Here is a 229688-nt window from a genome sequence, read left to right on the forward strand (position 1 = left end):
GTCGTTGGTGTCGGGCTGCCAGAGAAGACTTGCGTGTTCCAGCAAACGAGTGTGCATGGTTTTTAACGCGGTGATCAGTGCAGTGCCATCCGACGTGCTGGGCAGGATCATCATCATGACCCCACCGCAAAGAATACCGATGATGACTTCGCACACACGCGCCTGGGCGATATCCCACAGTTCGGTGGTATCCAGCACGTTGATGACCGGGAAAGCAATAATGGCGGCGGTATAGCCTGCCAACTGAAACGCGTAGGCCACGTTATTGGTAAAATGCGCGCAGGCCCAGGTACAAAAGCCCAGCCATGTTGCCATGCTCAGTAAAAAGAGCCAGGGATCGTTCAGGGTATGGCCAGCGATGATCAACGCAGCAGTTGCACCGAGCAGGCTACCCGCCACGCGTCCCAGACTTTTACTGATAACACCGCCAACGGTGGGGAAGCTCACCACCGCCGCAGAGGTCATCGCCCAGTAGGGCTCGTCCAGGTTCAGATAGTAGGCCACCATGAGCGCAAGACACATGGCAATGCCGTTACGCAGCGCATAACGCCACTGCGGGCGGGTTGCTTTTATCCATGGGGTGTTACGCCAGGAGAAAGCGGAGAGGTTCATTAACGTGTTCCGACAGAGACGGTACAGGTTGTGCCTGAAACCAGAGTGATGTCTTTCGACAGGTTATCAAACTCCACACGAACCGGAACGCGTTGGGCAAGACGCACCCAGGGCACATTCGGTTTGATATCTGGCACCAGGCCGGAATCTGTCTCTACGCTTTGATCGTATATGGCCCGGCCAATACTTGATACGTGACCCTGTAACGTTTGTGAGCCACTGTACAGTGTTATCCGCGCCGGTGCACCTTCCTGAATATGGCGCAGTTTCGTCTCTTCAAAATAGCCGACAACATAGAAAGAGTGGCTGTCTACCAGTGCAAACACTGGTTGCCCCGTGGCGGCGTAATTCCCCACACGCGTAGAAAGGTTCGTCACCCATCCATCAACCGGAGATTTCACCACCGTTTGCGTCAGCTGCCACTGGGCCTGTTTCAGCGTTGCTTCGGCAACATCGACGCTTGCCTGCATGGCTTTCACATTAATGTTGGCGGTGTCCAGGTCTTCCGCAGAGATATAATTTTGCGATAAATGGCGGCGGCGATTGGCTTCGTTATTGGCTTTCGCCAGGTCAGACTGTGCTTTGGCAAGCTGCGCCTGTGCATTCAGGATAGCGATATGAAAGGGCGTTTCGTCAATACGGAACAGAACATCGCCTTCTTTAACAAACTGATTATCTTTAACAAGAAGCGTCGTGATACTGCCGGAGACCTGTGGGGTGATATTGACCTGCTCGGCGCGGATTTTACCGTCACGCGTCCAGGGGGACTGCATGTAGTAAGTCCACATCCACCAACCAGCAACCAGTGCCAGAGCAAGAACCAAAAGAGTGGAAAAATATTTTAGCGTTTTCAGAGACATATTCACCACACAATCAACACGGCAAGGCCAAGACATACGGAAAGGGCAAACAGGGAGAGATCCATCAGCATCGGGTGCCAGATTTCACCGGAATACATCCAGTCACGCAGCAGGCGGTGCGCGACGAGCCAAATCAAAAAGCCGACAAAAACGGCTTTAAAAAGAGGAGGGAAATAGACTGATGCACCGACTATCAAGTCCTGGAGGGGTAACCCCGCGGAGCTGTAAGAAAACTTCACGAGCAGAGATCCTTTGCAGTTGAAAGGGTGGCCACAATGGCCGGTCATTACACGATGAAGCGACAGTATTCAGTGTAAATCATACTTTCAACATCGATGAATGCAGTATTGCATTTGTTTTGGCAATATAAATGCTGCACACTATTCTAAAATCAGTATAATAACTTAGCAAGCTAATTATAAGGAGATGAAATTGGAATCGCCATTAGGTTCTGATCTGGCAAGGTTGGTACGCGTCTGGCGTGCTCTGATTGACCATCGCCTGAAACCTCTGGAATTGACACAGACGCATTGGGTCACGCTGCATAACATTCATCAGCTGCCACCCGAACAGTCGCAAATTCAACTGGCCAAAGCGATAGGTATTGAGCAGCCGTCGTTGGTACGAACGCTCGATCAGCTGGAAGAAAAGGGGCTGATATCACGGCAGACCTGCGCCAGTGACCGTCGCGCCAAGCGGATTAAACTCACTGAAAAAGCAGCGCCAATCATTGATGAGATGGAAGCTGTGATCAGCAAAACGCGAGGGGAGATCCTGTCCGGGATATCTCCGGCGGAACTTGAGATGCTCATTAGTCTCATTGCTCGTCTTGAGCAGAACATCAGTGAGTTGCAGTCCCGCGACTGAGAACATAAAAAAGCCTTGCATCAGCAAGGCTTTTTCTTACTGAAAGACCACCACGCGGTTACGTCCCGTCTCTTTTGCCTCATACATTGCTTTATCCGCACTTTCCACGCAATACTCGGCGGTTATCTGTGAAGATGTCGCGGTAAACACCCCCATGCTGATGGTAATGGGCTCTGGAAGCTGTCCGTTACTGCTGGTCTTATCAAAGCTACTTAAGTTGAGGCGAATACGCTCTGCCACCTGGCGTGCGGCATCGGAATCGGTATTGGCCAACATCAGGACGAACTCCTCACCGCCAATGCGTGCGGCAATATCCTGAGGGCGCACGGAATCCATCAGCAAATTGGCGACAAACTGCAATACCTTGTCGCCCTGTAGGTGGCCATAACAGTCGTTGATGCGTTTGAAGCGATCGAGGTCACTGACGATAACGGAAACTGGTCGGGTCGCTTTCGCTGCCGCAAGGGACTGGTTTAACGCGTCATAAAAATAGCTGCGGTTATAGAGTCGGGTAAGCGGATCGCGAATCGAATTTTGATAGGACTGTTGGTACTTTAAATGTGAGTCACGATAGAGACTAAAGACATCATAAAGCAGAACCAGAATAATGAGTAAGGTTGCCGCAGTTTCAAATAAACGGGCGCGATACCAGGCGATATCCTCCGCGTGTCCACCGAAAAACAACATGCACAGTGTCACGATGTAACAGACACATAAAAAAGTACCGCCAACCCAGAAAAGATTGCGTAAACGCGTAATAGCTAACAGCGTGATGAATGCCACCACCCACAAAATGATAAGCAGGATATTGATAAAATGGCTCCAGAGAACCATAAATTTCCGGGTTTCATTATCCACTAAATCAATCATCAATACTGATGAGTGACCGGAACAAAGCCATGCCAGTAAAATCATACAGGCGGTGAATACAAAAATAGCGATAATAATACTGATATGCGCCAGTCGTGATAAAGGGTAATCCCGGACCATATACAGTAGCGCGGCAAGGATAATCAACACCGCCATCAGGATATGACGAAACGTGAAGAAAATCATCGTGTCATTATAGTTAACGATGTCGAACTGGTAGAGGTCAAGCCAGGCAGGGAAGCTCGACAGCGTCCCAGTCATCATCAGCATCGACCCGGTGAAGGCGAAAGCGATAGCGACCAAATACAAGCGTCTGCGATCGCACCAGTATTTCATCGACATAAAACAAGCAATAAACAGATGAAACACGAGTAAAAATATGGTGAGCGTTGGGAATAATAAGGGTGAAAATGAAGAGACTGACTCAACCAGTTTTAAAAATGAACCCTGTAATATCCCAATGACAATTATGCAGCCAAAGAAAAAAGCGATATAGCGGTTCTTTATGTAACGTTCAATCGTGTTCATACGTTTTTGTTAACAATAAAATAATAGTCTATTAAAGAAGTGTGATTCTGCATAGTTTAACAACGTCATGAAGAAATACTTTGCGCAGGAGCAATATAAGAAGGGAAACTAAATAGCAGAGAAAGGTATTTTGTAAATATATATATTTAAATGATGGATATTGTAAAAGGATGCAGCCAGTGGCCGCATCCTCTTTGGTATTAACGCGGGGAAACGGTAACCTGGCTACCGTTGCTGGCCAGAACAACACGCTGACCGGCTGCAAAGTGGGTGCTACCCTGTTTTTGCACAACCATAATGGTGTTGCCGTCGTCCTTACGGATTTCCAGTTCAACCCCCTGAGTCTTGTTCATCGCACCCTGGACGCCCTGGCCTGCGACACCACCGGCTACGGCACCTGCTGCGGTTGCCAGAGAACGACCCGTACCGCCACCTACGGTGTTACCCAGGAAGCCACCCAGTACTGCACCGCCGATTGCGCCTACAACATTGTTGTTATCGCCGCCCTGAATTTGTACAGGACGTGCATTAACGATAGTACCGTAAGTCACGTTCTGAACCTGTTTAGCCTCAGACGCGCTATAAACGTCACCGGAAAGGGAATCGTTATTCACACAACCCGCCAGCGTCAATCCAATCAGCGAAACGCCCAGTACACGTAAAATCATTTGAATCTCCTGTTCACCAAAAACGCCCAGTGGGGCATCCGTTATGGCTAAATTATATGGCATAAGAGGCCATAGTTCATATCTTTGCACTAACAATAGGAAAATTGTACTTGAATTTGGCTTAACGAGGCATAAACAAAAAGCCCCCCGGTTACGTGTCTGACATTGTTAAAAAATATTATCGCTGCATAGCAAAGCGACGCCGTTTATGGTGGAGTGTGGGAAACTCGCTCACGAAACGTAAGGAAAGCGCATGAAATCGGGTCGCTATATTGGTGTGATGTCAGGTACCAGTCTTGATGGTGTCGATGTTGTTCTGGCTGCCATAGATGAAAACATGGTGGCACAGCAGGCGAGTCTGACATGGCCGATCCCTGTTTCGCTGAAAGAGGCTATCCTGGGCATTTGTCAGGGCCAGCAGCTGACGCTGTCACAGCTTGGTCAGCTTGATGTGCGTCTGGGCGCGCTCTTTGGTGATGCGATACTGGCTTTGATGCAAAAAGAGAAGCTGCAACCGCAGGATGTGGTGGCTATCGGCTGTCACGGGCAAACGGTCTGGCATGAACCCACCGGCGACGCGCCGCACACGATGCAGATTGGCGATAACAACCAGATTGTCGCCAGGACCGGTGTGACCGTCGTGGGCGATTTTCGCCGTCGGGATATCGCGCTGGGTGGTCAGGGTGCACCGTTGGTTCCCGCATTTCACCAGGCCTTGCTGGCGCACCCAACAGAACGCCGGATGGTGCTCAACATCGGCGGCATCGCCAACCTGTCAATGCTTATCCCGGGCCAGCCTGTGCGTGGCTATGATACCGGGCCGGGCAATATGCTGATGGATGCCTGGATCTGGCGTCAGTACGGAAAACCTTACGACAAAGACGCCCAGTGGGCCTGTGAAGGAAAAGTGATTATTCCTCTTTTACAGTCCATGCTGAGCGACCCATATTTTGCAGCGCCTGCGCCAAAAAGCACGGGGCGAGAGTATTTCAACTATGGCTGGCTTGAACGCCAGCTTATGCCATTCCCTGCACTTTCCCCAAAAGATGTACAGGCGACGCTTGCGGAACTGACGGCCACCTCGATTTCCGAACAGGTTCTCCTCAGCGGCGGATGTGAACGCCTGCTCGTGTGTGGCGGTGGCAGCCGCAATCCGCTGGTGATGGCGCGTCTGGCCGGGCTACTGCCAGGCACTGAAGTCACGACGACGGACGATGCCGGGATCAGCGGTGATGATATGGAAGCGCTGGCCTTTGCCTGGCTTGCCTGGCGCACCATCGCCGGGTTACCGGGAAATCTCCCTTCGGTAACCGGTGCGCGTGAAGCGAGCGTGCTTGGCGCTATTTTCCCGGCAAATCCACGCCATAATCAGAGTTAACTGAAATTCAGCACTGCGTGTAGCCGTTAAAATGGAAAGAAAACAGGAGGGCAGCAATGTCCTCCAGGACCAGGATAGTCTTCGGAATACGCCCATGAAAAAACTTCTTATTATTGCCGTGCCTTTACTGCTGTCAGGGTGCAGCGTCTATAACCAGTTCGTTGAACGTATGCAGACCGATACCCTGGAGTATCGTTGCGACGAAAAACCGCTGACCGTGAAGATCAACAACCCCCGTCAGGAAGCCAGCTTTGTATTTGACAACAAACTGCTGAATCTGAAGCAGGGCATGTCTGCGTCAGGTGCGCGTTATACCGATGGCATTTATGTTTTCTGGTCTAAAGGCGATGAAGCAACGGTCTACAAACGTGACCGCATTGTGCTGAACAATTGCCAGCTACAAAATCCGAAGCGTTGAGATTTTTACAGGGGCGGCGCACAATAGCGCCACCTAATGTCAATTTCAGCTAACGCCATGTCAGATAACGACGAATTGCAGCAAATTGCGCATCTGCGCCGTGAATACACCAAAGGCGGCCTGCGTCGCAAGGATCTTCCCGCTGAACCCCTGGTGCTTTTTGAACGCTGGCTGAAACAGGCCTGTGAAGCAAAACTTGCCGACCCGACCGCAATGGTTGTTGCCACGGTTGATGAGACCGGGCAGCCGTATCAGCGCATCGTGCTGCTGAAGCATTACGATGAGAAAGGGCTGGTGTTTTATACCAACCTGGGCAGCCGTAAAGCACATCAGATTGAAAACAACCCGCGTGTGAGCCTGCTGTTCCCGTGGCATATGCTGGAACGTCAGGTCATGGTTACAGGGAAAGCCGAGCGTCTTTCCACCCTGGATGTGCTGAAATATTTCCACAGCCGCCCGCGCGACAGCCAGATTGGTGCCTGGGTCTCTAAACAGTCCAGTCGAATCTCTGCCCGCGGTGTACTGGAAAGCAAATTCCTCGAGTTAAAACAAAAGTTCCAGCAAGGTGAAGTCCCGTTGCCGAGCTTCTGGGGCGGATTCCGCATCCCAATCGAGCAAATGGAGTTCTGGCAGGGCGGCGAACATCGCCTGCACGACCGCTTTTTATACCAGCGCGAGAACGGTGGCTGGAAAATCGACAGGCTGGCGCCGTAATCCCCGAAATTGTTGTTTAAGCGCTAGCGCTACGTGCGCCAGCGCTTTATTCTATGTACCTTTCGCATCAGGCGAAAAGTCGTGTACCGGCAAAGGTGCAGTCGTTTATACATGGAGAATTTGATGGCAAGCAGTAACTTGATTAAACAATTGCAAGAGCGGGGCCTTGTGGCCCAGGTGACGGACGAAGAAGCGTTAGCAGAGCGACTGGCGCAAGGCCCGATCGCGCTCTATTGCGGCTTCGATCCCACCGCTGACAGCTTGCATTTGGGGCATCTAGTTCCATTGTTATGCCTGAAACGCTTCCAGATGGCAGGTCATACGCCTGTTGCACTGGTTGGCGGCGCGACCGGTCTGATTGGTGACCCAAGCTTTAAAGCTGCTGAGCGTAAACTGAACACCGAAGACACCGTGCAGGAGTGGGTGGACAAGATCCGCAAACAGGTTGCGCCTTTCCTCGACTTCAACTGTGGCGAAAACGCTGCAATTGCCGCGAACAACTATGACTGGTTTGGCGGCATGAACGTGCTGACTTTCCTGCGTGACATCGGTAAACACTTCTCTGTTAACCAGATGATAAACAAAGAAGCCGTGAAGCAGCGTCTGAACCGTGACGATCAGGGCATCTCTTTCACCGAGTTCTCTTACAACCTGCTGCAAGGTTATGACTTCGCCTGCCTGAACAAACTGCACGGCGTGTCCCTGCAAATTGGCGGTTCAGACCAGTGGGGTAACATCACCTCCGGTATCGATCTGACCCGTCGTCTGCATCAGAACCAGGTGTTCGGCCTGACGGTTCCACTGATCACCAAAGCCGATGGCACCAAGTTTGGTAAAACTGAGGGTGGCGCAATCTGGCTCGATCCGAAGAAAACCAGCCCGTATAAGTTCTACCAGTTCTGGATCAATACCGCAGATGCTGACGTCTACCGCTTCCTGAAATTCTTCACCTTTATGGACATTGAAGCCATCAATGCGCTGGAAGAAGAAGACAAAAACAGTGGTACAGCACCTCGTGCGCAGTATGTTCTGGCTGATGAAGTGACCAAACTGGTTCACGGTGAAGAAGGCCTGGCTGCGGCAAAACGCATTACCGCAAGCCTGTTTAACGGTACGCTGAGCGATTTAAGCGAAGCGGACTTCGAACAGCTGGCGCAGGATGGCGTGCCGATGGTTGAGATGGAAAAAGGCGCAGACCTGATGCAGGCGCTGGTGGATTCTGAGCTGCAACCGTCCCGCGGTCAGGCTCGTAAGACCATTGCCTCTAACGCCATTACCATCAACGGTGAAAAACAGACCGATCCTGAATACACCTTTGTTGACAGCGATCGTCTGTATGGCCGCTACTCGCTGTTGCGTCGCGGTAAGAAGAATTACTGTCTGGTGTGCTGGAAGTAATCAAAAGTATGCAGGGGCGTGGGAAACCACGCCCCTTTGTTTTTTCAGGGTTGTGGTAAGCAAAAAATGAAGAATATCCTCGCCATTCAGTCCCATGTTGTATTCGGACATGCTGGCAACAGCGCAGCGGAATTCCCGATGCGTCGCCTTGGTGCCAATGTCTGGCCGCTTAATACCGTTCAATTCTCTAACCATACCCAGTACGGGAAATGGACCGGCTGCGTGATGCCGCCTTCGCATCTCACGGAGATTGTGCAGGGCATCGCTGATATCGACCAGCTCAAACGCTGTGACGCGGTGTTGAGCGGTTATCTGGGCTCAGCAGAGCAGGGCGAACATATTCTTGGTATCGTGCGTCAGGTGAAGGCGGCGAACCCTGCGGCGAAATTCTTCTGCGATCCGGTAATGGGGCACCCTGAGAAGGGCTGCATCGTGGCGCCTGGCGTGGCTGAGTTTCACGTACGACACGCGCTGCCCGCGAGCGACATCATTGCACCAAACCTGATTGAGCTGGAGATCCTTTGCGAGCATCCTGTGAACAGCGTAGAAGAGGCTGTGAGCGCCTCTCGCGAGCTGATTGCGCAAGGACCTGAAATTGTACTGGTGAAGCACCTGGCCCGCGCAGGGCTGAGCCGTGACCGTTTTGAGATGCTACTGGTGACGAAAGACGAAGCCTGGCATATTAGCCGTCCACTGGTTGATTTTGGCGTGCGTCAGCCGGTTGGGGTTGGCGATGTGACCAGCGGCCTGCTGTTGGTGAAATTGCTGCAAGGCGCAACGCTTCGCGATGCCCTGGAGCATGTAACTGCCGCGGTGTATGAAATTATGACGGCGACGAAAAATATGCAGGAGTATGAGTTGCAGGTGGTTGCGGCACAGGATCGTATCGCGAAGCCGGAGCACTATTTCAGCGCAACGCAGCTTTAGACACCGCCCGGCGGCGCTACGCTTGCACGGGCCTACGGAATTTGTAGGCCGGGTAAGCGTCAGCGCCACCCGGCAACACAGGCCGTTCGGTTAATTCAAACCTTCCGCTTTTAGCGCCGCAGCGACCGCAGGGCGCGCCGCCATCCGCTCCATATACGATGCAATATGATCTAACCCTTCCAGGTTCAGCTTAACCGCACGCGCCCAGCGCAGGACGGTAAACAGATAGGCATCTGCAATGGTGAAACGCGGGCCACAAATCCACTGATCGTCTTTCAGCGACTCATTAATGTACTGAAGTTTTTTCTCCAGCAGGGCACGCACGGTAGGTTTGTACTCTTCCGGTGTGTCCGGGCGGAACAGCGGCGTAAAGCCTTTGTGCAGCTCGGTCGCGATATAGTTCATCCACTCCAGCGTCTTATAACGAGAGATACTGCCGGTCGGTGCCAGCAGCTGGCGATCAGGGACGTTATCCGCCAGGAACTGCATAATGGCAACGCCTTCCGTCAGCAGTGTACCGTCATCCAGCAGCAGCGCCGGAACTTGTCCCTTCGGGTTAATAGCAAAGAAATCATCGCCGTTTTCCAGGCGTTTTTTCATCAGGTCAACGCCGTCCAGCGTGAAATCTTTGCCGCTCTCGCGCAGGGTAATATGGGAAGCAAGAGAGCAGGCGCCCGGTTTGTAGAACAGTTTCATCGGTAACTCCTTTTTGCTGAGGTTTCAGCTATGTTAGTGCGCGAACGAATAAAAAAAAAGCCGCTAACACAAAGTTAACGGCTTCTGTTCAGTCGTTCCCCGATGACATTATGCTGTTGCGGTTTCGGTCGCTTTAGCAGTTTTGTCGTCGTCCTGAGTCATACGATTCAGTTTAGGCGCAGTCAGCAGCATCAGCACGGCGATAACTGCGGTGGCAATACCAATCTGCATGAAGACCGTACCGTAGACGTTCAGAGAAACCAGCGGATCGGTCACGTTCTCTGGAACGGCCATCAGGTTAGCAATCTTACCGGCGATAATCGCTGCACCGGCAGTGGTCAGGAACCAGCTACCCATGATGAAGCCCATCAGACGCTGTGGGACCAGCTGAGCAACCATCGCCAGACCCAGACCGGAGATCATCAGTTCACCAATAGACTGGAGAGCATAGCTCAGGATCAGCCAGTTAACGGAGACGATACCTGCATCGGTCGCAAATTTGGTACCCAGTGGCAGTACCAGGAACGCGCCAGAGCACAGCACCATACCAATCGCGAACTTGTGCGGCATTGGCAGACGGTCACCCATCTTGTTATAGATAGCGGCCAGAATCGGGCTACCAATCATGATCCAGAATGGGTTCAGGGCCTGATACTGCTCCGGCTCGAACGCGATACCCAGAATGGAGTGCTCAACGTTACGGATAGCGAAGAAGTTCAGAGAAGTTGGCATCTGGCTGTACAGCACGAAGAAGATAATCGCTTCCAGCATCAGGATGAACGCAACAATCATCTTACGGCGAGCAGCACCCTGCATGGCGAACGCTTCTTTCGCGAAGATGCAGACGATACCCAGTGCAACCACGCCCAGCACAGCACGTGCCACGCCCTGGTTGTGCAGCAGCCAAGTGGCGATTGCCGCGAGGATCACAACACCCACGATGGTTGCCAGCAGCTTGCCCACATGCACAGGTTCGAAGTCTGGTTTTGAACCGTAGTCTTTAACCCACTTCTTGCAGAAGGCGAAGTTAACAACGGTGATCAGCATCCCGACAACAGACAGGGAGAACGCAACGCTCCAGCCGAATTTCGCGGCCAGCCATGGCGTTGCCAGCATAGAGAAGAAGGAACCGATGTTCACGGACATGTAGTACATGGTGAATGCACCGTCCAGACGCGGGTCATCTTTGTTGTAGCAGGTAGAGAGCAGGGAAGACGGGTTCGCTTTGAACAAACCGTTACCTACTGCGATGGTCGCCATACCCATGTAGACCACAGCCGCATCGTGACCGGACCATGCAACCAGTGCATAACCTACTGCCAGGACGATTGCGCCCAGCATGATGACACGTTTGGTACCCAGAACTTTATCACCCAGCCAGCCGCCGATAGCGACCAGACCGTACACCAGAGCACTGAATGAAGAGAACAGCGTGATGGAATCCGCTTCGGACATACCCAGTTGCTTAACCAGGTAAACCGCCATGATCCCTTGCAGGCCGTAGTAACCAAAACGCTCCCATAACTCGATAGAGAAGATGAGATAGAACGCTTTAGGTTGTTTGAAAGCGTTAAGACTTATGCTCTCATCTGTTGGTTTATTGTTTGCAGTAGACACATATACCTCTTTTTTTACATCCCATATTAACGGGGGTGTTCATAGCGTGATGGCCGTAGTCCATCCGCCTTATAGTTATATTGGGAGGGGAAACGGCGGGTAATGTTCACTATCCTGACCTATCTGGCAATACGTTTGTAATAATCTGTTACATATAACTGATGCGGCATAATACTCGGTTCATTCAAATGTTATTCAGCGTTAAATTTCATTGGTTAAGGATTGTTGGTTTTTTTCACTACCACAAACCCCCAAAAGACCGTATTTGGCAATATGTTCTGCTATTTGACCTTACTGGCAGTGATATAGCCCATATTCTGAAAAATGACTGGTCTTATCTGCGGTAAAGGATCGGTTAAATATTGTCTGGCAAAGGGTTTACACAGCTTTTCACAACAAAAATCCAACATGGAGTTATCAGAGTGATCTCGATCACAGATGTATAGAAATTTTTGGTGATGAAAAAACAATTAACCTGTTTGAGTGTTAAATGACCGAACAATCGACAGGGTTAAGGATGGCTAATGCGGACAATAAGTGGCCGAAAGGAAGGTTCACAGTAAGGCCTTCCTTTCATAACGATTTGATATGAGGTCAGAAAGAGAAAAAGGGGTCAGGGATACACTTTTTCTTTAAATTCGCAGAGGTCTTCAATGATGCAGGAGCCGCAGCGCGGTTTGCGCGCAATACAGGTATAACGTCCGTGCAGGATAAGCCAGTGGTGGCAATCAACCTTAAATTCGGCGGGAACCACTTTGAGCAGTTTCTCTTCAACCTGCTCGACATTTTTACCGGGGGCGAAGTTGGTGCGGTTAGAAACACGGAAGATATGGGTATCTACAGCAATCGTTGGCCAGCCAAATGCCGTGTTAAGCACAACGTTCGCAGTTTTCCGGCCTACACCGGGTAACGCCTCGAGCGCCGCGCGATCTTCTGGCACCTCGCCACCGTGTTGTTCAAGCAAAATTCGGCAGGTCTTAATGACGTTCTCGGCCTTGCTGTTGAACAAACCGATAGTCTTGATATAGGACTTAACACCTTCTACACCGAGCTCCAGCATCGCCTGCGGCGTGTTGGCGACCGGGTAGAGCAGGGCAGTGGCTTTATTGACGCTCACGTCCGTAGCCTGTGCTGAGAGCAGCACGGCAATCAGCAGCTCAAACGGCGAGTTAAAGTTCAGCTCTGTAGTCGGATGAGGGTTTTCATCCCGCAACCGCGTCAGGATCGCAATGCGTTTCTCTTTGTTCATGAGGCTTTCTCGGGTATCCCTTCCTGCACGCTGCGCTCAGCGGCGCGGCGTTTACGTTTCTCATCAATGAGATATTTTATCGCCAGCATCATGCCAAGGCCAATAAATGCGCCAGGCGGCAGCATGGCCAACAGGAACGGTGTATCCGTATGGAACACCTCGATGCGCAATGCTTTTGCCCAGCCACCCAGCAGGGCGTCCGCGCCGTCAAACAGCGTACCGTTCCCCAGAATTTCACGGATGGAACCGAGGACAAACATGGCGCAGGTGGCGCCCATACCGATGGAAAAACCGTCCAGCGCAGACATCGCCGGGCTGTTTTTCACCGCGAAGGCTTCAGCGCGCCCAACCACAATACAGTTGGTTACGATAAGCGGAATGAAGATCCCGAGCGACTGGTACAGACCAAACGCGTAGGCGTTAATCAGCATCTGCACGATACTCACTACCGAGGCGATGATCATCACATAAATCGGGATACGGATTTCTGATGGTGTCCAGCGGCGAAGTGCAGAGATGGACAGGTTGGTCAGGGTCAGCACCAGCGTTGTCGCTAGGCCTAACCCAAGTGCGTTGGTTGCGGTCGATGTTACCGCCAGCAGCGGACACATTCCCAGTAGTTGCACCAGTGCGGAGTTGTTCTTCCACAGCCCCTGGACAATAACCTCTTTAACCTGGCTCATGATTACTCCTCACAGGCCGGAAGATTGTTGATCTGCGCGGGCAGCGTTTCGGCATACAGCCCGGCACGTTTTACGGCGTTGACTACCGCACGCGGGGTGATGGTGGCGCCGGTAAACTGGTCGAATTCACCGCCATCTTTCTTCACCGCAAAGGCGGTATCATCTTCACCATGGATCACTTTACCGGCGAAATGCAAAATCCAGTCGCTTAAGCGCAGCTCAATTTTGTCCCCAAGACCGGGGGTTTCGTGGTGCTGAGTCACACGCGTACCCAGCACTGTACCGGAAAAATCAGCGCCGACCAGCAGCTGTATTGCCCCTGAGTAACCGTCTGGCGCGGTGGCTTCCATCACGACACCGACGGCTTTATCCCCTTTACGGGCAATAAAAATCCGGTGCGGGCCTTTCCCTAACGGAGCAGCCTGAACGACAAAACAGCTTTTTTGCAGGTCATTGTCGTAGAAATCCGCCGGGATAACCTGGTCGAAGAGAGCCTTCTGTTGCTTCGTCGCCTGTTCTTCAATGGTCGTTTTGGTCAGCGCATTCACCAGCGCCGTCAGCCCCGTCAGTACCGCAGCGAAGATGGCCAGCGTGACGCCGTGTTTTTGCATCGTTTTCAGCATAGCAGGCTCCTAGCGGTGGCCGTACACGCGGGGACGCGTGTAGTAGTCGATAAGCGGAACGGTGATGTTGGCGAGCAGTACAGCAAACGCCACGCCATCAGGATAGCCGCCAAAGCTGCGGATAAGCCACACCAGCAACCCCGCCAGAGCGCCGAAGATCAAACGGCCACGGTTGGTGGTCGATGCGGTCACCGGGTCAGTTAAAATAAAGAATGCGCCCAGCATGGTTGCACCCGAGAGCAGGGGCATCTGCGGGCTGGCCAGGGATTCAGGAGAAAACACCCAGCCCAGGGTCGAGCAGACGGCGAGCGTCACCAGGAAACTGACCGGAATATGCCAGCGAATCGCCTTCTGCCACAGCAGGAACACGCCACCCAGCAGATATGCCAGATTCACCCACTGCCAGCCTGCACCGGCGAGTACGCCGTTGTAGATGGCCGATTTCATGATCTGCTCAACGCTATGCCCGGCATGAAGTGAGGTTTTAAACGTATCAAGTGGGGTCGCCTGGCTGATGCCATCCACACCCATGCGAAGCGCGTTCATATCTGCACCCATCGCTGTATGGCCCGTGAAAATAACGTGGAGCGCATCCATAAAGCCTGGCACTGTTGCGGCAATGTCATGTGGTGGCAACCAACTGGTCATCTGCACCGGGAAAGAGATAAGCAACACCACATAGCCGATCATCGCCGGGTTAAACGGGTTATGCCCCAGACCGCCATAAAGCTGTTTTGCGATAATGACGGCAAAAACGGTGCCCAGCACCACCATCCACCACGGAGCGAAAGGCGGAATACTGATGGCCAGCAGCAGGCCAGTCAAAAGCGCGGAGTTGTCGCTGAGGGTGCGGGTAACATCCATCTTACGTAGCGTCAGCACCAGTGCTTCAGCTGCTAAAGCGGTAGCACAACCCAGGACTAACTGGAAAAGGGTTCCCCAGCCGAAAAACCAAAACTGCACGGCGATGCCCGGCAGGGCCGCCAGGCAGACCAGCATCATAATGCGCGATGTCTGGCGCTGGTTATGGGTGAAAGGGGAACTTGCGATTCTGAAAACCATTTAATCCTCGTTAACTGCTTGCTGCGCGGCTTTCTTTGCCTGAACGCGCGCAATCGCGGCAGCGACTGCGGCTTTGCGTGGATCGTCATTTGCAGCCAGAGGCTGCTCTTCCTGCTGTGCCGCTTTACGGGCTTTGGCCCGGGCGATGGCGGCTTCTACAGCCGCCTTACGCGGATCTACAGGGGCTTCAGGCTCTGCATGTTGTATGTGTTGTTCTGCTTTGCGTGCTTTGGCCCGGGCGATAGCGGCTTCAACAGCGGCTTTTCGCGGGTCAACGGGCGCTTCTGGCACCACCACAACGTCCTGCTGTTCTGCTTTGCGTGATTTTGCCCGGGCAATGGCTGCTTCTACGGCCGCTTTGCGCGGGTCAACAGCTGTTTCCGGCTGTGCGTTTTGCGCTTTTTCCGCCTGACGAGCACGGGCCTCTGCCTTGCGTGCTTCACGCGCGGCAATCGCTTCACTGTTATCCGGTTTTGTTCCCGCCGGGATCACTACCGGCTGCGCAGCCGAGGCTTTTTTCTCACGAACCCGCGCCAGGGCGGCATTGATCGCATCCTGATCTTTCTCAGCGGGTTGCACGGCCGCTTGTTTATGGCGCTCCTGGCGAGCCGCTTTCTCACGCTCAAGACGTGCCTGACGTGCTTCAAAACGGGCTTTTGCTTCGGCGGCACGTTTCTCTTCCATCGAGATGGCGTAAATTTCGGCCTTCTCCTGGCGGAAATACTGCACCAGTGGGATATTGCTCGGGCACACCCAGGCACAGGCACCACATTCTATGCAGTCGGTAAGATTGTGTGCTGTGGCTTTATCGTGCTGCTGGCCTTTGCTGTACCAGTACAGTTGCTGGGGAAGAAGATCCGCCGGGCAGGCGTCAGCACAGGCGCTACAGCGAATACAGCCTTTTTCTTCCTGCTCTTCACCCATCTCTGTGGCAGAAGGGGCGAGCAGGCAGTTAGTAATTTTAACGACCGGGACATCCAGCCACGGCAGAGTAAAGCCCATCAGCGGGCCGCCCATAATCACCATCTGTTCACTGCCGCAACAAAAACCGGCCTGTTCCAGCAGGTGACGCACCGGTGTCCCTAAACGCGCCCAGACGTTCCCAGGGCGAGAAACCGATTCACCGGTCAGGGTGACAACACGTTCGGTCAGCGGCTCACCGTCAACAACCGCACGTTTCACCGCATAGGCGGTGCCCACGTTTTGCATCAGCACGCCAATATCAGACGAACGCCCGCCGTGCGGAACCTGTTTGCCGGTCAAAATTTGCGTCAGCTGCTTTGCACCACCGGAAGGGTACTTGGTTGGGATAACGCGCAAACCAATGTCGTGGCTGCCTGCCAACACCGCACGCAGCATGGAAATCGCCTGCGGTTTGTTATCTTCAATGCCGATCAGCACTTCGCGTGGTTGCAGAATGTGTGCGAGGATACGAATGCCTTCCACGACCTGTGCCGCGCAATCCTGCATCAGACGGTCATCCGCGGTAATATAAGGTTCACATTCCGCAGCGTTGATAATTAAGGTCTGGATTTTGTCGCCGCCGCCACGCAGTTTGCTTCCCGTCGGGAAGCCTGCGCCGCCAAGACCGGCCACGCCAAACTGATGAATACGTTCGATGAGCGCATCGCGGCTATGGGCAGTGTAGTCGCTCCAGCCATCGCGATCGATCCAGCGGTCCTCGCCGTCAGCGTCAATAATGACGCTCAGCTCAGTGAGCGCAGAAGGATGCGCAACGGTGTGCGGCGCAATCGACACCACTTTACCGGACGTCGGCGCGTGAACAGGCAGCATACGTCCGCGACCAAAGGTCAGCGGCTGGCCGCGCAGCACGATATCGCCTTCTTTCACGCACAGCTCACCCTCAGCGCCAATATGCTGTTTTAGTGGCATAACGTAGCGGGTCGCCAGCGGAATTTGACGCAGCGGGGTGCCGTTAGACTGGGTTTTCATTTCTGGCGGATGAATGCCACCATCAAAGTCCCAAATCTTCTCTTTTCTGAAAGCAGAAAATAACTTAAGCATGTTGTTCCACAGGAATGATGCGAACCGGAATGGTCTGAAGATCCCACTTCCAGCTATCGGTAGTCGTTTCGACCGGACGTAACTCGATACATTGCGTCGGGCAAGGCGCGACGCAGAGGTTACAGCCGGTGCACAAATCCGCCACAACGGTGTGCATAGCGCGGGTTGCGCCGACAATGGCGTCGACAGGACACGCCTGAATACATTTGGTGCAGCCAATACAGTTTGCTTCGTCGATAACAGCCAATACGCGAACGGGCTCCTGCACATCTGCATCGCCATCAGCAGGCTGCGGATCAACGTTAAGCAGCGCGGCGATTTTCAGCATTACCGCTTCGCCACCTGGCGCACAACGGTTGATTTTCTCACCCTGCACACCAACAGCCTCTGCATAAGGGCGGCAGCCAGGATAGCCGCACTGCCCACACTGACTTTGCGGCAGAAGCTCATCAATTTTTTCAACAACCGGATCGTCCTCAACCGCAAAGCGGCGGGAGGCATAACCCAGAATGACGCCAAACACTAATCCCAGCACGCTGATAGATGCGATGGCAATCCAGATAGCATTCATTACAACTTCACCAGACCACTAAAGCCCATAAAGGCCAGAGACATTAAACCTGCGGTAACCAGCGCAATGGCATTTCCGCGAAACGGCGCAGGGATATCCGCTGCCGCCAGGCGCTCACGAATAGAGGCAAACAGCACCATGACCAGAGAGAAACCGACTGCTGCGGAGAAACCATACAGTGCCGATTGCATGAAATTATGCCCGAGGTTGATGTTCAGCAATGCCACGCCCAGTACGGCGCAGTTGGTGGTAATGAGCGGCAGGAAGATGCCCAGCAGGCGATAAAGCGCCGGGCTGGTCTTACGCACCACCATTTCGGTAAATTGCACCACCACCGCGATAACCAGGATAAAGGCCAGCGTACGCAGATAGGTTAAACCCAGCGGGATGAGTATCCAGGTATCAATCCACCAGGCGCAAATAGACGCCAGCGTCATGACGAAGGTTGTCGCCAGCCCCATGCCCATTGCTGTTTCCAGTTTTTTGGACACACCCATAAACGGGCATAGGCCAAGGAACTTCACCAGTACGAAGTTGTTAACCAGCACAGTTCCGACAAAGAGCAGTAAGTAATCGGTCATTATTCAGCCTGAAATAAAAAAAGCCGCCTATTATCTGATAAACCAGAACAGGCGACAACAGGATAACTGTAAGGTTATTACGGGTTCACAAAGGTTTTTTTCACGCGCGACGAGCGTTTGAAATAAGGGACCAACAGTGATGCCGCCAGCAGCGGAAAGAGCAGCTGACGAACGGCCAGTGCATCAGATACGGGCGAGAAAGCAAAGGCTTTCACCGCCAGCAGCACAGAGATAAGCAGCCAGATAATGTAGTGTTTAGGCACACTTTGACGGCGCTTAAAAAAGGCGATGGTCAGCCATAGCGTGTAATACCACATGGCTATCGCAAAGACGAAAGACGCAAACCACAGCGCAATCTTGCCTGCACTCTGGGACATCAGGGTCTGGATCGCATGAGGGGTAATCAGTGCGGTGGTATAGAGCAGAAGCGCCAGAGATGCGCTTAATAATGCAACCAGCAGCCATGCCAGCGGGGCGATTAACCAGCCTCCGATTTTTTCTCCAGGCGATGCGGTCATGTTCTCTCCCATAAGTCTGCGCGAAACGTTATATAGCCAATTTGCAGGGCGCAGAGTATATAACATTTCGCGCGGATGGCTACTTTCTTATAGTACGTAACGCCATACAGACTTAGGGACTTCGCCAACATTGAACAACCGGCCACCAGAGACGAGCTCTGCACGGCGGTGATCGGCTGCACGATACATATTGATGATTTCCTGATTATCCGACAGCGTGTAGTTCAGATGGTCAAACAGTTTTTCCAGGCTCTCAAGCGAATTGATCTTGCGAAATTTTAATAAATAGTCCTGAACTGTCATATTAATGAGTTTCCATATAAAAGTGAGTAATACCAGTGAAGGTAATTCGTTCGAATAATAAACGGATTAATAAAGACGTAAACAGCCCACTCAGGTAATGCGACTAAATTAGGAGTTTTCTTTGCTGAATGATTCAGGCATCAGACGATGCCTGGATGAGAAGGTTAACCCTCTTCAACACGGCTGGCAATATGAAACTGACATAATATGTCACTCTTTATTACCGCATTGAGGTTATTTCGGTTGTGCGACTGTGACAGGCTCCGGCGGCTGGTAGTTATCGATATGGCTGGCAACACCCAGCAGCACAACCGAAACTCCAAGGACAATCCATCCCGCTAATTCAATGATTCGATTAATTATTGACGTCATGATTCGTGTTTGTAATTTATCCATAAATACAGATTGCAAATGTTACAGCGCAACATTCGCCACGGCAAGCGCTTTGGGAACGGTTTCCCTAAAGAAAATCAGCAGGTTAAATCTATGTAACAAAAATAACCAACACAGGATGCTATTTTAAGTCATATCGCACATTATTAATCTGTTCAGACTTCAGAATAGCCAGTGTGAAATAAGAACATCATCTGCGAGGGTAACTATATGAATGACAACATCCGTGTCGGGCTTATTGGTTATGGGTACGCGAGTAAAACATTTCACGCTCCTCTGATTGCCGGGACTCCAGGAATGGAACTGGCTGTGATTTCAAGCAGCGATGCGGCAAAAGTCCATGCCGACTGGCCGACGGTTCCTGTTGTTTCTGAGCCAAAGCATCTTTTTAACAATCCTGATATTGATTTGATTGTGATCCCAACCCCAAACGATACCCACTTTCCGCTGGCAAAGGCCGCGATGGAAGCGGGTAAACATGTGGTGGTGGATAAACCCTTTACTGTGACGTTGTCACAAGCGAGAGAGCTGGATGCGCAGGCAAAAAGTGCGGGCCGGTTGCTGTCGGTATTTCATAACCGCCGCTGGGACAGTGATTTTTTAACGGTTAAATCTCTGATAAGCGAAGGCGCGCTCGGCGAAATTGCGTATTTCGAGTCTCACTTTGACCGGTTTCGTCCTCAGGTGCGTGACCGCTGGCGCGAGCAGGCTGGGCCCGGCAGTGGTATCTGGTATGACTTAGGGCCGCATTTGCTCGATCAGGCAGTGTATCTGTTTGGTTTGCCGGTGAGCCTGACTGTCGATCTAGCCCAGCTAAGGCCCGGAGCGCAGACAACAGACTACTTTCACGCAGTGTTAAGTTATCCGCAGCGGCGCATTGTCCTGCACGCCACCATGCTGGCGGCAGCAGAATCTGCACGGTATATCATCCACGGCACGCGTGGCAGCTACGTGAAGTTTGGCCTTGATCCGCAAGAAGATCGTCTCAAAAATGGCGAGCGTTTGCCGCAGGAAGACTGGGGTTATGATATGCGCGATGGCGTGTTAACGCGTTTCGAAGGAGAGGAGCAGGTTCAGGAAACCTTACTGACGATGCCCGGTAACTACCCGGCTTATTATGCGGGGATCCGCGATGCGCTAAATGGGACGGGGGAAAATCCGGTTCCGGCAAGCCAGGCCATTCAGATTATGGAACTGATTGAGTTGGGGATGGAATCTGCCAAACATCGCGCAACGCTTTGTCTGGCATAAATGTTAAGGGCCGGGTGGTAAACGTATCGCCACCCGGCAAATGGCTTAACCGCGGGCCACTTTATCTTTAAGCGCCTGTTTCTCCGCAGGCGTTAAGAAGGCAATTTCCAGCCCGTTAATCTGTGCCTGGCGGATCTGTTCGCGGCTCAGACCTGCCTGCGGTGCCGCAACGGTATACTCGTGAATAATATCGACACCCTGTACCGCCGGATCATCAGTGTTCAGCGATGCCAGCACGCCATGCTCCAGGAAGGTTTTCAGCGGATGCTGCGCAAGCGTTGGCACGGTGCTGGTCTGGATGTTGGACGTCAGGCAGGATTCGATCCCGATGCGCTGTTCTGCAAGGAAATCCATCAGGGCGCGATCTTCAACAGCTTTTACACCGTGACCAATACGCTCAGCCCCCAGCTCGCGGATAGCCTGCCAGATGCTTTCCGGGCCTGCGGCTTCGCCAGCATGGACGGTGATATGCCAGCCGGCATCACGTGCGCGGTTGAAGTGGGAGAGGAACAGGCTGCCAGGGAAGCCAAGTTCATCGCCCGCCAGGTCAATGGCCGTTATCTGATCCCGGTGCGCGAGCAGCGCTTCCAGCTCCTGCAAGCAGGCCGCTTCACCGAACGTGCGGCTCATAATACCAATCAGGCGGGCCTGTACGTCGAAGGCCTTGCAGCCATCACGCACACCTGCAATCACCGCTTCAACCACGCCAGCCACTGGCAGGTTGTGGGTCATCGCCATGTAGCCTGGTGAAAAACGCAGTTCGACATAGTGCAGGCCGTTACGCGCGGCATCTTCAATATTCTCGAAAGCAACACGGCGGCAGGCATCGAGGGAGGCCAGCATCTTCACGCCCCAGTCGAGCTTGCTCAGGAAGCTGACCAGATCCGGTTCATTCGACGTGACCTGAACGTGTGGGATCAAGGTTTCAAGTGTTTGAGCAGGAAGAGTTAAATTGAACTGGCGGCCAAGATCGAGAATGGTTTGGGCACGAATGTTACCGTCAAGGTGACGATGAATATCAGTTAAAGGAAGGCTTGTATCAATCATGGTCGCACTCTTTTCTGGTTAAAGTGCGCCATATTATAAAAACAAAACGGGGTAAAAAGCTATTTGCGCAAGGTAATATTCCGTTGCGCAAGTCAATTAGAGGAGTGCGCTAATCCCGGCAATAAGCCGCTGAACCCCTTGCTCAAGCTTGCTGCGCGGGCAGCCCGCGTTAATGCGGACAAAACCGTTACCCTCTTCACCGTAGGTATATCCCGGCATAATGGCGACTTTTTGCTGCTCAATCAGGACTTTTTGTAGCGCTTTGTCATCAATGTCCAGAGGGCTTAAGTCTATCCAGGCAAGATACGTCGCCTGAGGGGGCTGCCAGTTCAGATTCGGAAAAGCGCTGTTCAATTCACGCGCAACGTAGTGCAGATTCTCTTCCAGATAACGGCGTAACGCATCCAGCCAGGGGGCACCTTGCTCATAAGCTGCAATGTGCGCCGTCAGCGCCAGCACGGAAGGGGAAGAGAGCCCATCGCGGCCTTTCAGCGCGCTCAGGTAGGCATTGCGGCTTTCATCATCGCCAATCAAACCGTATGCTCCGGTAAGTGCCGGAATGTTAAAGCTCTTGGAGCCCGAGGTCAGCAGGGCCCATTTTCCGCGCGCAACTTCATTCCACGGGGTATGGTGGTGCTCACCCCACACCATATCCATATGGATTTCATCGCTGATGACCGCTACGTTATATCGCGCGCAAAGTTCCGCCATCCGGTGCAGCTCTTCCCGTGTCCATACTTTACCCGTTGGGTTCTGCGGGCTGCACAGCAGCAGGATTTTGTTTTCCGGCCTGGCGAGCGCGGCTTCCAGTGCCGCCATATTGCTCAGCCAGCCAGCAGCATTTTTTTCCATCGCCACGGGCACAACAGTGCGCTGATTGCCGTTGATGGCATTGTAAAAGGCGTCATAGGCTGGGGTATGTACCACAACGCCGTCACCTGCGTCTGACCAGATACGAATCAGCTCCGACACCATATAAATGACCGATGGGCCATAAACAATAGACGCTGTATCAATGCGGCTGTTAAAGCGATGCTGGAACCAGTGTGCCACGGCGGCAAGAAACTCATCGTTTTTCCAGCGGCTGTAGCCGAATACACCGTGGCTGATGCGTTGATGTAATGCATCGGTAATACAGGGGGCGGTGGCAAAATCCATATCCGAAATGGTAAACGGCAGCAGGTCGGCGGCGCCGAAACGGTCGGCAACATAATCCCACTGGGTGCACCAGGTGCCGTGTCTGTCTACAACGGTAGAAAAATCAAACATCACATTGGTCCTTAAAGTAAAACCCCCTCACGAAGAGGGGGCGAGGCATCAGGCTTCTACTGTTCGCATCAGGGTAGCCAGCTCATCTTTGACTGACTGTACCTGCGGGCCGATGACAACCTGCAAATTATGCTGATTCAACTGCACCACACCGATGGCGCGATTTGCCTTCAGGGCATTGGTGTCGACCTTCGACATATCGTTAACCGACAGACGCAGGCGCGTAATGCAATTATCCAGTGAGGTTATGTTATCCGTTCCGCCAAGCGCCGCCAGAATTGCAGGGGTGTTATAGCCGGATTTACCCACTGTCCCGGCAACGGCTTGTTCAACGCCGCTAGCGGTATCAGTATCGCGGCCCGGGGTTTTCAGGTTAAAGCGGGTGATAGCAAAGCGGAAGATCCCGTAGTACACCGCGAACCAGATAGCCGCCACAACCGGCACCAGATACCATTTGGTCGACAGGCCGTGCAGGATGCCGAACACCACAAAGTCAATCACGTTGCCGTCGGTGTTACCGATAGTCACGCCCAGCACCGCCATGACGGTAAAGCCCAGACCGGTCAACACCGCGTGAATGAGGTACAGCACCGGGGCAACAAACAGGAACAGGAATTCGATAGGCTCGGTTGTGCCGCCTACAACGCAGGCAATCACGCCAGAAATCAGCAGGCCTTTAATTTTATGGCGATTTTCCGGGCGTGCACAGTGGTACATCGCCAGCGCAGCACCTGGCAGGCCGCCGAGGAACGCAGGCATTTTACCCTGCGACAGGAAGCGGGTTGCGCTCTCAGAGAAGCCGTGAGTGGTCGGGCAGCTCAGCTGTGCCTGGAAGATGGTCAGCGCACCACTGACATCGTGACCACACACGTCCATGGTACCTCCCGCTTCGGTAAAGCGGATCAGCGCCACGAGGATATGTTGCAGACCAAATGGCAGCAGCAGACGTTCGCCCGTACCAAAGATCATCGGGCCAAAATCACCGGCACCGTTAATGATGCGCCCGATTCCGTTAATGCCCAGCGCAAAGACCGGCCAAATGAGAGGAATAATCAGACCAAACAGGCCCATGACCACCAGGGTGACGATCGGGACAAAACGTGTGCCACCAAAGAACGCCAGCGCATCCGGCAGGCGGATATTGTGGAAGCGTTCGTGCAGCATCCAGATAATAACGCCCGCGATCACTGCACCCAAAATACCTGTATCAATAGACTGAATGCCAATGACGCTCTGAATGTTGTTTGCTTTCAGTACGGCGGCATCGGTTGTTGGCAGGATGCCTTTCGCCGTCAGCCAGAAGTTAACGGCAAGGTTCATCACCGCGTAGCCGACAAACCCGGCGAAAGCGGCAACGCCTTTGTTTTCGCGCGCCAGCCCGAGCGGGATCGCGATACAGAACATAACGGGCAGGAAACTAAATGCAAAGGAGCCGACCTTACTCATCCAGATGAAGATCGCCTGTAACACAGGGGCGCCGAGGAACGGGATCAGCGTAATAACATCGTTACTGCTCAGCGAGCTGCCGATCCCCAGCATGATCCCGCAGAAGGAGAGGAGTGCCACGGGCAACATAAAGGTTTTACCCAGTTGCTGGAAAAACTCCCACAGCGATATTTTTTGTGCTGCTTTCGTCGTCATAAAACGACTCCTTTATTGTTAAAATAGGTTTTCCTGCTTCAATGCTGCGAGAAGATAAAACGTTTTATCAAACTTTAGTGCGCGCTAAATCACATTCTCAGGCTTTCGCAGGGAGTATAAAGATAACGTATTGATAAAACGTTTTACCGATCTCATTATCAGGGAGTCACGCCAACACATGGCTGTAGCGAAAAAAATCACCATCAACGATGTCGCACTGGCGGCTGGCGTGTCTGTCAGTACCGTTTCGCTGGTTCTTAGCGGAAAAGGGCGCATCTCTTCCGCCACGGGTCAGCGAGTTAACGAGGCTGTTGAGCAGTTGGGTTTTGTGCGTAATCGCCAGGCATCGGCGTTGCGCGGCGGGCAAAGCGGTGTGATTGGGTTGATTGTGCGCGATCTGACCTCACCGTTTTACGCAGAACTGACCGCCGGTCTGACCGAAGCGCTGGAAGCGCAGGGACGAATGGTGTTTTTGCTGCACGGCGGGCGCGAGGCCGATCAGCTTCTACAGCGTCTGGATATGTTGCTGACGCAGGGCGTTGATGGCGTGATTATCGCCGGGGCGTCCGGTGTCGGCAGTGAACTGTGCGAGCGCGCCGCCGCAAAAGGCGTGCCGTTGGTGTTTGCATCGCGCGCCAGTTACCTAGACGAAGCGGATACACTGCGTCCTGACAACATGCAGGCCGCACAAATGCTGACCGAACATCTTATCCGTCGTGGCCATCAGCGTATCGCCTGGCTGGGCGGGAAAAGTTCCTCCCTGACGCGGGCTGAGCGGGTGGGGGGGTATTGCGCCACGCTGATTAAATACGGGCTGCCGTTCCACAGTGAGTGGGTGGTGGAGTGCGAATCCAGCCAGAAGAAAGCCGCCGAGGCGATAGGTTCGTTACTGCGCAGTAACCCAACAATTAGCGCCGTAATTTGCTACAACGACACCATCGCGATGGGGGCATGGTTTGGCCTTATGCGCGCGGGGCGTCAGAGCGGTGAAGGAGGCGTTGAAACGTTCTTTGGTCAGCAGGTAGCGTTAGGTGCTTTTGCTGATGTCAGCGAAAATGCGCTGGACGATCTGCCCATCGTCTGGGCAACCACACCCGCACGCGAGATGGGACACACGCTGGCTGACCGGATCATGCAGCGAATCGAGAACACCGAGGTACAGGCCGGGCATCAGATTGTGACGGCACGGCTGGTACCGGTGAAGTAACTCTCAGCACATTGCCCGGCAATAAAAAACCCCTCTGCGAGGGGTTTTGATATTTATTGTTGAGGCACAGCCGGTGCTGCTGGTGCTGTCGGGTCGGCAGGTTCAGCCGGGTCCGGCATTCCCATCGCAGGCATTCCGAACATACCGACAAAATCTTCCAGTGGCATTTTGTCGCCGTTGAGCGTCACCTGGCCGTTTGCATATTGCAGGCTGGTTGAAATGGTGTTGTCTTCCAGTTTGGTGATGCGGAACATCTGCCCCATCGCCGCCAGGCCTTTCACCTGCTGGTTCGCCAGCTTACCGGCATCTTCATCACCATAACCTTCGAGCTTCGCGACCTGGGTCATTAGCTCGGTGGCCATATCCATCGGAATAGTCAGCTTGCTGTCGAGCGATTTCACGGTGCGGTCCACTTCCTGGGCCAGCGTCTGTGGCTCACCTGTGGCGGTAGAAGGATCTTTCAGGAACAGCGAGAGGTTAAAGCTTGTTTCACCTTTGCTGTTTTTCCAGCTCAGCGGTGCAACGGTAATAACCGGATCGCCTTTCAGCAGAATCGGCAGATTGTTGAACAGCACCGCCATCGCCTGCTGCTGATAAACTTCAGGGTTTTGCTTCAGTGCGGCATCCGTCAACAGCGCCTGGCTCTCTTTGCTGTATTTCTGGCTGAACTGGTGCCACGCGGCCCCATCAATATTGCCAATTTTCAGCGACAGTTTACCGGTGCCCAGATCCTGATTTTGTACCTTCAGGCTTTTCAGGTTGTAATCCAGTTGGGTATTGATGCTTTTACCGTCTTTGGATACATCTGATTTGCCGGTCAGATCCATTCCTTCCAGCACGCCCATCTCTTTACCTTCAACCGCGATGGCGAGCTTTTCCAGGCTGATCTTTTGGTCGCCAATACGCTCGTCAAAGCTGGTCATGCGGCTGTTGCCGTCGGCTTTCAGGTTATTGAATGTGAGCTGAACCTTCTGGTCGTACTCGTTAACGGCATTCACCAGGCCACTTTGTGCTTCACCGGTCAGGGTGAAGACGTTGCCGTCACGATCGGCGTCGAGCTGGAAATTGCCGCCGCTGAAAGCCACTTTCTCGTTACCGTTTTCGTAGTCCAGCGCTTTCAGCGCGATACTGGAACGGGTATCTCCGGCATAGCCAATGCGGGTATCTATCTCAAATGGCGAAGTATTTTTCGCAATATCGAATAGCGGCTTCGTGATGTCGTTATTCACCAGAACGGTTTTTACCGACGCCATCGATGGGATCAGATTAAAAGAGGCCAGCTGTGCCAGCGGGAAAGGGCCGTGGCTCACGACTTCGTCCAGTACCACGCTTTGACCAGGCTTCAGCCAGGCGGTTTCATTTCCTGCCACCGGCTTGACGACCAGCTGCATGTGGCTGGTAAACACGCCGCGCTGATAGTTTTGATAACTCAGCTCCACGCCAGCTTCTGGCGCGCTACGTTTGATTTCGCCATTGGCCTGCGTCACCATCTCAGCCAGACGGCCTTCCAGCTGTTTTCCTGTAAACCAGGATGCTCCTGTCCAGACCACGCCTAATGCAACAATAACCCCAACCGCTACGACCGATTTTTTCATTGCGACTATCCCTAAAATGAAACCAGGCGGTAAAAACCGCCCGGTGATATAAAGTCTTCAACTAGCTTAGCAAGAGTTGTTAAAAAATTCAGTAAGTGCTTATAGCTTATTGAAAACACGCGCCAGTCGGCCAGTGCCGCTTACGCTAATCGGCGACTCACTGGCGGCGATAAAGGCAGATTCACCCGGCTTCAGCACCAGGCGCTGTGCGTCTTTATGCAGAACGGCTTCACCTTCCACACAGAACAGAATCGCGGCGCTCTCCTGGGCGATGGCGGTTTCAGCGTCGCTCAGGTCATGCAGAGAGAAGGCAAAATCGTCCACCGGGATCGGGAAGTCCAGCTCCGCACCCTGTTTCACCGGCTGCGTCAGCAGCGCTGAAGCAGGCTTGGCGACAAACTTCACGTTAGCAACCAGTTCCGGAATATCGATGTACTTCGGCGTCAGACCCGCGCGCAGCACGTTATCGGAGTTTGCCATCACTTCCAGCGCCACACCTTGCAGGTAGGCGTGCGGGGTTTCAGCAAACAAGAACATCGCTTCGCCTGGATTCAGCTTCACTACGTTCAGCAGCAGCGGGGAAAACAGGCCGCTGTCATCCGGGTAAAACTCTGCGATCACGCGAATGGTGTCCCACGGCTCGCCCTGCTGGCTACTCAGCGCGGCTTTCAGCACTGCGATCGCGTGCGCTTTTTCTTCTCCCTGCATGTTAAGCAGGCTGGCAAACAGCTGGCTCAACCCTGCTGCGTCTGGATTTTGCAGGAAGTGGGCGATGGCTTTATTCGCCCCCGCGACGGGTTGCAGCAGAGAAATAATCTCTGAGAACTCGCGGAATGCGTTCATTGCCAGGAATGGGGTCAATGCAAAGACCAGCTCAGGCTTGTGGTTAGGATCTTTGTAGTTACGCTCTGCGGCATCCAGTGGAATACCCGCGGCGTTCTCTTTCGTAAAGCCAATTTCAGAGGCTTTTTTATTCGGATGAACCTGAATAGAAAGCGGCTGGTCGGCACACAGCACTTTAAACAGGAATGGCAGTTCGCCAAAACGGCTGGCAACCTTACTGCCCAGCAGCGCCGCTTTATCGGCGTCGATCACGTCACGCAGGGAACGAGTCTGACCACTGGCGTCTTCAATTTTTGAGCTGCTCTTCGGGTGCGCGCCCATCCACAGCTCTGCCATCGGCAGGTTGTCGGGGTTCGCGATACCGTAGAGATCCGTTAACGCAGTTTTACTTCCCCAGGCGTAGTTTTGCACTGAGTTGATGAGTTTTTGCATTATCAAGCCCTGATTCAAAAGTGGAATTAACTCCGGGTATTAAAGCAATAAACCGTGTGGAAGTAACCTTCGGATGTAAAAAGTCGTACTAGTCTCAGTTTTTGTTAAAAAATTGTGTAGGATAGGCTAACTCGCTTTTAAGCGGGCAGCGGAACGCCTGCCCAAATAATCAGACCGAAGCAGTAAGTGAGAGAACAATGTCGAACAAACCCTTTCATTATCAAGATCCTTTTCCCCTCAGTAAGGATCAGACCGAATATTACCTGTTAACCCGCGATCATGTTTCTGTCTCTGAATTCGAAGGGCAGGAGATCCTTAAAGTGGATCCGCAGGCGCTGACCTTACTGGCGCAACACGCGTTTCATGATGCCTCTTTTATGCTCCGTCCGGCGCATCAGCAGCAGGTTGCCGATATCCTGAGCGACCCGCAAGCCAGCGAAAACGACAAGTACGTGGCACTGCAATTCCTGCGTAACTCCGATATTGCCGCCAAAGGCATTCTGCCGACCTGCCAGGACACCGGCACGGCCATTATCACCGGCAAAAAAGGCCAGCGTGTCTGGACCGGTGGTGGTGACGAAGCTGCGCTGGCGCACGGCGTGTATAACACCTATATCGAAGACAACCTGCGTTATTCGCAAAACGCGGCGCTGGATATGTACAAAGAGGTCAACACCGGGACTAACCTGCCTGCGCAGATCGATCTCTACAGTGTGGACGGCGACGAATACAAATTCCTGTGCATCGCCAAAGGGGGCGGTTCTGCCAACAAAACTTACCTCTATCAGGAAACGAAAGCGTTGCTCTCGCCGGGCAAGCTGAAGAATTACCTGGTTGAGAAAATGCGTACGCTGGGTACTGCGGCATGTCCGCCGTATCACATTGCGTTTGTTATTGGCGGGACGTCTGCCGAAAGCACGCTGAAAACCGTTAAGCTCGCCTCTACCAAATACTACGACGGCCTGCCGACGGAAGGTAACGAACACGGCCAGGCGTTCCGCGATGTGCAGCTTGAGCAGGAACTGTTGCAGGAAGCGCAAAACCTGGGGCTCGGCGCGCAGTTTGGTGGTAAATACTTCGCCCACGATATCCGCGTGATCCGCCTGCCGCGCCACGGTGCATCCTGTCCGGTAGGGATGGGTGTTTCCTGCTCTGCGGATCGCAACATTAAAGCGAAGATCAACCGCGACGGTATCTGGATCGAAAAACTGGAAAACAACCCAGGCAAATATATCCCGGAAGAGCTGCGCAAAGCGGGTGAGGGTGAAGCGGTACACGTTGACCTGAACCGCCCGATGAGTGAGATCCTGGCACAGCTTTCACAGTACCCGGTTTCGACCCGTCTTTCCCTGAACGGCACCATCATCGTTGGACGCGACATCGCCCATGCGAAACTGAAAGAGCGCCTGGATAATGGCGAAGGTCTGCCGCAGTACATTAAAGATCACCCGATTTACTACGCCGGCCCGGCGAAAACGCCTGAAGGTTATGCTTCCGGTTCGTTAGGCCCAACCACCGCTGGGCGCATGGATTCCTACGTTGACCAGCTACAGGCCAACGGCGGCAGCATGATTATGCTGGCGAAGGGTAACCGCAGCCAGCAGGTGACGGATGCCTGCCACAAACACGGTGGCTTCTACCTGGGCAGCATCGGTGGCCCGGCGGCGGTACTGGCGCAGGGCAGCATCAAGAGCCTTGAATGCGTGGAGTACCCGGAACTGGGTATGGAAGCTATCTGGAAAATCGAAGTAGAAGATTTCCCGGCGTTCATTCTGGTGGACGACAAAGGTAATGACTTCTTCAAACAGATCCAGTCTTCCCAGTGTTCGGCATGTGTGAAGTAGTTCTGTGGCATTCCGGGTGGCGTCAGCGCCACCCGGCACATTAAAGAGCGCACAAAGCGCCATACAGTAATTCAGAAGCCATCAATACTTATCTCTTAAGCATGTGAGCAATCCCATCTTTGTTATCAAGGAGAAAGTAATGACAACGCATCGTCGCGAAACAGATTCTATGGGCGCGATCGACGTCCCGGCCGACAAGCTATGGGGCGCGCAAACCCAGCGTTCGCTGGAGCATTTCCGCATCTCAACAGAGAAAATGCCCGTTTCGCTGATTCAGGCGCTGGCACTGACGAAACGCGCCGCAGCCAAAGTGAATCAGGATTTAGGGTTGCTGGTGGCAGAAAAAGCCTCGGCCATCATCAACGCGGCTGATGAGGTGCTGGCAGGTAAACACCCCGATGAATTCCCTCTTGCCATCTGGCAGACCGGCTCTGGCACGCAAAGCAACATGAACATGAACGAAGTGCTGGCAAACCGCGCAAGCGAACTGCTGGGCGGCGTACGTGGTATGGAACGTAAGGTTCACCCGAACGATGACGTGAACAAGAGCCAAAGCTCTAACGATGTCTTCCCGACGGCAATGCACGTGGCGGCGGTGATCGCCATTCGCGAGCAACTTATCCCGCAGCTGAATGTGCTGAAAAAGACCCTCAACGAAAAATCGCAGGCGTTCAGTACTATCGTCAAGATTGGCCGTACACACCTTCAGGATGCCACGCCGCTGACGCTCGGCCAGGAGATCTCCGGCTGGGTTGCGATGCTGGAGCATAATCTTAAACACATTGATAACAGCCTGCCGCATTTGGCGGAGCTGGCGCTGGGTGGAACGGCGGTTGGGACCGGTTTAAATACGCACCCTGAGTATGCGGTGCGCGTGGCCAAAGAGCTGGCGGATATCACCGGACAGCCGTTTGTCACCGCGCCAAACAAGTTTGAGGCGCTTGCCACCTGCGACGCACTGGTGCATACCCACGGCGCCCTGAAAGGGCTGGCGGCCTCGTTAATGAAGATTGCCAACGACGTGCGCTGGCTGGCGTCTGGCCCGCGCTGCGGTATAGGCGAAATCAGCATCCCGGAGAATGAGCCGGGCAGTTCGATCATGCCAGGAAAAGTGAACCCGACCCAGTGCGAAGCCATGACCATGCTCTGCTGCCAGGTGCTGGGTAACGATGTGGCCGTGAATATGGGGGGCGCGTCCGGTAACTTTGAGCTGAACGTCTTCCGCCCGATGGTCATTCATAACGTACTGCAATCGGTTCGCTTGCTGGCAGATGGTATGGAAAGTTTCAACGAGCACTGTGCAGTGGGGATCGCGCCAAATCACGACCGTATCAGCCAGCTGCTGAATGAGTCGTTGATGCTGGTCACCGCGCTCAATACGCATATCGGTTACGACAAAGCGGCTGAAATTGCTAAAAAAGCCCATAAAGAAGGGCTGACTCTCAAGGCCTCGGCGCTGGCGCTCGGCTATCTGACAGAAGCCGAGTTCGACACCTGGGTACGTCCGCAGGACATGGTCGGCAGCCTGAAATAATCACTCTGCCACATACAGGTGCAGCCGTGGAATGATCAGCTGTAGCGGCTGCGCCTGAGGCTTATAACGGTGCTGAACATTTTCGGCATCGTAATTCAGCAGTTCACCAATATCCGGCACCACCGCGCCCTGGTCGGCATCATAGAGTGCAATCAGCGGCGTCGGGCAGGCGTATTGCACCTGTTTTTGTTGCCCCGAATACCAGACGCGAGCGATAGGCTGCACTTTCACCGGGCGCTTTATCTTAAGCCGCGTATCCGCTGGTAAAGACGCAATGCTGTGATATTCCTGCTCCAGACGTTCAATCCACTGTTCCCGTGACCACGGGGCCACGGTGCGCGGGGCTTTCAGGCTTTTTTCAAGCTGGGCGAGGATCTCATCGCGGGTGAAGTTTTTGATGATGTGCTTGTTCGCCCAGCCAAACCGCAGCGTGGCGGGGTGGCGCAGGACTGTCAGGGCTCGGTAGGCATTCAGGGTAATCAGCCCCGGTAGCTGGCGGTGCACCCATTCAAAACGGGCAGCAGGGGCTAACCCCGACTCTTCGGTGACTATCTTCTCAAACGCCGCTTTCAGGGCATTGATATGCGCAATCTGGGTTTCCAGCGCTTCCCGCGTGGCGGTATCGGTTTGCAGGCAAATCACCCCAGGCAGACGGACGGCAGCCTTACTGCTGCGGTTTTCTGACTGCTGCTGGATAAACAGGCGACGATAATGTAGCAGGGTGAGTTCCAGCGCCGCATTGCCGATCTGCTGTTTCACCTCGATGGTGTCGAGCGGGTCGTGTTCAGCCCCTTTGCCGACCTCCGGCAGGGTAAACACACGCGCCGCCAGTAATCGGCAGGTCTGCAAACGCTCTGTCAGGGTGAGTAACCCGTGCTCCATTTCCCGAAATGTAGTGTTTAGCCGTTCAATAAGGTCGTAAGTTGCCATGATGTCCCTTCGTTAGTTACAACATACTTAATGATATAGCACAGCACGCCGGGTCGGGCCAGCGTGCGGTTAATGTCAGGCAGGAACGGGAAGGGTGATGTTGTGATAGACCGGCCAGCTAAAGCAGAACTGCGCGCCGCCCAGTTCGCTCTCGCCACAGTGAACTGTGCCGCCCATTGCCTGCGCAATAGAATAGACAATGGCCAGCCCCAGCCCACAGCCGCCTGTTGCACGGTCGCGGCTTGGATCAAGGCGCACAAACGGCTCGAAGACTTTTTCTCGCTCATCCGGGGCAATACCTGGCCCGTCGTCTTCAACGGACAAACTGGCCTGACTGCCCTGTAAATCTAAACGGATACGCAGCGTACTTTCGCTGTAACGCATGGCGTTGTTCATCAGGTTATCGAGAACGCGCTCCATCAGGCGCATATCCAGCGCGCCATAATCACCGGGCGTAACCGTAGTCAGCAGCGCCCGTTGCGGGTTAACGCTCTGCACGTCATCAATATGGGTTTGCAGCCAGACGGGCAGGTCAGGGGTGCTGAGGTTCAGTTCGTTTTGCGGGCGGTCGAGGCGTGCGTAAGTCAGCAACTCTTCAATCAGCGCTTCGAGCTGGCCAATATCGCGGTTGAGCGCCTGAGATTCGGCCTCGGTAAGATTCTCGCTCATTTCCAGCCGATAGCGCAGGCGCACCAGCGGGGTACGTAATTCGTGGGCGATGCCGTCGATCAGCTGTTTCTTACTGACTATCAACGCATTGATGTTATCGGCCATCTGGTTGAACGCGATGCCCAGACGATCGAAGCTGGAACCGCTGTCAAAATGGATGCGTTCGGTCAGATGCCCTTCACCAAAGCGTTGCGCCGCGGATTCGAGTTTCAGCATGTCCTGCCAGTGGGGACGCATCCAGATAAAGACCGGGAAAGCCAGAGAAATGGCGATAAACGCCAGCAGCGCCATATCCAGCAACCGCATCTGATGCAGATAATAGAGATAGGGCACCGGCCCCACCGCCAGCACATAGTGGCTGCGGGGAATACGCTGGATAAAGGTGTATTTTTCGTCAAGCGCGACAATATCTCCGTCGCGCAGTCGCTGCATGGCGGGTGGATCTAATTCAAAATCCTTCATCGGCTCAATACGCAGATCAAACGACAGATTCAGATCCAGCTCTTTTAAGGTTTTCGCCCAGTCGTGTGGCGGGATTTCGCGTAATTCGCTGCGCATCAGATAGAGCGAGCTTTTCATCAAATCATCCAGAGACTGTCTGCCCGCACGCTCGGCGGTGAATTTATAGACCAGTCCGACCAGCATGGTCATTACCAGGAAGCAGACAAACAGCAGAAGATAAAACTGCACAAACAGCTTTTTCATTAACGATCCCGGATGACGAAGTAATCAGGTTTCCCAGGCGTGTGGGGCGAAAAGATAGCCCTTGTTACGCACGGTTTTAATACGGTATGGCTCAGTGGCGTTATCCAGCAGTTTCTTGCGCAGGCGCGAAATGGCTACGTCCACACTGCGGTCCATGCCGTCGTAACTGACCCCGCGCAGGTTTTTCAGCAGAGCATCCCGGTCCATGATCTGCCCGGCGTGGGTTGCCAGTTCCCACAGCAGGTCAAAATCTGCCGTTGAGAGGGCAATCAGCTCACCGGATAACAGAACCTGGCGGTTAATCGGGTCAATGGATAACGTACCGAAACGCATTGCTTTATGCGGCGTAAGTGACGGTGCCGGCGCTTCGCGTTCAACGCTTGCACGCTGGCGAAGATGAAGCCGTAAACGCGCGAGGAGCACCGCCGGAGGCGTTGTTTTCAGAATATAGTCATTAGCCCCCATTTCCAGCGACAAAATATGGTTCATATCGCTGTCCAGAGAGGTGAGAAGCACAATCGGGCCATCCCACTGAGCGCGCAGGTCGCGACACACCGTCATCCCATCTTTGCCTGGCAGCATAATATCCAGCAACACCAGATCGGGGTTTTCGCGGACTACAACCTCTTCAGCACGATCGCCACGAGGTTCGACGATGACGTCCATATCATGTTTACCCAGATAAGCGGCGATCAATTGCCCAACTTCGGGTTCATCTTCTACATAAACAATCTTATTCATACAGCGTCTGTTATCGCGAAAAAAGCCAACATACACCGCGCAACCTTAACCTTCCATTAATCTTTCAAAATTAACGTCAGTTCCGTTATTCTGGTTCACATTGTTATTTGATTGTTATAGGAAAAATCATGGGGCTGGTGATTAAAGCGGCGTTGGGTGCGCTGGTGGTACTACTGATTGGCATTCTGGCGAAAACGAAGAACTATTACATCGCCGGGCTGATTCCGCTGTTCCCGACATTCGCGCTTATCGCACACTATATCGTTGCCTCTGAGCGGGGCATTGAAGCCCTGAGAACCACTATCGTTTTCGGCATGTGGTCGATAATCCCGTATTTTCTTTATCTGCTGTCGCTGTGGTATTTCACCGGGTTTCTGCGTTTACCGCTGGCGCTGGGCGGAGCCGTTGTCTGCTGGAGCCTCAGCGCCTGGGTGCTTATCTTTTTCTGGAGCCGTTTCCACTAACGCAGCGGACGGCCGCCATCCACCGCGAAGGTTCTGCCGGTCACGTAGCAGCTGGTCAGCAGGTAATCGATAAGATCGATAACCTCTTTCTCGCCGGGGGCGATTTTCATCAGCGACTTATTCAGCGCCTGTTGGCGGTATTCCGCGTCATCGCTTTCATTAAATAAAATCATCGCCGGAGCAATGGCATTGACCTTAACCTCAGGCGCCAGTTTGCGGGCAAAGGAGCGCGTCATGTTGTCCAGCGCCGCTTTGCTGGCCGCGTAGGCGATATGCTTGTCGCTGCCGCGCTCTACCACATAATCGGTGAAGTGGATGATATCGGCCGCAGCGTGCCCGTGCCCGCGCAGCAGGTCCAGCAGCGCGTGGTTAAGCAGGTAAGGGGCGTTAACGTGGATTTGCAACATGCCAGCGAGCGTATCGCTGAGCGACGTGCCGGGTTTTTCCGCAAGCCAGGCGCTGGCGTTATGGATAAGCGCCCGCAGCCCGCTGGTGGTGGATTTCACTTTTTCAGCAAAAGCGAGAATGCCTTCGTCGGTTGAAAAATCGGCCTGAATACAGACGGCACCGGCTTTGCGTAGCCCTTCAATGGAAGGGTATTCGTTGCGATAGCTGACGATCACCGGCTGGTGAAGGTTGAGAAAATGATGGGCGATGGCGAGGCCGATACGGCGGCCTCCGCCAGTAATCAGAATAGGGCGTTGCTGTGTATTTCCCATCGTAGTCTCCTTTCAGTTCAACAATGGGAAAGACGATGCTATCCCATTAACATCCACGTTGCTGGTACGGCAGCAACCAGTAGTAATCCAATCAACGCCATTTCACGGCGCATTAGCGCATTATCCAACTGATGCGTGCGGCGGGCGTAGATAAACACCAGCAGACCCGGCGCATATAACACCACAGATAGTAGCAGGTGCATAGGCCCGGAAGCATACAATAACCATAGCCCGTAAATACAGGCACCTACGCCCACGGCATAGTGTGCCGGGCGGCTGGCGATTTTTAACAAATACGCACCCACCAGGAAATAGGGTACCAGAATCATTTCAGAGGCGATGGTCAGCAGGGTGTTATAGTCAGAACCTGTGAGCCAGATCAGCACCAGACAGACCTGCACGCTGATGTTGGTCAGCCACAACGACGCCGACGGCGCATTGTTGTTATTCTGGCGCGCAAACAGACGCGGGAACGCTTTGTGCGTGGCGGCCAGGAATGGCACTTCGGCAGCCATGATAGTCCAGCTCAGGTAGGCACCGCACACGGAAACGATCAGTCCCGCCGCAATCACTACATCGCCCCAGGAACCCAGCATTTTAACCATAAGCCCGGCCATTGACGGGTTACGCATTTCGGCCAGTTCAGGACGTGCAATAACGCCGAGTGAGAGTAATGTCACCAGCAGATACACCCCCAACGCCGAAATAACCGCGAGCAGTGTAGCGCGGCCAACGTCGCGCTTATTGCGCGCACGCGCAGAAACCACCACCGCGCCTTCAACACCAATGAACACCCACAGGGTGATAAGCATGGTGTTTTTCACCTGTTCCCAGACAGGGACGCCAAGCGCGATACCGGTGAAATCGAGTTTAAAGACATCCAGGCGGAACGCGATAAAGGCCAGCACGATAAACAGGCCGAGTGGAACCAGTTTGGCGAGTGTTGCCACCAGGTTGATGCTTGCTGCGGTTTGCACACCACGCAGCACCAGCCAGTGAACAAACCACAGCAGTACCGATGCACCCACAATAGATTGCCAGGTATTGCCGTCACCGAATAAACGCAGCTCTGGCGTGTCGGTAAAGAAGCTCAGGGCAGAGAAGACAATCACCAGATAAGAGACGTTGGCGATAACCGCGCACAGCCAGTAGCCCCACGCTGAACAGAAGCCAATCAGTTCACCGAAACCTTCCCGCGCATAGGTGAAAATCCCGCCGTCGAGGTCCGGGCGAATGCGGGTTAACAGCAGCATGGCAAAGGCCAGCAACAATATTCCGGCGCCGGTGATACCCCAGCCAATGAGTAACGCCGCAGGGCTTGCTACGGCCGCCATATTTTGCGGCAAACTGAATACACCCGCGCCCAGCATTGAGCTTAAAACGAGTGCAGTTAAAGCACTCAGGCCAAGTTTCTTTTCCATTGGCTTCCTGTTATGAAAGTTCTAAATCCAGAATAATTATTTCGCACAGGCGCATAAAAATGGTGGATCACACTAAGGCGCGGGATTTTACGGAGTGTCACGAAGTCATGCAATGACGTGGGGCGGAAATTCGAAAAAAAGTAACAAAAAAGGCGGCATTACGCCGCCCTTGTTCAACTGTTTGCTTACTTGTACAGGTCAGCGCTGATGGTGATGTTATTACCACGTTCCTGCCACTGGCGGGTGATGTGGTAGTACTTCGCCCCTTTCCTGGCAGCGCGCTTCGCTACCTGATAAGAGATTTCCGTCATGTTGCCGTAGTTGCCGCTAAACTTGATGCTGTCGAACGGTACCATCTGCGCAGCAGTGGCATTGTTCAACTCTTCAATTTTAGTGCCGTCTGGCAGCGTTACAGAGTAGCGACCACCCTTGGTGGATTGCGTTTCAAAGAAACGACCCACTTCAGCACTTGGTGCTGCGGAAGTCGCAACGCCTGGGATCTCCACTTTCTTCGCTTCTTCTCCACCTTTCGCGATAGCAGCGCGGCCCGCTTCGGAGTTGGCAGGAATGGCATCCGGGCTTTGCAGAACGCGTTTTTTCGCATCCTGCTTATAGATGAACGCGGTGATGCGCTGGTTGCCGCCCTGGTTGGCATCAACCTGACGTACGATGTAGAACGCGTAAGCGTCTTTTGCTTTAGCCGCTTTGGTGATGGCGTCGTTCACTTCAGGCTGGTTGCGATAGAAACCCTGCACGGTAACGGTGTCGTACGGTTCCAGTTCGATTGCCTGATCTTTTGGCAGTTCGACGATGCCGTTAATGACACGGTTTTTCGGTGCGTCAGCTTTTGGCGCATCGTCTTTATACAGCGCGATGGTTACGCGCTGGTTGCCGCTGTTACCGTAATCAGACTGGTCAACAACATAAAAGGAAGCCGCACCGTTTTTGTCGGCAGCTTTTGTTGCGGCGGCGACGGCATCGCCAATGGAATTGTAACGACCCACAATGACCGTATGGTCAAAAGGTTTTAACGCTGCCGCTTGCTCCGGCGTTAACTCTGTCGCGGCATTCGCGGACAGGGCGGTCGCAGAAAGAAGTGCGGACGCCAGGAGTGTGTTCTTAAGCTTCATAAAAATAATCCTTCGCCTTGCGCAAACCATATACTGGTATTGTTGTTAATTTGAGACGGCCCCGATTATTGCATTTAAATCCCGTCGCTGTCTGCGCCATTTTTCACAGCCAGTGCGATGTGCTGGACCCTTTTCGATAACATTTAGTGATATGTTGAAAAAACACGCGTTTGACAAGCAAAACTGATAAAGCATATGACTTTTACAAGTTAATTTAATGTTAATAAGTTGATCTCTTATGGCGCTATATCATCTTTTTACCGCTTCGCTTGCGCTATTTATCGGTTCTGGCGGTGAATTTAAGGTAAATATGTCTGTCAGCGATGCGGATCACTTATTTTTCACAAATAAAGTAAGAAATAGTGTTTTCAGGCGGTGGATCACGGGCGCTATTTTCAGTAGGTTATAGAAAGTTTGTTACTGTTTTATTTTCCGGGGTTAATCATGTGTCGGCGCTAACAACTGGCTAAAGTTGATACAAACCACGGGTATTTATCGACAAACCATCATCAAAAACCGATGGAAGGGAAAACTATGCGTATTGGGGTACCAAAAGAACGGTTAGCCAATGAAACCCGCGTAGCGGCTACACCGAAAACGGTGGAGCAACTGCTTAAACTGGGTTTTACCGTCGCGGTTGAAAGCGGCGCGGGCAAACTGGCGAGTTTCGATGACGACGCCTTTATTCAGGCTGGCGCAGAAATAGTAGAAGGTGCAGACATCTGGCAGTCGCCGATCATTCTGAAGGTGAATGCGCCGGAAGAGAGCGAAATTCCACTGCTGAATCCGGGCACTACGCTTGTGAGCTTTATCTGGCCGGCACAAAACCCGGAACTGATGGAAAAGCTGGCGGCGCGCGGTGTGACCGTGATGGCGATGGATTCCGTGCCGCGTATTTCGCGTGCGCAGTCTCTGGATGCATTGAGCTCAATGGCGAACATCGCGGGCTATCGCGCCATCGTTGAGGCGGCTCACGAGTTTGGTCGCTTCTTTACCGGGCAAATCACGGCGGCAGGTAAAGTGCCTCCGGCGAAAGTGATGGTGATTGGTGCGGGCGTGGCTGGTCTGGCTGCCATTGGTGCAGCAAACAGCCTCGGCGCCATTGTGCGTGCATTTGATACCCGCCCTGAAGTGAAAGAGCAGGTGCAAAGTATGGGCGCCGAATTCCTTGAGCTGGATTTCAAGGAAGAAGCGGGCAGCGGTGATGGTTATGCGAAGGTGATGTCAGAAGCCTTCATTAAAGCCGAAATGGAACTCTTTGCGGCTCAGGCGAAAGATGTCGACATTATCGTGACCACGGCGCTGATCCCTGGTAAACCGGCACCGAAGCTGATCACCCGTGAAATGGTTGATTCCATGAAGTCGGGCAGTGTGATTGTCGATCTGGCATCGCAAAACGGTGGTAACTGCGAATATACCGTGGCAAACCAGGTTACAACGACAGCCAACGGTGTGAAAGTGATCGGTTATACCGACCTGCCGGGGCGCCTGCCGACCCAGTCTTCTCAGCTGTACGGTACCAACCTCGTTAACCTGTTGAAGCTGCTCTGCAAAGAGAAAGACGGCAATATCACTGTTGATTTTGAGGATGTAGTTGTCCGTGGCGTTACCGTAGTCCGTGAAGGTGAAATCACCTGGCCTGCGCCACCAATTCAGGTATCGGCACAGCCTCAGGCTGCACCGAAAGCGGCTCCTGCGCCAAAAGAACCGGCAAAACCGGCTTCACCGTGGCGTAAATACGCAATCATGGCGTTGGTGATAATTCTCTTTGGCTGGCTGGCGGATGTCGCACCTAAAGAGTTCCTCGGACACTTCACCGTCTTTGCGCTCTCCTGCGTGGTGGGTTACTACGTGGTGTGGAACGTATCGCACGCGCTGCATACTCCGTTGATGTCGGTTACCAACGCCATCTCTGGGATCATCGTGGTCGGGGCGTTGCTGCAAATTGGTCACGGTGGCTGGGTTAGCTTCCTGAGCTTTGTTGCGGTGCTGATCGCCAGCATTAATATTTTCGGTGGTTTCACCGTGACTCAGCGAATGCTGAAAATGTTTCGTAAAGGCTAAGGGGTAGCATATGTCTGGAGGATTAGTAACAGCCGCATACATTGTTGCTGCGATCCTGTTTATTTTCAGTCTGGCGGGGCTTTCTAAACACGAAACGTCTCAGCAGGGTAATAACTTTGGTATCGCCGGGATGGCGATTGCGCTGATTGCCACCATCTTCGGGCCGGACACCGGCAACGTTGCGTGGATCCTGGTGGCGATGATTATCGGTGGTGCTATCGGTATTCGCCTGGCAAAACGTGTTGAAATGACCGAAATGCCAGAGCTGGTGGCGATCCTGCACAGCTTTGTCGGCCTGGCTGCGGTGCTGGTGGGCTTCAATAGCTACCTGTATCACGAACCTGGCATGGAGCCGATTCTGGTCAATATCCATCTGACCGAAGTGTTCCTCGGCATCTTCATTGGTGCAGTGACCTTTACCGGTTCCATTGTGGCGTTTGGTAAGCTGCGCGGTAAGATCTCCTCTAAACCGCTGATGTTGCCTAACCGCCATAAGCTGAATCTGGCGGCGCTGGTTGTGTCATTTGTGTTGCTGGTTGTCTTCGTACGTACCGAAAGCGTAGGAATGCAGGTGCTGGCGCTGCTGGTGATGACGATTATTGCGCTGGCGTTTGGCTGGCATCTGGTGGCGTCCATCGGCGGTGCGGATATGCCAGTGGTGGTGTCAATGCTGAACTCCTACTCCGGTTGGGCAGCAGCGGCGGCAGGCTTTATGCTGAGCAACGATCTGCTGATCGTTACCGGTGCGCTGGTCGGTTCTTCAGGTGCGATTCTGTCTTACATCATGTGTAAGGCGATGAACCGTTCCTTCTTCAGCGTAATTGCCGGTGGCTTCGGAACCGATGGTTCTTCTTCCAGTGCTGATGAAGAAGTGGGTGAGCATCGTGAAATTTCTGCGGAAGATACCGCAGACATGCTGAAAAACTCGCACACGGTCATTATCACCCCAGGCTATGGCATGGCGGTGGCACAGGCCCAGTATCCGGTCGCGGAAATCACCGAGAAGCTGCGTGCGCGCGGTATTAAGGTTCGCTTTGGTATTCACCCGGTTGCCGGTCGTCTGCCTGGCCACATGAACGTGCTGCTGGCGGAAGCGAAAGTACCTTATGACATCGTGCTCGAAATGGATGAAATCAATGATGATTTCACTGATACCGACACGGTACTGGTAATTGGTGCCAACGATACCGTCAACCCGGCCGCGCAGGATGATCCGGGTAGCCCAATTGCCGGGATGCCGGTTCTGGAAGTGTGGAAGGCGCAGAACGTTATTGTCTTCAAACGCTCAATGAACACCGGTTACGCTGGCGTTCAGAACCCGCTGTTCTTCAAAGAGAACACCCACATGCTGTTTGGCGACGCCAAAGCCAGCGTGGATGCGATTCTGAAATCACTGTAAGTTGCATTGAAACAAAAAAAACCGCCGAACTTGAAGTGAACCCCATATATTGGACACGTTCTTAACTGGCGGCTGACATGGCCTGGGTTCGGTATTGTACCGGACTCAGGCCGTTTAGTTTTAGCTTGATTCGTTCGTTGTTGTAGTAGTGGATATACTCTTCCACCGTTTTTCGTAGATGGTCTGTATTTTCAAACTCTTCGTGGTACCAACATTCTGTTTTCAGCAGACCAAAAAAATTTTCTATCACTGCATTGTCCAGACAGTTCCCTTTGCGCGACATGCTTTGTTCTATGCCTTTAGCTTTAAGTTTCTCCTGATACCGTGCCATCTGATACTGCCAACCCTGATCAGAGTGCAGTACCGGTCTGTCACCCGGTTTCAGCCTCTTGACGGCTTTGCTGAGCATGTTTTCGACCAGATTCATTCCCGGATGCGTCGTCATATTCCAGGCTATTATCTCGCTGTTATACAGATCAAGCACTGGTGACAGATACAGCTTTGTCCCTTTTACGTTGAACTCTGTCACATCCGTGACCCATTTCTGGTTTGGACTGCTGGCCTTAAAATCACGTGCAAGGGTATTTGGCGCTACTTTACCGTAGGTGCCTTTGTATGACTGATACTTTTTGCTTCTCAGGCATGAGGCCAGCCCCATCTTGCGCATCAGTTTCCGTACTGTTTTATGATTAATGCCATAGCCTTCATTACGCAACGCCAGGGTAATGCGCCGGTAACCATATCGTCCTTTATGATAGTGGAACAGTGCGGCTATTCTTTGCTGTTCGCCCTCATAGCGCTCTCCACGGCTATCTGCTTTGACATGCCAGTAGTACGTGCTGCGAGGTAATCCTGCTATATGAAGCAGCATTCTCAGGTTATGGTTTCGCCTCAATTCGGTAATTATTTTTGCTTTGTCTTCTGCTTTTCCCGAATCAAGGCCTGAAGCTTTTTTAGGTAGGCATTCTCAACACGCAGGTATTCAAGTTCTTCCTCAGCGTTCTGGAACGCTGGACGGGGATTATTAAGTTCTTTATCTGAAGTTTCGTTCTTCCCTGACTTCATCTGGCGTCCTCTGGGTTTATCCTGTAGGGCAATGATACCGCCAGTACGGTAAAGACGCTCCCATTTGCTGACAGTACAAGCGGCTGCAATACGAAACTCCGCCGCAGCTTTCCGGGATGATTTGTTGTGTTGCTGCATCCAGAGCACGACAGACTCTTTAAACTCGGCAGAGTAAGCCCTGGTAGGAATGGTAAAACTGTCCATCCCATTCACTTTCCAGTGCTCAGTCCAGCGTCTGACCGCTCCGTGATCAACGCCGAACAACCGCGCTGTTTTCTTTGCACCATCACTGCTGAACAGATAGTGGAGTACGACTTGCTGCTTGAATTCAGGTGAGTATTTTTTTCTGCCCATTGAAACGCAAAACCCCTAATCGTTGGATGTCCAACTTTCGGGGTTCACTTCAAACTCGGCGGTTTTTTTATTGCCGGGTGGCGTTTTGCTTAATCGTCTTCCGGGTCGTCCAGCTCGACCGGCGTCTGATATTGATCCGGTTTAATCACCAGCAGGTCGCAGCGCAGGTGGTCGATCACCTGTTCGGCGGTGTTACCCAGGAAGGCGGCGGAAATACCTGTACGGCCAATCGTGCCCAGAACCACAATCCCGGCCTGGAGGTGTTCGGACAGGTCAGGAATGACCTCTTCCGGCAAGCCTTTTTCAACGTGAGTCATTTTCTCATCGATGCCGAATTTCTGACGCAGCGCTTTCATCGCCAGCAGGTGCTGTCCACGAATGGCATCGTTGTACACGCTTGGGTCAAATTCAGGTAATTCGATGGCGATGTTGATTGGCGTGACCGGATAAGCCCCCACCAGATGAACTTCGGTATGGTTGACCTGGTCGGCAAGCTCAAGGGTCTCTTTTACCAGTTTTTCATTGAGCGAATTATGGTAGTCCTCTTCGCTGGCAAGGTTCACCGCGACAACGGCTTTACCGCCTTCTGGCCAGGGCTGGTCTTTCACCATCCACACCGGGCATGGGCATTTACGCAGTAAGTGCCAGTCGGTTGGGGTGAAGATCACCGATTCCAGTTTGTCGTGCTGGTGCGCCATTTTCAGCAGCAGATCGTGATCACCGCTCACAATCTCCTGGATGATGGCTTCGAAAGGTCGGTTATGCCAGACCACTTTGATATCGATAGGAACGCCTGCGTCCAGGTAATATTTTGCCTGTTCGCGGATCCACGCGGTTCGTTGGCTGATCACTCCCTGACGCATAGCGGTACGCTCGTCAGGCGACAGAAGGGTGGTCATCTCATATGAGAAGTCATAGATCGGCAAAAACGCTTTGATTTTGCCACCAATCCGTTGATGTAAATACACAGCACGTCGTAACGCCGGTTGATCGTCCTGATTAGGATCGATGGCCACCAGCATGTTTTGATACTTTGCCATACAGGTCTCCTTACTACTGTCACCACAGTCTGTAAGTAAAAGAGTAACCTATATATCTTGAATGAAACAGGGGGGAAGTTTTGCCAGATCAATAAATCATGAAAATTTATCGACCTGGCAGAGTCATTCGTGGGTTTTATGCTACGTTGCGGGAATGCCCGGCGAGTACCGCCAGCGCTTCACCGTTTTCGATGGTGATATACTTGCCTTTAACCGCCAGCATCCCGCTTTTCTGGAAACGACCCAGCAGACGGCTGATGGTTTCAACGGTCAGGCCCAGGTAGTTACCGATATCGCCACGGGTCATGGTCAGACGGAATTCGCGTGGAGAGAAACCGCGCTCTGCGAAACGGCGGGAGAGGTTATAGATAAATGCCGCCAGGCGCTCTTCTGCATTCTTTTTGGAAAGCAGCAGGATCATGTCCTGATCGCCTTTAATCTCGCCGCTCATCAGACGCATCATCTGCTGACGCAGGTTAGGCATTTTACCGGACAGATCGTCCAGCGTTTCAAACGGGATTTCGCAAACCATTGAGGTTTCAAGCGCCTGAGCAAAGCTCGGGTGATGTCCGGTACCGATAGCGTCAAAGCCGACCAGGTCGCCTGCCAGATGGAAGCCGGTGATCTGCTCATCGCCTTGTTCGGTGATGGTGTAGCTCTTGATGGTGCCAGAACGGATAGCATAGAGCGATTTCAGTTCGTCTCCCGCTTTAAACAGCGTCTGCCCTTTCTGAATAGGCTTTTTGCGCTCGATGATATTATCAAGCTGATCGAGTTCATGCTCATTCAGGGTAAACGGGATACAGAGCTGGCTGATGCTGCAATCCTGGCAATGGATAGCACAACCGCCAGACTGAATGCGTCGTATAATTCGCTTTTCCGGGATCATAGGTTTGCTCAAGCCTTAATTGATATTGGTCAATTTTAACATCTTTTTGGAGACTACGTAAGCCTGGCAAACCATCAATAAAGACAAGAGTCGACATTGTGCTGGCATCTTCTTGAAATTCCACAGCTTGACTATGGATTTTTAACCTAACCGAAAGAAAATTAAGCACTAAAAGCCTGGAAACTACAGCAAAAGATAGCCTTCATGGCGCAGCAACCACTCCTTGCGCTGCACGCCTCCGGCATAGCCCGTCATGGTGCCGTTGCGTCCAATAACGCGGTGGCAGGGCACGACAATACTGACGGGGTTAGAGCCATTAGCCGCCCCAACCGCACGCGCCGCACCCGCACGACCTAACTGCTCTGCGAGCTGACCATAATGCATCACGTGCCCGCATGGGATCTGGCGCAGCGCCTGCCAGACTTCACGCTGAAAAGGTGTTCCCGCCGTCGCGGTAGGCAGGGTGTCGATAATGCTGAGATCGCCCTCGAAATACGCTGCAAGTTTGTCGCTCAACCCGCCTGGATTGGTGGCGCCGATGCGCTCATAACCCTGTGAACGGTAATGAATGTCGAATAATTCCACCATCCGGTCGCTGTGCTCTTCCCATTCTACGGCGCGCAGATTGAACGCCTCGTCGGTAATGATCCACAGCGGCCCAAGCGGGGTCGCAATTTTATCTTCGAGTAACCTCAGCATCCTCTTTCCTTTAGTGCAGCCTTGGGTAAATTCCCGGTCCAATCGGCAGGCCGACAAGATACCACGCCACCAGCATCACCAACCATACCCCTAAAAAGATAAGCGGATAGGGTAAGACCAGCGAATAGTAGGTACCCAGTTTTGCTTCCGGTTTATAGCGTTGCAGGAAACCTAAAAACAGCGGGACGAACGGTGAAACCGGGGCCAGCGGGATGACGGAGGAGTCGGCGACGCGAAACAGAATTTGTGCAAACGCCGGATGGAACCCAAGCATCATAAACATCGGCACAAAGATGGGCGCCAGAATCGACCAGATTGCCGAGCCGCTGGCGATAAACATGCACAGCAGCGACGACAGAATAGCCAGGCCGACGAACGCCGGGATACCGCTTAATCCCGCCGCTTCCAGGGCATCCGTCAGCCCCACGGCCATAAATTTGCCCATGTTGCTCCAGTTGAACATGGCCACGAACTGCGCCAGCGGGAACACCATCACGATAAAGCCCGCCATCTCTTTCATCGGCTCGATCATCAACTGCGGCAGGTCAGCCTGATTGCGGATTTTGCGGGTGGCGATGCCATAGGCGATAGACACCACAAAAAAGAACAGAATAATCAGCGGCACAATGCCCTGAATAAACGGCGAGGGCAGGACGGTGTGTTTGACCGGATCGCGCAGCACGCCGTTCTCCGGGATAACCATCAGCGCTACAAGCGCGATAAACGCCAGCGAGGCAACCCCGGCCACCCGCAGGCCGAACTGCTGCTCTTTGCTGAGTGTCTCCAGCTTTTCGTCGCTGCGGCCTTCCCATTTCCCTAAACGCGGCTCGATAAGCTTATCGGTGATAAGCCCGCCGACAATCGTCAGCACAATCACCGAGCTTGCCATAAAGTACCAGTTGTCGATCACGCTGACGTGCATCGCGGTATCAATGGTTTTCGCCGCTTCGGTACTGATACCCGAAAGCAGCACGTCGGTGGTCACAATCAGCAAATTAGCGGTAAACCCGCAGCCCACCCCGGCAATTGCCGCCAGCAACCCGGCCACCGGATGACGACCTACGGCCAGGAAGATCAGCGCCCCCATCGGCGGCATGATCACCAGCGCGGCGTCAGACGAGATATGGCTGAAAAAGGCGATAAACAGCACCATATAACTGGCGTAACGCGCGCTAACGTTGGAGGCCATTTTCACCATCAGCGCAGGCAGCAGCCCCACGCGCTCGGCAAGGCCTGCGCCTAACACCAGCGCCAGGATCGCCCCCAGCGGTGCAAAACCGCTAAAGTTCTTAATCACATTGGGTAAAAACCAGTGCAACCCCTCGACGCTCAGCAGGTTTTTTACCGCCACCATGCTGCCATCAGCAGGGCTACGCACACTCACATCAAAGGCAGACAACGCAGCGGTTGCCACCATCAAAATCACAATCAAATAGATAAAAAGCAGGAAAGGATGCGGCACTTTATTGCCAACCCTTTCAACCCAGCCATAGAGCTTACCGGTTGGGGAATGCGAAGGTATGGATGACATACTCATGGGCGTTCCTCTGGACTGTTGTGTTGTTGTGTTATGTGTTTTTTTATTTTAAAGGTGACGGTGTCACGCCAGAAGGAATCGGACACACGTACGGTCTTTCTGTTATTTGTTGTTCAAACTCGTCACGGCATTTTTGGAGCAGCGCTGCATCCAGAAGCAGATTCAGGGCGGTAGCACCCATGACCTTTCCGGCCAGCAACATCCCTTTATGGGCAATAGAGGTGCGCCCCTGCGTCACCAGTTGCCAGGTGTGCAGCGGCGTACCGACGGTAAAGCAGGGGCTAAAGCACTGAGCGACCGGCATTTTCCAGCTGACATCGCCCACGTCAGTCGAGCCTGCCAGCACGTTATCGGTGATGGCATAAGGCGCGACTTCATCGACCAGCAGTGTTTCCTGATGACGGCGGGCAAAGGCTTTACCCGCTTCACCACCGGTCGCGGCGATATTTTTCAGGCTGTTTTGTAGGTCGTTTGAGGTCAGCGTGGCGCGGATTTCACCGGCGAACTGGCGCTCTTTTTCCGTCCAGGCTGGCGTGCCGTAATGTTGCAACGCCTGATACATCGCCGCTTCGAGCGTGCGGTTTGGCAGATAGCTGGAACAGGCTTTATCGAAACGGCATTCGACGGTAGTTTCCGTCATCATTGCCGCACCCTGGGCGATTTTTTCGATGCGTTCGTAGATCTGTTGCGCGTCGGCCATTTCCGGGGCGCGGATCAGGTACAACACTTCGGCCTGCGCCTGCACCACGTTTGGCGAAATGCCGCCGGTATCGGTGATGGCGTAATGTACGCGCGCTTTCTCGATGATGTGTTCATTAAGGAAATTGGTGCCGGTGGTCATGAGCGTCACGGCATCGAGCGCGCTACGCCCCAGATGCGGGGAGTTCGCGGCATGAGCCGCCACGCCGTGAAAACGCCATGCGGCCTGAATGTTGGCGAGCGTGCTGACGTTAAACATTCCGGCAAAGGCTTCCGGGTGCCAGGTGACAGCCGCATCGACGTCATCGAACAATCCTTCGCGGACCATAAAGGTTTTGCCTGAGCCGCCTTCCTCTCCCGGGCAGCCATAAAAGCGCACCGTCCCGCTGCCACCGTGCTGCTCCAGCCAGCTTTTCACAGCGACGGCTCCTGCGACTGCGGCCGTACCCAGCAGGTTATGGCCGCAACCGTGGCCATTTTCGCCCGGCGTCGCCGACTGCGCGGTGGCGCAGTGCGCCTGCTGGCTTAGCCCCGCCAGAGCATCGTATTCGCCCAGCAGTGCAATAACCGGTTTGCCGCTGCCGAAGCTGGCGATAAATGCGTTTGGAATACCACCGGCTTCACGCGTCAGGTTAAAACCTTCGGCTTCCAGCGCACAGGCCAGCCGTTCGGCTGACCAGAACTCTTCAAAACGTGTTTCGGGATGATCCCAGATCTCGTCGGCAATAGCGCTAAAGGTCTGACATCGTGTGTCGATGGCATCCGCGATAAAAGCGTAGTTTTCCTGCATCACACACCTCGCGCCCACGGGAAGTTAAGCGCCGTTCGCGCCAGGGTTTCGACGGCCACACTCATTATCTGCTCGTCGAAGTCGAATTTTTCGTTGTGATGCCCGGCGCTCAAATCGGTGCCAAACACCATGTAGGAGGCCAGGCCGCCATTCTGCTGCACGCGTGCCATCATCAGGGTGGCATCTTCAGATCCTGCCGGGGCTTTGACCTTATCAATGGCATGGAGGACGCCGGTGACCTGGCCTGCCTGTTCGCGCAGGTAATTCACCCACGCAGGAGATGGCGTGCTGGACGTTGCTGCTCCCATCAGGTGTGTTTCTGCGCTTACGCCATACAGTGCCGCCGCCCCTGCGATCACGGATTGTGCGCGGTCGAACACGTACTGGTTGATAGCCTCGCTTTCGCCACGGGTTTCCACCTTCAGCAGGGCACTGGCCGGAACGACGTTGCGCCCGCTACCGGCCTGCATAACGCCCACGTTGACGCGTGAGGCACCTTCGCTGTGGGGAGCGATGCTGTGCAGGGCAATGGCGGCCTGCGCGGCGGCGAGCAGTGCGTTACGGCCTTCTTCCGGTTTGCCGCCCGCATGGGCTGCTACGCCGGTAAAGCGCACGTCAAACTTGGTGGTTGCCATAAAGTTATCGCTACCGCAGATAACCGTCCCGGCAGGAACACCGGTGCCAATATGGACAGCAGTAAAGTAATCCACGCCGTCCAGTGCGCCTGCTGTAACCATTGCACGAGCGCCGCGCGTGCCTTCTTCCGCAGGCTGGAAGATAATCCTGATAGTGCCATTGAGCTGGGCTTCGTTTTGTTTCAGCACCTGAGCCAGACCCAGGCCAATGGTGGTATGCCCGTCATGGCCGCAGGCGTGCATCATCCCCGGATTGCAGGAGGCAAACCCGTCGCGGAACGGGCGATGGCTTTCATCGAGCGCTTCGCTGAGATCCAGCGAATCCATATCCACGCGAAAGGCGAGTGTCGGCCCCGGACGCCCTGTACGCAGCGTGGCGACAATGCCGGTGAATCCACCTTCGAACGCGGCGAGCCATTTCTCGGGCGCGCCTTGCTCGCGGGCTCGGGCAAACTCTTTTGCAAGCGTCTGTGCGTCCGGCAGGCCCATGCGGCTGTCGGCGTCAACAACATCACGCCCCATCGCCAGTTCATAACCCAGATGGTCTAAGATTTCCGCCACTTTGGCTGCGGTTCGAAACTCCACCCAGCCAGATTCAGCATAGTGATGAAAATCGCGACGCCATGCGGTCAGTTGCGGGGTTAACGTCTGAATGTAGTGCGCCAGTGAGTCCATATCTCTTCCTGTCATCATTAAAATATGTGAACCGCTTCACGCTGTGATAGTTTTTACTTATCACTAACCGTTTTTTCACTGTTTTAACCGTTCAGGAATTACCCTCGCACATCCATTTCCATTAAAGTAGATGACAATTTCTTTACTCTGATAAACAACGGTTATCGGTCGGGCTATGTCATTTCAGGTTAAATTTCATCAGATTCGGGCGTTTGTGGAAGTGGCGCGTCAGGGCAGCATTCGTGGGGCCAGCAGGGCGCTTAACCTCTCGCAACCGGCATTGACCAAATCGATCAAGGAGCTGGAAGAGGGCATTGCCGCACAACTTTTTGTCCGGCGTAGCAAAGGTGTGGCGCTGACCGAATGCGGGGAGAGCTTCTATCAACATGCCAACCTGATCCTGGAAGAGCTGCGCGCGGCGCAGGACGATATACGCCAGCGACAGGGGCAGCTGGCGGGGCAGATCAATATCGGTATGGGTGCCAGTATTTCACGCACTCTGATGCCCGCGGTGATTACCCGTTTTCACGCTCAGCACCCGCTGGTGAAAGTCCGTATTATGGAAGGGCAGCTGGTGTCGATGATTAATGAATTACGCCAGGGGGAACTGGACTTCACCATTAATACCTATTGTCAGGGGCCGTATGACCACGAGTTTACGTTTGAAAAATTATTTGAAAAACCATTTGCGATATTTTGCCGGGAGGGACATCCGGCGATAGGTGTAAAATCGATTAACGAACTTCTGCATTATAACTGGACGATGCCAACGCCGCGGGGAAGTTATTATAAGCAACTGGAAGATGTGTTTCATCATCGCTCGCAAATACCGCACATTGGTATTGTCTGCGAAACGTTTTCGTCCTGTATAAGCCTGGTCGCACAGAGCGATTTTATCAGCATTTTGCCACAGGAGCTTGGCTGCGACCCACTGCTGGCACACCGTCTGGTGATGTTACCGGTAGTCGAATCGTTGCCTAAGGCGGCTTATTATTTAATTCAGCGCCGTGATTCCCGACAGACGCCATTGACTGAATCGTTAATTACGCAATTCAGGCGAGAAGCCCGGGCATTAATTTCAGAATGAAGCAAATAAAAAAACAGGGACTGCCGACATCAGCAGGCCCTATAGTACACACAGCAGTGTATCCTTCCGCAAGTCCCGCATATTATATCCGTGGGGCAGGTTTATTAAGTTATAACAGACTTTTCCCAAAATGACAGTGTTCAGACCGTTCAAGTTCACAAAAATTTAACTTAAATACAGTTATTTAATTGCGGCTGAAATTTTAGTTAAGTTAAGTTTAACTTTTTAGCTTCCGCATTATTTCATTCATCGGGTAAATATTTATCGCTCCCACAGCACAGTCTGCCAGGCCTGGGGGACGTTGAGACGCTAGTCTGGCGCGGGTATAGTACAGGTTCAGATGTAGCCGGAGGATTTCTATGAACCCTGACGACAAATCACTCTTTCTTGACGCCATGGAGGATGTCCAGTCACTCAAGCGTTGTGCTGATATTCACTGGCAGCCGAGCCGTAATACCCGCACCCGGCAGGCGCTGAATACTGAGCAGCTCGATAACTTCTTAACGCTGGGTTTTCTGGAACTGCTCCCGCTTGCTGAACCTCTGGCGTTTCAGCGGGAAGGAGTACAGCAGGGGGTTATTGATAAGCTCCGTTCCGGTAAATATTCCCGCCAGGCCAGCATCAATTTTATACGCCAGCCTGTTGAACAGTGCCGTCAGATGCTGTTTTCGTTTATCCGTCAGGCCGAACGTGACGGGCTGCGCAACCTGGTGATTGTCCACGGTAAAGGGCGTGAAGAGCAGTCGCACCCGAATGTGGTGCGCAGTTATCTGGCGCGCTGGCTCACTGAGTTCGATTCCGTGCAGGCATTCTGCGTTGCACTGCCGCACCACGGCGGCAGTGGCGCCTGTTATGTGGCGCTGCGAAAATCAGATGAAGCCAGACTGGAAAACCGGGAGCGACACGCCAAACGCAGCCGCTAGCCCGCGTATCCCTTAAAAGGTTTCCCAGTTACCGTCTGCCACGCTTGCCGTGGCGGTTGCCGGGCGTAACAGCTGTGGCGTTTTCACATTGGTCGGGCGTGGTGCCGCAGCCTGGTCTTTGGCATTCAGACGGAATGCGGCAACGGCCTGGCGCAACTGCTCGGCCTGATCTTCCAGCGCTGCGGCTGCGGTTGCGGATTCCTGTACCAGGGCGGCGTTTTGCTGCGTCACGCTGTCCATCTGTGAAACCGCAAGGCTGACCTGCTCAATACCCCGGCTTTGTTCATCAGAGGCCGATGAAATTTCGCCCATAATGTCGGTTACACGGGTGACGGCGGCGACGAGCTCTCGCATGGTTTCGCCTGCTTCACTGACCTGCTCAGAGCCGGTATTAACTCTGCTGACGGAGTTTTCGATAAGCCCTTTAATCTCTTTTGCTGCCTGCGCACTGCGGCTGGCCAGGGTGCGAACTTCACCTGCCACCACGGCAAAACCACGTCCTTGTTCGCCAGCACGTGCCGCTTCAACCGCCGCGTTAAGCGCCAGAATATTGGTCTGGAAGGCAATGCTGTCAATCACGCCGGTAATGTGGGCAATTTGCTGCGAACTGTCAGAGATTTCGGTCATGGTGCGCACCACGTTGTCCACCACATGACCACCGCGTGCGGCGGTTTCGGAGGCGTTTTTCGCCAGCAATGTGGCCTGACGCGCGTTATCGGAGTTCTGTTTCACCGTTGCAGTTAACTCTTCCATGCTGGCGGCGGTTTCTTCCAGCGAAGCTGCCTGCTGCTCGGTGCGGGCGGACAGGTCATTGCTCCCGGCGGCAATTTCACCTGCGCCGGTGTAAATCGAGTCGGTACTGCCGCGCACGGCACTGACCGTGCTTACCAGTGACTGCTGCATTTCGTGCAGACCCACCGCCAGCTGGCCCATTTCGTTACGACTACCCAGGTTGATGTTATGCGTCAAATCGCCACCTGCGATGGTGCGAATATGGTTCATAATGATCTTCAGCGGCTTTAACAGCAGATGTTGCAGGCCCTGCCAGATAACCACCAGCACGGCAACCACGGCGAGGAAAATAGCCGCCAGTGTCCACTGCATATGGGTAAAGCTGTTCTGGTTCTCTTCAGTGGCGGCCTTGAGCAAGGTATTGTTTTCGGCGCGCCAGCGGTTATAGACCGCTTCCATATTGTCCTGTGCCTGCTGGGCATCCAGGTCGCCATAAGCCTGATAGTTATCTGCACGCAGATACTCAATCGACAGGCGCATCACTTCATGCATCTGACTCCAGGCTTTCTGCATCTCTTCGGTTAACGCGGCGTTTTGCCCGTTAACCTGCGGCATTTTCTGCCAGGTGCTGTAGTAGGTTTCGGCGTTGCCTAACGACGTGCTGGCCGTGCCCAGAAGTTTGTTAATGGCGGCGAGAGACGCGGGATCGCGCTGGTTTTTCAGGTAGCGGATCGCCACACGGGTGACGGTTACGCGTGTTTTCACCAGCGTATTAACGCTGTCGCTCAGGCTTTCCTGCTGGGCATTGAGCATCCCCGAGTTCTGGAAGTTATGGCGATCGTTGCTGACGGCAGAATAGAACAAGCCGCCCGTGACAACTTGTAGCAGACAGAATATGGTGAGGGCAAAGAGAATACCGGTAATCACGTGCAGATTTTTAAGCATAGCGGTCGTCCGTTGTGGGTGCAGGGGTTGCCCAAATACTATCGACGCAATGAAACTAAACTTTAATTTAACTATTGCTTAACTAATTGTTCCGTTCGGGAACCTGTTGTAAATCCGGATCATTTTTATGAGGAAGGTAGACATGAGCAGTATTGAGAAAAGCGGGACGTACACGCTCGGGACGCGTACGGTTAAACGGCTTGGCTATGGCGCGATGCAGCTTGCCGGGCCTGGCGTATTTGGCCCGCCGAAGGACAAAAACGCCGCGCTGGCGGTGCTACGCGAAGCCGTGGCATCGGGTGTGGATCATATTGATACCAGTGATTTTTACGGCCCGCATATCACTAACCAGCTTATCCGTGAGGCGCTTCATCCGTATCGGGACAATCTTACGATTGTGACCAAAGTTGGGGCGCGGCGGGGCGATGACGCCTCCTGGCTCCCTGCGTTTTCGGCTCAGGAGCTGACGCAGGCGGTGCATGATAACCTGCGTAACCTCAAACTGGATGTGCTGGACGTGGTGAATCTGCGGATCATGTTCAGCACTCACGGCCCGGCGGAAGGATCGATTACTGAACCGCTGACCACGCTTGCAGAATTGCAACAGCAGGGGCTGATTCGCCATATCGGGTTGAGCAATGTAACCGCAGCCCAGGTTGCCGAAGCGCAGAAAATGGTGTCGGTGGTCTGTGTGCAGAACATGTACAACATTGTGAATCGCGGTGACGATGCCCTGGTGGATGCGCTTGCCCGTCAGGGGATCGCCTGGGTGCCGTTCTTCCCGCTGGGCGGTTTTACGCCACTGCAATCTTCCGGTCTTCAGGCGGTTGCGGATTCGCTGGGGGCCACGGCGATGCAGGTAGCGCTGGCCTGGTTGCTGCAACGTTCACCGAATATTCTGCTGATTCCGGGGACCTCTTCCGTGGCGCATTTGCAGCAAAACCTGGCGGCGGCGGATCTGGTGTTGCCGACCGAGGCACTCGACACGCTGAATGCGCTGGTGGCGTAAGTGCGAAAAAGCCCGAAGCAACTTTCGGGCTTTTTTCATTCCGTCATACCTTACACTATTGCGTCTGTTCGGCGGAGGCTTCTGCCCGGCGATTTTTTCGGTGAAGTGCTAACGCTTCTGCCACAATCTCCTGCTTGCTCTTGCGAGTTTCATACGCAGTAATCCTGACATACTCCATTAAGTCTGTTTCTACTCTGGCACTTAACATCTTCAGATCAGCATCCTTTGCTAAACCGCGAGCAGTGCGTTTGTCAGGATAATCACGGGATGGCATAGAAAACGTCCTCCAAAAACTGTCTTGTTAATTCGTGCTATGAAATATGCTCCAGAGTATTCGTTAAGTCAATACGCAGTGATTCACTAGTTACTTTGTTTGTTTTGTTTCTTTTGATTTAAGTCATTAAAAAGTGATTGTGAAGTGATTGTTTGGTGGCTTTTTTTTAGACACTCTGGCGGCGGCATTGAACAAGCCTTTAATGTGAAAGAAGAGAATAAAGCCGAAACTGTACACACTACGGCGCATTTGAAGATTACGGCGACGAAGTAAACCAGTATATTCGCGAGATCCGTATCCGGCATGATAAAACAGGGTATCACTACGGCGTGAAAGGGCGGGTACAGCTCAGTTCGGACTGTATTACCGGGCTGCTGGCCTGATGATTACGCGAGGGTTCCCCATCAGAACGTGAGGTCAAACACATGGATTTTAGTGCGCTTCAGCTTCAGACGACGGTTGCTCCACACCAATTTTCGGGCGTCGCGCCCGTTCCCCTGACCGATGCCACCCAGCAGGAGCGTAAAGATAAGCTTCTGGCGCGGATGGCTGCTGAGGGATACGACGCCCTCATTATTTATGCCGACAAAGAGCATGGCAGTAACTTTGAATACCTGACAGGATTTATTCCCCGCTTTGAAGAGGGGCTGCTGGTGCTGGCGAAAAATGGCGCTGCAACCGTTATTCTCGGTAATGAAAACCTGAAAATGGCCGCCTATTCCCGTATTCCGGTCACGCTTAAACACTGCCCGTATTTCTCATTACCGAATCAGCCAATGGATAACGAAAAACCGCTCGAGGCGTTATTCGTCGAGACGGGCCTGGGCGATATGCACCGCGTGGGGGTTGTGGGCTGGAAAATGTTTACGTCTGGCCAGGTGGATAACAAACAGCTTTTCGATTTACCCTGGTTTATTGTCGATGCCATTAAAAATAGTCTCTCTGATGGGGCGGTGTTAGAGAATGCCGCACATCTGTTTATTGACGGAGATAACGGCACGCGGGTAACCAACAATGCGAATGAAATCGCCCATTATGAGTATGGTGCAAATCTGGCGTCGAACTGCATCCTGAATGCCATGAACGCGGTTGAACCGGGAATGAGTGAGGCGGCGTTAGGGGCGTATCTGGCGGCGGAAGGCCAGTACAATACGGTGGTGACCATTGCCGCATCGGGCCAGCGTTTTGAAAAAGCCAATCTATACCCCACGCATAAACCGCTGCAAAGGGGCCAGCCGCTGTCCATGACCACCGGGTTTAAAGGTGGATTATCCAGCCGTACCGGTTTTGTGATTGCCAGCGAAAATGAGCTGCCAGATACGCAGAAAGATTATCTTGAACGTGTGGCAAAACCTTATTTTTCTGGTGTGGTGACCTGGCTTGAAAATATCAGAATTGGCATGGAAGGCGGGGAGATGTATTCCCTGATAGAGTCTATTTTGCCAAAAGAGAAATATGGCTGGCATCTGAACCCCGGGCATCTCAGCGCCGATGAAGAGTGGATGTCATCGCCCATTTATAAACATTCGACGCAAACCCTGAAAAGCGGGATGATTTTGCAGATTGATATTATTCCGTCAGTGCCGGGTTATACCGGCGCCAGCGCCGAGGAGAGCGTTGCGCTGGCGGATTTCGCGCTCCAGGCCGAGATCAAACACGCTTACCCTGAGCTATGGGCCAGAATTGAAACCCGTAAACGTTATCTCAACGACGTACTTAAGATTGCGCTGAGCGCGGATGTGATCCCGCTTTCCAGTGCCGTTGCTTATTTGCGGCCTTTCTTCCTGGCGAAGGATAAAGCGTTTACCTGCTAAACAATTTCCGGAGAACTTATTGAAGGAGCATGGTTATTTTTACTTTTGTCGACCATGCTCTTTGTACTTACACCATTAAGCGCCGTAAATGCCGTCAGCGTCATCTTACTCACTCGTGCCCAGGATACGTTAATGCGTCATTTTATTGTTCCTGCTGCTGCCGCTCTGGCCCTGTTTATCATGGGTATTTTTATTCTGAATACCCAGCTCTGGTATTCCGCACGGGCCGACAGCATGACGGGGGCGAAGTATGTCGTAAAGAATATGAATACGATCCTGGGTGAAGCTCAGCGCGCCACCCGGACGGCGATGAATGTCGCCGGGGCAGGCTGTGATGAGGAAGGGCAATACCGGCTTGGCACTGAGGCGGCGCTACAACCTCATCTCAGGACTATTTTCATTCTCACGCATGGGCAAATAGCGTGTTCATCCCTGCCGGATAACCGTGTGCTGTTGGTTAATGTGATGAGATTACCTGATTTGCCATTGATGCTGCTGCCAGCAAAAGAGACGGTAAACGGTTTACCCGTACTGCTGTTTCAGACGGTAGTTGATGACAGCCGCATTGGGATCACGGTCAGCGATCGCCATATCCGCGACGCCCTGGGTATTTCGATAAAAGACGTCAGTTATCGGTTAAGGGTTGGTGACACCGTGCTGGGCCTGTCTGGTGATGCCGCGCAGGTAAACAATAAAGGCAAGCATGTCGGGCGGCTTGAAGCCAAAGATTATCCCTACAGTATTGAGTATAACTATCCTCCGTTATTCAGCGTGCAGAGGCTGATAAGTCAGGGTGCAGGCATCCTGTTTTTTTTACTGCTGGTAGCCTGTCTCGGTGCTTACGCGCTGTATAAATATCTGAATAAAAGTACGCCGCCTGAGGAGTCGCTACAGCGCGCCATCGCAAAGGGGGAAATTATCCCGTTTTATCAGCCCGTTGTTAATGGCCGGGAGGGAACCTTGCGGGGCGTGGAGGTACTGGCGAGATGGAAACACCCGAAAGCGGGCTATATTTCCCCGGCCTCGTTTATCCCGCTTGCTGAAAAATCCGGCCTGATTGTACCGTTGACGCGCAGCCTGATGGCGCAGGTGGTGATACAGATGAATGCTATTTCCAGCAAGCTGCCGGAGGGTTTCCATGTGGGGATTAACTTCAGTGCATCTCATATTGCCATGCCCACCTTTATGGATGAGTGCCTGAACTACAAAAGCCGCTTTGAGCGCAAAGATTTGAACCTGGTGATTGAAGTCACGGAGCGTGAACCGCTGGATATTGACGAACACCTGGTTCATACCCTGAATGCGCTGCACGAAAATGGTTTTGCCATCGCGCTGGATGACTTCGGAACCGGGTATTCAGGGCTCTCTTACCTGCACGATCTGCATATCGATTACATCAAGATTGACCATAGCTTCGTCAGCCGGGTCAATGAGCATGAGGAATCCACCCGGATCCTGGATTGTGTGCTGGATCTGGCGCGTAAACTCTCGATAAGTATTGTCGCCGAAGGTGTGGAAACCAAAGCGCAGCTTGATTACCTCAACCGGAACAATATCGTCTTCCAGCAGGGGTATTACTTCTTTAAGCCTGTTCCGTTTACGGAGCTGATACAAATTTTGCTGTCGAAGCCTAAAGTGAAAGTCATGGTGGAGTAACCGACCGGATGAGGTGCAGGATTAAATCCCTTCACACATCAACGTGTTTGCGCGATAGCCCGGAAAGTGCCTTGATCCTTACCCATAATACGTAATACTGTATGTATATACAGTACATGGCAGGAAAGGCAATGATGAGCACCCTCTTTTCGTATTATCCCCGGCAGGACATGGAGTTACCGCTGTTTCTGGAGCGCGTTGCCTGTGGTTTTCCAAGCCCTGCGCAGGATTACGTTGAAGACCGTATCGACCTGAACAAGCTGGCGGTAAAACACCCCAGTGCGACGTATTTCGTGAAAGTCAGCGGGGATTCCATGATCGGGGCCGGGATCGGCGATGGCGATCTGCTGGTGGTCGATCGTTCGTTAACGGCGGAACATGGCGACATTGTCGTGGCGGCGGTGGACGGGGAGTTTACGGTAAAAGAGCTACAAACCCGGCCGGTCTTAAGATTGCTTCCCCACAATACCCGCTATCAGCCTATTACGTTTCACTCCGAAGAGGAGCTGCAAATCTTCGGCGTGGTGACGCATACGCTGAAAACACATAAACATTCGGGCGGGGTAAAAAGCCATCGCGCGGGTGACCCGGAAATGCATAACCATGTTCGCACTTGTTGACGTCAACAGCTTCTACGCGTCCTGCGAGACGGTTTTTCGTCCTGACCTTCAGGGAAAGCCCATTGTGGTGGTGTCCAATAACGATGGCTGCATTATTTCGCTTTCACGCGAGGCAAAGCAGTTGGGGATCAAAATGGGCGAACCGTACTTTAAGTTCAAGGAAAACCGTTATCCGTCGCGGGTCTACGTGTTTAGCTCGAATTACGCGCTGTAGTAAGTTAAGTGGAATGCAACACTTGATTGGACTGTTTGAACTAAACTGCACCTGTTTCTCTGTCAAAAGAGGTCAACATGATGGTCAGAAATCCACTTTTTACTGCCAGTATGCATCTTGTTGAGCAGTGGCTCGGGCTACTGACTGATCTGGGTCGGGCTAACGCCACGATCAAAGCTTATCGTGGTGCTCTGACGCATTATCTGCGGTACTGCGAAGCAAATTCAATACATCCACCTTCTGCCCGTTTTGAAGATTTTTCCGCATATCTACGGCCCCAGCTCCCGGGAATGGCACAGCCGGTCGCCAGTGCTACACTGCAGTTGCGCATTTCGGCCATCCGGCTCTGGTACGAGTATCTTTATTACCAAGATCTCTGTGAAACCAGTCCGATACCCCGGGCAATGTTGCCCGGCCCGGTGTTCAGCGGACGCGGACTGGTACCGCGTATCACCCGTCTTCCCTGTATTCCTGATGATCATGACTGGTTTACTCTTCTGCAACAGGCCGCCTCCGCAACGTTACGCGACCGTCTGATGCTGGCACTAGCCTACTATGGCGCATTACGGCGGGCAGAAGTCACGGCGCTTCAGGTTGACGACCTTGATCCGGGCCACCGGTTGATCCGTATCCGTGCCGAAACCACCAAGAATCATCGCGAACGTATGGTGTGTTACAGCCCAACGGTAACCCCTGTGCTTGCCGCACATTTGCACCTGTTACGGCAAAGTGGTTTTTCTGGTGGGGCACTTTTTCGCTCGGTCTCTGACCGGAATCACGGTATGCCGCTGAGCATCTGGAGCTGGAGTAAAACCGTTCGTAAATGGAGAGACCAGGCCGGGCTGGTAGATTTCTCCACCCATACCTTCCGTCATCTACGCCTGACCCATCTGGCGCGGGCTGGCTGGAAACTGCACGAACTCGCCGCCTATGCCGGGCATCGGGATCCCCGGACGACCCAGGTTTACCTGCACCTGTCCGGTACCGATCTTGCTGCCCGCATGGCCGGAGCTGTCGCCGAGCTTGACAGAAAAGTTGCCGGACTGGTTTTTTCTGACCAGAGGATTCTCTTATGAAAGCCGAAAACACTTCCGGCGTTGTCTGGCAGCCTTTTGAGCTGGAGTCATATCAGCTCAGGGCCGCTTTCTCCGCACAGGAACGTCTTGCCCTGAGCACTCCACAACGACGGGGTAAGTATCTTCAGCAGAAACCTGTGCCGGCATTCCTGCGCCCTCTTTATGACATCGCCACCCGGAGCGGTATAAAGCCCGAGGTCACCAGGATAACCATTCTGGCGGTACTCGCCGAAGCGGCTCGTCAGGATCTGCCTTGCCACCTCTGGGCAGAAGATATATGGGAGAAGTTGTATCAGCGACGACACCTCGGTGGTCCGTTGCTAGCGGCTTTTGCCTTTCACCTGTCACAGGTTCCTCTCCCGTTGCACAGCACCCGGTGCCGGCAGCCTGCGTATTATGCCTGTGCGGTTTTTGGCCGGGATATTTTTCAGCAAGAACTCAGCCGTCTTATGGACGTCCTAGTGGCTCTGGGGTATTCCCTTCGTCATCAGGAAATGTTTCTCTCGGCGGTTCTGGGAATGCTGATGCTGGAAAATGGCGATCCGCGGCTGGAAAGCTTTACCGAAGAGCTCCTCCAGCGGGGCCAACAGTACCGCACTAACGGGATCGCCAGAGCGGTAGGTAAGGTCTCCCATGGGCTGGCAGCCATGGGAATTTTGTCACGCCCATTGCGTATGCGGGGTTATACCGGCTGGAAAGAGAAACGAACTGACGGGATTGCCGCTGAATGGGTCGGATGGTGTCAGCGCTGACGGGAAACGTCCGTACTACGGCCGCGGACCCGTGAATCGAACTACAGCTTTATTCTGCGTATCGGTTTGTGGCTTGCCAGAGATTGTCCTGATATCCGAGAGCCTGCTGACTGGAGCATCAGTACCTGTGCCAGTTTCATCGCAGCGCTGGGAAGAATGAATGTGGATGAGCTTTCTCTGGAGCCTGAAAAAACAAGACGTGTATCCGCCCGATCTGGACAGCCAATGATGAGCAACTCCCGGGCATCTTTTTTGTATGCCCTGCGGCGTTTTTTTGTTGATTATGAACTCTGGGGATGGGGAAGACTGAAGCTGAGTCCCTACCGCCATCTGGCCACGCCGGACACGCCAGCTTTCAGCCGGGGAGTGAATCCCAGGGTGATTGACGATCCTGTGTGGCTGAAGCTGATCTGGGCCAGCCTGAATTTACGACCTGAGGATATGCTGACCGGGATCCATTATCCGTTTACCATGCACCAGGCGATGGCGGTTATCTGGACTCATGCAGGCTTACGCCAGAACGAAATATTTCGATTGAGCGTAGGCTGTGTCCACGAGCAGACAGATGATATTGTGCATGATGACGGCAGTATTATCCCTGCAGGAACGCTCTGTTATCTGGATGTTCCGGCTGGAAAAACATCAAGGGCATTTGTCAAACCAGTCGCCAGTGTCGTGAAAAAGTATGTAGATTTGTGGTTACAGGAACGCCCTACAGAACAGGCTCCTTTGACGGATGAGCGAACTGCTGAAAGGGTCAATTATTTATTTCAGTACAGAGGAAAACTGATAGGAAGCTCAATCCTAAATAACACGATCATCCCGGTACTCTGTGCCCGGTCCGGAGTACCTCTCGATGACAGCCGGGGGCGGATTACCAGTCATAGGGGAAGAGCATCAGCCGTCACCGCGCTGGCCAGTGTGCCACAGGGGATGACTCTGCATGAGTTGATGGAATGGTCCGGACATAGCTGCCCACGCTCAACCCTGCACTACATTCGCATTCGCCCAACACGGCTGGCGGCTTCTTTTGTGAAAGCGGACAAAATTTCTCATATGATCAGCGTGCTGATCGATCATGACAGTCAGGCACTAACGTCATCAGGGCTCGCCCTATACTATGATTTAGGCGATTTGTATTGCACCAATCCATTTTGGAGCAGTTGCCCGCACAGAATGGCCTGTATTGGCTGTGATTTTAGCTTGCCAAAAAGCAGCTCTCGGGCTCAGGCTCTTGAAAGTAAGGCATCCATACATCGGTATCTTGAGGAAGTTCCGCTCACGCCAGATGAGAAAGCCATTGCTGAAGGTGATATTGATAAGCTGACAGCATTCATAAAAAAAATGGCTAGTCAGCCACCACCTCAAAAAGACTAAACCTTACGGGCTCTCTACGTTAACAAAGTGTAGTGGTTTACTGAATTTGGCCACCTGAACAGAGGTGATATGCTCACCTCAGAACAAAACAGGTGTCCCAATGAAAAAAAAATTTCAGCGCAGAGTTTAAACGTGAATCCGCTCAACTGGTCCTTGACCAGAACTACACCGTTGCAGCTGCGGCCAGTGCTATGGATGTTGGTCTTTCTACCATGACACGATGGGTAAAGCAGTTGCGGGATGAACGACAGGGTAAAATGCCAAAAGCCTCTCCCATAACCCCGGAACAGATCGAAATACGCGAACTGAAGAAAAAGCTACAACGCATTGAAATGGAAAACGACATATTAAAAAAGCTACCGCGCTCTTGATGTCAGACTCCCTGAACAGTTCTCGTTAATCGGGTACCCGACAGAGCAGACGAACAGGCCAGCAAACGGATAAAGGCGTACCTCAGTCGGACAGCTTTGCGAAGTACGCCGCGGCTCTTTTTAATATGTCCCGTTCGTCAGTAACCCGCTTCAGCTCCTTCTGGAACCGGCGGATCTCGACCTGAGCATCTGACTGTTCTTTATTAGTGGATGAGTCCGGACCGTACTTCTTTATCCAGGCGTAAAGGCTGTGGGTGGTGATATCGAGATGTGTTGCAACGCTGGAAACAGAATGACCGCGATCAACAACCGGTTTGACTGTAAGGCTCTGTTTATCTCCTGATGCTAGCGCGACCAAAAACCGCAGACCGAATCTATACCCTATACTTAAGTTAAATCCCAGCAGCTGTTAAATCCCTGATGATTTACGCCCATCCCGAGAGAATGTTTCTGAACTGATTTCGCAACTGCTCCTGCGCGCAAACGTTGCATCAGAGCAATGCTATGAAAATGAACCCCAGAGCGTGGTTTAGCCGCTCCCGTATTACGATGAATACTGCCGAAAATGTTACGTTTTCAGCGAACGATCCTGCGGCTGAAAGCAATCTGCGGTCAGAACTCTTTTCGACCGCCCAGATGGAACGCTTCGGTCAGAAGCTGGCACGGACCCATAAATTATCGCCGGATAAACTTCCTTATTACTTACTGAAAAGACTCAGTGATAATGAGGCCGTCATCACCCAAAACTGCTATGAGCTTAACGCGGGTAAAAAGACCAGTATCATGCCCGCAGGGGAGTGGTTGCTGGACAATTATTATCTGATTGAGGAACAAATCCGCACTGTCCGTCAGCACTTGCCGAAAAGCTTTGGTAAAGGTCTCCCGTCGCTGATGTCACCGCTGAATTGCACACGAATTTACCATATTGCATCAGAGGCCATTGCTCACGGTGATGGCCGCTGGGATGCTGCCAGCCTGACCAGCTATCTCACAGCCTATCAACAGGTGACACCCCTGACATTAGGTGAAGTCTGGGCGTTACCGGGAATGATGCGCCTGGCGCTGATTGAAAATCTTCGTCGTATCAGCATGGAAGTCATAAAAGCGCAGCAGGACAGAAATCTGGCTGATACGTGGATAACAAAGATTTTCGAATGTGCAGAGAGTGCATCTGGTGATTTAATCATGGTGGTTGCCGATATGGCGCGCTCCCGACCTCCGTTAACCAGTGCGTTTGTTGCAGAACTGGTGCGCCGCCTGCAGGGGCATGGCAACGCATTGTCGTTACCTCTGACCTGGGTTGATCAGTGTCTACGGGAACAGGGGATCACCACCGAAGTTCTCATACATAGCTTCAATCAACAGCTTGCCGCAAGTCAGCTATCCGTCAGTAACAGCATCATGGGTCTGCGATTACTGAGTGAAACGGACTGGGCTGATTTTGCCGAAACAATAAGTGTCGTCGAACAGGTATTACGCAATGATCCTGTTGGTATCTATCCTCGGATGCACTTCAATACCCGGGATCATTACCGGCATGTTGTTGAGATTCTGGCCAGGGACAGTGGTCTCAGTGAGCCTGAGGTTGCTGACAGGGTGCTGGCGCTTTCAGAGAAAAATGCTCCCGACACACCGGAATATCATGTTGGTTATTATCTCGCGGGCGAAGGTCGACAGGAGCTGGAAACTCATCTGTTGGCAGACACATCAAGGCTGATACGCCTGAGGCACAGTTTCAACAGAATAACTCTGTTGTCATGGCTTGGAAGCTTGGCGTTGTTGACCACCGCAACGACCGCGGCAATATTGCACGAAACAGCCATGCAGGGCGCAGACTGGCTGTTGATCGCGGTGATATTGCCTCTGATTATCGCTTTAACTCAGTTAATGAGTGATCTACTCAGTGACGCAACTACCCGTTTTCGCGTTCCTCGCCCCTTGCCGGGGATGGATTTTTCAACCGGCATTCCCGCTGACAGCGCCACTATGTTAGTCATCCCCTGTATGCTGACCAGCCATGTAAGTTTCAGCCAGCTCCTCACCAGTCTTGAAGTCTGCTGGCTGGGGAATGAAAATGAAAATCTCAGGTTCGCGCTGCTCACTGATTTCGCTGATTCTGAAAATGAACCCTCGCCGGAAAGTAACATGCTGCTCAGACAGGCGATCGCCGATACACAGGCGCTGAATCGCCGCTACCCCTCCAGCCGCCCGCGTTTTTATTTGCTACACCGCCAGCCTGAATGGAATCCCGCAGAAGGAACGTGGATGGGCTATGAACGCAAGCGGGGAAAACTGGCGTTACTGAACAGCTGGTTGCGCTATCCGGGGAGACAATTCGTCAGCGTTGCAGACATGCCTGCCCACCTTTTACCGGGTCACATTAAATACGTCATCACCCTGGACAGTGATACGGTGCTGCCGCGCGATACGGCACACAAACTCGTCGCGACGATGGCTCATCCACTGAATACACCAGAGTATGATCCGATACGCCAGAGGGTTGTCAAAGGATTCGGCATTCTGCAACCCGGTCTCGCGGAAGAGATACCACGCAACGGTCAAGGGCGTTATGCAGCCCTGCGCAGCAGCATACCGGGCAATAATCCCTATTCGATGATGTCTTCGGATATCTATCAGGATCTCTTTGGGGAAGGATCGTTCGTGGGTAAAGGGATTTATGATGTTGATATTTTTATGCAGGCCACTGCCAACACCTGCCCGGAAAATCTGGTTCTCAGCCATGATCTTCTCGAAGGATGCTATGCACGTTCGGGGCTGCTGAGTGAAGTGTTACTCTACGAACAGTACCCTAATAATTATCTGTCGGATGTAGCACGCCGTTCACGCTGGATCCGGGGCGACTGGCAACTGCTTAACTGGCTGAAACCACGCGTCAGAAAAGCCGATGGAACGCGGAGTAAGAATCCGCTGACCGCGCTTTCTTACTGGAAATTACTTGATAATCTGCGACGCAGTCTGGTTGCCCCCTCTTTACTGATACTGCTGTTCTACACCCTGCTTGGGGTACCCAATCCGGTTTACTGGCTGGGCGTACTGTCGCTGATATGGCTGTTGCCAGCTATCCTCTGCATTGCCCATGATCTTCTGCATAAACCTCTGCGTCGACGCCTGAAGCCGCATCTGTTACTGGTGGGGGCGGGCGCGCTGAAGCGTTTGTCAGGTATCGGCCTTAATTTTGCGATACTGCCACACGAAGCAGGATATTCGCTGAAGGCGATTGCTGTGACGCTATGGCGACTGGGGGTCAGCAGGCATCACCTCAGCCAGTGGGTCAGCCACAGCCAGGACAGTAATCAGGCCATACCCACTGTTGCGCGTTTTTATCAGGTGATGTGGCTGAATGTTGCAGGTGGCGTGGCGCTGACACTATTGACTGGACAATTTGCACCACAATTGCTGGGGATTGCGTTGCCGATCGGTTTGTTATGGTGTCTGGCACCGCTGCTGATGAGCTGGCTGAGTCGCCAGCCCGTGCGTAAGGTGTTTTCGCCAAATCAGGAACAAAAACAGCTGTTACGCCAGACAAGCCGCGAAATCTGGGCATTTTTTGAAACCTTTGCCACAGAAAAAGAAAACTGGCTTCCGCCAGATAACTACCAGGAAATACCGCAACCAACGGTGGCCCATCGTACTTCTCCTACCAATATTGGCCTTTCCCTTATGGCAAACCTGACTGCCTGGGACTTTGGCTACCTTCCCGGCGGAGAGGTGCTCCGGCGTGTATCACTCACGCTCGACACGATGGATAAAATGGAACACTACCGGGGCCATCTCTTCAACTGGTATGACACCCTTACGCTGTCCCCCCTAAGTCCACGTTATGTCTCCAGCGTCGACAGTGGCAATATGGCGGGGCATTTGTTGACCCTGCGTGAAGGGCTGTCTGCTATGCGTTATCAGCCTGTTTTAAACATGCATCAAGTACTAGCCGGACTGAATGATACGCTGGAGATTCTGGAAAAACATTGGGGTCAGTACCCCCCTGACAGCCTGCGACTGCTGCGCAAACACTGCCTGAGCGCAGTATCGCTCTCTCCGCAGGCGTTTTTCAGCGAACTGAAAAACATGCGCACTCAATGCAACCATCTGACCACGCAATGTCATCAGGGATCTCCCCTTCAGTTGCGCTGGGCAGGGCATCTTGAGCATCAACTGGTACAGCTTTGCGATGAGTGGTCGCTGCTGCTTGGCTGGTTAGCTGCATCCTGGAACGAACAGACGCTGCCGACTCTAAGCGAGCTTGCCCGTGCGACATTTACCTGTAAAGGAACACCTCCGGCGTCCGCGACGGAGCAGGCCCGGATGCGACTCAATATTATCACTGAGCTTGAACAGCGGCTGGATGAGCACGCCCGGATGGATTTCGCTTTTCTGTACAACGAAGCAACCAGCCTGCTCAGTGTCGGTTATAACTGTGACACAAATACGCCTGACAAGAGCCATTATGATCTCCTGCCATCTGAAATCCGCCTGACCAGTTTTCTCGCCATTGCGACTAATCAGCTACCTCTTAAAAGCTGGTACGCGCTGGGGCGACTGTTTACCACTATTGATAATGAAACTGCCCTTATGTCATGGAGCGGGTCTATGTTTGAATACCTGATGCCGAATCTGGTAATGCCTATCAGGCCCGGAAGTCTGCTCGATGAAATGAGTCAGTCGGCGGTTATGCGGCAGATTCACTGGGGAAAAGAACGTGGGGTTCCATGGGGAGTTTCAGAGTCTGGATATCATGCTTTTGATGTTCAGCATAATTATCAGTATCAGGCTTTTGGCGTGCCGGGTCTCGGTCTGCGCAGGGGGCTTGCCGATGACATGGTTGTCGCCCCTTACGCAACCGTGCTGGCTCTGATGGTCTCCCCACAGAAGGCCTGTGAGAACCTGTTCAGGCTGCAAAAAAATGGCGCACATGGCGAATACGGTTTTTATGAAGCACTGGACTATACCCCCTCACGGCTTGCAACCGGTCAGCTCTATGCGGTGGTACAGTCTTGGATGGCGCATCACCAGGGGATGGCATTTCAGGCACTGGCTCATGTGCTGCTTGACGCCCCCATGACTGAACGATTCATGTCCAGTACAGTCTTCCGGTCAGCGAGCCTGCTGTTACAGGAGCGTGTGCCGGATGCAGTCGATCTGTACAGTCCGCGTCGTCATTTTGAATCTCATGAGGGCAGGGTCAAACCCGTTCGCTATGAACCCAGAATTTTCTATGGCGTTGACACGCCAGCACCGGATATTCAACTACTATCCAACAGCCATTATCACCTTATGTTGACCGCAGGCGGTGGCGGTTACAGTCGCTGGAATAATATTGCTCTTACGCGCTGGCGCAGTGATACCACCTGCGATAACTGGGGAGCATTCTGCTATATCCGCGATTTGCAGACGGGCGACGTGTGGAGCAATACCTGGCAGCCGACAGGCAACAGCAGCGATCACGACGAGGAAATAATATTCACCGATGCGAGCGCTGAATTCCGACGTACCTTCGGGGGACTCAGCGTCAAAACGCAGATTGTCATCTCCCCGGAGGATGACATTGAACTGCGACGTCTCACACTGATTCATCGTGGGCGCCAGCCCCGCACTCTGGAACTGACAACCTATGCCGAAGTGGTACTGGCACCTGATGCCAGTGATTTGGCACACCCGGCTTTTAGTAATTTGTTTATTCAGACTGAGCTGGATCCTGAGCGTGACGCTATTCTTTGCCACCGGCGCCCACGCTCCCCGGATGAACCGAGTCCTTGCCTGTTTCACATGATGGTGGTGCATGGCGATAACCGCCATAACGTCTCGTTTGAAACGGACAGGGCAAAATTTCTTGGTCGTGGCAGAAATCCTGCGAATGCCCTGGCAATAGAGGCTGGAGGGGCGCTCAGCAACACGTCGGGGTCAGTGCTGGATCCGATTCTGGCAATACGCCATACCATCATTCTGCAGCCGGGGCAGCCGGTCACGATTGATATCATTTATGGCATCAACGAGAGCCGCCAGCAGAGCCTGGCGTTGCTGGAAAAATATCGCGATTATCCTATCGCTGATCGCATTTTTGAACTGGCCTGGTCTCACAGTCTGGCGGTATTACGCCAGATGAACGCCAGTGAAGATGATGCGACTTTGTTTAATCGCCTCGCCAGCGCTGTGTTTTACCCTGTTCAGGAGCTGCGCGCCGAAGGCCTGGTGATCAGCCGCAACCGGCGTGGTCAGTCTGGTCTGTGGGGTTGGGCAATTTCAGGTGATCTGCCGATAGTGCTGCTCAGTATTACTAGCGAGGAAAGCATCACCTACGTTACCACACTGATTCAGGCACACCGTTACTGGAGACAGAAAGGGCTGGATGTTGATTTGGTTATCCTGAATAACAGCCCCGGCAGCTACCAGCAGGGATTACAAAATCAGATTATGGAGTTAATTTATGCCGGGTCTGAAGCCAATCTGCTGGACAAAAGGGGCGGGCTTTTTGTCCGTAATGGCGAGCATCTCTCCACTGAGGATAAGTTGCTTTTGATGAGCGTGGCCTGTCTTTATCTTGATGACCGCGCAGGGGGTATTAATGAGCAGCTTAACCAGCGTATTCATACCCTGAAATCGTCGGCCAGAGCCTTCATTCCGCGAGCTGTGCGCGAGCGTAATCAACATACGGACTGGAGCCCCGATATCAGTCAGTTATATCATTTCAATGGGTACGGTGGATTTTCTCAGGATGGTCGGGAGTATCAGATTGTCCTGCGGGAAAATGCACAGACACCGGTTCCCTGGTCAAACGTACTTGCAAATTCCCGTTTTGGCAGTGTGATTTCCGAGGCTGGACAGGCATACTCCTGGTATGAGAATGCACATGAATACCGGTTGACACCGTGGGAGAACGATCCGGTGAGCGATCGCAGCGGCGAGGTGTTTTATCTGCGCGATGAAGAGAGCGGTGAGTGCTGGTCACCGACGGCTTTGCCTGTTCGCGGACGCGGTGATTACCTGACCCGCCATGGTTTTGGTTACAGCGTTTTTGCCCATTGTGAAAGTGGTATAGACAGCGAGTTGACGGTCCTGGTTGCCGAAGAGGATCCGGTTAAACTGGTGTTCCTGACGCTCAGTAACTCTTCGGGACGGACACGTAAACTTTCCGTAACTGGCTATGTGGAGTGGACGCTCGGAGAATCCCGAACTCGCTCAGCCCCTCACATTGTGACACATGCGGCCAGAACGCCTGGCGGCTGCGGGGTGCTGGCGAACAACTTTTATGGTGACAACGGTGGTGGCCGGACTGCATTTTTTGCCGTCAGTGGTAATAACTGTTCGCTGACGGGGGACCGCCGGGAGTTTATTGGCCGTAATGGTTCCCTTCACGCCCCGTCGGCCATGAAACTGCAAAAGCTTTCTGGTAAGACGGGGGCCGGTCTGGATCCCTGCGGAGCGGTGCAATCGGCGGTTACATTAATTGACGGGGACCAGAGGACGTTTATTTTTATCCTCGGCGCAGAGGAGAATGATGTTTGTGCTCAGGAGACGCTGGCCCGCTACATGAACGAGGATACGGTCCGCCAGGAGCTGAACCGGATTCATAATCACTGGCACAATGTGCTCGATAAAATCGTAGTTAACACCCCCGACACGTCCGTAAATTTACTGGTTAATGGCTGGCTGTTGTATCAGACGGTAACCTGTCGTCTTATGGCCCGGAGTGGCTACTATCAGTCTGGCGGTGCATTTGGTTTTCGCGATCAGCTGCAGGATACGCTGGCACTGAGCCATGCTGCTCCGAACCGGATGCGTGAACAGATAATACTCTGTGCATCACGGCAGTTTATCGAGGGGGATGTGCAGCACTGGTGGCACCCGCCACACGGCAACGGTGTGCGTACCCGCTGTTCCGATGACTATCTTTGGCTGCCGCTTGCCGTTTGCCACTATGTTGAAACGACGGGGGATATGGATGCACTGGAAATACGCATTCCTTATCTGGAGGGACGCTCGCTTCAGCCTGGTGAAGAGTCTGTCTATGACACGCCGGTCATCAGCGGCACCGAAGAGACACTCTGGTTACACTGCGTCAAAGCTATTCACTATGGACTTCGCTTCGGGGAGCATGGCCTGCCGCTGATGGGGGCTGGTGACTGGAATGACGGGATGAACCGGGTGGGTATCGAAGGCAAAGGTGAAAGCGTCTGGCTGGGCTTCTTCCTGTACGACATTTTGCAGCGGTTTGCAGCGCTGGCGGAGCGCAGGCTGGATGAAAGCGTCGCCGCGATGTGCCGTTCACAGGCTCTGCGCCTGCAAAGCAATCTCGAAGCCCACGCCTGGGATGGTGAATGGTACCGGCGCGGGTATTTTGACGATGGAACTCCCCTGGGGTCGAAAGTCTCACAGGACTGCCGGATTGATGCGATTGCGCAAAGCTGGTCTGTATTGTCCGGGGCCGCGAGCCCGGGGCGGTGCGCAAAGGCCATGCAGGCGCTGGATAAGCACCTTGTGGATAACGAAGGGGGACTGATTAAACTGTTAACGCCTCCTTTCGATGGGCACGGTCCAAATCCGGGTTACATACAGGGGTACCTGCCCGGTGTGCGGGAAAACGGAGGGCAGTATACTCATGGCGCCATCTGGGCAGTGATGGCATTTGCCCGAATGGGGAATGCCGAACGTGCCTGGCAACTCTGGTCAATGCTCAACCCTATAAATCATACCCTGAATACGGACTCGGTCGGAATTTATAAAGCTGAGCCTTATGTCATGAGTGCTGATGTCTACAGCGTCGCTCCCCATACCGGACGTGCAGGATGGAGCTGGTATACCGGTTCCGCAGGCTGGGCCTGGCGTTTACTTACCGAGGAATTACTGGGGATAAAACGTTCCGGTACTGACTTTAGTGTTCATGCTCGGTTACCGGATGAGTGGCCGTCTTTTTCTATGGCCTATCAATATGGCGAAAGCCATTATCAGATTAGTGTCTCACGTGGCGATGCAGAATATCGCGTGACACTGGATGGTGTTCTCCTCCCTGATGACAGAATACCGCTGAAGGATGATGGACAAAACCATACGGTTGAGATCATTCAGAACTGACACTGATCCCGGAAGTGCATTAACGTCTGCCGTTAATGCGCTGATTATCCCTGAGAACATCAATCGCAGTCTGCATGGCGATTTTGTCATCCCGCCTTTTTTGTTTGTCCTGCATGACCTGAAGGTATTCCAGCAAGGTGCGGGTATTAATCGGTCGACCCTGTTTACCCACAGCCAGCACGGCTTCGCCAAGAATAATTTTCACAGGCGGTAGTTGTGCCGGATACCAGTCAAGGGTGTCTTCTGATTTCATCTTAAATTTCTCACGGAAGGGTAGTGTACCATAAATCAGACGTTCAATTTTCAATATCTGATATGCTGATTCAGACACAACTTAACATAACTTATGCCAGTTATTTTTATATTAAAGCGTATAATAATTACTGTATTCCTCAGAGAATTATTTATGTCTTATACAAATGGGCTCAGGTATTTTAAAGAAAGACCGGTTCATGTTGCCTGCCCGGTATGCGCACACAGAGCCGATCAGAAAGCAGGTAAACTAAGAAAAGATGCGGTTCTTGAGCGCCCTGCCTGCGGACTGTTGTTCAGACCTTCAGAATGCTGGTGTATCGGCGGCTGATCAGCTTCTGCCACTTAACGTCAGTGATGTCGGGAAATGACAACATTTCTCCTGTACTGCAGTTGTCGAGGGTATGATAATGAAATCTAAAAAATCTGTTTTTATTGAAGGACATATCCTGTCAAACAGCTGTCACGGGCAGGTCGGTCAACCCTTCTGTATTCACCGGGTCAGGTTTAGTAATGGTAAATATGCGATTATTCGGGTGGCATCCGGGATATGTTTCAAACTTGGCGATATTATTAAACGAAGCGATTGCGAGTGGTTTTATAAACGTACTACAATTCGCCTTCTTTCTTTTGAGTACCTTGAGGATGATGAATCAAGAAGACAGTTTTTTGAATATCAATGATAAATTCATGGGTTTATAACGGCATAACTTTGCTGGTTTACAATTCATTCCTGACTCTCCAAATCGTTTACCAGTAATTGAAAAATATTCTTTCTGAATTTAGACGGATTTAAACTGTCCAAAAAAAGTGTATTGCTAAAGACGAATTTTCTCATTGTTTTCCTTTTGCGTTATAATCTTCATTAGCATTTGGGAAATTTATGCCACAGCCTTTTACTCACAATTTACTCCATCCCCCGCTACTGGCTTACATGGTCTGGTCCTGCTGTGGCTTCTCGTTCAACTTCCTTACCCGGTTGCTGAGAATGGTAGTTATTTGGTCTGCTTCATGTGGATTACGATATAACTGACGACCATGGCTCATCAACTGAACCAATTTGCATTTGGATGTCCATTTTTCTCTCATTGTGGCTACTAAACACGTTAATAATTTTTGTAGATTTTCTATTCCACATAAATGCCGATCTCAGCAGCCGCGTCATGCAGACGTTAACCGATCTTTCCCCGGCGATAGAGATCTATTCCATTGATGAGGCGTTCGTGAATGTCTCGGGCATCGACAGCTGTATGCCACTGGATATTTTCGGGCACCAGATGCGCAACCAGGTACTGAAAAATACCGGGCTGACGGTGGGCGTGGGGATTGCGCAGACGAAAACGCTGGCAAAGCTTGCGAACTATGCGGCGAAGAAATGGCGCAGTACGGGCGGTGTTGTTGATTTGTCAGACCGCGATCGTCAGCGCAAACTGCTGGCCGCAGTGCCGGTGGAAGAGGTATGGGGTGTTGGGCGGCGGATCACCAAAAAGCTAAATGCGATGGGCATAACCACGGCGCTTGAGCTGGCCGACTGCTCTTCGTGGGTCATCAGGAAACATTTCAACGTGGTTCTGGAGCGCACGGTTCGTGAACTTCGCGGCGAGCGTTGCCTTAGCCTGGAGGAATTTACCCCCACGAAGCAGCAAATCATCTGTAGCCGTTCTTTTGGGCACCGCATTACGCAATACGTTGAGATGCATCAGGCGATTTGCGCTTACGCCGAACGCGCAGCGGAAAAACTGCGTGGCGAGCGCCAGTATTGTCGCTTCATCAGCGTATTTCTGCGGACCAGCCCTCATGCGGATAATGAGGTGTATTACGGCAATCAGGCTTCCGTCACCCTGCTGACGCCGAGCAATGACTCACGTGATATCATCCGTGCCGCTACGCAAGCATTAGAGCGGATATGGCTCGATGGGTATCGCTATATGAAAGCGGGAGTGATGCTGGCCGACTTTTTCAGCTGCGGTGTCGCACAGCTTAATTTGTTCGATGACAACCGCCCGCGTGCCAATAGCATGGCATTGATGGAGGCGATAGACAGGTTAAATCATTCCGGGAAAGGGAAAGTCTGGTTTGCCGGGCAGGGGATCGAGAAAGCCTGGTCGATGAAGCGTGAGATGCTGTCCCCGTCTTATACGACAAAGTATGCGGATTTGCCGGTGGCACGGTAGGGGGAGAATGCCCGTAATTCATTTTAACTCATACTTTTATATCATGCCGTTTTGCACGGATGTGGTTATTTTTATTATGTGCCACTCTCTTTCTGAGGTCATACATGGATATTTCAGCGCATCCGAAACAGTTTAAGGTTAGTGACTTCTCAACCGTTAATTTGACGTCAGGTGTGGGGCGAAAACTGTCTCATAACGACCTGGAGAACAGTTGTGCTATTCCCGTCGGGAGTGTGAATAAAAACAGTGGGATATTTATATTTAGCCTGACGTGTCCGTTCTCGGAAAAAACTTTTATTACTCAGGTTGTTCCGGTGATGCTGCCAACTTACTGATTTAGTGTATGATGGTGTTTTTGAGGTGCTCCAGTGGCTTCTGTTTCTATCAGCTGTCCCTCCTGTTCAGCTACTGACGGGGTGGTGCGTAACGGCAAAAGCACCGCCGGACATCAGCGCTATCTCTGCTCTCACTGCCGTAAAACATGGCAACTGCAGTTCACTTACACCGCTTCTCAACCCGGTACGCACCAGAAAATCATTGATATGGCCATGAATGGCGTTGGATGCCGGGCAACCGCCCGCATTATGGGCGTTGGCCTCAACACGATTTTCCGCCATTTAAAAAACTCAGGCCGCAGTCGGTAACCTCGCGCATACAGCCGGGCAGTGACGTCATCGTCTGCGCGGAAATGGACGAACAGTGGGGATACGTCGGGGCTAAATCGCGCCAGCGCTGGCTGTTTTACGCGTATGACAGGCTCCGGAAGACGGTTGTTGCGCACGTATTCGGTGAACGCACTATGGCGACGCTGGGGCGTCTTATGAGCCTGCTGTCACCCTTTGACGTGGTGATATGGATGACGGATGGCTGGCCGCTGTATGAATCCCGCCTGAAGGGAAAGCTGCACGTAATCAGCAAGCGATATACGCAGCGAATTGAGCGGCATAACCTGAATCTGAGGCAGCACCTGGCACGGCTGGGACGGAAGTCGCTGTCGTTCTCAAAATCGGTGGAGCTGCATGACAAAGTCATCGGGCATTATCTGAACATAAAACACTATCAATAAGTTGGAGTCATTACCGGTTGTTCCAATGCTAAGGTCAGGGAAAAGTATGGTGATGGCCAATTTTATCCGTAATGATTACGATTTAAATATTTGGATCAGACTGGCAAAAATAAAAGCAGCCTACAGGATGTCAGTAGTATCAGCACTTTATAAGTATGAGTTTGATGGCCGTATTAGCACTGAGTTTGATGGTCAACGGAAAAACTATAATGATATCCAGGAAATGCTGGACAAGATATTATCGAATGTGCCAATAGATAAAGTAAATACCAGTTATACCCCAGAGCGTGCGGCAATATCTTCACTGGTGACAACGGCAGGCCTTAATCAGTTATATGGTGTGACTGCAACACCCTATATGGGGAATGTAAAGTGAGGATGCCATCATGAACATGAACCGCCGATGCTTTTTACTATCATCGTTCTCCTGTCTGTTTCTGACGTTATATCCACGGTTGTCCTTCGCCGGGTGTACGCAAGGAGATGATGTTAAGAACTTTAACGCGAATAAGACCGTGCCCTCCCATTCAGAAGGCATGGTGGCGGTTATCGTGAACTGGTATAACTCGACCGTCGTTGTACCCTTGTTAATCTCGGCTGCGGTTATTATGTCAAGTAATCCTCTGATTCATCCGGACTCCGGGACTAAAACTGCCCAGGACAGCGCGAATACCGATGTATCTGAAGCACAGCAACGTGCTGTGTTGTCAGATCTCATCGATAAAGCGATGACGGCAGCTTCGCCGAGCGATTTTTTCCCATCCGAGCATGGTAGTTTCGCTCAGGGCGGTGGCGGGTTCAACGGTGGTATTGGCGGCGGGGGCGGAAGTCATTTGACGGATAAGCCATTCAAAGGAGATTAACCCGTTACCGGTGTTAATCCCCGCAGGCGACAGGGCGTAAAACACTCAGGCTGACAGCCAGCGTTGCGCATCCGCTTTCATTTTTGTTTCCAGTTCGCTGCCCCTGGTGGCAAATACGCGCCCGAGTGGGAATCCGCTCTGTTCCAGTAAATACGCCAGTGCTGCATATTCCCGGGGGTACTTTTCGGCAGTACGCCGATCAATTTCAACCGGGCCCAGCGGGAAGGTAAACGTACCCATGTCATAAATACTCTGACGGCGGAACAGCTTCCAGACACCTTCTCTTTTTTCCGCCAGATCATAAAAACGATTGTGGCATTCACAGCCGATATTCAGCTTTACGTTTTCCGCGATGATGATGGCATTCGTTTCAAGGATGGCTTTATCTCCGTTAGCATTAAAGGTCACCGCGGGAGAGGCGATAAGGTGCTTGGTCCGTAAATCCGATGTGCCCATACGCATTGAACCCTTCACAAAATCGCTTCCCAGCCCTTCAAACCAGGTGATTTCAATCGTGCCGTCGGGATGGAACAATTCATTTAGCTGCTCCCATTCGCCCAGATCCCGGTGCATCCAGCCGTTCATCAGGTCATTAAGTTGCTGGCGGTCATTTTGTTGATTACGCATGGTCGTTGCTCCTGTTGTTTGACGGGGTTCAGTTTGCCGTCTGATAAAGCTAAAATGAAATATATAGATATTACCGATCAATCAATTTTAGTTATTGATGGGGTTCAGTATGGAATTACGTCACCTGCGCTATTTTCTGGCCGTCGCTGAAGAGGGGCATTTTGGCCGCGCCGCGGAACGACTCAACATTGTGCAACCCGCGTTGAGTATGCAGATAAAGGCCCTTGAAACCGAGCTGGGGGGCGCTCTTTTTATTCGCACCAGCCGCCGGGTTGAGCTTACCGAGGCGGGCGTGCTGTTACTCACTGAAGCCAGACGAACGCTTGAGCAGGCAGAACATACCCGGCTCACCGTTGAGCGCGCCATGCGTGGGGAAACGGGGCGGGTCAGGGTAGGGTTTGCCGGTAATGCTATCTTTAGCGGGAAGTTGATAGCGGACCTGCGTCTATTTCATCAACGCTTTCCTGATGCAGAGCTGATGATTCAGGAAGTTGGCCCGCAGGAGCAGGTCGATGCCATTCTTGCCGGGCATCTGGACATTGGTTATACCCCGGCGCACAGCAATATCGCAGGGCCGGACATTGCCGTCAGGCGCATTGGCGACTGGGAAATCCTGGTCGCACTGACTGAGGAAAGTCCTCTCGCACAGTATGCAGACTTAACGATAGAGATGCTTGCCGGGCAACCTCTTGTTTTATATGACGCGCACGATACCCATGAACATCTGTTTATCATGCTGACGCAACGGCTTGGGGAGCAGTGTCATATTGCCTACCGCTCCGGCAGTACGCTGAGTATTCTGGCGATGGCGGCTACCGGGCTGGGTCTGGCGTTAATCCCGGCCCCGTTGCAACAGGTACATATTCCAGGGCTGGTCTATCGTCGGCTGAATGAGCCGGATTTAACCGCCAATCTGGTGATTATCAGCCGGGAAAAAGAACCCAGCGAAGCGGTAAAAGCCTATCTCAGGCTGGTATAAAAGGGGCGCACTAAAGGGTGTGCATTTGCTGACGCAGCTTCTGGCGGCGTATCAGCCGGTCTGATTCTGTTCGGTGAGAAAGTCATGAATAACCTCGCTCTCTGGTATCGCCGTTTTGGCGAACCTGCGTCCGTCCTGCAACCTGAAATCACTGTACCTGGCGTGCTAAAACCGGGGGCGCTGCGGGTGCGTATGCGCTATTCCCCGGTCAATGCCTCCGATCTTATCCCCATTACCGGTGCCTATCGTCACCGCACGCCATTACCGGCTGTAGCGGGTTATGAAGGGGTGGGAGAGGTGACAGAAGCGCCCGCTGCGTTCGCGCATCTTCTGGGCAAGCGCGTGCTGCCGCTGCGGGGGCAAGGCACCTGGCAGCAGTATGTTGATTGTCCGGCGGAATATGCGATCCCGGTGCCGGAAGAGGTTCACTCGCACCTTGCCGCGCGGGCATACATTAACCCGCTGGCCGCCAGGATGATGCTAAACCTCTATCCGCCGCAGGGGAAACGGGTGCTGCTAACGGCCGCAGGTTCGGATTGCGCTATTTTGCTCGGGCAGTGGGCGCGCAGTGCCGGGGCTAAAGAGGTATACGGAATTCACCGCTCGCCTGTTCATGGCGAACGGCTGGCTGCGATGGGCATTATCCCGATAGATCAAGGTAATACGGCGATGGTGACCGCCGTCGCCGCGCGTGCGGACGTGGTGTACGATGCCACGGGCGGCAGCCTGGCAGAAACCCTTCTGAGCCTGATGCCCGAAGAAGGAATATTTGTCTGTTATGGCCTGCTTAGCGGGCAAACGTTCCGGCAGCAACGGGCCTTTCCACGTGTGGAGTGGTTCCATATTCGCAATTACCTGGATGCGCTGAGCGTGGCGGCGTGGCAGACGGAATTCCGGCACATCTGGCCGATGCTGTGTGCAAGCCAGTACAGAAACGTCACGGTTTATCCGCTGACACAGTGGCAGGCGGCGTTACAGTACTACCGCCAGGCCGGGAGAGTCAGTAAGCCGCTGCTGGATATGAACCTGTAAGCCCCTGACAGGCAGGGGCCACACTTACTTATGGCTCATGTCGCTGAGCAAAATGGCGATGCTTTGCCCACCCGCCGTTTGCTCCAGACCAATTTTCACAATGATGGTCAGCGGCACGGAAAGCAACATACCGACCGGGCCGAGCAGCCAGCCCCAGAAAATCAGGGACAAAAACACCACCAGAGTGGAAAGCCCAAGCCCGCGTCCCATCATTCGCGGCTCCAGGATGTTGCCGAAGACCAGGTTAATCACCAGATAGGCCGCCAGTAAAATGAGTGCATCGTAAAACCCGCTGAAGACCAGCACCTGAAGGATGGGCGGAATAGCCGCCAGCACCGAGCCGATATTGGGAATATAGTTAAGCGCAAAGGCCAGCAGCCCCCATACGAACGCAAAACGGACATCCAGCGCGACGAGCATCCCCCAGACAACCAGCCCCGTGACCAGGCTAATGGCTGTTTTCAGCACCAGATAGCGCGAAACGCTATCCAGCGCGCGTTGAATCGCACCCATGCCTTCCACAGGACGAGTCATTATCTGTTGCAGCTTTGCCGGCAGTTGCGGCACTTCAAGCAGCATGAAGACCACCGTTAAAAACAGCAGGAAAATAGACGTCATAGCATTCGAAAGCTGTGCCAGCAGGCTGGTGACAAGGGTCATGGCAGCATTGGGATCGATATACTTCAGCAGCTCCTCAACCGACACCTCAATACCCGCACGTTGCAGCCAGGGCTCAATTTGCAGCAGCGGGATCACCAGCGATGAACGATATTTAGGCAGCGTACGTGCCAGCTCGTTCAGGGAGGTTCCCAGATACGCCACCAACAGCACCATGGCGACAATGATGATGCCAATCAGAAGCGTAATGGCCAGCACGCGAGGTATGCGGAGACGGACCATGCGCTGAACCAGCGGGTTGAGTATCACGGCAATAAAAAGCGCGAGAATAAAGGGCACAATGATGTCCGCCGCAAAACGGACGCCCGTCAGAATGATCACCAACATGCCCAGCATGATGACAATTTTAAGCCCGTTCAGGGTAATGATGGGTTTAGCCATGGAGATTCCTGAAATAATTCTTTTATTTATAATAGATGCGAATGCCGTTTCAATAAACTAACCGAGGTCAAACAGGGTGGGTAAAGAATTGAAAAGACTTTGAGTAAATTCCTGGCTTATGGTACAAATCAGGCGTGTTCAACTACCGAGGACAATTTTCATCCGCAAAGACGAGAAGCAAGATCGCGGATAATTGTGATTTTATGGACAATTTGTTCAGGACGTACATTTCAAAAAACACCGCTGTATTTTCTACCTCCTTCTGCCTTCTGTCTGGTGAGCAACACTGGCGCACCGCGCTATAGTCACGTCTTCTGCCTGAGCTGGCGCTATGCGCTTAGCTATCTGATTTAATTTCATATTTTTTTGGTTTGCCGTCTGAGGCGAGCCACGATGGATTATATTCTCAAGCAGGAGAAGAACATGTTTTACTGGATTTTATTAGCTCTGGCTATCGTCGCTGAAATTACCGGCACCTTGTCTATGAAATGGGCAAGTGTCAGTGATGGCAACACTGGCTTTATTTTAATGCTGGTGATGATTTCACTTTCCTATATTTTCCTGTCCTTTGCGGTAAAGAAAATTGCGCTGGGTGTGGCCTATGCATTGTGGGAAGGTGTCGGTATTTTGTTGATTACGCTGTTCAGCGTCATGTTATTTGACGAAGCATTATCAACCATGAAAATTGCCGGACTGACGACCCTGGTTGCCGGGATTGTGCTGATTAAATCGGGTACACGTAAACCGACAAAACAGCTGAAGGAGAAGACCCATGCAGCAGTTTGAATGGATCCACGCGGCCTGGCTGGCGTTCGCCATTGTGCTGGAAATTGCGGCCAACGTCTTTCTGAAGTTCTCCGATGGTTTTCGCCGTAAATTTTACGGCCTGATGTCCATTGCCGCTGTGCTGGGCGCGTTCAGTGCGCTGTCGCAGGCGGTAAAAGGTATCGATTTGTCAGTGGCCTATGCGTTGTGGGGCGGATTTGGTATCGCCGCAACGCTTGCCGCTGGCTGGATCCTTTTCGGCCAGCGTTTAAATAACAAAGGCTGGATAGGGCTGGTGCTATTGTTATTAGGTATGGTGATGATAAAACTCGCCTGACACGAATACAGCCAGTTTTTACAGGCAGCGAAATCCGTTGCCTGTATTACTCTTAGAAAAGCATAACTTTGAAGAGGATGGCCGATGTATCTCACCTTAAGCTGGCGCAATATCCCCACGGCAAAAACGCTGTTCGTCATGATATTCATGGCGGGGATCGGCTTAATTGTGTCTGTTATCGCGTTGCTTTACCTGTCTCTTCATCTTATCAGTACCAAAACCAATGAAATTGATGAACACCGCACCGCGCTATCGGTTCAGGGGGCGATCCAGACATCTGTTAATCGTGTCTCTTCGCTGGTGATTGATAATGCCGTCTGGGACGACGCCGTACGTGAGCTTTATAGCCCTAAACTGGATACCGAATGGCTGTATAAAACCTGGGGCGCTGGTTTTAAAATCAATAATCTTTACGATGGTACATTTGTACTGGATGAACATTTCAATGTGCTGTGGGGATCATTTCAGAGCCAACCTTTTACGGAAAAGAATCTTTCGTTTTTTGGTTCAGGCCTGAAAGCGTTGATTGATAAGCACAGCAGCGCATTAGCCAAAGACAAGAATATTTACGCCGGGATCACCCGCACACGTAACGGCGTGGCGTTTATTGGTATCGGGCTTGTTCGCCCGATGGTAGGGCCGCTCCAGATTAGCGGCGATACGCGCCGTTATCTGGTCATTACCCGCCATCTTAATTCCCAGATTTTGTCCGATCTGGGTGCCACGTTTCAGATAGACCGTCTCAATTATACGCCCAATAAGATCAACGATATGAGTATGCCGCTCAACAGTTCGGCCGGGGAGCTTCTGGGCTATCTCAACTGGCAGGCGCGTCTTCCGGGGGCGCAGGCGGCGATAGCGGCCTCGTCAGACATCACGCAAATCGTGGTCCTGGCGGCTGCCCTGATCTTGCTGTTTATTCTTGTGAGTAGCGTGGGGCTGTATAAGCTTGCCAGGGGGGAAAGTCAGGCCCGGCTGGTGGCGCGAACGGACTGGCTAAGCCACTTACCCAACCGACGCGCGTTGATAGAAGCGCTGGATAAGGTCAGCCTGCGCGGCGATATTGACGTGAAAAGCGTGGTATTCATCGATCTTGATGGCTTTAAGGATGTGAACGATATCTATGGCCACAGCGTCGGTGACGACTTAATCATCGCCATTGCAAAAACACTGCGTGAACGGGTCCCGCCTGGCGGGATGCTGGCGCGTATGGGGGGTGATGAGTTTGCCATGACCATAGGTGGCGATCGCTCGGAGGCGCAGGCGTCAGCCTTTGCCGGGGCGGTGCTCGACTTCCTCAATAGCCCGATTCGCCTGGGGGAGCGCACGATTCATATCAGCGCCAGCATCGGAATTGCCAGTGGAACCTTAATTGAGTGCACCAGCTCTGAGCTGTTCCGTCGGGCCGATATTGCCATGTATCACGCCAAAATGACCGGAAAAGGGCGGGTTACACACTACGATGCAGAGCTCAACAGCGTGCGGGAACGGCAGCTGGCACTTGAAAACCAGATTCGTAGCGGTCTTGAACGTGATGAGTTTGAGGTCTGGTATCAGCCGATTATTGATGCGCGTAGCCAGAAAATGACCAGCGTCGAAGCACTTGTACGCTGGCCGCGCCGCCCGGAAGGGGAACTTGGCCCGGACACCTTTATTACAATTGCTGAAACCAGTGGCCTGATTTATAAGCTCGGTCAGTTTGTCCTGCACCGGGCCTGTAGCGATCTGGAGCCTTTTGGTGATTTAAAACTATCCGTTAATATCTCTCCGGCGCAGTTCCGCGACCCTGAGTTTGAAGATAAGGTCGCCAACGTGCTGGATATCACCCATTTCCCGGCGAACAGACTCCAGCTTGAAGTGACGGAAACCTATGTTCTGGAAAACCCGGAGCGTGCACGTTCAGCGATAGTTAACCTGAAAGCGCTGGGTACGGCGGTTGCGCTGGATGATTTTGGCACGGGCTATTCAAGCATCGGCTATCTGCGCCGATTCAATTTCGACACCATCAAAATAGACAAATCGCTGGCCGGGCTGGTGGATAACGACGAACAGGCCGCCGCGCTGGTGAGTGGCACGGTGCGCATCGCTAACGCGCTGGGGATGGCAGTGGTGGCGGAAGGGGTGGAAAACGAAAAACAGATGAAACTCTTACGGCTGGCAGGCTGCGATCAGTTGCAGGGATTCTGGTTCAGCCAGCCGATGCCGATTGAGGCAATTATTGAGTTACGTCAGGTCAGACAGTGCTGACCTACTGCTGCGCCAGCGCTTCGAGTCTGTCGCGAAAACCGGTAACGGACAACGCGCGGTTATCGGCACGCCATCTGTCTTTAGCGGCAGGCGCAGAGCTTTGAACGCCAATCAGCTGCCAGCCGTTGTCTGTTTTCAGCATCAGCGGCGAACCGCTATCACCCGGTAAGGTATCGCACTGATGTGACAACACGCTGTTTTGCGCCCAGCCCGTGACAATACAATCTGCATGGGTGTAAAGCGAATCCAGGTGATCAACCGGGTAACCCGATTGTGTCACTTTGCGGTCAGCGGCCTTCAGCGCGGCAGTCAGTGCGGCTTTGTCACCGTCAAACAGCGGCAGTGGCGTAATGCCTGACGGCGGGTAACGTAACACCACCAGACCAAAATCCCAGGACGCCGCAGCTGGCGGCACAATCCATCCATCACCATCCGGTTTCAGGCGTTTGCCCAGCGACGGGTCGACCCGGCCTTCAATTCCGTGGATCTCATATCGCCACACCCCTTTTTGCGACACAAAGCGCAACGCAACGGCTTTATCCGGTTTGCCGTTTGGCGGTGTTAACAGGCAGTGGCCTGCGGTCAGTGCAAGCTGAGGGGTAATTAAGGTGGCAGTACATAAGTTGCCGCTGGCGGTTTCCAGCTGGCCAATAGCATCCCACGGGGGCTGAGTAGGGTTGGTAACACGCGTACGATCGTCATGACCAAAAAAAAGCGTCTTTACATCTTTGGCGCTCATGGTGTCATCGCCACCATCATCCGCATGTGAAAAGCCAGAAAAAAGAGTAAACGTTCCCAGTAACAACACTACAGATTTACGCATATCACACTCTGGTGGGGGTAATTATGATTATTAAAAGTGAACCCTATGAAAATACTATAGACGGGACGGCGTTAAAGTGGGAGTAAAATCAGCGTGCTACATTCAGGAAAGATAAAAGTGGCTTGCGATGAGCGCGCATAAAATAAGCAGAATAAGAATGAGCTCAAACCGATAGCGTCGCAGCATACGCCCTCCGGATAAAAAAACGGCGCTGTACCTTTCCGGTTCAGCGCCGGTTTACCAACGTGCCCCGAAGGGCACGGTTAAGCTTGTACTCTTACGCAGCTGGCTGTGCAGCTGGTTTAGCAGCTTCGTGTTTTACTGCTTTTTTGTGGTGCTTTTTAGCAGCCTGAGCTTTCTGCTCTACAGCCGGTTTAGCGGCTTTCTTGTGGTGCTTTTTAGCAGCCTGAGCTTTCTGCTCTACAGCTGGTTTAGCGGCTTTTTTGTGGTGCTTTTTAGCAGCCTGAGCTTTCTGCTCTACAGCTGGCTTAGCGGCTTTTTTGTGGTGTTTTTTAGCAGCCTGCGCTTTCTGTTCAGTTGGCGCTGCGGTTGCCGGAGCTGCTGCTTCTTTTTTCACAGCTGCTTTATGATGTTTCTTGTGGTGAACCGCTTTTGCTGGCGCTGCGGTGGTAGTTGCAGCTGGAGCAGCAGCTGGTGCAGGAGTTGCAGTAGTTTCAGCAGCAAATGCAGCAGAAGACAGACCCATAGCAGCGGCAACAACCAGAGCTAATACTTTATTCATTCTCATACCCTCGAATTTGGCTTTTCATTTAACCCCACTGCGGGGCCGTTGAAAGAACTATATCCCTGTAAACCCGAGGTTTCCGTGAGTGATTGGTATCGGCGTGTAACGTAATGTACAAAGGCAGGTACAAGGTGTACGAACAAGGCAGCACGCGCCTGTTCGTACACTGCGGGGCTATTTCTTCAGGGCGGCAAGGATGGCCGCGGGTGGCTGGCTGCCTACGATTGAACGTGATTCAGGTTCGATCACCACCATAATTGGCGTGATGCGGATACCCAGTCTTTCGGCCAGAGCGGATTGCCGCTCGACCAGCGCAGAACAGGCCGGAGTCGAGTCGTTATCGGGTAAAAAACCGGTCATCGCTTTTTGCAGACTTTTCACCTTATCGGCGGAACACCAGACGCGCCCCATGTCTTCAATCACAGAATCACGAATAGAGTCGGGGGCGACGGTCACAAACGACATCGTCAAACCGGCATCCGTATATTGCTTAACGTTTTTCACCACATTGCTACAGTAGACGCACTGGTTATCAATAAACACCAGCAGCTTGTACTTTTCAGCAGGAGCCTGAAACGTGATGGGCTGGAGGTCAGCCAGAGAGTGTGTAATATCGTCGTACGCTTCTTTTGGCGTGTTATCCGTGGCGGCGAAGGTACTCAGACTCGTCGCACACAGCATGGCTAAGGCCATCGTTTTCATTTTGCCTTTCATCATTCATCCCTTTATTTATTTTTTATGCCTGGCCTGATAACGGTTTATTTCTGGGCCAGAAAAGGAATTATGGCATTAAGCGCAAGCGTCAGGATATGCACAAAATCATATTCTTAGTGCGTAAATTAGGGGGGGTGGCCGGAGCGAACTCCGGCAGAATGCATTACAGGTAACGCGCGGTCAGGTGTTCACGGAAATAACGGATATTCAGATCTTCCCCGGTCGCCTGGGTAATTAACTGCGAGGTGCTAAAGCGGCTGCCATGCTGCCAGATATTCTGGCGCAGCCAGTCAAACAGGGCAGAGAAATCACCGTCTGCAACAGACGCCTGAAGCCCGGGCAGTGCGGTTTTCGCCGCGTGGAAGAGCTGTGCGGCGTACATGGCACCGAGGGTGTAAGACGGGAAGTAACCAAAGCCGCCGTCGGTCCAGTGGATGTCCTGCATACAGCCATTGCGGTAGTTGTCTTTGGTGGACAACCCAAGCCAGGCCTGCATTTTCTCATCCCACAGAGCCGGGATATCATCGACTTCGATCTCACCATTAATCAGTGCGCGTTCAATTTCATAGCGCAGCACAACATGCGCCGGATAACTCACTTCATCGGCATCGACACGAATGTAGCCAGGCTTCACGCGCTGGTTCCAGGCAATAAAGTTCTCTTCGCTAAAGGCGGCCTGGCTACCGAAACGGGCATGTACGGCAGGAAGCAGATGTTTCAGGAATGCGTTACTGCGACCAAGCTGCATTTCAAAGAACAGACTCTGTGATTCGTGGATTGCCGTGGATCGCGCCTGTGCGATGGGTTGACCCGCCCAGGCACGCGGCAGGTTTTGCTCGTAGCGGGCATGACCGGTTTCGTGAACCACGCCAAACAGCGCGCTCAGCAGTTCATCTTCATCATAACGCGTGGTGATACGCACATCCTCTGGCACGCCGCCGCAGAACGGGTGAGCGCTAACGTCCAGACGACCGGCGTTAAAATCGAAGCCGAGCATTTTCATGGCTTCCAGACCCAGCTCCCGCTGATCGGCGGTCGCGAAGGGGCCTTGCGGTGGGACAAACGACTGTTGGGACTGTTTTTCCACTACCTTCGCCAGCAGGTCTGGCAGCCAGGATTTCATATCAGCAAACAGCACATCCAGGCGGGCGCTGGTCATGTCCGGCTCAAAAATATCCAGCAGGGCATCGTAAGGTGAGCAACCTTTCGCCTCTGCACGCAGGCGGGCTTCTTCCCGGCTCAGCCTGACCACTTCCTTCAGGTTTGCAGAAAAACCCTGCCAGTCATTTGCCGGACGCTGCGAACGCCAGGCGTGCTCACATTTACTGCCCGCCAGAGACTTCGCTTCCACAAGCGTTTCCGGCAGCAGTGACGCCTGCTGATAGTGGCGCGTCATTTCACGCAGGTTTGCCTGTTCCACGTCATTCAGATCTTCGCTTTGCGCTGCGGCCAGCCAGTCGCCCACTTTCTTGTCCGTCAGGATCTGGTGCTGCAAGACGCTCATCTCAGCCAGGGCTTCACCCCGGGCAGCGCTGCCGCCTGGCGGCATCATGGTGAACATATCCCAACTGGCGATGGAGGAGAGATGCGAGAAGCGGGAGAGACGCTGGAAGGTGCGGGTGAGTTCCTGATAAGCAACATTTTTTTGCATAGTTATTGTTCTCGTTCGGCTGGATGTGTTTTGGGAGTTTAACGTGATTTTCAGAGGATTAATGCATTTTTGATACGAGGGGCGTGAAGCCCCTCGTCAGTTCAGTCGTAGAGCCATTTGCCTGCTTTTGCGGACTCTGCAAACATTCTTACGGTCAACGGGATGCGGTTTGCTTCTACTTCTTCACGCTTTAACTTGAACCAGCGCTTTAATAAAGGTGTATTCTGCCAGGGGAAATAACGAGACCAATTCACACCAGACAAATCCACATTAAACTCTTTCTCGTACCGGTTTAATGCATCATGAAAGTCATCACCTGGAGAGCCGAATAAATCAGAATCGAGTTCCAGCAATATCTCATTCCAGTCATCGTCAAGTTCACGTGAAATTTCATCGTTGAACATATCAAGAACTTTAGAGGTAATTTCGTCAGTTAACATTAGAATGAGGTCCACTGTATACGGTCTTTAGGTCGTGCAATCAGGTTATATTTCTCCTGAGTGCGCGTCGAAATCCTGTAAAGGGAGGTAACTAATGATCCCCAACCCAACCAGGGACAATAGCGGGCAATAACAGCGGCAAGACTGGTTGTTGTTCTCATCCTGACTCCCACCGGCGTTTTTACTCGAATTCCGAATGGGGTTTTAACATCCTTCAAAATCATTCGTGCGTACTTTGAAATTACGCTTGTTCCTTTAATGGCTGTCCCTGGCTTAGTTCGGGTACCTAGCCATGGTTGCCCACCCAAAATTGCCGCACCTGAAACGGCATCTATCCCTAATTCCAGGCAGAACTCCTCCAGAAAAATGATCTCGAGTAACTCACCCGGAGTGACGTTTGAATGGCCTCTGTAGAAGTAGGTTCCGTTAATCTCTTCGGTCGTATCCATACCAATACCCCAGTTAAGCCGTCGCCCGTTCATTCCATGCGTCAGAGAAAATAATATTGCCGTCGTTATGCTTCCACGTAATTTTCTCATAGCGCAATTCAACAGTTTCGAGGTGATTGTTATTGTTGTCGCCCGGAGCGGCCATGGCAGGTGATACAGAAACTATCCGCACGCCTTCAAGAAGAATATTGAAGTATTCCGCTTCCAGACCAGCGTCATTAATCTTATAGAACTTGAGTTCGGCTTTTTGCAGAGCCTGACCAGTGGCGACGGCTTTATAGAGATAGGGTGATGAGTAATCGAATTCCTTTACGATCATCATCGGAGAGTGGATACGTTTACCAGTAGGTTGACCTGTCAGGTTATCGGTTGGCGTCGAAAGATTATGATGAAACCCTTTGAACTCAATGCTGTATTCTCTGTGCTGCACATCACAACCGCCTTTGATAAGCGTGCCGCCATCATCGTACAACCACATATTGCCTGGAATAGCCATGTCAAAATCCCTCTTTATGCCATAAAGAAGACAAGCTTAGGGAAAGAGGATATGACGGGTATATGTACGAAATAGCTATAATGCGTTGATTATACTTAACGTTGAATTAAGTAAAATTAATCTGGAAAAGATAAACCCCGCATAATCGGTTATACGGGGTCATTGAGGAACATTATTTCAAACGCCGGTGAAGGCTACTCCCCACCAGCAGCGCCATACACAGCATCAGCGCAATAAACCCGCCCACACCGTTCCAGCCGTAGTTATGCCAGAACACACCGCCGAGCGTCCCGGCGATACTGGATCCCAGATAATAGCTGAACAAGTACAGCGATGAGGCCTGGCCTTTGGCGCGGCGCGCGCGTGGGCCAATCCAGCTGCTGGCGACCGAGTGTGCGGCGAAGAAGCCTGCGGAGAAGAGCAGCATCCCGGCGAAAATCATCCACAGCGAGGAGAACAGCGTCATCAGCAGACCGAGCAGCATCACGCCTGTTGAGACCAGCATAACCGGGCCACGTCCAAAGCGCGCGGTCATCGCCCCGGCTTTGGGTGAGCTCCAGGTGCCGGTGAGATAGGCGACAGAGAGCAGGCCGACCACCGCCTGGCTAAGATGCCACGGAGAGAGCATCAGCCGATAACCAATATAGTTGAACAAGGTCACGAACGAACCCATCAACAGAAAGCCGGTCAGGAACAGCCGCGGCAGCCCTTTATCGCGCCAGTGCAGACGGAAGTTGATAAACAGCGTTTTCGGACGCAGGGACGTCGGGCGGAAATGGCGTGATTCAGGCAGAATTTTCCAGAACATCAGCGCAGAGGCCAGGGCAAAGCAGCCAATGACCGCCAGCGCAATACGCCAGTTAAAGAAGTCCGTAAACACCCCGCTCAGCAAGCGTCCGCTCATTCCACCGATCGAGTTACCACTGATATACAGCCCCATCGAGAAGGCCACAAAACTGGGGTGGATCTCTTCGCTGAGGTAGGTCATCCCGACCGCAGCGACCCCGCTAAGCGATAAACCAATCAGGGCACGCATCACCAGGATGCCGTGCCAGCTGGTCATCATGGTTGAAAGCAGCGTACAGACGGAGGCCAGCATTAATGCCGTTACCATAACCTGCTTGCGGCCAATGGCATCTGAAAGTGGCCCGGTAAACAGCAAACCGATAGCCAGCATCCCGGTGGAAATTGAGAGCGAAATACTGCTGCTGGCAGGGGATACGCCAAATTCATGGGACAAGACCGGCAGAATAGGCTGAACGCAATACAGCAGGGCAAAGGTTGCCAGGCCTGCTGAGAAGAGCGCCAGCGTGACGCGCATAAATTGAGGAGTACCACGTTTAATGAACTGAACCGGCTGTGATGCTGGGGGTAAATCATCGATATCGCTTGCCGGCGCGATATCAATGGTTGTTGTACGACTCACACAGTTTCCTTGCTTAAACATCCCCGTGATTGGCTGGTGACGGGTATGACCACGTGATCAGGGTAGGAAAATGTAAATATTCTGTCTAATATATTAATAATCTCAAATGATACTTTAAAAATATGAATATCGAACTGCGTCACCTGCGCTACTTTATTGCCGTGGCAGAAGAGCTGCATTTTGGTCGCGCTGCTGCCCGTCTGAATATCTCCCAGCCACCGTTAAGCCAGCAAATTCAGATCCTGGAGCAGCAAATTGGGGCGCGCTTACTGGCACGGACTAACCGCAGTGTGAGCCTGACGGCAGCGGGGAAACAGTTTCTTGTCGATAGCCGCCAGATCCTGAGCATGGTCGATGACGCTGCCGCCAGGGCAGAGCGACTCTACCTGGGGGAGGCCGGTGAACTGCGCATTGGTTTTACCTCATCCGCCCCCTTTATCAGCGCGGTATCGGCCACGCTTTCGTCGTTTCGCCGTCATTTCCCGGATGTCCATATTCAGACCCGTGAAATCAACACCCGCGAACAAATCGCCCCGCTGAATGAAGGCTCGCTTGACCTGGGCCTGATGCGAAACACCCAGCTGCCGGACTCGCTTGAATGGCAGGTTATCCTGCGTGAGCCGCTGATGGCGATGATCCCGCATGATCACCCGCTGGCCTCGCGCGCCACGGTATCACTGGCTGAACTGGCTAAAGAGCCGTTCGTCTTTTTCGACCCGCAGGTAGGAACCGGGTTATATGACGACATTCTGGGGCTGATGCGTCGTTACGGTCTTACCCCGACAATTACGCAAGAAGTGGGCGAGGCGATGACCATTATCGGCCTGGTAGCCGCCGGGCTTGGCGTTTCTATCCTTCCAGCTTCGTTTAAGCGGGTACAGTTGCGGGAAATGCGCTGGGTGGCCATTGAGGAGGACGATGCCATTTCTGAGATGTGGCTGGTATGGTCAAAACACCGGGAACTCAGTCATGCGGCACAGCGTTTCAAAACGCAGCTGATGACGGCTTCGCGGGGGCGAAATGTTTAAGGAAAGCGGGAAAAAATGTGCAGTAAATCACATGGCTAAGTAAATATTTGACGAGCACCATTGAAGTGCTTCACCATAGCCCACAGTTTATTTCGAAGCTCGAAAATAAGGGAGTACGAGGTGGTTGCTGATAGTCAGCCAGGGCACATTGATCAGATTAAGCAGACCAACGCTGGCGCGGTTTATCGCCTGATTGATCAGCTTGGTCCGGTTTCGCGTATCGATCTTTCGCGCCTGGCACAACTGGCACCTGCCAGTATTACCAAAATTGTTCGTGAAATGCTGGAAGCACATCTGGTTCAGGAGACCGAAATTCAGGAGCCGGGCAGCCGTGGCCGCCCTGCGGTGGGGCTGGTGGTGGAAACCGAGGCGTGGCACTACCTGTCGCTGCGTATCAGCCGTGGCGAAATTTTCCTCGCCCTGCGCGATCTGAGCAGCAAACTGGTGGTTGAAGACCGCCTGGAGCTGCCGCTTGATACAGAACAGTCACTTCTGGACGCGATCCTCACGCATATTGACCAGTTCTTTATTCGCCATCAGCAGCGTCTTGAGCGCTTAACGGCGATTGCCATCACCATGCCGGGTATCATCGACACGGAAAACGGGATTGTGCATCGGATGCCGTTTTACGATGGCGTCAAAGAGATGCCGCTTGGCGAAGTGCTGAAAAACCATACCGGCGTGCCGGTCTATATTCAGCACGATATCAGTGCCTGGACGATGGCAGAGGCGCTGTTTGGCGCATCCCGCGGCGCACGCGACGTTATTCAGGTGGTTATCGATCATAACGTGGGAGCCGGAGTCATCACTGATGGTCGTCTGCTTCATGCCGGTAGCAGCAGCCTGGTGGAAATTGGCCATACTCAGGTCGATCCCTATGGTAAGCGCTGCTACTGCGGTAACCACGGATGCCTGGAAACCATCGCCAGCGTTGAAAGCGTGATGGAACTCGCGCAGGTGCGACTGAGCCAGTCGATGAGTTCTACGTTGCATGGCCAGCCGTTAACGGTTGATGCCCTGTGTGCGGCGGCGAGGCAGGGCGATCTGCTGGCAAAAGATATCATCACCGGTGTGGGCAATAACGTCGGCCGCATTCTCGCCATCATGGTGAATTTGTTTAACCCGCAAAAGATATTGATTGGCTCACCGCTCAGCCAGGCGGCGGACATCCTGTTCCCGGCTATTTCAGATTGCATTCGCCAGCAGTCACTCCCTGCATACAGTAAGAATATCGTGGTCGAAAGCACCCAGTTCTCGAACCAGGGAACCATGGCCGGTGCGGCGCTGGTAAAAGACGCCATGTACAACGGTTCGTTACTGATTCGTTTGCTCCAGGGCTAACTCATTTCCACAGATGTAAGAAAAATTGCGCTATCTCAAGCCGGGTAGCGTATGCATCCCTTAGACTTCCCTCACTGAATTATTTACCTGGTTTATATTTTCGAGGCATCACCAAGAGGTGGGATGAGTCATGCTTAAGCGTTTCTTTGTAACGGGTACTGATACCTCTGTCGGCAAGACCGTTGTGTCCCGTGCTTTGCTGCAAGCCCTGGCGGCAAACGGTAAACATGTAGCAGGGTACAAACCGGTCGCAAAAGGCAGTAAAGAGACGCCTGAAGGACTGCGTAATAAAGATGCGCTGGTCCTGCAAAGTGTCTCAACGCTGGAATTGCCGTATCACGCCGTAAATCCTATCGCGTTAAGCGAAGATGAGAGCAGCGTGGCGCACAGCGGCCTTATCAATTACACCCTTTTGTCAGACGGCCTGGCAAACCTGAGTGAAAAGGTTGACCACGTTGTTGTCGAGGGGACGGGCGGCTGGCGCAGCCTGATGAACGATTTGCGCCCGCTGTCAGAATGGGTTGTTCAGGAACAACTGCCGGTCATTATGGTGGTGGGCATTCAGGAAGGGTGCATCAACCATGCATTGTTGACAGCACAGGCGATTGCCAATGACGGCCTGCCATTGATGGGGTGGGTAGCAAACCGCATCAATCCGGGGTTGGCGCATTACGCTGAAATTATCGATGTGCTGAGCAAAAAACTGCCTGCGCCATTAGTTGGCGAGTTGCCTTATCTGCCCCGTGCCGAACAGCGCGAGCTATCGCAGTATATCAATCTCTCCGCGCTCGGTAGGATGTTGTCCGTAGATAGAGTCGTGGCGTAACGTTCTCGACAGCACCGAGGCAATCACACAGGCAACCAGTAAACCGGGCAGCAGCGAATACTGTCCGGTCATTTCACAGACCATCAGTGCCGACATAATCGGTGCATGTGTGGTGGCCGCCAGCAGCGTTGCCATTCCCGCCAGCCCCAGCAAAATCGCGGTTTCTGAACCGGGAAACCATAGCGCGAAGATCTGCGCAAACAGCATTCCTGTCGCCATACCGACGAACAGTGTCGGGGTGAACACCCCGCCCGGCGCGCCCGAACCGCTGCTTGCCAGCACCGCCAGCAATTTGCAGATAAAGACCCCGGCAATTACCGCCAGCAACGGCGGGGAGAGCAGAAATGCCTGTACCACGCTGTAACCATTGCCCCAGACTTTTGGCGTCAGTAGCGACAACAGCCCGACAATCAGGCCGCCAAGCGCAAGCTGGAACGGCGGCGAGAGCTTGAGCCGCAGAAAAAGAGCGTGGCTGGCGTTCATCAGCCACATCAGCAACGGGCCACACACGCCCGCCAGCAGTCCCATCCCCAGCATGAGCGCATAATCAACGGCGGTCAGCGTGTCGCTAAGATGCACCTCATAGAGCGTACTGGCACCCGGGCTGAGCAGACGCGTGGTGAGCAATGCCACAACGGCCGCAATCACCACCGGACCAAGTGAGGCCAGCATCAGCGTGCCAAACAAAATCTCCGCGATGAACAGGCTTCCGGCCAGCGGCGCATGGTAGGCGCTGGCCATCCCGGCCGCGGCACCGCAGGCAATCCACAATTTCCATTCTGATTTCGGGGTGAAGCGTTGGGCAAAAAACGATGCGGCGAGCGCCGCAAGCAGGATCATCGCGCCTTCACGGCCAATGGCGCTGCCGCTGGATACCACCAGCAAAGATGCCAGCGATTTAACAAGGCTGGCACCGTAGTCGAACTGCCCGTCGCCCGTTTCGAGGGCTTCCATGTAATCGGTGGGCGCCTGAGGGCGTTGTGCGGTCAGCCGTTGCCATCCCCACAGCAATAACCCCGCCGCCAGCCCACCCAGTGCCGGCGTGAGTGCCCGTCTCAAGGGGGAAAGTGCGCCCGCAGCATTCACCAGGCTGCCGCTCTGGTTAGCCAGAAACAGCCATTCAAGCAGAAACATCGCGTGGCGAAAAACAGCAACAGCCAACGCGGCCAGCACGCCTGTAAGAGTGGCAATCAGGAACCGGCGAAACATGGCGCGAATGTCGGGGTAAGTATGAAGACGTTGCATGGGGCACGCGTAAACGGGAAAGATACAATATTGTGATGGGAAATCGCGAGGTTAGCAAAAGGTATGCGTGCGAAAAAAGGCCGGGCATTGCCCGGCCTGGTATCAGCTCTCGCTAGAAATATTCAGCGCCCGACGTGTGCGCCCTGAGCTCAGGTACTCTGCAATGTAATCCTGAGAAATTTCTCCGTTATAGCGCCCATCTTCATCGACAATCGGCATCCAGCTGGCGTTGCTCTCGTACAGACGAGACAACACCACGCGCAGGTTATCTTCGGCTTTGCCCGTCATGCGGAACGGGTGCAAGATATCGCGGCACGTTCCGCTGGTGTTCCGCGCTTCACGGCGCTTCACAAAGCCCAGCGGTTTACCCTGGTCATCCACCACGGTAATGGCGCGGATATCGTTGTCATCCATTGTGGCAAAGGCTTCTGGCAGTGGCGTCGCTTCACGCGCCGTGATGGTAGGCTGCTGATCGGTCACATCACCGGCAGAAACCAGCAGCAGGCGCTTCAGGGTTCTGTCCTGCCCGACAAACGAGCCGACAAACTCATTCGCCGGTTTCGCCAGCAGCTCGTCCGGGCTGGCGCACTGAACTATCCGCCCCTGACGGAAGACGGCGATCCGGTCGCCAAGTTTTAGCGCTTCATCGATATCGTGGCTCACCAGCATTACCGTCTTTTTCAGCTTACGCTGCATCTCCAGGAACTGATTCTGGATCACCTCACGGTTAATCGGGTCGACGGCGCCGAAAGGTTCATCCATCAGCAACACTGGCGGATCTGCCGCCAGAGCGCGGATCACCCCGATACGCTGCTGTTGCCCGCCGGACATCTCACGGGGATAGCGGTTCAGGAACTTATGCGGATCCATCGCCACCATGTCCATCAGCTCTTGCGCGCGGGTTTTACAGCGGGTTTTGTCCCAGCCCAACATGCGCGGCACCACGGTAATGTTCTCTTCAATGGTCATATTCGGGAACAGACCGATTTGCTGGATGACGTAACCAATGTTGCGGCGCAGGGTGACGGTATCCATGGTGCTGGTGTCTTCGCCGTTGATGAGGATCGTCCCGCTGCTGGGGGTTATCAGGCGGTTAATCATCTTCAGGGTTGTGGTTTTCCCGCACCCGGAAGGGCCAAGCAGGACGCACATTTCCCCTTCGGGGACATTCAGGTTGACGTTGTCGACAGCCTTCACGGTCAGCCCTTCTTTCTGTGAAAAGTGTTTGCTGAGATTTTCCAGTTTTATCATTATCGAATCCCCTTTGGAGTCAGCACGACCTGGAGGCGATGCAGCAGCCAGTCGAGCACAATCGCTAAAAGACAAATCATCAGTGCGCCCGCAATCAACATTCGGATATCGCTGCCGCCAATGCCGTTAAGCAACAGCAGGCCCAGCCCGCCCGCGCCGATGACGGCGGCAATCGCCATGACCCCAATATTCATCACCACGGCGGTGCGGATCCCGCCGAAAATCACCGGCAGCGCCATTGGAATTTCGACCCAACGCAGGCGCTGCCAGAAGGTCATACCGATGCCGCGTCCTGCTTCCCGCAAGCCCGGCGGCAGGCTGTCGAGCGCGGTATGGGTGTTGCGCACAATCGGCAGTAACGAGTAGAGGAACACCGCCGTAATAGCGGGCAGGGCACCAATACCCTGACCGATCAGCGAAAAGAGCGGGATCATCAGGCCGAACAGGGCAATAGAAGGAATCGTCAGCACAAGAGTGGCAACACCGAGTACGGGCGTGGCCAGCCATTTATGGCGGACAATCAAAATACCCAGCGGCACGCCGGTGATGATGGCTAAGCCAACGGCGAGCGCCACCAGCCACAGGTGCTGTAGCGTCAGGGTTAACAGGTAGCTCCAGTTATCAAGGATGTAATGAACGGTATCCATAGCGCCTCCTACAGCATCTGTTTGCTACGCAGGAAATCACGGGCGACCTGCTGCGGTGACTGATGATCGATATCCACTTTTTTATTCAGTTCGGTGATAACGTCGTTGTTGAGCTGGCCCGAAAGGGTATCCAGCGCCTCTTCCAGCCCGGGATTGGCCGCCAGCGTGTCTTTGCGCACCACAGGGGTCACCGCGTAGCTCGGGAAGAAGCCTTTATCGTCTTCCTGTACCTTGAGGTCAAAACCCTTCACGCGCCCGTCGGTGGTGTAAATCAGCCCGGCATCGACAAAGCCATCGCGCACGGCGTTATAAACCAGCCCCGGATCCATCTGACGGATTTGCGGGCGATCCAGCGCCATGTTGTACGCTGCCTGTAGGGGCTTCATCCCGTCGCTGCGCCCGGCAAATTCCAGGTCTAAACCCAGCAGCCAGTTGTTGTCCGGGTCGGTTTTTCGGATCTGCTCAATCTTGGCCGCTAACTCCGACAGGGTATTGATGTGCTCGGCCTCGGCGCGCTTACGCTGCATGGCAAAGGCATAGGTGTTGTTCATATTCGCGGGTTTGAGCCAGACCAGACCGTGCTTCGCGTCCAGGCGTTTTACCGTCTCGTAAGATTCCTGCGGCGACATGCGTTTGTTGATGTGGTTAAAGATGATGAGGGACGTACCTGTGTACTCCCAGGTCATATCAATCTGCTTATTGATCATCGCGTTACGGGAAATCACCGTTGCGATATTGGTTTGCGGCTGCACCTGAAAGCCCTTCTTTTGCAGGTACTGTACGGTCATAGCCGAGAGAATATGCTGTTCGGTAAAGCTCTTGGTCGCCAGAATCAGTGGCGCGGCGAGCGTCTGGCTGGAAAAAAGCGCCGCAGCACAGAGCGCCGTGAGGCCGGAAAGTAATCTCATAAAAGCTCCTTGTTATTGTTATCGAGCGAGATGCGGACTCATCACGCGACCCAGCGCAGCCAGCAGGGTATCGAGGATAAGGGCGAACAGGGCGGTGGCCGCTGCGCCTAAAATCAGCGTCGGGAAATCGTTAAGGTAGATGCCGGGAAAAATCAGCTCACCGTAGCTGCTGGCACCAATCAGGAAGGCCAATGGTGCCGTACCTACGTTGATCGCTGTGGCAATGCGAATACCGGAGAGCATCACCGACCAGGCGTTGGGGATTTCGATCTGAAGCAGACGTTGCCGCCGCGTCATTCCGATGCCGTTCGCGGCTTCCAGCAAGGACGCTGGAACCGAGCACAATCCGGCGTAGGTGTTTCGCACAATCGGCAGCAGAGACGCCAGGAACAGCGCGATAACGGCAGGTTTATCGCCAATGCCGATCACCACCATCGCCAGTGCCAGAACGGCCAGCGGCGGCAGGGTATTGCCCACGTTAAAGATTTGCATCACGTATTCTGCTATCCCGCGTGCTGCGGGGCGACTCAGCAAGATCCCGCCTGGGATGCCAATCAGCAGAGCGAAGAACATCGACGAGAAAACCAGTATCAGGTGCTGCTGCCCGAGGTAGAGCAAATCAACCTGGCGCGCTTTGATTGTCTCAAGCCCAATGCCCCAGATCAGAAGAGCAAGGACAGCGATAATGGCGGCGATAAAAAGCAGAGAACGTTTTAGTAATGACGCGTGCATTGCGGTGTGTCTCCCTGTGCTCATGCGTTATAGCAACCACAGGTTGCCTGTTGTTATGCCATGTTTTGGCAGGGGTAGATGAGCTATAGCAAGTGACCGGGAAGGGTTCCAGCGAAGAGGGGAAATCAGTAACCCTATGATTAATGAGTAAACCTTGTGTCAGGCCAGATGAGGTAAGGGCTGGCTATGGGAGAGGCAGAATAGTCCTAAAGACGAAAATTGAATGTGACAATGTCACATATTGGGCCGCGAGCCCGGTATGCGGGCGACGCGGTTTACCTTACAACGTGCCGGACTTGTTCCATTCCTGCCTGATTTTCTCCAGCCCTTCACGGTAGGTGGTGACGGCGAAATCGGGGAAGCGCTGTTTAAATTTTGCTGACTCAAACAGGTTATCAAACTCATACCTCGGCAGCAGTTCGCGTATTTCACGGGCACCCTTCGAAACGACTCCTGCCACAGTAAACGCCAGTTTACTGATGACGCTGTAATCCGCCTGCTGGCCGAAGATGTCACAGGCGAGCGTGACAAATTGCTGGTAGGTAAGACGGTCATCGCAGCAGGGCAAATGCCAGCTCTGACCGTAGGCGTCGGGCGTATTGCCCAGCACGGCCAGCGCGCGGCTGGCGTCAGGTGTCCAGATGAGCGTGCGGAGTTTATAGTCACGTACCGGAACGCGCGGCTGTTTGCCGCTTTTGAGTTTGTCGAGGATCAGCGCATTGGTGAGGCTTTGCGTCTTTCCGGGCCCGTAAAACTCGGGCGCACGTCCGATAAGAACGGGGATCTCTGCACGTTTCATCTCATCAAGCACTCTGTCTGCCATCTCTGCCCGCACTTTTCCTTTTCGCCCGCGCGGGGCAAAGCATGTCTCTTCGGTTTGCGGTGCGTTGCTCTGGGGGTACATATAGGTATTGTCAAAATAGACGAATTTGGCCCCGGCCATTCGGGTGGCTTCAAGGACATTTTTCAGCATGGCCGGGAACTGTCGCTCCCACAGGGCGGAGTCGGGCGGCAAACCGGCGGCAAAATAGACCGTATCACTGCCTTTCACCGCGTTCCGGGTTTGCTGCGCATCGAGCAGATCGGCGGCGAACGTCTCATCGCTGTCGTTAACTTTCTGCGGATGGCGGCTGACCAGTCGCAGGTCATCGGTGTAATCGCGCTTTAACTCGCGGGCCAGTTCGCGGGCAATTTGCCCGCTGGCGCCCAGAATGGTTTGCATTTCAGCTCCTCAGTGAAGACTCATTTTGCGATCGTCAGTTGACCGTGCAAAAAGTATAAGTTTAAAGTTAACTTTAAGGTCAACAGGTAAGGGCAGAGGAAATGAAAATTGGCGAGCTGGCAAAAATCACGGGAATTACACCATCGCGAATTCGTTTTTACGAAGCGGAAGGCCTGCTTCCCAGGCCCTCGCGACAAGGCAACGGGTATCGCACCTATTCTGCGCAAGCGGCAAATCTGCTGAAGATTATCGACAACGCGCAGCGCACCGGTTTTTCGCTTGAGCAAATTCGCCGCTTTCTGCCACAACCGCAAAAACAGTGGGATCATGAGGGACTGATCCAGTCCCTGAACACACGTATTGCGGAAATTGAGACGATGCAAAAACAGCTCGAGGAGAACAAACAAGCGTTGCTGAGCCTGGTCGGCAGTATTGTTAACCGGCCTGACGAGATTTCCTGTGACGACAATATGCAACGTTTGCTGGGGCAGTTGCTTTAAAAACGAGTGGTGGTTATTCCGCATTCACCTGTAAAACATATTCTTTGCGCGCACTCTGCCACGCAATCAGCGCAAGCCCGAGTGCAATAACCGACAGGATAGCGCCAGCCCAGTTGGGTGATGCCAGGCCAAAACCGGCCGCGATGGCGGCACCGCCCGCCCAGGCACCCAGCGCATTCCCCAGGTTGAACATGCCGATATTGACGGATGCCGCCATTGTGGGTGCACCGGCATGGCTTGCGCGATCCATCACCAGTTTCTGAATCGGTGACACTGTCGCAAAACCGAAGGCCGCCATCAGGAATACGGAGCCTGCCGCGACAATCTGGTTATCGACGCCGGCCCAGAACACCAGCAGGACAATTCCCTGTGCGGCGAGGGTGACGAAAAGGGTGCCAAACAGCGAACGGTCTGCAAAGCGTCCACCGATCCAGTTTCCGACTGCCAGCCCAAGGCCAAACAGGACCATCAGCCAGGCGACGCCACCGGCAGAAAAACCGGCTTCTTCGACCATCATCGGCGCGATGTAGGTAATGGAGGTGAAAAAAGCGGCCGGGCCGAATACGGTAATGCCCATCACCAGTAATACCTGAGGATCAACAAACGCACGCAGCTCCGTTTTCAGGGCGATCGGCTTAGCTTTCTCAATGCGCGGCACCAGCAGGGCAATGCTGGCAATGGTGACAAGACCAATTCCGGCAATCACCCAGAAAACCAAACGCCAGCTGAATGTCTGAGCAAGCCAGGTTCCCACCGGGACACCCACCAGATTTGCCAGCGTCAGCCCGGAAAACATAAAGGCAATAGCGCTGGCCTGACGCCCTGGTGCAACCAGCGAAGCCGCAATAATCGAGCCGATACCAAAAAAAGCACCGTGGTTGAAGGAAGTGATTATCCGGCCTGTCACGGCAAGCGCCAGCGTCGGGGCGAGTGCGGTGATGAGGTTGCCGAGCGTGAATATCAGCGCCAGACTCATCAGCATGGTTTTACGCGGAATACGTGACCCCACAATTGTCAGCAGCGGCGCACCGATAAACACACCGAGCGCGTAGGAGGTGGCCATTTGCCCGGCAGCGGGAATGCTGACAGCAAATTCAGCGGCGATTTGTGGGAGGATCCCCGCGATAACGAATTCGGTAAGACCGATGCCGAATGCGCCGATGGCGAGGGCGAAAAGTGCGACAGGCATGTTAACTCCGGTAATGATTGCAGGATGAATGTTATTAAGTAAAATTAAGTATATTCATATTTTTATTCTGCAATCGAGGTTGTATGGGTGACGTTGATAAAGAAAAAGATGGCATTAAGCCGGTGAAGCACAAACCGGCGGATCTTGATGCGATCGACCGAAAAATATTAGGCGCGTTGGCTGAAGACGCCGGGCGGAGTTACGTCGAGTTGAGCGAAATTGTGCATCTTTCAGCCCCGGCGGTTCACGACCGCGTGAAGCGCCTGAAACGCGACGGGGTGATTAAAAACACGGTTGCAGTGCTGGATGGCTGCAAGCTCGGAAGGACGTTATTGACCTTTCTGGTTATCGACACCAGCACGTATAAAGCCACCAGGGATCTGCTCCAGTTCACCAGCCGAAAAGAGGTTGAAGAGCTGCATACTGTTGCCGGGGATGGTTGCGTACTGATTAAGGTGCGGGCTGCCGATACCGAGTCGCTGGAGAACTTCCTGATGGAAATTCAGAGCGTTGACGGCGTGCGTTCCGTGCGCAGTTATATCGCGCTCTCCACCTTCCTGGAGCGTGGGCCGTCTCCGGACTGATTTGCGGCAATCAGAAGACGGCGCATAAGCCTTACACCATTCCGTTATTGCCGTGGCGTAAAAATGCCGGACGCTGGTTAAGGCGCGCAAACCAGGCATCGATGGCCGGGACAGAAGGGTGCTCGAACGGCGTCATTTTCCAGCGGTTTACCGACAATCCCAGCACGATATCCGCAAGGGTAAAGGTATCGCCCGCCGCCCACGCCCCTGTGCGCTGGAGCTGTTGTTCAAGGATGCCAATGCAGTGGTTCCATTCTTTAATGCCTGCGACTATGCGGTCTGGGTCGTTATAGTCCGGGTTCTTGCGCGCCAGCGCCGGGAAGACGTAGCGCCAGGCGTTGTTGAATTCCGTGGCTTGCCAGTCCATCCAGTGTTCAACATTCGCGCAGGCTTTTGGCTCAGAAGGTAGCAAGTCGTCGCGTCCGGCTTTGCGCGCCAGATAGCGACAAATGGAGTTGGATTCCCACAATACAAATTCCGCATCAATCAGCACCGGCACCATCGCGTTTGGGTTAAGGGCGCGAAATTCTTCCGTTTCCGTCGAGGCAAAACCGATGCCGAAATCTTCCTGCTGATAGTCCAGCCCGGCTTCTTCACAGGTCCAGAGTACTTTGCGAACGTTTATCGAGGTGGTTTTGCCGAGGATCTTGAGCATGGTGCAGGTGTCCTTTAGGAATATGAACGAACTAAATAAACAATACACCAGATTGAAATGAATTTATCCTCCAAAACTCAGGTGTTTTTTCTCCGGATTGGTAACAAAAGGACTAATATGGTTGGACAGCCAAAATTTATCTGTCGATGAGCTAAAGAAGCCGCAGCACGCATCGCGTTTTACACATGAGTTACAAACAGGGCTCCAGCTATTCTTGAAGTCGCTTATGCTTTGCTTGCAATAGGTTTGAGTGTCTTCATTAACAATGCATAAAGGAAGATTAAAGACTCTTACATCAATCCCATATAGCTGAAAAATTTCGATTGTGTCGGAGAGCATATCCTTGTACTCCCAGGGGTCGATAAATACGGCTTCACGGTTAAGTTTTGCATATCCCATGTTCTCCATACCCATAAGTGCGATATGCTTAACGAAAAAGAGATTTCGGGAGATAAATTCTGCCAGTGCTGACAAATACTTAACCGTTATTTTGTTGAGTACAACACGGAGTTCAATATCGATCCCATACCGGTAGCAATTTAACAAACCGGCCATGGTTTGATTAAATGCCCCTTCGCACTGAACAACATAGTCATGTATCTCTGAAACATGACCAAAGAGTGGGATCCCAGCGAGCAATTGGTGGTGACCTTTCTGTGCCAAACGTGCAGTATAGCTCTCCTGACTTAAGTAGCGGCCATTCGTCAGTAAGTGTATTAACGTCTGTTGATTCCTATCTGAAATAGCCTCAATAATATTAAGCAGTCCTTCGTTTAACATTGTCGGCTCGCCCCCCGTGATGCAGAGTGTCTCCGGAAAGTGCTTGTCATCAATCAGAGCAAGTGTTTTTAGGATCCGTTGCTCATTATCACCATGATTGATCTCTGATTCAGGTTTTGGCGGCTGCGGGCACATTACGCAAAGGTTGTTACACACTTCAGTCACAAGGAGCGCGTTGTTACGGGAGCTCGCACGGAATAGGCGATGGATCCGCCCACGCTCGCTGATGGTAATGACGTCGCCTTGGCTGAATATCGTCTTCTCTGAAACCACAATAATGGGTATCTCTGTTTGTGCGCTGAGGGTTTCAATATTCAGATTGTCATGCGTACAAATAACAGCGCGTACGTGGCGCAAAGCTGACTCAGGTAGCGGGTTTCCCGGGGACAGAAAGACAATGCTATCTGCTGCAATTTCATTTAATTCAATCGCAACTTTACCCAATAGCGCTGTATTTAGATGCCAGATGTTTTCTGCTTGAGTAGAAAGAAAAAGTGTATCCTCAGTTAATTGTGTATTCATTTCATTCCCCACTGCATCAGAATACGACGAGTCTCGCGATCGCCTTCAACAAATCTTTTAATCACCATCGAAATAATGCCTCTGTTTTTTAAACAGAAATCGTCTTTACCCGGATGCCCGTAAACCGAACCTGTTACCTGATAGCGGCGTACAGGGTCTGCACCACAGTAGGGGGCAAACGCACAGTCAGAACAAACAGGCAGGCAGTCATTCACTCCTGCGGAGGCGAGTTCTTGCATAACTGGGCCGAAAAAAAGTTCTTCTGGGCTATTCTCGAAAACATTACCCATTTTAAAATGCGGATCGCCTGTTTCTGCCATCATTCGGCTTTCATCGCTTGGGTAGATATTGCCATCATAGTTATACAATGTGACGCCAAAACCAGAGCCGCAGGGGGATTGAAGATCAACAAAGCCCGTTGCCCAAGGCGTCATGAGTTTTTTCATGATTAACGCCGCATAGGATTCGCGAAATACGATTCCATCGTGATTAAGGCGAATAATGTAATCGAGACACTTCTCATAAAATGCCAGAAATTGATCTATCGTATAGCCAATTTTATGAAAGTATTTCTGCGCAAAGCCATAAGGATTAAGTTCGCGAATGAAAATACTGCGAAATCCCTGGTTTACGTACTCATTGATGATCTCATCAGGCATACCAAGGCTCTGCCGGGTTGTTGTCATCAGTGCGCTAACTCTGTCAAAGGCATCGCGTTGTTTGAGTTTTTTAAGCGTTGAAACGAGTGCACACCATGCACCTGATTTTGCGTATTTACGGTTAGCATCATGCAGCATCTGAGGGCCATCGAGCGATGTGCTGATTGAAAAATTGTGTTCCAGCAAAAAGTCGAGATCGTCATCTTTCAATTCGCACAGATTCGTGCAAACCACAAATTGAATCTCTTTCACGGTATTTTTACTATTTACTTGGGCAACGGCCTGACGGATGAGGTCCATATTCAACGTGGATTCTCCACCCTGGAATTCAAGCGTCAGCTTGTCCGAAGGCATAGATAAGAATAAATCAATACTCTTTTCAAGGACCTCTGGGCTCATATCATAACGTGATGGATCGGACTGACAGCTCTTACGTGAGGCCTGACAATACACGCAGGAGTTGTTGCAACGAACGGTTAGAACAAAGATATGGAGCTGGGAAAAGTTTTCCAGAAATGATTTCTTTGTTATGTACCGTGAGGAGAGAAAGGTGATCTGGTTATCGTCAATCCTGTCACTGACCATGTGTTTGGCTTTCAGTTCATACCAAAGCGTTTCATCTTCAATCTTTTCCTTACCGATGAGTGCAGTCAGTTGCGTAGGACTAATACACGTCCATTCGCCATAATCCGTCGAAAGGAAATAGTTTCCGTCACCCAGTAGGCTAAATCTGAATGGGAGTAATTGATATGACTGAGAAGCGAACTCAGCAGGGGGCTGAAATCTAACGCTCATTGTTCATGGTGTCCTGTATACTGAGGTCAAGAATGTTAGTAAGGAGTGTATTAATAATGAGAGGTGCATCTGAGAGATATTCTTCACTAATATTCATCCTCAGACAGATTGCCTCATTAATGGTACACTCAACACTCAAATAATCGGTGAATTGTTGAACCATGTTATCTATGGCGTCCTGAGTGTAAAAAAGTGGATCTAGTTTGATTATCATAGTATTACACTACCGATTTTAGAATGTCTTGAGTGTTTTCCTTAACACGGTTTTCAATAAAAACCCCTGCAGGGGAGAACGCTTTTTTAACGATTTCCTCATGCAGAGTTGATGTTTCATCATGAATGATCTGACGCATCTGGTTTTCGTGTAGTGAATATAAAAAATGCTTTGCTACAGTATTCATCTCATGAACGCTACCGTTTTTTTTGTATATAAAGATCCCTACATTATCGTGCTCTAACTTGACGGCATGAATGAAGAAATCATCTGTAAACGCGTAGCAGGTTTTCATTATCGCTTCACGGCTATAGAGACTTTTGTTAAGGGGTAACAAAAAGAACTCGCCTAGTTCATTCTTTCCTTGTGTGACGCTATACATGAGAATCTCCTTCAGGAATGGCCAGCCAGCGGCTGGCCTTGGGTATTAGCACGTAGAGCCAGGCGTGCAGGAATAGTGGCTGGAATGGCTTGCATGACTTGAGTGGCTGTAATGCGCCGCAAATGCTTGCCCATCTAGCGATGGTTTTGCCAGTAAAACAGAAGTGCTGGATTGTTGTGCGCTGTTATTTACTGAAGTTTGAGCCTGTGTTGGCGCAATCATTGGTGTACTGCTACTGGCGAATGATGGGGCGCTCGCACCCGCTATCACTCCAGCAACAATACCAGCAACGATAGGTGTAATACTGTTACCTGAAAGTTCTTTGACAGAGCCTTTTACGACTTTTGGCAATGCTTTCATCTGTAATCCTTATCATAGATAGAGAGATAACAGGATTGTTATCGTGAATATGATAAGGCACTACGATACTCTAATATTATTATATTTATGTTCGTTATTTGATTTTAATCATACAGCGGTTGATTAGATTGGCGTTTAACGGCTCAGTAAAAGTAATCATGTAAACATTAATTATGTCCGGAACGGAATTAATGCATATTTAATATAAGTAGGTGGCTAACGGAAATGTTAATTATAGCGAGCGCCGGAAAATTCAATTAATACCTGTCTAATATATGCCTTAAAAAACATGAAGTTCTATTCTCAGTCAAATCACCATATTGCACTTTTTTGCCTTGACGTGAAAAAGGTCAGTACAACGGCACTCAGCAGTAACAGGCCACTCATCGCAAAGGTGCTCTGCCAGCCGGAATGGTCGAACACCATGCCGCCCACCGTTGAGCCCAGCGCAATGCAGAGCTGGATCACGGCAACCATCAGCCCGCCGCCTGCCTCTGCGTCATCGGGTAAAGTCCGGGCAAGCCATGTCCACCAGCCTGTTGGCGCCGCCGTTGCCAGCATCCCCCAAACGGCAGAGAGCACTGCCACCATCCACACGCTGTGTCCGGCCAGGATTAACGCGCCGGCAATGGCCGCCATCAGAAGTGGGATCGCCATTAACGTCGGGTAAAACGCGGCGTTCAGAACCCGGGCAACGATCAGCGTGCCAATAAAACCCGCCATACCGATGGCGAGCAGGATCAGCGATAAGCCGGAAGGGCTGACACGGGTGACGTTTTCCAGGAACGGCCGGATATAGGTAAATAACGCAAACTGTCCCATAAAGAACAGGCCACAGGCCATCAGCCCTGTACGTACCACGCGCTGGCGGAACAGGCGAAATACGCTCCCGCGCGGGCCCTGATGATTGGGCATGTCAGGCAGGCTAAAACACTGCCAGATAACGGCGACGATGGCGACAGGCACCAGACACAGAAAGGCACCGCGCCAGCCAATGGTCGCACCGAGATAGCTGCCAAGCGGGGCGGCGATGACCGTCGCCAGCGCGTTACCGCCGTTGAAGATAGCCAGAGCGCGGGATACCTGATGTTGCGGCACAAGACGGAGAGCCGTCGCGGCGGACATCGACCAGAATCCGCCGATCGCGATGCCAATAAGCGCACGGCCTGCCATATACATCAGATAGCCAGTCGCGTAGGCAATAATGATCCCCGATATCGCCATCAACATCGTCATGCCCAGCAGCAGATATTTGCGATTCATCTTCCCGGCTAGTTGAGAAAGACTCAGGCTGGTCAGCACCGCCAGCGCACCGGAGATGGCAATGCCATAGCCTGCGAGTCCCTCTGTCACCCCCAGATCCCGGGCGATGGGAGTGAGCTGGCTGACGGGCATAAATTCCGAGGCTATCAGGACGAACACGCACAGGGTCATGGCAAAAATACCGCCCCAGTGCGCAGGTTCAGCGTTTGCTGATGAGGTATGGTTCAGTGTGGACATAGTCAGATTTCACAAAGAGCCACCCGTAAAAACGGGTGGCGTTGCAGGTTATTTCAGGCTGGTTTTGAAGAACTGCTCAAAGTGGGCAAACGGAATTTTTCCGGCAACGTTGTCGTAGAGATCAACATGGTTTGCACCCGGGACAATCACCAGTTCTTTCTGTTTACTGCCCACGGCGTTGAACGCATCTTCAGCAAAATAGCGGGAGTGCGCTTTCTCGCCAGTGACGATAAGCGTCGGGATGGTTATCTCTTTGGCATAACTCAGCAGCGGCATGTTCATAAAAGATAACGGCGTTGTCGCCGTCCATGCGCCGGTTGAGTTGACGGAACGCGCATGGTAGCCACGCGGCATCCGGTAGTAATCAAAGAACTCTTTCAGCACCGGATGCGGGTTTGCAGGTAATGACTCCGGCAGGATACGGTCGGCGACAGTCACCTTACCGCGCTCATCGACATAAATGTCATGGCCCGCATGGGCGAAGGTGCCGCTTTCGGCATCTTTCCAGCGCTGTTCGTTCAGATACTGCAATACGGCATGGCGGTCCGCGGTGGTGTAACGATCTTTCCCGTCGCCCACACCGTGACCCATGGCGCGGCTCATGTCATACATTACGCTGGTGGCGACCGCTTTCACGCGGGTATCCATGGATGCCGCGTTGAGCGCCATGCCGCCCCAGCCGCAGATGCCGAGAATGCCAATACGGTTTCGGTCCACCTCTTTCTGAATACCGAGGAAATCCACCGCCGCGCTAAAGTCTTCGGTGTTGATATCTGGCGAGGCAACGTTGCGCGGCTGACCGCCGCTTTCGCCCGTATAGGACGGGTCGAATGCCAGGGTCACAAATCCGTTTTCAGCCAGAGTCTGTGCGTACAGGCCGCTGGACTGCTCCTTAACCGCGCCAAACGGCCCGCTGACGGCAATCGCCGCCAGTTTGCGGTCGCCACGATCTTTAGGAAGATACAAATCTCCCACCAGGGTTATCCCATAGCGGTTCTGGAATGACACCTTGCGATGATCGACCTTGTCACTTTCGGCGAAGGTTTTGTCCCAGGTGGTCACCATTGAAACGGGGGCGTTTGGGTTGGTAGTTTCTGCATAACTCATTGTCGTGACTCCACTTAATGATGCGCAGAGCAGCATCGCAACTGATAGTTTTTGAGTGAATTTTTTCATAAGAGGTACCGTGCGTTGTTGTGATGCGGCCATTATAGTTAGCAGAAATAGTGCTGATTAGAGGGCTAAAACTGCTAGGATTCATACCATGTTGTTATAAATGTGGGTGTGAGATGGCGAAGCGGGAAAACTACAATGAGCTTTACCTGTTTATGCAGGTAGTGCGGGAAGGAAGCTTTACGGCAGCCGCGCAACGTCTTGGCCTGGCACAATCCGGGATCAGCCGTTCGGTGCGCGAACTGGAAGCGCGGCTGGGCGTTCAGTTGCTGGTACGCACCACACGAAAACTGTCCCTGACTCAGGCTGGCGAGCAACTTTATCGCACCACTGAGTCGGGATTTGATGCGCTGGATAACGGTCTTGCCACCCTGGCGCATTTTCGTGAGACACCCTCCGGCACGGTGCGCATTAATGCCAGCCAGCACGCTATCGACAAATGTTTGCTGCCGAAACTCGCAGTATTTAAGCAGCGCTACCCGGATATCCGGCTGGAGCTGATGAACGAGAGCCGCTTTGTCGACATCATCGCCGAGCGGTTCGATGCCGGCGTGCGGCTGGGGCCGGAAGTGGGGCAGGGAATGATAGCGGTGCGCATCACGCCCGACATGGATATGGCGGTGGTGGGCACGCCGGATCACTTTCGCCGCTACGGTTTCCCGCAAACGCCTGCTGAACTGACGGCTCACCCCTGTATTGCTTATCAGTTCGCCGACGGCAGTCTTTACCACTGGGAACTGGTGCAGGATGAGAAGATAATTACCCATCGCCCAGAAGGACAGTGGTCGTTATCCGACAGCTATATGGAAGCTGAAGCCGCACGGCTGGGTCTGGGGCTGGCGTATGTGCCGGTAGAGCTGGTGGCGGACGACCTTGAACGCGGAACGCTTATCCGGGTGTTGCTGCGCTATAGCCTGCGCATGGAGGGACTGTTCCTTTACTATCCGCACCGCAACGTGTCGCCCGCGCTGAGAGCGGTGATCGATACGCTGAAAATGTAGGCCGGGCGCTGTTGTTCTGGAAGATGCCTCGCAAACCGGCAAAGTAACCTTGTGCAATGATCGCGGTCGTAACGTCACGGTATACCCGCAATCGGGCATAGGGTTCAACCCAATTTTACACTGAGGATGCCTCTTTGACGTTGCTGACCACTGCGCCGCGCTGGTGATAAATTGGGGGATTTTCGTCGTCAATGACCAAAAGGAAATGTCTCGTCATGGTACACTATTGACTGACTAATTTCTCTTTTTTTTCCGGAGATCATCCTCATAAAATGTCTATAAAAGATCACCGCAAGTGGTGATCTTTATGTTTACCCTGTCATTACACACACTGTGCCAGTCAATTTCTGTCAGACACCTCACACTGAAACATGACTAACATCAAACTTTATAGTGTTTTATTTGCACTTCAAATACAGTCTGCGATTACGTGTTTTTACATCAATTTTAAAAAATTAACCAGATTAAAACAAAGACCGGAAGCTTATAGGGAGCGCATTTCTGCTGGCTAAAATTACTGGAAATTTGACTTCACGGGGCTTCAATATGGGGGCGGCGAAGCACTGGAGGGTGGCCATCAGGTGTTACGAAGTGTTGCAGTGCGCGGTATTGGGTAGCCTATTAGACATTTTATAGACTATTTAATTACATTTAAATATAAGTTTGAATAAATAATAGTCACTAATATTACTATTTTGTATTGACTTTAATTTGGCTTTCATTTGAACGGTTTTTGGATATGTGAATGAATCATATACAAGGCTATATTAACAATTTGAAAACACTTTTGTGTGTTGACATGTTTCCACAAAAGCCTCAATTTCCAATCCCGAAACGCGAATACGGTTCAACAGCAGCACGATGAGGCGTTATGAATACCGAACATAATCAAGCAACCCAAAAAGGAAAAGGGAATAAGGACACGCCAGCGTCAAAGCGGGTCATGTTCAGTACCAGACTCGATGAGTCGCTGCATGAAGCAGTCCGGGTGTTGTCTTTCCAGCACCGGAAATCACGGCAGGAAAATACGCGGAACACGCTGCTGAAACAGTTTTGTGAAACCTGCACGCTCTCAAATTATTGCTATTGAAAAAGACGCTAACCGCTAAGGACTGGCCATGAAAAAATTGATGATTGCACTCACGCTGGCGACCGTCGCCGCAGCCCCGGCTCACGCCATCAGTGCCAAATACCGCGAGCAGCTGGAGCGCTCCGGTTGTAATGAAATGAACGCCGGATCTACCTGCGATATCCACAAAACCCCGGCCCAGAATGCCGCAGCGGAGAAGAAAAGCCAGGACTTCACCAAATTCAAAGGCACTTACTCAGTGTTTGCCGCAAACGGCCAGCGTCTCGGTAATCGGGTGATTGTCGTGAAGCCGCACGAGGTTCGTTATGACGGTCATCTGGTAGAGCGACCGCGCGTGATTAATGGCGTACTGCTGTTCAGTGTCGACCTGGCACAATACTCAATCACGGGTACGCGCGGGAGCGAACTGGGTACCTGGCTGGATGACCGCACCAATACTGGCGGCACCATTGGTCATTAACCACAATCGCTAAACAAGCAGACAATCTGTGACTTAAAAGAGATAACCCAATCTTGTCGTTCATCAATATGCCCCGTCATCTTTGCCATAAAGTTCATCAATATAATTATGGGTCCTTCACACAAATATGAGGTAGTGCTCATTTTATGAACATTACGAGTCATATCCTGTGCATAATTCTCAGGAGGTAAAAAGATGAAAAAGCTACTGATATGTTGTTTGTTTGGAAACACAGCAAATTCTCTCGCCAAAAAGATGCAGTTACTGGCGGAACACAAGGGGCATCCTCTTATTGTAGGTGCGGTAGGCCTGGATAATTTTGCGAGCGTGGCTCCCGCTTTCGACGCATTTCTCATTGCCCCGCATATTCAGTATAAGGCCGAGGAGATTGAAAGAATTGTTGGCGACTCCCGTTCTATTGCTGTGATTGAAAGTCTTCCCTATGCCTCACTCGATGCGGAAAAAGTTTTAACGTTTGTGATGGCGCAAATGCCAGAACTGGCGGGCTGACACCAAAGACCGCACCGGGCATGAAGCAGACATTAAGTGATTGACACATTCCCTGCATAGATGGTTGTATGGCTCAACCATCTATGCAGGGTAATACTGATGATTTCTGAACTGAAGAACATACAAACTATACGTGCGGCATCACGCTTAATGGTGCGAGAGCTGGGGTTCATGAACCAAAACCTGGCGACAACGGACTATCCGCCTTCAGCCGTTCACTCCATGCTTGAGGTTGACGCGCACGGGTCAATGACTGCCGCTCAATTGGTTCAGATTTTAGGGTTAGAAAAATCCAGCGTCAGCCGGATGCTTGCTAAACTTGTCAAAGCCGGAGAACTCGAAGAAAACCCGTCCACTGAAGATGCGAGGACGAAGCTGCTAAGCCTCACCGGGAAGGGCAGAGAGACCGTGCGGAACATTAATACTTACGCTGACGAACAGGTCGCAGCGGCACTCGGGAAATTGGATCACTTTACCCAGCACGCTGTGTCACAGGGCCTTTCTTCATATGCCAGCGCGCTGAAAGCAAGCCGCGAAAACAGCGAATGCAAATTGCGAAACAGCGTCGAAATAGTCACGGGTTATCATGCCGGTATGATTGGCCGAATTACTGAAATGCATGGCCGCTATTACGCCAGAGAGCATCACTTCGGTTCTTTTTTTGAAAGGAAGGTTGCCGCAGGTCTTGTTGATTTTTCTGACCGCCTGGAAAAGCCCTGTAATCAGATATGGCTGGCAATGGTGAACGATCGCATAGTCGGCTCAGTTGCAATTGACGGGGAAGACCTGGGAGATAATGAGGCACATCTGCGCTGGTTCATCCTTGACGACGGATGTCGTGGCAGCGGGGTGGGCAGAAAACTCATTGCCGAGGCGATGAAATTTTGCGATGAGCAAAAGTTCTCTTCAGTACAATTATGGACGTTTAATAAACTTACAGCGGCAAGGCGATTGTACGAATCATTCGGATTTGAATTGTCGAAAGAATGGGAAGGCGATCAGTGGGGCAGTACCATTACTGAGCAACAGTTCACCCGAAAAGTCATCTAAACATCCCTCAGTGGTTACTCTTTTGAACGTGGTTTTTTGCGGACATGTGTGAAAACAGCAAGGCCTGCTTTGAGCGAACTGCGGATATTGAGCGAGAAGGGTTATCGCCTGTTAATGGCTAGCCGCACAGAGCCATGGGTACACACAGTCACTCGTATGCTCAGTACTGAAAGGCTGCTCACCGGACGGACGATAACACCCTGGCTTCGCCAGTAGTCTGCGATAGATATGCCAGCCAGCCCTCTGTATATTTTCATCAGGATAAAAAGAGGGAAGGCTGTGCCCGGGATTAAACTGTCTTCACCATTTATTGCGGTACAGGAAGAGCAAAGCGTTTTTTCAGTACATGGGCGATATCGTCCTCCGTCAGTTGCTGCTTTTCTACGCCATCTGCAGTGATCGTCTTCAACACATTACCCAGCAAAATCTGGCGACCCTCGGAGCTGTGCTGCACGATCAGTAACTTCTGCACAAAGATGGCATCAGGATGGGTGGAGTTGAGGTAATTCGCCGGGATGAAATCAATCCATTCCTGGGGTGACAGATTAAAACTGTATTGATTGGCCCATTCGCCTTCCACCTTCGCTTGTAGCAGGTACTCGCTATTAACATCACGGATAAGTCGGAAAGTGTCGAAATCCTGTTCGATATCGGTGTCTGGCATGTCGATGGCGATCGGTGCGCGAATACCATAGCTGCCGAATCCTAGATCGCAAAGCCACAGGCGGTCATCGACTTCAGCAATTAATACCATATGCGTTTTCGGTCGGAGTGCCGGGTAGAACATCGGACGAGCTGCAACGAAACGGTAGGGAATACCTAAAGCGCCCAACGCCATGGCAAATAGCCCATTGACCTCATAGCAGTATCCACCACGACCTCGTTGTAGCAGTTTGTCTGCAATGTCTTCGGGTACCAGGGAGACGACTTTGCCAGCTTGTACATCCAGATTCTCGAAGGGCACCGAAAAGAGTTGATGACGCATGAGCGCGTGCAGCGTAGCGGTATCAGCGGCTGCATGCCCAGTGTAGTTTATACGACGGAAATAAGTAGAAAGGTCGAAGTTGTCGCTATGCATAATGCCTCCTTGATTGGGTTCGGCACCACTATAGAAGGGCCACATCATTGTCTGTATAGTCAGATCTATCGAAAATCAGACTATACAGTTCGCTATGTCCGTCCCACGTCTGTTGTCCCCACATTACCGCCGCATTGCTGAAATGCTGCGCTTTACCCTTGCATCAGGTGTATTGCGAGTCGGAGACAGGATGATCTCCGCGCGCAAACTGGCCGAACGCGAGCAAGTTAGCCTCCCGACGGCTCTGGAAGCACTCCGTTGTCTTGAGGCCGAAGGCCTGATCGTTGCGCGTCCGCGTTCGGGCTACTTCGTTTGCCAGATAAACACACCTCAGAACATGCAGTCTTCCCATCATTTACCTGGCCCAGTCCCCGTGACCATGTCGGCAGTAGCCCGTTCAATATTCAGTAGCGCAGAAGCCCGTCTGGTACCACTTGGAGCAGCGCTGCCCGATCCAATATGGCTGCCAACAGATACGCTACAGCGGGCGCTACAGACTGCAAGCCGTCGCCTGGAAGCACACGGGCAGAGCTACAGCCTACCGCCGGGAAGGGCAGACCTGCGTAGAAATATAGCCGTACGCGCTGCACAGTGGGGGGCCCATTTTGGTCCGGAAGAGCTCGTCATCACGGCTGGAGCGACGCAGGCACTGCGTCTGGCTCTGCGAGCTGTATGTCAGCCAGGTGATGTAGTGGCAATTGAGCAACCCGCCTACTTCGGTACGCTACTGCTGCTGGAGGACTTAGGCCTCAAGGCATTGCAAATCCCCACGGATCCCGCTGAAGGTCTGTTACTGGCATCTCTGGATGAAGCTATTCAGCGCCACCGTCCCGCAGCCGTACTAGCCTCGCCCACTGTGCAAAACCCACTCGGTGCCAGTATGCCCGTCACTCGCAAGCAGGAACTTGTTGCTCTGATTGAACGTGCAGGCATCCCTTTAATTGAGGACGATGTGTATGGTGACTTGGCAGGTGAGGGGCAGCGTCCTCCGGCCTGTAAGGCGTTCGACCAGAGTGGGAGTGTGATTTACTGCAGTTCATTATCCAAAACCCTTGCACCGGGCTGGAGAATCGGTTGGGTTGCGGCAGGACGCTACCACACGCAGGTATTGCAGGCTCGCATGGCCGGGGATTGGGCAGGCGCACCGCTGCTTGAAGCAGCTGCGAGCGATATACTGGCAAGTGGAGACTACGAGCGTCATCTGCGGCGCCTGAAGCTTCGGGTCACTGAGGGGGTACAAGCCGTCATCGCTCGGGTCAAAGCAAGCTTCCCTCCTGGCACTCGTATTGCCGTGCCGACAGCCGGTTTCTTGTTGTGGATAGAACTTCCGCATCCACTGAATGCATTGGTGGTACACCGTCGCGCGCTGGCGCTGGGCATTGGTGTCAGTCCTGGCCTTCTGTTTTCCCCGGGGGCGGAATTTCAGAACTTCCTGCGGCTAAATTGTGCGAATGAACCCTCGCCCAGGTTGCTAAATGCAGTGGAACAGATCGGTGCGCTTTGTCATGAACTGGCTGGTCAGCGCTAATGACTAATACATGCCCAGGCCCACTACTCCAGGAGGAAAAAAGTGGGCTTGTCTGCTCTGATGAGATTACTTCAGCATGATGTTAGTCACGTCCGTTTTTGGCTGTGAGTTCAACGGGTCGATGCAACGCTATCCTTAATTGAAGGGGGACGTTGCCATGAAACGAAGAACGCGTATTAACTACACGCCGGAACAGAAAGCGATTATCTGGGACAAATATAAGCAAGACAGTTTCCTCTCACCTCGTTGCTGATCCCTTCAGACAACTGAAAAAGCCGTAAGCAGCTGCCTGCTTACGGCTGGAGGAACGGTGCTTATTTCTCTGACAATCAGGCCGCTTTCACGGCTTTGATTTTTTTCGTGTCTGCCGCATCGGATTCTGTTTTATCCGTTTCAACAGGGACATTGAGATCGGGAAGCTTGCTGGTACGCAGAATATGCTGCACGGTCTCTTTCTGCTCGGCGAGATACAGGCCAAGATTTTCAGCCTGCGTTTCATCCATCTGCATTCCGCTTTGCAACAGCCAGTCGGTGAACGCGTCTGCCATATCGAGCAGTTTGTCGTAAGCGTCAGCCTCTTTCTTACTGGCAAATGTCATTTTCTCTTCACCTTTTCTTACGACAACAAATTTTGTTTCAACAGCCATTATGCGTACCTCACACTGTAGTTATGTACAGTATATCGATTCCAGATTTAAGTTGCAGCTAAAAAGTGCTTACATTTTTAACGGGCAGGGGGCTCATTCGAAAATCGTGCACTGATCGCATCACGTTCATAGCCCTGCGGCTGTGTCAGTATCTGGTATAAATCAGGACGGCGACCGTGGATCCAGCGGCGTCCGGTGCTCATTGCAAGCAGGCTTAAATCCAGTTCAGCGCTCACCATAGCATCTTCAGCCGCCCAGGTTTCATCAATAATCCTTCCATAAGGATCGAGGATCATTGCATTCCCTGTACGCACTTCGTCATCATCTGCACCGACACCGTTGCTGAAGAGAAGAAATAATCCGTTGTCATGAGCACGGGCAGGTAGCCAGCGCATTAGCCATTCCCGACCGCTTGCCCCTTTGAATGCAGCAGTAATTTCTTCCTTACGCGTTTCCCGCTCTTCCCAGAGCGTCAGCGGAATACGCTTCATCGCATGAGGGCTGCGGGAATCGGTACCGCCTGTTTGATGTGGCGCGAGAAGAATATCTGCGCCCAGCAACGCCGTCGCGCGCACATTTTCGACCAAATTGTTGTCCCAGCAAATCAGGATACCGACTTTCACTCCCCAGGGCGTATCAAAAACGGTAAAACTGTCCCCGCTGCTGATGGCCGGATGTTCAAAAGCATGAAGTTTACGATGCGTATGCATTGAACCGTCCGGCATACAGGCAACATACGCATTGTAAAGGCGGCCATCGTCGGCTCTTTCAATAAGACCGGCACCGATAAGCATTTGATGTTTTATCGCCAGAGAGCGAATTAATGTCAGGGAAGGGCTATCAGCAATCGGCTCTGCCAGAGCAGACACCTCAGTTGCGGTGAGCTTGGGTACGTGCCAATACCCGGTGATACACATTTCAGGGAACGTGAGAATTTTCACCTGCTCAAGCGCCGCCTGTTCAATAAATTTCTCCATTATCAGCAGGTTGTATTTTTTGTTATTGGCCTGGTGCTGAAACTGTACGGTTGCCGCTTTTAAAGATTGAAGTTCGTTCATGATGCGTCTCCAGTTGTCATCGAAACTGAATTACATAACGATTACCAATAACTGTATAATCAAATAATTTCTAATTACGATAACCAACTGGAATGTAAAATTGAACATCCGTTTACTCAAAGCCTTTTTGATACTTGCTGAAAAAGGAAATTATGCCGATGCGGCGCGGGCGCTGTTTATCTCGCAACCGGCATTGACCAAACAGATTAATCTCCTTGAATCCCAGCTGAATATGTCTCTTTTTTCACGAGGTCGTCACGGCGCAATACTTACGGCCTGCGGCAGGCATTTGCTGCCAGAGGCTGAAAAAGTGGTCAGGCAAACCCAGTTATTTATGCAACATGCTGAGCGGGTATCAAAAGGCGTGGAGGGGCATATCGCCGTTGGGTTCGGTCTCTCAAGCTTTTATCTGGCGCCACGCTGTATCGCTGACTTTCGCCGGGACTATCCGGGAGTAGAGATGTCATTGACGGATCTTCCCTCATTCCAGCAGTACGAGCTTTTGCAAAATGATGAGCTTCAGGTCGGTTTTGTCAGGGTTCCTCCCCCGGTGGCGCTTGAATACCTGCCGTTATTTACCGATAGGCTGGTTCTGGTTGCACCCGCAACGTCGCCGACTATGTCTGCTGCTGAGTGGCTAATGAAACGTCCCCTGTTACGCCTTCATGATGAGCGAGGCCAGGGTTTAAATACGCAGATCGACCGCTTTCTGCACGACAACGGTCTTTTCATCTCATCGACTCAACTGACTGACGATATCCAAACTATTGTCGCGATGGTAATTGCGGGTATCGGTGTTGCCATTCTGCCCACCAGCGTTACGCATATCGCGCCGCCGGAACTGGTCATTATTCCGTTAACGGGGGAGTCAATAAGCTGGAAGGTGGGCATCGCCTGGGACGCAAGCAAGGAGGATGTCATCCGTGACAATTTTATCGCCAGCATCCGAAAGGGCATTTCGGCCGATTGCGAGTGATTTTCCTGAGTAAATTACCCGGCACGACCTGGATTACTGGCGTAGCTGTTGCGCTTCCGGGCTACCTATACTGCGCCGCCATGCCCCAGGTGCCTGACCATACTGGCGCTTAAAACTGCGGTTGAAGGACTGCTGGGAGTCAAAGCCCAGCGCAATCGCCACGTTCAGAATGGGTTCATCGCTGCGGGTTAAGCGCTCAACTGATTTTTGCAGCTTTTGCGCGCGAATATACCCGGCGAGGGGATACCCCGTATGTTCTTTGAACAGGCGCTGGAGGTGCCATTTTGAGTAGCCGGATCGCCTGGCGACGGACTCAATGTCCAGACGGCTATCCAGGTTGTTGTCGATCCAGTCAAGTAAATCATGCATAAATGCGCCAGTGTTCATCTGGTTACCCCACGCAGTATATCTAAAGGTATCTTTGTTTGTTGCATTAAAGAGTGGTGCGTTTTTGTATTAATTGCAAGTTTTATTGTTGCATTTACGGTCTGAACCGAAACGGGTCTTTTCACATTGGATCAAATAGCACATAAAGTGCAACAATTATTCTTGCACTTAGTTAAGCGCCTTCCTACAATCGCCGCGAATAGTGTATTTGCGACTGTTACAGTTTTGTGGCGATGAACGACACAAATGGCCTTAAGCCAGCTACCGGACAAAGGAAGTGGCGCGGTGTCTCCTGCTGCGTCTTGCCCGGCTGCTACTAATACCGGAATAAAAATAATGAGCCTGCAAAAAACCTGGGGTAACGTTTATCCGAGCGCGTTGGGAGTGATGTTGCTCTCCGTGCTGCTCGTCGGATGTGATAACAGCGTCGCGCAAAACGCCGCGCCACCTGCGCCCGCCGTCAGTGCCGCTGACGTGGTCGTGAAATCCATTAGCCAGTGGGACAGTTTTAATGGCCGGATTGAAGCGGTGGAGAGCGTTCAGCTGCGCCCGCGTGTTTCCGGCTACATTGATAAAGTGAATTACACCGACGGCCAGGAAGTGAAGAAGGGCGAGGTGCTGTTCACCATTGATGACCGAACCTATCGCGCGGCGCTGGAACAGGCGCAGGCGAACCTGGCGAGGGCCAAAACGCAGGCCAGCCTGGCGCAAAGTGAGGCTAACCGTACCGATAAACTGGTCAATACCAATGTGGTTTCCCGTGAAGAGTGGGAGCAGCGTCGTTCGGCTGCCACTCAGGCGCAGGCCGATATTCGCGCCGCGCAGGCAGCGGTTGACGCCGCGCAGCTCAACCTGGATTTCACCAAAGTCACTGCACCTATCGACGGCCGCGCCAGCCGGGCGTTGATCACCAGCGGTAACCTGGTCACTGCGGGCGACACCGCCAGCGTGCTCACCACGCTGGTCTCGCAGAAAACGGTTTATGTTTACTTTGACGTGGACGAGTCGACCTACCTTCACTATCAAAATCTGGCCCGCAACGGGCAGGGGGCATCCAGTAATCACATGGCGCTTCCTGTTGAGATTGGCCTGACGGGCGAGGAGGGCTATCCCCATCAGGGCAAAGTGGACTTCCTTGATAATCAGTTAACGCCGAGTACCGGCACGATCCGTATGCGCGCACTGCTGGATAACGCGCAGCGGCAGTTCACGCCGGGACTTTTTGCCCGCGTACGCCTGCCGGGTAGCGCGGAATTCAAAGCCACGCTTATCGACGACAAAGCGGTGCTGACCGATCAGGATCGCAAATACGTTTATATCGTGGATAAAGAAGGGAAAGCACAGCGCCGCGACATTACGCCGGGGCGTCTGGCAGACGGTTTACGCATCGTGCGGCTGGGGCTGAACCCTGGCGATAAAGTCATCGTCGATGGTTTACAAAAAGTGTTTATGCCGGGGATGCCGGTTAACGCGAAAACCGTTGCCATGACCGCCAGCACCGCCCTTAACTGATCCCTTGACCTGAGAATCCAACCCATGGACTTTTCCCGTTTTTTCATCGACAGGCCGATTTTTGCCGCCGTCCTGTCGATTCTGATTTTTATCACAGGATTGATCGCCATCCCGCTGTTGCCGGTAAGCGAATATCCTGACGTCGTGCCGCCAAGCGTGCAGGTGCGCGCGGAGTACCCGGGCGCTAACCCGAAAGTGATTGCTGAAACCGTGGCGACGCCGCTGGAAGAGGCGATCAACGGCGTTGAGAACATGATGTACATGAAATCCGTCGCGGGCTCGGACGGCGTGCTGGTGACCACCGTAACCTTCCGTCCGGGGACTGATCCGGATCAGGCGCAGGTTCAGGTGCAAAACCGGGTCGCGCAGGCCGAGGCACGTCTGCCTGAGGATGTGCGGCGTCTGGGCATTACCACCCAGAAACAGTCGCCGACGCTGACGCTTGTGGTGCATCTGTTTTCGCCTAACGGTAAATACGATTCCCTGTATATGCGTAACTACGCCACGCTGAAAGTGAAGGATGAACTGGCGCGTCTGCCCGGTGTCGGCCAGATCCAGATTTTCGGCTCCGGCGAATACGCGATGCGCATCTGGCTGGACCCAAACAAGGTGGCGTCACGCGGGTTGACCGCCTCGGATGTGGTCACGGCGATGCAGGAGCAGAACGTGCAGGTTTCTGCCGGGCAGCTTGGCGCCGAGCCGCTGCCGAAAGAGAGCGATTTCCTGATTTCCATTAATGCTCAGGGCCGTCTGCATACTGAAGAAGAGTTTGGCAATATTGTCCTGAAAACGGCGCAAGACGGTTCAGTCGTGCGCCTGCGCGACGTGGCGCGTATCGAAATGGGCTCCGGCAGCTATGCGCTGCGTTCTCAGCTGAACAATAAAGACGCGGTCGGGATTGGTATCTTCCAGTCACCGGGGGCAAACGCCATCGACTTGTCTAACGCGGTGCGCGCCAAAATGGACGAATTGTCCACGCGTTTCCCGGCAGATATGAAGTGGGCGGCACCTTACGATCCGACGGTGTTTGTCCGCGACTCCATCCGTGCGGTCGTACAAACGCTGCTGGAAGCGGTCGTGCTGGTGGTGCTGGTGGTTATTCTGTTCCTGCAAACCTGGCGTGCGTCGATCATTCCGCTGATCGCGGTGCCGGTATCAGTGGTGGGTACCTTCAGTATTCTCTACCTGCTGGGCTTCTCGCTAAATACCCTGAGCCTGTTCGGGCTGGTGTTGGCCATCGGTATCGTGGTGGATGACGCCATCGTGGTGGTAGAAAACGTCGAGCGAAATATTGAAGAGGGGCTTGCTCCGCTTGCGGCGGCGCATCAGGCGATGCGAGAAGTGTCCGGGCCGATTATCGCGATTGCGCTGGTGCTGTGCGCGGTGTTTGTGCCGATGGCGTTTCTTTCCGGCGTTACCGGTCAGTTCTACAAGCAGTTTGCGGTGACAATTGCGATTTCAACGGTGATCTCCGCCATTAACTCGCTGACGCTCTCTCCGGCGCTGGCGGCACTGCTGTTGAAGCCGCACGGTGCGCCGAAAGATTTTCCGACCCGACTTATCGACCGTCTGTTCGGCTGGATTTTCCGTCCGTTTAACCGCTTTTTCCACCGCAGCTCGAACGGCTATCAGGGGCTGGTGGGTAAAACGCTGGGCCGACGCGGCGCGGTGTTTGCGGTGTATCTGCTGCTGCTCTGTGCGGCGGGCGTGATGTTTAAAGCGGTACCCGGCGGGTTTATTCCGACGCAGGATAAGCTGTACCTGATTGGCGGCGTGAAAATGCCTGAAGGTTCATCACTGGCGCGCACCGATGCGGTGATCCGCAAAATGAGCGAAATAGGGATGAATACCGAAGGCGTGGACTATGCGGTCGCGTTTCCGGGGCTGAATGCATTGCAGTTCACCAACACGCCGAATACCGGAACGGTCTTCTTTGGCCTGAAACCGTTCGATCAGCGTAAACATACTGCGGCGGAAATTAACGCTGAGATCAACGCCAAGATTGCGCAAATTCAGGAGGGCTTTGGCTTCTCCATCCTGCCTCCGCCGATTTTAGGGCTGGGTCAGGGGTCGGGTTATTCCCTGTACATCCAGGATCGCGCGGGTCTGGGCTATGGCGCGCTGCAAAACGCGGTGAACACCATGTCAGGTGCGATTATGCAGACGCCGGGAATGCATTTCCCGATCTCAACCTATCAGGCTAACGTTCCGCAACTGGACGTACAGGTCGATCGCGATAAGGCGAAAGCGCAGGGCGTGTCGCTGACCGATCTCTTTGGTACGCTGCAAACCTATCTGGGCTCGTCGTACGTGAATGACTTCAACCAGTTCGGGCGTACCTGGCGCGTGATGGCGCAGGCAGACGGGCCGTTCCGCGACAGCGTGGAAGATATCGCGAATTTACGCACCCGAAATAACCAGGGCGAAATGGTGCCGATTGGCAGTATGGTGAAAATCACGACCACTTACGGCCCGGATCCGGTGATCCGCTACAATGGCTACCCGGCGGCGGATCTGATTGGCGATGCCGACCCGCGCGTGCTCTCGTCCTCGCAGGCGATGACGCAGCTGGATGCGATGTCTAAACAAATCCTGCCGAACGGGATGAATATTGAATGGACGGACCTGAGCTTCCAGCAGGCCACGCAGGGTAATACGGCGCTGATCGTCTTCCCGGTCGCGGTGCTGCTGGCGTTCCTGGTGCTGGCGGCGCTGTACGAGAGCTGGACGCTGCCGCTGGCGGTTATCCTTATCGTTCCGATGACCATGCTGTCCGCGCTGTTTGGCGTCTGGCTGACCGGTGGCGATAACAACGTGTTCGTGCAGGTGGGGCTGGTGGTACTGATGGGGCTGGCGTGTAAAAACGCGATCCTTATCGTGGAGTTTGCCCGCGAGCTGGAAATTCAGGGCAAAGGCATTATGGAAGCTGCGCTGGAGGCCTGCCGTTTGCGTTTACGCCCGATTGTGATGACCTCCATCGCCTTTATTGCCGGGACCATTCCTCTGATCCTTGGCCACGGCGCGGGGGCAGAAGTGCGCGGCGTTACCGGGATCACCGTATTCTCCGGGATGCTGGGCGTGACGCTGTTTGGTCTGTTCCTGACGCCGGTGTTTTACGTGACGCTGCGTAAATTCGTGACGCGCGGCAAAGTGGAAAGAGAAGTTCTGCCTGCGTAGGAACGATGCAGATAATAAAAAACCGCCTTCACAGTGAAGGCGGTTTTTTTTCGCAACAGATAAAACGTTAAGACGTTTTTTGATACTGGGCAATAAGCTCGGGGATCTGATCCCATCCGCTGCTATCGGCGCTTTTCACCGCTTCCAGGGCGCTTGCCACGGTATGGCGGGCTAAGACCGCTAACGACGCCTGCTCAGCTTCTTCAGAAATCGATTTAAAGTACCAGCAGGCGTTCGCGCTGACCACGCAGCGGGCCGGTACATCAGGGCGTGACGCCCACAGCTTTTTATCTTCGATGACCGAAAGGTAGATGTCGCGCAGGGATATCTCTTCCGGCGGGCGACCAAGGTGAATTGAGCCGTTACGGCCAAGCGTTGAGACGATAATGCCGTCACGCGTGAGCGGAACCATCAATTTGCGGATGAAGCTCGGGTTTGCTTCCAGGCCGTAGGCCAGAATTGCGCTCGTCGAACGTTCACCCAATTGCTCCGCCATCGCTACGCTGAGAACCATCTGCAAAGCTGTCGGGAAGCGGTAATCTAACATTTTTCTGTCCTGGGTTACGGTGAATCTTGTTCTTTTTGGCACCGCAGAGGTGAATAAGCAATAAACAACAATATAACAAATACGGTAATTATTTTGAAGCAATCTGCGGCATTCGTGATCGAACATCATATTCTTTTCACGCGAATGCGCGATGCGGGAAGCCCACCGCCACCACGAGCCATCGTCATCAGAGCCTGATTCTGTATGGTAGCTCGATTGTGCTCTGTTGTGATGTTTTGTGATTTGTTTTATGCTCTTTTGTGATGCTTCGTGAGAGAGCGACAAGGTCTGGCCGTATTTTTCATAAGTGGGTTACCGGCCAGGGTGTTAAGACATATTCAATAAAGGAACGTAACTAAAATGAAACATCCACATGCCGGAAAGATCATTCTCGACGAATCCGCAATCGCGGAAGGTGTCAGTATTGTTGCCGACAGGCTTAATTCTGATTTCAGCGATGCTGTGATTATTACCGTCATACCGGGCGGTATATTTTTCACTGCTGATTTAACCAGAAAACTGAAATTTGATATTGAAATGGATTATATTTCCTGCCCGCACACTCCCGGTGAACGTAATAATTCATCGGAGATCGTTTTCCATAATAACATCGGCATTGAAGGACGAAATGTGATTGTTATCGATGACGCGATCGAGTCGGGGGGGACGATGAAACGGCTTGTGGAGTATCTTAACGAAAAATATAACCCACAGTCAGTCTCGGTTGCCGTCCTTTTCGTTAAGCCCGGACGCGTATCCATTCCTGCACACTGTTATTACGCTTATGAAATGGAGAATGATGATTTGCTTATAGGGTACGGGATGCCCTGGCAGAACAAGTTCCGCAATCTGCCCTGTGTGGCTCAACTGAACAAAGACCACTGAATCGGCTTCGGGTTAATTCAGCTTACGACATCAGCCGATAGTGCGACTGCACCAGACCCGAAGGGAAGCTGCGGCTGGATAATAGCGTCAAATCGATATCATGGGGCAGTACTCCGAACAGAGGTTTTCCCGAACCAAGCAGGACAGGAACGATAGTGATAACGATATCGGCAACCAGACCTTCGCGCAGGAACGACTGTATTAACTGCCCACCATCGATATAGACCCGATGCACGTTCTTCTCCTTCAGTTCAGCAAGAGCCTCCCTTGGCGTGCGGCATGAAAACTGCACTTTACCCTTCAGCGCCTCGGGTACGGGGGTATCGGTTAGCTGCCGGGAAAGCACCAGTACGGGTCGATCATAAGGCCATCCGTCAAAAGTCAGCACCTTCTCATAGCTGCCTCGCCCCATAATGATCCAATCTTTGTCCGCGATGAATGCGGCATAGCCATGATCTTCTGTCGGGTCATCGCGCTTCAATAGCCAGTCGATATCGCCATCCTGTCGAGCGATATAACCATCAAGACTGACCGCGATGAAAACATGTGTGGTGACCATCAAGTGCTCCGTATTCAGGTTGCATATATCTCGTTGAGTTTAGCAACGTCTGCTCCAGGCGCGAAGTGAGCAAGTTAACTAAGCTGAAGGTCCGCTGTGAGCGAGAAGCAGACATAAAGATGCTGCTTCAAATAGGTAATGATGATGTTCTCCTGCTGGGACAGATTGCCCCATCCCAGCACTACGGATATCTCAGGATGCCAGTTTCATCATAATAAGGCCCGCGACAATCACCACCGCAGCGAGTATGCGCATCGGTGTTGCGGGTTCTCCCAGAAAATACAGGCCAGCAACAAATGAACCTACTGCCCCTATCCCTGTCCAGATGGTATAGGCCGTTCCCAGCGGTAATGAGCGCATTGCCGCTGAGAGTAAGGCAAAACTCGCTATCATCCCGACGAAAGTCACTATCGAGTACAGTGGGCGGGTAAATCCATCGGACAACTTCATTGCATAAGCCCATACAACTTCAAGTAAACCTGCAGCAGCCAGCATTAGCCAGGCCATAATTTCTACTCCTATATAGGTCCGGGTCGTCCCGTTGAGAGCCTCTGATGTAACGGGTCGTCCCGCCACGGCCTGAATGCAGTGAAATGTCTGCTTAAATCGTCAGTAATCAGTTTTAATCCACGGCCTGGTGCGGGCCACGATAGAAATAACCAGTATTGCCGAGAGAGAACACAAGCTTAAAATCAGTGGTGTATAAGCCCCCAGTAGCATCAATTGGCCTGCAGCAGCAGTGCCAAGCGATCCCGCAGTAATCTTCATCGCACCAACCCAGACAAAAACCTGCCCCCGGCAGGAAGGAGGAGAGTATTCACTGCGTGCAGCAAGCGTAGCGGCGAAGAAGGCGGCATTAAGCATTCCGGTGATGAAGAAGCAGACGAACACTGGCAGAAAGCTGCTGACTATAAAAATGGAAAGCAACCCTGCAACAATCAGCCCGCCGGTACACAGCATCAGCCTGTCGGGTTCACCTCTTAGCGGAATAACCATCAGGCACACTGATCCTGTAAGATTACCTGCCCCATAGGCCACAGTGAGAAAAGCGGCCGTGGCTGCAGGCACACCCAGAACATCCGCCAGGTTCACCGCAACAACGGGCAGGACGGCAACAGCAAAAGCCACAGCCATTGTCAGATATATGGTCCTGCGTAGCTGCGTGTGCCTAATCATCAAACCCACTGTTGCGATGGCACTGGTAACTTTTGTAGCCTTGCCTGTGTTTGCTACCTGTGAAACCGGTAGCCGCATGATAAAGAAAGCGGCAAGAACAGTACCAACAGCCAGAAGGTAAAATGCCGCAGAAGGCGAAGCCCAGGCGGAAATAGCGGCTACGGCCGAAGGGCCAATTGTGCCGCCGAAACCGTAGGTTGCCACATCAAGACCCTGAGCCCGACGCTGGCTCCTCTGGTCTGGCCCTGCAATGGCAGGCAGGAAAGTACTAATTCCACCGGTCAGTAGAGGGCCGCAAAGTCCTGCGGTGATAAGAAGTAGTGCGGTCAGAAGCAAGGGGACGTGGCCAAAAGTCGCTGTCATTAATGCGGTGATAACGGCATAGGCCAGGCAAGCCGCTGCGATAACCCTACGCCCATCGCTGGCCGTATCTATACAGCGGGCAATAAACGGCCCCAGCATATGGGGGAGAGTTATGCAGGCTGCCATCCACCCTGTTACCGTGAAATACTGTTCAGATGACTGGCACAGTAAAATCACCGCCAGCACTCCGCCACCATCAGCAATGCGTGCCAGCATTGCTGCACTGGCATAGCGTGCAAGACCTGCTTTAGCAGGCGTTTTTGGACAGCTAAGGGTAGTCATGAAGGTTATTGCCCGGTCAGATTGCAGAAGGACCGACTGACTGCCGGTCCTCAGTGTCGGTTACTTCAGATCCAGCGCGGTAATCACACGGGCAATCTCCGCGATATCGCTTGCTGACAACGGTTGCAGAGGGCGAGGCAGGCAATCCGTGTCGGTAAGCCCAAGTACGCCAGCGGCAGCGGCAATAACGCGAATACTTCCGCCATGTTTACGGAACAGCGCCCACAACGGTTCAAGCCGTGCTGTCAGTGCAGTAACGCGTTCATGTTCCTGCGCTGCTGCTGCCTCAGTTATCTGTTTTGCTGTTTCCGGGAACAGACCACCGCACACGGAGTACCAGACTTCACAGCCTGCATTCAATCCCAGCCCGGCATAGGCATCGCCACTAATACCGATGGTTACGCCTGGATGCAGGTGCTGGCGTAACGCCGCAACCCGTTCCGCCGCTGCCGTCGGACTATCCGGGACTCCGGGGATCTTAACCGAGCGAACACCTTCAAGTGATGACAGACGCCCATGCAGTTCATCCGTAAAGGTAAAATGCGTGGTGCCCGGATTATCATAGATGCACACCGGTACAGACACGTGCCGGGTAACGGTCTCGAATAACGAGAAGACTTCTTCATCACTAAGTGATTGATAGCTGACCGCCGGGAGTAAAAGGGCATTCGCGCCAGCCGCCTGCGCATCATCGGCCAGATGCAGAATGGCATCGGTGCTGACCGCCCCCACACAAACCATCATTGGGATATCTCCGGAATGTTGTTTTGCCAGGGTAGCGATACGCTTGCGCTGCTCCCTGGTCAGATAGGCATAACTTCCGGTTGACCCCAGAATGCCCATAGAATCAACACGTGCTGCCGTAAGGCGGGTCAGAATTTTAATAAACCCCTGTTCGTCGACGCCGCTGGCGGTGATTGGGGTTAACGGGAAAGCAGACAAGCCGGTGAACATTATATTTCTCCTGAGTGATATTACTGGTATTGCTCTTCGATGAGAGCCACTTCAAACCACAGACCGGGCATCATTTTTTCAAGGCCATCGATCAACATCTTCCCGGCTTCGTGGAGTTTCTCTAGTGGCATCTGCGGCAGACTCTCCAGAATAAACCACATGTACTGAGCTTCCACGCCTAAGCGGGTTCTGATCCCTTGTCGCCAGTTCCAGCGGCGGCAGGTTACGCCGGTATCATCACGCCAGATAACTTCACCCGTAGCAGGATATTCAACAGCGGTCTCACCTTCTTTAACTGTATCAAAAGGCTCGGTTCCCTTGGCTACCGCCAGGCGCGGTGAACCCTGATAGGCAGCGATATTCTCTCCACCCACCGGAACGGCGTAGCGGAGACTAACGGCATTATAAAGATCAACGATTGGATCAAGTGCTGGCATCGTTCCGTCACGTAATACGCGCTTGCGTAACGCATCCGCTGAGCAAGGGGTGCGTTTAGGTTTAGCACCAAATTTTTGAAAAACCTCTGCCCATGCGGCCAGATGCGCTTCCGCCCACTCGGGCTCACCGGCCAGAACCGCTTCACAGGCTTCCCGCAGCGTTGTTTCTCCGATATCGGGGTTAAGTACTGGTACAGCTTTGACGTAGATACTGAGTGCCCGAAAACCGGGAGCAATGCGATAAATTTCAGGGGCAATTGACGGAGAGACTGTTAACACGAGATAATCCTGTAATGACCAATTTATTCCATGATAATGACCAATGACCAAAAAAGTCAATTTAATGACCGATGCGAATGCGATCGTCAGCACCGTGAATGAAGCCGTTTCTCAGCGGATTAAGCTGTATCGTAAGCAAAAGAAAATATCGCTCGATGAACTCTCCCGCCGGGCGGGCGTCAGCAAGGGAGCGCTGGTTGAGATTGAGGGATGCCGGGCAAATCCCAGCATAGCCCTGTTATGCCGTCTCGCCGCCGCGATGGGCGTTTCGGTAGCTGATTTTGTCGATGTCAGCTCCAAACCGACCGTGCACCTCATTGCTGAAGATGAGATCCCTGAATTGTGGGCCGGTGAAAAAGGTGGGAGAGCAAGGTTGCTCGCTGGTTCGGGCGGCCCTGATATGACCGAGCTCTGGATGTGGGAAATGCAACCGGGGGAAAAGTTTGCTTCGCCCGGCCACACGGAAGGGACGCTTGAGCTATTTTATGTTCAGACAGGCACGCTCACGCTGGGTGTGAAGGACCACCTCTATCAGGTAAAAACCGGCTGTTCGGCAACAGCCAGAACGGACGTTCCTCATTTCTATGAAAACCAGGAGGAGGGACCATTGGTGTTCATCATGACAGTACATGAAAAAACATCCTGATTGTCGCCCGGCAAGCAATAAGGCTTGTTTTATCACAGGTAAGTTTGCATGGAGTGGTTCAGTGGATAATCAACATCTGAGTTTTGCCAAAAGCCAGTTTACTGTCACAACCGATCCCGCTTTTTTTCAACTGGAAGCCATTCACGATTACCTCTCGCAATCGTCCTGGGCTCCTGGCATTGATGCTGAAACGGTCAGGATATCAATCCAGAACAGCCTTTGTTTTGCGCTTCTGGATGGAACAAGACAAATCGGATTCGCCCGCCTTGTCACAGACTATGCCACTTTTGGTTATTTGTGCGACGTCTACGTATTAAACGATTATCAGAAAAGTGGTCTCGGCCGCTGGCTGATCGAATGCTGTCACGCCCATCCGTTAATGTCACGCCTGCGACGGATAATGTTGGTCACTGACAGCGCGCCCTGGCTATACCAGAAACTGGGTTATAACCCATTGAACCGACCAGATTTTGTCTGGCAGATCAATCGACCAGACATTTATCGTAATGCCGGGCAAAAATAAGAATACTTTTCAGAGAGTAATGATAAATGTTAATCCGTAGGGCCAGTTCCTCTGATGCAGAAGAGCTGGCTATTTTAGCCGAGCGAACCTTCAGAAAGACTTTCCAGGATGGTAATACTCAGGAGGATATGGATCTTCACTGCCATGCAAGCTATTCAACGAATATCCAGTTGAAAGAAATCCTCAGACAAGACTGGATTACATTAGTCTGCGAATACGAGAGCAAACTGATTGGGTACGCTCAACTAAGGTGGGAAGAGTTTCCTTCCTGTGTCAATAGCATCCATGCCGGAGAAATTCTGTGCCTGTATGTAGATGAGCCCTACCATGGTAAAGGATTTGCACAGGCACTGATGCAAAAGTGCTTTGCTGAATTTGAGACAAAGGGATCGGATCCTGTCTGGTTAGGTGTCTGGGAACATAACCCAAGGGCCATCTCTTTTTACCGTAAGCTTGGGTTTACCGAGGTGGGTGAGCATATTTTTCAGGTTGGGTCAGACCCGCAGAGAGATATCATTATGAAACGCTCAACTTACGCTAGCTGAACAGACATTTTGACGTCCGCTTTTGGCACAAAGCGGACCGCCTGAAGCGTTGCGAGGTCTGCTAAGAGCGAATTACAGACAATCACCATAAAGTTATTGCTGAGGTCAGAAAGACCCAGCATTTAATCTTGTGCAAAACGTAACTAGCCCTAAGGTACCACACCTGTTTTTAAGTAAAATTATCGATGTAAAACCACCTGATAACTCATTGCTATGTAAATCAATATGGTTCACAAAAAATCCTGAGTAGATGGTTTTGTGTTAAGAATTATTCACCATCATGTTAAATGAAAGTAAATTTTAACATGAAAAGGTAAACTTCTTTTAAAACAGATGGTTAACTAATAGCTTGCAACATTCTTACAGAATTTATTTAAATTTTAAGTGCTTACTTCCTTTGAATGCTTTCTTTAAATCCTTTTGAAATTTATCAATGAGCTTGTCTGCATAGTCTTCTGCGGTATTCATCGCTTTAGCCTTAACAACAAAGATGAGAGAAGTCACATCATTTTCGCGCCCGCAGTTTGCGCACACAATCAGCGAGCCATGAAGAGGGGCGTATTTTTCGTGTGGCAATGCAAACAGCACGGAGTGGCAGAAAGTACATCTCAGGCCGATGGATTTCTTCAGTTCTTCCATGTGGCTTACCTTTTATAAAAGTCCGGTAAGAGAACCAGCAACACCTCCTACCACAGAAGAAGTGAGTGGATGCTCCAAGAACTTTGTTAAAAATGACTTAGCTTCTGCCTTTTCTTCTGAAGTCGCTTCAGCATGGTCAATTTTGTCTATTATTTCCTGAAAGACATTGTAAATATTTTGCGTATTACCATCGCCTACCTGAGCTGACCCGGCAACATGGATAGCGCCAATGGTATAACTGCTCCTTGCAAGTTCATAAGAGCGGTTCTTACCGTGCTTAACCGACAGAGCGCGGCTCTGTCCTTCTTCTGTTAATACCACACGATCGTATCTGGTTGACATGTTTTTCAACAAGCCGCGTGAATGGCATCTATTTATAATTCCAAATAAATTTTCTTCTGACCAACCATGTAACTTTTCTACTGCATTACGATCCCCTTGCCCCTGAGCAAAACCCCAATACGTATCCTTTATAGTTCCCCCGATTCGTTCCATATCGTCATTCATAAAAATCAATAAAGCATCAATATCGTTTTGAATTTTATCCGGATCCATTTTTATTCCTTTTTAATAGGGTGCTGAAGTTGAGAGCTAGGGATGTATAGCCATTATAATTTACGCCTGAGCTTAACGTTCATACAATTTATCACATTTAGAGAATAATACATGGACACAATCAGAGGTGTAAGTGTAAGCATCCCTGCAAAAAGAACCATCAACTTTTAGAGTCTCTGGCGCTCCAACTTCCGCTGTTAGCACGAAGCGGACGAGCTGCTGGAGACCGAAGGTCTGCAATGAGCGACAGGCAGACATTAAAAGCGGTTAGCGTGGAGAGAGTTAACTCTGTTTATTAAGTTCAAATGGTTCCGATATCGCCCATCGGGAAGCAAAATGTTCCTGATACTGTGACACTATTTTTGGCATATTCTTGATAACGAGGACGTTCTCACTATTGTCGTATTCCGCTGATTTGGCGTAATTGAATGAACCCGTCTCCAGAGTAGAACCATCAACTACCATCATCTTGTCGTGTTGAATGTGGTAATGCCCGTCAATGCGAAGTTCCACACCATGGCTGGCTATATCGCGCATTGCATCCAGGGATGTCTTGCCTCTGTTTCGACGCTTATCAATGACGACCTGTACTCGAACGCCTCGTTGTTTTGCTGCATCTAGTGCAGCAGCAATATCTTTAGCCTGGAATGCGTATGCAATCATCTGGATAGAGGAATGCGCAGTATTAATGGTATCCAGAACAAGCTTTTGTGCACTGCCTTCCGGGGAAAAGCCCACCTCAACTGAGGGGGCAGCAAAAGCAGATCCAGCAGTGATGAGGAGTAGTAATACCAATTTATTCATAGTGACTGTTCTCAGTTAATATTCTAAGCGTTCTGTAATTTCACAGAGTGGAGCTGCTGCCTCAATAATAGCTTTTGGCACGAGGCAGACCGCCTCAAGCGCCGTTAGGTCGGCTTTGAGCGATGAGCGGATGTTAGTCAAATATTTCCGATGGTTTTTCATTTTCAGGCGACCAATAACCACCGCTGCCATGGTAGGTTTCAGCACCCAATACAAACTGAGTACCACAGTGCTTACAAACAAAATGGTAATCAACTATATCGCCCCAGACATGAGATATCTGAAGTGGTCTTTTTTGGCCGATGATACGGTCTTTGTTCCACGGTGATGTGTTCATACTCAAATCTCCTGCAATGTGGGAGATTTGAGTATGGTTGTCCCTTATGAGCGAATAGCCGAGAGGGTTTCAATTATGGGGCTGGGTTTTAACACGCGTCAGTGTCTCAGTCTGTAATCGATTTACTCATATTGACACCTGTAACCCCGAATCCGCTGGTTTCATAAACATGCCGGGCGCGAGCATTATCACCTGCAACACGCAATCTGATCTCTTTAAACCCCTTTTCCTGCAGATACTTTTCAAAAGCACGTAGAGATTGTTTGCCAAGTCCTAACCCCTGGCTGGAGTTGAAAATATGAAAATCGTAGATAAAAACAGTGCGCTTAGTCGAGTCTGGTTTGTACCAGAGATAACCTACATGGTTGTTCGCCTTGTCCGACTGAACAACAATACACATTAACACTTGCCCGAGCGTGTTAACTCCCGCGGGAAGCATTTCCGATATCTCCTGCTTGGCTCTGGCGAGAGAATCATGAAGGGATAACCCGTAGTTTGATTCGATTTCACATGCATAATCATTCACAAAGTATTCGACATAAGCAGGATACTCATCTTTTGTCATCGGTCGGAAAGAAATCACATTGGGCGTCTCAATTTTATAGTAGTGGACGTATTAATAACGATGAAGTCCTCCATCGTCAATAGAGTTCATTTCTGAATAAGCCTTCAGATAAGGTAATAAATATAAAAGGGTTAAGTCTGCTTCTGGCTGTGAGTTCAACGGGTCGATGCAACGCTATCCTTAATCAAGGGGGACGTTGCCATGAAACGAAGAACGCGCATCTACTACACACCAGAACAAAAGGCGATTATCTGGGACAGGTATAAACAAGGTGATTCCCTGCATGATATCGCCAGAATGTTCGACAGATATCATTCTTCTATTATGCCCACTATCCACCAGACTGGTGGATATCGTCCCTCTGTCCGAAAGCGGCATCCGTTAGCGCTTTCACTTGATGAAAGAGAGGAAATATCCAGAGCGCTGGTAGCAAAAATCAGCATCCGAGAATCAACCGAGGGTAGGTCACAGGGTACGCTATCGGGACTGTGATCATGCCACGTATTCCTGCTCACGGCCTGGTCGCAACGTAACGACCAGGCGTCTTAGCCAGCACCTGCAAAATTACTGTCAGGGTAGGGGGCATTGAGATGATGATCTCAAATTGTCATCAAGCGTATGCATGGAATTCATTGCAACCAACAGGACTTTAAGAATAAAAAGATAGTCATCAATTTGTACTTCTGTTAGATGAATGAATGGTGGAATGTTAGCCAGCGCCAGATGCCCGGTTATAAAGTTAATGTTTATATCTGTCTGGGGTGAAATTACCTGACTGTTTATAGATGGCCATGTTTCCAAAAAAAAGACTAATTGTGATTTTCGGTACTCAAGTCTTTCCTGCGGATTTTCAGCGGAAGATGTTCCTGTCGTAATGATAACGGTATCAACTTCGTTAATTACTGCCTGAACATCATCCTGAATCCAGCATGGAAACTTTCTTGCCAGCAGGTTTGCGGGTTCCATATCCCCGGCTGAAAGAAAAACGTGAGCGTATGGATCAAGGCGGAACAATTCGACCAGGAAGGTTTCAGTCAGATCATTTATCCCAAGGATGCCTATTCGCGTCATATTGCCACCTTTTTGCCGTCACGCGCATGTAAATAAACAATTTTTTGCTCTCGCTGATAAAGCCCGTGAGTTCCTTTACCCAGTTTTATTTGCTATTTCGCCAGGTAATGAAGATTGCCATCCACCGCCTAGCGCCCTGAATGCTGCTACTGCCGCACGGGCCGATTCTGTCTGCGCCTGCGCTCTGGCATCGGAAGCCTGGAGAAGCGTTTCATCGTTGTGCAGTACGTCAATCAGGCTGGCTGTTCCTTGCAGAAAAGCGATAAAAGAAGACTGTCGGGCGCTTGCCAGGGCGGTTTCACCGCCGGTCAGCGTGGTTGCCTGTATCTGGCGATTGAGCAGTGCCGAGAAAGCGTTTTCAACGTCTTCCGTTGCACGCAATACTGACAGACGATATGCGGCGAGTGCTTCTGCCTCCTGGCCTTTTGCCTGCTCTATTTGCGCGTTAATACGCCCAAAGTCAAAGAGCCGCCAGCGTAACCCCAGCACACCTGCCGACTGGCTGGCACCTGCAGTGAAAAGATTATCCCCTGATACTGTTGTTGCACTGCCAAGCAGGGCGTTAAGGGAAAACTTTGGATAATACTCGCTGACAGCCACGCCAATACGGGCGCTTGATGCGGCCAGATGACGCTCGGCCACAATAATATCGGGTCTGCGGCGAAGCAGGTCAGCCGGGGTGCCCATCGCGGTGATTGCGGGTGTATGAGGTATAGCCCCCGGTGAAGCCAACTGTGCGCGATGCGTCCCAGGAGGTGTACCCAGCATAACGTCCAGCGCATTCATGGCGGCATCGAGACCATTATTCAGAACCGGTATCGTTGCCTGTACCTGTGCCAGTGCGCCTTCTGTCTGGCGAACCTGATATTCCGGAGCCAGCCCTTTGCTGTGCAACAGCTGAACTTTTTCCAGCAGTTGCTGTTGCGTGATGACCTGTTTATTCGCAATATCCAGACGGGTCTGTAATCCACGCAGGGTGATATAGATATCCGCAGTCTGTGCGGCGACAGCAAGACGTGTCGCCGCGACCCCGGCATCAGAGGCCTGATAATCGGCCAGGGCAGCCTGACGGCCCCGCCGCAGGCCACCAAACAGGTCTATCTCCCAGCTTGCATTTATATCGGTTTCATAGGAATTGCCGTAGCGATTATAATCAGGGGTTGAACTAAGCACCTGACCCAGCGGTGTTTCAACCGACTGATAGGCGCGGGTAGCCTGTCCGCTGATATTTCCCGAGGGAAGCAGTGCCGCCGTCGCGGCTCCCAGCCCTGCCCGGGCCTGGACCATCCTGGCGGAAGCCTGGGCGAGATCGAGGTTTTGCATGAGCGCGTCTGAAACCAGTTGGTTCAACAGGGGATCGCCAAAACTTTTCCACCAGATTGCTAAACTGGCGGGGTCGGATGGTCTGCGCTGCTGTAAGGATGACTGTGCCTGGAAATGCTCCTCAAGTGGAGCCGCAGGACGATGATAATCAGGTCCGACTGCGCACCCCGCCAGTAAGCTGGTACTTACAATCAGTGCAAGAACACGTTGGGGGAACATGGGTAATCCTTGAGATAAACTTGAGTTGTGACTACATTACCAAATGGTCACTCGTTGTCAATAAGGGCTCATTGAGCTAAGCTGGAGAAATGACTAAACAAACTAACGATATCCTCGGACGGGGTCCTTCGGACCATAGTGTCCGTGATCAGGTTGTAGAAGCAGCTACAGACCATTTCGGGCATTTTGGCTACGAAAAAACGACCGTGTCCGATTTGGCAAAGGCAATAGGCTTTTCCAAAGCTTATATTTATAAATTTTTCGATTCTAAGCAGGCGATTGGGGAAGTTATTTGTGCCAACAGGCTTAATCAAGTCTCTGAAATTGTTAGTAACGCTATTGCAGATGCACCGACTGCGTCTGAAAAGATTCGGCGCTTGTTAAGGGCACTGACAGAGGCCGGTAGTGATTTGTTTTTTCACGATCGCAAGCTTTATGACATCGCAGCCGTGGCTTCCCGAGATAACTGGCCATCGGCAACCGCACATCAGGAGCAACTGCATCAACTGATAAAGCACATTATCCAGGAGGGGCGGAATTCAGGAGAATTTGAACGAAAAACGCCCCTTGATGAAGCAGCAGAGGCCATTTATCTGGTCATGCGACCTTATATCTGCCCTTTACAGTTGCAATATAACCTGGATACAGCATCCCATGCTGCTGTATTGCTGTCATCATTGATACTGAGAAGCTTATCACCCTGACTGTGACCATTGACTTATTTGGTCACTTGAATGAGTATGAGAAAACTGTCCTGCTAAATTATTAAGGAATCTCATGCTCTGGCTCAAACCTGCCACTTTTGCTGTATGCCTGTTGCCGCTGGCCCTTGCGGCCTGTGGCGATTCTTCCAGCACCGATGATCCCCGCACTCAGCCTCCTCTGGTCAGGGTTGCCACCGTAGTGAGTGCGGGAGATGCTGCCCGCGCATTCACTGGAGTCGTTGTTGCCCGAACCCAAAGTGATTTGGGTTTCAGAGTGCAGGGCAAAATCCTTGACCGTCTGGTCGATACCGGCCAGACGGTCAAACGCGGACAGCCCCTAATGCGCCTGGATCCCGTTGACCTGCGGTTGCAGGCTCATGCTCAGCAACAGGTTGTCGCGGCCGCAAAAGCTCGCGCCCGGCAAACTGCGGATGATGAATCGCGTTATCGCGGTTTGGTCAGTGCAGGTGCCGTATCGGCATCAGCTTACGATCAGATAAAGGCTGCAGCGGATACGGCCAGCGCCGAACTCAGTGCCGCTCAGGCGCAGGCAAATGTGGCCCAGAACGCGACTGATTACGCCTTACTTCTGGCGGATGCCGATGGCGTGGTAATGGATACGATGGCCGAACCCGGTCAGGTGATTGCTGCAGGCCAGCCAGTCATCAGGCTGGCCAGAGCAGGGCAGCGCGAAGCTATTGTGCAGTTGCCTGAAACGCTGAGGCCAGCCATCGGCAGTGAGGCTCTGGCCACGCTGTATGGCAATGCAAAGCAGTCTGTTTCCGCCAGACTGCGCCTTCTTTCCGATGCGGCTGATCCTGTCACTCGCACTTTTGAAGCCAGGTATGTGCTTGGCGGCGAGTTGGCCAGCGCGCCGCTCGGCTCCACAGTGACACTGCAGCTTACAGAAAATAGAACTTACTCCCAGATAATGCAGGTGCCGTTAGCGGCAATCTATGATCAAGGCAAAGGTCCGGGAGTCTGGGGCATTTCGGGAAAGCCAGCCAAAGTATTATGGCGGCCTGTTCAGGTGATCGGTATCAGTGACGATGCGGCCAGAGTGACCGGTAGTCTCAAGTCAGGCGAGCAGGTTGTCGCGCTTGGCGCGCATTTATTGCGTGAGGGTGAGGTTGTACGGATGGCATCCCTGGGTGTTGCCGGGAGCCAGCAATGAGCAATGGCCGCTTCAATCTTTCGGCGCTTGCGGTACGCGAGCGCTCTATAACGCTGTTTCTGATCTTTCTGATTTCGATAGCGGGTATATTTGCGTTCTTCGAACTCGGGCGTGCGGAGGACCCTCCGTTCACGATCAAGCAGATGACCGTGATTACCGCCTGGCCTGGCGCAACTGCGCAGGAAATGCAGGACCAGGTAGCTGATCCCCTGGAGAAGCGCCTACAGGAACTGCGCTGGTATGATCGCACTGAAACCTTCACGCGGCCCGGTCTGGCGGTAACTATGGTTTCCCTGCGCGACAGCACTCCGCCATCGGAAGTCCAGGAGGAGTTTTATCAGGCACGCAAAAAACTGGGGGACGAGGCCCAGAAGCTCCCTGCCGGCGTCATTGGTCCTGTGATTAATGATGAATATGCGGACGTGACGTTCGCACTCTTTGCCCTCAAGGCCAAAGGTGAACCACAGCGCCTGCTTGCGCGCGATGCGGAATCGTTGCGTCAGCAGTTGCTGCACGTGCCCGGCGTGAAAAAAGTCAACATCATCGGAGAGCAGCCTGAACGTATTTTCGTCTCTTTTTCCCATGACCGTCTGGCCACTCTGGGCGTCACCACTCAGGACATTTTCACTGCGCTCAACAGCCAGAACGTACTGACACCTGCAGGTTCTATCGAGACCAGGGGGCCGCAGGTTTTTGTTCGCATCGATGGTGCATTCGACAATCTGGAGAAGATTCGCCAGACCCCAATCGTGGTTCAGGGGAAGACGCTGAAGTTGTCGGATGTGGCAACGGTTGAACGCGGATACGAGGATCCGGCAACTTTCCTGGTGCGCAACAACGGAGAGCCAGCACTGTTGCTGGGTATCGTTATGCGGGACGACTGGAATGGACTCGATCTGGGTAAGGCTCTGGAGGCGGAAGTCTCCAGTATCAATGCTGGACTCCCTCTGGGAATGACGCTTAGCAAAGTGACCGATCAGGCTGTCAACATTAGCTCGGCGGTAGATGAGTTCATGGTCAAGTTCTTTGTTGCCCTGCTCGTCGTTATGGTGGTGTGCTTTCTCAGCATGGGCTGGCGTGTCGGTATCGTCGTTGCGGCGGCCGTGCCGCTGACACTGGCTGTTGTGTTCGTCATCATGGCAGCTACAGGCAAGAACTTTGATCGCATCACACTAGGATCGTTGATCCTGGCGCTGGGCCTGCTGGTTGACGACGCCATTATTGCCATTGAAATGATGGTAGTGAAGATGGAGGAAGGCTACAGCCGCATCAAAGCTTCCGCCTATGCATGGAGCCACACGGCGGCCCCTATGCTGTCCGGTACACTGGTTACTGCCATCGGTTTTATGCCCAATGGATTCGCACCTTCCACGGCAGGCGAGTACACCAGCAATATGTTCTGGATCGTCGGTATCGCGCTGATCGCGTCCTGGGTGGTGGCGGTGGCATTTACTCCTTATCTGGGCGTGAAGCTACTGCCGGACTTCGGGAAAGTCGTTGGGGGGCAAGACACCATCTATAACACCCGCAACTACAACCGTTTTCGACAACTACTCAGTAGAGTGATCGCACGCAAGTGGCTGGTAGCGGGTACTGTGATAGGGATATTTGTGCTGGCTGTCGTTGGCATGGGACATGTAAAAAAACAGTTCTTCCCAACTTCCGATCGTCCAGAGGTGCTTGTCGAAGTTCAGATGCCATATGGTACCTCCATTGAGCAAACCAGCGCTGCAACAGCAAAAGTTGAAGCCTGGCTGGCAAAGCAAAAGGAAGCCAGGATTGTGACGTCCTACATTGGTCAGGGGGCACCACGCTTCTTCCTGGCAATGTCACCTGAATTGCCCGATCCGTCACTCGCTAAAATCGTGATACTCGCGGGTAATGATAAGGAGCGGGAAGCCCTCAAGCTCAGACTGCGCCAGGCGGTGGCGGACGGGCTGGCTCCTGAAGCTCAGGTACGTGTCACCCAGATTGTGTTCGGCCCGCCTTCGCCATATCCCGTGGCCTACCGCGTTATGGGCCCCGATCCGGACAAGCTGCGTGAGATTGCAAGTGAAGTAGAGAGTATAATGCGCGCCACTCCAATGATGCGCACCGTCAACACGGATTGGGGGCCGCGTGTACCGACCCTGCACTTTACACTCGATCAGGATCGCCTCCAGGCCGTTGGGCTGACATCCAGTTCAGTGTCCCTACAGTTACAGTTCCTGTTGAGTGGTGTCCCTATCACAGAAGTGCGTGAGGATATTCGTTCAGTGCAGGTTATGGGGCGTGCAGCCGGAGATATCCGCCTGGACCCTGCGAAGATCGCCGACTTTACATTGATCGGTTCAGCAGGGCAACGCATTCCACTGTCACAGGTGGGGGCCGTTGATGTGCGTATGGAAGACCCCTTGTTGCGGCGCCGCGACCGTATGCCGATCATCACGGTTCGCGGAGACATCGCTGAAGGTCTGCAACCTCCTGACGTGTCCACTGTTGTCCTGAAGAAGTTACAACCGATCATCGAGAAGTTACCTTCCGGCTATCGGATTGAACAGGCTGGGTCGATCGAAGAAGCGGCTAAAGCCACCACGGCGATGCTGCCGCTGTTTCCAGTCATGATCGCACTCACGCTGCTCATCATTATTTTGCAGGTGCGTTCGATTGCGGCAATGGTCATGGTTTTTGCCACGAGTCCGCTTGGCTTAATCGGCGTGGTGCCGACATTGCTGATTTTCCAGCAGCCGTTTGGCATCAATGCGCTGGTCGGTCTGATCGCGCTGTCGGGGATCCTGATGCGCAACACACTGATCCTGATCGGGCAAATCCATCACAACGAACAGGAAGGATTGAGTCCGTTCAACGCGGTCGTCGAAGCAACCGTTCAGCGTGCGCGTCCGGTGATATTGACGGCTCTGGCGGCTATCCTGGCATTCATCCCGCTAACCCATTCGGTATTCTGGGGGACGCTTGCCTACACGCTGATTGGTGGCACGTTCGCCGGAACGATTCTGACACTGGTGTTCCTGCCGGCTATGTATTCCATCTGGTTCAGGATAAAAAGCCCTGCTTCAACATCATCAACGGAAAACAGTTCCTCTGCTGAAGGATTAAAAAATGTCTGAACATAAAGTCGTTCTGATTACCGGTGTTCCATCAGGTATTTGGCTCCGTCAGGGATATCAATACCGCTTCCCCATTGAATGATGTTGCACTGACAGAAATTTATGCACTCGCAGGATGAGTTCAAGTAGGTGAATATGCCAGTTGCTATGCCTGAGCAACTGGCATTTATTTTTGTATCAAGACATTGCCCATCCAGGCGGATCATGCGCTATGTAAGCCCAAAAAAGTAACCACTACAAGACCTGGAGAGTCGGACGTGAAAGAATATTTTGCTTATTATCAGTGTCCGTGCCTTAATGAAATGATTTGTTTGAAGTACAAGCAAACGTAAACATTTTTCCGGACAGTACTCATTCCCAGGTGCTATCACTGATACCCCCTCCTTTTGAGTCCGTAAGTTTAATATTATACGTTTATAACCACTCTTATCATGTGTTATTGGAGTCAGTATGCCCTCAAGATTTATAGGCCTGGTAAAATGGTTTAAGGAAGACAAAGGTTTTGGTTTCATCTCTCCTCTTGATGGAAGCAAAGATATCTCTGTTCATGTTTCGGAGCTACAGGGTGATAATTTTAACACTCTGTTTGAAGGGCAGAAGGTTGAGTACACCGTTTATAACGGTAACAAAGGGCCCGCAGCGTCTAAAGTAATTCTTTGTGATAAATAAACATGTGTGGTTCGGTGATATGAGTCAGTTATTAGGTTTGAACAAAAAGAACTGCAAGCTGAACGAGAGACCAATAATTTAAAATCAGAACAGTAATTTATACCGATTTACAGGTGTGCTGTTCTGTATAATCAAGTGCAGGTCTCCCGCATGAACGGCCTGAAAGCAGACGTTAACGGGCTGTATTAACAATAAAGTGTGTTAATGAACAGACGACCTGCAACAGCATCATTGCACTGATTTTATGGTTTTTTATGAAATATTGATAACGGTGGGGCGCTTGATTTTTTTAACTTTAATTGTCAACAAGAACGCGCCGGCAATCATTTTGAAGACTTGAACAAAGTACTACAGAATGGGCAGACAAGCTGAGAACCTTTTTGAACGCGGCTAAAACTATGTTCTGAATCTTTTGAACAGTTTGGGCACTGACATTTGACCAGGTAATTACGACGATTTTGCATTTTTTTACGTTCTGACATCTGAATCTCCTACGATAAGGGACGACAACGATACACGTTAAATATGATAATTACTTGTGTTTTTTTTAGATAACTTTATAAATGTTAAAAACAGCAGAAAAACAAGGTTTTTGACAAAAAAGATACAGAAACAGCAGATAATCTGCCAGATGAATGTTTTTTGCTATGGACATTCTTCCTGCGTAAGAAAGATGTTTAGCTTCTGGGTTAGAAATTTCGGTGAGTTTATTCTGGTTGACAGTAAGAGAAGATATCAGAATTCATAATAGATGTGGTTAATAAAAAACCCGCACAGAGCGGGTTCTTTTACTATCAGTAATACTTAACTGCTCAGACTATTGTCTTCATCGCTATCGCAAGTATTACTTATAATTAGCGCGGATTACAGCGGTGAGACATTACCAGCTGCGGGACCTTTAGCGCCATTTTCAATGGTGAAGGAGACTTTCTGGCCTTCATCAAGTGTTTTAAAATTGTCACTTTGGATAGCAGAGAAGTGTACGAATACATCTTTGCTGCCGTCGTCAGGGGTGATAAAGCCAAAACCTTTATCTGAATTGAACCATTTTACTAAACCAGTCATTTTATTAGACATTGATAATTCCTTAATTTATGAGCCACTTAAAAGCGGCGAAGATGGCCTGTATTTAGAGAGTTACTTATTTGGCACTTAGGAGGAGGCTCATGAAGAAGGGATATCTATGGATAGCTCTTGAACAGAGGACTGCTTTACTAAAACTGCTTTCATAAGGTCTGTTTTCCAAACCGATGTCGCTATTAAGACATAGAAAAATTAATTCTGCAATGTATATGTTATTTATTTTAACCATTTAAACACCCGGATGGCTGAACGGCTGATAAATTACTGAACATGGCAAGAATAGATACGATTTACACAGCACCAGGGGTATCACACTATGAGGGATCACTTCCGTTGAGATTTACTCGATACGGGGGGCAGGGCTCCGGTTTACTGTAGCGACGGACATTCAGATTTATTTCTGTGATCCTCAGTCTCTCTGGCAACGCGGTTCAAATGAGAATACGAGCAGGCTGCTCAGACAATATTTTCCAAAAGGTACTGACTTATCGGTTCACAGTCAGCAAAGACTTAACCGTGTTGCATCCCTCGGTTGAACTCACCGCGAGGAGAAGACGTTATTGTTGCCGCTTATAAGGCACTAAAATGCCAAAATTGGGCGTGGTGATTCAGTGAGTGGTAGGATAAATTCAGGGTTCAATTTCAGACAATTAAGGAAGCTGGTATGTCGCAGAATTTACCGGGAGTTGACGTCTTGTTTGTCGCTGGGTTTGGGCCCATCTCGCAGAATGCTGAAGACAGCTTTGAGTTTTATGTACAGGTACTCGGTCTGCCACTTAAGCCAATGGAGGGTAACTGCGATTACCTGTTATCGGAAAACATGCTGAAGGGCGTCAAGCATTTTGCCGTCTGGCCGTTATCACAGGCCGCAAATTCATGTTTTGGCACTGGGGAGTGGCCAACCGAACACCCAATACCGCAGGGATGGATTGAATATGAAGTTCAGGATCTCGATTCTGCTACCCGTATTTTGAGTGAGAAGGGTTATCGCCTGTTGGTGGCTAACCGCACAGAACCCTGGGGGCAAACCGTTACTCGTCTGCTTAGTCCTGAAGGGTTGCTCACAGGGCTTACGATAACCCCCTGGCTTCGCGGGTAAACAATGTCCGCTCCTGGCACAGGACTGCTGTTGCAGCCTTCACAAGCTTCTCAATCCATCCATGAAAATTATCAAAACTATTTCAATCGCCGCCGTAACCACTCTTTTACTGAAGTCAGCCTCAATATTTGCGCAGAGCATTACTGCGACTGCGCTGACCTGGCTGCGGGTCTTAAGAGATTAGCAGTGCCTGTCTGTAACTGTGATTAGGGCGGTTACCCGTTCAGTTGAGCGGATACTTCTACTGCCAGTTCAGTAAATGCGCGGGCAGCAAAACTCTGATAAGCATCCCTTCGCCGCATGAGAACCGCGGTTCGCGTCAGGCGCTCGGGTTCGAGCGCGATCGCCACCAGATTATCCTGGGCAAGGGCGGTTCTGGCGGGAAGGAGCGTGGATAAAGATGTCCTGCTGACAATTTCTATTACCGCTCCGAGAGCGTTAGCTTCCATCAGCACCTTTGGATGAATGTTGTGTTTACGGCAGTAGCTGTCAATCTGTTCGCGGGTCGCGAATTCCTTGCTGAGTAATACGAGGGACTCGGTGTTCAGAGCCTGTAACCCGGCGGATTTTTCCTTCGCAAGCCTGTGCCCGGTGTTGACCACCAGGGCAAGCGTTTCGTCCAGCAACGGTATCGCGTCGATGTCCGGACAGTGAACATCACCAAATGCTATCCCCAGGTCCAGCTCTCCTTCCTGGAGTAGCTCTTCCATGCTTTCCTGCGAAATCTCCCGCACGTTGAGGGTAATTTCTGGGTAGCGAAGGTGGAATGCCTCGACCAGCGGCCCGACAAGATACGTTGTGAAGGTTGGCGTCACGGCTAAGCGAAGCGATCCACGGCTGAGATCGTTTACGTCGTGGATCGCGCGCGTAGCCTCCCGCAGCTCATGAGACGCACGGCGAACATACTGAAAATAAGCATGCCCGGTATCTGTCAGACGTGTTGTACGACCAGACCGATCGAATAACTGGGTGCCAAGTTCTTCCTCTAGTTGTTTTACGAGCTGTGAGAGAGCTGGCTGAGAGACGTGCAGCGATGCTGCAGCTTTGGTGAAGCTGAGATGTTCAGCAACCGCCTGGAAATACCGTATACGCCGGGCGAGCATAATTTACCTCATAAGATTATCTGAATTAATCCATAATATTTTAGACTTTTATCTTATACCAGAGATTGCTTACTCTTTGTCGCACACAACCGACACTGAGATCGCAACCATGAAAGAGATTATTGAAGGTTTTCTGAAGTTCCAGAAAAATGCCTTCCCCGAGCGAGTTAAGCTATTCAAAAGTCTGGCCAATCAGCAGAGTCCGAGAGCATTATTCATTTCCTGCTCTGACAGCCGTCTGGTACCTGAGCTGGTTACCCAGCGTGAACCCGGCGATTTGTTTGTGATCCGTAACGCCGGGAACATTGTACCGTCTTATGGCCCGGAGCCCGGCGGCGTTTCAGCCTCTGTGGAATATGCGGTCGCCGCGCTCAAGGTAAATGACATCGTGATTTGCGGTCACTCTGACTGTGGCGCCATGACTGCCGTTGCCACCTGCAAATGCCTCGATCATATGCCCGCCGTGTCGAGTTGGTTGCGCTATGCCGACTCTGCCCGTGTGGTGAATGAGGCCCGACAGCATCCCGACCAGTCCGCTAAAGTCGCGGCTATGGTGCGCGAAAACGTCATCGCTCAGTTGGCTAATATCCAGACTCATCCTTCCGTTCGTCTGGCGCTTGAAGAAGGCCGGATATCGCTGCACGGCTGGATCTATGACATTGAGAGCGGTCGTATTGATGCTTTTGATGGCAGAACCGGTACCTTCGTATCCCTTGCTGAAAATCCAGAAGTAAACGCCGTTTCCTCACAAGCCAGGCATGTTGCCTGAACCTCTTACTTACCAGGAGAAAAGACCATGATCCAGACCCAAGTCACTCAGGCTGCACGTCAGGCACTTACTGAAACCATCATTCAGGCTAAAGCCCGCAAGGAACTCTCTTTCGCAGAAATCGTTGACGGGACCGGTTTGTCGGAAGCCTTCGTTACCGCGGCCTTGCTTGGTCAGCATCCGTTACCTGCCGACGCAGCAGTAGTTGTCGGCAAGAAGCTCGACCTGAATGCTGATGAAGTTAAACTGTTGCAGTCAGTGCCTGTTCGCGGCAGCTTTGCCGATGGCATTCCGACCGATCCGACAATCTACCGTTTCTACGAAATGATGTCAGTTTACGGACCCACCCTTAAAACTCTTGTCCATGAGAAGTTCGGTGACGGCATCATCAGCGCCATTAACTTCAAACTGGATATCAAGAAAGTTGAAGATCCAGAGGGGGGCCACCGCGCGGTGATCACCCTGGACGGCAAATACCTGCCGACCAGGCCTTTCTGATCCCCTCCTGACTCAGCCCGGCAACCTAAGAGCCGGGCTGCAGCGATATCCGATTTGTCACCGTTCACCACCTGACTTCCTGTCAAAACTCACCGGGTGTTACACCCATAATTGCGCGAAACGCAGCAGAAAATGCGGCTGGCGAAGAAAAACCAAGCTGCCAGGCAATCTGTTTAACAGGTACGTTTTCAGAAAGAAGATCCAGTGATGCGTATATTCTTGCGCGCTGCTTCCATGTCCGGAAGCTGAACCCCGTATCACGTAAAAACAGGCGGGAGAAAGACCTTTCCGACATGTTTGCTATGTCAGCCATATCAGTTAACGAGGTTTCCCAGCGATGGCTGAGCATCAGCTCTCCTGCGGCACGGAATAATCGGTCATCGCGCGGCATCGGTAGTTCTGCGGGTACGGATGCTGCCTCGCCGATAATGTCCAGAAGTAAAAGTGCCATTTTTCGCTTCGTCAGCGTGTGGTAATCACTAATAAACAGGCTGGCTATTAACTCCTTTACCAGCGGAACTGCGTCGATCACATGTACCCGATCATTCTTTGTGAAATGTGTGCATTCAGAAATCAGGCTACGGCTGAGGTAAACCGCGCGCAGCTCCGTATGCGACAGAAGTCTGTATGAGTGTTCCATCAACGGTGGGAGCCAGAGCGCCCGCTGAGGGGGTATAACCCATCGCCTGCCTGCGGCCTCAACCAGCAGAACGCCACTGCTAGCGTATAAAAGTTGTCCTTCCAGGTGGTAATGGGGAGGATCCGCTTCCCCGCGCCGGTAGGAAATGGCCGTTGCTGACCAGCCTGTTGAGTCATCGTGTCTTGGCGCTTTATCGATACTTACTGGCATTTCAGATTCAAACCTCACGTCTATCATGATCCGACTGGCGTTACCCGACCGGTATTTCGCAGGGGGATGTGCGCCTGACTTATTACTTAACAAGATTCAGAAGGATATAAACCTATGCGAGTACATTTTATTGTACATGAACATTTTGAAGCACCCGGCGCGTTTGAAACCTGGGCCATGATTCGTGGCCACGAAGCAACCTTCTCGCGCGTTTATGCGGGTCAAAAACTTCCTGAAGATGCAGGGGATATCGATCTGCTGGTGGTGATGGGGGGGCCACAGGATCCGTCCGTCACCCCTGATGAATGTGCACATTTTGATTCCAGAGCTGAACAGGCGCTTATTGCCTCTGCTGTGCGTATGGATAAAGCCGTCATCGGCGTTTGCCTGGGTGCCCAACTGATTGGGGAAGCCCTGGGCGCACGCTTTGCGCACAGCCCGGAAAAAGAGATCGGCAAGTTTCCAATTTTTATGACCGCTGAGAGCGAGCAGAACCCGCTGTTTTCTCACTTCGGTAATAAGCTTGATGTCGGGCATTGGCATAACGACATGCCGGGACTTACTCCCGCGGCGGAGATCGTCGCCTGGAGCGAAGGTTGCCCACGACAGATAGTTGCTTATTCTGAGCTGGTCTACGGGTTTCAGTGCCATATGGAACTTACACAGCCCCTTATCGAATTGCTGATCGCGCATTCTGACAGGGATTTACGTCGGGCCGCAGACTATCGATTCGTTCAGACACCGGAAGAATTGCGGAGCCACGACTACAGCGAAATGAACAGAGCATTATTCACGTTTCTCGACAAACTCGAGGCGCGCTACCGCCAGACAGGTACATGACTTCGTTACCTGCAGCGGAACGACATGCCGTGTGATTGGTTGTTTATCAGTTATTACTGAGTCGAAAAAAGCCTCCGATAGGTAACAGACCGCACGCTTAACGGGGGAAGTGTGAAAGTGTTGAATGGTCCGGTTCCAAAAAATATCACGCGCAATCCGGACAACAGGCAGAGGGCAAAAACAACCGGCCGAGGAAAACGACCGGCCAACTGGCAGTTATTTCAGGTGTTCTTTCAGTTCGTAGGCGGCCTGGCCAAGTGCGGTCCGCACGGCAGGCACGTCGCTCAGTGCATTCAGCAGACCGTAGTCATGAATTAACCCGTTATAGCGGGTAACCGTCACGTTGACGCCGGCGGCATCGAGCTTGCGGCCAAACGCCTCGCCTTCGTCGCGCAACACGTCAAATTCAGCAGTCTGAATCAGAGTAGGTGGCAGTCCCTTCAGCTGTTCAGGCGTGGCACGCAGCGGCGATGCCAGGATGTTGTTACGATCGCTTTCTTTTGTTGTGTAGGCATCCCAGAACCATTTCATCATATTACGCGACAGGAAATACCCGTTCTCATACTGGTTATAAGAACCGGTGTTGAAATTCGCGTCAGTTACAGGCCAGAGCATCACCTCATAGCGGATGGCTGGTGCCTTATGCTGTTTGGCCTGGAGCGCTACGGCTGCAACCATGTTCCCACCTACGCTGTTACCTACCAGCGCCAGGCGACCACCATCAACGCCAATTTCGCTACCGTGCTCGGCAACCCAGCGGGTTGCTGCATAAGCCTGATTAATCGCAACCGGGAAATGCGCTTCCGGCGATGGCGTGTAGTCGACAAAAACGGCCGCAGCACCGGACTCACTGACCAGGTCACGAACGAGGCGTTCGTGCGTCGCAAAGTCGCCCAGTATCCAGCCACCGCCGTGGAAGAACATGAAGACTGGCAGGGTCCCCTGTGCGTTATGAGGCTTCACAATGTGAAGTTTGATGGAGCCGCCATCAACGTTGATCGTTTTTTCAGTGACGTCGGCAGCAGGCAGTTTCGCACCTTTCTGGGCGTTGATTAGCACCTGACGTGCGTCCTGTGGAGACAATTGTTCAATAGGCTTACCTCCGGCACCGTTCAGGGCATTGAGAAATTCCTGCACGTGACGATCCGGCTGAGAAGCATCGGCAAAGCTGTTGGCGGAAACGGCTGCCATTGCGGCAGTCAGCAACACAGATTTAATATTCATAATACGGCCTTAATAATATTGTTTGCTATTAAATAGTGAGCGATTTATGAGGGTAAAGTACATCACGTGTACTTGATCCTGAAAAACCACGCGCTGAGAAAACTTAAGCGCTCCCCGCACCAACCAGCTTGCTTTTACATCAACTGGCCGAGTAAAACCCCGACCAGGAAAGTAGTCGCGGGCCTTACGCGGGGTAACTCAATGACTTACAGACCCAGGTCAGACAGGCCTGGGTGATCGTCTGGACGACGCCCCAGCGGCCAGAAGAACTTGCGCTCGCTTTCTTTGATAGGCATGTCATTGATACATGCGAATCGGCGCTTCATCAGGCCGTCGGCCTCAAACTCCCAGTTTTCGTTGCCGTAAGAGCGGAACCAGTTACCTGAGCCATCACGCCATTCGTAAGCGTAACGGACGGCGATACGGTTTCCGCCAAAAGCCCACAGTTCTTTGATAAGGCGGTACTCGAGCTCTTTTTTCCACTTACGTGCGAGGAATCCTTCGGCTTCCTCGCGATTATTCGCGAACTCGGCGCGGTTACGCCATTTGGTATCCAGCGAGTAAGCCTGCGCGACTTTTGCCGCGTCTCGGGAATTCCAGCCATCTTCAGCCAGTCGAACTTTCTCAATAGCAGTTTCCAGCGTAAATGGCGGAAGCGGCGGACGAACTTGTGTATCTGTCATGGTAAAACTCCTGTTAACTTGGTTTATAGGTAATAGCAATATTCGATACTCAGGCCCCGGCTGAGACCCGTTCCAGCAAAACTTTCGCAACGTCCCGTGCGTTGTCAGCGGCGTTCCGGTCGCCCATCACGTATGTCATGGTGATAGCCCCCTCAATCAGAATCAGCAGTTGTCTTGCCAGATCTGCAGGGTGTTCAGTGTTCAGCTGCCCGCAGAGTTCGAGCGCATAATCCAGCAGTTTTTGTTTATGCATTTTCGCTATCTGGCGAACGGGATCCTCCGGGTCTCCTACTTCTCCGGCTGTGTTGATAAAGGCACAGCCCCGGAAGCCTTCAGACTCAAACCAGCTTTTCAGAACCGTGAACATGTTCAGAATGCGATCCTGAGGCGTTTTGCCTTTATCAGACTCGGTTCTGAACCACTGCATCCACCGTTCGTCACGTTCGTTCAACGCGGCCGATGCCACGTCCTCTTTGTTCGCGAAATGGCGATAAATACTTTTCCTTGCAACACCAGAGGTCTTTACCAGAAGGTCCATGCCCATAGCATGGATCCCGTTCTGATAGATAAGCTGCTCGGCGGTTGCGAGGATTTTTTCTCGCGTATCAGTTGGCTTCTTGTTCATGGTTTATCAGTGGCCTCTTGTTCATGACTTAAAGGTAGAACGATCGTTCTACTTGGTCAAGCGTTGATTATGAATTATATTTTTTGAAATGGGTTAAAAATCCATAATATTCATTTAAATCAATGAGTAGATAAAGAAAAATTTCTTTAACGAAAGAGGGTTTTCTGAAAAGAAAACCTTCTTCAGGGATAAATTACGTTTCAGGCAGGGGGAGGGTGGCACTGGTGAGAGCGGATATAAATCGAAAAAAAGGGGAATGTTTTTACTATTGTCCTGCCGATCAACTCCGGTTGATGGCTTTTACTTGAGGTTTGCCTGATAAACCCAGGCTCTCCATGACAGCGCGTTTCATTTGCAGTTTGTCGAGAATAATACTGATGCGCTCGCCGGGGACAGTGAGCCTGTACTCGCCATGTAATGGCATCGAGGAAATTAGATATCGTCGATCATTCCAGATAATCCAGTTCACTTTCAATCCATTCAATACGCGAAGCGCTAAATCTGCCTGCCAGGCTGGCACGGTATATTCTTACGAGCATGTCCTGAAGCCACACGTTTGCAGGTGCGGCCTGGTTTGCTATGAGCTTTTTCTGTTTCGGAATGCGGCCACTTTCATGCGATTACCGCAGGTGGCCATACTGCACCAGCGCCGGCGATGGGATTTACTCAAATCGTGAAACAGTAAAATACAGTTGTGGGCTTCACACTGCCGAACGTATTCGAATTTGTCATCCGTGAGCAGTTTTACCAGCGCGTTGGCAACGGGCCAGAGGAGGCCTGCGGGGCTGTCAGCGACTGAGCGAACATCCACACGATAGCGCTGCGTATCCTGATCCCATTCCAGCCTCGTTTCAGGACGCCCTGTTTCAAGCATTCTGTTAATCACCGTCAGGTCTGCCTCACTGGACTTCATCGCGGCATGTACGACTGCTCTGGCTGCATCGCGAAGCTGGCGAGCCTCCCCCAGTAACTCAGGCGGAGCCACAGTTCCCTTCGGCACAAGGCCCGCCGTTTGCAGCCAGTCGATAACGCTTCGATCGTCATCAAAGCAATCGTGTCGATCGTCGCCTGTCCCGTACTCGCTGTTGATAAAGTCCAGCGCAAGGTTGTCGGCCAGGAAGAGCGGCGGGGAAGAAGGATTTTTGATTTCCATACGCACCTGTAACCCATTAAATATTTTTGACAGGTTACCATAATTGTGTGTAACCTTCAATTTCACACTTTAACGGTTACATGAGGTTTGTTATGACATCTTCATTCTCGGGGTTATCAACTGCAGATAACACGCCAGTACAGGTTCATTACCGCTATAAACAGGCGGGCGATGTTAACGTTTTTTACCGTGAAGCAGGCGATCCGGCATCGCCAGTCCTGCTGATGCTGCACGGTTTCGCGGGCTCATCATTTATGTTCCGTGACCTTATTGCCCAACTGGCTGATCGTTATCGTCTGATAGCGCCGGATTTGCCAGCCTTTGGGTTTACCGAGGCACCAGAGCGGGGTGACTACGCTTATACCTTTGACCAGTTGGCTGAGACCATCGACGTATTCACTGAAGCGTTGGGCCTCGACTCATATGCCCTGATGGTTCACGACTACGGTGCTCCCGTCGGATGGCGTCTTGCGCTGGCGCATCCTCAGCGGGTTACCGCCATCATTTCCCAGAATGGAAATGCTTACGAAGAGGGGCTGGGAGAGGCCTGGGCACCTATTCAGAAATACTGGGCCGACCCGACCCCCGAAAACCGGAGCGCACTGAGCGATTTTCCAACTCCTGCGTCAATCAAATGGCAGTATCTGGAAGGTGTCACCGATCCGAGTCTGGTTTCCCCGGACGGCTATTCACTTGAAGGGATGCAGGTAGTGCGGCCGGGCAATGCGGAGATCCAGCTGGACCTGCTGCTGAACTACGCTTCAAACGTGAAGATGTACCCTCTGTTTCAGCAGTATTTCAGGGAATATCAGCCACCGCTGCTGGCGGTCTGGGGAAAACACGACCCGTTTTTCATGGCCGCTGGTGCCGAAGCCTGGAAGCGCGATATCCCGAATGCCGAGATAAACTTCTATGACACCGGCCACTTCGCGCTTGAAACGCATGCGAAAGAGATAGGCGATGACGTTCGGGAATTTCTTGATCGTAATGTCCATCAGGCGGGTTGATTCCCTTCAGAAGCTCGTCGGCCCGGGGCCGGGCGAGCAGAATGGTGAATGGACTCACTTAAAAAAACGGAAACCTTTAAGAAAGAGGACAGGAACAATGTCAGTGACTCATGGTGTACAACATATTGGCTTAGCCGTATCAAATCTTGAAGCTAGCGCCGCGTTCTTCACTGGTTTACTGGGCTGGCAGGAAGTTAAACGACGCGAAGACTATCCGGCCATCTTTGTGAAAGACGGCGCAATAACGCTCACGCTCTGGAAAACGCAAACAGAAGAGCCTGTTCAGTTCAATCGTAAAAATAATGTCGGGCTCCATCACCTGGCTTTGCGGGTGGAAACCAAAGAGGGTCTGTATCAGATCCTTGAAGTGTTGAAGGCAAATCAGGTCGAAATTGAATTCGAGCCCACCTTGATCCGCGAGGGGCCGTCTATGCACATGATGTGCTATGAGCCGAGTGGAATACGAATTGAATTTTATTACCCTGGTTGAGTAATTTCTGATTTCCGGTGCCAGGGGCATTTTCGCTTCGAGTACCGGCAAATATTGCGCTTCATCGTAGCGGGTTCTGGCCTTCCAGCAACGGTAAATGATCCCAGGAGAGACCCTATGCAGCAGAGACGGAGTACCTTTCATGACGGTGAGCGTGCAGTGCAGGCGCGTGCCGGAGTTTCAGGCGAGTGGCTTAATCGGTCGGAAAGCTTTGTGCGCTCCGAGATGCCTCAGCAGCATCGTAGCTTCTTTGAGAATCTTCAGATGCTGATTCTGGGGCTACTCGATTCTGATGGCCGGCCATGGTGCGTTCCAGCTCTCGGGCCACGAGGATTCCTGGTTTCCCCCACTCCGGATACACTCGAAATTCATCGGGACCCGGTGCTCTTGAGTGAACTTGGCCTGGTTCGGTCAGTCGGCGCCAGTGTTGGCATACTCGGGATTGATCTGACCAGCAGACGTCGCAATCGGCTGAATGGCCGGATACAACATGCCTCACCTGGTGAAATGACCATTGTGGTTGATCAGAGCTACGGAAACTGTCCGCAATACATTCAGACCCGACATCTGCCCTCAGGCCAGGACAAGCTGGCTGTTGTGGCCCGCCGACGCGGCAGCATAACCGATCCGGAAGTTCGGCGAATTATTGAGGCCGCAGACACTTTTTTCATCGCCTCGCGTGCGGCTGGTTCTCTGGATGGTGGAAGTGCCGGAGTCGATGCTTCGCACCGAGGGGGGAACCCTGGATTTCTTGGTATCAACGGAAATGGCACGCTCTCCTTTCCCGATTTCTCTGGCAATCGCTTTTTCAACACACTGGGCAACATTGAGAGTGATGGCCGGGTCGGCCTGTTTGTTCCGGATTTTGAAACGGGTGAAGCAATTGTGCTTACGGGGCGCGGTTCCATCGACTGGGACCCCGAACGCATCAAGACGTTCGAAGGTGCGGAACGTGTTGTAGACGTGGTGCCGGAAGAAATCTGGTATGCAGATGCTGTGCTGCCGGTTATTGGTACGAAATCCGAGTAATAGAGTATTAAGCCCGTCATTCGGTGATACTCTTACTCCGGTCAACCTTCCTGACGCGTGAACATCGTCCGCTTCTGGCTCGGAGCGGACGAGGCTACCGTCTCCTGAATAAGGAGGTTGCGAGTATATTCTCAATTTATAATTTGCCATACATGGATTAAGCCCTATGACTATCTATACAAGAACAGCTCAACCTTCTGATGTTGATAGTATTTTCGACGTCAGAACCTCGGTTACCGAGAATCATCTGAGCCGTGAAGAAATGCAACTTATGGGGATTACCGAAAGTGCCGTTGCCAATATGATTGAGCAGAGCCAATGTGCATGGGTTGCAACCGTAAACGGCAACATCATTGGTTTCTCGATGATTTTGCCGGATGAGGGCTGTCTTTTTGCAGCGTTTGTTTTGCCAGAATACGAGGGCAGGGGTATTGGCCGTAGCCTTGTTAAGCTAGCCGAGCATGAATTATTCAAACACCATGAAACGGCCTGGCTGGAAACGGATAAAAATAGTCGTGCGGCGCAATTCTATATGCAACTCGGCTGGGGTAAAAAAAAGAACATCAATGGCACGGATATCAGATTAGAGAAATCCCGCGGTGTTTAATCCATGGTGATACTTATCCTCGTTCGCTTCTGACACTAAGCGGCCGAGCTAATTTTAAAGCCGTAATGTTCAATTGACGTATTCTTCAGTACTACATTTTCCTGGTGATTGTGTGTGGTGGCGTATCTGTTAATCTGGCTGGGCTCATCGGATGACCAGGAAGAGACATGCTAAACCCAGGATTCATTACCCGCAAAGCGCTTGCTGAATGGCAGAATGCGCCTGTCTTTTTACCTCAGTTTCAGTTCCATGAAAAACATCGTACGGTCATACGCACCACGTCCCCTGAAAATATTCTGCCGTTCATCGCAACATTTGACGTCCAGCAAGACGCCGTTATCCGCAAGTTAATGTCGTTGCGGCAATTTCCGCAGAAATTTCTGCACAACCAGCGAGCTCATGCGACCAGCAGCTTTGGGTTGCACAGTTTTACCCTTTTGAAAAGTTCTGCAACCGAGCTCTGCTATGGTTTAAGAGGGCAATTCTGGCGTGTCGATTTCGGTCTGGAAGATGTGCCGGATGCCAGCGCTTTTCAGGCGCCGATCGTTCCGGGTAGTGCAAAGCTCTTACTGCGCTATCAGGTATCGGAACTGACGACAGACCAGCATGAACTGTGTACGGAAACGTTCATCTATTGTCCGGACAGAACGACTCAGCTAAAAATGGCTGCCTACTGGCTCACAATACGGGCAGGAAGCGGCTGGATCCGCAAACGGATGTTAGAGGCGGTTAAGTCAAATCTTGAAGGCCTGAGATGAGGTACTGACGGGGATCTATCCCCGAAAGTCGATTTTTCAACGATCAAACGCCCCACCACAGTGCACCAGCCCCGCGTACCCTCACCAAAACGGTGAATTTCAACCAGTGCCAATATTCAACTCACTAATAAACAACATAAAAATTTCTGGCACACCCTTTGCAAACTCTTTCACTGAAGGGCAGCTCCACACAATTTGAACAATAGCTGGCTAGGGTTCCGGTTCACTACGGTGAATGGCTGGTCCAAGAGCTGGCGACCTCTGAGAGGTTACACGGCGGGACAAAAACCCGGGAGACAGCAGCACCAACGGTGTCGCGCTGCCCCCTAATTTTGTGCCACTCAGAGGTCAAGCATGAAGAAAACGCCATTACTCCGCTCTCTTGTACTGTCGCTGGCGATGCTGGTCAGTCTCCCCACGTTTGCTGCTGTTAAAAAAGAATTCAACGTTTGCTGGACCATCTACGCCGGGTGGATGCCCTGGGGCACCATCAGCAGTAGCAAAATCATCGATAAATGGGCCAGTAAATACGGCATCAAAATCAATGTCGTTCAGCTCAACGACTACATCGAATCTATCAACCAGTACACCGCAGGCCAGTTTGATGGCTGCACAATGACCAACATGGACGCGCTGACCATTCCGGCGGCGGGCGGGGTTGATACCACTGCGCTTATCCTCGGCAGCTACTCGGAAGGCAATGACGGCGTAGTCATGAAAGGTGAGGGCAAAACCCTCAAGGACCTGAAAGGGATGAAGGTCTACCTGCCGGAATTGTCCGTTTCCCACTACCTGCTGGTGCGCGGCCTGGAAAAAGCCGGGCTGGCCGAGAAAGATGTCACCGTGGTGAACACCTCTGATGCGGATATCGTCTCGGCATTTGGCACAGCAAGCGTGCAGGCAGCCGTAGCCTGGAACCCGCAGCTTTCCGTTATCAAAGGCACTCCGAAAACCACCGAAGTCTTTAGCTCCTCTCAGGTACCAGGCGAGCTCATCGACATGATGGTTGTTAACACTGAAACCCTGAAAGACAACCCGGCGCTGGGTAAAGCGCTGACCGGCGCATGGTACGAAATGATGGGGCTGATGAAAGCGCAGGACGCAAACGCCCTGAATGCGATGGCCGCCGCCTCGGGAACCGATCTGGCGGGTTATCAGGCGCAGCTGAAAACGACGCACCTGTTCTACACCCCGCAGGACAACATCGCCTTTGTCACCTCGCAAGACCTGGCGAAAACCATGCAGCGCGTGGCGTCATTCTCCTTCGAGAAAGGGCTGCTGGGCGATGGGGCGCAGAGTGCTGATTTTATCGGCATGAGCTTCCCTGGCAATGTCACCCAGGGTGATGCGAATAACGTGAAACTGCGCTTTGACGACAGCTTCGTGAAAATGGCCGCTGCCGGCAAGCTGTGATAACTGACGGAGTTCGCCATGCGACAAATTAACCGCCATCCCACCTCTGGCATGAGGCTGATGCTTGTGATGTTGCCTTTTGTCCTGCTGCTGGCCGCCTACTTTTTTGGCTCCGCAGTGCGGCTGGAAGCCAACCCGCAGGACAAACTTTTGCCCGGCCTGCAACAGATGCTGGATGCACTTTCACGGATGGCGTTTAGCCCGGATAAACGCAGCGGTGAGTACCTGTTCTGGGTGGACACCCTGGTGAGCCTTGCCCGTCTGCTTACCGGGCTGGCGATTGCGTCGCTGATTGGCCTGTGCATTGGCGTCGCCGCCGGTGTATTCCCGCTGTGGCGGGCCTCGCTGTCACCGCTGATGACGGTGTTGTCGATGATCCCACCGCTGGCGATTTTACCGGTGCTGTTTATCGTGTTCGGGCTGGACGAGCTATCAAAAGTGATGCTGATTGTCATCGGCATCACCCCGATGCTGGCCCGTGACCTTGAACATCGTGCCTGTGAAATCCCGCCGGAGATCCTGATCAAGGCCCAGACTCTGGGAGCAAACAGCTGGACGCTGGTGCTGCGGGTGGTGCTGCCGCAGCTGCTGTCCCGCCTCTTAACCTCGCTGCGTTTGCTGCTGGGCTCGGCGTGGCTGTTCCTGATTTCAGCAGAGGCTATCTCGTCAACCGCCGGGCTTGGCTACCGTATTTTCCTCGTGCGCCGCTATATGGCCATGGACGTCATCATCCCCTATGTCTTGTGGATCACGCTGCTGGCATGGCTGATGGATCTGGCGCTGCGCAAGCTTCACAAGACCTGTTTCCCGTGGGCGGAAGGAGGAAAAGCATGAGTTTTATCACCATCAACAATATCTGGCAGGAATACGGCGAACACGTGGTGCTGGAGAACCTGAATTTAACGGTGAAAGAGGGCGAGTTCTGCTCGATGGTCGGGGCGTCTGGCTGCGGGAAATCGACATTCTTACGCCTGTTGCTTGGGCAAGAATCTCCAAGCCGGGGCTCCATCACTCTGGATGGCAACGTGCTGGCCGCTGAACCCGACAGCAGCCGTGGCGTGGTGTTTCAGCGTTACTCCGTTTTCCCGCACCTCAGCGTGCTGGATAACGTTGCCATCGGTCTTGAGTTGCCGCAATCACCGCTGTTCGGGCGGCTGTTCGGCGCGAAAAAACGCGCAGCGCGGGAACGGGCCGCGCAGATGCTGGAAAAAGTCGGCCTTGGTCACGCGTTGCACAAATACCCCGCGCAACTTTCCGGCGGGATGCAGCAGCGTCTGGCTATTGCCCAGGCGTTCATTATGCAGCCGCGCGTGTTGTTGCTTGATGAACCTTTCGGTGCGCTCGACCCGGGAATTCGTAAAGACATGCACGCCTTGCTGCTGCAACTGTGGGGTGAAACCCGCATGACGGTCTTTATGGTCACGCACGATCTTTCTGAAGGCTTCAATCTTGGCACCCGTTTGCTGGTGTTCGACAAAGTGCGCATTGATCCGCAGGCGCCTAATGCCTATGGCGCGCGCATTACTTACGACATACCGCTCAACGAGACGCGCCTTTCAGCGCTGAGCGGTACCGCACAAGATAACGTTTACGCATTAAGGGGTTAATCCTGTGAATACAACAACATTACGCGAAGAGATCCTCCCCGGCGGCGGCCATCTCTCTTTTATCCTCAAGCGCGGGCAGATCCTGCGCATGACAGACACCGACGGTGGCGCAAACGTCAGCCTGATGATGCTCAACGCCCACCAGAAAAGTGAACGTCTGAACCTGCCGGATACCCTGAAAGGCCAGCACACCGCACGCCTGACGGCGGGGCACTGCTTTTATTCCGATATGGGCCGCGTGCTGGCGGGGATCACCGCCGATACCTGCGGCTGGCATGATCCGTTTGGCGGCGTGCTCAACGCGGTCGAAGTAGCCGAAAAATACGGCCAGGGACGTTACCAGGAATTACGTAACGGCTACTTCCGTAACGGCGCGGATAACCTGCTGGTGGAGATGGGCAAGTGGGATCTCAACCTGGAAGACCTGCTGATGGTGGTGAACTTCTTCAGCAAAGTGTCGGTGGATAACAACGGCCAGTTCAGCTTCCACAGCGGTCATTCTCAGCCCGGCAGTTATGTCGAACTGTTTGCGCCGATGGACGTGCTGGTGGTGATGACGGCGTTGCAGCATCCGATGGACCCTTCCACCGAGTATGCGCCGCGCCCGGTAGCGCTAAGCTGGCGACAGGCGCAGGACGAAGAGGCGGCCATTAACGCGCTGCTCACGCGCCCGGAAAATGGCCGCGCCTTCACCAACACTCAACTTTTTGCCCTGTAAGGAGCCGCAAATGACCGTTGCCAGCGAAAAACACGCCCAACACGCCAGCTTCCGCCATGTGATCCCGGCGGGCGAACCTTACCTGTTCGAAGTGAAAAAAGGGCAGACCCTGCGCCTGCTTGACCTGGAAGGTAACCAGGCCGTCGACACGCTGTTTTATAACGCCGATAGCCCGCGCGAACGCTACGATGCCCAGCGCACACTGCGCCGCCAGAATAATGCCTACCTCACCACCGGCAGCGTACTGTACTCCAACCTTGGTAACCCGCTGCTGACTATCGTTGCCGATACCTGCGGACGCCACGATACCCTCGGGGGGGCCTGCGCTCAGGAAAGTAACACCGTGCGTTATTCCCTCGATAAACGCCATATGCACAGCTGTCGCGATAATTTCCTTTGCGCCTGTCTGCATGATGGTCGCCTGCAAAAGCGCGATATTGGTGCCAACATCAACTTCTTTATGAACGTGCCGGTTACGCCGCAGGGGGGATTAACCTTCGAAGACGGTATTTCCGCGCCGGGGAAATACGTTGAGCTGCGTGCGGAGTGCAACGTTATTGTGCTGATTTCCAACTGCCCGCAGCTCAACAACCCCTGCAACGGCTGGAACCCAACGCCTGCCGAGGTGCTGGTATGGAACTGACACCAGGGCGCTGGCAGCGTCTGCGAAAGATGATTTATCGCCTGTTTGAAGTACGCGCCGGACGCATCCTGCCGTAACTGCTTTTTCCCCATGGACGACCATGCGGCGAGCCGATTTTCGGCGGGACGACCCGCCCCGATTGAGTCTTAACTATGTTTACTAAACTCTTGATCGCTAACCGCGGGGCCATTGCCTGCCGCATTCTTCGTACGCTGCGCACCATGAATGTGGGCGGTGTGGCAGTCTATTCTGAAGCCGATATCAGCAGCCTGCATATTCGTGAAGCCGATGAGGCCCTGAGTCTGGGCGAGGGCCCGGCGGCGAATACGTATCTGGTCACCGATAAAATTATCGCGGCGGCGAAAGCCAGCGGCGCACAGGCTATTCATCCGGGCTACGGGTTTCTCTCGGAAAATGCCGCCTTTGCCGAAGCCTGTGAAGCCGCAGGGATCGCCTTTGTCGGCCCTACGCCGGAACAGCTTCGTCTGTTTGGCCTGAAACACACTGCCCGCGCACTGGCGAAAGCGCATGGCGTACCGATGCTGGAAGGCACGGAACTGCTGGCGGATGTTGGCGAAGCGCTTCAGGCCGCTGATACCGTGGGCTACCCGGTGATGCTAAAAAGCACGGCCGGGGGCGGCGGTATCGGGATGCGCGTGTGCTATTCCGCCGCCGAACTCAGCGAGGCATTTGATGCCGTGGTGCGCCTGGGCAAAAACAACTTTAGCGATGCGGGCGTGTTTATTGAGAAGTACATCGAGCGGGCTCGCCATCTCGAAGTGCAGCTGTTTGGTGACGGCAAGGGCGAGGTGATTGCCCTGGGTGTGCGGGACTGTTCGGTACAGCGCCGTAACCAGAAAGTGCTGGAAGAAACCCCCGCGCCCAACCTGCCTGCAGGCATGGAAAGCGCATTGTGCGAGGCGGCCATTAAGCTTGGTAAAGCGGTGAATTACCGCAGCGCGGGCACGGTCGAGTTCGTCTACGACAGCGATGCCGCACGTTTTTATTTCCTCGAAGTGAATACCCGTTTGCAGGTCGAGCACGGCGTAACGGAGCAGGTTTGGGGCGTCGACCTGGTGCGCTGGATGATTACGCTTGCCGCAGGGGAGATGCCATCGCTTGCTGCGCTGCGCGAAAGCCTCACCGCCAGTGGGCACGCCATTCAGGCGCGTGTGTATGCTGAAGATCCCGGTCGTCAGTTTCAGCCTTCGCCCGGCCTGCTGACCGAAGTGGTCTTCCCGGAAGATGACCGCGCCACGTTGCGTATCGACCGTTGGGTGGAATCTGGTTGTGAGGTACCGCCGTTTTTTGACCCGATGCTGGCGAAGATTATTGCGTGGCAAGCGACAAGGGATGAGGCCATTCGCGCGCTGCACGCGGCACTGGGTGAAACGCGGCTCTACGGCGTGGAGACGAACCGCAGTTACCTCCGACAGATTTTAACCTTCACTCCATTTGCCAGCGGCGAACCCTGGACGCGTTGCCTGGAAGGACTGACTTACCAGGCTTCCACCCTGGAGGTGCTTAGCGCCGGGACACAAACCACGGTTCAGGATTATCCGGGACGCGTGGGGTACTGGGCCGTAGGCGTGCCGCCCTCCGGGCCAATGGACAGCCGTGCCTTGCGCCTGGGTAACCGCCTGCTCGGTAACGACAAGAGCGCTGCGGCGCTGGAAATCACCCTCAGCGGCCCCACGCTGAAATTCAACTGCGACGCGCAGCTGGCCGTCACCGGGGCTGAAATAGACCTGACGCTGGACGGCGAACCACTGGCAAACAACGCCGTCTTTACGGTACGCGCCGGGATGACGCTGCGCATGGGGGATATTCGCGGTGATGGCGTGCGCAGTTATCTTTGCCTGCGCGGCGGGTTTAACGTGCCGGATTATCTGGGCAGCAAAAGTACCTTCACCCTGGGCCAGTTTGGCGGGCACGCCGGGCGCGCACTGCGTACCGGGGATGTACTGCACCTTACGCCGCTCACCTCTGCGGGCAGTGAGGCCGTTTTACCCCTGGCGCTGTGCACCACGTTTGCGCCCGTGCGTGAACTGCGGGTGATTTACGGGCCGCACGGCGCACCGGAATATTTTACTCCGGGCTATGTGGCAACCTTTTTCGCGACTGAGTGGGAAGTGCATTTCAACTCCAGCCGCACCGGGGTGCGGCTGATTGGCCCGAAACCAGAGTGGGTGCGTGAAAGCGGTGGCGAAGCGGGGCTGCATCCGTCGAACATTCACGATAACCCGTACGCCATTGGCGCTGTTGATTTTACGGGTGACATGCCGGTGATCCTCGGCCCGGATGGCCCGAGTCTGGGGGGATTTGTGTGCCCGGTCACCATCATCGAAGCCGATTTACACGCTGTCGGACAGCTGAAAGCCGGCGATAAGGTGCGCTTTGTGCCCGTGGATATTGCCACTGCACGGCGGCTGGCGCGGGCGCAGGAGGCACAAATCAACAACCTGCATCCGCAGGATGTGGCGTGGCAACCGTCAGAGCTCTCGTCACCCATAGTTCTTGAGCAGGGTCATGCGGACAAACGTCTGGTGGCGCGGCTGTCCGGCGATACGCACCTGCTGCTGGAGATTGGCGAGCCGGAGCTGGATCTGGTGCTGCGTTTTCGCGCCCATGCGCTGATGCAGGCTCTGGAAAGTCGCGCGCTTGACGGGGTTATCGATCTGACGCCAGGTATTCGCTCGTTGCAGGTTCACTATCAGCCGGAAGCGCTGAGCCTGGCGAGCCTGCTGGATGTGGTTGCCGGTTTGTGGCAAAGCGTCTGCGAGCGCGAGGATCTGGATGTGCCTTCGCGTATCGTCTGGCTGCCGCTGTCATGGGACGATCCTGCCTGCCAGAAGGCTATCGACAAATATATGACCACCGTGCGTCGTGATGCGCCATGGTGCCCGAGCAACCTGGAGTTTATTCGCCGTATCAACGATCTGGCGAATATCGACCAGGTCTACAAAACGGTGTTTGACGCCAGCTATCTGGTGATGGGGCTAGGGGATGTTTACCTCGGTGCGCCGGTGGCCACGCCGCTCGACCCGCGTCATCGTCTGGTGACCACCAAGTACAACCCGGCGCGTACCTGGACGGCGGAAAACTCGGTGGGTATCGGTGGGGCATATCTGTGTGTTTACGGGATGGAAGGACCTGGCGGGTATCAGTTTGTCGGGCGCACGTTGCAGATGTGGAATCGCTATCACGCGGTTGAGGACTTCGGCGGTAAGCCCTGGCTGCTGCGCTTCTTCGACCAGATCCGTTTCTATCCTGTCTCTGCCGACGAGCTGCTGACCATCCGGCGTGATTTCCCGCTGGGACGCTATCCGCTGCGCATCGAGCACACCACACTGAAGCTGGCGGAATATCAGCAGTTCCTTACCGATGAAGCCACGGAAATTGCCGCGTTTCGCACGCATCAGCAGGGGGCGTTTGACGCAGAGCGCGAACGCTGGATTGCCAACGGTCAGGCCCATTTCGACAGCAGTGATGTGCTGGTGGATGAAGGGGACGATGCACCGCTCAAACCCGGCCAGGAAGGGGTTGAAAGCCCGGTGTCTGGCAATCTGTGGCAAGTGAATGTTGAAGTCGGCAAGCCGGTACGGGAAGGTGATGTGCTGGTGGTGTTGGAATCCATGAAGATGGAGATCCCGCTGCTTGCCACACAGGACGGTGTGGTAAGCCAGGTGCGCGTGCAGCCGGGGTCATCGGTTCGCGCAGGGCAGTGTGTGGTCGTTCTGGAGAAAACAGCATGATGCATCCATTTGATTTACGTCTTGATGTTCTGGCTCAGGCCTACAGTGAAGGGCGTTTTACGCCGCGTGAAGTTATTACCACGCTGCGTGAGCGTGCGCTGGCGTTAAACCCGGAGTTTAACGCCTTTATTTATATCCTGACGTCAGCCGAGCTGGAGCCGTATCTCGCCGCGCTGGAAGGGGCTGATCCTGCATCGTTACCGCTGTATGGCATCCCCTTTGCCATCAAGGACAACATCGATCTGGCGAGGATTGAAACCACCGCGGCCTGCCCGGCGTTTTCCTACCGGGCGCAAGAGGATGCGACCATTGTTGCGCAGTTGATCGCGTTGGGTGCAGTACCGCTCGGAAAGACCAACCTTGACCAGTTTGCCACCGGGTTAAACGGCACCCGTTCACCGTATGGCCTGTGTCGTAATAGCGTTCATGCGGATTATCCGTCGGGTGGATCCAGTGCCGGGTCGTCCCTGGCAGTTGCCCTGGGAATGACGAGTTTCGCCCTTGGAACGGACACCGCGGGAAGCGGTCGCGTTCCAGCCTCGCTGAATAACCTGGTCGGGCTGAAAGCCACCAAAGGGTTAATCTCCACCGCTGGCGTGGTGCCGGCCTGCCGCACGCTGGACTGCGTGACCTTTTTTACCGCTACCGCCGCAGAAGCCAGCCGCCTGCTGGCACTGACGGCGGTACTTGACCCGCGTGATGATTACAGCCGCGCTAACCCATCCTGGAATGGTATTCAGGCCTTTGGCGCACCAGAGCCCGGGTTCCGCTTTGGGATCCCGGATACTCTGGAATTCCTGGGATGTGCCGAAAGTGAAGCGCTGTTTAATGCCGCTAAAGCACGCCTGATAGCGCTTGGCGGCGTACCGGAAATCATCGATTTCTCGCCGTTTCTGGCTGCGGCAAGACTGTTATACGACGGTCCGTGGGTGGCAGAGCGTTATCACGTGGCGGGTAAACTGATTGAGGAGCAACCAGATGCCGTGCTGCCGGTGATCCGCGATGTCCTGCAAAAGGCACCGTCAACGGATGCGGTGGCTGCGTTTGATGCCCAGTACAAATTGCAGCATTACAAAATGCAGTGTGATGCCATTATGGCAGGGGTTTCATGTGTATTAACGCCAACCTATCCACGGCCTGTGACCCTGGCGGAGCTGGCGGCAGAGCCGGTGAAACGCAATTCCGACCTTGGGGTATACACCAACTTTATGAACCTGCTCGACTACGCGGCGGTTGCGGTTCCGGCGGGCGTTATGGCGAATGGGTTGCCTTCTGGGGTGACGCTGTTTGGCCGCGCTTTTACAGACCAGTATTTGCTGAGCCTTGCCGATGCTTTACAACGCACTCAGCCGCTGGCTTTGCCTGGCGGGCGAGACATGCGCTCTGAAGCCCCGGCAACATGTGCAACCCACGACAAAATGGCCATTGTGGTTTGCGGCGCTCATCTTGACGGACTGGCGCTAAATAACCAGTTGCGTCAGCGTGGAGCCACCTTGCAGAAAGCCACCCGCAGTGCACCACATTACCGGCTGTATGCACTGGCAGATGGTAAACGGCCCGGCATGGTACGTACCCGGGAGCAGGGGGCAGCTATCGCGGTTGAGGTGTGGGACGTGCCGCACAGCGAAGTGGGATCGTTTCTGGCCGGTATTCCCGCGCCTTTGGGGTTAGGCAAAATCGAGCTGGAGGACGGGCGCTGGTTAACCGGGTTTATCTGCGAAGAGTATGGATTGCAGAACGCGCGGGACATTACGGAGTTTGGCGGGTGGCGCGCTTGGCTTGCCAGCAGTAAGCAATAAAAAGCTGAAAAGGGCAGCCAGTGGAAACACTGGCTGCGAGGGTTTAACGGTAAAGCGGTTTTTCCGCGACCGGGATCAGCAGGGTAGATTGCCAGTCAGCCAGCGTAAGCTGCGCCAGTTTTCCGAGGGCAACGTAGAAAGGGTGCCCGGCATTGTCGATAAACACCGAGAGGAAGCGGTGGCTCCACGGCAGAAGATGCCATGCCAGCAGTTGGTCGCATTGCGTATCACGCCCATTCTCCGCAAGCCAGGCTGCCAGCATCAGTAACGTGCCGATATGATCTTCTGGCTCGTTTTGTTGCATGTCGAAAGCTATCGCGTTTTCACGCATCCACTGGCGCAGGGCCAGGGTCGACTCACCGAATAAAACGGACTCACGATCCAGCCAGACGGAACCCCACGGCGGGGCCGGGAGTGCATAGGGGCCAATAAACAGGCGTTGCCAGGCCTCTGATAACGGCTCATCGGCAGGGGTTTTAAACGTCTGCGCGATACTAACCAGCGACTGATGGGCGTACGGCCAGTCCTGATACCAGTCGCTTGTGGTGAGCGCACTCACCAGCGGTGCAGCCTGTTCGCTGTCCGGGGCATACCCGAACAGTGCGCCCAGAACCCGGGCACTGAAAGCGAAAGACTCGCGTTGTGATAATTCAATCATTACGACATTCCTTGCGCGTGTGCGGGTTGCCCCGCACGCGTGTATTAACCGGCAATCGCCATACCTGCGGTCATGTGCAGGCCGTAAAACAGCCCGCGGCCAATCAGCTCACCGAATACCACCAGCACAATCCCGGCGAACAGGCCGAGCGTTTTTGGCTCCTGGCGGCGAATAAGCGGGCACAGCCAGCAACCTAATCCGGCTGTTACTAACAGGATACGCCAGATTTGCCATGTGCCATACTCCGGTAGCAGGGCACTGGCCTGCTGGACTGAGCTGTGGATCGTGGCTAATTCGTTACTTTGCAGCACAATCACACCCACGCTTGCCAGCAGTGCCAGGACGCTCAGCGTCGCGGCGGCAGAACCCTTAAAGGGTGCCCTGGCCACTCGTAGCAACAGTGCCGCAAACAGCGGGCCGCCAAGAACTAACGTCAGGAAAAACGCCAGCGTGGTGTAGCCGGTGTACCAGGTGGGGACGGTGTCTATCTGATATACACGGGTCATCGCCCAGACAAAAACCAGGCCAAGAAGCTGGCTCACCAGCAGCCAGATTTTGCCCAGCGCCGGGGGCATTTTACCGATAACAGACACCAGCCACCAGAACCCGCCAACGGCAAAAAACACCGAGCCGGCCGCGATTTCGTTACTGAGCGCGGAGGCGCCGACGCGGTTAAGCGAATTAAACGCGCGGATCGGGGAGCCCAGATGCAGCACCGAGGCGATAAAGCCAATCCCCATCACAACCCATAAAAAGAACATGCTGCGCACAATGCGCGCTTTTGCAACTGCGTCTTCCTCTTTGAACCAGGCAAATCCGCTGACAATTAACGCACCTGCCACGCACTGCCCAAAGACGGTGAAGATCACCAGCGGCCATTCATGCCATCCACTTCCCATCTCACACCTCCTTCGGATTTGCCAGGTAGCCGGTGGTATCCCCCGTCGGGCGGCTGTTGGCGTTAGGTTTAATCACAATGCTCGGCTTCGTGAAATGCGCAGACGGCAGGGGCGCTACTGCTGCAAGCTGGCCGTGCTTTTGGCGCAACTCTTCAATCGGGCCAAAGTCCAGCGCACGCAGCGGGCAGGATTCCACGCAAATCGGCTTTTTACCGTCGGCCACGCGGGTGTGGCAGCCGTCGCACTTGGTCATATGGCCTTTGGCGGCGTTGTACTGCGGCGCACCATACGGGCAGGCCATGTGGCAGTAGCGGCAGCCGATACAGACATCTTCATCCACCACCACAAAACCATCGTCACGCTTGTGCATCGCCCCGCTCGGACACACTTTGGTGCAGGCCGGATCTTCGCAGTGGTTGCAGGCAATCGACAGGTAGTAGGCAAACACGTTCTGATGCCAGACGCCGTTATCCTCCTGCCAGTCGCCACCGGCGTATTCGTAAATACGGCGGAAGCTGACATCCGGGGTTAAGTCTTTGTAATCCTTACAGGCCAGTTCGCAGGTCTTGCAACCGGTGCAGCGGCTGGAATCAATATAAAATCCATACTGGGTTGTCATCGGTTACTCCTTATACCTTCTCGATCTGCACCAGGTTGGTGTGTTGTGGGTTACCTTTCGCCAGCGGAGAAGGGCGGTGCGTGGTCAGCGTGTTGATGCAGGAGCCGTGGTCAACCCGATCGCCATTCATGTTGGCATCGTGCCAGGCACCCTGGCCCATGGCGCTCACGCCCGGCATGATGCGCGGCGTGACTTTCGCCGGAATACGCAGTTCCCCACGGCCATTGAAGACGCGCACAATATCGCCGTTTTTAATCCCGCGTTGCGCGGCATCGACCGGGTTCAGCCAGACTTCCTGGCGGCACGCCGCTTTCAGTACGTCGACGTTGCCGTAGCTTGAGTGGGTGCGGGCCTTAAAGTGGAAGCCAAACAGCTGCAGCGGGTAGGTGCTGCGTTCAGGTGCATCCCATCCGTCAAACGTGGAGGCATACACCGGCAGCGGGGTGATGGTTTCGTCTTTTTCCAGCTCCCAGGTCGAGGCGATTTTCGCAAGCGGGCTGGAGTAAATTTCAATCTTACCGGAAGGGGTTTTCAGCGGGTTCGCCGCAGGGTCATCGCGGAATTTCTTGTATGCGACAAAGTGCCCGGCAGGATCTTTGCGCTTATAAATACCCATTTTTTTCAGCTCATCATACGAAGGCAGTTTGGCGTCTTTTTCCAGCATTTTGGCGTACAGATACTGTAACCACTGCTCCTGAGTGCGCCCTTCAGTAAACTGCTGATAAATATCCGGGCCGAGTCGTTTAGCGACTTCACTCATGATCCAGTAGATCGGTTTGCGTTCGAACTTCGGTGCGGTAACCGGCTGGAGGAATATCAGGTAACCCATGTTACCGGCGTAGTCGTTAGGAATAATGTCTTCCTGCTCTACGGTCATCAGGTCTGGCAACACGATGTCGGCGTACTTCGCGGACGAGGTCATGAAGTTGTCGATCACGACGATCATTTCGCATTTGCTTTCGTCCTGCAAAATGTCGTGGGTTTTATTGATATCGGAATGCTGGTTGGTGATGGTGTTCCCGGCATAGTTCCAGATAAATTTAATCGGCACGTCGAGCTTATCTTTGCCACGCACGCCGTCGCGCAGCGCCGTCATTTCCGGGCCGCGCACAATGGCGTCCGTCCAGCTAAAGCAGGAGATTTGCGTTTTTACCGGGTTATCCGGCAGCGGCATACGTTCGATGGTGATGGTGTAGGTAGACTCACGCGCGCCGCTGTTGCCGCCGTTGATCCCTACGTTGCCGGTCAGAATTGGCAGCATGGCAATAGCGCGCGAGGTTTGTTCGCCGTTCGCCTGACGCTGCGGCCCCCAGCCCTGGCAGATATAGGCCGGTTTCGCTGAGCCGATTTCGCGGGCAAGCTTGATGATACGCTCCGCTGGAATACCCGTAATACGTGACGCCCATTCCGGCGTTTTGGCGGTGGCATCATCGCCCTGGCCGAGGATATACGCTTTGTAGTGGCCGTTGGCTGGCGCACCTTCCGGCAGCGTTTTCTCATCGTAGCCTACGCAGTATTTATCCAGGAACGGTTGATCAACCAGGTTTTCGTCAATCAATACCCAAGCAATCCCGGCGACCAGCGCGGCATCGGTGCCCGGGCGAATCGGTATCCATTCGTCTTCGCGTCCGGCGGCGGTGTCGGTATAGCGTGGATCGATAACGATCATGCGGGCATTGGAACGCTCGCGGGCCTGTTCCAGATAGTAAGTGATCCCGCCGCCGCTCATGCGCGTTTCCGCCGGGTTATTACCGAACATCACCACCAGTTTAGTGTTTTCGATATCGGAGGTGCTGTTGCCGTCGTTGCTGCCATAAGTGTAAGGCATTGCGCAGGCAATTTGTGCCGTACTGTAGGTGCCGTAATGGCTCAGGAAACCGCCGTAGCAGTTCATCAGACGCGCCACTAACGAGGCATAAGGGGAGGAGCGGGTGATGTTACCCCCGACAATGCCTGAGGAGTAGTTGATGTACACCGCTTCATTACCATACTTTTCCACCACGCCTTTCAGGCTGGCAGTGAGGGTATTCAGGGCTTCATCCCAGCTAATGCGCTCAAACTTGCCCTCGCCGCGTTTACCCACGCGTTTCATCGGGTAGTTAAGGCGATCCGGGTGGTTGATACGACGACGGATTGACCGTCCGCGAAGGCAGGCGCGAACCTGATGATTGCCGTATATATCGTCGCCGGTGTTATCGGTTTCCACCCAATACACTTCGTTATCGCGCACGTGCAGGCGCAGCGCACACCGGCTACCGCAGTTTACGGAGCAGGCTCCCCAGACCACTTTATCTTCAGCGGGAGACACGGCATCTTTCACCGCTGCGGCTGCGCTTTTCAAACCGAAAGGTAATGAAAGCCCACCGGCGGCAAGCGCCAGTGAGCCAATTGCGGTGGATTTAACCAGCGTTCGACGGCTAATCCCGCCGTGGATATCTGCCTCGGACATGACTCACTCCATCATTGTAGTGGGAATTATTTACGCCCGTTATTACAATCGGGCTAATGATGGGTGAGTTTTACTTATTTGAGGGTACTAAATATTAATCCTCATCAATTCAAAGGGTATTGTTGCAGCGATATTGGATAAAAATCACTGCGGTTCACCTTGCGTGCTGTCCTGAGTGCCCGCTGCCGCACCGTTTCCTGTGCGGATGTACAAAATTTTGAAGGTGTCGTTGGCACAATGCCCAACTACCTGCGCATCGGGCTGGTCGGCCTGATCGTTCGGCACGATGTTCAGCGTAAAGCCTGTTTCAGGCACGCCGTTGTTAATAATCTTCTGCTGGATGTCGCTTTTAATTCGCTCGCACGAATCCGGGGCAGCCAGAATGGCCGGGGAAACACTCATCAACAGCAGGGCGGTAATCCAGGGTAACCGTTTCATCTGTAGCTCCTTTTCTCTTCTCTGTATATAGAATGATTTTAGCAGGGTTCGCGTAAACATATGTATTTGCTAATATGATTGGGAATTATCTCCCTGTATCGGTAAATAATGTGAAGAAATACGCAGTGATGACGCTTCTGGCTACGGTGCTGGTGGGGTGCGATAACGCCTCTACGCCGTTGTCTTTTTCGCCGGAGATGGCCAGTTTCTCAAATGAGTTTGATTTTGATCCCCTTCGCGGGCCGGTAAAAGACTTTACCCAGACGTTGCTCAACGATAAGGGTGAAGTCTCGAAACGGGTAACGGGCACGGTATCAACAGAAGGGTGCTTTGATACGCTGGAATTACACGACCTGGAGGCCAATACCGGTGTCGCGCTGGTACTTGATGCCAACTACTATCTCGACGCGGAAACGCAGCAACGTAAGGTGAAATTGCAGGGCAAATGCCAGCTTGCGGAACTGCCTTCGGCAGGCGTGACCTGGGACACCGACGACAATGGGTTTGTGGTGGCCGCGCACGGAAAAGAGATGGAAGTGAAGTATCGCTATGATGCAGAAGGGTATCCGCTGGGTAAAACCACGGTATCCGGCGAGCAACATCTGTCTGTTCAGGCCACGCCGTCAAAAGATGTGCGTAAAAAACTGGACTACACGGCAATCAGCCTGCTAAACGACAAGCAGCTCGGGCACGTAAAACAGAGCTGCGATTACGATCGACATAACAACCCGGTCACCTGCCAATTGCTTATCACCGACGACAGCGTAAAACCGGCAGTTGAACGCAAGTACACCATCAAGAACAGCATTGATTACTATTGATGAAATGAAAACCGCGCAGGTTATTGCGCGGTTGGTTTTAGCAGGCTTGCAGAAGATGCTTTGTGTCCGGCCAGGTGTTGATGCTGGAAGATACACATGCGAATGGTGTTGCGGTACTCACCATTGATAAAGAACTCATGAATCAGCTCACCTTCCACCATAAAGCCCAGTTTGCGGTAGATATGGATCGCTTTTTCGTTCTCTTTATCGACGATGAGATACAGCTTATAGAGATTCAGGACGTTAAACCCATAATCCATCGCCAGCTTTGCCGCCCGTGACGCCAGGCCCTTACCCTGGTATTCCGGCGAAATAATTATCTGAAATTCCGCCCGACGGTGAACGTGGTTTATCTCAACCAGTTCGACCAGACCGGCTTTTTCGCCTTCACACTCCACTACAAAACGCCGCTCACTTTGGTCGTGAATGTGCTTATCGTAGAGATCTGACAGCTCGACAAACGCTTCGTAAGGCTCTTCAAACCAGTAGCGCATCACGCTGGCATTGTTATCGAGCTGATGGACGAAGCGCAGATCCTCGCGTTCCAGCGGACGAAGTTTAACGGCTAACATATCGGCCATACTGACTCCGTGACATCAGGGGGCAACAGTGCGGCCGGTACGGCGATCCAGGCAGCGCAGCGTGTTAGGTTCCCAGTAGGCATTGACGTTCGCGCTTTGCTGGCACTTATCACGCGCATCAAAAGCGACATCTTCTTTGTCCCACTCTTTTTCAGTCCGCTTGTTCACCTTTTGACGAAGGTTGCGGGTGTCATTCCATTGTTCTTTGTCCATAGCAGCGTTCTGGCGGCTTTGCGCGCTATCACCAGACTCGATGACCAGCTTGCTGGTTTCGGCTGATGCGGTGGCGGCGAAGGCGAACGTTGACAGCGCGAGTATCGCTGACAGACAAAGGCGTTTGCTTAATGTAGTCATCGCGTTTCCTTTTTAATGGGTGCAGATAAACGTTTTACCCAACCCGGATTCTACACCAATCCAAAAGGACGGCATACCCGTGCGGCAGGTATGGAAAAGTAAAGGAGATTATCGCGTATGATGTCTCAATCAATCCTCAAAAGATGTTCGATATGATTAAAACAACGCTGCTTTTTTTTGCCACCGCACTGTGTGAAATCATCGGTTGTTTCTTACCCTGGCTCTGGCTGAAAAAGGGGGCTTCGGTATTCCTGCTGGTTCCCGCCGGGATAGCGCTGGCACTTTTTGTCTGGCTGTTAACGCTGCATCCCGCCGCCAGTGGCCGGGTCTACGCGGCCTACGGTGGCGTATACGTTTGCACGGCGCTGCTCTGGCTTCGGGTTGTGGACGGTGTCAAACTGAGCCTGTACGACTGGGCTGGCGCGCTGGTTGCACTGTGCGGGATGCTGATCATCGTGGCAGGATGGGGGCGCACGTAGGTGCCCCAATTTTGTGATCGCTCGCTTATTTTGTGATCATTATACTTGTATGGTAGTAGTGTAGTTGAGTAAATTTCCTGCATCACAACGAGCGATGTAAGGAACTGGATTATGAAGATTGTCGGGGCTGAAGTATTTGTGACCTGTCCGGGGCGCAACTTTGTCACCCTTAAAATCACCACCGATGAGGGAATTGTCGGCCTGGGTGATGCCACGCTGAACGGGCGTGAGCTGTCCGTTGCCTCTTACCTGAAAGATCATCTCTGCCCGCAGCTGATTGGTCGCGATGCCCACCGAATCGAAGATATCTGGCAGTTCTTCTACAAAGGTGCCTACTGGCGTCGCGGGCCGGTAACCATGTCGGCGATTTCTGCCGTAGACATGGCGCTGTGGGACATCAAAGCGAAAGCCGCCAATATGCCGTTATACCAGCTGCTGGGTGGCGCATCCCGTGAAGGCGTGATGGTGTATTGCCATACCACGGGTCACACCATTGATGATGTGCTGGAAGACTATGCGCGTCACAAAGAGATGGGCTTCAAAGCCATTCGCGTCCAGTGCGGCGTACCGGGAATGAAAACCACTTACGGCATGTCTAAAGGAAAAGGGCTGGCCTATGAACCTGCCACCAAGGGCCACTGGCCGGAAGAGCAGTTGTGGTCAACGGAAAAATACCTCGATTTCACGCCGAAATTGTTTGATGCCGTGCGTAGCAAGTATGGCTTTAATGAACACCTGCTGCACGACATGCACCACCGCCTGACGCCAATTGAAGCGGCGCGTTTCGGCAAGAGCATCGAAGAATTCCGCATGTTCTGGATGGAAGATCCTACCCCTGCGGAAAACCAGGAGTGCTTCCGTCTGATTCGCCAGCACACCGTTACCCCGATTGCGGTGGGCGAAGTGTTCAACAGCATCTGGGATTGCAAACAGCTCATCGAAGAGCAGCTTATCGACTACATCCGTACCACCATCACCCATGCGGGTGGGATCACGGGGATGCGTCGTATTGCTGATTTCGCCTCGCTGTATCAGGTGCGCACTGGCTCGCATGGCCCGTCTGATTTGTCACCGATATGTCACGCGGCTGCACTGCACTTTGACCTGTGGGTGCCGAATTTTGGCGTGCAGGAATATATGGGCTATTCCGAGCAGATGCTGGAAGTCTTCCCACATAGCTGGAGCTTTGATAACGGCTATATGCACCCGGGTGACAAACCGGGGCTGGGCATCGAATTCGACGAAAAACTGGCGGCGAAATATCCGTACGATCCGGCCTACCTGCCGGTGGCTCGTCTTGAAGATGGCACGCTGTGGAACTGGTAAAACAGGAGCGAACAATGAAAAGTGTAGTGATTCAAAAACCGAATGAACTGGTGATTGAAGAGCGCCCGCTCCCGGTGCCCGCTGCCGGTGAAGTTCGCGTCAAAATCAAACTTGCCGGGATCTGCGGTTCAGACAGCCATATCTATCGCGGTCACAACCCCTTTGCCAAATATCCGCGTGTTATCGGCCATGAGTTCTTTGGCGTGATTGATGCCGTGGGCGAGGGGATTGATGCCTCCCGTGTTGGGCAGCGCGTGTCGGTTGATCCGGTTATTAGCTGCGGTCATTGTTATCAGTGCTCAGTCGGGAAACCAAACGTCTGTGCATCCCTTGTGGTGCTGGGCGTACACCGTGACGGTGGCTTCAGTGAGTACGCCGTGGTGCCGTCAAAAAACGCGTGGGTTATTCCCGATGCTATCCCCGATAAACATGCGGTAATGGTCGAACCTTTCACCATTGCGGCGAACGTGACCGGGCAGGCCAAACCCACAGAACAGGATGTGGCCCTGATATTCGGCGCGGGCCCGATGGGGCTTGTCACCGTGCAGGCGCTGAAAGGGGTTTACAAGGTGAAACAGGTCATCGTCGTCGACAGGATTGATGAACGCCTGGCGATGGCCGAACGTAGCGGCGCGGATTGGGTATTCAACAACGCCGAGCGCTCCGTGCAGTCCGTACTGGAAGAAAAAGGCGTCAAACCGACGCTGATTATTGATGCCGCGTGTCATCCATCCATTCTACAGGAGGCTATCACCCTGGCCGCACCGGCAGCCCGCATTGTGCTGATGGGCTTCTCCAGTGAACCGAGCCAGATTGTGCAGCAGGGTATTACCGGCAAAGAACTGTCGATTTTCTCGTCGCGCCTGAATGCACACAAATTCCCGGTCGTTATTGAGTGGCTGGAAAAAGGGCTTATCGACCCGGAAAAACTGGTTACTCATACCTTTGACTATCACCACGTAATAGACGCCATTGAACTGTTTGAGAAAGACCAGCGGCAGTGCTGCAAAGTCTTGCTCACATTCGACCAATAACAATAAGTGCGGTTAAGAGCCTGCACAGACAGGCTCTACGTGGTACGCATCTTACCTTTCAGAGATAGCCATTATGACTCAGACACAACCTCAAAGAACGACCTCGGATCTGGTGAAAGCCGCTGTTTCCGGCTGGCTTGGCACCGCGCTCGAGTTCATGGATTTTCAGCTTTATTCGCTGGGTGCTGCCCTTGTCTTCCATGAGATCTTTTTCCCGGAGCAATCCGCTGCGATGGCATTGATCCTGGCGATGGGAACCTATGGTGCAGGCTATATTGCGCGCATCGTCGGGGCGTTTATTTTCGGCAGAATGGGCGACAGAATCGGCCGCAAAAAAGTGCTGTTCATCACCATCACGATGATGGGGATCTGTACCACCCTGATTGGCGTATTACCCACCTACGCACAGATAGGCATCTTTGCCCCTGTTCTGCTCGTCACATTACGCATTATCCAGGGGCTTGGCGCCGGGGCAGAAATCTCTGGTGCGGGAACCATGCTTGCCGAATATGCACCGAAAGGTAAGCGCGGCATCATCTCTTCACTGGTGGCGATGGGGACCAACTGCGGAACGCTGAGCGCGACAGCCATCTGGGCGTTGATGTTCTTTGTCCTCGATCGTGAAGAGCTGGTGGCATGGGGCTGGCGTATTCCGTTCCTGGCAAGCGTGGTGGTGATGATATTTGCTATCTGGCTGCGAATGAACCTCAAAGAAAGCCCGGTCTTTGAGAAGGTCAGCGATCAAGACAGCGTGGAGCAGGTCCCTGAGCAGGAAACGACGCTGGGTGCGATGTTCAAAAGCAAATCGTTCTGGCTGGCAACCGGTCTGCGTTTTGGTCAGGCGGGTAACTCTGGACTGATTCAGACCTTCCTGGCGGGCTATCTGGTGCAGACGTTGCTGTTTAATAAGAGCATTCCAACCGATGCGCTGATGATAAGCTCCATTCTGGGGTTCATCACCATTCCGCTGCTGGGCTGGCTGTCTGACAAAATCGGGCGTCGTCTGCCTTACATTGTTCTTAACATCTCGGCCATCATCCTGGCGTACCCGATGCTGTCGATCATCGTCGACAAAACCTACACCCCGGGTGTGATCATGCTCTCGATCATTATTATCCACAACTTCGCCGTACTGGGGCTGTTCGCGCTGGAAAACATCACCATGGCGGAAATGTTCGGCTCGCGTAACCGCTTTACCCGCATGGCCATCTCGAAAGAGGCGGGCGGCCTGGTGGCGGTTGGGTTTGGTCCGGTGCTGGCGGGTATCTTCTGCAACATGACCGGCTCCTGGTGGCCTATTGTGGTGATGATGGTGGTGTACTCACTGATAGGCCTGTTGTCCGCAATTTTAATGCCGGAAGTGTGCGATCGGGATTTGAGCGCAGCCGAAGATGCCGCAGAGGCTAAAGCGTTAAACGTTAACGCGCATAAATACGGGGTGCAGCCATGAGTTTTATTCATAACCGATAATAGCAATTCAGCACCCATCACCCGGCGTTGGCTGGGTGATGGATTAAAAGGAGGTGTGCCAGATAATAACTATATGTTTTCCCGAATAATAATAAATATTTATCACAATAATGTCAGGGGCTATTTCGGTTTTTAAATGTTATTTATCTTGTGAGAATGGATCATGTCACGGAAAAACAGAAAAATAACCATTCCGGTTAGTATCGGATACGGCTTGACGGATATTATGGGTGGCGGTGCTTTTACCGTTATTGGCGCCTGGTTACTCTTTTTCTACACCACCTTTGTTGGCTTGTCCCCGGTAGAGGCGGCATCTATTGTGGCGATTGCGCGCATTGTCGATGCCATCGTCAGCCTCTTTATGGGCAGCTTTACCGACCACTTTTATAAACATTATTTTGGCAAGAAATTTGGCCGCCGACGCTTTTTCCTGTTAATCGGCGCTCCATTAATGCTGGTATATGCACTGCTCTGGCTTGATGGTATGAATTACGGCTTTTATCTTGCCGTATATTTAGCCTTCGAAATTATTGCGGCAATGGTTCTCATCCCGTGGGAAACCCTGCCATCAGAAATGACCAAAGACTTTAATTCACGTACCAAGCTATCGACCTGCCGAATGTTTTTATCGGCGTCCGGTACGTTTCTCGCCACCTTTATTCCAGGACTGCTCATCGGTTACTTTGGCGAAAAGAGTGCCCATGCGTACCTGATTAACGGGGTTATCTTTGCGGTGCTGTTTATGGTCTGCGTGTTCATTTCCTGGAAAGTCACCTGGGAACGCGAACTGACGCCAGAAATGAAAGCGAGTATAGATAAACGGGAACCACGTAAAACGCGGGTGGAACAACTGGCGGCCTTTTGCCAGCTTTTCAAGGATTATGGCTCCACTCTTAAGATCCGCGCGTTCAGAAAACATCTGGCTATCTATCTGCTCTCCTTCACCGGCAAAGATGTTTACAACACGGTGTTCGTCTTCTTTTGCGTTTACTGCCTGAATGTCTCTTCATCGCTGGCGGGAAGCTTGCTGTCGATGAGTATTGTCGGGCTGCCCGTTACGCTTCTTGCAGGTATCGGGATCATCAAATTTGGCCCGTCAAAACTCTATATCTTTGCGTATTCGCTGATGATGCTGTGTCTGGGCGGTTTCTTCGCGGTGTACCAAATCCCGGCGCTCAACACGGTGTCCACGCTGGTTATTCTGGCCGGGCTTTACCAGGTCGGGCGTTCGGTGCTGGAGTTCACGCCGTGGAATGTGTTCCCGTTCATTCCGGATATTGACGAAATGATCAGTCACCAGCGACGAGAAGGGCTTTTTGCCGCCGTCATGACTTTTGCCCGTAAAACGACCGTTGCAGTTGCGACCTTTATTGTCGGTTTACTGCTGCAAAATGGCGGTTTCGTGAAGGGGAGTCAAACCCAGCCGCCGGAAGCGATTCATACCATCGCCATGCTGTTGTTTATCGGCACGGCCGGGCTGTTGATCCTGGCCCTGTGGCAGGCACTGACGTTCCACCTTAACAAACGTACCCACAAGATTTTTGTTGATGAACTGGATCGTCTGAAAGCGAACGGCTCTGCACAGCAGGCCACGCCTGAAGCACGCCGGGTGGTGGAAGATCTGACAGGGTATTCCTGGGACACACTGTGTCTGGGGGAGAACGCCTGGTCGGGAAGCATTTCTCAAGGGACATTTTCCGCGAAGCAGAGTGGTTTATAGCTTTTGCCTTAGATGTCACACAACTTAATTTTTATATCACACCAATTAGACGAAAGTTAATGTAAATCAATATTCGGTCCAGCGCATTCAGTATGGTTATGGCTCATCCAAAATTATACACACTGCCATTCTAGTTGGTGTAGTCAGCAAGTCCGCAGCGGTGATGATGTTGCCGCTGCAGGGTTACATTTTTCATTTACGACAACGAGTCTCAATCATGGAAAACCGGTTATTAAAGGCGAAAGCTACGCTTCCTCAGTACGATCGCGACAGCCTTAAGACGCGCATTGTTCATTTAGGGTTTGGCGCATTCCACCGTGCGCACCAGGCGGTGTATACCGATATCCTTGCCGCTGAACAGGGTAGCGACTGGGGTTACTGCGAAGTAAACCTGATTGGTGGTGAGCAGCAAATTGCCGATCTCAAGGCTCAGGATAATCTCTACACCGTTGCCGAAATGTCTGCTGATGCGTGGACCTCTCGCGTGGTGGGCGTGGTGAACAAGGCGCTGCATGTTCAGATGGATGGCCTGGAAACCGTGCTGGCGGTGATGTGCGAACCCCAGGTCGCGATTGTGTCGCTCACCATTACGGAGAAAGGCTATTGCCACTCTCCGGCGACCGGACAATTGATGCTCGACAATCCGTTCATCGTTGCTGACCTGCAAAATCCTCACCAGCCAAAATCTGCGCCTGGCGTGATTGTCGAAGCGCTGGCACGCCGTAAAGCGGCAGGGGTACCGGCCTTTACGGTGATGTCCTGCGATAACATGCCTGAAAACGGCCATGTGATGCGCAATGTCACCTGTGCCTATGCCCGCGCGCTGGATAGCGAACTGGCGGAGTGGATTGAAGCGAACGTTACATTCCCGTCCACCATGGTGGATCGTATTGTTCCGGCAGTAACGGCTGAAACGCTGGATAAAATTGAGCAACTGACCGGCGTACGTGACCCGGCAGGTGTGGCCTGCGAACCGTTCCGTCAGTGGGTCATCGAAGACAACTTTGTTGCTGGTCGCCCGCAGTGGGAAAAAGCCGGCGCAGAACTGGTTGCAGACGTTATCCCGTTTGAAGAGATGAAGTTACGAATGCTGAACGGTAGCCACTCATTCCTGGCGTACCTGGGTTATCTGGCCGGTTATCAGCACATCAACGATTGCATGGAAGATGTCCACTATCGCCGTGCGGCGCACGCGCTAATGCTGAAAGAACAAGCGCCGACGTTAAAAGTGAAAGGGGTCGATCTGGCACATTATGCCGATCAGCTGATTGCACGTTACAGCAACCCGGCGTTGCGTCACCGTACCTGGCAAATTGCGATGGACGGCAGCCAGAAATTGCCTCAGCGGATGCTGGATTCCGTGCGCTGGCATCTGGTTCATCAGCGTAGCTTCCCTTTGCTGGCACTGGGTGTGGCAGGCTGGATGCGCTATGTCGGTGGTGTGGATGAGCAGGGTAACGCCATTGAGGTGAGCGATCCGCAGCTGGCGGTTATTCAGGCCGCAGTGAAAGGCAGTGCCGAAGGTGAAAGCCGGGTGAAAGCGCTGCTGGGCATTGACGCCATCTTCGGTAAGGAATTGCCGCAGGAGACTGTCTTTGTTGATGCGGTGATGAAAGCCTATCAGTCATTACTGGCGAACGGTGCGAAAGCCACGGTTGAAGCCTACGCCGGGCAGTTGTAATCCATCACATGCCGCCGTTCGCGGCGGCATGTTCCGCACGTTTTAGTGCATACCAAGGCGAATCAGTTCTATCGGTTCAAACTTCCCTTCGCATCCTTCCACTTCAACCGTTTTGCTACGACGCACATGTGCGGCATCCAGGCCGTTGCTGTGAATCGCTTTAATAATGCCGGTGCGGCCTGTGCCGTTAATCATCACGCGGCTGCCTGTGGTAATTGCGTTACGGTTACGATCGTAAGTCATCATGGTATTTTCTCCTCTCTTGCTTAGCCGTTACGGCGATATTCATCTCTTGCCGCTTTCGGAGAACTATAAATACGCCTCTCAGCCACGCATTTTTTTGTTTTTGATCAAACTCACACTTTTTTCTCAATTTTCGTAGGGGTTGACGTAACCCAACAGGTATTTACAAAGCGGACAGTTATTTTCTTTTATTGATAGTTTCTGCATGTGACTGTTTAAGGTTTGTTTATATAGCGAATGTCACTCTGTATTCAGAAAATAACTCTTCAGCGGAATAAGGAGCCAGGCTTATGTATAAAAACATTTTGATGCCTGTAGATGTGTTTGAAATGGATTTGAGCGATAAAGCGGTGCGCCACGCAGAAAATCTGGCGAAGTCAGAAGGGGCGGCGATCACGCTGGTGAACATCCTGCCCAGCAGCAGTCGCTCTCTTCTGCGCGGCTTCAACGCGGATATCAAGAAGTTTGAAGAATACATGACGAATGAGTCAGAAAAAAAGATGGGCGAATTAAAACGCTTGTTTGATATAGCACCAGAGAATATTCATTGCACGGTACGCTTTGGTAACGTCCGCGATGAAATTATCGCCATGAGCAAAGAAGGCGAATATGACATCATTGTTATTGGTTCGAAAAACCCAACCATTACAACGCATTTGCTTGGTTCAAATGCGGAATCAATATTACGCTACGCCAGAATCCCGGTATTAGTGGTTCGCTAATATCACCGCCGCATCCCCCGAAAGTTGAGGGATGCGGCAGACATTAATCTTCGCTAAACCAGTCGCTATTTTCTTGTCGAATTAACTGCACTGATTCGCTGATTTCTTGTAAATGTAGCGTCATCGCTTTTTCTACCCCATCAGGATCGCGTTTTTCCAGCGCCTTAAAAATATCATGGTGCTGACGAAGCAGCATTTCCGGCGGCGAGACGTGATCCAGACTCATATAACGCACGCGGTCGATGGTAGCTTTGATATTCTCGATAGTGTCCCAAGCAAGCTGACAATCGGCAATTTGCGCCAGTTTTTGATGGAATTCATCGTCAAGCTGGAAAAAGTCATTTAGCTGCTTGCGATCGATAGCAATTCGTTGCTGATGCAGGTTTTGCTCCAGCAGGTAACACTGATTGTCGTCGATAAACGAAGCGGCACGGCGTGCGACGGCGCACTCAATGGCCTGGCGTACAAAACAGCCGTTACGTACCTGAGAAAGTGAAATCTTATTCACATAGCTGCCGCGCTGAGGGCGGATCTGAATCAAACCGTTTTCAGCGAGTTTAATAAATGCTTCGCGAACGGGCTGACGAGAAACGTCAAAACGCACCGACACTTCTTTTTCAGAAAGAGGCGTTCCCGGCGGGATCAGGCAATGCACGATATCACGTCGCAAAATGCGATAGATTTGCTGATTAACAGGCTGGGTAGGGTTGAGTTGCGATTCAGCGGCCATGGGTTGTGATTTCTCAGAGAGTTAACGCGAACATACTACCATTCTTTTGCCTGCCATCACAGACCCGGCCCGCAGGCCGGGTAGGGGTCGATTAACCGCGATGCACGCTAAGTCCGGCAAAGCTCTGGCTAACCGGCATCATTTCAACGGTGTTGATGTTGACGTGTTTTGGCAGCGTTGCCACCCACCAGACCGCTTCGGTAATATCTTCCGGCGTCAGCGCATTGGCGTTTTCATAGGTTTTGTCGGCTTTAGTATCATCGCCTTTGAAGCGCACGTTAGAGAATTCAGTACCGCCCACCAGACCCGGCTCGATATCCGTAACGCGAATTGCCGTTCCGTGCAGGTCGGTGCGCAGGTTGAGGCTGAACTGACGAACAAAGGCTTTGGTCGCACCGTAGACGTTACCGCCCGCGTAAGGCCAGCTGCCTGCGGTGGAGCCGATGTTAATCACATGGCCACGATTACGCTCAACCATTCCTGGCAGAACCGCGCGCGTCATGTACACCAGGCCTTTGTTGTTGGTGTCGATCATGTTTTCCCAGTCTTCCACGCTGGCTTTGTGTGCAGGCTCCAGGCCCAGCGCCAGACCGGCATTGTTGACCAGCACGTCAATGGCGCGCCATTCAGCAGGCAGATTGGCAATCATCTCTTCGATTGCAGCACGGTTGCGGACGTCCAGTTGCGCCGTCAGGATGCTGTCGCCCAGCTCGTCTTTCAGCTCCTGCAAACGCTCCTGACGACGGCCTGTTGCAATCACTTTATGGCCGTTGGCAACGAAACGGCGCGTGATGCTTTCACCAAAACCTGCCGTCGCCCCGGTAACTAAAATAATCATCTCACTGTTCCTCAACGCTTTTTATGTTGTACTAACATAGCACGCTCTCAGGGAGCGCGTTAAGGCAACTTTTCTATGTCAGGATTGCAGGCGGTGAGCGGCTGTCCTACTCTGGGGGGATATCCCGTTCTCAGGAGTCAACGATGTCGGCCAGTAATCCTTTTTTTGAAATCAGCCTGTTACCTTACCAGGCTCCGCGTTTCGACGTCATTAACGATAGCCACTATCGTCCGGCATTTGATGAAGCTATGCGCCAGAAGCGCGCCGACATTGATGCCATCATTGCGCAAACAACACCACCCGATTTCACCAACACCGTGCTGGCGCTGGAAAAAAGCGGCGCCATGCTGTCGCGCGTCAATAGCGTGTTTTTCGCCATGACGTCGGCGCACACCAATGATTATTTACAGGAGCTGGACGAGGCGTTTTCAACCGAGCTGGCAGGGCTTGCCAACGATATCTGGCTGAACGAAACGCTCTTTTCCCGCGTAGAAGCCGTCTGGCAGGAAAGAGCAACGCTGGATGCGGAATCCCGCCGTCTGGTGGAAGAAACCCATCAGCACTTTGTGCTGGCAGGTGCGCGCCTGAACGCTGGCGAAAAAGCTGAACTGAAATCCCTGAACACCGAGTCCGCCTCTCTGACAAGCCAGTTTAACCAGCGCCTGCTGGCGGCGGATAAAACGGGTGGGCTGGTGGTGGATTATGTTCACCAGCTTGAAGGCCTCAGTGCCGATGAAATTGCGACTGCCGCCCAGGCAGCGGCTGAAAAGGGGCTGAACGATCGCTGGCTTATCCCGTTGCTTAATACCACGCAACAGCCTGCGCTTTCGGCACTCGAAAACCGTCAGACGCGTGAAAACCTGTTCAAAGCTGGTTGGCTGCGCACTCAGAAGGGTGATGAAAATGATACCCGCGAACTGATACTACGCCTGGCAGCATTACGTGCGCGTCAGGCCCAGCTGTTAGGATTCGAAAGCTACGCAAGCTGGAGCACCGCCGATCAAATGGCCAAAACACCTGACGCCGCGCTTACGTTTATGCGCGGTATTGTCCCGGCGGCGCGTGGCCGGGCGGAACAGGAGCTGGCGGATATCCAGAAAGTGATCGACGACGAACAAGGCGGATTCACCGCGCAGGCCTGGGACTGGTCGCTTTACGCTGAGCGCGTGCGCTTAGGGAAATACGCCCTCGATGAGTCGCAAATTAAACCTTACTTTGCGCTCAATAACGTGCTGCAAGATGGCGTGTTCTGGGCCGCCAGCCAGCTGTTTGGCATTAGTTTCGTCGAGCGTTTTGATATTCCGGCATATCACCCGGATGTCCGTGTGTGGGAAATATTCGACCACACAGGCGAAGGGATGGCGTTGTTCTATGGTGATTTCTTTGCCCGTGACTCAAAAGGCGGCGGGGCGTGGATGGGCAATTTCGTGGAGCAATCTTACGAATTCGCCGCGCGTCCGGTTATTTATAACGTCTGCAATTATCAAAAACCGGCTAACGGGCAAACGGTGCTGATCTCCTGGGATGATGTGGTCACGCTGTTCCACGAATTTGGTCATACCCTGCATGGCCTGTTTGCCAGCCAGCGCTACGCCACGCTTTCCGGCACCAATACGCCGCGTGATTTTGTAGAATTCCCGTCGCAAATTAACGAACACTGGGCCAGCCATCCGCAGGTGTTTGCCCATTATGCGCGGCATTACGAAACGGGCGAACCGATGCCGGAAGCGCTGCGTGATAAGATGTTAAATGCTACCCAGTTCAATAAAGGCTACGACATGACGGAGCTGCTGAGTGCCGCGTTGCTCGACATGAACTGGCATGGGATTGCTGAACCGGTGGAAGATGTTGATACGTTTGAATCTGCCGCGCTTAAAAAAGAAGGCCTGGATCTTCATGCTGTTCCCCCGCGTTATCGCAGCAGCTATTTCGCCCATATTTTTGGTGGCGGTTACGCGGCAGGGTATTACGCGTATCTGTGGACGCAAATGCTGGCGGACGATGGCTATCAGTGGTTTGTTGAGCAGGGCGGGTTAACGCGTGAAAACGGGCAGATATTCCGTGACGCAATTTTATCGCGAGGCAACAGCAGTGACCTGGAAGCGCTGTACCGTGACTGGCGCGGGCACAATCCAAAGATTGAGCCGATGTTGAAGAATCGTGGGTTGAGTTAAGGGGGGCAGTGCACCGCCACCACCCTGGCTCCCGGCAAGAAAAACGGCAACCCGAAGGTTGCCGTTTGTTTATTTCTCGCCGTCACTACCCGGCATCACACCTTTACGCCAGTTCGTTAGGGCAGGCTTCACCCTTTTCCAGCTGCTGCAAATTACCCAGCGTGGTTTCTGAAATGCTGATTAACGCTTCGGCAGTCAGGAACGCCTGGTGACCGGTGAACAACACGTTATGACAGGCGGACAGACGACGGAACACGTCATCCTGGATAACGTCGTTAGACTTGTCTTCAAAGAACAGGTCACGTTCATTCTCATACACGTCCATACCCAGCGCGCCAATTTTCTGGGTTTTCAACGCTTCGATAGCCGCCTGCGAGTCAATCAGACCACCACGGCTGGTGTTGATGATCATCACGCCGTCTTTCATCTGGTCAAACGCCGTCTGGTTGAGCAGGTGATAGTTTTCCGGCGTCAGCGGACAGTGCAGGGAAATCACGTCAGACTGGGAAAAGAGCGTTTGCAGATCGACATATTCCACGCCCAGCTCCAGCGCGGCTGCACTTGGATACGGATCAAATGCCAGCAGACGCATACCAAAGCCTTTCAGAATGCGCAGGGTAGCAATGCCGATTTTACCGGTGCCAATCACGCCAGCGGTTTTGCCGTACATGGTGAAACCGGTCAGGCCTTCAAGAGAGAAGTTCGCATCACGGGTACGCTGATACGCGCGGTGAATGCGACGGTTCAGCGACATCATCATCCCGATAGCGTGTTCAGCGACCGCTTCAGGTGAGTAAGCCGGAACGCGAACGACCTTCAGGCCCAGTTCTTTAGCGGCATCAAGGTCAACGTTGTTAAAGCCCGCGCAGCGCAGGGCGATATACTTCACGCCATGTCTTTTCAGCTCTTCCAGAACAGGGCGGCTACCGTCGTCGTTCACAAAGATACAGACACCTTCACAGCCGTGAGCCGTTTTGGCCGTTTTTTCAGTCAGCAGAAAGTCGAAAAATTCAAGTTCGAATCCGTAAGCCTCGTTAACATGTTGCAGATACTTTTTATCGTACTGCTTTGTGCTATATACCGCGAGTTTCATAAGACTTTCTCCAGTGATTTTGCATTCACGTTAGCATGATTAAAATAATCTTACAATTTATAAAATATTATTGAATTCAATAGGTTCTATGGATAATTCTAGAGCATCTGCGGGCAATAACCCTAGGGTATTCCAACCACAGGGGTTTCTTTCGCAGATATTTTGCACAGGGAATGTCACCGCTGGTTTTGCGACATCCAGCGCTACGGACTTCTAATCAGCAGGTCCGCAGAGTACGGATTCGAAACCCTGCGACGATAAACGAAATTTTACCTATGCCCGATGGTGCATCTATCCTAAAGAATGGCGTTCTCTTCAACTGACTGGCTAAACATGCGACAATGATCGGCACTGTCGGCTTATTTTTTACAATAAATCAGGATATTAACTGCCCATGAAGGGTAAATACAAAGCCGCGCTCGCGCTTCTACTGCTGATAATACTTTTGCCGCTGACGCTGCTGATGACGCTCGCCCAGTGGGTGCCTACGCTTGCCGGAGTCTGGCTACCCGTGGGGACGCGTATCGCCTTTGAAAAAAGCCCCCGTCTGACTCGCCATTCGATAGTTATCCCGGATCTCCGATATCTGGTTGAAGACTGTGAGATTGCCAGAGTCGAAAACGCGACACTGTCACATCCCAGCCGCTGGAAGATGGATATTGGTGCGCTGGATCTCAACACCGCCTGTCTGAGCAAATTACCGCAAACCGCGCCGTCAACGGTCGCGCCCAAAACGCTGGCACAATGGCAGGCGCTGCTTCCCAACACCTGGATTAGCGTCCACCGGCTGACGCTCTCTCCATGGCAGCAATGGCAGGGTGAGCTCAAGGCGTCGCTAACGCCTGCCATACAAGAGCTGAGCTATAAGGGCGAGCAGGTCAACGTGCAGGGCAAATTGCACGGGCAAACATTGACCATCAGCCAGTTTGAAGCCCATCTGCCCGATTACCCGCAGCCTGTGTCGCTGGTGGGGGAATTCACCTTGCCACTGGTGCCAGACGGCGTGCCGGTTAAAGGTCATGCGGTGGCAACCTTTAATGTGCCGCAGCTCTCCTCGCTGGTAGATGCAGACCTGGACTGGGAGCAAAATCAGGGCCAACTGGTTGTGATGTCGCGCGATAACCCCGACCCGCTCCTCGACCTGCCATGGAAAATTACGCCTCAGCAGCTGTCCATCAGTGATGGTCGCTGGAACTGGCTCCTCTCCGGAATGCCACTGAGCGGGCGCATTGGTCTGAATATCGATAACTGGCAGCAGGGGCTGGAGAAAGCAACCCTCTCAGGCCGTCTTAACGTGCTGACGAAGGGCGATGCGGGCAAAGGTAACGCCGTGCTGATCATCGGGCCGGGTAAGCTCAGTATGGATAACAGCGATATGCCGCTGCATCTGAGTGGTGAAGCCAAACAAAATGATCTGATCCTTTACGCCATGCTACCGGCAAAACTGACCGGAAGCCTGAACGACCCGCAGCTGGCGTTCGAGCCAGGGGCGTTATTGCGTTCGCGCGGGCGTGTGATTGACTCCCTGAATATTGATGAAATTCGCTGGCCTTTAGCCGGTGTTAAGCTTGCCCGGAAGGGCGTAGACGGTCGTTTACAGGCCATCTTGCGCGCCCACGAAAATGAAATGGGGGATTTTGAGCTGCATCTGGATGGCCAGGCCAATGACTTCCTACCCGATAACGGCCTGTGGCGCTGGCGTTACTGGGGGAAAGGGAACTTCACGCCAATGAACGCGCGCTGGGATGTGGCCGGTAAAGGCGAATGGCGCGACAACGTTATCGAGCTTACCGATTTGTCGACGGGGTTCGACAAACTTCAGTACGGAACGATGCTGGTCACCACGCCACGTCTGGTGCTGGATAAACCGGTTCGCTGGTTACGCGATCCGGCTAACCCCCAGTTCAGCGGTGCGCTGTCACTGAATGCCGGACAAACCTCATTTTCCGGCGGCAGCGTGCTTCCTCCATCCGTGCTGACCTTTAGCGTAGAGGGCAACGACCCGACGATTTTCCAGTACAAAGGCTCCCTTCATGCGGGCGCAATTGGCCCGGTCCAGGTGAACGGGCGCTGGGATGGTGAACGCCTGCGCGGCCAGGCCTGGTGGCCAAAACAGTCCCTCACCGTGTTCCAGCCACTTCTTCCACCAGACTGGAAAATGATGCTGCGGGACGGCAATCTCTATGCGCAGGTGGCGTTCTCTGCCGCAGCGGGGCAAGGCTTTGAAGCCGGTGGCCATGGGGTACTGAAATCCGGCAGCGCCTGGATGCCGGATAACCAGATTAACGGCGTCGATTTTGTGTTGCCATTCCGCTTTAGCGAGGGTACCTGGTCGCTTGGCACGCGCGGCCCGGTCACTTTACGCATTGGCGAGGTCGTTAACCTGGTCACTGCGCGTAACATCACGGCAGATTTGCAGGGTGACTACCCGTGGAGTGAAGACAATCCGCTGCTGTTAACCAACGTTAGCGTCGATGCGCTTGGCGGCAAAATCACCATGCAGCAGCTGCGAATGCCGCAGCACGATCCGGCTCTGCTGCGGGTGAATAATATCTCGTCCAGCGAACTTATCAGCGCGGTTAACCCGAAGCAGTTTGCCGTGTCCGGCCCGGTAAGCGGGGCGCTGCCTTTCTGGCTGGACAATGAAAAATGGATAATCAAGGACGGCTGGTTAACCAACCCCGGCCCCATGACGCTGCGTATCGACAAAGACACGGCCGATGCCATTGTGAACGATAATATGGTTGCGGGGGCGGCAATTAACTGGCTCCGCTATATGGAGATTTCGCGTTCGTGGACGAGAATCAATTTAGATAATCTGGGTGAATTAACCATGCAGGCTACGATCAGTGGAACCAGCCGTGTGGACGGGAAAAGCAGTACCGTTCACCTTAATTACACCCATGACGAGAACGTCTTTACCCTCTGGCGCAGTCTGCGTTTTGGGGACAATCTGCAAACATGGTTTGAGCAACACGCGGCATTACCGAATATCAGCCGCAGTTCGACAGGCAAGGAAAGTGAGGAACAACAATGAAAAAGATGGCGGGTGTACTCACCGTGGCCGTAGTCGCGTTGCTGACAGGCTGTACGCCGCGTATTGAAGTTGCGGCGCCAAAAGAGCCAATTACCATCAATATGAACGTGAAAATTGAGCATGAGATCCATATCAAGGTCGATAAAGACGTCGAAACCTTGCTGAAATCGCGCAGCGATCTGTTCTGAGGACGCCATGAAACGAATATTAGCTCTTACTTTACTGGCGCTGGGCATGAACGTGCATGCTGCAACACTCACCCTGAATGAGGCGCGAGCCGAGGGGCGCGTAGGAGAAACGCTGAGCGGCTATATCGCGCCACTGCGTCAGGATGCAGAAACCCTGGCCCTGGTAAATCAGATCAATGCCGCGCGGACCGAAAGCTATCAGAAACTGGCCGACAGCAACAATCTGCCGGTGGATGAAGTGGCGAAAATGGCAGGCCAAAAGCTGGTCGCCAGGGCGCAGCCGGGTGAGTACGTGAAGGGCATTAACGGGAAATGGCTGAAAAAGTAGTTAGCGGCAACGCTTACGATACTCGCCAGGCGACACGCCAAAGCGCTGCTTAAACGCCGTTGAAAAATGGCTATGGTCAGCAAACCCCCAGCTATAGCCAATCCCCGCCAGCTTTTCATCATCGCTGGCGGCGCGCAACACCTGCGCACACAGGTCGAGACGGCGGTTTTTAATATACTGCGCAACCACCAGTCCCTTATCGGCAAACATACGGTACAGACTGCGCACCGACATCCCGCTTTCAGTGGCGATCCATTCCGGGCGTAAAGCTTCAGACTGAATATGGTCATCAATCAGGGACAGCACGTTCTGGAACTGACGCTCTTTGCGTGGCTGGACCGCTTCGCGCTGCTGAAATGCAGGACGCAGCAGGCAAACCATGGCCTCAAGTGCCGCTTCACTCTCTAAATCACTCAGGTCGGCGTTGCCCATACTCTCCTGCAACAGGCGGTGGCTCAGCTGCACCGTTGGCAGGCTGCGCGATAGCGTAAGCGCACAGCTAACTTCCTGGAAACGGCACTGTTGCTCAATAATCTGACGGGGAACAAGCAGCGAAATCTGGCGGGATTTTTCCTGCCAGTAAATCGAGCAGGGGCGTGAAGCATCAATCAAGGTGATATCACCCGTTTTAAGAATGGAGCGGCGATCGTCCTGCTCCAGCTCAGCGCTGCCTTCAAGCTGAAACACGGTATAAAACCAGGCATCGTTGCCGTTTTTAATCTCCTGTCGGGTACGAAACAGGTTCACACCACCGGCTGTAACGGTGCTGAGTTTCAGACTACGGGCATAGCTGGTTTCCAGTTCGCCAATGAACTCACCCTCTAACGGGCGAGCGTCAAAACGCCCACAAACCTGGTTAATTTGCGCCAGCCACTGCTGATATTTTTCCTGCTCGCTTGCACACGCCATCGTTTATCTCGCTGCACTTTCAATGTTTTTGCATTGTTGCATTTGTGTTGCATTTTGTCAGAGCCATGAGGCTGACTATAGGAAAGAACACTCATCGGGAACAGTGTTATAAGCGGGAATTATCATGTTTTGCGGAGCCTGTCACAGGTGGCAAAGCGAATGTCACACAGACAAAAGCGGTAATGCAAAACGCCTCTTAGACTGCAATAACACCCTGCGAATAATAACGAAGGAGTACCCTATGTCTGAATCACAGGTCGCAGTCCTGCCAGGCGTACAGCAGTTTTTAGATAGACATCATGGACTGTGGATTGAAGGCCGTCAGGCTGCATCCGACAGTGAAAAACGCCTGAGCGTGTATAACCCGGCAACCGGTGAAGTCATTGCCTCCACCGCCGATGCCAGCGTAGCGGATGTCGATCGCGCGGTGATGTCCGGCTGGCGTGCCTTTGTGGCCCGCAGCTGGGCCGGAAAACTGCCCGCTGAGCGCGAGCGTATTCTGCTGCGTTTCGCCGATCTGGTCGAACAACACAGCGAAGAGCTGGCGCAGCTTGAAACCCTGGAGCAGGGCAAATCCATCAATATTTCCCGCGCCTTTGAAGTGGGATGCACCCTTAACTGGATGCGTTACACCGCCGGGCTGACCACCAAAATTGCGGGCAAAACGCTCGACCTTTCTATTCCATTGCCACAGGGTGCACGCTATCAGGCCTGGACGCGCAAAGAGCCGGTTGGCGTGGTCGCCGGGATTGTGCCGTGGAACTTCCCACTGATGATTGGCATGTGGAAAGTGATGCCAGCGCTGGCGGCAGGGTGTTCGATTGTGATTAAGCCGTCCGAAACCACGCCGCTGACCATGCTGCGCGTGGCGGAGCTGGCAAGCGAAGCTGGCATTCCCGATGGCGTGTTTAACGTGGTGACCGGCAGCGGCGCCGTGTGTGGCGCGGCGTTAACCTCTCATCCGCACATTGCCAAAATCAGCTTTACCGGCTCCACGGCGACGGGCAAACAGATCGCCCGCACTGCGGCAGATACGCTGACGGGCGTGACGCTGGAACTGGGCGGTAAAAACCCGGCCATCGTCCTGAAAGATGCCGACCCGGCCTGGGTGATTGAAGGTCTGATGACCGGCAGCTTCCTCAACCAGGGACAGGTGTGCGCGGCAAGCTCGCGTATTTATATTGAAGCACCGCTGTTTGATACCCTGGTGAGCGGTTTTGAGCAGGCAGTAAAATCCCTGAGCGTGGGCCCGGGCATGTCACAGCAGGCGTTTATTAACCCGCTGGTGTCGCGCGCTCACTGTGACAAGGTTCAGACATTCCTCGATGAAGCGAAGTCGCGCAACGCGGAGCTTATCACCGGCAACCGTGGCCCGGATGGGCAGGGCTATTATGTCTCGCCAACGCTTGTGGTGAACCCGGAGGCCAGCCTGCGTCTGACGCGTGAAGAGGTGTTTGGCCCGGTGGTTAACCTGGTCCGGGTGGCTGATGGCGAAGAGGCTTTACAGCTGGCGAACGATACGGAATATGGGCTGACGGCAAGCGTCTGGACGCAGAACATGAGCAAAGCGCTGGAGTACACCGACAGACTCCAGGCTGGCACCGTGTGGGTGAACAGCCATACGCTGATCGACGCCAACCTGCCGTTTGGCGGCATGAAGCAGTCTGGCACCGGGCGTGATTTTGGCCCGGACTGGCTGGATGGCTGGTGCGAGACTAAGTCGGTTTGTGTGCGGTATTAAGCCACTCTGTTATTTTAGTTTTGCAGGCCGGGTAAGGCGCAGCCGCCACCCGGCATTTTTTAATGCGACCACCGGTCCCGACCGGCTTCTTTCGCCCGGTACAGCGCCGCATCGGCGCGAGCGATAATCTCCGTCCCGGCCAGACCCTCCTCCATGGCCGCAATGCCCATGCTGGCGGTAACCACACTACTCACTTTTGAGGTACTGTGCGGGATAGCCGCTGCGCGCAGGCCATCCTGAATACGCACGGCAACCTGTTCCGCCATGTTTTCCGGGCAGTCGAACAGGATCACCACAAACTCCTCGCCGCCATAGCGAGACACGACATCGTGCGGCGTACGCACCGATTTCTTCAACACCTGCGCCACGCGCATCAGGCAGTCATCACCGGCCTGGTGGCCGTAAGTGTCGTTATAAAGCTTGAAATAATCGACATCAAGCATAATCAGCGAGAAGGCTTTTTTCTGATCAACTGCGTTCTCCAGCACGGTTTCCATCGCTCGCCGGTTTGCCGTCTGGGTTAATGCATCCAGATGTGCCAGCGCATCGAGCCGCAAAATTAAGCGCTGGTTCTGCTGGTTGCGCCGCCAGGCCTCTTCGAACCAGCTCAACAGGATAAAGCGCCCGCAGATCAGAATAAGGGTAAACACAATCCAGATGACGGCAAAACGCAGGTTAACACCGTGGTTCAGGGCGATACTGGAAACGGGCAAGCTAAGCCACAGCGGTATAACAAAAGCCAACAGCCCGGAAGGGTGAAAATAGAGTGCCGTCATGCCCGCTAAAAGCAGCACAATGAAGATTGGCCATGCGTGAGGAAGTTGCACTAAAACGATTAACAGATACCCGCATATCGCCCACAGCAGGCTGCAAATAAACAAAACGATGCTGATCCCGGCGATATGTTGCCAGGCCATGACCAGCAGGGCCGCCGAGATAATGACAATCCCCAGCATTGAGGTATCCACCATCAACGCCAGCTGCTTCGTCGTACCAATCAGACTGTCGATATCACCAAACAGGACGTTGCGCAGCAGGAGCATGAGCGCGAAGCTCACGTTCACAAAAGCCAGCCACGGCAGATTCATTGCCAGGCCGTGACGCACCATCGATTTACGGGTAGGCCAGGTGGCGAGGTCGGACGTTATATTGTGTCTTTTTTCCATAGTGGCCAGTATCCCCATCCAAAGGGAGAAAGTGAAAATAGCGGGCGGGAAGTATCGCTCGTCTATGCGTTACAATGTCACAATGCTAAGTCAGAATTAAACGTTATTGATATATCCTGTCATAGCGTCCAGTTTGAACGTGTTGTAAGAGATAAAAAAAGAAGAAAGTATGAATAAATATAATCGGGGGAATGCGTTCGGCAACTGGCAGGATGGAAAAGAAGTAAAAAAACCGGGCGTTATGCCCGGCGTGTCTTAGGTTATTTATCGTCTTTTTTCTTGCCGAGCGTTGGCGTCTCGTCAAAGAAGTTCCACGGTTTCAGCAGGGTGTGAACCCATTCCGTTGGCATGATTGGCCACTCTTCGGCGCGGGCAACGTGGGTTGTGCCGGTTGTCATCCAGACCACATCATCTTCGTTGTTGAGCGACTCGTTATCCTTGCTGTACTGGCCAAGGCCCGTGTCGTGGGTGGAGCGGTTCGGGAATTTCCCTTCCGGGTACATCTCGTTCGGATGGTAACGCGTGACCCACAGCTGCTTGTCCATAAAGCTCAGACGATGGTAAATCCACTCATCCGGCGCAAATTTTGCCCCAGTGGCAACCGGGTGAGTACCGCCTGCATACGGGATAATCTGATACGACACCGGGTTACCCATGCGGTTTTCTTTGCTGGTATTGCTCAGCAGACGGATAGTGCCCGGGTCAAATTTCTGCGCGGCCTGTTGTTCAGTATCAATATTGTACTGATTAATCTGCATAGTACTGGTACGTGGGCCGCCCGCGGTGTTTGGCTTCACTTCAGGATCCATTGCCACCAGGCTGTTGTTGGTGCCATCCACATCCATATCCAGACGGAAGTTATAGATATGCTGGTGAGTGGTGCCGACGATGTTATGGTCGATCAGCGTGCCGTATTTGGTGTCGTCTTTGGCGGTGGCATCATGCATGGTTTTCGCCAGCACGCCTTTCACCGCTTCAATCCCGGTTGCACCGGCATCAATACCGATGGTGCCGTTTTCGTGGAACACCCAGTCAAAGATATAGTCGTAGTTACCCACGGTACTGACCCAGCGCACGACTAGCTCGCGGCGTTCGGTACTGACGTTTGGCTGACCCATCTCCTGATGTTTGTACTCAGGGCCCGCGTAGCGCTCGAAAATGGCGATGGCGCGTGGGATCTCCATTGGCGCACCGGTGTAATCCGGGATGGTTTCATTCAGCAATACGGCGTTAGACGGAACGTCTTTGCCGCGCACCAGCGGAGAGGTCAGGGTGCCCATACCGTAGTCGCCGGAATCCAGATACGCTTTGAAGTACCAGCCCACGTCAGGGTCGCCGTAAGGCACGATCATCCCGCCAAGAGAACCTTCGTACATAATCTGGCGTTTTTTGCCGTTATCGTTGTAGGTCACGGTAGAGATAACTGGCCCCACGCGGGAATCCAGACTCAGGTGGAAGTCCCAGTTCTGCCAGTGCACCATGTCACCGGTAATGGTGTAGTTCTTGCCTTCCGGCTCAATAATCTCGAGTGGTTTTTTCGGCGTTTCCACGCGGTCACGCCCATCATACGGACGCGGTGCCATTGGCACTGGCACCACGGCGCCTTCTTCGATTTTCTGGATTTTCTTCTGTTCCAGGTCGACAACGGCCACCAGGTTTTCAATCGGGTGCGCCCAGTAGTTACCGTCGCCGGTATCGAGATAGCTCACCACTTTCAGCAGGCGGTCTTCCTGCTTCAGGCCATCTTTGCCGTCAAAATAACCCACGGTCAGCGGGGTGGTGATCACTTTCTTCGGATCGGTTACGCCGTGCTTTTTCAGCGCTTCAACATATTCCGGGCTGTCATTGATAATCTGCTGTACGGCGGTGAAGTCATCAAGCAGCACCATACCGTGCGCATCCTTGACAGGCTCCCAGCTCAGCACTTTTTTGTCTTTCAGATCAACCAGGCTTTCAATGACGTGTTTACCGTCAAGCATAGTGACTTGCGCCTGGCGAGGGGAATCCACCGCCGTGCCGTTCAGTACGAAGTCCCAGACTTTGGCTTTTTCCGGCTCGGCCAGCGCAATCTGGGTGAAGCGGGTGTTAGGTTTAAAATCCGCAGAGGATTTCACAATCTCTACGGCTTGCTTAATTTCATCGGCAGATAACGCATTCAACGGGTGAGGGCGTTTCTCTACCTGGAAGGTCTGGTCGAGGCCTGACTGGAAAACATCGTTGATGAAGGTATCAGAGATAAAGGCTTTTTTGCCCTTCATCACCACGGGCACCTGTAACTTCAGGGTTTTGCCGTTGACGATCGCCGTTTTCGCACCTGGCTTGACCTTCACAAATGCCCCGTCTTTGGCGATGGTAAACATCTGAGCGTAATCATCCCATTGCACATCTGCGCCAAAGTCCTGAAGCGTTTTGTCCATCGGAACCATGTGCGCCTCACTGCCGTGGGCGAAAACAGGGGTTTGCCAGGCGCAAATCAGAGCAACTGCCATGGCCAGTGCCGTTTTACGGGCAGAAAAAGAAGAGTTGCTTCCCATCGTTGACCTCATTTTGTTTTGTTGTGTTTTTTGTGTTGTGCCAGCGTTATCCTGGCAGGGCTGTGTGAAAAGCGTTTGCCTGCATCTGCCAGGTTATTTGTCAGTCTTGCCAGGTTAAAAAAAGACCGGGGGTAAATCACATCCCCGGTCAATGTGCGTAACGTTTTACTCTGTGAAATCGCCTTGCTGGCGCGCCACCAGCGTCAAAATGGAATAGAGGGCAACGGCTTGCTGATGCTGGTTAAAAATTTCAACCGACCATTCCACTACGCCCGTCGGTTTTTCATCGGCGGCACGTTGTTTTTTCAGCGTTTTGCGTTTGCAGGTCAGGCGTACCTGAATGGTGTCGCCTGGCTTGACCGGCTCGATAAAGCGCAGGTTTTCCATGCCGTAGTTGGCAATCACCGGCCCCACGCCCGCATCCACAAACAGACCCGCAGCGGCGGAAATCAGGAAATAACCGTGGACCACGCGTTCGCCGAAGATAGACTCCGCCGCGCCAATTTTGTCCATGTGAGCGTAGAAATGGTCGCCGCTCAGGCAGGCAAAGTTGACGATATCGGCTTCCGTCAGGGTACGGCGCGGTGTCAGCAGGCTATCACCCGGCTGTAACTCCTCGAAGTATTTGCGGAACGGATGAACCCGGTCTTCCTGCACCTGCGCGCCGCGCACCCACTGTTTGCCGATCGCCGCCAGCATCGACGGGCTGCCCTGAATGGCCGTGCGTTGCAGGTAATGTTTTACTGCCCGCAAACCACCCAGCTCTTCACCGCCACCCGCGCGTCCCGGGCCACCGTGAACCAGTTGCGGCAGCGGAGAACCGTGTCCGGTAGATTCTTTGGCGGACTCTTCGTTAAGGATCTGAATGCGCCCGTGAGCGCGCGCCGCACCGGCAATAAACTGGCGGGCAATCGCTAAATCTGCCGTCACCAGCGTCCCGGCGAGGCTGCCGCCACCCGCACGGGCAAGCTGCATGGCGTGTTCGGCGGTGCGGTATGGCATCAGCGTGGCAACCGGGCCGAAGGCCTCAGTGGAATGGACTGCCGGGCTTTCATCAGGCTGAGGGCAGAAGAGCAGGGTTGGCGGGAAGAACGCACCAGCCGCCTGCATATCCGCTTTGCCCCCCAGGCGAACCTGGCAGCCTGCGGCAATCAGCAGATCCACTTTCTCCTGCACATCTGCGCGCTGTTCGTGGTTGACTAGTGCGCCCATTTTTACCCCTTCCTGCGTCGGGTCGCCCACCACCACTTTTTCCAGGCGGGCAATCAGCGCCTGGCTCACGGCATCCACCTGGCTTTGCGGCACAATGATGCGACGAATGGCGGTACATTTCTGCCCGGCTTTGGCGGTAATTTCCCGCACCACTTCGCGGATAAACAGGGCAAATTCTGGCTGTTCCGGCGTCACATCATCGCCCAGTACGCAGCAGTTCAGCGAATCGGCTTCCATGGTGAACGGAATGGAGTTGGCGACAATGTTCGGGTGTACGCGCAGGCTCTGCCCGGTGCTGGTGGAGCCGGTAAAGGTCACCACGTCCTGGCTGTCGAGCTGGCTCAGCAGATCCCCGGCACCGCCACAAATCAGGCTTATTGCCCCTTCCGGTACCAGGCCGCTGTCGACGATGGATTTCACCATTGCCTGCGTCACCTGCGCGGTGGCGGTAGCGGGTTTGATAATGGCGGGCATCCCGGCAAGCCAGGTCGGTGCCAGTTTTTCCAGCATTCCCCAGCAGGGGAAGTTAAAGGCGTTGATGTGTACCGCCACACCGGATTTGGACGTTAAGACGTGGCGTGCGGCAAACCCGCCTTCTTTTGACAACGGGATCAGTTCATCTTCCGGCCACAGCGTGTCGTCCGGCAGTTCGCGGCTGCCAAGGCTTGCGTAGGTGAAGAGGGTGCCGATACCGCCTTCGATATCGACCCAGCTATCGGCTTTGGTTGCCCCGGTTTGTGCCGACAGCGCATAGAACGCTGCTTTCTGGCTCAGCAGGTGTTTTGCCACCGCTTTGAGCATGGCTGCACGTTCAATAAAGGTCATGGCGCGAAGTGATTCACCGCCATGCTCAATGGCATAACGGCGAGCCGCCGCCATATCCAGACCCTCGCTGGTCACTTCCCACAGTGCTTCGCCGCTAATGGCATGGTGAATATGGCGCTCACGGCCCCGGCCAGACTGCCAGGTGCCGGACAAGAAGCTGGCTAACTGCTGCATTTCTTATCTCCAAGTGTTACATGATTTCACTATAAATACTTTGATCGTGAATCATAAAAATCAAGCGATGTTTTAATGAATTGTTAACATTGTGATCTCACCTGACGAAACACCCTTCCATTCTTCTTTGTGTTTGCCCCAGGTTTGAAAAGCCTTGCGAGCGATGTCACAAATTACACAAACGTTTCTTGGGGTTGTATTTAACCTTTGTGTAACTTTTAAGAAGCGAAGTGATTCACTATTTCACTTAACGTAATCAGTTAACGAATCATAAAGGTGATGATGTGACACAAGAACAACGCTTTGAGCAGCGCATCGCGCAGGAGACTGCCATCGAGCCACAGGACTGGATGCCTGATGCCTACCGCAAGACGCTGATCCGCCAGATTGGGCAACATGCGCACTCTGAAATTGTCGGGATGCTTCCTGAAGGGAACTGGATCACCCGCGCCCCGACGCTGAGACGCAAAGCGATTCTGCTGGCGAAAGTGCAGGACGAAGCCGGACACGGTTTGTATCTCTATAGTGCGGCTGAAACGCTGGGCTGCGCGCGGGAAGACATCTACCAGAAGATGCTCGACGGTCAGATGAAATACTCCTCCATTTTTAACTACCCGACGCTGAGCTGGGCTGATATCGGCGTGATCGGCTGGCTGGTGGACGGTGCCGCCATCGTGAACCAGGTGGCCCTGTGCCGTACCTCTTATGGCCCTTATGCCCGTGCGATGGTGAAAATCTGTAAAGAAGAGAGTTTCCATCAGCGTCAGGGCTTTGAAGCCTGCATGGCGCTGGCGCAGGGCAGTGGATCCCAGCGTCAGATGTTGCAGGACGCCATCAACCGTTTCTGGTGGCCGGCATTAATGATGTTCGGGCCAAATGATGACAACTCGCCAAACAGCGCCCGCAGCCTGGCCTGGAAAATCAAACGCTTTGGCAACGACGAGCTGCGCCAGCGTTTTGTTGATAACACCGTACCGCAGGTGGAAATGCTGGGCATGACCGTACCGGATGCCGACCTGCGTTTTGACGAAGAGAGCGGTCATTACCGCTTCGGTGAAATTGACTGGCACGAATTTGAAGACGTGATTAACGGGCGCGGCGTGTGTAACCACGAACGCCTGGCCGCAAAGCGAAAAGCCTGGGAAGACGGGGCGTGGGTGCGCGAAGCCGCACTGGTGCACGCAGAAAAACAGCGCGCCCGTCAGGTCGCATAAGAGGAAACAACAATGAGCAATGTTTACTGGCCGTTATACGAAGTTTTTGTGCGATCCAAACAAGGGTTGTCCCACCGTCATGTGGGTAGCCTCCACGCTGCCGACGCTAGCTTGGCGCTGGAAAATGCACGCGATGCTTACACCCGTCGCAGCGAAGGCTGTTCCATCTGGGTGGTGAAGGCGAGCGAGATCGTGGCTTCACAGCCGGAAGAGAGCGGTGAGTTCTTCGACCCGGCGGAAAGCAAGGTTTACCGCCATCCGACGTTTTACACCATCCCTGATGGCATCGAGCACATGTGAGGTCAGGGATGAAAACGACAACTGCATATGCCCTGCGTCTGGGCGATAACGGTCTGGTGCTTTCGCAGCGTCTTGGTGCCTGGTGCGGCCATGCGCCGGAGCTGGAAATTGACCTGGCGCTGGCCAACATCGGCCTTGATGTGCTTGGGCAGGCGCGTAATTTCCTGACCTACGCGGCAGAGCTGGAAGGCCTGGGCGATGAAGACACGCTGGCCTATGGCCGCGATGAGCGCCAGTTCCAGAATCTACTGCTGGTGGAACAACCAAACGGCAACTTCGCCGACACCATTGCCCGCCAGTACTTTATGGATGCCTGGCACGTGGAGCTGTTCAGCCGTTTAACCCAGAGCCGCGATCGCCAACTGGCCGCTATTGCCGCGAAGGCAATTAAAGAAGCGCGTTATCACCTGCGCTTTAGCCGTGGCTGGCTGGTCCGCCTGGGGGCAGGCACGGAACTGTCCGCACAGCGAATGCAGCAGGCGGTGGACAATCTGTGGCGCTTTACGGCAGAGCTGTTTGAAGCCGATGACGTTGAGCTGGCGCTGATTGAAGAAGGTATCGCCGTTGATCCGCGCGAACTGCGTCAGGGCTGGGAAAGCGAAGTCTTTGCCGGATTGCAGGAAGCCGGGCTGCATGTGCCGGAAGAAGTGGCGTATCGCACCGGCGGCAAGAAAGGGCTGCACACCGAACACCTGGGGCCGATGCTGGCAGAGATGCAATATCTCCAGCGCGTCAACCCGGGCCAGCAGTGGTAAGGAGAGCGGTTATGCAACGTTTCGTCGAGATTGCCCCTGCGGAAATCCCGCAAATCTGGTCGCTGTTAAGCCAGATCCCGGACCCGGAAGTGCCGGTTCTGACCATCACCGACTTAGGGATGGTTCGCAGCGTCACCGCGCAGGGCGAAGGTTGGGTGATTGGCTTTACGCCAACCTATTCGGGCTGCCCGGCAACGGAACACCTGTTGGGTGCCATTCGCGAAACGATGACGGCGCACGGTTTTACCCCTGTGCATATCGTGTTGCAGCTTGAGCCCGCCTGGACCACCGACTGGATGACTGCCGATGCCCGCGAACGCTTGCGTGAGTATGGCATCAGCCCGCCAGTCGGCCACAGCTGCCACGCCCATGCACCGGCTGAAGTCAGCTGCCCGCGCTGTGCCAGCACCGACACCTCGCTTATCAGTGAATTTGGTTCGACGGCCTGCAAGGCACTTTATCGCTGCAATAGCTGCCGTGAACCTTTCGACTATTTCAAATGTATTTGAGGTTGCCATGACAACGTTTCACTCCTTAACTGTGGCAAAAGTAGAACCCGAAACCCGCGATGCGGTGACCATTACCTTTGCGGTGCCACAGGCGTTGCAGGAGGCTTACCGCTTTCGTCCAGGGCAACACCTGACTCTTAAAGCCACGCTGGGCGGCGATGAACTGCGCCGCTGCTACTCTATTTGTCGCAGCGTGACGCCTGGCGAAATCAGCGTGGCTGTTAAAGCCATCGAAGGGGGGCGCTTTTCGCGCTACGCCCGGGATGAGATCAAACAGGGCATGGCCCTGGAGGTCATGGTTCCGCAAGGGCACTTTGGCTACCAGCCGCAGGCCGAACGTGAAGGTCACTATCTGGCCATTGCCGCGGGTTCCGGGATCACCCCGATGCTGGCGATCCTGTCCGCCACACTGACCACCGAGCCGAACAGCCATTTCACCCTGATTTACGGTAACCGCAGCAGCCAGAGCATGATGTTTCGTCAGGCGCTGGCTGACCTGAAAGACAAATACACGCAGCGCCTGCAACTGGTGTGCATCTTCAGCCAGGAAACCCTCGACAGCGATTTGCTGCACGGGCGTATTGATGGCGAAAAACTTCAGGCGCTGGCAAAGACCCTGATCAATTTCCGTCAGTACGACGAAGCCTTTATCTGCGGTCCGTCAGCAATGATGGACGATGCCGAAGCAACGTTAAAAGCGCTGGGGATGCCGGAAAAAGCCATCCATCTTGAGCGCTTTAATACCCCTGGATCTGGCGTGAAACGTACCCTCAGCGTGCAGGCGCAGGGGCAAAAAGTGACCGTGCGTCAGGATGGTCGTGACCGCGAAATCACCCTGACCGCTGACGACGAAAGCATTCTTGATGCGGCCCTGCGTCAGGGCGCTGACCTGCCGTATGCCTGCAAGGGCGGCGTGTGCGCCACCTGTAAATGCAAAGTGGTGCGCGGCAAAGTAGATATGGCAACCAACTACAGCCTTGAGCCGGACGAACTGGCTGCCGGATACGTGCTGAGCTGCCAGGCGTTGCCGCTAACCGCTGACGTCATTGTCGACTTTGATGCGAAGGGGATGGCATGAGCGAACTGATTGTCACCCGTCATGGCCGCGTGTTGCAGCTCACGCTGAACCGCCCGGCCGCGCGCAATGCCCTGAACAATGCGCTGTTGACCCAGCTTGCCACTGAACTGGAAGCCGCGGCGGTGGATGGTGATATCTCGGCCTGTGTGATTTACGGCAACGAACGCTGCTTTGCCGCAGGGGCTGATCTCAACGAAATGGCGGAAAAAGATCTGCCTGCCACGCTGAATGACATTCGCCCCCAGCTGTGGGCGCGGATTAACGCCTTTCCTAAACCACTGATTGCCGCCGTTAACGGCTTTGCGCTGGGTGCGGGCTGCGAGCTTGCGCTGCTGTGCGATGTGGTGATCGCCGGTGACAACGCGCGTTTTGGGCTGCCGGAAATCACCCTCGGCATTATGCCGGGTGCTGGCGGTACGCAGCGCCTTATTCGCAGCGTGGGTAAATCCCTTGCCAGCAAAATGGTGCTGACCGGTGAAAGTATTAGCGCGCAGCAGGCGCAACACGCCGGGCTGGTGAGCGATATCTTCCCTGCGCCGCTGACGCTGGAATATGCCCTGAAGCAGGCGGCGTTGATGGCGCGCCACTCGCCGCTGGCGTTACAGGCTGCGAAACAGGCATTGCGTCAGTCTCAGGAAGTGCCGCTCCAGGCCGGGCTGGCGCAAGAGCGACAGCTGTTTACGTTACTTTCAGCCACTGACGATCGCCGTGAAGGTATCGAGGCTTTCTTACAAAAACGCACCCCCGACTTTAAAGGACGCTAATTGTGGAATTTATTCTGAGTCAAGTAGAGCAAGGCGTAATGACCATTACGCTCAATCGCCCGGAGCGTTTAAACAGCTTTAACGATGTAATGCATCAGCAACTTTCCGAATGCCTGAAGCAGGCCGAGCGTGATGACACTATCCGCTGTTTGCTGATAACCGGAGCGGGGCGCGGCTTTTGCGCCGGGCAGGATCTTAACGACCGCAACGTCGACCCGAACGGCCCGGCACCGGATCTGGGTATGTCCGTGGAAACCTTCTACAACCCGCTGGTACGCCGCCTGGCCAGACTGCCAAAACCGGTCATTGCTGCGGTGAACGGTGTGGCGGCGGGTGCGGGCGCAACCCTGGCGCTGGGCTGCGATATGGTGATTGCCGCGCGTTCAGCGAATTTCGTTATGGCCTTCAGTAAGCTTGGCTTAGTGCCGGACTGCGGTGGTACCTGGCTGCTGCCACGCGTTGCTGGCCGCGCCCGAGCCATGGGGCTGGCGCTGCTCGGTGACAAACTGAGTGCCGAGCAGGCGCAGGCGTGGGGGATGATCTGGCAGGTGGTGGATGACGAGCAACTTTCCAGTACCGCCCAGCAGATGGCACTGCACTTTGTCTCCCAGCCGACTTTTGGCCTGGGGCTTATCAAGCAGGCCATTAACGCCGCCGAAACCAATTCGCTGGATGCGCAACTCGACCTGGAGCGTGATTACCAGCGTCTGGCCGGACGCAGCGATGACTATCGCGAAGGCGTGAGCGCTTTCCTGGCAAAACGTACGCCAAACTTCACGGGGAAATAAAATGGTGATGAATATTCACACTGTTGCCGTGATTGGCAGCGGCACGATGGGCGCCGGGATTGCCGAAGTGGCAGCCAGCCACGGCCATCAGGTCCTGATTTACGACATCGCCGCTGCCGCCATTTCGCGTGCCATTGACGGTATCCGTCAGCGCCTGGCATCCCGCGTGACGCGCGGAAAACTGTCTGCGGATGCCAGCGGCCAGATCCTTGCGCGGCTCATTCCGGTAACCGATATCAACGCGCTTGCCGCAGCGGATCTGGTGATTGAAGCCGCATCCGAACGCCTGGAAGTGAAAAAGGCGCTGTTTGCTCAACTGGCCGAGATTTGCCAGCCGCAGACGCTGCTGACCAGTAATACCTCGTCCATTTCCGTCACCGCGATTGCGGCGGATATTCGTCACCCTGAGCGCGTGGCCGGGCTGCACTTTTTCAATCCGGCCCCGGTGATGAAGCTGGTCGAAGTGGTGAGTGGGCTGGCGACATCCCCGGAAGTGGCGGACGAACTGTGCGCGCTGGCAACGAACTGGGGCAAACAGCCTGTGCGCTGTCAGTCCACGCCGGGCTTTATTGTTAACCGTGTGGCGCGTCCTTTCTATTCTGAAGCCTGGCGTGCGCTGGAAGAGCAGGTGGCAGCTCCCGAAGTCATCGATGCCGCGTTACGCGAAGGCGGCGGGTTCCCGATGGGACCGCTGGAGTTGACCGACATGATTGGTCAGGACGTCAATTTTGCCGTGACCTGTTCGGTATTCAACGCCTTCTGGCAGGAGCGTCGTTTCCTGCCATCGCTGGTCCAGCAAGAGCTGGTGCTGGCCGGGCGTCTGGGTAAAAAGAGCGGGAAGGGCGTGTACGACTGGAATGGGAATAAACCTGACGTGAAGTGGCTCGATGCCGTCAGCGACAGTTTTAGCCCGATGAACACGCAGAGAAGAAGTGACGGTGTCACAGAAATTGATGAGCTGCTGCTGATTGAAACCCAGGGGGAGACCGCCCAGGCGCTGGCGCTGCGCTTAAACAGCCCGGTGGTGGTGGTCGACCGGATGGAAGGCGATGTGGCGGTAATCGCCGCGGCTGCCAGTAACCCGCATTCGGCCACGCAAAAAGCCATCTTCTGGCTGCAACAGCAGGGAAAACGGGTGGTGCAGATTACAGATTACCCTGGCCTGCTCATCTGGCGCACGGTGGCGATGATTGTCAACGAAGCGCTGGACGCTCTGCAAAAAGGGGTTGCCAGCGAGAAAGATATCGATACCGCGATGCGCCTTGGCGTGAATTACCCCTGCGGACCGATTGCCTGGGGCGAACGTCTGGGCTGGCAACGTCTGTTAGCGCTGCTGGAAAACCTGCAACGCCATTACGGCGAAGAACGTTATCGCCCCTGTTCACTGCTGCGCCAGCGTGCGCTTCTGGAGAGTAGCTATGAGTCATAACGCCTGGCATAACGCCCGTACGATGTATGAACAGGATGCCTGCGCCCAGGCGCTGGGAATCGACATTATCGAAATGGACGAAGGGTACGCGGTGGTGACGATGACCATCACCCCGCAGATGCTCAACGGCCACAAAACCTGCCACGGCGGCCAGCTGTTCTCGCTGGCAGACACCGCATTTGCCTACGCCTGCAACAGCCAGGGGCTGGCGGCAGTGGCGTCTGGCTGCTCCATCGACTTTCTGCGTCCGGGATTTGCCGGGGACAAGCTGACCGCCATCGCGCGGGTTAAGCATCAGGGCAAGCTTACCGGCGTGTACGACATTGAAATCCAGAACCAACAACAAAAAACTGTCGCTCTCTTTCGCGGGAAATCTCACCGCATTGGCGGCAGTGTGACAGGAGAAGCCTGATGCGTGATGCATTTTTTTGTGATGGTGTTCGTACCCCGGTGGGGCGTTATGGCGGTGTGTTGTCGGGGGTACGTGCAGATGATTTAGGTGCGGTGCCGCTGCGTGCATTGCTGGCGCGCTACCCGCAGCTGGACGCAGAACGCATAGACGATGTGATTTTCGGCTGCGCGAATCAGGCCGGGGAAGACAACCGCAACGTGGCACGTATGTCGGCGCTGCTTGCCGGGCTACCGCAAACGGTGTCTGGCACCACGATTAACCGCCTGTGTGGCTCCGGGCTGGATGCCATTGGCTTTGCGGCACGCGCCATTAAAGCAGGCGACGGCGATCTGCTGATTGCCGGCGGCGTGGAGTCAATGTCCCGCGCGCCTTTTGTGATGGGCAAAGCGACATCGGCATTCCAGCGTCAGGCAGAGATGTTCGATACCACGATCGGCTGGCGATTTGTGAATCCGCTCATGCATCAGCAATTCGGAACTGACAGTATGCCGGAAACGGCAGAGAATGTAGCTGAATTGTTAAATATTAGCCGTGCCGACCAGGATGCCTTCGCGCTGCGTAGCCAGCAACGTACCGCGCTGGCTCAGCAGAACGGCATTCTGGCTCAGGAAATTGTGCCGGTGCTGGTGGCGGGCAAAAAAGGGGCCGTAACGGAAATCAGCGTTGATGAACATCCTCGCGAGACGACCCTGGAACAGCTGGCTGCGCTGAAAACGCCGTTTCGTAAAAACGGTGTGATCACGGCGGGGAACGCCTCTGGCGTGAACGACGGTGCGGCAGCGTTGATTATCGCCAGCGAGCACATGGCGCTGGCACAAGGTTTAGTGCCACGCACGCGCATTGTGGCAATGGCAACGGCAGGCGTTGAACCGCGCCTGATGGGGTTAGGGCCGGTTCCGGCGACCCGTAAGGTGCTGGAGCGTGCGGGGCTAAGCATTAACGATATGGATGTCATTGAGCTTAACGAAGCTTTTGCTTCGCAGGCGCTGGGTGTGTTGCGTCAACTGGGCTTACCGGATGATGCCGCGCATGTTAACCCGAACGGGGGGGCGATTGCGTTAGGCCACCCGCTCGGTATGAGCGGTGCCAGACTGGCGCTGGCGGCGAGCAACGAATTGCACCGACGCAACGGGCGCTATGCGCTTTGTACGATGTGCATCGGTGTGGGTCAGGGCATTGCCATGATCCTTGAGCGTGTTTGAGCGAAAAACAATGTGAGTACCCTACAATGACAAATACAACAAAGCTTGATCCGATCGAAACCGCGTCCTTTGATGAGTTACAGGCGTTGCAGACTGAGCGCATGAAATGGACGCTGAACCATGCTTATAACAACGTACCAATGTACAAACGCAAGTTTGATGCGGCGGGCGTTCACCCTGATGATTTCAAAGAGCTGGCCGATATCCGCAAATTCCCGTGCACCACTAAACAGGATCTGCGAGATAACTACCCGTTCGATACCTTTGCCGTGCCGATGGAGCAGGTGGTGCGTATCCACGCCTCTTCCGGCACGACCGGCAAACCGACGGTGGTGGGTTACACCCAGAATGACATTGATACCTGGGCCAACATCGTCGCCCGCTCCCTGCGTGCCGCAGGCGGCAGCGCGAAAGATAAAATCCACGTGGCCTACGGTTATGGGCTGTTTACCGGCGGGCTGGGCGCGCACTATGGCGCAGAACGTTTAGGGGCCACGGTGATCCCGATGTCCGGCGGTCAGACCGAGAAACAGGCGCAGCTTATCCGTGATTTCCAGCCGGACATGATCATGGTGACGCCATCTTACTGCCTCAACCTGATTGAAGAGCTTGAGCGCCAGATGGGTGGCGATGCCAGCCAGTGTTCCCTGCGCGTGGGCGTGTTTGGCGCAGAGCCGTGGACGCAGGCCATGCGTCGTGAAATCGAAAAACGTCTGGGCATTACCGCGCTGGACATTTACGGTCTGTCAGAAGTGATGGGCCCGGGCGTGGCGATGGAATGCATTGAAACCGCTGATGGCCCGACAATCTGGGAAGACCATTTCTATCCTGAAATTGTAAACCCGAACGATGGCACGCCGCTGGAAGATGGCGAACTGGGCGAACTGCTGTTCACCACGCTGACTAAAGAGGCATTGCCGGTGATTCGCTATCGCACCCGCGACCTGACCCGCCTGCTGCCCGGTACGGCACGCACCATGCGTCGCATGGACCGGATTAGCGGACGCAGCGACGACATGCTCATTATCCGCGGCGTAAACGTCTTCCCGTCACAGCTCGAAGAGGAGATCGTCAAGTTTGAGCACCTGTCTCCGCACTACCAGCTGGAGGTGAATCGTCGTGGTCATCTTGATTCGCTTTCTGTGAAGGTCGAGCTGAAAGAGAGTAGCCTGACGTTAACCCACGAGCAGCGCTGCCAGGTGTGCCATAACCTGCGCCACCGCATTAAGTCGATGGTGGGGATCTCAACCGACGTCACTATCGTCAACTGCGGCAGTATCCCACGCTCCGAAGGTAAAGCGTGTCGCGTGTTCGACCTGCGTAAAGTGGCCGCTAACGGCTAACCGTAACCCCTCTTTCCTGGGGAGAGAGGGGTGTTTTAAAACTGTGCTATGATTCATCCAGGAAAAAAATCACAACAGAATGAATCATATGAATAAACTCGACGCATTTATCCAGCACGCTGTCAGCTCGGTTCCCATCAGCGGTACTTCGCTTATTTCTTCCCTTTATGGTGATGCGCTTTCCCATCGCGGCGGCGAGATTTGGCTTGGGAGCCTTGCCGCACTGCTCGAAGGGATGGGCTTTGGCGAACGTTTTGTGCGTACCGCGCTGTTTCGCCTCAACAAAGAGGGCTGGCTGGATGTGTCCCGCATCGGGCGTCGCAGTTTTTACCGCCTGAGCGATAAAGGGTTACGTCTGACCCGTCGCGCGGAAAATAAAATTTACCGCGCAGAGTTGCCCGCCTGGGACGGAAAATGGCTGTTGTTACTGTCTGAAGGGCTGGATAAAACCACTCTCGCTGACGTGAAAAAACAGCTGATCTGGCAGGGGTTTGGCACGCTGGCCCCGAGCCTGATGGCGTCGCCTTCACAGCATCTGGCAGATGTGCAGTCGTTGCTGCATGACGCGGGTGTGGCGGAAAACGTTATCTTTTTTGAAGCGCATTCACCGCTGGCGCTCTCCCGCGCAGCTCTACGCTCGCGCGTGGAGGAGTGCTGGCAACTGACTGAACAGAATACGATGTACGAGGCGTTTATCGACTCATTCCGTCCGTTACTGCCGCTGCTTAAAGAGGCAGCACCGGAAGAGCTGACGCCGGAACGTTGCTTCCAGATCCAGCTGCTACTGATTCACTTTTATCGTCGTGTTGTGCTTAAAGATCCGCTGCTGCCGGAGGAGTTGCTCCCGGCGCACTGGGCAGGACAAAGCGCAAGACAGTTGTGCATTAATATCTACCAGCGCGTAGCACCGGGGGCGCTGGCGTTTGTCAGCGAGAAAGGTGAAACCTCGGTAGGCGAATTGCCTGTGCCTGGCACGCTCTATTACCAGCGCTTTGGTGGCCTGAATATCGCATAAGGAGTGGGGATGCCTGTTTATCAAATTGACGGCCTGACGCCGGTTGTGCCTGAAGAGAGTTATGTTCACCCGACCGCCGTGCTGATTGGTGATGTGATCCTGGGCAAAGGGGTGTACGTTGGCCCTAATGCCAGCCTGCGTGGGGACTTTGGTCGTATCGTGGTGAAAGATGGGGCGAATATCCAGGATAACTGCGTGATGCACGGCTTTCCAGAACAAGACACCGTGGTGGAAGAGGACGGACATATCGGCCACAGCGCTATTTTGCATGGCTGCATTATCCGGCGTAACGCGCTGGTGGGCATGAATGCCGTGGTGATGGACGGGGCTGTGATCGGCGAAAACAGTATCGTTGGCGCCGCGGCATTCGTGAAAGCGAAGGCGGAAATGCCGGCAAACCATTTGATTATTGGTAGCCCGGCTAAAGCGATACGTGAACTTAGTGTTCAGGAAATCGAGTGGAAAATGCAGGGGACACGGGAATATCAGGTTCTGGTTGAACGCTGTAAGTTGACCATGCACCAGGTCGAGCCGCTGCGTGAGGAAGAGCCTAGCCGCAAACGGCTGGAATTTGATGAAAATTTACGGCCGAAGTCGGCAGGGTGAGAGCGTAAAGGCGGGAACGACAAGCGGTATTTTGATTATCCTTTCCTGACAATTATCTCCTTGTGATAACGGAGGTAATTGCCGTTTTGCATGAACTGTCTGCTGAGCATAAATTTACCTTCGTTTCTGTTTCTGATCGTATGGTTTGCTTTGGAATCAATGAACAAGAGCTTTTAATTCATCAACTGCCCGAAGCATTCTATTTTCAAATTCTGGTGAGCATTGGTTACCATCAAAATCATTCGTAGTGGCAAATAATGTCGTTGTCGCAACACGCGTCCGTAAATAGGTAAATAATGGCCGCAACTGATACTCGGGCATTAATGCGTGACGATCTGAACCACCTGTTGCGGATAACATTACAGGCTTATTGACAAGGGCATCCAGAGGAATCAGATCGAATAAATGCTTGAATATCCCCGGATAACCGGCGTTCCATGTTGGAACACCAATGATCAGCGCATCTGCATTGATGATTTCATCAACCCGTTTCCGTGCGTTCTGGTCGAGATCTGTGAATGTTTTTGCTAATGGCAGACTCTCGCCAAAGTCTTTCAGGTTGATAAAAGAATGCTCATATCCCGTTTGGGAAACGAATGCTTCGGTTAAATGACCGACCAGGCCTTCAGTTCTTGAGGGGGTGCTCATAACGCCAGTTAATCCAATTATTTTGTTCATGATGGGTATTCCTGCCAAATGCAAGATTAATCCTCGTTTTTGACTGTGAACCATCCAGGGAAATAATCCATGCGCGACATTTTCCATTCGCCGTCTTCTTTTTTCAGCTCAATTTTATAATGCGCACCATACAATGATTCGCCGTCGGCAGTTTTATCTTGCTCCGGAATAATGCGGCCAAGCAGCAATGAAGCAGACTGGCGGTCTTCAGCGATGTCGATTTGCAATGGGACACCGTAATGCTGAATCCAGGGCCAGGGCATTCTGAAGGCTTTTAGCGTTGCTACCAGCATGCGACGCCCTTTTAGTTTTCCCATAGGGGGTAAGTCTGCGGTCGCATCGCCGGAAAACGCGCCAGTAAACAAGCTATAATCCGCCATATCCAGCGCCCATGCATACTGGAACCAGGCTTCGGCAATTGCGTCTTCGTCACTTAAAGGGGTAGGCGCTTGCTTATAGGCGTGCCACGGGGCGTCAATTTCACTGATCAGAGGGGAAACGCGGTCACCGGGTTGCCATTGGCGCTCGTAGGGGAAGTGCCAGTGATGCACAATATTCTTGTTACCTTTTAGCCAGTTCAAATGGACGCGTACGCGTTCGACAGACCCGCTAAAGGTATTAATCACAATCATTCCACCGTAATTCACGTCGTCGTTATTCTGCAAACGTGTATCCGTTGTATTCCCGTAAAAATAGGCAGCGATAGTGCTGGATTGGGTTTGTGACCGGACAACTTTATTGGTGGTATTGACTTGTACGGTCATTCCACCGGGAAAGTTATCTTCAAACAGCTGTCTGACGGCAAATTCTCCGGTAGCACTTCCCTGGTGATTACTTTCGTAAACGACATTATCGGCCATAAATGATGGCCAGTGGCGTTTGCCCGACCACGCGGTAATAATGTCATCAAGGATGGCATCAGATTCTTTTAACATCATGAATTTTCTCACTTCCTGAGTATGACTTCGCCAGCTGTTCTGTGGGAAGTCTGTTAGTCAAACGTGCTGCATAGCAGATGTACGAAAAATAAAGCTTCTCTGTTAACGTCTTGTTGTTAAGCTAATGCGAAGAGTAATCGAAAATTTGGGGAATGTGATTCCCATATCACGGGAAGCAGACGCTTCCATGCAGGGAGTGAACTGATGGAACTGAATCGTATTGGTGATATTGCTGCCTTTGTCGCGGCTGTCGACTCGGGGAGTTACACCCGCGCGTCGTCAAGCGTTGGCCTTTCACGTTCGGCTATTGGCAAGAGTATTACGCGGCTGGAAGCGCAGCTGGGTGTGCGCCTTCTTAACAGAACAACACGACAGCTCAGCCTGACGGAAGAAGGGCGGATTATGTATGACCGGTGTAAACAGATTCTGGAAGATCTGGAAGAGGTCGATGCCACCATGGCGCTGCGGCGGGAAAAACCGACGGGTACGCTTCGCCTTACCGCACCACTGTCTCTTGGGCAGCGGCATATACTGCCGGTTATCGACAGATTCTTAAAAAAATGGCCAGAATTACGAGCAGATATTGTGTTCAGCGATCGCTATGTTGATTTGATCGAAGAAGGGTTCGATATCGCCATTCGTATTGGCGAGCCGAAAGATGACTCCAGGATATTAACCCGTACTATTGCCACTCAGCACATGGTGACCTGCGCTTCACCCGAATACCTCTCTTTACGCGGTGTACCCGCCGTGCCCGAAGATCTCTCCAGGCATGACACCATCTTTTTCCGCAGTGCGGATAAACGCCGTGTCTGGCGGTATCAAACACCTGATGGGTACTACCTCTATGACGGACCGGGCCGAATGGACATCGACAGTTCAGAGGCGATGCTTTCTTCCGCTATTGCCGGGTTTGGTATTATTCAGCTGCCTGATTACCTGGCGTTCCAGTCACTGGAGCGCGGTGAGTTAACCGCTATTCTGACGGAATTCAAAGTTGACCCAGAACCCGTGAGAATCATTTATCCCAGTAAACGCCATCTATCGCCAAGAATACGCGGATTTGTCGATATGATTGCCGAAGACTGGACGGAAAATGGTGTGCCCTGGAAGAGGCCACAAAATTAATCCTCACGCGGTTTTTCAATTATTCAGGCATTAATATTTAGACAGTAATGTCCGACCTTAATCTGCTCCAGTGCTTCCCTGATGATGGGAAGCACTTTCCCGAATGTTTGCTCTAGTATGTGAAAAATTAATATTTACTTATTATTTTTAACATTCATTCTGGAGTTACAATGACCGCTTTATCTGTATTAGATCTTGTCATGATTGGCGAAGGCAAGAACCTGGCTACTGCGATAAATGAATCGCGGGAACTGGCGGTAACTGTCGAGCAGCACGGTTTTCGTCGCTACTGGATTGCCGAACATCACGACATGCCGGGTATTGGCTCGGCTGCTACCTCCCTCATCATCGCTCAGCTTGCCGCGGCAACAAACACTATCAGGGTTGGCTCCGGCGGCATCATGCTGCCAAATCATGCGCCTTTGGTGGTGGCAGAGCAGTTTGGTTCGCTTGATGCGCTTTATCCAGGTCGTATTGATCTCGGTGTCGGTCGTGCGCCGGGTAGTGGTGGTGCCACAGTACGCGCCTTGCGTGGTTTGACGCCTGAGCGAGACTTCAATCAGGATGTCGTGGAGGTCATGGATTATCTGGCTGATAATCATCGACGCCCCGTACGTGCCGTACCGGAACCGCACGATGTACCTGTGTGGATACTTGGCTCCAGCCTTCACGGGGCCGATCTGGCGGCAAAACTTGGGCTGCCGTATGCCTTTGCTTCGCATTTTGCACCACGCTTCTTAATGCAGGCGATTGCGCATTACCGTAACAATTTTAAGCCTTCAGCACAGTTGGCTGAACCCTACGTGATGGCGGGCGTGAATCTGTTCCTGGGGGACACGAATGAGGAAGCAGAGTACCTTGCCAGTTCACATCAGCGATGGATGCTGGATTTACACATGGGACGCCCTGGGTTGCTTCAGCCACCGGTAGAAAACTATATAGCCAGCCTGCCATCGCATGAGCGGCAGGTGTTAAATCAGGTTATGGCGTTTACCGCTGCGGGAGATAAGCAGAAAGTCGGCACGTGGTTACGTGAGGTTATCGCGAGCACGGGGTTTGACGAACTGATTATCGACAGCCGCATCTATGACCCGCTGGCCCGTCAGCGATCTCATATTTTGGCCGCTGAAGTGATGCGAGATATTGCTGAGGCCTCCTGAACCTGACAGCTATGCGGCGAATACTATGATGTGTTTGCCGCAATTTGCTCCTTATATTCCCCGGTTATGGGAAGCACTTTCCCGAATATTTACTCTAGTATGTGAAAACTTGATAAATCACGTTGTTGTTTTCACATTCATTCTGGAGTTGAAATGAAGGATTATCGCTTTTTAAAACCTTTCACGTTGCCTAATGGTGTCGTCATTAAAAATCGTGTTGTACTGCCACCGATGACTGAGCAAATGTCATTTGAAGATGGGACGGTGACTCTCGAAGAAATTAATTATATGCAGCAGCGCGCAGGTGGCGTTGGGTTATTTATTACACCTGTGGCCTATATTAATAAAGAAGGGAAAGGCTTTGAAGGGCAATTAGGTGCTGATGACGACAGCAAAATCCCAGGACTAGCGAAACTTGCACATGCGATTAAGGCGCGCGGGGCTAAAGCCATTTTGCAAATTTTCAGTGCAGGTCGTATGACTAACCCATGGATCACTCGCGGCCTTCAGCCGGTCAGCGCCAGTGCTGTTGCTGCCCCGCGTAATGGGGCAGCAATACCGCGAGAATTAAGTGCAGATGAAGTGGTCAACCTCATCAAAGATTTCGCCCAGGCTACACGTCGTGCCATTGAGGCCGGATTTGATGGCATCGAACTTCATGGCGCAAACACCTACCTGTTACAGCAGTTCGTCTCTCCACACTCAAACCGTCGTACCGATGAATGGGGTGGCAGCCTGGATAAAAGACTTAATCTGCCACTGGCGGTGATTGACGAAGTGATGAAAGTAAAAAATAAATACGCTTCTCCGTCATTTATTGTCGGGTACCGCTTGTCGCCGGAAGAGCTGGAAGAACCCGGCATTACGCTGGACGATACTCAATATTTCATTGGCGAGTTGCAGCATACTGAGCTTGATTATATCCACGTTTCTATGGGCTCGGTATGGCGTACGTCGATGCGTGATAAGGGTAACGTTGAACCTATTATTACCCAATTGAAAAAAGTTAGCCCGAAAAAGCCGATCATCGCCGTTGGCAATGTTCGCACGCCTCAACAAGCCGAGGAAGTGGTACAAGCTGATATCGATTTTGTCGCGCTTGGACACCAGCTCATTATTGAACCTAACTGGGTGGAAAAAGTTATCTCCGGCGATGAAGAGGCTATTCGTTACCAGCTCCACGCCGCCGACTTTGATGATTTAGGGATCAAACCGCCATTCCTGGAATTTATACGCGACATGCCAGAGTTTGATATTCTGGGTCTTAATGACGACTCAAAACGGCAGATAGATAACGTCACCTATCTTTGATTATCTTCCCTCAAAGCTCGCTCCTGTAGCGGGCTTTTTATTGCCTATTACTTAACTGAATAAATTCGTCCCGTCACATGGGGAGCACATTCCCGAATATTTGTTTTACTTTATTGCAACAGACCTAATTAAATTAAACAGCAGGAATTCAAATGACTCAACTCACATTACCATCGCATCTGCAACAGCATTCTGCTTTCAAACGCGTGTTCCAGCCCGGCAAACTGACCTTCGGACTTATCGCACCCTTCAAGGGTTATCCGGAAGGTCCCATCCCGAATATGGACGATCACCGTGAATTAGCACAAATGGCGGATGAAGGCGGAATTTCTGCCTTGTGGTTGCGTGATGTCCCATTCTACGACCCCAACTTTGGTGACGCAGGTCAGGTGTATGACCCGATGGTTGATTTGGGCTACCTGGCCGCTGTGACCAAAAATATTGCGCTGGGTACTGCCGGAATAGTCTCCCCGCTGAGAAATCCGGTACTCACGGCAAAACAGGCGGCAAGTGTGGATCGCTTGTCAGGTGGCCGCTTGCTGCTGGGCATGTCGAGCGGTGACCGTCCTGTAGAGTACCCGGCGTTTGGTTATGAGTTTAACAATCGTGCCGACCGGTTCAGGGAAGCGTGGGATGTTATTCGTTTGCTCACGGAGAACAGTTTTCCAAAAGGCACGACGGAATATTACGGCAATTTCAACGGTGGGATTGATTTAGTGCCAAAACCCGCGGTTCCGCGCCTGCCAATGATCACGATTGGTCGTGCGCGTCAGGATATGTCCTGGATCGCGAATCACTCCGATGCCTGGATTTGGCACGGTGTTGATCCTAAACGCTCCGGCGCTATCGTGAAGGAAATTGCTGAGCTGGGCGATGGTCAAACCTGGCATCCCTTTGGTTATGCAAACTTCCTTGAGCTGAGTGAAAATCCAAATGAGCCTTTACGCCTGTTCAACAATATTTTCTTGCGCGCTGGGCGTAACACGCTGATGGAATTCTGGAAGCAGCAGGAAGGTGTGGGCGTATCGCATATCACGCTGAACCTCAAGCCAAGCCAGCGTCCGGCGAAAGAGGTACTACAGGAGTTGATTGAGGATGTTCTGCCGTCGTTCTGCGCAACTCCGGTTAATGACGCTACGGCATCTTAAGGTCATGGCAAGGGGCGGGCGGAATGTGGCTCGCTCCCTGTCGTTGCAAATCGAGGCGTTTATTAGTTAATTTCAATTGGGTCTGCTTCACTCTCACGCATTCTAAATACAATCAGCAATGCCATTGAGAAATCTAATGTCACTAATCTAATTATTATTGAAATCCACAACCTTAATTCGGTGTTTATAACGCATTATCGCAACCTGCTGCCAACAGAAGTTTTATACAATATTCGGCCTTTACGGAGGTCGCTCATGTCTGCTCAGTATTCTGATTTTACTCATTATCCTTCTTTTCGTTCAGAAATGGTGCGCGGGGCTACAGCTTGCGTGCCGGTCCTTGTCGGCGTGCTTCCTTTTGGCCTGCTGTTAGGGGCGCAGGCGGCACAAAAAGGATTTTCTGTCGTTAGCCTGTCGCTAATGACTGGCCTTAATTTCGGTGGTGGTTCAGAGTTTGCAGCCCTTGCTCTCTGGACCTCTCCGCCGCACGTGCTGACGATTGTGTTGGTTAGCCTGCTCGTTAACAGCAGGCATCTGGTCATGGGGGCATCCCTTGCTCCTTATCTCGCTCATCTTTCTGCACGTAAGGTCATGCCAGCCTTGTTTTTTATGTGCGATGAAAGCTGGGCTATGAGCATGGCAGACGCGGCACGCCGGCGAGCAGTGGGCCTTTCTCCGTATTTCAGTATGGGCTACTACGCCGGCATGGTCAGTGCTATGTGGCTGCTATGGATAAGTTCCACTGCGTCGGGCGTGATTATCGGCCCAGCGTTGGGTGACGTGACGCAGTGGGGCTTTGATATGGCATTTCCTGCTGTATTTTTTGTGCTGCTAAAAGGAATGTGGAAAGGCCTGCGTGTTGCACTCCCGTGGCTGGTGAGTTTGGTCTGTGCCGCCGCAGCGTATCATTTTGTTCCGGGGGCGGCCTACGTGCCTGTAGGTGCGGTAAGCGGGATTCTGGCGATATTGCTGACGAGGAGAAAAGCATGAGCCTGCTGACTACCGTAACCATTCTGCTGATGGCATTGACCACTTATTTGACCCGAGTAGCAGGCTATCTGCTACTGCGAAACCGAACTCTGGGCCCACGCACCCGGGCCGTCATGGATGCAGCCCCCGGGTGCGTCCTTATCACCGTCATTGCGCCGCATTTTGTGACCACGCATCCGGCCGACTTACTGGCGCTCGCGATATCCCTGGTGGCAGCTATGCGTTTTTCGCTGTTGCCAGTGGTCATTATCAGTGTGGCAGCCACTGCTTTTTTACGTCACCTGCTATGAACCGGTGACTACATTCAAACCCAACACAGACATTAAAATGACAACATTTCGCATCAGAGACATATTCATCCTGGGATTCATGAACTTTGCCCTGTTCGTCGGGGCAGGGAACATCATCTTTCCGCCTTTTATCGGCCTGCAGGCCGGCACATCAGTCTGGCTTGCCGCAGCCGGTTTCCTTCTGACGGGGGTAGGGCTGCCAGTCATTACGTCGATTGCCATGGCAAAAGCGGGTGGGTCTATGGCTATTCTTACGCAGCCAGTGGGGCGTCTGTGCGGCATCCTGCTAACGGTTATCTGTTATCTCTGTATTGGTCCGCTGTTTGCCACGCCACGAACTGCCACTGTCTCTTACGAGCTTGCCTTGCTGCCATTTACAGGCAGTGAGCGCTGGTTGCCGCTCTGGAGCGTGATCTATTTTGGTCTCGTTTTATTGATCTCACTTAACCCTGGCAGATTGCTGGATACGGTAGGCAAGTTACTTTCCCCTGTTAAAATTGTCGCTCTTATTATTCTTGCCGTAACAGCGATGTTTCTGCCTGCCGGCCAACCCCAGGAGCCTTCAGGAGCCTATGCTTCTTCGGCTTTCTCACAAGGGCTGACGAATGGTTACCTGACCATGGATACCCTGGCCGCGCTGGCTTTCGGACTGGTCATTGTCGGTGCCATTCAGTCACGCGGGATCACGTCTGCCCGACTCATCACTCGATACGCTGTTATATCCGGTCTCATTGCTGGTACGGGCCTGGCCCTGGTATACCTGAGCCTGTTCCGGCTCGGCACCGGCAGTACCGGGCTGATTGAGAATGCCACTAATGGTGCTCAGGTTCTTAGCGCCTATGTGCATTTCAGCTATGGCACCGGAGGCAATATTTTCCTTGGGGTGCTGATTACCATTGCCTGTCTGGTCACAGCTATCGGCCTGAACTGTGCCTGCGCTGGCTACTTCAGCAGTATTACCCGTATCAGTTATCGAGCCTATGCCTGGTTTTTCGCCGCCTTTTCGACGCTGGTTTCCAATCTGGGTCTTACGCAGCTTATCAATATTTCAGTTCCGGCGCTGACGGCAGTTTATCCCGTATTTGTGGTGCTCATCCTGACGTATTTTTTGAGGGGAGTATTCAGGTCTGCACCCCGTGTGGTTGTGCCAGCTGCGTTTGTTGCCTTTCTCTTCGGCGTGGCTGATGCACTGGAAGCCGCCGGGATGACACAATGGCCATTTACGATGACCCGGCAGCTACCACTACACAATCAAGGGCTTGCATGGCTGCTGCCCGTACTGGCTGTCATGTTCGTCGCCGCTGCGATTGACAGGCTGATAGGTGCGGCGCGCCCGGTTTTGAGCAGGGAAAGCTGAAGATGAGTCGAACAAGGAATATTCAAAGAACCGCTGTTCCCGGAGCGGTGCTTTATCCGTGTTTGGCCGCTGCTGCACTGGTACTGTTTACAGGAATGGAATACCTGATGTGGCGCACTTGCGTCAGCTATCCTGCCGTGCTCGCTCAGGTTCGCTATGTCGATGATGTCACTCTGCTTACGCCGCAGGCCTTGAGGGAGATCTGTGGTTTACCGCTAACGAAGCCTGAGCTCAAAAGAAAACAGAACGGCCTGTATCTGAGATGCGGCACGCCAGCCCTGGAAGGCGTTTACCGGATAGAGCGCTATAAAGATTAACAGACTAGACCGGGCCAATGAGCCCGGTGGTTCAGCTCAGCGGAATTTCAGTCGTTTGCTTGATGGTCTGCATCGGCAGTTCGGTCTTGACGCTTTTCACACCCTTAATACGCGTCAGATGCTGTGTCTGAAACTGACGATAGGCCGCCAGGTCAGTTGTCATAACACGTAGTAGAAAATCACAGTCTCCTACCATCAGGTGACACTCCATGACCTCCGGCAATAGACTGGCCTCCCGGGAAAAATGGTCAGTTGTGTCAGCATCCTGACTGTTCAGCCAGACCCGAACGAAAACCGTCAGTTTCATTCCCACAGCCTGCGGGTTGAGTACTGCCACGTAACGATCGATGATCCCTGCATCTTCCAGTGCATTTACACGTCGAAGACATGGGGATGGAGACAGGCCGACTTTTTCAGCAAGAAGATTATTGGGGAGCCGGCCGTCTTTCTGTAATTCCGCAAGAATGGCCCGATCTATTTTATCCAACTTTATCACCTGCATTTAACCGCTGAGAAACGGTCTGCATTATAGCGCTTCTTCTTTGAAGAATGACGATTCTAAAGCGGACAATTTTGTCGTTTAACGGCGCTATTCAATAACAAGACAGTCGGACATCCCCATTTATTGCTCAGACCAGAACATGCGGTAGCCATTACCCGCCCTGAGAATACTGGCAAACCCTGCCTGGCCTAAGTGCATACCTGCAATGAGCATTTTTTTGCTGACAGCGTGTTCCATAATGTTCTTCCTTGTTTCCTCGGCCTGAGCGGGATCGGCGTCGAATAAAATAGAAACATCCGGGTGCGCGGACTGAATATGCGGATAATGGACGATGTCTCCCCATATTAATAAGCATTGGTCATCCGCATCGATTTGAAACCCTGTATGCCCAGGCGTATGCCCCGGTAACCCTACCGGGAGAATAGCGCCTGCTATTTTATCCCCGTTAAAAAAACGCAGCTTCTGCGCATAAGCGTTTAACGTCTGGCGGGCCAGCCTGAAATTACGTTGCGCGCGTTCATTCGCCATGCTGAGTTTTTCATCATCCTGCCAGTGTTGCGCTTCAAGAGGATGAAGCATTATTTCAGCGTGTTTAAAAACCGGCTGTTTTTCAGGATCCAGCAGACCGCCAATATGGTCCGGATGGCAGTGCGTCAACAAAACAGTATCGACGTCGTCAGGGCTGACTCCAATGGCTGCAAGGTTTACGTTGAGTTGCCCCCCTGCATTGTGCAGAGGCCCTGCGCCGGCGTCGACCAAAATGACCCGACCCCGACCACGGATAAGGTAACAGTTGATATGGATATCGCCTGGCTCAGCGATTCCGGCACTTTTTTGAATTGCGTCCGCATCAGCGTTTTCAATACCTGACAGTAATTCCAGACTGGCTGACATCGTGCCGTCGCTCAGCGCCGTTATCTGAAAATCGCCAATCTGCCGGAATGGAAGGGGGTGGCTCATCATTACCTCGGGATTAGTTGTGGGTGAATAGGTGTTTCCAGGGCAGTGTCTTATTCAGCACGCTGCAACTGCGGAGTAAGAGGCTCGTAGAGGTACACCCCGGGTGTATCCGTAAATAACGCTCTAATTTCAACAGGTAAAACATAGGCAACGCGATATTCAGGAGATTTATCCAGCCCTGTAGCACGCATTTCCAGCCCCCGATATCCCATTTCTGTTTCTAAAAAGTCTATTTGCGTTGAACTCAATAACAGAATTTCATCAGACGATATGGCTGGAGCAAGGCTATCAGCTTCATACAGGTTACGATGCCAGTCCGTAATACAGGCCTGCCAACGCGCGAAATTACCGCCTCCTTTTAAAGCGTAATCATCACTGTTGAGTGTTTCTGCATTTTTAACAGTATGAATGGCAAGGTAAACAGGGCAGCCGGATGTAACTGCACGAAAACGTTGCGATGTCGCGAACCCGGTAACGGATAGCAATGCGGGTAATTTTTGCTGGTTGTAAAAGGCATTCCATTCTGCCTCGCTTCCAGCATCGTTATACGAACATTCCACGGTGTACCACATCAGTTGATCTCCACATAAGTCGCAGGCGCAAGCAAATACAGTTGCTCAATGATTTTTCATCATGCTACAAGCTAGTTTTACACCGTAAAATCGATAATAAGTCATGAATTAGTGACATTAAGTCAATGCGTGCGAGCTACAGGCACAGAGACAGGAACAGGTTGAATGCGCAGAAAAATACCCAGTAGTGCGTCGCTTCAGGCGTTTGAGGCCGCCGCAAGGCACGGTAATTTTGCCCGCGCCGCTGAGGAGTTATCGTTAACGGAAGGGGCCATTAGCCGTCAGATTGCGCGACTTGAAGCATTGCTGAACTGTAAATTGTTCGATCGTGTGGGAAGCCGGGTAAAGCTTAACCCTGTCGGCACGCGCTATGCACATCACGTGCGTGAAACGCTCGACAGGCTCGAAAGAGATACGCAGTACGTAATGGGAATGCCTGAAGGCAGTAAGAGTCTGGATATCGCTGTGCTGCCGACTTTTTCCAGCCGCTGGCTTATTCCCCGTCTTAACGGTTTTACCTCTTTATTCCCGGATATCACGTTAAATCTCGCTGCCAGAACGGATCCTTTTATCTTGCCGGGAAGTGGTTTTGACGCGGTCATTCATTTTGAACATTCCGCATGGGCAGGAACGCGTACGCAATTTCTGTTTCAGGAAAATCTGGTGCCTGTTTGCCATCCGGCACTGTTGGCCCGTAATGACGTCAATCAACAGTTAAACAAACTGCCGCGCATCCACCGTCGACAGAATCCCGATGCATGGCATCACTATGCCCGGGAAAGTGGAATACTCCTCGATAATCCGGCTCAGGGAGTGCGGTACGATCTCCATGAAATGGCCATCGCTGCCGTGATGGCAGGACAGGGCGTAGCCTTGGTGCCGCGCATGTATGTCGAGAAGGAATTGAACTGCGGCCTGCTTGTTTCACCCTGGCCTGCTTCAGACAGGCTGAACAAACGATTCTGTTTAGTCAAACCGACGGAAACGGGAGTGAATCAGGCCGCACTGGAAAGCTTTGAAGGCTGGTTGCTTGACACGCTTACACGCACCTCGTAATGCCGAATGATGGCGTTACGACTGGGTCTTCAGAGCGGTTAACTGGTCTGCTTCATGTGTTATTGTTCTACCGTGCTTTGCAATTCAACTGCCGGAAGTCGCGGCTGAGAGCGCTGCCAGCCAGAACCATAGCGTGTGTACTGGGCTGGAACCGGAAGGGCGACGTTCAAATCGTCGGCTGCAGTACGTGCCCAGAACGGGTCTTTCAGCATATCTCGGCCAACCAGAACTATATCTGCGCGGCCGTTTTGCAGAATTTCTTCCGCCTGACGGCCCGTTTCGATCAGTCCAACAGCCCCGGTTTTAATATTCAGTTCCCGACGCAGCAGTTCAGCAGCGGGTACCTGATAATTTGGATAAGTGTTTACCGGTATCATCGCAATTCCACCGCTCGAACAGTCAATGAGGTCAATACCCTGTTCTTTCATCCATTGGCCGTAGATCAGGAAATCTTCAGGACGGTTTCCGCCTTCAACATAATCGGTTGAAGAGATACGCAGGAACAATGGCCCCTTCCACTCGCTACGTACTACATCAATGACTTCACGCACGATACGGTAGCGGTTCTCATGGTTACCACCGTACTCATCAGTGCGCTTGTTTGCCAGCGGTGACAGGAACTGATTCAGCAAGTAGCCGTGGGCACCGTGGATTTCGATAACATCAAATCCGGCTTCACGCGCACGGCGTGCTCCCTGGCGGAATGCCTCAATGACTTCGTTGATCTGCTCAATGCTCATCGCCTGCGGCACACGGGAGTCCTGTGTGAACGGGATAGCAGACGGTGCAATGGATGGCATATCAATACCCAACTGGCGACCAGCGTGACCGATTTGTGCACCTGCTTTCGCACCAAAACGGTGAATCGCGTTAGTCACACGGGACAGACCATTTACGTGGCTATCATCCCAGATACCAATATCTCCAGGGCCGATTGGACCGTTTGGCAGTACAGCAGCGGTTTCCAGCATAATCAGGCCTGCGCCTCCCAGTGCGCGGGCGCCATAGTGAATAACGTGGAAATCATTAACCTGGCCGTCATCAGAAGCCGAGTGCATACACATCGGGGACATGGCAATACGGTTACGGAATTCAACACCATTGATAGTGATGGGTTCAAAAAGTAAAGCTGACATTTCTTCTCCAGAAAGCGGTTGATATTTAGCCCGCTAAAAGTACCATATGGGTTGGTTTTGTTAATACGCTAAAAAAAAGCACATACTTACAAAAAGGTAACTTAGGGATATATGAAGAAATTACGCAATTACGATTCGGCCCCAGGATGTTCAATGGAAGCTGCATTGCATATTATGGGAGGGAAATGGAAGGGGGTAATTCTCTATCACTTGTTTAAAGACGGAACGCTTCGTTTTAGCGAACTACAGCGGTTTTTAACCAGCATCAATCAGCGTTTACTGACCAAGCAACTGCGTGAGCTTGAAGAAGACGGTCTGATTATTCGCCAGGTTTACCCTGTCGTGCCGCCCAAGGTTGAATATTCACTCAGTGACGAAGGCAGGGAACTCAACAAACTGGTTCTCGATCTAAGCATCTGGGGAAGAAAGTGGCTTGAACGTCGCGGTCTTAAAACGGCTGTCGAAGAGGATATCGAGGAGCTAAAGAAGGTTCTCGGCAATCCGAAGTGAGAAAGAACCAGCCAGGGCTTTGCCGGTCAGCCAGGCTTCTACTGGCTAAAATGGGTAGTGCAGAAATCGATAAAACTGCGTAACCGTGGTGTCATTCTCCTGTCCTGAGCATAAAGAACATGGACCGGCCGGTTCGGCACTTCATAATCCGGAAGTATCCGTACAAGCCGCCCGGCAGCGATCTCCGTACTCATCAGCGGATACGGCTGCATAATTATCCCTAGTCCCGAAAGTGCGGCAGCGAGTAAGGCTTCGCTGTTGTCAGTTTTAAACCTGCCGGTGACGGGGACTGATACTTGTCCATCGGGACCCTGAAATATCCATTCTGTCCGCATTGAAGTATGTGTAAATATCAGGCATTGGTGCTTTTTTAAATCCTGTGGTACACGGAGTTTGCCCGCCTGTCTGAGATATTCTGGCGCAGCACAAATAATCATCTGGTAAGGCGCCAGTGCCCTGGCAAACAACTGGCTGTCCGGCAGTTCCCCCGTACGAAATACAGCATCAAAGCGTTCTTCAACCAGATCAACAGTCCGATTCGACAAACATAATTCAAGCGAAACTTCGGGATTTTGTTTGAGATATTCCGGCAGCTTCGAGGCAAGCACCTGACTGCCAAAGGTGATTGGTGCACTGATTCTAAGATTGCCACGGGGGATTGCCCGGGTTTCGGAAATCAAGTTTTCCGCTTCTTCCATTTCTGCCAGAATAATTTTCGCTCTTTCATAAAATAGATGCCCGCTGTCTGTAAGGCTCTGACTCCGGGTCGTACGACTGATAAGTTGTACACCAAGGCTATGTTCAAGAGTGCGCAATTGCTTCCCTGTCAGCTGGGAGGATTGCCCCAACTCGTTTGCCGCTGATGAAATCGTGCCAGCCTCGACAATTCTGATGAAAGTCTTCATGCAACTAAGCCGATCCATTTGAGCCTCTTTGTTTCAGGTGTTGTCGTTTTATGACGATTTATTCATTTATGTTTTGAATATACATTTTAAATCAGTCTCCGGCATCAAACCGGATTGTATTTTTAAACATAAAGTAAGGTGTCATTATGAAAAACGTATCTCTGTCTTTGTTAATGGCGGCTGCCATGAGCTGCTCGGCATTGGCTGCAACTCCCGGTGAAGCATTAAAAAAACCGACCGTGGTTCTTGTACACGGCGCCTTTGCGGACGGCTCAGCATGGAACAAAGTCATTCCCCTGCTTGAGGCTAAGGGGCTGGACGTTATTGCCGTTCAGGATCCCCTCACCACGCTGTCAGATGATGTTGCAACGACACGACGTGCGCTTGCACGGGTCAAAGGGCCCATTGTTCTGGTTGGACATTCATATGGCGGGGCAGTAATTACTGAAGCTGGTGCGAATAACGATAACGTTAAGGCTCTTGTCTACGTTGCAGCATTCGCTCCATCGGTGGGGGAAACTGTAAGTGATTTGAATAAAAACTATCCAGTAGCGTCAGGCTTCAACCACATTGAGGCCGATGACGGCGGTTATCTGAAGCTGACTCGTGAAGGTGTAGCTAAACATCTGGCGCAGGATGTGTCAGCCGATCAAGCAGCTTTGATGTATGCAACACAGAAACCTACAAATGGGGCGATATTTGGAGAAAAAATAACCGATGCCGCCTGGGAAAAAAAACCATCCTGGTATATCGTCAGTCTCCAGGATCATATGCTCAACACTGATCTGCAGAAAGCTATGGCAAAGAAAATTCATGCTAATGTGACTACACTGGACGCAAGCCATGCTCCTCATATCTCACAGCCAGATGCAGTAGCGAACGTGATTCTTGATGCGGTAAATACTCTGAAGTAATTAAAAATGCTGATGACCGATCCTTTCATTAATCAGCATTGGGAAGTAGCGAAATCTGCTTCCTTTTCTATGAGCAGTTTTCCTGCATTGTTAGAGTTTAACTCTTAAACGTCAGCTTCTTGCTCACTGCGGACCTTTAGCTCTGTTAGCTTGTATGCTCCGAGCCAGAAGCGGACGTTGGACATGGAGCGGCTACATCTTCAGAATCATTTCTCAAAATGAAAACACCATCCAACTGCGGTTACCAGAGTTATGAACAGTTTCGTCAGCTGAACGGTTATAAAAAAGAAAAGTCACACGTAAATACGAATAACATCGGTCGAACATTCTGGCGATATCATGCAGGGAATCACCTTGCTTATACCTGTCCCAGATAATCGCTTTCTGTTCTGGCGTGTAGTTAATGCGCGTTCTTCGTTTCATAGCAACCCCCCCTTGATTAAGGATAGCGTTGCATCGATCCATTGAACTCACACCTCAATTAAGGCCTCATGCTCCCAGGCCTGTCTGCTGCGTGCCGAAAACGGGCATTTAACCAGGGTTTGGTTGTACATCACCGTCTGATTCACCCTCACTCGCACTCTCTTTACTTTGAATGAACCGGAGTGCCAAATAGAGGTCTGGCGCCAGAATCATGTCATCATCATTCATTGTTGGCCGACTGTCTTTAAACCAGCGTGTTAATTCCGTTTTCCGGCCCGCAAGGATTAACGTAATCTGTCGAACTTTCAGGTCGCGCTTTAACTCATTAATGGTGGCCAGGACACTGATATCTGAATAGGTGAAGCAGGCAACGGCATCAATAACCACCCATTTAGGTTGTAATGCGGTACCATCAACTAAGTTCAAAACCCGACGTTTAAAATAAGCCACATTAAAATAGGTCAACGGGGAGTTAAATCGATACATCAGCACGCCCGGGACCATTTTAATATCAGTTGAATTGCCTAATGAGTGAATCATTCCATTTTCGTCAGTTCCCAGTAAGTGTTCAGAGGGACGAAAGACTGTACGCAGAAACTGTAACAGACCCAGCAACACCGCAAGGCCGATCCCCTGGATAACGCCGATAATTAAAACGCAGCCAAACGTGAAGAAGGCCAGGCGAAATGCCTGTTTATTTCTTCGCCTCAGATTCCATAGCCCACGTAAATCAATCAATGACCACGATGCATACATTAGAACGATACCTAATGCAGAAACCGGAATAAACTGTAATGGCTGAGTGAAAAATACGACCACGATACCGATGAGTAGGGCTGCGACCACAGAAACCAGCTGACTTTTCCCCCCAGTTGAATCATTAACTGCGGTTCGGGAATCGGCTCCACTGATAGCAAACCCCTGGGATAATCCAGACATGAGATTCGCAATACCCAGAGCTCTGAACTCTGCATCAGCATTAATTTCATAGCCATTTTTCGCGGCGAAACTGCGAGCGGTCAGCATAAGACTGACAAAACTGACCAAAGCCAGGTTCAGCGCCGGGATCACTAAATCACGCATCGGACCTGGCTGAAATGCCGCCCAGTTAACGACGGGTAAACCAGGCTGGAAACCTTCCCCTCCAATAGTGGCAATACCATAATTTTGCGCAGATGTTCCCCATACCAGTGCCGTTGTTATCGCAATGGCAATCAACGGTGCTGGCCAGTGGCTGCGATACGTTTTGATAACCATTAAAATAGCTAACGTTAAAAGTGATAGCCCTAAAGTTAATAAATGGCTGTCTGCGATTCGGCCTGGCAAGGCAATTATTTTCTCAATAACCTGCGCCTCATCAAGCGTGATCCCCAAAACCTTGCCTAATTGCCCGACAATAATCGTCACGGCTACGCCATTTAGCAAACCGGTAAGAATGGGATGAGAAAGCAGATCGGCAAGTGCGCCCAGGCGAAATTTACTGGCAAGAAGGCACCAGCCGCCCATCATCAATGTCATGATGATCGTCAGTTGCCAGTGCAGTTCGGGATTTCCGGCAGAAAGAGGAAACACAACGGCTGCAATCACCGCGCAGGTCGTTGCATCAGGGCCAACAATCAGCTGACGTGAAGAACCAAACAGCGCATAAGCTATCATTGGTAAAACGCAGGAATACAGCCCTACGATTGCCCCAACACCCGCCAACTCAGCGTAAGCAATAGCAACGGGGAGTGCGACAGCTGCAACAGACAGCCCGGCTTTAACATCATGTTTTAGCCAGCTTTTATCGTAGGCTAATAAATTTTGTAACCCTGGCATGTAGTGTAATAAAAATTTTCCGAACACGTTATTCTCCGGATATGGATCCTACTCACGCAATGTTGGCATACTTCAGAGTGAAGTTCTGGTTTTCAAATGCTTCCGGAATGAGACAGTCGCTGCTCCGGCCATAATGACACTGCAACACGTATTATTCTGACTGGTGTTAAACATAGTTCAAAAACTGCCGCTTAGCCGGAGTGGACTTTTTGGTAGTTGTCAGTGGGGAGGTATTTCAGCAGAATGAAACCGCCTTTAATAATGACCGCTATTTGTACAGTCACAAATTATTGAATCAGGTTCCGGCAGGGTGACTGACCCACAAAAGAAAGGATGCAGGAGATCGCGCTATGCGTACCCATCAACTGAGCAAGTCCCATAAACTGTATCGCAGTGTTAACACGACGACGCGGCACCATTCTAATAATCCAGGTGCGGAGTATCGCTGGGAACGCAATCGTAAAAAGGTCGGTGATGAACTACTGGCGAAGCGCGAGACGATGCATAGCGGGCAGAAGCGTGGACGGGACTACACACCCTTGTTTTATTTTCTGATCAAACAGATTGGTAAGCCCTGGGATGACATATTTAGCGAAGTATGTGGACGCCTTGATACCACAGAACCTGTATTTTGGTTGGTCGCGCTGCATGAGCATCAGCGAAGAGACTTAGTCTGCATTGGCGAAAGTAGCTTTTATCCGGGTCTGTTTGTTGATGAGAATGGAATCCTGCAACAGGTGAACCCGTCAATTAGCGGAAAGGACGTTGTGGTAGCTTGCCGCTGTTGCACACACACTTATATTGGTGAACCTGTACCTTCTATTGCATCTTCCAGACAATGATTTCACACAGTGTGGGTCTTTCAGTTAACTTGCAAGGTTTTGGTCTCTGGGAAATGGTATTTTAAGAAAGATTATTCATGATTTCTTATTCGAGAATCTCAATGGACCCTTTATCTGATGTTCTACAGTTGCTATCGGCGAGCAGTTACATTACGAGCGGGCAGTCCGCTGGTTCGTGTTGGGCCATGCGTTATCCGGGATTCTCCGGTATGAAATTTATCTCTCTTCGTAAAGGGACTTTATGGTTTCGGCTTGAAGCTGAGCAGGACTGGCATCTAATGAACCCCGGTGACGGCTTAATTCTGACCCGTTCAACCCCATTCATAATGGCAACAGATCCAAACCTGTCTGCTGTACCTTCGGAGAGCGTCCCCTATCAGCGTCGTGACGGTATTGCGGATTACGGTGGTGACGACAGCATACTGCTTGCCGGAAAAATGGAGATAGATCCGATGCCTGCTGGTTTGCTACTTGGTTTACTGCCTTTGGTGATTCCCATTAAAACAGGTACGGGATCATCCTCAACGTTGTACTGGTTAATGGCCCGGCTTCACGAGGAAAATCTATCCCTGCTCCCGGGCGCTTCACTTGCGGGCAACCATCTGATGCAACTCATTATGATTGAAGGTATTCGTGGCTGGATCTGTTCTGAAGAATCAGGACTGAGTGGCTGGATGGGCGCATTGAGAGATCCACGTATCCTTAAAGCCCTCGGCGCTGTCCATACAACCCCCGAAAGGAACTGGCAACTGGCAGACCTGGCCAACGTCGCGGGTATGTCACGGGCAGGATTCGCGCGGCGGTTTAATGAATTGACGGGAACCACGCCGCTGAGTTACCT

At 52.8% G+C, this 229688-nt stretch carries 221 protein-coding genes, 8 pseudogenes and 1 riboswitch (2 of these 230 running past the window's edge); of the genes and pseudogenes, 116 read left to right on the forward strand and 113 right to left on the reverse strand.

All coding sequences use genetic code 11. The annotated features are described in order from the left end of the window. The 3 genes in view from HV107_RS21630 to HV107_RS21640 are tightly spaced (at most 2 nt apart) and all read right to left on the reverse strand, a layout consistent with a single transcriptional unit that may run on beyond the window. Window positions 1-612 carry the start of an FUSC family protein gene (locus HV107_RS21630; RefSeq protein WP_182060776.1) on the reverse strand. 1422 nt of this gene lie to the left of the window's left edge, so only the first 612 of its 2034 coding nucleotides appear in the window; it begins with the start codon at window positions 610-612; its stop codon lies off the left edge, out of view. Then, window positions 612-1472, reverse strand: coding sequence for an HlyD family secretion protein (locus HV107_RS21635; RefSeq protein WP_182060777.1), 861 nt, complete (start codon window positions 1470-1472; stop codon window positions 612-614). Before HV107_RS21635 ends, HV107_RS21630 begins: the two co-directional genes overlap by 1 nt. A gap of 2 nt (window positions 1473-1474) precedes the next feature. Next, window positions 1475-1759, reverse strand: a complete 285-nt coding sequence (locus tag HV107_RS21640) for a DUF1656 domain-containing protein (RefSeq protein WP_395677902.1) — start codon at window positions 1757-1759, stop codon at window positions 1475-1477. A gap of 139 nt (window positions 1760-1898) precedes the next feature. On the opposite strand from HV107_RS21640, the gene slyA reads away from it, so the two are divergent. After that, window positions 1899-2339, forward strand: a complete 441-nt coding sequence (gene slyA / locus HV107_RS21645) for a transcriptional regulator SlyA (protein WP_041162049.1) — start codon at window positions 1899-1901, stop codon at window positions 2337-2339. 36 nt (window positions 2340-2375) lie between these two features. Here the strand turns inward: slyA and HV107_RS21650 are convergent, their stop codons facing one another. Both HV107_RS21650 and slyB read right to left on the reverse strand, forming a co-directional pair. Continuing rightward, window positions 2376-3737 carry a GGDEF domain-containing protein gene (locus HV107_RS21650; RefSeq protein ID WP_182060779.1) on the reverse strand — a complete coding sequence of 454 codons (1362 nt, stop codon included), beginning with the start codon at window positions 3735-3737 and terminating at the stop codon, window positions 2376-2378. A gap of 200 nt (window positions 3738-3937) precedes the next feature. Then, a complete protein-coding gene (slyB, locus tag HV107_RS21655) occupies window positions 3938-4405 on the reverse strand; it encodes an outer membrane lipoprotein SlyB (protein WP_182060780.1) in 468 nt (155 codons plus the stop codon). 253 nt (window positions 4406-4658) lie between these two features. Between slyB and anmK the strand changes: the two genes are divergently transcribed. The 5 genes from anmK (at window position 4659) to pdxY (ending at window position 9240) form a co-directional block, all read left to right on the forward strand. Further along, the gene (gene anmK / locus HV107_RS21660; protein ID WP_182060781.1) at window positions 4659-5783 is read left to right on the forward strand and encodes an anhydro-N-acetylmuramic acid kinase; all 1125 of its coding nucleotides are present in this window, start codon (window positions 4659-4661) and stop codon (window positions 5781-5783) included. 94 nt (window positions 5784-5877) lie between these two features. Beyond that, window positions 5878-6201 carry a C-type lysozyme inhibitor gene (mliC, locus tag HV107_RS21665; protein ID WP_182060782.1) on the forward strand — a complete coding sequence of 108 codons (324 nt, stop codon included), beginning with the start codon at window positions 5878-5880 and terminating at the stop codon, window positions 6199-6201. 57 nt (window positions 6202-6258) lie between these two features. Then, window positions 6259-6915, forward strand: a complete 657-nt coding sequence (pdxH, locus tag HV107_RS21670) for a pyridoxamine 5'-phosphate oxidase (RefSeq protein WP_182063569.1) — start codon at window positions 6259-6261, stop codon at window positions 6913-6915. 123 nt (window positions 6916-7038) lie between these two features. Continuing rightward, window positions 7039-8313 (forward strand): tyrosine--tRNA ligase, encoded by a 1275-nt coding sequence (tyrS, locus tag HV107_RS21675; RefSeq protein WP_182060783.1) that lies wholly within the window; start codon window positions 7039-7041, stop codon window positions 8311-8313. 66 nt (window positions 8314-8379) lie between these two features. Next, window positions 8380-9240: a pyridoxal kinase PdxY gene (gene pdxY / locus HV107_RS21680; protein ID WP_182060784.1), complete on the forward strand. Its 861-nt coding sequence runs from the start codon at window positions 8380-8382 to the stop codon at window positions 9238-9240. A gap of 90 nt (window positions 9241-9330) precedes the next feature. Here pdxY and gstA read toward each other — a convergent pair whose 3' ends face one another. From gstA to blr, 12 genes are all read right to left on the reverse strand, one after another. Next, window positions 9331-9936: a glutathione transferase GstA gene (gene gstA / locus HV107_RS21685; RefSeq protein WP_182060785.1), complete on the reverse strand. Its 606-nt coding sequence runs from the start codon at window positions 9934-9936 to the stop codon at window positions 9331-9333. 108 nt (window positions 9937-10044) lie between these two features. Next, window positions 10045-11553 (reverse strand): dipeptide/tripeptide permease DtpA, encoded by a 1509-nt coding sequence (gene dtpA, locus HV107_RS21690; RefSeq protein WP_182060786.1) that lies wholly within the window; start codon window positions 11551-11553, stop codon window positions 10045-10047. 613 nt (window positions 11554-12166) lie between these two features. Beyond that, a complete protein-coding gene (nth, locus tag HV107_RS21695; protein ID WP_014069985.1) occupies window positions 12167-12802 on the reverse strand; it encodes an endonuclease III in 636 nt (211 codons plus the stop codon). Continuing rightward, window positions 12799-13485 (reverse strand): electron transport complex subunit E, encoded by a 687-nt coding sequence (locus HV107_RS21700; protein WP_166716823.1) that lies wholly within the window; start codon window positions 13483-13485, stop codon window positions 12799-12801. The genes nth and HV107_RS21700 overlap by 4 nt, the downstream gene beginning before the upstream one ends. Window positions 13486-13487: 2 nt before the next feature. Further along, window positions 13488-14108 (reverse strand): electron transport complex subunit RsxG, encoded by a 621-nt coding sequence (rsxG, locus tag HV107_RS21705; RefSeq protein WP_182060787.1) that lies wholly within the window; start codon window positions 14106-14108, stop codon window positions 13488-13490. A gap of 9 nt (window positions 14109-14117) precedes the next feature. Then, window positions 14118-15170, reverse strand: coding sequence for an electron transport complex subunit RsxD (gene rsxD, locus HV107_RS21710; protein WP_182060788.1), 1053 nt, complete (start codon window positions 15168-15170; stop codon window positions 14118-14120). Beyond that, on the reverse strand, window positions 15171-17195 hold the full coding sequence (gene rsxC / locus HV107_RS21715; protein WP_182060789.1) for an electron transport complex subunit RsxC: 2025 nt from the start codon (window positions 17193-17195) through the stop codon (window positions 15171-15173). Further along, the gene (gene rsxB / locus HV107_RS21720) at window positions 17188-17766 is read right to left on the reverse strand and encodes an electron transport complex subunit RsxB (protein ID WP_182060790.1); all 579 of its coding nucleotides are present in this window, start codon (window positions 17764-17766) and stop codon (window positions 17188-17190) included. The genes rsxC and rsxB overlap by 8 nt, the downstream gene beginning before the upstream one ends. After that, window positions 17766-18347, reverse strand: a complete 582-nt coding sequence (gene rsxA / locus HV107_RS21725; protein ID WP_008500564.1) for an electron transport complex subunit RsxA — start codon at window positions 18345-18347, stop codon at window positions 17766-17768. The genes rsxB and rsxA overlap by 1 nt, the downstream gene beginning before the upstream one ends. A 77-nt stretch (window positions 18348-18424) precedes the next feature. Then, a complete protein-coding gene (locus HV107_RS21730) occupies window positions 18425-18865 on the reverse strand; it encodes a DUF2569 domain-containing protein (RefSeq protein WP_182060791.1) in 441 nt (146 codons plus the stop codon). 87 nt (window positions 18866-18952) lie between these two features. Next, entirely contained in the window at window positions 18953-19168 is a 216-nt protein-coding gene (ydgT, locus tag HV107_RS21735; RefSeq protein WP_006174966.1) for a transcription modulator YdgT, read from the reverse strand. A gap of 234 nt (window positions 19169-19402) precedes the next feature. Next, window positions 19403-19528, reverse strand: coding sequence for a division septum protein Blr (gene blr / locus HV107_RS21740; RefSeq protein WP_168162139.1), 126 nt, complete (start codon window positions 19526-19528; stop codon window positions 19403-19405). 243 nt (window positions 19529-19771) lie between these two features. On the opposite strand from blr, the gene HV107_RS21745 reads away from it, so the two are divergent. Continuing rightward, window positions 19772-20812 (forward strand): oxidoreductase, encoded by a 1041-nt coding sequence (locus tag HV107_RS21745; protein WP_182060792.1) that lies wholly within the window; start codon window positions 19772-19774, stop codon window positions 20810-20812. Window positions 20813-20857: 45 nt separating this feature from the next. On the opposite strand, the gene add is transcribed toward HV107_RS21745, so the two are convergent. From add to malX, 3 genes are all read right to left on the reverse strand, one after another. Continuing rightward, window positions 20858-21859: an adenosine deaminase gene (add, locus tag HV107_RS21750; protein WP_182060793.1), complete on the reverse strand. Its 1002-nt coding sequence runs from the start codon at window positions 21857-21859 to the stop codon at window positions 20858-20860. 96 nt (window positions 21860-21955) lie between these two features. Then, entirely contained in the window at window positions 21956-23128 is a 1173-nt protein-coding gene (locus HV107_RS21755; protein ID WP_182060794.1) for a MalY/PatB family protein, read from the reverse strand. A 48-nt stretch (window positions 23129-23176) separates the two neighbouring features. After that, on the reverse strand, window positions 23177-24769 hold the full coding sequence (gene malX / locus HV107_RS21760; RefSeq protein WP_182060795.1) for a maltose/glucose-specific PTS transporter subunit IIBC: 1593 nt from the start codon (window positions 24767-24769) through the stop codon (window positions 23177-23179). A gap of 178 nt (window positions 24770-24947) precedes the next feature. Between malX and HV107_RS21765 the strand changes: the two genes are divergently transcribed. Further along, entirely contained in the window at window positions 24948-25976 is a 1029-nt protein-coding gene (locus HV107_RS21765) for a Mal regulon transcriptional regulator MalI (protein WP_182060796.1), read from the forward strand. 53 nt (window positions 25977-26029) lie between these two features. Here HV107_RS21765 and HV107_RS21770 read toward each other — a convergent pair whose 3' ends face one another. Together HV107_RS21770 and manA are read right to left on the reverse strand one after the other, a co-directional pair. After that, window positions 26030-27571 (reverse strand): YdgA family protein, encoded by a 1542-nt coding sequence (locus tag HV107_RS21770; RefSeq protein WP_182060797.1) that lies wholly within the window; start codon window positions 27569-27571, stop codon window positions 26030-26032. A 99-nt stretch (window positions 27572-27670) separates the two neighbouring features. Continuing rightward, the gene (manA, locus tag HV107_RS21775; RefSeq protein WP_182060798.1) at window positions 27671-28846 is read right to left on the reverse strand and encodes a mannose-6-phosphate isomerase; all 1176 of its coding nucleotides are present in this window, start codon (window positions 28844-28846) and stop codon (window positions 27671-27673) included. A gap of 197 nt (window positions 28847-29043) precedes the next feature. On the opposite strand from manA, the gene fumA reads away from it, so the two are divergent. Continuing rightward, window positions 29044-30690 carry a class I fumarate hydratase FumA gene (gene fumA / locus HV107_RS21780; protein WP_182060799.1) on the forward strand — a complete coding sequence of 549 codons (1647 nt, stop codon included), beginning with the start codon at window positions 29044-29046 and terminating at the stop codon, window positions 30688-30690. Window positions 30691-30829: 139 nt separating this feature from the next. After that, complete coding sequence (fumC, locus tag HV107_RS21785) at window positions 30830-32224, forward strand: class II fumarate hydratase (RefSeq protein WP_182060800.1); 1395 nt, start codon at window positions 30830-30832, stop codon at window positions 32222-32224. Here fumC and tus read toward each other — a convergent pair whose 3' ends face one another. The 3 genes from tus to rstA all read right to left on the reverse strand — a co-directional run bounded on the left by tus (window position 32225) and on the right by rstA (window position 35269). Further along, entirely contained in the window at window positions 32225-33154 is a 930-nt protein-coding gene (gene tus, locus HV107_RS21790) for a DNA replication terminus site-binding protein (RefSeq protein WP_182060801.1), read from the reverse strand. It lies immediately after the preceding gene. A 75-nt stretch (window positions 33155-33229) separates the two neighbouring features. Beyond that, complete coding sequence (rstB, locus tag HV107_RS21795) at window positions 33230-34528, reverse strand: two-component system sensor histidine kinase RstB (RefSeq protein ID WP_182060802.1); 1299 nt, start codon at window positions 34526-34528, stop codon at window positions 33230-33232. Window positions 34529-34552: 24 nt separating this feature from the next. Beyond that, window positions 34553-35269, reverse strand: coding sequence for a two-component system response regulator RstA (gene rstA, locus HV107_RS21800; protein ID WP_182060803.1), 717 nt, complete (start codon window positions 35267-35269; stop codon window positions 34553-34555). A gap of 128 nt (window positions 35270-35397) precedes the next feature. Here rstA and HV107_RS21805 point away from each other — a divergent pair, with 128 nt between their 5' ends. After that, window positions 35398-35733, forward strand: coding sequence for a GlpM family protein (locus HV107_RS21805; protein ID WP_182060804.1), 336 nt, complete (start codon window positions 35398-35400; stop codon window positions 35731-35733). Here HV107_RS21805 and folM read toward each other — a convergent pair. From folM to ydgH, 3 genes are all read right to left on the reverse strand, one after another. After that, window positions 35730-36452, reverse strand: a complete 723-nt coding sequence (folM, locus tag HV107_RS21810) for a dihydromonapterin reductase (RefSeq protein WP_182060805.1) — start codon at window positions 36450-36452, stop codon at window positions 35730-35732. The two genes, HV107_RS21805 and folM, sit on opposite strands and share 4 nt — an antisense overlap. A gap of 38 nt (window positions 36453-36490) precedes the next feature. After that, window positions 36491-37873: an amino acid permease gene (locus tag HV107_RS21815; RefSeq protein WP_182060806.1), complete on the reverse strand. Its 1383-nt coding sequence runs from the start codon at window positions 37871-37873 to the stop codon at window positions 36491-36493. A gap of 185 nt (window positions 37874-38058) precedes the next feature. Continuing rightward, window positions 38059-39003: a DUF1471 family protein YdgH gene (ydgH, locus tag HV107_RS21820; protein ID WP_182060807.1), complete on the reverse strand. Its 945-nt coding sequence runs from the start codon at window positions 39001-39003 to the stop codon at window positions 38059-38061. A 534-nt stretch (window positions 39004-39537) separates the two neighbouring features. Between ydgH and pntA the strand changes: the two genes are divergently transcribed. Both pntA and pntB read left to right on the forward strand, forming a co-directional pair. Further along, window positions 39538-41067: a Re/Si-specific NAD(P)(+) transhydrogenase subunit alpha gene (gene pntA / locus HV107_RS21825; protein WP_182060808.1), complete on the forward strand. Its 1530-nt coding sequence runs from the start codon at window positions 39538-39540 to the stop codon at window positions 41065-41067. Window positions 41068-41077: 10 nt separating this feature from the next. Beyond that, entirely contained in the window at window positions 41078-42466 is a 1389-nt protein-coding gene (gene pntB, locus HV107_RS21830; RefSeq protein WP_182060809.1) for a Re/Si-specific NAD(P)(+) transhydrogenase subunit beta, read from the forward strand. A 61-nt stretch (window positions 42467-42527) separates the two neighbouring features. Here the strand turns inward: pntB and HV107_RS21835 are convergent. From HV107_RS21835 to HV107_RS21865, 7 genes are all read right to left on the reverse strand, one after another. Continuing rightward, a protein-coding gene (locus HV107_RS21835) for an IS3 family transposase (protein WP_105318584.1) occupies window positions 42528-43885 on the reverse strand; the annotation gives its coding sequence in 2 pieces (ribosomal slippage) (window positions 42528-43423 and window positions 43423-43885; 1359 coding nt in all). Between the two features lie 89 nt (window positions 43886-43974). Next, the gene (uspE, locus tag HV107_RS21840) at window positions 43975-44925 is read right to left on the reverse strand and encodes a universal stress protein UspE (protein ID WP_182060810.1); all 951 of its coding nucleotides are present in this window, start codon (window positions 44923-44925) and stop codon (window positions 43975-43977) included. A gap of 136 nt (window positions 44926-45061) precedes the next feature. After that, on the reverse strand, window positions 45062-45814 hold the full coding sequence (fnr, locus tag HV107_RS21845; RefSeq protein ID WP_014070017.1) for a fumarate/nitrate reduction transcriptional regulator Fnr: 753 nt from the start codon (window positions 45812-45814) through the stop codon (window positions 45062-45064). 183 nt (window positions 45815-45997) lie between these two features. Then, complete coding sequence (gene ogt / locus HV107_RS21850; RefSeq protein ID WP_182060811.1) at window positions 45998-46513, reverse strand: methylated-DNA--[protein]-cysteine S-methyltransferase; 516 nt, start codon at window positions 46511-46513, stop codon at window positions 45998-46000. Window positions 46514-46523: 10 nt separating this feature from the next. Further along, window positions 46524-48050 carry a p-aminobenzoyl-glutamate transporter gene (gene abgT, locus HV107_RS21855; protein ID WP_182060812.1) on the reverse strand — a complete coding sequence of 509 codons (1527 nt, stop codon included), beginning with the start codon at window positions 48048-48050 and terminating at the stop codon, window positions 46524-46526. A gap of 43 nt (window positions 48051-48093) precedes the next feature. Further along, the gene (locus HV107_RS21860) at window positions 48094-49539 is read right to left on the reverse strand and encodes a M20 family metallopeptidase (RefSeq protein ID WP_182060813.1); all 1446 of its coding nucleotides are present in this window, start codon (window positions 49537-49539) and stop codon (window positions 48094-48096) included. After that, window positions 49539-50849 (reverse strand): M20 family metallo-hydrolase, encoded by a 1311-nt coding sequence (locus tag HV107_RS21865; RefSeq protein ID WP_182060814.1) that lies wholly within the window; start codon window positions 50847-50849, stop codon window positions 49539-49541. The genes HV107_RS21860 and HV107_RS21865 overlap by 1 nt, the downstream gene beginning before the upstream one ends. Window positions 50850-51024: 175 nt before the next feature. On the opposite strand from HV107_RS21865, the gene HV107_RS21870 reads away from it, so the two are divergent. Both HV107_RS21870 and smrA read left to right on the forward strand, forming a co-directional pair. Next, entirely contained in the window at window positions 51025-51936 is a 912-nt protein-coding gene (locus HV107_RS21870) for a LysR family transcriptional regulator (RefSeq protein WP_182060815.1), read from the forward strand. Window positions 51937-52295: 359 nt separating this feature from the next. Next, on the forward strand, window positions 52296-52859 hold the full coding sequence (gene smrA / locus HV107_RS21875; RefSeq protein WP_182060816.1) for a DNA endonuclease SmrA: 564 nt from the start codon (window positions 52296-52298) through the stop codon (window positions 52857-52859). Between the two features lie 12 nt (window positions 52860-52871). Here smrA and tcp read toward each other — a convergent pair whose 3' ends face one another. After that, entirely contained in the window at window positions 52872-54536 is a 1665-nt protein-coding gene (gene tcp / locus HV107_RS21880; RefSeq protein ID WP_182060817.1) for a methyl-accepting chemotaxis citrate transducer, read from the reverse strand. Between the two features lie 142 nt (window positions 54537-54678). On the opposite strand from tcp, the gene HV107_RS21885 reads away from it, so the two are divergent. After that, a complete protein-coding gene (locus HV107_RS21885) occupies window positions 54679-55545 on the forward strand; it encodes an aldo/keto reductase family oxidoreductase (RefSeq protein WP_182060818.1) in 867 nt (288 codons plus the stop codon). A 55-nt stretch (window positions 55546-55600) separates the two neighbouring features. On the opposite strand, the gene HV107_RS21890 is transcribed toward HV107_RS21885, so the two are convergent. Then, window positions 55601-55819: a hypothetical protein gene (locus HV107_RS21890; RefSeq protein WP_182060819.1), complete on the reverse strand. Its 219-nt coding sequence runs from the start codon at window positions 55817-55819 to the stop codon at window positions 55601-55603. Between the two features lie 425 nt (window positions 55820-56244). Between HV107_RS21890 and HV107_RS21895 the strand changes: the two genes are divergently transcribed. From HV107_RS21895 to HV107_RS21925, 8 genes and pseudogenes are all read left to right on the forward strand, one after another. Next, on the forward strand, window positions 56245-57633 hold the full coding sequence (locus HV107_RS21895) for a Xaa-Pro peptidase family protein (RefSeq protein ID WP_182060820.1): 1389 nt from the start codon (window positions 56245-56247) through the stop codon (window positions 57631-57633). A gap of 132 nt (window positions 57634-57765) precedes the next feature. Then, window positions 57766-59289 carry a cyclic diguanylate phosphodiesterase gene (locus HV107_RS21900; RefSeq protein ID WP_182060821.1) on the forward strand — a complete coding sequence of 508 codons (1524 nt, stop codon included), beginning with the start codon at window positions 57766-57768 and terminating at the stop codon, window positions 59287-59289. 134 nt (window positions 59290-59423) lie between these two features. Then, complete coding sequence (umuD, locus tag HV107_RS21905; RefSeq protein ID WP_182063570.1) at window positions 59424-59909, forward strand: translesion error-prone DNA polymerase V autoproteolytic subunit; 486 nt, start codon at window positions 59424-59426, stop codon at window positions 59907-59909. Continuing rightward, a pseudogene (locus tag HV107_RS21910) lies at window positions 59893-60120 on the forward strand (DNA polymerase V subunit UmuC); the annotation flags it as partial. The gene umuD and the pseudogene HV107_RS21910, both read left to right, overlap by 17 nt. An 80-nt stretch (window positions 60121-60200) precedes the next feature. Beyond that, window positions 60201-61199 carry a site-specific integrase gene (locus HV107_RS21915; protein WP_259349652.1) on the forward strand — a complete coding sequence of 333 codons (999 nt, stop codon included), beginning with the start codon at window positions 60201-60203 and terminating at the stop codon, window positions 61197-61199. Further along, window positions 61196-61951 carry a hypothetical protein gene (locus tag HV107_RS27410; RefSeq protein WP_259349653.1) on the forward strand — a complete coding sequence of 252 codons (756 nt, stop codon included), beginning with the start codon at window positions 61196-61198 and terminating at the stop codon, window positions 61949-61951. The genes HV107_RS21915 and HV107_RS27410 overlap by 4 nt, the downstream gene beginning before the upstream one ends. Before the next feature lie 225 nt (window positions 61952-62176). Further along, window positions 62177-63328, forward strand: a complete 1152-nt coding sequence (locus HV107_RS27415) for a tyrosine-type recombinase/integrase (RefSeq protein WP_259349654.1) — start codon at window positions 62177-62179, stop codon at window positions 63326-63328. Between the two features lie 146 nt (window positions 63329-63474). Next, window positions 63475-63733 (forward strand): annotated as a pseudogene (locus HV107_RS21925) (transposase); the annotation flags it as partial. A gap of 31 nt (window positions 63734-63764) precedes the next feature. On the opposite strand, the pseudogene HV107_RS21930 reads toward HV107_RS21925, so the two are convergent. Further along, window positions 63765-64057, reverse strand: a pseudogene (locus HV107_RS21930) (transposase); the annotation flags it as partial. Between the two features lie 146 nt (window positions 64058-64203). Here HV107_RS21930 and HV107_RS21935 point away from each other — a divergent pair. Continuing rightward, on the forward strand, window positions 64204-72786 hold the full coding sequence (locus tag HV107_RS21935) for a glycoside hydrolase family 94 protein (RefSeq protein ID WP_182060822.1): 8583 nt from the start codon (window positions 64204-64206) through the stop codon (window positions 72784-72786). A gap of 19 nt (window positions 72787-72805) precedes the next feature. On the opposite strand, the gene HV107_RS21940 is transcribed toward HV107_RS21935, so the two are convergent. Further along, a complete protein-coding gene (locus tag HV107_RS21940) occupies window positions 72806-73039 on the reverse strand; it encodes a hypothetical protein (protein WP_004132711.1) in 234 nt (77 codons plus the stop codon). Window positions 73040-73192: 153 nt separating this feature from the next. Between HV107_RS21940 and HV107_RS27545 the strand changes: the two genes are divergently transcribed. From HV107_RS27545 to HV107_RS21965, 6 genes are all read left to right on the forward strand, one after another. Continuing rightward, window positions 73193-73369 carry a YnfU family zinc-binding protein gene (locus HV107_RS27545; protein WP_220458417.1) on the forward strand — a complete coding sequence of 59 codons (177 nt, stop codon included), beginning with the start codon at window positions 73193-73195 and terminating at the stop codon, window positions 73367-73369. A 79-nt stretch (window positions 73370-73448) separates the two neighbouring features. After that, complete coding sequence (locus tag HV107_RS21945; protein WP_182060823.1) at window positions 73449-73721, forward strand: hypothetical protein; 273 nt, start codon at window positions 73449-73451, stop codon at window positions 73719-73721. Window positions 73722-74108: 387 nt separating this feature from the next. Beyond that, a complete protein-coding gene (umuC, locus tag HV107_RS21950) occupies window positions 74109-75212 on the forward strand; it encodes a translesion error-prone DNA polymerase V subunit UmuC (protein ID WP_259349655.1) in 1104 nt (367 codons plus the stop codon). A 368-nt stretch (window positions 75213-75580) separates the two neighbouring features. Further along, window positions 75581-76278, forward strand: a protein-coding gene (locus HV107_RS21955) for an IS1-like element IS1B family transposase (RefSeq protein WP_095033700.1) whose coding sequence is annotated in 2 segments (ribosomal slippage) — window positions 75581-75830 and window positions 75830-76278 — 699 coding nt in all. Because the reading frame shifts where the segments join, the coding sequence is not laid out codon by codon here. 46 nt (window positions 76279-76324) lie between these two features. Next, window positions 76325-76654 (forward strand): hypothetical protein, encoded by a 330-nt coding sequence (locus HV107_RS21960; RefSeq protein ID WP_182060824.1) that lies wholly within the window; start codon window positions 76325-76327, stop codon window positions 76652-76654. A gap of 10 nt (window positions 76655-76664) precedes the next feature. After that, the gene (locus HV107_RS21965) at window positions 76665-77141 is read left to right on the forward strand and encodes a hypothetical protein (protein WP_182060825.1); all 477 of its coding nucleotides are present in this window, start codon (window positions 76665-76667) and stop codon (window positions 77139-77141) included. A gap of 45 nt (window positions 77142-77186) precedes the next feature. On the opposite strand, the gene HV107_RS21970 is transcribed toward HV107_RS21965, so the two are convergent. After that, window positions 77187-77768 (reverse strand): nuclear transport factor 2 family protein, encoded by a 582-nt coding sequence (locus tag HV107_RS21970; protein ID WP_182060826.1) that lies wholly within the window; start codon window positions 77766-77768, stop codon window positions 77187-77189. Between the two features lie 109 nt (window positions 77769-77877). Between HV107_RS21970 and HV107_RS21975 the strand changes: the two genes are divergently transcribed. Together HV107_RS21975 and HV107_RS21980 are read left to right on the forward strand one after the other, a co-directional pair. After that, window positions 77878-78747, forward strand: a complete 870-nt coding sequence (locus HV107_RS21975; RefSeq protein WP_182060827.1) for a LysR substrate-binding domain-containing protein — start codon at window positions 77878-77880, stop codon at window positions 78745-78747. Window positions 78748-78831: 84 nt separating this feature from the next. Then, the gene (locus HV107_RS21980) at window positions 78832-79779 is read left to right on the forward strand and encodes a zinc-dependent alcohol dehydrogenase family protein (RefSeq protein WP_182060828.1); all 948 of its coding nucleotides are present in this window, start codon (window positions 78832-78834) and stop codon (window positions 79777-79779) included. 24 nt (window positions 79780-79803) lie between these two features. Here HV107_RS21980 and HV107_RS21985 read toward each other — a convergent pair whose 3' ends face one another. Further along, a complete protein-coding gene (locus HV107_RS21985; protein WP_182060829.1) occupies window positions 79804-80838 on the reverse strand; it encodes an AI-2E family transporter in 1035 nt (344 codons plus the stop codon). Between the two features lie 423 nt (window positions 80839-81261). Between HV107_RS21985 and mdtJ the strand changes: the two genes are divergently transcribed. From mdtJ to HV107_RS22000, 3 genes are all read left to right on the forward strand, one after another. Continuing rightward, complete coding sequence (gene mdtJ, locus HV107_RS21990) at window positions 81262-81624, forward strand: multidrug/spermidine efflux SMR transporter subunit MdtJ (RefSeq protein ID WP_166716786.1); 363 nt, start codon at window positions 81262-81264, stop codon at window positions 81622-81624. Continuing rightward, the gene (gene mdtI / locus HV107_RS21995; protein WP_182060830.1) at window positions 81611-81940 is read left to right on the forward strand and encodes a multidrug/spermidine efflux SMR transporter subunit MdtI; all 330 of its coding nucleotides are present in this window, start codon (window positions 81611-81613) and stop codon (window positions 81938-81940) included. Before mdtJ ends, mdtI begins: the two co-directional genes overlap by 14 nt. An 84-nt stretch (window positions 81941-82024) precedes the next feature. Beyond that, window positions 82025-84187, forward strand: a complete 2163-nt coding sequence (locus HV107_RS22000) for an EAL domain-containing protein (protein ID WP_182060831.1) — start codon at window positions 82025-82027, stop codon at window positions 84185-84187. A 1-nt stretch (window position 84188) separates the two neighbouring features. Here the strand turns inward: HV107_RS22000 and HV107_RS22005 are convergent, their stop codons facing one another. From HV107_RS22005 to HV107_RS22040, 8 genes are all read right to left on the reverse strand, one after another. Beyond that, on the reverse strand, window positions 84189-85010 hold the full coding sequence (locus HV107_RS22005; protein WP_182060832.1) for a serine protease: 822 nt from the start codon (window positions 85008-85010) through the stop codon (window positions 84189-84191). 277 nt (window positions 85011-85287) lie between these two features. Next, window positions 85288-85752 carry an acid resistance repetitive basic protein Asr gene (gene asr, locus HV107_RS22010; RefSeq protein ID WP_014070043.1) on the reverse strand — a complete coding sequence of 155 codons (465 nt, stop codon included), beginning with the start codon at window positions 85750-85752 and terminating at the stop codon, window positions 85288-85290. A 177-nt stretch (window positions 85753-85929) separates the two neighbouring features. Continuing rightward, window positions 85930-86472: a thioredoxin fold domain-containing protein gene (locus HV107_RS22015; RefSeq protein WP_182060833.1), complete on the reverse strand. Its 543-nt coding sequence runs from the start codon at window positions 86470-86472 to the stop codon at window positions 85930-85932. A 160-nt stretch (window positions 86473-86632) separates the two neighbouring features. Beyond that, on the reverse strand, window positions 86633-88120 hold the full coding sequence (locus tag HV107_RS22020; protein ID WP_182060834.1) for a carboxypeptidase M32: 1488 nt from the start codon (window positions 88118-88120) through the stop codon (window positions 86633-86635). 101 nt (window positions 88121-88221) lie between these two features. Continuing rightward, the gene (locus HV107_RS22025) at window positions 88222-88560 is read right to left on the reverse strand and encodes a DUF1493 family protein (protein WP_182060835.1); all 339 of its coding nucleotides are present in this window, start codon (window positions 88558-88560) and stop codon (window positions 88222-88224) included. Continuing rightward, window positions 88560-89009: an STM2901 family protein gene (locus HV107_RS22030; protein WP_182060836.1), complete on the reverse strand. Its 450-nt coding sequence runs from the start codon at window positions 89007-89009 to the stop codon at window positions 88560-88562. Before HV107_RS22030 ends, HV107_RS22025 begins: the two co-directional genes overlap by 1 nt. Before the next feature lie 13 nt (window positions 89010-89022). Then, window positions 89023-89505 (reverse strand): type VI secretion system tube protein TssD, encoded by a 483-nt coding sequence (locus tag HV107_RS22035; protein WP_182060837.1) that lies wholly within the window; start codon window positions 89503-89505, stop codon window positions 89023-89025. Between the two features lie 172 nt (window positions 89506-89677). Further along, window positions 89678-90931 carry an MFS transporter gene (locus HV107_RS22040; RefSeq protein WP_182060838.1) on the reverse strand — a complete coding sequence of 418 codons (1254 nt, stop codon included), beginning with the start codon at window positions 90929-90931 and terminating at the stop codon, window positions 89678-89680. 122 nt (window positions 90932-91053) lie between these two features. On the opposite strand from HV107_RS22040, the gene HV107_RS22045 reads away from it, so the two are divergent. The 3 genes from HV107_RS22045 to bioD all read left to right on the forward strand — a co-directional run bounded on the left by HV107_RS22045 (window position 91054) and on the right by bioD (window position 94126). Then, the gene (locus tag HV107_RS22045) at window positions 91054-91959 is read left to right on the forward strand and encodes a LysR family transcriptional regulator (protein ID WP_182060839.1); all 906 of its coding nucleotides are present in this window, start codon (window positions 91054-91056) and stop codon (window positions 91957-91959) included. A 120-nt stretch (window positions 91960-92079) separates the two neighbouring features. Continuing rightward, the gene (gene mlc, locus HV107_RS22050; protein WP_182060840.1) at window positions 92080-93300 is read left to right on the forward strand and encodes a sugar metabolism global transcriptional regulator Mlc; all 1221 of its coding nucleotides are present in this window, start codon (window positions 92080-92082) and stop codon (window positions 93298-93300) included. A gap of 130 nt (window positions 93301-93430) precedes the next feature. After that, window positions 93431-94126: a dethiobiotin synthase gene (bioD, locus tag HV107_RS22055; protein ID WP_182060841.1), complete on the forward strand. Its 696-nt coding sequence runs from the start codon at window positions 93431-93433 to the stop codon at window positions 94124-94126. On the opposite strand, the gene clcB is transcribed toward bioD, so the two are convergent. The 6 genes from clcB to HV107_RS22085 all read right to left on the reverse strand — a co-directional run bounded on the left by clcB (window position 94061) and on the right by HV107_RS22085 (window position 100131). After that, window positions 94061-95371, reverse strand: coding sequence for a voltage-gated ClC-type chloride channel ClcB (gene clcB / locus HV107_RS22060; protein ID WP_182060842.1), 1311 nt, complete (start codon window positions 95369-95371; stop codon window positions 94061-94063). The genes bioD and clcB overlap by 66 nt on opposite strands. Window positions 95372-95473: 102 nt before the next feature. Continuing rightward, window positions 95474-96622 carry an osmoprotectant ABC transporter ATP-binding protein OsmV gene (gene osmV / locus HV107_RS22065; protein ID WP_182060843.1) on the reverse strand — a complete coding sequence of 383 codons (1149 nt, stop codon included), beginning with the start codon at window positions 96620-96622 and terminating at the stop codon, window positions 95474-95476. Then, on the reverse strand, window positions 96622-97269 hold the full coding sequence (osmW, locus tag HV107_RS22070) for an osmoprotectant ABC transporter permease OsmW (RefSeq protein WP_182060844.1): 648 nt from the start codon (window positions 97267-97269) through the stop codon (window positions 96622-96624). Before osmW ends, osmV begins: the two co-directional genes overlap by 1 nt. Before the next feature lie 8 nt (window positions 97270-97277). After that, window positions 97278-98177 carry an osmoprotectant ABC transporter substrate-binding protein OsmX gene (gene osmX, locus HV107_RS22075; protein WP_182060845.1) on the reverse strand — a complete coding sequence of 300 codons (900 nt, stop codon included), beginning with the start codon at window positions 98175-98177 and terminating at the stop codon, window positions 97278-97280. An 18-nt stretch (window positions 98178-98195) separates the two neighbouring features. Continuing rightward, entirely contained in the window at window positions 98196-98909 is a 714-nt protein-coding gene (gene osmY, locus HV107_RS22080) for an osmoprotectant ABC transporter permease OsmY (protein WP_182060846.1), read from the reverse strand. A 280-nt stretch (window positions 98910-99189) separates the two neighbouring features. Then, window positions 99190-100131, reverse strand: a complete 942-nt coding sequence (locus HV107_RS22085; RefSeq protein WP_182060847.1) for an NAD-dependent epimerase/dehydratase family protein — start codon at window positions 100129-100131, stop codon at window positions 99190-99192. Between the two features lie 101 nt (window positions 100132-100232). On the opposite strand from HV107_RS22085, the gene HV107_RS22090 reads away from it, so the two are divergent. Next, window positions 100233-100631 carry a MerR family transcriptional regulator gene (locus tag HV107_RS22090; RefSeq protein ID WP_182060848.1) on the forward strand — a complete coding sequence of 133 codons (399 nt, stop codon included), beginning with the start codon at window positions 100233-100235 and terminating at the stop codon, window positions 100629-100631. 13 nt (window positions 100632-100644) lie between these two features. Here HV107_RS22090 and HV107_RS22095 read toward each other — a convergent pair whose 3' ends face one another. Next, complete coding sequence (locus tag HV107_RS22095; RefSeq protein WP_182060849.1) at window positions 100645-101820, reverse strand: MFS transporter; 1176 nt, start codon at window positions 101818-101820, stop codon at window positions 100645-100647. An 83-nt stretch (window positions 101821-101903) separates the two neighbouring features. Between HV107_RS22095 and HV107_RS22100 the strand changes: the two genes are divergently transcribed. Beyond that, on the forward strand, window positions 101904-102404 hold the full coding sequence (locus tag HV107_RS22100; RefSeq protein ID WP_182060850.1) for an Lrp/AsnC family transcriptional regulator: 501 nt from the start codon (window positions 101904-101906) through the stop codon (window positions 102402-102404). Window positions 102405-102435: 31 nt separating this feature from the next. On the opposite strand, the gene HV107_RS22105 is transcribed toward HV107_RS22100, so the two are convergent. From HV107_RS22105 to HV107_RS22135, 7 genes are all read right to left on the reverse strand, one after another. After that, window positions 102436-103059: a glutathione S-transferase family protein gene (locus HV107_RS22105; protein ID WP_182060851.1), complete on the reverse strand. Its 624-nt coding sequence runs from the start codon at window positions 103057-103059 to the stop codon at window positions 102436-102438. A gap of 63 nt (window positions 103060-103122) precedes the next feature. Further along, a complete protein-coding gene (hxsC, locus tag HV107_RS22110; protein ID WP_182060852.1) occupies window positions 103123-104361 on the reverse strand; it encodes a His-Xaa-Ser system radical SAM maturase HxsC in 1239 nt (412 codons plus the stop codon). Next, window positions 104358-105815 (reverse strand): His-Xaa-Ser system radical SAM maturase HxsB, encoded by a 1458-nt coding sequence (gene hxsB, locus HV107_RS22115; protein WP_182060853.1) that lies wholly within the window; start codon window positions 105813-105815, stop codon window positions 104358-104360. Before hxsB ends, hxsC begins: the two co-directional genes overlap by 4 nt. 218 nt (window positions 105816-106033) lie before the next feature. Continuing rightward, complete coding sequence (gene hxsD / locus HV107_RS22120) at window positions 106034-106411, reverse strand: His-Xaa-Ser system protein HxsD (protein WP_182060854.1); 378 nt, start codon at window positions 106409-106411, stop codon at window positions 106034-106036. A 45-nt stretch (window positions 106412-106456) separates the two neighbouring features. Next, entirely contained in the window at window positions 106457-106771 is a 315-nt protein-coding gene (locus tag HV107_RS22125) for a hypothetical protein (RefSeq protein ID WP_182060855.1), read from the reverse strand. A 312-nt stretch (window positions 106772-107083) separates the two neighbouring features. After that, the gene (locus HV107_RS22130) at window positions 107084-108271 is read right to left on the reverse strand and encodes an MFS transporter (RefSeq protein WP_182060856.1); all 1188 of its coding nucleotides are present in this window, start codon (window positions 108269-108271) and stop codon (window positions 107084-107086) included. Window positions 108272-108319: 48 nt separating this feature from the next. Next, a complete protein-coding gene (locus HV107_RS22135) occupies window positions 108320-109447 on the reverse strand; it encodes an alpha/beta hydrolase (protein WP_182060857.1) in 1128 nt (375 codons plus the stop codon). A 113-nt stretch (window positions 109448-109560) separates the two neighbouring features. Between HV107_RS22135 and HV107_RS22140 the strand changes: the two genes are divergently transcribed. The 6 genes and pseudogenes from HV107_RS22140 to HV107_RS27420 all read left to right on the forward strand — a co-directional run. Beyond that, a complete protein-coding gene (locus tag HV107_RS22140) occupies window positions 109561-110445 on the forward strand; it encodes a LysR family transcriptional regulator (protein ID WP_182060858.1) in 885 nt (294 codons plus the stop codon). 871 nt (window positions 110446-111316) lie between these two features. After that, entirely contained in the window at window positions 111317-111535 is a 219-nt protein-coding gene (locus HV107_RS22145; RefSeq protein ID WP_182060859.1) for a hypothetical protein, read from the forward strand. Window positions 111536-111563: 28 nt separating this feature from the next. Next, the gene (locus HV107_RS22150; RefSeq protein WP_182060860.1) at window positions 111564-111995 is read left to right on the forward strand and encodes a hypothetical protein; all 432 of its coding nucleotides are present in this window, start codon (window positions 111564-111566) and stop codon (window positions 111993-111995) included. A 195-nt stretch (window positions 111996-112190) separates the two neighbouring features. After that, entirely contained in the window at window positions 112191-112505 is a 315-nt protein-coding gene (locus HV107_RS22155) for a PTS sugar transporter subunit IIB (RefSeq protein ID WP_182060861.1), read from the forward strand. Between the two features lie 99 nt (window positions 112506-112604). Further along, window positions 112605-113555, forward strand: a complete 951-nt coding sequence (locus HV107_RS22160) for a helix-turn-helix domain-containing GNAT family N-acetyltransferase (RefSeq protein WP_182060862.1) — start codon at window positions 112605-112607, stop codon at window positions 113553-113555. Between the two features lie 81 nt (window positions 113556-113636). Beyond that, window positions 113637-113771, forward strand: a pseudogene (locus tag HV107_RS27420) (glyoxalase); the annotation flags it as partial. Between the two features lie 91 nt (window positions 113772-113862). On the opposite strand, the gene HV107_RS22165 reads toward HV107_RS27420, so the two are convergent. Beyond that, window positions 113863-114633 carry an arylamine N-acetyltransferase gene (locus tag HV107_RS22165; protein ID WP_182060863.1) on the reverse strand — a complete coding sequence of 257 codons (771 nt, stop codon included), beginning with the start codon at window positions 114631-114633 and terminating at the stop codon, window positions 113863-113865. A gap of 94 nt (window positions 114634-114727) precedes the next feature. On the opposite strand from HV107_RS22165, the gene HV107_RS22170 reads away from it, so the two are divergent. Then, window positions 114728-116161, forward strand: a complete 1434-nt coding sequence (locus HV107_RS22170; RefSeq protein ID WP_182060864.1) for a PLP-dependent aminotransferase family protein — start codon at window positions 114728-114730, stop codon at window positions 116159-116161. Between the two features lie 329 nt (window positions 116162-116490). Here the strand turns inward: HV107_RS22170 and HV107_RS22175 are convergent, their stop codons facing one another. Then, entirely contained in the window at window positions 116491-116808 is a 318-nt protein-coding gene (locus HV107_RS22175) for a YebG family protein (RefSeq protein ID WP_182060865.1), read from the reverse strand. A gap of 77 nt (window positions 116809-116885) precedes the next feature. After that, window positions 116886-117866 carry a nitrilase family protein gene (locus tag HV107_RS22180; protein WP_182060866.1) on the reverse strand — a complete coding sequence of 327 codons (981 nt, stop codon included), beginning with the start codon at window positions 117864-117866 and terminating at the stop codon, window positions 116886-116888. Between the two features lie 100 nt (window positions 117867-117966). Here HV107_RS22180 and HV107_RS22185 point away from each other — a divergent pair, with 100 nt between their 5' ends. Then, window positions 117967-118842, forward strand: coding sequence for a LysR family transcriptional regulator (locus HV107_RS22185; protein WP_182060867.1), 876 nt, complete (start codon window positions 117967-117969; stop codon window positions 118840-118842). A 33-nt stretch (window positions 118843-118875) separates the two neighbouring features. On the opposite strand, the gene HV107_RS22190 is transcribed toward HV107_RS22185, so the two are convergent. Further along, window positions 118876-119229: a helix-turn-helix domain-containing protein gene (locus HV107_RS22190; protein WP_182060868.1), complete on the reverse strand. Its 354-nt coding sequence runs from the start codon at window positions 119227-119229 to the stop codon at window positions 118876-118878. A gap of 336 nt (window positions 119230-119565) precedes the next feature. Between HV107_RS22190 and HV107_RS22195 the strand changes: the two genes are divergently transcribed. Together HV107_RS22195 and oqxB are read left to right on the forward strand one after the other, a co-directional pair. After that, a complete protein-coding gene (locus HV107_RS22195) occupies window positions 119566-120741 on the forward strand; it encodes an efflux RND transporter periplasmic adaptor subunit (RefSeq protein ID WP_182060869.1) in 1176 nt (391 codons plus the stop codon). A 24-nt stretch (window positions 120742-120765) separates the two neighbouring features. Further along, entirely contained in the window at window positions 120766-123918 is a 3153-nt protein-coding gene (gene oqxB / locus HV107_RS22200) for a multidrug efflux RND transporter permease subunit OqxB (RefSeq protein WP_182060870.1), read from the forward strand. A gap of 67 nt (window positions 123919-123985) precedes the next feature. On the opposite strand, the gene HV107_RS22205 is transcribed toward oqxB, so the two are convergent. Further along, entirely contained in the window at window positions 123986-124465 is a 480-nt protein-coding gene (locus HV107_RS22205) for an Rrf2 family transcriptional regulator (protein WP_182060871.1), read from the reverse strand. A 360-nt stretch (window positions 124466-124825) separates the two neighbouring features. On the opposite strand from HV107_RS22205, the gene HV107_RS22210 reads away from it, so the two are divergent. Further along, window positions 124826-125350: a phosphoribosyltransferase gene (locus tag HV107_RS22210; protein WP_182060872.1), complete on the forward strand. Its 525-nt coding sequence runs from the start codon at window positions 124826-124828 to the stop codon at window positions 125348-125350. A 22-nt stretch (window positions 125351-125372) separates the two neighbouring features. Here the strand turns inward: HV107_RS22210 and HV107_RS22215 are convergent, their stop codons facing one another. From HV107_RS22215 to HV107_RS22235, 5 genes are all read right to left on the reverse strand, one after another. After that, window positions 125373-125909, reverse strand: coding sequence for a dihydrofolate reductase family protein (locus HV107_RS22215; RefSeq protein ID WP_182060873.1), 537 nt, complete (start codon window positions 125907-125909; stop codon window positions 125373-125375). 192 nt (window positions 125910-126101) lie between these two features. Then, window positions 126102-126416, reverse strand: a complete 315-nt coding sequence (locus tag HV107_RS22220) for a multidrug efflux SMR transporter (RefSeq protein ID WP_060422962.1) — start codon at window positions 126414-126416, stop codon at window positions 126102-126104. 102 nt (window positions 126417-126518) lie between these two features. Beyond that, the gene (locus HV107_RS22225; RefSeq protein ID WP_220458418.1) at window positions 126519-127730 is read right to left on the reverse strand and encodes an MFS transporter; all 1212 of its coding nucleotides are present in this window, start codon (window positions 127728-127730) and stop codon (window positions 126519-126521) included. Between the two features lie 60 nt (window positions 127731-127790). Next, window positions 127791-128684 (reverse strand): dihydrodipicolinate synthase family protein, encoded by an 894-nt coding sequence (locus HV107_RS22230; RefSeq protein WP_182060874.1) that lies wholly within the window; start codon window positions 128682-128684, stop codon window positions 127791-127793. 20 nt (window positions 128685-128704) lie between these two features. Continuing rightward, the gene (locus HV107_RS22235; protein WP_182060875.1) at window positions 128705-129400 is read right to left on the reverse strand and encodes a B3/4 domain-containing protein; all 696 of its coding nucleotides are present in this window, start codon (window positions 129398-129400) and stop codon (window positions 128705-128707) included. 43 nt (window positions 129401-129443) lie between these two features. On the opposite strand from HV107_RS22235, the gene HV107_RS22240 reads away from it, so the two are divergent. The 3 genes from HV107_RS22240 (at window position 129444) to HV107_RS22250 (ending at window position 131114) form a co-directional block, all read left to right on the forward strand. Next, window positions 129444-130046 (forward strand): helix-turn-helix domain-containing protein, encoded by a 603-nt coding sequence (locus HV107_RS22240; RefSeq protein WP_060422972.1) that lies wholly within the window; start codon window positions 129444-129446, stop codon window positions 130044-130046. A gap of 61 nt (window positions 130047-130107) precedes the next feature. Beyond that, window positions 130108-130569, forward strand: a complete 462-nt coding sequence (locus HV107_RS22245) for a GNAT family N-acetyltransferase (RefSeq protein WP_182063573.1) — start codon at window positions 130108-130110, stop codon at window positions 130567-130569. A gap of 26 nt (window positions 130570-130595) precedes the next feature. After that, window positions 130596-131114 (forward strand): GNAT family N-acetyltransferase, encoded by a 519-nt coding sequence (locus HV107_RS22250; RefSeq protein WP_060422975.1) that lies wholly within the window; start codon window positions 130596-130598, stop codon window positions 131112-131114. Window positions 131115-131483: 369 nt separating this feature from the next. Here the strand turns inward: HV107_RS22250 and HV107_RS22255 are convergent, their stop codons facing one another. The 5 genes and pseudogenes from HV107_RS22255 to HV107_RS22275 form a co-directional block, all read right to left on the reverse strand. Continuing rightward, on the reverse strand, window positions 131484-131753 hold the full coding sequence (locus HV107_RS22255; protein ID WP_182060876.1) for a hypothetical protein: 270 nt from the start codon (window positions 131751-131753) through the stop codon (window positions 131484-131486). Window positions 131754-131765: 12 nt separating this feature from the next. After that, complete coding sequence (locus tag HV107_RS22260; RefSeq protein ID WP_182060877.1) at window positions 131766-132308, reverse strand: hypothetical protein; 543 nt, start codon at window positions 132306-132308, stop codon at window positions 131766-131768. Between the two features lie 282 nt (window positions 132309-132590). Further along, a complete protein-coding gene (locus HV107_RS22265; RefSeq protein WP_182060878.1) occupies window positions 132591-133112 on the reverse strand; it encodes a phospholipase D family protein in 522 nt (173 codons plus the stop codon). Between the two features lie 262 nt (window positions 133113-133374). Next, window positions 133375-133467 (reverse strand): annotated as a pseudogene (locus HV107_RS22270) (integrase); the annotation flags it as partial. An 88-nt stretch (window positions 133468-133555) separates the two neighbouring features. Next, the gene (locus tag HV107_RS22275) at window positions 133556-134032 is read right to left on the reverse strand and encodes a GNAT family N-acetyltransferase (RefSeq protein WP_182060879.1); all 477 of its coding nucleotides are present in this window, start codon (window positions 134030-134032) and stop codon (window positions 133556-133558) included. Window positions 134033-134215: 183 nt separating this feature from the next. Between HV107_RS22275 and HV107_RS22280 the strand changes: the two are divergent. Next, a pseudogene (locus tag HV107_RS22280) lies at window positions 134216-134464 on the forward strand (IS30 family transposase); the annotation flags it as partial. A 120-nt stretch (window positions 134465-134584) separates the two neighbouring features. On the opposite strand, the gene HV107_RS22285 reads toward HV107_RS22280, so the two are convergent. Together HV107_RS22285 and HV107_RS22290 are read right to left on the reverse strand one after the other, a co-directional pair. Next, window positions 134585-135085 carry a hypothetical protein gene (locus HV107_RS22285; protein WP_182060880.1) on the reverse strand — a complete coding sequence of 167 codons (501 nt, stop codon included), beginning with the start codon at window positions 135083-135085 and terminating at the stop codon, window positions 134585-134587. Window positions 135086-135160: 75 nt separating this feature from the next. Further along, window positions 135161-136627: an efflux transporter outer membrane subunit gene (locus tag HV107_RS22290; RefSeq protein WP_182060881.1), complete on the reverse strand. Its 1467-nt coding sequence runs from the start codon at window positions 136625-136627 to the stop codon at window positions 135161-135163. A gap of 89 nt (window positions 136628-136716) precedes the next feature. Between HV107_RS22290 and HV107_RS22295 the strand changes: the two genes are divergently transcribed. From HV107_RS22295 to HV107_RS22310, 4 genes are all read left to right on the forward strand, one after another. Beyond that, complete coding sequence (locus tag HV107_RS22295) at window positions 136717-137331, forward strand: TetR/AcrR family transcriptional regulator (protein ID WP_182060882.1); 615 nt, start codon at window positions 136717-136719, stop codon at window positions 137329-137331. Between the two features lie 73 nt (window positions 137332-137404). Then, window positions 137405-138505 carry an efflux RND transporter periplasmic adaptor subunit gene (locus HV107_RS22300; RefSeq protein ID WP_182060883.1) on the forward strand — a complete coding sequence of 367 codons (1101 nt, stop codon included), beginning with the start codon at window positions 137405-137407 and terminating at the stop codon, window positions 138503-138505. Further along, on the forward strand, window positions 138502-141612 hold the full coding sequence (locus HV107_RS22305; protein ID WP_182060884.1) for an efflux RND transporter permease subunit: 3111 nt from the start codon (window positions 138502-138504) through the stop codon (window positions 141610-141612). The genes HV107_RS22300 and HV107_RS22305 overlap by 4 nt, the downstream gene beginning before the upstream one ends. A 450-nt stretch (window positions 141613-142062) precedes the next feature. After that, on the forward strand, window positions 142063-142281 hold the full coding sequence (locus tag HV107_RS22310) for a cold shock domain-containing protein (protein ID WP_182060885.1): 219 nt from the start codon (window positions 142063-142065) through the stop codon (window positions 142279-142281). A gap of 323 nt (window positions 142282-142604) precedes the next feature. Here the strand turns inward: HV107_RS22310 and HV107_RS27130 are convergent, their stop codons facing one another. Further along, window positions 142605-142763, reverse strand: a complete 159-nt coding sequence (locus HV107_RS27130; RefSeq protein ID WP_220458419.1) for a YnfU family zinc-binding protein — start codon at window positions 142761-142763, stop codon at window positions 142605-142607. Window positions 142764-143145: 382 nt separating this feature from the next. Beyond that, a complete protein-coding gene (cspA, locus tag HV107_RS22315) occupies window positions 143146-143358 on the reverse strand; it encodes an RNA chaperone/antiterminator CspA (protein WP_182060886.1) in 213 nt (70 codons plus the stop codon). A gap of 374 nt (window positions 143359-143732) precedes the next feature. On the opposite strand from cspA, the pseudogene HV107_RS22320 reads away from it, so the two are divergent. After that, window positions 143733-143888, forward strand: a pseudogene (locus tag HV107_RS22320) (transposase); the annotation flags it as partial. 140 nt (window positions 143889-144028) lie between these two features. Next, a complete protein-coding gene (locus HV107_RS22325; protein WP_182060887.1) occupies window positions 144029-144463 on the forward strand; it encodes a VOC family protein in 435 nt (144 codons plus the stop codon). A 215-nt stretch (window positions 144464-144678) separates the two neighbouring features. On the opposite strand, the gene cynR is transcribed toward HV107_RS22325, so the two are convergent. Continuing rightward, window positions 144679-145566: a transcriptional regulator CynR gene (gene cynR, locus HV107_RS22330; RefSeq protein ID WP_182060888.1), complete on the reverse strand. Its 888-nt coding sequence runs from the start codon at window positions 145564-145566 to the stop codon at window positions 144679-144681. Between the two features lie 109 nt (window positions 145567-145675). Here cynR and HV107_RS22335 point away from each other — a divergent pair, with 109 nt between their 5' ends. Further along, window positions 145676-146335: a carbonic anhydrase gene (locus HV107_RS22335; protein ID WP_182060889.1), complete on the forward strand. Its 660-nt coding sequence runs from the start codon at window positions 145676-145678 to the stop codon at window positions 146333-146335. Window positions 146336-146362: 27 nt separating this feature from the next. Next, on the forward strand, window positions 146363-146833 hold the full coding sequence (gene cynS / locus HV107_RS22340; protein WP_182060890.1) for a cyanase: 471 nt from the start codon (window positions 146363-146365) through the stop codon (window positions 146831-146833). Window positions 146834-146915: 82 nt separating this feature from the next. Here cynS and HV107_RS22345 read toward each other — a convergent pair whose 3' ends face one another. Further along, window positions 146916-147683, reverse strand: a complete 768-nt coding sequence (locus HV107_RS22345; protein ID WP_182060891.1) for a helix-turn-helix transcriptional regulator — start codon at window positions 147681-147683, stop codon at window positions 146916-146918. A 114-nt stretch (window positions 147684-147797) separates the two neighbouring features. On the opposite strand from HV107_RS22345, the gene HV107_RS22350 reads away from it, so the two are divergent. Beyond that, a complete protein-coding gene (locus tag HV107_RS22350) occupies window positions 147798-148523 on the forward strand; it encodes a type 1 glutamine amidotransferase (protein ID WP_182060892.1) in 726 nt (241 codons plus the stop codon). Between the two features lie 216 nt (window positions 148524-148739). On the opposite strand, the gene HV107_RS22355 is transcribed toward HV107_RS22350, so the two are convergent. From HV107_RS22355 to HV107_RS22375, 5 genes are all read right to left on the reverse strand, one after another. After that, window positions 148740-149747: an alpha/beta hydrolase gene (locus HV107_RS22355; RefSeq protein WP_182060893.1), complete on the reverse strand. Its 1008-nt coding sequence runs from the start codon at window positions 149745-149747 to the stop codon at window positions 148740-148742. 206 nt (window positions 149748-149953) lie between these two features. Continuing rightward, on the reverse strand, window positions 149954-150430 hold the full coding sequence (locus HV107_RS22360; RefSeq protein WP_182060894.1) for a DUF1348 family protein: 477 nt from the start codon (window positions 150428-150430) through the stop codon (window positions 149954-149956). Between the two features lie 49 nt (window positions 150431-150479). After that, window positions 150480-151055 (reverse strand): TetR/AcrR family transcriptional regulator, encoded by a 576-nt coding sequence (locus HV107_RS22365; RefSeq protein WP_182060895.1) that lies wholly within the window; start codon window positions 151053-151055, stop codon window positions 150480-150482. 280 nt (window positions 151056-151335) lie between these two features. Next, window positions 151336-151575 carry a hypothetical protein gene (locus HV107_RS22370; protein WP_182060896.1) on the reverse strand — a complete coding sequence of 80 codons (240 nt, stop codon included), beginning with the start codon at window positions 151573-151575 and terminating at the stop codon, window positions 151336-151338. A 57-nt stretch (window positions 151576-151632) separates the two neighbouring features. Continuing rightward, window positions 151633-152208 (reverse strand): ABATE domain-containing protein, encoded by a 576-nt coding sequence (locus tag HV107_RS22375; RefSeq protein WP_182060897.1) that lies wholly within the window; start codon window positions 152206-152208, stop codon window positions 151633-151635. Between the two features lie 92 nt (window positions 152209-152300). Between HV107_RS22375 and HV107_RS22380 the strand changes: the two genes are divergently transcribed. The 12 genes from HV107_RS22380 to atzF all read left to right on the forward strand — a co-directional run bounded on the left by HV107_RS22380 (window position 152301) and on the right by atzF (window position 166034). Then, window positions 152301-153215, forward strand: coding sequence for an alpha/beta fold hydrolase (locus tag HV107_RS22380; protein WP_182060898.1), 915 nt, complete (start codon window positions 152301-152303; stop codon window positions 153213-153215). Window positions 153216-153312: 97 nt separating this feature from the next. Then, window positions 153313-153705, forward strand: a complete 393-nt coding sequence (locus HV107_RS22385; protein WP_182060899.1) for a VOC family protein — start codon at window positions 153313-153315, stop codon at window positions 153703-153705. Between the two features lie 117 nt (window positions 153706-153822). Continuing rightward, window positions 153823-154734 carry a pyridoxamine 5'-phosphate oxidase family protein gene (locus tag HV107_RS22390; protein WP_182060900.1) on the forward strand — a complete coding sequence of 304 codons (912 nt, stop codon included), beginning with the start codon at window positions 153823-153825 and terminating at the stop codon, window positions 154732-154734. Between the two features lie 166 nt (window positions 154735-154900). Continuing rightward, window positions 154901-155341: a GNAT family N-acetyltransferase gene (locus HV107_RS22395; RefSeq protein ID WP_182060901.1), complete on the forward strand. Its 441-nt coding sequence runs from the start codon at window positions 154901-154903 to the stop codon at window positions 155339-155341. A 167-nt stretch (window positions 155342-155508) separates the two neighbouring features. Further along, complete coding sequence (locus HV107_RS22400) at window positions 155509-156099, forward strand: hypothetical protein (protein WP_182060902.1); 591 nt, start codon at window positions 155509-155511, stop codon at window positions 156097-156099. Window positions 156100-156298: 199 nt separating this feature from the next. After that, window positions 156299-156397: riboswitch (guanidine-I (ykkC/yxkD leader) on the forward strand. A gap of 56 nt (window positions 156398-156453) precedes the next feature. Continuing rightward, window positions 156454-157512, forward strand: a complete 1059-nt coding sequence (locus HV107_RS22405) for a putative urea ABC transporter substrate-binding protein (RefSeq protein ID WP_182060903.1) — start codon at window positions 156454-156456, stop codon at window positions 157510-157512. Window positions 157513-157530: 18 nt separating this feature from the next. Next, entirely contained in the window at window positions 157531-158346 is an 816-nt protein-coding gene (locus tag HV107_RS22410) for an ABC transporter permease (RefSeq protein ID WP_182060904.1), read from the forward strand. Continuing rightward, complete coding sequence (locus tag HV107_RS22415) at window positions 158343-159119, forward strand: ABC transporter ATP-binding protein (RefSeq protein WP_182060905.1); 777 nt, start codon at window positions 158343-158345, stop codon at window positions 159117-159119. Before HV107_RS22410 ends, HV107_RS22415 begins: the two co-directional genes overlap by 4 nt. Window positions 159120-159123: 4 nt before the next feature. Further along, window positions 159124-159837, forward strand: coding sequence for an urea amidolyase associated protein UAAP1 (locus HV107_RS22420; protein WP_182060906.1), 714 nt, complete (start codon window positions 159124-159126; stop codon window positions 159835-159837). A gap of 10 nt (window positions 159838-159847) precedes the next feature. After that, window positions 159848-160480, forward strand: coding sequence for an urea amidolyase associated protein UAAP2 (locus tag HV107_RS22425; protein WP_182060907.1), 633 nt, complete (start codon window positions 159848-159850; stop codon window positions 160478-160480). A gap of 152 nt (window positions 160481-160632) precedes the next feature. Then, entirely contained in the window at window positions 160633-164235 is a 3603-nt protein-coding gene (uca, locus tag HV107_RS22430) for an urea carboxylase (protein ID WP_182060908.1), read from the forward strand. Then, complete coding sequence (atzF, locus tag HV107_RS22435) at window positions 164232-166034, forward strand: allophanate hydrolase (protein WP_182060909.1); 1803 nt, start codon at window positions 164232-164234, stop codon at window positions 166032-166034. Before uca ends, atzF begins: the two co-directional genes overlap by 4 nt. Window positions 166035-166077: 43 nt before the next feature. On the opposite strand, the gene dmsD is transcribed toward atzF, so the two are convergent. The 5 genes from dmsD to HV107_RS22460 all read right to left on the reverse strand — a co-directional run bounded on the left by dmsD (window position 166078) and on the right by HV107_RS22460 (window position 171097). Next, the gene (dmsD, locus tag HV107_RS22440; protein ID WP_182060910.1) at window positions 166078-166692 is read right to left on the reverse strand and encodes a Tat proofreading chaperone DmsD; all 615 of its coding nucleotides are present in this window, start codon (window positions 166690-166692) and stop codon (window positions 166078-166080) included. Between the two features lie 44 nt (window positions 166693-166736). Beyond that, a complete protein-coding gene (locus tag HV107_RS22445; protein ID WP_182060911.1) occupies window positions 166737-167591 on the reverse strand; it encodes a dimethyl sulfoxide reductase anchor subunit family protein in 855 nt (284 codons plus the stop codon). Window position 167592: 1 nt separating this feature from the next. Then, on the reverse strand, window positions 167593-168210 hold the full coding sequence (locus tag HV107_RS22450) for a DMSO/selenate family reductase complex B subunit (RefSeq protein WP_182060912.1): 618 nt from the start codon (window positions 168208-168210) through the stop codon (window positions 167593-167595). Between the two features lie 10 nt (window positions 168211-168220). After that, window positions 168221-170659 (reverse strand): selenate/tellurate reductase subunit YnfE, encoded by a 2439-nt coding sequence (gene ynfE / locus HV107_RS22455; protein ID WP_182060913.1) that lies wholly within the window; start codon window positions 170657-170659, stop codon window positions 168221-168223. Window positions 170660-170803: 144 nt separating this feature from the next. Continuing rightward, complete coding sequence (locus HV107_RS22460; protein ID WP_182060914.1) at window positions 170804-171097, reverse strand: DUF1161 domain-containing protein; 294 nt, start codon at window positions 171095-171097, stop codon at window positions 170804-170806. A gap of 74 nt (window positions 171098-171171) precedes the next feature. On the opposite strand from HV107_RS22460, the gene HV107_RS22465 reads away from it, so the two are divergent. Continuing rightward, entirely contained in the window at window positions 171172-171918 is a 747-nt protein-coding gene (locus tag HV107_RS22465) for a YnfC family lipoprotein (protein WP_395678269.1), read from the forward strand. A gap of 20 nt (window positions 171919-171938) precedes the next feature. Here HV107_RS22465 and speG read toward each other — a convergent pair whose 3' ends face one another. Continuing rightward, window positions 171939-172499, reverse strand: a complete 561-nt coding sequence (gene speG / locus HV107_RS22470) for a spermidine N1-acetyltransferase (protein ID WP_182060916.1) — start codon at window positions 172497-172499, stop codon at window positions 171939-171941. A 15-nt stretch (window positions 172500-172514) separates the two neighbouring features. Further along, window positions 172515-172853 carry a DUF1283 family protein gene (locus tag HV107_RS22475; RefSeq protein ID WP_182060917.1) on the reverse strand — a complete coding sequence of 113 codons (339 nt, stop codon included), beginning with the start codon at window positions 172851-172853 and terminating at the stop codon, window positions 172515-172517. A 152-nt stretch (window positions 172854-173005) separates the two neighbouring features. Here HV107_RS22475 and HV107_RS22480 point away from each other — a divergent pair, with 152 nt between their 5' ends. The 6 genes from HV107_RS22480 (at window position 173006) to HV107_RS22505 (ending at window position 180563) form a co-directional block, all read left to right on the forward strand. Further along, window positions 173006-173332 (forward strand): YnfA family protein, encoded by a 327-nt coding sequence (locus tag HV107_RS22480; protein ID WP_041162057.1) that lies wholly within the window; start codon window positions 173006-173008, stop codon window positions 173330-173332. Window positions 173333-173443: 111 nt separating this feature from the next. After that, window positions 173444-174658, forward strand: coding sequence for a starvation-sensing protein RspA (gene rspA, locus HV107_RS22485; RefSeq protein WP_182060918.1), 1215 nt, complete (start codon window positions 173444-173446; stop codon window positions 174656-174658). Between the two features lie 14 nt (window positions 174659-174672). Next, entirely contained in the window at window positions 174673-175692 is a 1020-nt protein-coding gene (locus HV107_RS22490; RefSeq protein ID WP_182060919.1) for a Zn-dependent oxidoreductase, read from the forward strand. 73 nt (window positions 175693-175765) lie between these two features. After that, window positions 175766-177142: an MFS transporter gene (locus HV107_RS22495; protein ID WP_182060920.1), complete on the forward strand. Its 1377-nt coding sequence runs from the start codon at window positions 175766-175768 to the stop codon at window positions 177140-177142. Window positions 177143-177325: 183 nt separating this feature from the next. After that, window positions 177326-178882, forward strand: coding sequence for an MFS transporter (locus HV107_RS22500; RefSeq protein WP_259349656.1), 1557 nt, complete (start codon window positions 177326-177328; stop codon window positions 178880-178882). Window positions 178883-179099: 217 nt separating this feature from the next. Further along, window positions 179100-180563, forward strand: coding sequence for a mannitol dehydrogenase family protein (locus tag HV107_RS22505; RefSeq protein WP_182060921.1), 1464 nt, complete (start codon window positions 179100-179102; stop codon window positions 180561-180563). A 42-nt stretch (window positions 180564-180605) separates the two neighbouring features. On the opposite strand, the gene ydfZ is transcribed toward HV107_RS22505, so the two are convergent. Continuing rightward, a complete protein-coding gene (gene ydfZ, locus HV107_RS22510) occupies window positions 180606-180809 on the reverse strand; it encodes a putative selenium delivery protein YdfZ (RefSeq protein ID WP_014070153.1) in 204 nt (67 codons plus the stop codon). Between the two features lie 287 nt (window positions 180810-181096). On the opposite strand from ydfZ, the gene HV107_RS22515 reads away from it, so the two are divergent. Beyond that, entirely contained in the window at window positions 181097-181528 is a 432-nt protein-coding gene (locus tag HV107_RS22515; protein ID WP_182060922.1) for a universal stress protein, read from the forward strand. A 43-nt stretch (window positions 181529-181571) separates the two neighbouring features. On the opposite strand, the gene HV107_RS22520 is transcribed toward HV107_RS22515, so the two are convergent. Both HV107_RS22520 and ydfG read right to left on the reverse strand, forming a co-directional pair. Next, window positions 181572-182258 (reverse strand): GntR family transcriptional regulator, encoded by a 687-nt coding sequence (locus HV107_RS22520; RefSeq protein ID WP_182060923.1) that lies wholly within the window; start codon window positions 182256-182258, stop codon window positions 181572-181574. Window positions 182259-182349: 91 nt separating this feature from the next. Continuing rightward, window positions 182350-183096, reverse strand: coding sequence for a bifunctional NADP-dependent 3-hydroxy acid dehydrogenase/3-hydroxypropionate dehydrogenase YdfG (gene ydfG / locus HV107_RS22525; protein WP_182060924.1), 747 nt, complete (start codon window positions 183094-183096; stop codon window positions 182350-182352). A gap of 143 nt (window positions 183097-183239) precedes the next feature. Between ydfG and dcp the strand changes: the two genes are divergently transcribed. Then, on the forward strand, window positions 183240-185270 hold the full coding sequence (gene dcp / locus HV107_RS22530) for a peptidyl-dipeptidase Dcp (protein ID WP_182060925.1): 2031 nt from the start codon (window positions 183240-183242) through the stop codon (window positions 185268-185270). A 103-nt stretch (window positions 185271-185373) separates the two neighbouring features. Here the strand turns inward: dcp and HV107_RS22535 are convergent, their stop codons facing one another. Next, window positions 185374-186363 (reverse strand): 2-hydroxyacid dehydrogenase, encoded by a 990-nt coding sequence (locus tag HV107_RS22535; protein ID WP_182060926.1) that lies wholly within the window; start codon window positions 186361-186363, stop codon window positions 185374-185376. Window positions 186364-186757: 394 nt separating this feature from the next. Between HV107_RS22535 and HV107_RS22540 the strand changes: the two genes are divergently transcribed. From HV107_RS22540 to HV107_RS22550, 3 genes are read left to right on the forward strand one after another with little or no spacing between them, the layout of a single operon-like run. Next, window positions 186758-189400 carry a YdbH family protein gene (locus tag HV107_RS22540; RefSeq protein WP_182060927.1) on the forward strand — a complete coding sequence of 881 codons (2643 nt, stop codon included), beginning with the start codon at window positions 186758-186760 and terminating at the stop codon, window positions 189398-189400. Beyond that, on the forward strand, window positions 189397-189588 hold the full coding sequence (locus HV107_RS22545) for a YnbE family lipoprotein (RefSeq protein WP_014070162.1): 192 nt from the start codon (window positions 189397-189399) through the stop codon (window positions 189586-189588). Before HV107_RS22540 ends, HV107_RS22545 begins: the two co-directional genes overlap by 4 nt. Window positions 189589-189595: 7 nt before the next feature. Further along, complete coding sequence (locus HV107_RS22550) at window positions 189596-189916, forward strand: YdbL family protein (RefSeq protein ID WP_182060928.1); 321 nt, start codon at window positions 189596-189598, stop codon at window positions 189914-189916. Here HV107_RS22550 and feaR read toward each other — a convergent pair whose 3' ends face one another. After that, the gene (gene feaR / locus HV107_RS22555; RefSeq protein ID WP_182060929.1) at window positions 189917-190825 is read right to left on the reverse strand and encodes a transcriptional regulator FeaR; all 909 of its coding nucleotides are present in this window, start codon (window positions 190823-190825) and stop codon (window positions 189917-189919) included. 241 nt (window positions 190826-191066) lie between these two features. On the opposite strand from feaR, the gene HV107_RS22560 reads away from it, so the two are divergent. Next, complete coding sequence (locus HV107_RS22560) at window positions 191067-192566, forward strand: aldehyde dehydrogenase family protein (RefSeq protein WP_182060930.1); 1500 nt, start codon at window positions 191067-191069, stop codon at window positions 192564-192566. 59 nt (window positions 192567-192625) lie between these two features. On the opposite strand, the gene HV107_RS22565 is transcribed toward HV107_RS22560, so the two are convergent. The 3 genes from HV107_RS22565 to paaZ form a co-directional block, all read right to left on the reverse strand. Continuing rightward, window positions 192626-193732: a GGDEF domain-containing protein gene (locus HV107_RS22565; protein WP_182060931.1), complete on the reverse strand. Its 1107-nt coding sequence runs from the start codon at window positions 193730-193732 to the stop codon at window positions 192626-192628. A gap of 260 nt (window positions 193733-193992) precedes the next feature. After that, a complete protein-coding gene (gene tynA, locus HV107_RS22570) occupies window positions 193993-196266 on the reverse strand; it encodes a primary-amine oxidase (protein WP_182060932.1) in 2274 nt (757 codons plus the stop codon). A 165-nt stretch (window positions 196267-196431) separates the two neighbouring features. Beyond that, the gene (gene paaZ, locus HV107_RS22575) at window positions 196432-198477 is read right to left on the reverse strand and encodes a phenylacetic acid degradation bifunctional protein PaaZ (protein ID WP_182060933.1); all 2046 of its coding nucleotides are present in this window, start codon (window positions 198475-198477) and stop codon (window positions 196432-196434) included. Window positions 198478-198761: 284 nt separating this feature from the next. Here paaZ and paaA point away from each other — a divergent pair, with 284 nt between their 5' ends. From paaA to paaY, 13 genes are all read left to right on the forward strand, one after another. Next, a complete protein-coding gene (gene paaA / locus HV107_RS22580; RefSeq protein ID WP_182060934.1) occupies window positions 198762-199691 on the forward strand; it encodes a 1,2-phenylacetyl-CoA epoxidase subunit PaaA in 930 nt (309 codons plus the stop codon). 12 nt (window positions 199692-199703) lie between these two features. Next, window positions 199704-199991 (forward strand): 1,2-phenylacetyl-CoA epoxidase subunit PaaB, encoded by a 288-nt coding sequence (gene paaB / locus HV107_RS22585; protein WP_182060935.1) that lies wholly within the window; start codon window positions 199704-199706, stop codon window positions 199989-199991. A gap of 8 nt (window positions 199992-199999) precedes the next feature. After that, window positions 200000-200746, forward strand: coding sequence for a 1,2-phenylacetyl-CoA epoxidase subunit PaaC (gene paaC, locus HV107_RS22590; RefSeq protein WP_182060936.1), 747 nt, complete (start codon window positions 200000-200002; stop codon window positions 200744-200746). 11 nt (window positions 200747-200757) lie between these two features. Continuing rightward, window positions 200758-201255 (forward strand): 1,2-phenylacetyl-CoA epoxidase subunit PaaD, encoded by a 498-nt coding sequence (gene paaD / locus HV107_RS22595; RefSeq protein WP_182060937.1) that lies wholly within the window; start codon window positions 200758-200760, stop codon window positions 201253-201255. Window positions 201256-201262: 7 nt separating this feature from the next. Continuing rightward, window positions 201263-202333 (forward strand): 1,2-phenylacetyl-CoA epoxidase subunit PaaE, encoded by a 1071-nt coding sequence (gene paaE / locus HV107_RS22600; protein ID WP_182060938.1) that lies wholly within the window; start codon window positions 201263-201265, stop codon window positions 202331-202333. Continuing rightward, window positions 202330-203097: a 2,3-dehydroadipyl-CoA hydratase PaaF gene (gene paaF, locus HV107_RS22605; RefSeq protein WP_182060939.1), complete on the forward strand. Its 768-nt coding sequence runs from the start codon at window positions 202330-202332 to the stop codon at window positions 203095-203097. Before paaE ends, paaF begins: the two co-directional genes overlap by 4 nt. After that, window positions 203097-203885 (forward strand): 2-(1,2-epoxy-1,2-dihydrophenyl)acetyl-CoA isomerase PaaG, encoded by a 789-nt coding sequence (paaG, locus tag HV107_RS22610; RefSeq protein WP_182063574.1) that lies wholly within the window; start codon window positions 203097-203099, stop codon window positions 203883-203885. The genes paaF and paaG overlap by 1 nt, the downstream gene beginning before the upstream one ends. Before the next feature lies 1 nt (window position 203886). Next, window positions 203887-205314, forward strand: a complete 1428-nt coding sequence (gene paaH / locus HV107_RS22615) for a 3-hydroxyacyl-CoA dehydrogenase PaaH (RefSeq protein WP_182060940.1) — start codon at window positions 203887-203889, stop codon at window positions 205312-205314. Next, entirely contained in the window at window positions 205304-205726 is a 423-nt protein-coding gene (paaI, locus tag HV107_RS22620; RefSeq protein WP_014070176.1) for a hydroxyphenylacetyl-CoA thioesterase PaaI, read from the forward strand. Before paaH ends, paaI begins: the two co-directional genes overlap by 11 nt. Continuing rightward, on the forward strand, window positions 205726-206928 hold the full coding sequence (pcaF, locus tag HV107_RS22625; RefSeq protein WP_182060941.1) for a 3-oxoadipyl-CoA thiolase: 1203 nt from the start codon (window positions 205726-205728) through the stop codon (window positions 206926-206928). Before paaI ends, pcaF begins: the two co-directional genes overlap by 1 nt. Before the next feature lie 26 nt (window positions 206929-206954). Beyond that, the gene (gene paaK, locus HV107_RS22630) at window positions 206955-208271 is read left to right on the forward strand and encodes a phenylacetate--CoA ligase PaaK (RefSeq protein ID WP_182060942.1); all 1317 of its coding nucleotides are present in this window, start codon (window positions 206955-206957) and stop codon (window positions 208269-208271) included. A 79-nt stretch (window positions 208272-208350) separates the two neighbouring features. Continuing rightward, window positions 208351-209286 (forward strand): phenylacetic acid degradation operon negative regulatory protein PaaX, encoded by a 936-nt coding sequence (gene paaX, locus HV107_RS22635; protein WP_014070179.1) that lies wholly within the window; start codon window positions 208351-208353, stop codon window positions 209284-209286. A 9-nt stretch (window positions 209287-209295) separates the two neighbouring features. Further along, window positions 209296-209892, forward strand: a complete 597-nt coding sequence (paaY, locus tag HV107_RS22640; RefSeq protein ID WP_182060943.1) for a phenylacetic acid degradation protein PaaY — start codon at window positions 209296-209298, stop codon at window positions 209890-209892. Between the two features lie 156 nt (window positions 209893-210048). Here the strand turns inward: paaY and HV107_RS22645 are convergent, their stop codons facing one another. Next, complete coding sequence (locus tag HV107_RS22645; RefSeq protein WP_182060944.1) at window positions 210049-210570, reverse strand: NAD(P)H-dependent oxidoreductase; 522 nt, start codon at window positions 210568-210570, stop codon at window positions 210049-210051. A gap of 26 nt (window positions 210571-210596) precedes the next feature. Then, window positions 210597-211508, reverse strand: coding sequence for a nuclear transport factor 2 family protein (locus tag HV107_RS22650; protein WP_182060945.1), 912 nt, complete (start codon window positions 211506-211508; stop codon window positions 210597-210599). Between the two features lie 204 nt (window positions 211509-211712). On the opposite strand from HV107_RS22650, the gene HV107_RS22655 reads away from it, so the two are divergent. From HV107_RS22655 to HV107_RS22690, 8 genes are all read left to right on the forward strand, one after another. After that, window positions 211713-212636 (forward strand): LysR family transcriptional regulator, encoded by a 924-nt coding sequence (locus tag HV107_RS22655; protein ID WP_182060946.1) that lies wholly within the window; start codon window positions 211713-211715, stop codon window positions 212634-212636. 170 nt (window positions 212637-212806) lie between these two features. Further along, window positions 212807-213796 carry an LLM class flavin-dependent oxidoreductase gene (locus HV107_RS22660; protein ID WP_182060947.1) on the forward strand — a complete coding sequence of 330 codons (990 nt, stop codon included), beginning with the start codon at window positions 212807-212809 and terminating at the stop codon, window positions 213794-213796. 153 nt (window positions 213797-213949) lie between these two features. Continuing rightward, a complete protein-coding gene (locus tag HV107_RS22665; RefSeq protein WP_182060948.1) occupies window positions 213950-215107 on the forward strand; it encodes an NADH-dependent flavin oxidoreductase in 1158 nt (385 codons plus the stop codon). A gap of 152 nt (window positions 215108-215259) precedes the next feature. Next, on the forward strand, window positions 215260-216255 hold the full coding sequence (locus tag HV107_RS22670) for an LLM class oxidoreductase (RefSeq protein ID WP_182060949.1): 996 nt from the start codon (window positions 215260-215262) through the stop codon (window positions 216253-216255). Between the two features lie 255 nt (window positions 216256-216510). Continuing rightward, a complete protein-coding gene (locus tag HV107_RS22675; RefSeq protein WP_182060950.1) occupies window positions 216511-217245 on the forward strand; it encodes an AzlC family ABC transporter permease in 735 nt (244 codons plus the stop codon). Then, the gene (locus tag HV107_RS22680) at window positions 217242-217535 is read left to right on the forward strand and encodes an AzlD family protein (protein WP_182060951.1); all 294 of its coding nucleotides are present in this window, start codon (window positions 217242-217244) and stop codon (window positions 217533-217535) included. The genes HV107_RS22675 and HV107_RS22680 overlap by 4 nt, the downstream gene beginning before the upstream one ends. A 37-nt stretch (window positions 217536-217572) precedes the next feature. Beyond that, window positions 217573-218892: a branched-chain amino acid transport system II carrier protein gene (gene brnQ, locus HV107_RS22685; RefSeq protein ID WP_182060952.1), complete on the forward strand. Its 1320-nt coding sequence runs from the start codon at window positions 217573-217575 to the stop codon at window positions 218890-218892. A gap of 2 nt (window positions 218893-218894) precedes the next feature. Next, window positions 218895-219209 carry a hypothetical protein gene (locus tag HV107_RS22690; protein WP_182060953.1) on the forward strand — a complete coding sequence of 105 codons (315 nt, stop codon included), beginning with the start codon at window positions 218895-218897 and terminating at the stop codon, window positions 219207-219209. A gap of 31 nt (window positions 219210-219240) precedes the next feature. Here HV107_RS22690 and HV107_RS22695 read toward each other — a convergent pair whose 3' ends face one another. From HV107_RS22695 to HV107_RS22705, 3 genes are all read right to left on the reverse strand, one after another. After that, entirely contained in the window at window positions 219241-219711 is a 471-nt protein-coding gene (locus HV107_RS22695) for an Lrp/AsnC family transcriptional regulator (protein ID WP_220458420.1), read from the reverse strand. Window positions 219712-219831: 120 nt separating this feature from the next. Further along, entirely contained in the window at window positions 219832-220671 is an 840-nt protein-coding gene (locus HV107_RS22700) for an MBL fold metallo-hydrolase (RefSeq protein ID WP_182060954.1), read from the reverse strand. A gap of 50 nt (window positions 220672-220721) precedes the next feature. Beyond that, window positions 220722-221243, reverse strand: a complete 522-nt coding sequence (locus HV107_RS22705; protein ID WP_182060955.1) for a sugar ABC transporter — start codon at window positions 221241-221243, stop codon at window positions 220722-220724. Between the two features lie 165 nt (window positions 221244-221408). Between HV107_RS22705 and HV107_RS22710 the strand changes: the two genes are divergently transcribed. Next, window positions 221409-222299, forward strand: a complete 891-nt coding sequence (locus HV107_RS22710) for a LysR substrate-binding domain-containing protein (protein ID WP_182060956.1) — start codon at window positions 221409-221411, stop codon at window positions 222297-222299. Window positions 222300-222358: 59 nt separating this feature from the next. Here HV107_RS22710 and namA read toward each other — a convergent pair whose 3' ends face one another. Beyond that, window positions 222359-223435 (reverse strand): NADPH dehydrogenase NamA, encoded by a 1077-nt coding sequence (namA, locus tag HV107_RS22715; protein WP_182060957.1) that lies wholly within the window; start codon window positions 223433-223435, stop codon window positions 222359-222361. 111 nt (window positions 223436-223546) lie between these two features. Between namA and HV107_RS22720 the strand changes: the two genes are divergently transcribed. Then, on the forward strand, window positions 223547-223945 hold the full coding sequence (locus HV107_RS22720; protein ID WP_182060958.1) for a helix-turn-helix domain-containing protein: 399 nt from the start codon (window positions 223547-223549) through the stop codon (window positions 223943-223945). Between the two features lie 38 nt (window positions 223946-223983). Here the strand turns inward: HV107_RS22720 and HV107_RS22725 are convergent, their stop codons facing one another. Then, window positions 223984-224850, reverse strand: coding sequence for a LysR substrate-binding domain-containing protein (locus tag HV107_RS22725; RefSeq protein ID WP_259349657.1), 867 nt, complete (start codon window positions 224848-224850; stop codon window positions 223984-223986). 146 nt (window positions 224851-224996) lie between these two features. Here HV107_RS22725 and HV107_RS22730 point away from each other — a divergent pair, with 146 nt between their 5' ends. Then, window positions 224997-225764 (forward strand): alpha/beta fold hydrolase, encoded by a 768-nt coding sequence (locus HV107_RS22730; RefSeq protein WP_182060960.1) that lies wholly within the window; start codon window positions 224997-224999, stop codon window positions 225762-225764. A gap of 243 nt (window positions 225765-226007) precedes the next feature. On the opposite strand, the pseudogene HV107_RS27550 reads toward HV107_RS22730, so the two are convergent. Together HV107_RS27550 and HV107_RS22735 are read right to left on the reverse strand one after the other, a co-directional pair. Next, window positions 226008-226187, reverse strand: a pseudogene (locus HV107_RS27550) (hypothetical protein); the annotation flags it as partial. A gap of 108 nt (window positions 226188-226295) precedes the next feature. Continuing rightward, window positions 226296-228032, reverse strand: a complete 1737-nt coding sequence (locus tag HV107_RS22735; protein WP_182060961.1) for a SulP family inorganic anion transporter — start codon at window positions 228030-228032, stop codon at window positions 226296-226298. 323 nt (window positions 228033-228355) lie between these two features. On the opposite strand from HV107_RS22735, the gene HV107_RS22740 reads away from it, so the two are divergent. After that, a complete protein-coding gene (locus HV107_RS22740) occupies window positions 228356-228847 on the forward strand; it encodes a hypothetical protein (protein WP_182060962.1) in 492 nt (163 codons plus the stop codon). A 101-nt stretch (window positions 228848-228948) separates the two neighbouring features. Further along, window positions 228949-229688, forward strand: partial view of an AraC family transcriptional regulator gene (locus HV107_RS22745; RefSeq protein WP_182060963.1) — the 5' portion only. 202 nt of this gene lie beyond the right edge of the window; only the first 740 of its 942 coding nucleotides appear in the window; it begins with the start codon at window positions 228949-228951; its stop codon lies beyond the right edge, outside the window.

The organism is Enterobacter sp. RHBSTW-00175 (assembly GCF_013927005.1).
GTDB lineage: Bacteria > Pseudomonadota > Gammaproteobacteria > Enterobacterales > Enterobacteriaceae > Enterobacter.

Excerpts from the sequence above, each read along its gene's own strand:
- HV107_RS22680 (WP_182060951.1), top strand. The coding sequence starts at position 217,242 with ATGAGCCTGCTGACTACCGTAACCATTCTGCTGATGGCATTGACCACT.
- feaR (WP_182060929.1), bottom strand. The coding sequence starts at position 190,825 with ATGGCGTGTGCAAGCGAGCAGGAAAAATATCAGCAGTGGCTGGCGCAA.
- HV107_RS22230 (WP_182060874.1), bottom strand. The coding sequence starts at position 128,684 with ATGTTCACCGGCTTGTCTGCTTTCCCGTTAACCCCAATCACCGCCAGC.
- HV107_RS22670 (WP_182060949.1), top strand. The coding sequence starts at position 215,260 with ATGACTCAACTCACATTACCATCGCATCTGCAACAGCATTCTGCTTTC.
- HV107_RS22725 (WP_259349657.1), bottom strand. The coding sequence starts at position 224,850 with ATGAAGACTTTCATCAGAATTGTCGAGGCTGGCACGATTTCATCAGCG.
- paaD (WP_182060937.1), top strand. The coding sequence starts at position 200,758 with ATGCAACGTTTCGTCGAGATTGCCCCTGCGGAAATCCCGCAAATCTGG.
- HV107_RS22480 (WP_041162057.1), top strand. The coding sequence starts at position 173,006 with ATGATTAAAACAACGCTGCTTTTTTTTGCCACCGCACTGTGTGAAATC.
- HV107_RS22490 (WP_182060919.1), top strand. The coding sequence starts at position 174,673 with ATGAAAAGTGTAGTGATTCAAAAACCGAATGAACTGGTGATTGAAGAG.
- HV107_RS22350 (WP_182060892.1), top strand. The coding sequence starts at position 147,798 with ATGCGAGTACATTTTATTGTACATGAACATTTTGAAGCACCCGGCGCG.
- HV107_RS22300 (WP_182060883.1), top strand. The coding sequence starts at position 137,405 with ATGCTCTGGCTCAAACCTGCCACTTTTGCTGTATGCCTGTTGCCGCTG.
- rsxD (WP_182060788.1), bottom strand. The coding sequence starts at position 15,170 with ATGGTTTTCAGAATCGCAAGTTCCCCTTTCACCCATAACCAGCGCCAG.
- HV107_RS22550 (WP_182060928.1), top strand. The coding sequence starts at position 189,596 with ATGAAACGAATATTAGCTCTTACTTTACTGGCGCTGGGCATGAACGTG.
- HV107_RS21965 (WP_182060825.1), top strand. The coding sequence starts at position 76,665 with ATGAACATGAACCGCCGATGCTTTTTACTATCATCGTTCTCCTGTCTG.
- HV107_RS22390 (WP_182060900.1), top strand. The coding sequence starts at position 153,823 with ATGCAGCAGAGACGGAGTACCTTTCATGACGGTGAGCGTGCAGTGCAG.
- hxsD (WP_182060854.1), bottom strand. The coding sequence starts at position 106,411 with ATGTATAGCGTCACACAAGGAAAGAATGAACTAGGCGAGTTCTTTTTG.
- HV107_RS22310 (WP_182060885.1), top strand. The coding sequence starts at position 142,063 with ATGCCCTCAAGATTTATAGGCCTGGTAAAATGGTTTAAGGAAGACAAA.
- HV107_RS22400 (WP_182060902.1), top strand. The coding sequence starts at position 155,509 with ATGCTAAACCCAGGATTCATTACCCGCAAAGCGCTTGCTGAATGGCAG.
- osmW (WP_182060844.1), bottom strand. The coding sequence starts at position 97,269 with ATGGATACCGTTCATTACATCCTTGATAACTGGAGCTACCTGTTAACC.
- HV107_RS22285 (WP_182060880.1), bottom strand. The coding sequence starts at position 135,085 with ATGACGCGAATAGGCATCCTTGGGATAAATGATCTGACTGAAACCTTC.
- HV107_RS22160 (WP_182060862.1), top strand. The coding sequence starts at position 112,605 with ATGATTTCTGAACTGAAGAACATACAAACTATACGTGCGGCATCACGC.
- HV107_RS21865 (WP_182060814.1), bottom strand. The coding sequence starts at position 50,849 with ATGGACTCACTGGCGCACTACATTCAGACGTTAACCCCGCAACTGACC.
- HV107_RS22165 (WP_182060863.1), bottom strand. The coding sequence starts at position 114,633 with ATGCATAGCGACAACTTCGACCTTTCTACTTATTTCCGTCGTATAAAC.
- ydgT (WP_006174966.1), bottom strand. The coding sequence starts at position 19,168 with ATGACAGTTCAGGACTATTTATTAAAATTTCGCAAGATCAATTCGCTT.
- HV107_RS22260 (WP_182060877.1), bottom strand. The coding sequence starts at position 132,308 with ATGGATCCGGATAAAATTCAAAACGATATTGATGCTTTATTGATTTTT.
- HV107_RS22100 (WP_182060850.1), top strand. The coding sequence starts at position 101,904 with ATGGGTGACGTTGATAAAGAAAAAGATGGCATTAAGCCGGTGAAGCAC.
- HV107_RS22355 (WP_182060893.1), bottom strand. The coding sequence starts at position 149,747 with ATGAATATTAAATCTGTGTTGCTGACTGCCGCAATGGCAGCCGTTTCC.
- paaF (WP_182060939.1), top strand. The coding sequence starts at position 202,330 with ATGAGCGAACTGATTGTCACCCGTCATGGCCGCGTGTTGCAGCTCACG.
- HV107_RS22660 (WP_182060947.1), top strand. The coding sequence starts at position 212,807 with ATGACCGCTTTATCTGTATTAGATCTTGTCATGATTGGCGAAGGCAAG.
- HV107_RS22395 (WP_182060901.1), top strand. The coding sequence starts at position 154,901 with ATGACTATCTATACAAGAACAGCTCAACCTTCTGATGTTGATAGTATT.
- add (WP_182060793.1), bottom strand. The coding sequence starts at position 21,859 with ATGATTGATACAAGCCTTCCTTTAACTGATATTCATCGTCACCTTGAC.
- HV107_RS21985 (WP_182060829.1), bottom strand. The coding sequence starts at position 80,838 with ATGGCTAAACCCATCATTACCCTGAACGGGCTTAAAATTGTCATCATG.
- HV107_RS22125 (WP_182060855.1), bottom strand. The coding sequence starts at position 106,771 with ATGAAAGCATTGCCAAAAGTCGTAAAAGGCTCTGTCAAAGAACTTTCA.
- cspA (WP_182060886.1), bottom strand. The coding sequence starts at position 143,358 with ATGTCTAATAAAATGACTGGTTTAGTAAAATGGTTCAATTCAGATAAA.
- pcaF (WP_182060941.1), top strand. The coding sequence starts at position 205,726 with ATGCGTGATGCATTTTTTTGTGATGGTGTTCGTACCCCGGTGGGGCGT.
- tyrS (WP_182060783.1), top strand. The coding sequence starts at position 7,039 with ATGGCAAGCAGTAACTTGATTAAACAATTGCAAGAGCGGGGCCTTGTG.
- HV107_RS22365 (WP_182060895.1), bottom strand. The coding sequence starts at position 151,055 with ATGAACAAGAAGCCAACTGATACGCGAGAAAAAATCCTCGCAACCGCC.
- pdxH (WP_182063569.1), top strand. The coding sequence starts at position 6,259 with ATGTCAGATAACGACGAATTGCAGCAAATTGCGCATCTGCGCCGTGAA.
- HV107_RS22035 (WP_182060837.1), bottom strand. The coding sequence starts at position 89,505 with ATGGCTATTCCAGGCAATATGTGGTTGTACGATGATGGCGGCACGCTT.
- HV107_RS27410 (WP_259349653.1), top strand. The coding sequence starts at position 61,196 with ATGAAAGCCGAAAACACTTCCGGCGTTGTCTGGCAGCCTTTTGAGCTG.
- HV107_RS22415 (WP_182060905.1), top strand. The coding sequence starts at position 158,343 with ATGAGTTTTATCACCATCAACAATATCTGGCAGGAATACGGCGAACAC.
- HV107_RS22545 (WP_014070162.1), top strand. The coding sequence starts at position 189,397 with ATGAAAAAGATGGCGGGTGTACTCACCGTGGCCGTAGTCGCGTTGCTG.
- HV107_RS22290 (WP_182060881.1), bottom strand. The coding sequence starts at position 136,627 with ATGTTCCCCCAACGTGTTCTTGCACTGATTGTAAGTACCAGCTTACTG.
- slyA (WP_041162049.1), top strand. The coding sequence starts at position 1,899 with ATGAAATTGGAATCGCCATTAGGTTCTGATCTGGCAAGGTTGGTACGC.
- HV107_RS22505 (WP_182060921.1), top strand. The coding sequence starts at position 179,100 with ATGGAAAACCGGTTATTAAAGGCGAAAGCTACGCTTCCTCAGTACGAT.
- HV107_RS22535 (WP_182060926.1), bottom strand. The coding sequence starts at position 186,363 with ATGAAACTCGCGGTATATAGCACAAAGCAGTACGATAAAAAGTATCTG.
- HV107_RS22730 (WP_182060960.1), top strand. The coding sequence starts at position 224,997 with ATGAAAAACGTATCTCTGTCTTTGTTAATGGCGGCTGCCATGAGCTGC.
- HV107_RS21700 (WP_166716823.1), bottom strand. The coding sequence starts at position 13,485 with ATGAGCCAGGTTAAAGAGGTTATTGTCCAGGGGCTGTGGAAGAACAAC.
- HV107_RS22205 (WP_182060871.1), bottom strand. The coding sequence starts at position 124,465 with ATGTTAGATTACCGCTTCCCGACAGCTTTGCAGATGGTTCTCAGCGTA.
- HV107_RS22565 (WP_182060931.1), bottom strand. The coding sequence starts at position 193,732 with ATGGAAAAAAGACACAATATAACGTCCGACCTCGCCACCTGGCCTACC.
- HV107_RS22000 (WP_182060831.1), top strand. The coding sequence starts at position 82,025 with ATGTATCTCACCTTAAGCTGGCGCAATATCCCCACGGCAAAAACGCTG.
- HV107_RS22265 (WP_182060878.1), bottom strand. The coding sequence starts at position 133,112 with ATGAATAAATTGGTATTACTACTCCTCATCACTGCTGGATCTGCTTTT.
- HV107_RS22210 (WP_182060872.1), top strand. The coding sequence starts at position 124,826 with ATGAAACATCCACATGCCGGAAAGATCATTCTCGACGAATCCGCAATC.
- paaB (WP_182060935.1), top strand. The coding sequence starts at position 199,704 with ATGAGCAATGTTTACTGGCCGTTATACGAAGTTTTTGTGCGATCCAAA.
- paaC (WP_182060936.1), top strand. The coding sequence starts at position 200,000 with ATGAAAACGACAACTGCATATGCCCTGCGTCTGGGCGATAACGGTCTG.
- tynA (WP_182060932.1), bottom strand. The coding sequence starts at position 196,266 with ATGGGAAGCAACTCTTCTTTTTCTGCCCGTAAAACGGCACTGGCCATG.
- HV107_RS21815 (WP_182060806.1), bottom strand. The coding sequence starts at position 37,873 with ATGGAAAAGAAACTTGGCCTGAGTGCTTTAACTGCACTCGTTTTAAGC.
- HV107_RS22255 (WP_182060876.1), bottom strand. The coding sequence starts at position 131,753 with ATGGAAGAACTGAAGAAATCCATCGGCCTGAGATGTACTTTCTGCCAC.
- HV107_RS22015 (WP_182060833.1), bottom strand. The coding sequence starts at position 86,472 with ATGATGAAAGGCAAAATGAAAACGATGGCCTTAGCCATGCTGTGTGCG.
- clcB (WP_182060842.1), bottom strand. The coding sequence starts at position 95,371 with ATGCAACGTCTTCATACTTACCCCGACATTCGCGCCATGTTTCGCCGG.
- HV107_RS22030 (WP_182060836.1), bottom strand. The coding sequence starts at position 89,009 with ATGGATACGACCGAAGAGATTAACGGAACCTACTTCTACAGAGGCCAT.
- HV107_RS22695 (WP_220458420.1), bottom strand. The coding sequence starts at position 219,711 with ATGCAGGTGATAAAGTTGGATAAAATAGATCGGGCCATTCTTGCGGAA.
- rspA (WP_182060918.1), top strand. The coding sequence starts at position 173,444 with ATGAAGATTGTCGGGGCTGAAGTATTTGTGACCTGTCCGGGGCGCAAC.
- HV107_RS22025 (WP_182060835.1), bottom strand. The coding sequence starts at position 88,560 with ATGTTAACTGACGAAATTACCTCTAAAGTTCTTGATATGTTCAACGAT.
- hxsC (WP_182060852.1), bottom strand. The coding sequence starts at position 104,361 with ATGAATACACAATTAACTGAGGATACACTTTTTCTTTCTACTCAAGCA.
- cynR (WP_182060888.1), bottom strand. The coding sequence starts at position 145,566 with ATGCTCGCCCGGCGTATACGGTATTTCCAGGCGGTTGCTGAACATCTC.
- rsxC (WP_182060789.1), bottom strand. The coding sequence starts at position 17,195 with ATGCTTAAGTTATTTTCTGCTTTCAGAAAAGAGAAGATTTGGGACTTT.
- HV107_RS22740 (WP_182060962.1), top strand. The coding sequence starts at position 228,356 with ATGCGTACCCATCAACTGAGCAAGTCCCATAAACTGTATCGCAGTGTT.
- HV107_RS22710 (WP_182060956.1), top strand. The coding sequence starts at position 221,409 with ATGCGCAGAAAAATACCCAGTAGTGCGTCGCTTCAGGCGTTTGAGGCC.
- pdxY (WP_182060784.1), top strand. The coding sequence starts at position 8,380 with ATGAAGAATATCCTCGCCATTCAGTCCCATGTTGTATTCGGACATGCT.
- HV107_RS22410 (WP_182060904.1), top strand. The coding sequence starts at position 157,531 with ATGCGACAAATTAACCGCCATCCCACCTCTGGCATGAGGCTGATGCTT.
- umuC (WP_259349655.1), top strand. The coding sequence starts at position 74,109 with ATGTCCATTTTTCTCTCATTGTGGCTACTAAACACGTTAATAATTTTT.
- pntB (WP_182060809.1), top strand. The coding sequence starts at position 41,078 with ATGTCTGGAGGATTAGTAACAGCCGCATACATTGTTGCTGCGATCCTG.
- slyB (WP_182060780.1), bottom strand. The coding sequence starts at position 4,405 with ATGATTTTACGTGTACTGGGCGTTTCGCTGATTGGATTGACGCTGGCG.
- anmK (WP_182060781.1), top strand. The coding sequence starts at position 4,659 with ATGAAATCGGGTCGCTATATTGGTGTGATGTCAGGTACCAGTCTTGAT.
- HV107_RS22560 (WP_182060930.1), top strand. The coding sequence starts at position 191,067 with ATGTCTGAATCACAGGTCGCAGTCCTGCCAGGCGTACAGCAGTTTTTA.
- HV107_RS22105 (WP_182060851.1), bottom strand. The coding sequence starts at position 103,059 with ATGCTCAAGATCCTCGGCAAAACCACCTCGATAAACGTTCGCAAAGTA.
- HV107_RS27415 (WP_259349654.1), top strand. The coding sequence starts at position 62,177 with ATGATGAGCAACTCCCGGGCATCTTTTTTGTATGCCCTGCGGCGTTTT.
- namA (WP_182060957.1), bottom strand. The coding sequence starts at position 223,435 with ATGTCAGCTTTACTTTTTGAACCCATCACTATCAATGGTGTTGAATTC.
- ogt (WP_182060811.1), bottom strand. The coding sequence starts at position 46,513 with ATGCTGAGGTTACTCGAAGATAAAATTGCGACCCCGCTTGGGCCGCTG.
- HV107_RS21860 (WP_182060813.1), bottom strand. The coding sequence starts at position 49,539 with ATGCAGGAAAACTACGCTTTTATCGCGGATGCCATCGACACACGATGT.
- mliC (WP_182060782.1), top strand. The coding sequence starts at position 5,878 with ATGAAAAAACTTCTTATTATTGCCGTGCCTTTACTGCTGTCAGGGTGC.
- rsxB (WP_182060790.1), bottom strand. The coding sequence starts at position 17,766 with ATGAATGCTATCTGGATTGCCATCGCATCTATCAGCGTGCTGGGATTA.
- HV107_RS21975 (WP_182060827.1), top strand. The coding sequence starts at position 77,878 with ATGGAATTACGTCACCTGCGCTATTTTCTGGCCGTCGCTGAAGAGGGG.
- HV107_RS22095 (WP_182060849.1), bottom strand. The coding sequence starts at position 101,820 with ATGCCTGTCGCACTTTTCGCCCTCGCCATCGGCGCATTCGGCATCGGT.
- rsxG (WP_182060787.1), bottom strand. The coding sequence starts at position 14,108 with ATGCTGAAAACGATGCAAAAACACGGCGTCACGCTGGCCATCTTCGCT.
- HV107_RS22325 (WP_182060887.1), top strand. The coding sequence starts at position 144,029 with ATGTCGCAGAATTTACCGGGAGTTGACGTCTTGTTTGTCGCTGGGTTT.
- HV107_RS22240 (WP_060422972.1), top strand. The coding sequence starts at position 129,444 with ATGACCAAAAAAGTCAATTTAATGACCGATGCGAATGCGATCGTCAGC.
- abgT (WP_182060812.1), bottom strand. The coding sequence starts at position 48,050 with ATGAGTATGTCATCCATACCTTCGCATTCCCCAACCGGTAAGCTCTAT.
- HV107_RS21890 (WP_182060819.1), bottom strand. The coding sequence starts at position 55,819 with ATGCCATCCCGTGATTATCCTGACAAACGCACTGCTCGCGGTTTAGCA.
- HV107_RS22675 (WP_182060950.1), top strand. The coding sequence starts at position 216,511 with ATGTCTGCTCAGTATTCTGATTTTACTCATTATCCTTCTTTTCGTTCA.
- fumA (WP_182060799.1), top strand. The coding sequence starts at position 29,044 with ATGTCGAACAAACCCTTTCATTATCAAGATCCTTTTCCCCTCAGTAAG.
- HV107_RS22460 (WP_182060914.1), bottom strand. The coding sequence starts at position 171,097 with ATGAAACGGTTACCCTGGATTACCGCCCTGCTGTTGATGAGTGTTTCC.
- HV107_RS22175 (WP_182060865.1), bottom strand. The coding sequence starts at position 116,808 with ATGGCTGTTGAAACAAAATTTGTTGTCGTAAGAAAAGGTGAAGAGAAA.
- HV107_RS21940 (WP_004132711.1), bottom strand. The coding sequence starts at position 73,039 with ATGAAATCAGAAGACACCCTTGACTGGTATCCGGCACAACTACCGCCT.
- speG (WP_182060916.1), bottom strand. The coding sequence starts at position 172,499 with ATGGCCGATATGTTAGCCGTTAAACTTCGTCCGCTGGAACGCGAGGAT.
- HV107_RS27545 (WP_220458417.1), top strand. The coding sequence starts at position 73,193 with ATGTCTTATACAAATGGGCTCAGGTATTTTAAAGAAAGACCGGTTCAT.
- HV107_RS22500 (WP_259349656.1), top strand. The coding sequence starts at position 177,326 with ATGTCACGGAAAAACAGAAAAATAACCATTCCGGTTAGTATCGGATAC.
- HV107_RS21945 (WP_182060823.1), top strand. The coding sequence starts at position 73,449 with ATGAAATCTAAAAAATCTGTTTTTATTGAAGGACATATCCTGTCAAAC.
- HV107_RS21960 (WP_182060824.1), top strand. The coding sequence starts at position 76,325 with ATGGTGATGGCCAATTTTATCCGTAATGATTACGATTTAAATATTTGG.
- HV107_RS22375 (WP_182060897.1), bottom strand. The coding sequence starts at position 152,208 with ATGGAAATCAAAAATCCTTCTTCCCCGCCGCTCTTCCTGGCCGACAAC.
- osmY (WP_182060846.1), bottom strand. The coding sequence starts at position 98,909 with ATGCACGCGTCATTACTAAAACGTTCTCTGCTTTTTATCGCCGCCATT.
- HV107_RS22405 (WP_182060903.1), top strand. The coding sequence starts at position 156,454 with ATGAAGAAAACGCCATTACTCCGCTCTCTTGTACTGTCGCTGGCGATG.
- HV107_RS21805 (WP_182060804.1), top strand. The coding sequence starts at position 35,398 with ATGGGGCTGGTGATTAAAGCGGCGTTGGGTGCGCTGGTGGTACTACTG.
- HV107_RS22475 (WP_182060917.1), bottom strand. The coding sequence starts at position 172,853 with ATGACTACATTAAGCAAACGCCTTTGTCTGTCAGCGATACTCGCGCTG.
- HV107_RS22190 (WP_182060868.1), bottom strand. The coding sequence starts at position 119,229 with ATGAACACTGGCGCATTTATGCATGATTTACTTGACTGGATCGACAAC.
- hxsB (WP_182060853.1), bottom strand. The coding sequence starts at position 105,815 with ATGAGCGTTAGATTTCAGCCCCCTGCTGAGTTCGCTTCTCAGTCATAT.
- HV107_RS22645 (WP_182060944.1), bottom strand. The coding sequence starts at position 210,570 with ATGAACAAAATAATTGGATTAACTGGCGTTATGAGCACCCCCTCAAGA.
- HV107_RS21970 (WP_182060826.1), bottom strand. The coding sequence starts at position 77,768 with ATGCGTAATCAACAAAATGACCGCCAGCAACTTAATGACCTGATGAAC.
- ydgH (WP_182060807.1), bottom strand. The coding sequence starts at position 39,003 with ATGAAGCTTAAGAACACACTCCTGGCGTCCGCACTTCTTTCTGCGACC.
- fumC (WP_182060800.1), top strand. The coding sequence starts at position 30,830 with ATGACAACGCATCGTCGCGAAACAGATTCTATGGGCGCGATCGACGTC.
- oqxB (WP_182060870.1), top strand. The coding sequence starts at position 120,766 with ATGGACTTTTCCCGTTTTTTCATCGACAGGCCGATTTTTGCCGCCGTC.
- HV107_RS22655 (WP_182060946.1), top strand. The coding sequence starts at position 211,713 with ATGGAACTGAATCGTATTGGTGATATTGCTGCCTTTGTCGCGGCTGTC.
- ydfZ (WP_014070153.1), bottom strand. The coding sequence starts at position 180,809 with ATGATGACTTACGATCGTAACCGTAACGCAATTACCACAGGCAGCCGC.
- nth (WP_014069985.1), bottom strand. The coding sequence starts at position 12,802 with ATGAACAAAGAGAAACGCATTGCGATCCTGACGCGGTTGCGGGATGAA.
- brnQ (WP_182060952.1), top strand. The coding sequence starts at position 217,573 with ATGACAACATTTCGCATCAGAGACATATTCATCCTGGGATTCATGAAC.
- HV107_RS22180 (WP_182060866.1), bottom strand. The coding sequence starts at position 117,866 with ATGAACGAACTTCAATCTTTAAAAGCGGCAACCGTACAGTTTCAGCAC.
- rstB (WP_182060802.1), bottom strand. The coding sequence starts at position 34,528 with ATGAAAAAGCTGTTTGTGCAGTTTTATCTTCTGCTGTTTGTCTGCTTC.
- HV107_RS22450 (WP_182060912.1), bottom strand. The coding sequence starts at position 168,210 with ATGACAACCCAGTATGGATTTTATATTGATTCCAGCCGCTGCACCGGT.
- fnr (WP_014070017.1), bottom strand. The coding sequence starts at position 45,814 with ATGATCCCGGAAAAGCGAATTATACGACGCATTCAGTCTGGCGGTTGT.
- tus (WP_182060801.1), bottom strand. The coding sequence starts at position 33,154 with ATGGCAACTTACGACCTTATTGAACGGCTAAACACTACATTTCGGGAA.
- HV107_RS21980 (WP_182060828.1), top strand. The coding sequence starts at position 78,832 with ATGAATAACCTCGCTCTCTGGTATCGCCGTTTTGGCGAACCTGCGTCC.
- HV107_RS21745 (WP_182060792.1), top strand. The coding sequence starts at position 19,772 with ATGAATGACAACATCCGTGTCGGGCTTATTGGTTATGGGTACGCGAGT.
- HV107_RS21635 (WP_182060777.1), bottom strand. The coding sequence starts at position 1,472 with ATGTCTCTGAAAACGCTAAAATATTTTTCCACTCTTTTGGTTCTTGCT.
- HV107_RS22250 (WP_060422975.1), top strand. The coding sequence starts at position 130,596 with ATGTTAATCCGTAGGGCCAGTTCCTCTGATGCAGAAGAGCTGGCTATT.
- asr (WP_014070043.1), bottom strand. The coding sequence starts at position 85,752 with ATGAATAAAGTATTAGCTCTGGTTGTTGCCGCTGCTATGGGTCTGTCT.
- HV107_RS22145 (WP_182060859.1), top strand. The coding sequence starts at position 111,317 with ATGAATACCGAACATAATCAAGCAACCCAAAAAGGAAAAGGGAATAAG.
- HV107_RS22360 (WP_182060894.1), bottom strand. The coding sequence starts at position 150,430 with ATGACAGATACACAAGTTCGTCCGCCGCTTCCGCCATTTACGCTGGAA.
- tcp (WP_182060817.1), bottom strand. The coding sequence starts at position 54,536 with ATGCTTAAAAATCTGCACGTGATTACCGGTATTCTCTTTGCCCTCACC.
- HV107_RS22690 (WP_182060953.1), top strand. The coding sequence starts at position 218,895 with ATGAGTCGAACAAGGAATATTCAAAGAACCGCTGTTCCCGGAGCGGTG.
- uca (WP_182060908.1), top strand. The coding sequence starts at position 160,633 with ATGTTTACTAAACTCTTGATCGCTAACCGCGGGGCCATTGCCTGCCGC.
- HV107_RS22650 (WP_182060945.1), bottom strand. The coding sequence starts at position 211,508 with ATGATGTTAAAAGAATCTGATGCCATCCTTGATGACATTATTACCGCG.
- manA (WP_182060798.1), bottom strand. The coding sequence starts at position 28,846 with ATGCAAAAACTCATCAACTCAGTGCAAAACTACGCCTGGGGAAGTAAA.
- HV107_RS21640 (WP_395677902.1), bottom strand. The coding sequence starts at position 1,759 with ATGACCGGCCATTGTGGCCACCCTTTCAACTGCAAAGGATCTCTGCTC.
- HV107_RS22155 (WP_182060861.1), top strand. The coding sequence starts at position 112,191 with ATGAAAAAGCTACTGATATGTTGTTTGTTTGGAAACACAGCAAATTCT.
- HV107_RS22295 (WP_182060882.1), top strand. The coding sequence starts at position 136,717 with ATGACTAAACAAACTAACGATATCCTCGGACGGGGTCCTTCGGACCAT.
- paaI (WP_014070176.1), top strand. The coding sequence starts at position 205,304 with ATGAGTCATAACGCCTGGCATAACGCCCGTACGATGTATGAACAGGAT.
- dmsD (WP_182060910.1), bottom strand. The coding sequence starts at position 166,692 with ATGATTGAATTATCACAACGCGAGTCTTTCGCTTTCAGTGCCCGGGTT.
- HV107_RS22445 (WP_182060911.1), bottom strand. The coding sequence starts at position 167,591 with ATGGGAAGTGGATGGCATGAATGGCCGCTGGTGATCTTCACCGTCTTT.
- paaH (WP_182060940.1), top strand. The coding sequence starts at position 203,887 with ATGGTGATGAATATTCACACTGTTGCCGTGATTGGCAGCGGCACGATG.
- HV107_RS22170 (WP_182060864.1), top strand. The coding sequence starts at position 114,728 with ATGTCCGTCCCACGTCTGTTGTCCCCACATTACCGCCGCATTGCTGAA.
- HV107_RS22140 (WP_182060858.1), top strand. The coding sequence starts at position 109,561 with ATGGCGAAGCGGGAAAACTACAATGAGCTTTACCTGTTTATGCAGGTA.
- rsxA (WP_008500564.1), bottom strand. The coding sequence starts at position 18,347 with ATGACCGATTACTTACTGCTCTTTGTCGGAACTGTGCTGGTTAACAAC.
- HV107_RS22045 (WP_182060839.1), top strand. The coding sequence starts at position 91,054 with ATGAATATCGAACTGCGTCACCTGCGCTACTTTATTGCCGTGGCAGAA.
- HV107_RS22005 (WP_182060832.1), bottom strand. The coding sequence starts at position 85,010 with ATGCGTAAATCTGTAGTGTTGTTACTGGGAACGTTTACTCTTTTTTCT.
- HV107_RS22425 (WP_182060907.1), top strand. The coding sequence starts at position 159,848 with ATGACCGTTGCCAGCGAAAAACACGCCCAACACGCCAGCTTCCGCCAT.
- HV107_RS22150 (WP_182060860.1), top strand. The coding sequence starts at position 111,564 with ATGAAAAAATTGATGATTGCACTCACGCTGGCGACCGTCGCCGCAGCC.
- ydfG (WP_182060924.1), bottom strand. The coding sequence starts at position 183,096 with ATGATTATTTTAGTTACCGGGGCGACGGCAGGTTTTGGTGAAAGCATC.
- HV107_RS21935 (WP_182060822.1), top strand. The coding sequence starts at position 64,204 with ATGAAAATGAACCCCAGAGCGTGGTTTAGCCGCTCCCGTATTACGATG.
- HV107_RS22335 (WP_182060889.1), top strand. The coding sequence starts at position 145,676 with ATGAAAGAGATTATTGAAGGTTTTCTGAAGTTCCAGAAAAATGCCTTC.
- osmX (WP_182060845.1), bottom strand. The coding sequence starts at position 98,177 with ATGAGATTACTTTCCGGCCTCACGGCGCTCTGTGCTGCGGCGCTTTTT.
- HV107_RS22700 (WP_182060954.1), bottom strand. The coding sequence starts at position 220,671 with ATGAGCCACCCCCTTCCATTCCGGCAGATTGGCGATTTTCAGATAACG.
- HV107_RS21650 (WP_182060779.1), bottom strand. The coding sequence starts at position 3,737 with ATGAACACGATTGAACGTTACATAAAGAACCGCTATATCGCTTTTTTC.
- HV107_RS22090 (WP_182060848.1), top strand. The coding sequence starts at position 100,233 with ATGAAAATTGGCGAGCTGGCAAAAATCACGGGAATTACACCATCGCGA.
- HV107_RS22085 (WP_182060847.1), bottom strand. The coding sequence starts at position 100,131 with ATGCAAACCATTCTGGGCGCCAGCGGGCAAATTGCCCGCGAACTGGCC.
- HV107_RS22705 (WP_182060955.1), bottom strand. The coding sequence starts at position 221,243 with ATGTGGTACACCGTGGAATGTTCGTATAACGATGCTGGAAGCGAGGCA.
- HV107_RS22220 (WP_060422962.1), bottom strand. The coding sequence starts at position 126,416 with ATGGCCTGGCTAATGCTGGCTGCTGCAGGTTTACTTGAAGTTGTATGG.
- HV107_RS22465 (WP_395678269.1), top strand. The coding sequence starts at position 171,172 with ATGATTGGGAATTATCTCCCTGTATCGGTAAATAATGTGAAGAAATAC.
- HV107_RS22215 (WP_182060873.1), bottom strand. The coding sequence starts at position 125,909 with ATGGTCACCACACATGTTTTCATCGCGGTCAGTCTTGATGGTTATATC.
- HV107_RS22135 (WP_182060857.1), bottom strand. The coding sequence starts at position 109,447 with ATGAAAAAATTCACTCAAAAACTATCAGTTGCGATGCTGCTCTGCGCA.
- HV107_RS22515 (WP_182060922.1), top strand. The coding sequence starts at position 181,097 with ATGTATAAAAACATTTTGATGCCTGTAGATGTGTTTGAAATGGATTTG.
- HV107_RS21730 (WP_182060791.1), bottom strand. The coding sequence starts at position 18,865 with ATGACCGCATCGCCTGGAGAAAAAATCGGAGGCTGGTTAATCGCCCCG.
- HV107_RS21900 (WP_182060821.1), top strand. The coding sequence starts at position 57,766 with ATGCGTCATTTTATTGTTCCTGCTGCTGCCGCTCTGGCCCTGTTTATC.
- folM (WP_182060805.1), bottom strand. The coding sequence starts at position 36,452 with ATGGGAAATACACAGCAACGCCCTATTCTGATTACTGGCGGAGGCCGC.
- paaY (WP_182060943.1), top strand. The coding sequence starts at position 209,296 with ATGCCTGTTTATCAAATTGACGGCCTGACGCCGGTTGTGCCTGAAGAG.
- HV107_RS22720 (WP_182060958.1), top strand. The coding sequence starts at position 223,547 with ATGAAGAAATTACGCAATTACGATTCGGCCCCAGGATGTTCAATGGAA.
- HV107_RS21870 (WP_182060815.1), top strand. The coding sequence starts at position 51,025 with ATGTCATTTCAGGTTAAATTTCATCAGATTCGGGCGTTTGTGGAAGTG.
- gstA (WP_182060785.1), bottom strand. The coding sequence starts at position 9,936 with ATGAAACTGTTCTACAAACCGGGCGCCTGCTCTCTTGCTTCCCATATT.
- paaX (WP_014070179.1), top strand. The coding sequence starts at position 208,351 with ATGAATCATATGAATAAACTCGACGCATTTATCCAGCACGCTGTCAGC.
- HV107_RS21895 (WP_182060820.1), top strand. The coding sequence starts at position 56,245 with ATGGATTTTAGTGCGCTTCAGCTTCAGACGACGGTTGCTCCACACCAA.
- dcp (WP_182060925.1), top strand. The coding sequence starts at position 183,240 with ATGTCGGCCAGTAATCCTTTTTTTGAAATCAGCCTGTTACCTTACCAG.
- HV107_RS21915 (WP_259349652.1), top strand. The coding sequence starts at position 60,201 with ATGATGGTCAGAAATCCACTTTTTACTGCCAGTATGCATCTTGTTGAG.
- HV107_RS21765 (WP_182060796.1), top strand. The coding sequence starts at position 24,948 with ATGGCTGTAGCGAAAAAAATCACCATCAACGATGTCGCACTGGCGGCT.
- paaK (WP_182060942.1), top strand. The coding sequence starts at position 206,955 with ATGACAAATACAACAAAGCTTGATCCGATCGAAACCGCGTCCTTTGAT.
- HV107_RS22130 (WP_182060856.1), bottom strand. The coding sequence starts at position 108,271 with ATGTCCACACTGAACCATACCTCATCAGCAAACGCTGAACCTGCGCAC.
- smrA (WP_182060816.1), top strand. The coding sequence starts at position 52,296 with ATGAACCCTGACGACAAATCACTCTTTCTTGACGCCATGGAGGATGTC.
- HV107_RS22540 (WP_182060927.1), top strand. The coding sequence starts at position 186,758 with ATGAAGGGTAAATACAAAGCCGCGCTCGCGCTTCTACTGCTGATAATA.
- HV107_RS22020 (WP_182060834.1), bottom strand. The coding sequence starts at position 88,120 with ATGCAAAAAAATGTTGCTTATCAGGAACTCACCCGCACCTTCCAGCGT.
- HV107_RS22665 (WP_182060948.1), top strand. The coding sequence starts at position 213,950 with ATGAAGGATTATCGCTTTTTAAAACCTTTCACGTTGCCTAATGGTGTC.
- paaE (WP_182060938.1), top strand. The coding sequence starts at position 201,263 with ATGACAACGTTTCACTCCTTAACTGTGGCAAAAGTAGAACCCGAAACC.
- paaZ (WP_182060933.1), bottom strand. The coding sequence starts at position 198,477 with ATGCAGCAGTTAGCCAGCTTCTTGTCCGGCACCTGGCAGTCTGGCCGG.
- mdtI (WP_182060830.1), top strand. The coding sequence starts at position 81,611 with ATGCAGCAGTTTGAATGGATCCACGCGGCCTGGCTGGCGTTCGCCATT.
- HV107_RS21885 (WP_182060818.1), top strand. The coding sequence starts at position 54,679 with ATGAGCAGTATTGAGAAAAGCGGGACGTACACGCTCGGGACGCGTACG.
- HV107_RS22520 (WP_182060923.1), bottom strand. The coding sequence starts at position 182,258 with ATGGCCGCTGAATCGCAACTCAACCCTACCCAGCCTGTTAATCAGCAA.
- HV107_RS22385 (WP_182060899.1), top strand. The coding sequence starts at position 153,313 with ATGTCAGTGACTCATGGTGTACAACATATTGGCTTAGCCGTATCAAAT.
- HV107_RS22305 (WP_182060884.1), top strand. The coding sequence starts at position 138,502 with ATGAGCAATGGCCGCTTCAATCTTTCGGCGCTTGCGGTACGCGAGCGC.
- cynS (WP_182060890.1), top strand. The coding sequence starts at position 146,363 with ATGATCCAGACCCAAGTCACTCAGGCTGCACGTCAGGCACTTACTGAA.
- HV107_RS22345 (WP_182060891.1), bottom strand. The coding sequence starts at position 147,683 with ATGCCAGTAAGTATCGATAAAGCGCCAAGACACGATGACTCAACAGGC.
- rstA (WP_182060803.1), bottom strand. The coding sequence starts at position 35,269 with ATGAATAAGATTGTTTATGTAGAAGATGAACCCGAAGTTGGGCAATTG.
- ynfE (WP_182060913.1), bottom strand. The coding sequence starts at position 170,659 with ATGTCCGAGGCAGATATCCACGGCGGGATTAGCCGTCGAACGCTGGTT.
- HV107_RS21755 (WP_182060794.1), bottom strand. The coding sequence starts at position 23,128 with ATGTTTGATTTTTCTACCGTTGTAGACAGACACGGCACCTGGTGCACC.
- uspE (WP_182060810.1), bottom strand. The coding sequence starts at position 44,925 with ATGGCAAAGTATCAAAACATGCTGGTGGCCATCGATCCTAATCAGGAC.
- pntA (WP_182060808.1), top strand. The coding sequence starts at position 39,538 with ATGCGTATTGGGGTACCAAAAGAACGGTTAGCCAATGAAACCCGCGTA.
- osmV (WP_182060843.1), bottom strand. The coding sequence starts at position 96,622 with ATGATAAAACTGGAAAATCTCAGCAAACACTTTTCACAGAAAGAAGGG.
- HV107_RS22225 (WP_220458418.1), bottom strand. The coding sequence starts at position 127,730 with ATGACTACCCTTAGCTGTCCAAAAACGCCTGCTAAAGCAGGTCTTGCA.
- HV107_RS22195 (WP_182060869.1), top strand. The coding sequence starts at position 119,566 with ATGAGCCTGCAAAAAACCTGGGGTAACGTTTATCCGAGCGCGTTGGGA.
- atzF (WP_182060909.1), top strand. The coding sequence starts at position 164,232 with ATGATGCATCCATTTGATTTACGTCTTGATGTTCTGGCTCAGGCCTAC.
- HV107_RS27130 (WP_220458419.1), bottom strand. The coding sequence starts at position 142,763 with ATGTCAGAACGTAAAAAAATGCAAAATCGTCGTAATTACCTGGTCAAA.
- malX (WP_182060795.1), bottom strand. The coding sequence starts at position 24,769 with ATGACGACGAAAGCAGCACAAAAAATATCGCTGTGGGAGTTTTTCCAG.
- HV107_RS21770 (WP_182060797.1), bottom strand. The coding sequence starts at position 27,571 with ATGAAAAAATCGGTCGTAGCGGTTGGGGTTATTGTTGCATTAGGCGTG.
- HV107_RS22495 (WP_182060920.1), top strand. The coding sequence starts at position 175,766 with ATGACTCAGACACAACCTCAAAGAACGACCTCGGATCTGGTGAAAGCC.
- HV107_RS22380 (WP_182060898.1), top strand. The coding sequence starts at position 152,301 with ATGACATCTTCATTCTCGGGGTTATCAACTGCAGATAACACGCCAGTA.
- umuD (WP_182063570.1), top strand. The coding sequence starts at position 59,424 with ATGAGCACCCTCTTTTCGTATTATCCCCGGCAGGACATGGAGTTACCG.
- mdtJ (WP_166716786.1), top strand. The coding sequence starts at position 81,262 with ATGTTTTACTGGATTTTATTAGCTCTGGCTATCGTCGCTGAAATTACC.
- bioD (WP_182060841.1), top strand. The coding sequence starts at position 93,431 with ATGCTTAAGCGTTTCTTTGTAACGGGTACTGATACCTCTGTCGGCAAG.